This is a genomic window from Klebsiella sp. BIGb0149 (assembly GCF_004362605.1).
In the GTDB taxonomy this organism is placed as follows: Bacteria; Pseudomonadota; Gammaproteobacteria; order Enterobacterales; family Enterobacteriaceae; genus Klebsiella; species Klebsiella terrigena.
The window spans coordinates 254220-484905 of the sequence record NZ_SNYG01000004.1 but is presented as its reverse complement, the minus strand read 5'-3'; the positions used below and the strand labels follow the sequence as shown (position 1 = coordinate 484905).

Below are 230686 nucleotides of genomic sequence, written 5' to 3'. Positions count from 1 at the left end.
ATGAGCGGACGATCATGGCAGACATTACTCTTATCAGCGGCAGCACCTTAGGCAGTGCGGAATATGTAGCAGAGCATCTGGCGGAAAAGCTGGAAGAAGCGGGCTACAGCAGCGAAATCCAGCACGGCCCACTGATTGAAGATCTGCCGACGGACGGGATCTGGCTGGTTATCTCCTCAACGCACGGTGCCGGCGATATTCCTGACAACCTGCTGCCTTTCTATGAGGCGCTGCAGGAGCAGAAGGCGGACCTTTCAGCCGTACGCTTTGGCTCAGTCGGGATCGGCAGCCGTGAATATGACACCTTCTGCGGCGCAATCGACAAGATTGACGATGCGTTGAAGGCATGCGGAGCGAAACAGATCGGCGAAACGCTGAAGATTAACGTCCTCGATCATGAGATTCCGGAAGATCCGGCCGAGATTTGGCTGGGATCCTGGAAAAATTTGATCTAATTTTTGTAAAGATCGCCCGATCATCTGTGGATAACTATGCTTAAAACCACTGATCAACCGGTAGTTATCCAAAGCATAAGCGTTGACTGCTTTTTGAGCTGTGCATAACCCTTCATTTTGATCCCAGCTTATACGGAACAGGATCACCGATCATTCACAGAAAGTGATCCTCCTTAACCGATTGATCTTAAAACGCGGATCCGGCTTATCCACAGAAAGGTCCGATCCTAATAAGAGATCACAATAAAACAGATCTCTAAATAAAAGATCTTCTTTTAAATACTCAAGATCCCGGAGCTTTCTCGGAAGTCGAAAGTTGAGTAGAATCCACGGCCCGGGCTTCAATCCATTTTCAAACCGCTTTATGCGAGGCATACCACCATGTTTTATCAGGATCCTTTTGACGTCATCATCATTGGCGGGGGTCATGCAGGCACTGAGGCCGCAATGGCCGCAGCGCGTATGGGTCAGCAGACCCTGCTTTTGACACACAATATCGACACTCTGGGGCAGATGAGCTGCAACCCGGCGATTGGCGGCATTGGGAAAGGACACCTGGTAAAAGAAGTGGATGCTCTTGGCGGCCTGATGGCGAAAGCGATCGACCATGCGGGCATTCAGTTTAGGATACTAAACGCCAGCAAAGGCCCGGCGGTACGCGCTACTCGGGCTCAGGCAGACCGCGTGCTCTACCGCCAGGCGGTACGGACGGCGCTGGAAAACCAGCCCAATCTGATGATCTTCCAGCAGGCGGTTGAGGATCTGATTGTCGAAAACGATCGCGTTGTCGGCGCTGTGACCCAGATGGGGCTGAAGTTTCGCGCCAAAGCGGTTGTCCTGACCGTCGGAACCTTCCTCGACGGCAAGATCCACATCGGACTGGATAACTACAGCGGCGGTCGTGCAGGCGATCCGCCGGCGATCTCGCTCTCCCGCCGCTTACGCGAACTGCCGCTGCGCGTCAGCCGTTTGAAAACCGGTACTCCGCCGCGTATTGACGCGCGCACCATCGATTTCAGCGTCCTGGCACAGCAGCATGGCGATGACCCAATGCCGGTATTCTCGTTCATGGGATCTGCGGATCAGCATCCGCGTCAGGTGCCGTGCTACATCACCCACACCAACGAGAAAACGCACGACGTCATCCGCAATAACCTCGATCGCAGCCCGATGTACGCCGGGGTGATTGAAGGTATCGGCCCGCGCTACTGCCCGTCGATCGAAGATAAGGTGATGCGCTTTGCCGATCGCAACCAGCATCAGATCTTCCTCGAGCCGGAAGGCCTGACCTCTAACGAAATTTATCCGAACGGCATCTCCACCAGCCTGCCGTTCGATGTCCAGATGCAGATTGTTCGCTCAATGCAGGGTATGGAGAACGCCAAAATCGTTCGCCCTGGCTACGCCATTGAGTATGATTTCTTCGATCCGCGCGACCTGAAGCCGACGCTGGAAAGCAAATATATCCAGGGTCTGTTCTTCGCCGGCCAGATTAACGGCACCACCGGCTACGAAGAAGCCGCGGCCCAGGGCCTGCTTGCCGGCCTGAACGCCGGTCGCTTCTCTGCCGAAAAAGAGGGCTGGGCGCCGGGTCGCTCTCAGGCCTACCTTGGCGTGCTGGTGGACGATCTGTGCACCCTCGGTACCAAAGAACCGTACCGCATGTTTACCTCCCGCGCGGAGTATCGCCTGATGCTGCGCGAAGATAACGCCGATCTGCGCCTGACCGAACAGGGTCGCGAGCTGGGTCTGGTGGATGACGAGCGCTGGGCGCGCTTCAATCAGAAGCTGGAAAGCATCGAACTTGAGCGTCAGCGGCTGAAAACGAGCTGGGTCAACCCGCAGGCCGCAGGCGTCGAAGAAGTGAATGCTCACCTCACCGCGCCGCTCTCACGCGAAGCCAGCGGCGAGGATCTGCTCCGTCGTCCGGAGATGACCTATCAACAGCTGGTGCAGCTGTCGCCTTTCGCTCCGGGTCTGCAGGACCCGCAGGCGGCTGAGCAGGTTGAGATCCAGGTTAAGTATGAAGGCTATATCGCTCGTCAGCAGGATGAGATCGAAAGACACCAGCGCAATGAAAACACCTTGCTGCCTGCTACGCTTGATTATCGTCAGGTCATTGGGCTCTCCAATGAGGTGATTGCCAAGCTGAACGATCATAAACCGTCTTCAATCGGCCAGGCATCGCGCATTTCTGGCGTGACGCCTGCGGCGATCTCCATTCTGCTGGTCTGGCTGAAAAAGCAGGGGATGCTGCGCCGCAGCGCCTGATCCTCAGACAGGTTTTTTGGCGGATTGCGTCCCGTTTTCCGCCTCGTTGTTCATCAGCCCGGTAAGCGTTTTCGCCTCCGGGCTCATTATTTTTAGACAGGTACCGACCGTGCTCAACAAACTTTCTCGTCTACTGGATGAAGCGGCTATTACGCTCACCGATCATCAGAAAAATCAGCTGGTAGCGTATGTTGGACTGCTGGATAAGTGGAACAAAGCCTACAACCTGACCTCCGTTCGCGACCCGAATGAGATGCTGGTGCGGCATATTCTCGACAGCATCGTCGTTGCACCCTATCTTCAAGGAAGCCGTTTTATCGATGTCGGCACCGGTCCAGGACTGCCCGGTATTCCGCTGGCCATCGTACGCCCTGAATCCCATTTCACCCTGCTGGACAGCCTTGGCAAGCGCGTGCGCTTTCTCCGTCAGGTTCAGCATGAGCTGAAGCTTGAGAACGTGACGTCGGTGCAGAGTAGGGTAGAGGCGTTCCCGGCCGAGCCGCCGTTTGATGGCGTGATCAGCCGCGCGTTCGCCTCGCTGAATGATATGGTGAGCTGGTGCCACCATTTGCCTGCAGAAGAGGGGCATTTTTACGCGCTTAAGGGCGTGGCTCAGGAAGAGGAGCTCACCGATTTGCCTGCCGGATACGCGGTGAGCGAGGTGATTAAACTGCGAGTCCCTCAGCTGGAAGGGGAGCGCCACCTGGTGGTTATTAAATCAAAAAAGATTTAATTTTTACCAAAAAATGTGGAAAAAATGTCACCTGCGGATGTTACAAAAATGAACGTAACGCCGGGGTATTATCGGGAGGCATTTAACCATATTTTCACTATGGCTTTTCTGGCGATTAACTTTTGCTGATTCATTTACCAGAACAATAGTCAACTTTGAAAATATCAGCCCGCTACAAATCAAGGCGCTGAACAGGCATATGGTTGTTAAATATTTATTATAAATGTCAATAAAACGTTTTTAATGTATGTAGGGTTGTTTTGGAAAAAGTCCCTGATTTTTATGTTGAATATCAAAAGGATGAAAATTCATGATTTATGAACAAAATTAATTCAGCAAAACCCTAAATGTTTATAATGTGATCTAATGCACGCTTTATAGGCCGTGTTTTCTCGGTATTTGCAGTTTTGCATGATCGCTCACAGATTGGCAAAATGCAGGAAAAGTTGCCTGTCAGAAAATAATTAAACATTTATTCACTATTTTGCTACTTATTGTTTGAATTCACGGGTTGTCACCGTATAATTTGTCCGCTTTTTGATGCTTGACTCTTCGCCTCAAAGGACGTTTTATACGACACGCGACATACCTCGAAGGGAGCAGGAGTAAAAACGTGATGTCTGTGTCGCTCTTGAGTCGAAACGTTGCTCGTAAGCTTCTGTTTATTCAGTTACTGGCAGTAATAGCAAGTGGACTGCTGTTCAGCCTCAAAGACCCCTTCTGGGGCATCTCTGCACTATGCGGAGGTTTGGCGGTGGTTGTGCCAAACATAATGTTTATGATTTTTGCCTGGCGTCATCAGGCGCATACACCAGCTAAAGGCCGAATGGCCTGGACCTTCGCTATCGGTGAAGCTTCCAAGGTGTTGCTGACCTTCGCCCTCCTCGTGATGGCGCTGGCCGTTTTCAAAGTGGTATTTTTACCGCTGATCGTGACGTGGGTTTTGGTGCTGGTGGTACAAATTCTGGCACCAGCTGTAATTAACAACAAAGGGTAAAAGGCATCATGGCTGCAGAAAATATGACGCCGCAGGAATACATAGGACACCATCTGAATAACCTTCAGCTGGACCTGCGTACTTTCTCGCTGGTGGATCCGCACAACCCCCCGGCCACCTTCTGGACGCTCAACATTGACTCCATGTTCTTCTCAGTGGTGCTCGGTCTGTTGTTCCTTACCATTTTCCGTAGCGTTGCGAAGAAAGCGACCAGCGGAGTACCGGGTAAACTCCAGACGGCTATCGAGATGACCATTGGCTTCGTCCATGGCAGCGTTAAAGATATGTATCATGGCAAGAGCAAGCTGATTGCTCCGCTGGCCCTCACCGTGTTCGTCTGGGTATTCCTGATGAACCTGATGGACCTGCTGCCAATCGACCTGATTCCTTACATCGGTGAACACATTTTCGGCCTGCCTGCACTGCGCGTGGTTCCGTCTGCGGACGTTAACATCACCCTGTCGATGGCGCTTGGCGTGTTTATCCTGATTCTTTTCTACAGCATCAAAATGAAAGGCGTGGGTGGGTTCGTTAAAGAACTGACGCTGCAGCCGTTCAATCACTGGGCGTTCATTCCTGTCAACTTAATCCTTGAAGGGGTAAGCCTGCTGTCCAAACCTGTATCTCTGGGTCTGCGACTGTTCGGCAACATGTATGCCGGTGAGCTGATTTTCATTCTGATTGCTGGCCTGCTGCCGTGGTGGTCACAGTGGATTCTGAATGTGCCATGGGCCATTTTCCACATCCTGATTATTACGCTGCAAGCCTTCATCTTCATGGTTCTGACGATCGTCTATCTGTCGATGGCATCCGAAGAGCATTGATTTTTACCAACATACTACGTTTTTATTGAAACAAACTGGAGACTGTCATGGAAAACCTGAATATGGATCTGCTGTACATGGCTGCCGCTGTGATGATGGGTCTGGCGGCGATCGGTGCTGCGATCGGTATCGGCATCCTCGGGGGCAAATTCCTGGAAGGCGCAGCGCGTCAACCGGATCTGATTCCTCTGCTGCGTACTCAGTTCTTTATCGTTATGGGTCTGGTGGATGCAATCCCGATGATCGCTGTAGGTCTGGGTCTGTACGTGATGTTTGCTGTCGCGTAGTAAGTTGTACGTAAGAAACCTAAGCCACAGAGTTAATTTAAGAGGTATTGTGCTGTGAACATGAACGCAACAATCCTCGGCCAGGCCATCGCGTTTGTTCTTTTCGTATGGTTCTGCATGAAGTACGTATGGCCGCCTTTAATGGCTGCCATCGAAAAGCGGCAGAAAGAGATTTCTGACGGCTTAGCTTCTGCAGAACGCGCTAAGAAGGATTTGGACCTTGCACAGGCCAACGCGACCGACCAGCTGAAAAAAGCGAAAGCGGAAGCCCAGGTAATCATCGAGCAGGCGAACAAGCGTCGCGCTCAGATTCTGGATGAAACTAAAGCTGAAGCAGAACAGGAACGCACCAAAATCGTCGCACAGGCGCAGGCTGAAATTGATGCCGAACGTAAACGTGCTCGTGAGGAGCTGCGTAAGCAGGTCGCAATCCTGGCTGTTGCTGGCGCCGAGAAGATCATCGAACGTTCCGTGGATGAAGCTGCTAACAGCGACATCGTGGATAAACTTGTCGCTGAACTGTAAGGAGGGAGGGGCTGATGTCTGAATTTGTAACGGTAGCTCGCCCCTACGCCAAAGCAGCTTTTGACTTTGCCGTCGAACACAAAGGTGTTGAGCGCTGGCAGGATATGCTGGCGTTTGCCGCTGAAGTGACTAAAAACGAACAAATGGCAGAGCTTCTGTCCGGTGCCCTGGCGCCGGAAACGCTCTCTGAAGCGTTCATCGCGGTCTGCGGCGAGCAGCTGGACGACAGCGGCCAGAACCTGATTCGGGTTATGGCTGAAAACGGTCGTCTGAAGGTGCTCCCGGATGTTCTTGAGCAGTTCATTCACCTGCGCGCTGCCAGTGAGGCAACCGCAGAGGTAGATGTTATTTCTGCCACCCAACTGAGTGAAGAACAGCTCGCGAAGATTGCCGACGCGATGGAAAAACGTTTGTCACGCAAAGTTAAGCTGAATTGCAAAATCGATAAGTCTGTACTGGCAGGTGTTATCATCCGTGCGGGTGATATGGTCATTGATGGCAGCGTACGCGGCCGTCTTGATCGCCTTGCAGACGTCTTGCAGTCTTAAGGGGACTGGAGCATGCAACTGAATTCCACCGAAATCAGCGAACTGATCAAGCAGCGCATTGCTCAGTTCAATGTTGTGAGCGAGGCTCACAACGAAGGTACTATCGTTTCCGTCAGTGACGGCGTTATCCGCATCCACGGCCTGGCCGATTGTATGCAGGGTGAGATGATCTCTCTGCCGGGTAACCGTTTCGCTATCGCCCTGAACCTGGAGCGCGACTCCGTAGGTGCGGTCGTGATGGGTCCGTACGCTGACCTTGCCGAAGGCATGAAGGTTAAGTGTACCGGTCGTATCCTGGAAGTTCCTGTCGGTCGTGGCCTGCTGGGCCGCGTGGTGAACACCCTGGGTGCACCCATTGACGGTAAAGGTCCGGTTGAACACGATGGCTTCTCTCCAATCGAAGTTATCGCACCGGGCGTAATCGAACGTCAGTCCGTCGACCAGCCGGTACAGACCGGTTATAAATCCGTCGATGCAATGATCCCAATCGGCCGTGGCCAGCGTGAGCTGATCATCGGTGACCGTCAGACCGGTAAAACCGCGATGGCAATCGATGCGATCATCAACCAGCGTGATTCCGGCATTAAGTGCGTCTACGTGGCTATCGGCCAGAAAGCGTCCACCATCTCTAACGTGGTACGTAAACTGGAAGAACACGGCGCGCTGTCCAACACCATCGTTGTTGTGGCGACCGCTTCTGAATCCGCTGCGCTGCAGTACCTGGCTCCGTATGCCGGTTGCGCAATGGGCGAATACTTCCGCGACCGCGGCGAAGATGCGCTGATCGTATACGATGACCTGTCTAAACAGGCCGTTGCTTACCGTCAGGTGTCCCTGCTGCTCCGCCGTCCGCCAGGACGTGAAGCATTCCCAGGCGACGTGTTCTACCTCCACTCCCGTCTGCTGGAGCGCGCATCCCGCGTTAACGCTGAATACGTTGAGAACTTCACCAAAGGTGAAGTGAAAGGTAAAACAGGTTCCCTGACCGCGCTGCCGATTATCGAAACTCAGGCTGGTGACGTTTCCGCATTCGTTCCGACTAACGTAATTTCCATTACCGATGGTCAGATCTTCCTGGAAACCAACCTGTTTAACTCCGGTATTCGTCCGGCGGTCAACCCGGGTATCTCCGTATCCCGTGTTGGTGGTGCTGCTCAGACCAAGATCATCAAGAAACTGTCCGGTGGTATTCGTACCGCTCTGGCACAGTATCGTGAACTGGCTGCGTTCTCTCAGTTCGCATCCGATCTGGACGAAGCAACCCGTAAACAGCTGAGCCATGGTCAGAAAGTAACCGAGCTGCTGAAACAGAAACAGTATGCGCCGATGTCTGTAGCACAGCAGGGCCTGGTCCTGTTTGCTGCTGAACGCGGTTACCTCGAAGATGTGGAACTGGCGAAAATCGGTAGCTTCGAAGCCGCTCTGCTGGCTTACGTTGACCGTGACCACGCTCCGCTGATGCAAGAGATTAACCAGACCGGTGGCTATAACGACGAGATCGAAGGCAAGCTGAAAGGCATCCTCGACTCCTTCAAAGCAACCCAGTCCTGGTAAAGTCTGGCGGCTTGTCTTAGGGCAAGCCGCACGGCATTGAGGAGAAGTTCATGGCCGGCGCAAAAGAGATACGTAGTAAGATCGCAAGCGTCCAGAACACGCAGAAGATCACTAAAGCGATGGAAATGGTCGCCGCTTCCAAAATGCGTAAATCGCAGGATCGCATGGCGGCCAGCCGTCCTTATGCAGAGACCATGCGCAAAGTGATTGGTCACCTTGCGAACGGTAATCTGGAATATAAGCACCCTTACCTGGAAGAACGCGACGTTAAGCGCGTAGGCTACCTGGTGGTGTCGACCGACCGTGGTTTGTGCGGTGGCTTGAACATTAACCTGTTCAAAAAGCTGCTGGCGGATATGAAAGTCTGGTCCGATAAAGGCGTTCAGTGCGATATCGCAATGATCGGCTCTAAAGGCGTTTCTTTCTTTAATTCCGTAGGCGGCAATATTGTCGCTCAGGTGACCGGCATGGGTGATAACCCGTCCCTGTCCGAACTGATCGGTCCGGTAAAAGTGATGTTGCAGGCCTATGATGAAGGCCGTCTGGACAAGCTGTACGTTGTCAGCAACAAATTTATTAATACCATGTCTCAGGCTCCGACCATTACTCAGCTGCTGCCGCTACCGGCGTCAGACGATGCTGATCTGAAGCGTAAATCCTGGGATTACCTGTATGAGCCAGACCCAAAAGCGCTGCTGGATACCCTCCTGCGTCGCTACGTTGAGTCTCAGGTTTATCAGGGCGTGGTAGAAAACCTGGCCAGCGAGCAGGCCGCACGTATGGTGGCGATGAAAGCCGCTACCGATAATGGCGGCAGCCTGATTAAAGAGCTGCAGTTGGTATACAACAAAGCTCGTCAGGCCAGCATTACTCAGGAACTCACCGAAATCGTCGGTGGTGCATCCGCGGTATAACCAGGTTAATTCGTAGAGGATTCAAGATGGCTACTGGAAAAATTGTCCAGGTAATCGGCGCCGTGGTTGACGTCGAATTCCCTCAGGATGCCGTACCGCGCGTGTACGATGCTCTTGAGGTACAAAATGGTAACGAGAGTCTGGTGCTGGAAGTTCAGCAGCAGCTCGGCGGTGGTATCGTACGTGCTATCGCCATGGGTTCTTCCGACGGTCTGCGTCGTGGTCTGGAAGTTAAAGACCTCGAGCACCCGATCGAAGTCCCGGTTGGTAAAGCAACGCTGGGTCGTATCATGAACGTGCTGGGTCAGCCGATCGATATGAAAGGCGACATCGGTGAAGAAGACCGTTGGGCTATCCACCGCGCGGCACCTTCCTACGAAGAGCTGTCAAGCTCTCAGGAACTGCTGGAAACCGGCATCAAAGTAATCGACCTGATGTGTCCGTTCGCTAAGGGCGGTAAAGTCGGTCTGTTCGGCGGTGCGGGCGTGGGTAAAACCGTAAACATGATGGAGCTGATCCGTAACATCGCGATCGAGCACTCCGGTTACTCCGTGTTTGCGGGCGTAGGTGAACGTACTCGTGAGGGTAACGACTTCTACCACGAGATGACTGACTCCAACGTTCTGGATAAAGTATCCCTGGTTTACGGCCAGATGAACGAGCCGCCGGGAAACCGTCTGCGCGTTGCGCTGACCGGTCTGACCATGGCTGAGAAATTCCGTGACGAAGGTCGTGACGTACTGCTGTTCGTCGATAACATCTATCGTTATACCCTGGCCGGTACGGAAGTATCCGCACTGCTGGGCCGTATGCCTTCAGCGGTAGGTTATCAGCCGACTCTGGCGGAAGAGATGGGCGTTCTGCAGGAACGTATCACCTCCACCAAAACCGGTTCTATCACTTCCGTGCAGGCGGTATACGTCCCTGCGGATGACTTGACTGACCCATCCCCAGCAACCACCTTTGCTCACTTAGATGCAACCGTGGTACTGAGCCGTCAGATCGCGTCTCTGGGTATCTACCCGGCCGTTGACCCGCTGGACTCCACCAGCCGTCAGCTGGATCCGCTGGTTGTTGGTCAGGAACACTACGACACCGCGCGTGGCGTACAGTCTCTGCTGCAACGTTATCAGGAACTGAAAGACATCATCGCCATCCTCGGTATGGATGAGCTGTCTGAAGAAGATAAACTGGTGGTAGCTCGCGCGCGTAAGATCCAGCGCTTCCTGTCCCAGCCGTTCTTCGTGGCAGAAGTATTTACCGGTTCACCGGGCAAATACGTCTCCCTGAAAGACACCATCCGTGGCTTTAAAGGCATCATGGAAGGCGAATACGATCACCTGCCGGAGCAGGCGTTCTACATGGTTGGTTCCATCGACGAAGCCGTGGAAAAAGCCAAAAAACTTTAACGCCTTAATCGGAGGGTGATATGGCAATGACTTACCACCTGGACGTCGTCAGCGCAGAGAAGCAAATGTTCTCTGGTCTGGTCGAGAAAATCCAGGTAACGGGTAGTGAAGGTGAGCTGGGTATTTTCCCGGGTCACGCCCCGCTGCTCACCGCCATTAAGCCTGGTATGATTCGCATCGTTAAACAGCACGGTCATGAAGAGTTTATCTATCTGTCCGGCGGCATTCTTGAAGTGCAGCCTGGCAGCGTGACCGTACTGGCTGATACGGCAATTCGTGGCCAGGATCTCGACGAAGCACGAGCCCTGGAATCGAAGCGTAAAGCGGAAGAGCACATTAACAGCTCTCACGGCGACGTAGATTACGCTCAGGCGTCTGCGGAACTGGCCAAAGCGATCGCCAAACTGCGCGTTATCGAATTGACCAAAAAAGCGATGTAACACCGGCTTGAAAGTTAAAAAGCCAGTCTGGTTTCCAGGCTGGCTTTTTTTATGGTTTCGTTTCAGTAATTTCAAAACTAAAAAGACATTTTAAAAATTTTGTGATGATGATCTCATTTTTGTTGATCGCTCAAAAAATGAGGCGTAGACTTCTTTTTGTGATGTACATCACAAAAAATAATTTATCAAAACGTCTCTCTATTCAGGAAGTCATCATGAAACTGCTCAATAAAATCATCGCCTTCTTCAGCACTATGAACGTGACCTTCGGTACCTTCAATAACTAAGAAGCCCGCTCTCCGGCCTGCATTTGCGCTGTACCGCTAACTAAAACGACAACACATGCGGTGTGAAGCAGGAAAGAAAGTAAAAGGTCGCCCGCGGGCGACCTTTGTATTTTAGGGCCAGTATCAGGAACGAGGCTGGCTACGGCTGAGGAAATCGCCGGTATTGAAACGGCCATCCGCATGGCGCAGCAGCGGGTCCGGCAGCGCCAGCGTTTGATAGTCGTCGCTCTTAATGCTCTTTCCCTGGGCGTTGATGCTCTTACCGTCGTGGATAAAATAGTTGCTGTCGTCGATATTGCCGACCACGGCATCATCATATTTTCCAGGCTGGCTGCGCAGGGAGATATTGTCGCTAAACGAGCCCTGAGTCTCGGGTTTACCGTACGGGCTGGCGCGGAAGATGTAGTTAAAGCGCTGATTATCCACCGCCACGTTGTTGACCACCACCAGCCTGCCGGGGTTGAAGTTATCCGTAAAACCGTCCAGATGATTGCCAATCGCAATGCTGTTGCGCACTTCATGCGCCACCGGCTGCCCTTCCCCACCCAGCTTAAAACCATTGCTGGTGTTATTACGGGCAATTGAATTCTCGATCACCACAACGCCGTTGGCGCCATCTTCAATCTTGTTGAACAGGTCAAATCCGTCGTCGATATTATCGTAGGAGTAGCACCCTTCGAGCCGGTTTCCCTCACCCACCCGCATTTTTACCGCAAAACCATCGGCGTTGATCTTGCCCGGATCTTCATTACTGAACGATTCGGAGTTGACCACCCGGTTGTAGCTGGCCCACAGCGGGCGCCCCACGTCCGGCGGAGAGGAAATTTGAATCCCGGTATCATCGTTGCGATAAGCGGTGACGTTCTCAATCAGATTATGACTGCCCTGCACGCGCAGGCTTTTATCGGTGACGGTAATTCCCTTGATATGCCAGTAGCTGGCGTCAAGCTGCAGGCCGTGGATAACCGCCTTTCCGTCGGCCCGCAGCGTCTTGGGTTGCCCTTTGAGCCCGCTGGCGCTGAGCGGGATCTGCGTTTGCGGATAGTCTCCGGCGGCTAAGATAAGCGTGCCGCCAGCCGGCAGTAGCTCCACGCCGCGGGAGAGAGTGAGCGGAGCGTCAGCCGTTCCGCTGGCGTTCGCCTGCCCTTGCGCAGAAACATAGAGGGTACGGCCTTCGACGCCGACGCTGCGTTCAACCGTCAGCGTTTGCGCCACCGGCTTGCCGCTGGTGGCCGGCGTAAACAGCACCTCGAAGGTGTTCCTGTCTTTGAGCGTGGCGGGTTGCGTAAACATCTCCCCGGCTTTGACGGCGATGTCCTTGCCGATGATGACTTCGTCCTGGCGGACGGTGAAGCGCCCGTCATAGTTAGCCCGCGCCTGCAGAATATACTCCGCGCTCTGGCTTTGGGCGCCAGAGGCAATCTGCATCACAACCGGCCAGGCTTTCGCAATATAGGGCGGAGAAGCCTGCGTCCTGGCTGCTGAAGTCGTCAGCGAGGCGTTGCTGATGGTGATTTTGGCATTACGCGAGGCGAAAAAGCCGACGTAGTAATGGTCTTTATCCTGCTGGGCAATCGTGTCGCTGCGGGGAACCTTCTTGCTTACCCATTCGCTGCTGCCCGTCGGCGCCCATGAGGTGATGAAACCGTCGTTAGTGCGTTCCAGCTTGAGCTGAAAGGCTGGGGTTTGCCGGAGATCGATATTCTCTTTGTAGCTCTGCCTGGTAATAGAAGAACCGGCATTGCCCCAGGGCTGGGAAATTCCTTCCCGGCCGATCGCCTGCAGTTTTATATGCGCATGATCTTTCTTATCCTGGGTCACGATCGCGTTCATGAGCATATTCGATGCTGCTGGAAACTCTTCATAGCCCACCTTTAAAGGCTGCTGGCGCGGCAGACCGATAACATCACGCACCAGCAGCCCGGCGCCTTCCTGCGCTGCTGGAAGGGCGCCGTTCTCCGGGCCGAACTGATCCACCGTGACCGCCGCCTGCAGGACAAAGTTTTGGCTAACCGGCAGCATGGTATAAAAGAAGGTCAGGCCATCATGCGAATTCGCGATCTTGCCTCCCCGACTCTCAATGGTGACGGGAGCGCTGAGATCGGCAGTATCCTGGGGCGTCAGCTTTTTACCTGCTATCGTAACGTCATTCACCCCGATTTTTTCCGGCAGGACGTTGGAGGAGAAATTAACGTCGGTTGATTGACCAAAAGCGATACCTCGCCAGACATGAGCCTCGCCAGCGTGCAGCGGCAATGCGATAATTGAGCTACAAAGGGCTAATGCCAAAGGGATTTTTTTATTCATTTTTTTTCTCCAGAGTAAATAATGAGCAGCATTATCATCGTAATGAAACGGTGTTTCTATTTACCGCGTCACAATAAATGAATAATAAAACCATGTTTTAATTTTGTGTTTTCGCTTTATTCAGGCGTCGAAAAAACAGAAAAAGCAGAGGGATAGCAAATATTCATCTCTCTTATCGGGTTTTTTCGGAGATAAACTGATTTGCAGTGACTAAAAATAGCGCCATAAAATGGTGTATAGCGTTGAGCCTGAGCGTTTTATCCTCGTCTCGTTTCATGATGAAAAATATGTAGTAATTTCAACGTGAAAGGCTTTTACTTTTCGTTCTAACAGCTGTCAGGATGCGTATGTCAAACAGTGCGATGAGCGTGGTTGTCCTTGCCGCAGGCAAAGGGACCCGCATGTATTCCGATCTTCCCAAGGTGCTGCACGCTCTGGCTGGGAAGCCAATGGTTCAGCATGTCATTGATGCTACTAAAGATTTAGGCGCCTCTTCCGTACACCTTGTGTATGGCCACGGCGGCGATCTGCTGCGTCAAACGCTGCATGAAGACAACCTTAACTGGGTTCTGCAGGCGGAACAGCTGGGAACCGGCCATGCGATGCAGCAGGCGGCACCTTTCTTTGCCGATGATGAAGACATCATGATGCTGTACGGCGACGTCCCGCTGATCTCCGTCGATACCCTGCAGCGCCTGCGCGCCGCCAAACCGCAGGGCGGGATTGGTCTGCTGACGGTGAAGCTGGACGATCCGAGCGGCTATGGACGCATCACCCGTGAAAACGGCCGGGTAAGCGGCATCGTTGAGCATAAAGATGCCAGCGAAGCGCAGCGTCAAATTCAGGAAATTAACACCGGGATCCTCATCGCCGGCGGCGCGGATTTAAAACGCTGGCTGGCGAAGCTGACGAATAACAACGTCCAGGGCGAATACTACATTACCGATATCATCGCCATGGCGTATCAGGAAGGCCGGGAAATCGTTGCCGTCCACCCGCAGCGTTTAAGCGAAGTTGAAGGCGTCAACAACCGCCTGCAGCTCTCCCGCCTCGAGCGCGTCTATCAGTCTGAACAGGCGGAAAAACTGCTGCTGGCGGGCGTGATGCTGCGCGATCCGGCTCGTTTTGATCTCCGCGGCACCCTGACGCACGGGCGCGACGTTGAGATTGATACTAACGTTATCCTTGAGGGCAACGTGGTGCTGGGCGAACGGGTGAAAATTGGTACCGGCTGCGTGATTAAAAACAGCACCATCGGCGATGACTGCGAAATCAGCCCGTACTCGGTGGTGGAAGATGCCCACCTGCAGGCTGCCTGCACTATCGGACCTTTTGCTCGTCTGCGTCCGGGGGCGGAGCTGCTGGAAGGCGCCCACGTCGGCAACTTTGTTGAAATGAAGAAAGCGCGGCTGGGTAAAGGCTCGAAGGCGGGGCACCTCTCCTACCTTGGCGATGCGGAAATCGGCGATAACGTCAATATCGGTGCAGGTACCATCACCTGTAACTATGACGGTGCCAATAAATTTAAAACCATTATCGGCAACGACGTGTTTGTCGGCTCGGACAGCCAGCTGGTGGCGCCCGTCACCGTAGGCAACGGCGTGACGATTGCCGCCGGTACGACGGTAACCCGCGATATCGCTGATAATGAATTGGTATTAAGCCGCGTGCCGCAGGTCCATAAGCAGGGCTGGCAGCGTCCGGTGAAGAAAAAGTAGGTCATTTATCCCTCGTCCTTTTGGGATGAGGGCCGGGGTGAGAGGATAAAATAATCCTCCCCCCACGGCAGTAACCATAAAAATAGCCCCACTCTCTACAAGGCTCGGGGCGCCCGAAAAGGGCATTACCCAACGGCAAATGCGTTGGGTAAAACACAGGTCAGCGACAACGCATGGCATAACGCCATTATCAGGAAATTTAACTATGTGTGGAATTGTTGGCGCAGTCGCGCAGCGTGATATTGCTGAAATCCTTATCGAAGGTTTACGTCGTCTGGAATACCGTGGCTATGACTCTGCCGGTCTGGCAGTGGTTGATAACGAAGGACATATGTCCCGCGTTCGTCGGCTCGGTAAGGTACAGATGCTGGCTCAGGCGGTAGAAGAGCAGCCGTTGCACGGCGGTACGGGGATTGCCCATACCCGCTGGGCGACCCACGGCGAGCCGTCCGAGAGCAATGCGCATCCGCATGTTTCTGAACATATTGTGGTGGTCCACAACGGAATCATCGAAAACCATGAACCGCTGCGCGAGCTGCTGCAGTCGCGCGGCTATATTTTCGTATCAGAGACTGATACGGAAGTGATTGCTCACCTGGTACACTGGGAGCTGGAGCAAGGCGGCACTCTGCGGGAAGCCGTTCTGCGCACTATCCCACAGCTGCGCGGCGCTTACGGTACCGTGATCGTGGATACCCGCGATCCGGGCACCCTGCTGGCCGCTCGCTCAGGCAGCCCGCTGGTTATCGGTCTGGGCATGGGGGAGAACTTCATCGCCTCCGATCAGCTGGCGCTGCTGCCGGTGACCCGCCGCTTTATCTTCCTCGAAGAGGGCGATATCGCGGAAGTTTCCCGCCGCTCGGTGGTGGTGTTTGATAAGTCAGGCGCGGAGGTTAAACGCCCGGATATCGAATCCAACCTGCAGTACGACGCGGGCGATAAGGGCATCTACCGCCACTACATGCAAAAAGAGATCTACGAACAGCCGAACGCAATCAAGAACACCCTCTCCGGGCGCATTAGCCACGGAGAAGTCGATCTGAGCGAGCTGGGCGTTAACGCCAACGAGATGCTGTCTCAGGTTGAGCATATCCAGATTGTCGCCTGCGGCACTTCGTATAACTCCGGGATGGTTTCTCGCTACTGGTTTGAAGCGCTGGCCGGCGTGCCGTGCGATGTCGAAATTGCCTCTGAATTCCGCTATCGCAAATCGGCTGTACGCCGCAACAGCCTGATGATCACGCTCTCCCAGTCCGGCGAGACGGCGGATACTCTGGCCGCTCTGCGCCTGTCGAAAGAGCTGGGATATCTTGGCTCTCTGGCTATTTGCAACGTCCCTGGCTCGTCGCTGGTTCGCGAGTCCGATCTGTCGCTGATGACCAAAGCGGGCACCGAAATCGGCGTGGCTTCCACCAAAGCCTTCACCACTCAGCTGACCGTGCTGCTGATGCTGGTGGCGAAGCTGGCGCGTCTGAAGGGCCAGGATGCGGCGATTGAGCACGATATCGTGCACGGTCTGCAGGCGTTACCGAGCCGAATCGAACAGATGCTGTCGCAGGACAAGCGTATTGAAGCGCTGGCGGAAAGCTTCTCTGATAAGCACCACGCGCTGTTTCTCGGCCGTGGCGATCAGTACCCTATTGCCCTTGAAGGGGCGCTGAAGTTGAAAGAGATCTCGTATATCCACGCGGAAGCCTACGCTGCCGGCGAGCTGAAGCACGGTCCTCTGGCCCTGATTGACGCCGAGATGCCGGTTATTGTGGTCGCACCGAACAACGAACTGCTGGAGAAGCTCAAATCCAACATTGAAGAAGTTCGCGCCCGCGGCGGCCAGCTGTACGTCTTTGCCGACGGTGATGCTGGCTTTAGCAGCAGCGACAATATGCACATCATCCAGATGCCGCATGTTGAAGAGGCGATCGCGCCAATCTTCTACACCGTGCCGCTGCAGCTGCTGGCCTATCACGTGGCGCTGATTAAAGGCACCGACGTTGACCAGCCGCGTAACCTGGCCAAATCGGTAACCGTAGAATAGAGTACAGCTCACCTTACAAGGGCTGCCATTCGGTGGCCCTTTTTGTTACCCGCCGATCGTTTTTTATCGCAGCGTAAAAAATTTGGCGACGCTGGTTTATGACAAACTGTCATCTTTGACGACGATTTTGGCTGTCAAAAAAATAAAATATTCCCGCAAAATTCCCGTCGCTTAAATAATTAACATCATGATTTATAGTGTTTTTATTTTATTCTGTTTCGCACCTTTTTGCCTGTCATAAAACTGTAATAATTAGTACATTTTACTGTCACCTCTTTGTCCTATTTTGCTCACCATAGCCTCGAAACAACGATTTACGAATCCAGCAGGAGACATTATGAACGTTATGCGTACCACCGTCGCAACAGTTGTCGCCGCGACCTTATCTATGAGCGCTTTTTCTGCATTTGCAGCAGCAAGTCTGACGGGCGCAGGCGCAACTTTCCCTGCGCCGGTGTATGCCAAATGGGCTGATACCTATCAGAAAGAAACCGGCAATAAGGTGAACTACCAGGGCATCGGCTCTTCCGGTGGTGTAAAACAGATTATTGCCAACACCGTTGATTTCGGTGCTTCTGATGCTCCTCTGGCTGACGACAAGCTGGCTCAGGAAGGTTTGTTCCAGTTCCCAACCGTTATCGGCGGCGTGGTGCTGGCCGTTAACCTGCCAGGCGTGAAGTCCGGTGAGCTGGTGCTGGACGGTAAAACGCTGGGCGACATCTACCTGGGCAAAATTAAGAAGTGGGATGACGAAGCGATTGCCAAACTCAACCCAGGCAAGAAGCTGCCGGCACAGAATATTGCCGTGGTTCGTCGTGCTGATGGCTCCGGTACCTCCTTCGTCTTCACCAGCTACCTGGCGAAAGTGAACGAAGAGTGGAAATCCAAAATCGGCGCAGGTTCTACCGTTAACTGGCCGACCGGTCTGGGCGGTAAAGGTAACGACGGTATCGCCGCTTTCGTTCAGCGTCTGCCGGGTTCCATTGGCTACGTTGAGTACGCCTATGCGAAACAAAACAACCTCGCCTACACCAAGCTGCTGTCTGCTGACGGCAAGCCGGTTAGCCCAACCGAAGATAACTTCGCGAACGCCGCGAAAGGTATCGACTGGAGCAAGTCCTTTGCTCAGGACCTGACTAACCAGAAAGGTGAAAATGCATGGCCGATCACCTCAACCACCTTTATCCTGGTGCACAAGGCTTCCAGCAAGCCTGAGCAGACGGCTGAAGTGCTGAAGTTCTTCGACTGGGCGTATAAAAACGGCGGTAAAGAAGCTAACGCGCTGGATTACGCAACGCTGCCGGAAAGCGTGGTTGAGCAGGTTCGCGCTGCATGGAAAACCAACGTGAAAGACAGCAGCGGTAAAGCGCTGTACTAATACTCGCTATACTTCGCGCTGCAGGCCAGGTTGCTGCGGCGCGAATTATTTTGGGTATAGCATTACCTTTGTCTAACAGGTCAGTAATATAGCGGCCTTTCGGACCCGAACTTAAAGAGTAACCTATGGCTGCAACCAAGCCGGCATTCAACCCTCCGGGGAAAAAGGGTGACATAATTTTCGGCGTGCTGGTCAAACTGGCGGCGCTGATTGTGCTATTGATGCTGGGCGGCATCATCGTTTCCCTGATTATCTCTTCGTGGCCAAGCATTCAAAAGTTTGGTTTTTCCTTTTTGTGGACTAAAGAGTGGGATGCGCCGAACGAAGTCTTCGGGGCGCTGGTTCCGATCTACGGTACGCTGGTTACCTCATTTATCGCGCTGCTGATTGCCGTTCCGGTGAGCTTCGGCATTGCGCTGTTCCTGACCGAACTCTCTCCCGCCTGGCTTAAGCGCCCTCTCGGTATTGCGATCGAACTGCTGGCGGCTATTCCGAGTATCGTGTACGGCATGTGGGGCCTGTTTATCTTTGCGCCGCTGTTCGCCACCTACTTCCAGGAGCCGGTTGGCAACATCATGTCGACTATTCCTTTCGTCGGCGCCCTGTTTGCGGGACCGGCGTTTGGTATCGGTATTCTGGCGGCCGGCGTCATTCTGGCCATCATGATCATCCCTTACATCGCCGCGGTTATGCGCGATGTGTTCGAGCAGACGCCGGTGATGATGAAAGAGTCGGCCTACGGCATCGGCTGCACTACCTGGGAGGTTATCTGGCGCATTGTGCTGCCCTTTACCCGCAACGGGGTGATAGGCGGGGTGATGCTCGGTCTGGGGCGCGCGCTGGGGGAAACTATGGCGGTGACCTTTATTATCGGTAACACCTACCAGCTGGATAGCGCTTCGCTGTATATGCCGGGCAACAGTATCACCTCCGCGCTGGCGAACGAGTTTGCCGAAGCCGAGTCCGGCCTGCACGTTGCCGCGCTGATGGAGCTGGGTCTGATTCTGTTCGTTATTACCTTTATTGTTCTGGCCGCATCTAAGTTCATGGTGATGCGTCTGGCGAAGAATGAGGGAGCGCGCTAATGGCGACGATTGAGCTACAAACCACCGCCGAGCTGGCGGAGTCCCGCCGTAAAATGCAGGCTAAGCGGCGCCTGAAAAACCGGATCGCGCTGGGTCTCTCAATGGGGACGATGGTATTTGGTCTGTTCTGGCTTATCTGGATCCTGATGGCCACGGTGACCCGCGGCATTGACGGCATGAGCCTGGCGCTGTTCACCGAAATGACTCCGCCGCCGAACACCGCTGGCGGCGGCCTGGCTAACGCCCTCGCGGGCAGCGGCCTGCTGATCCTGTGGTCAACGATCTTCGGCACGCCGCTGGGCATCATGGCGGGGATTTATCTGGCGGAATATGGCCGTAAATCCGCGCTGGCGGAAGTGATTCGTTTTATTAACGATATCCTGCTCTCCGCCCCGTCTATCGTGGTGGGCCTGTTCGTTTACACCATCGTGGTCGCACAGATGCAGCACTTCTCCGGCTGGGCGGGCGTTATTGCGCTGGCGCTGCTGCAGGTGCCTATCGTGATTCGTACCACCGAGAATATGCTGAAGCTGGTGCCGGACAGCCTGCGTGAAGCGGCCTACGCCCTGGGGACGCCGAAATGGCGCATGATTTCCGCGATCACCCTGAAAGCCTCGGTTTCCGGCATCATGACGGGCATCCTGCTGGCTATCGCGCGTATCGCCGGGGAAACGGCGCCGCTGCTGTTTACCGCGCTCTCCAACCAGTTCTGGAGTACCGACATGATGCAGCCGATCGCCAACCTGCCGGTAACGATTTTCAAATTTGCCATGAGTCCGTTTGCGGAGTGGCAGCAACTGGCATGGGCCGGGGTATTGATTATCACCCTGTGCGTACTGCTGCTGAACGTTCTGGCGCGCGTGGTTTTCGCGAAGAATAAACACGGTTAATTTTTTGCAGCGCGGCGAAACGCGGCGCTGAATGAGGAAGAGATTGATGAGTATGGTGAATACTATCCCGGGTAAGCTTTCAGTTCGTAACCTGAACTTCTACTACGGAAAATTCCATGCCCTGAAAAACATCAACCTGGATATTTCCAAAAACCAGGTTACGGCGTTTATCGGCCCGTCAGGCTGCGGTAAGTCGACCCTGCTGCGGACGTTCAACAAAATGTTTGAGCTGTATCCGGAGCAGCGCGCGGAAGGCGAAATTTTGCTGGATGGCGATAATATTCTGACCAACACTCAGGACATCGCCCTGCTGCGCGCCAAGGTCGGGATGGTCTTCCAGAAGCCGACGCCGTTCCCGATGTCGATTTATGACAATATCGCCTTTGGCGTTCGCCTGTTTGAAAAGCTGTCGCGCACCGATATGGACGAGCGCGTGCAGTGGGCGCTGACCAAGGCCGCATTGTGGAACGAAACCAAAGATAAGCTCCATCAGAGCGGCTACTCTCTCTCCGGCGGCCAGCAGCAGCGTTTGTGCATTGCGCGCGGTATCGCGATTCGCCCGGAAGTGCTGTTGCTCGATGAACCGTGCTCCGCGCTGGATCCGATTTCCACCGGGCGCATTGAAGAGCTGATCACCGAGCTGAAGCAGGATTACACCGTCGTTATCGTTACTCACAACATGCAGCAGGCTGCGCGTTGTTCTGACCATACGGCATTTATGTATCTTGGCGAGCTGATTGAATTCAGCAACACGGACGATCTGTTTACGAAGCCCGCTAAGAAGCAAACTGAAGATTACATTACCGGCCGCTACGGTTGATATGCTCCTCAGCTTTCAGGCTGTACCCGCGCTGGCTGCCTTTGCTCACCCCGGTTACGTAGCGCTCTACGCGACCGGGGATTTGCGCTCTTGCCGCCTCGCTATGGCCAGAAATCTTTTGGGCATCTGGAGGAACGATGGATAACCTAAATCTCAATAAACATATTTCCGGCCAGTTCAACGCTGAACTGGAGTATATCCGCACCCAGGTGATGACGATGGGTGGGCTGGTGGAGCAGCAGCTTTCTGATGCGATCACCGCGATGCACAACCAGGACAGCGAGCTGGCAAAGCGCGTTATCGATGGTGATAAGCAGGTCAATATGATGGAAGTGGCCATCGATGAAGCCTGCGTGCGCATCATTGCCAAACGTCAGCCGACCGCCAGCGACCTGCGCTTAGTGATGGCGATTATCAAAACCATCGCCGAGCTGGAACGTATCGGTGACGTGGCGGATAAAATTTGCCGCACGGCGCTGGAGAAGTTCTCCCAGCAGCATCAGCCGCTGCTGGTGAGCCTGGAGTCGCTCGGCCGCCACACCGTGCAGATGCTGCACGATGTGCTCGACGCCTTTGCGCGAATGGATCTGGACGAAGCCGTGCGTATCTATCGTGAAGATAAGAAAGTGGATCAGGAGTATGAGGGCATCGTGCGTCAGCTGATGACCTATATGATGGAAGATTCACGTACGATTCCGAGCGTGCTGACCGCCCTGTTCTGCGCCCGCTCGATTGAGCGCATCGGCGACCGCTGCCAGAACATCTGCGAATATATCTTCTACTTCGTCAAAGGCCAGGACTTCCGCCACGTTGGCGGCGACGAGCTGGATAAGCTGCTGGCGGGTAAAGATCCGAAAGAGTAACCACCGCTCCCCGGCCGCGCAACGCTGGCCGGGGCAACGGGATCTCGCGAAACCCTGGCCCGGCCGAGCGCAGCGACGCCGGGAGCTTAACGGGTCACTTCCCAGCCCCGCGCTTTCCACAGCGCCGGAAGCTGCGCTAAATCGGTAAACATCGTCACTTTCGGATGCACGATCGGCGGGTTATGCGGATCGGCGCAGAAGTAGAACACCTCCATTCCGGCATCAATTCCCGACCGGGCACCGGCGCTGGAGTCATCCACCAGAATGCAGTTTTCGACGTTAACGTTCATCGCCTTCGCCGCGTGGAACATCAGCGCCGGATCGGGCTTCCAGCGCTGAATATCGTAGCCGCTGTACAGCCTGTCGGGGAAATGGTGCAGCATGCCGGTTCTGCCGAGCGAGTGCTGCATTTTGCTGACCGGGCCGTTCGAGACCACGCACTGGGGAACGGTCACCGCGTCCAGCAGCGCTTGCGCGCCGGCGATAGCCTCCAGCTCTGAATCAAACAGGCGCGCCACCTCGTCACGATAGACCGGCTCAAGCGTCGCCTTTTGCAGGCTAACGCCGTACTCCTCGTTTATGGTATCGATGATTTCGTAGAGCTTTACGCCTTTGAAGCGCTTAAAGATCTCTTCTAAATCCAGCGTAATGCCGAACTCTTTGAACATGTGAACATAGGCGCGGGAACAGATTACTTCGCTGTCGACCAGCGTGCCGTCACAGTCGAAAAACAGGGCTTCTATTGGGGACATGCTGTTTCCATTTTAACAAGTTTAACGTTTTCGTAATGCTGATTTGCGGGACGCAATCGTTGCCGTATAAGCAAAAGCAATGAAAAAAAATTAACACACAACTGCACCAGGTGTCGCATTTTGGTATAGGATAGCCTCGAATTTTCCCTCCTTTGTTCGGAAACCGATAATGAGTCAACAACAAACCAGCCAGTCTTCTGGCCAGGGTCTGCTGGAGCGCGTGTTCAAGCTGCGTGAACACGGCACGACGGCACGCACCGAAGCGATCGCAGGTTTCACCACCTTCCTGACGATGGTCTACATTGTTTTCGTTAACCCACAGATCCTCGGCGTGGCGGGTATGGATACCAGCGCTGTGTTTGTGACGACCTGCCTGATCGCGGCATTCGGCAGTATTATGATGGGGCTGTTTGCTAACCTGCCCGTCGCTCTGGCGCCGGCAATGGGCCTTAACGCCTTCTTCGCCTTTGTGGTGGTTCAGGCAATGGGCCTGCCCTGGCAGGTGGGGATGGGGGCTATTTTCTGGGGCGCCGTCGGCCTGCTGCTGCTGACGATTTTCCGCGTACGCTACTGGATGATCGCCAATATTCCGGTAAGCCTGCGGGTGGGCATCACCAGCGGTATCGGTCTGTTCATCGGTATGATGGGGCTGAAAAATGCGGGAGTGATTGTTGCCAACCAGGACACGCTGGTCAGCATCGGTAACCTGACCTCCCACAGCGTGCTGCTGGGGATCCTCGGCTTCTTTATCATCGCCATTCTGGCGTCGCGTAACATCCACGCGGCGGTCCTGGTTTCTATCGTGGTGACAACGCTGCTGGGCTGGATGCTGGGTGATGTTCACTACACCGGCATCGTTTCTGCGCCGCCGAGCGTGATGACGGTTGTCGGTCATGTCGATTTAGCCGGTTCGTTTAACCTTGGCCTGGCCGGCGTTATCTTCTCCTTTATGCTGGTCAACCTGTTTGACTCCTCCGGTACCCTGATTGGGGTGACGGATAAAGCCGGTCTTGCTGATGAGAAAGGTAAATTCCCGCGCATGAAGCAGGCGCTGTTCGTGGACAGCGTCTCTTCCGTCGCGGGCTCCTTTATCGGCACCTCGTCGGTCACGGCCTATATCGAATCCTCCTCCGGCGTCTCCGTCGGCGGACGTACCGGCCTGACGGCGGTCGTTGTCGGCATTCTGTTCCTGCTGGTTATTTTCCTGTCGCCGCTGGCGGGAATGGTGCCAGCCTACGCTGCCGCCGGTGCGTTAATCTACGTCGGCGTGCTGATGACCTCCAGCCTGGCGCGCGTGAAGTGGGACGATCTGACGGAAGCGGTACCGGCGTTCATTACCGCGGTGATGATGCCGTTTAGCTTCTCGATCACCGAAGGTATCGCCCTCGGCTTTATCTCCTACTGCGTGATGAAGATTGGCACCGGCCGCCTGCGCGACCTCAGCCCGTGCGTGATTATCGTATCCCTGCTGTTCGTGCTGAAAATTGTGTTTATCGACGCCCACTGATTTACCCGCACTTAACCCTCTCCCAACAGGGAGAGGGCTGTCATTTAGGCTTTAACGCGCTGAATATAGTCGCCAAAGGCGCTCAGCTGGCCGCTGAGATGATCGAGCGTGCTCTGATCGACCACTTCTCCCGACTGCGGATCGACCTTGTTCTGAATAACCCCACCCATAAACTCAGGCTTGTTCATCACCATCGCGTCGAGGAACACCAGAATCTGCCGCAGGTGATACTGGCAGCGCGCGCCGCCGATAGCGCCCATCGAGCTGGTTTGGATCAGTACCGGCTTCCCTGAGAGGGGCTGTTCAGGCAGGCGAGATAGCCAGTCAATCGCATTTTTCAGGCCGCCGGGAACCGAGTAGTTATACTCCGGCGTCACGATGACCACCCCATCCGCTTCGCGAATCTGGCGGGCAATCTCCAGCACGCTTTGCGGGAATCCCTCTTCCTGCTGAACATCCGCATCGTATAGCGGAATGTCGCCAATCGACGGCAGCGCGGAGATCGCCATCCCCGCAGGCGCGATGCCCGGCAGGGTGCGTGCAACCATGCCATTAAACGACTCTTTGCGCAGACTTCCGAGTAACGTAACAACTTTCAACGTATCAGACATGATTGCTCCTTTGCATCATGATGGCCGGACGAACCGGTCAGTTGAGGGAGAGTGCTTTTTCCACCGGCAGGCTGGTGAAGCGCATCAGGCGGGCTGCGGGCTCTTTCGCACGCGCCTGGGCGTCCGGCAGGGTACGCCAGCCGTCGCTCCCCGCGTATTCCCAGACCTTAAGCTGGCCGATACCCGGCGTAGCGGCAATGGACCAGACCAGCACCGACTCGGCGTCGCAGAGCGCCTCTATAGGCTGCATGTTGGCGGTACGCAGCCGACCTGCGCCTGGCAGCAGCTGCAGGCGAACGGGCGCTTCGCCGGTGAGCTTGAGGACGCTGCGGCGCAGCGCGACCAGCTGGGCGCGAGCTTCATCAGGATCGTACTGGTTGTTAATCCAGAGATTTTCGTTGCTGTTGAAAACATACCGATTGGCGTCGTGCAGCGGATGCACGCCGCGCGAAGCGTGCTGCAGCTCCATGTCCAGGCCGCAGTCGCCTTCCGTTGTCAGCGTGACGCCAACGATATTTCCGGCATATGAAATGGAAAAGCGGGGAAGGTGGCTGTCGCGAAAGACCGGCCTGCCGTCGGCTTCTCTGATGATTTCGGGGAGCTCGCTAATGCCGTACAGCATAAACAGCAGCTCTGCGAGCAGCGACCGCGATGCGCGGTAGCGGGTCTGCCGGTACTCCGGCAAACTTTGGGCGGTTTGATGACAGGCCGCCGACAGGCGTGTCGATAGCGGCTCCCTTGCGCTTAGTATCCCTCTTGCAAAATGCGTTGCCATTCGTCGCTCCGTGATTAATGGGCAGAGATAAAAATTGAGAATTACATTATCGCCTGGAATTGATAGGTTTTAATGCGGAAATCATCCCTTGAAAAGGGGGATTATGTGAATTTTACAAATTCTTGCGTAACAAAGAGAGGGTGATACGTATAACGTCGCTATAGCGGATCCGTATAGAGTCGTTTCAGGGTTTCCCTGAGCCAGACGATTTTGGGGTTGTAGCTGTTACGCTTATGCCACAGCAGGACGAACGGCACCCGGACTTTTTCCAGCAGCTGGGGCTCCAGCGGGAGAGGCCGGGACACCAGCGGCAGCTGGTGCTGGCGGTTATAGTGGTGGCAGTAGCGCGGCGCCGTCGCCAGCATGTGGTGATCCGGCTGGGCGGCCATAAACAGCGATTGCTCAAAGCCCGGCAGGGTCAGGGCAACGGTGCGCTTGTGCCCCAAATCGTGCAGAACCTCATCCAGCGCCCAGGTATCGATTTGCTCCCAGCTGATATTGATATGCGGGTAGCGTAAAAAGGTCTCCAGATTCCACTCCTCGCTGAGGGCCGGATGATCCGCGCGCAGCCACACCTGCGGCAGGTCGGTAAACAGCACCTCGAAATCGATATACCACGGCAGCTGGCTCAGCTGTTCCCGTGAGCGCGGGTGCGTTTCCCGCCCGCAAAATCCAATATCAACCTCGCCGCGAATAATGGCGTCCAGCGAATCATAGTCCCAGCCGCGCAGGCGGATCAGCGCCTGGGGATAGCGCTGGTAGATCTGCCGGGCAAGGGTATCAAAGAGGATCATCATCAGCGGCATTTCCGCCGCCAGCTCGAACTTCAGGCCGCTGGGCGTGGCGTGATGCGGCTTATCGAGGATCTGGTTGCCCATTTGCATCCAGTCCGCCAGATCCTGCTCCATGCTGGTCATCAGCGGAGTTGGCGTCAGGCCGAGAGGCGTTTTAACGAATAGCGGATCGTCGAACCAGGCGCGGAGCTTGGCCAGCGACTTGCTTACCGCCGACGGCGAAACGTTCATTCGTTTCGCCGTGCGGGTGACGCTGAGCTCCTGGGTTAAGAGCTGCAGGCAGAGTAATAAATTAAGATCGAGACTCGACAGGGGTTTCTTCATAAGTTTGCGCGGCCCGTGCGGGGGCAGCGGCCACAATCAGCACAATGCTGACTATGCTACAGCCAATGAGGATCCCGATCAGCATATTCATTGCGCTTAAGCCAACGATAGCGGCCAGCCAAATCCATAGCGAAGAGCCGCAGACCTGAGCGATACCCAGCGCGGAGCTGGCGACGCCGGCGCGCAGGGTAAACGGTCCCAGCGCCTGGCTCATTGCCACGCCGAAGCCGACGGAGAAGCCCGCGCAAATCAGCGCCAGCCCCAGCATGGTCACCGTTTGGCTGGTGGCGAGGCTGAGCAGCACCCCGGCAATAAAGAACATCACCTGCGAGGTCAGCATCAGGGTGCGCGGCTTAAACAGGGTGAGCGCAAACGGCGTGGAGAACGAGACGGCCATGCTGATCAGCGCCATCAGGGCCATCGCCATCGAATATTTGCCGCGGTCGAAGCCCATCTCCTCCATCATCAGCACCGGCGAGACGTTCACGTAGGTCAGGATGGCGGTGACGCTAAGGGTGGTGACGATCACCCGGCTGAGGAAAAAGCGGTTCAGCAGCGACTCGGAGCCGGCGGGTTGCTGAGCGGCCTCGTTTGGCAGCGCGGTTGGGCGCGTTTCCCGCAGCACGAAGATTGACAGTAGGCCGACCATCACGCCCATGCCGGTCATGGTGTAAAACAGGCTTTGCCACGGATACTTAAGCATAATCAGATGGCCCAGCACCGGCGCCAGCACCGGAATAATGCAGGTAATACCGTTGAGGAGCGACAGCACCCTGGCGCGCCGCCGATCATCAAGGGTATCGCGCAGCACCGCAAAAGCCACCACGTAGCAGCTGCCGGCGCCGATGCCCTGAATAAAGCGTCCGATCAGGAAAAGGGTGCTGGTATGCGCCAGCGAGCAGAGCAGGGAGGCCAGAATAAAGATAAAGGCGCCAAATATAGCGACCGGCTTGCGTCCGGACCTGTCGGCAATGCGCCCGGCAAACAGCATCGCGGTGGCCATACCCGCCAGGTAGACCGAGAAGGCTATGTGCAGCTGCGCCTCGCTGGCCCCCAAATCCTGCGCAATTTTCGGCAGACCAACCAAATACATATCAATGCCGGATGGATAGAGCAAAACCAGCGCAAAACCACAGATCAGAAAGCGTGCCATAGAACCCCTCGCGATAATAGTGCCGTACAGAGTAATGGTGAATGCCTGCCAGTACGAGTTGCCATTTGGACAACAATGATTTCCTGGGAGGAAAAATGGGGGGCTTAAAAAGTAAAAACCCGCATCAACAGCCGGTTAATGCGGGTTAGTGAACGTTTACGGACTACGCGAGGCGCGGTTACTTACCAATACAGAAGCTGGAGAAAATGCGCCCCAGCAGGTCGTCAGAGGTAAATTCGCCGGTAATTTCGCTTAAGGCCTGCTGTGAGAGCCGCAGCTCTTCAGCCAGCAGCTCGCCGGCCCATGCGCCAAGCAGCTGGGCCTTACCCTGCTGCAGATGGTTGGCCGCTGCTTCCAGGGCCTGCAGGTGGCGACGGCGGGCGAGGAAGCCGCCCTCCATATTGGTCTCGAAGCCCATGCTCTGCTTAAGATGATTGCGCAGCGCCTCAACGCCCTCGCCGGTACGCGCCGACAGGCGAATAAGCGAGTGACCATTTACTTCACTTAGGCCCAGCGTTTCGCCGGTGACGTCGGCTTTATTGCGCACCACGGTAATCGGCAGCTTTGCCGGCAGGCGTTCGATAAAGTCCGGCCAGATTTCCGCGGGGTCGACGGCGTCGGTAGTGGTGCCATCCACCATAAACAGCACCCGGTCGGCCTGGGCGATTTCCTGCCACGCGCGCTCGATACCGATGCGTTCAACCTCATCGTTGGCGTCGCGCAGACCGGCGGTATCGATGATGTGCAGCGGCATGCCGTCGATGTGGATATGCTCGCGGAGCACGTCGCGGGTGGTACCGGCGATATCCGTCACAATCGCGGCTTCACGCCCGGCCAGCGCGTTCAGCAGGCTCGATTTCCCGGCGTTAGGGCGCCCGGCGATCACCACCTTCATTCCTTCACGCAGCAGGCTGCCCTGACGGGCCTCGGCGCGAACCGCGTCGAGATCGGCCATCACGTCGTTAAGCTGGGCCTCTATTTTGCCGTCGGAGAGAAAATCAATTTCCTCATCCGGGAAGTCGATAGCCGCTTCGACGTAGATACGCAGGTGCGTCAGCGCTTCCACAAGGTGGTTTACGCGCGCGGAGAAGGCGCCCTGCAGCGAGTTCAGCGCCGAACGCGCCGCCTGCTCGGAGCTGGCGTCAATCAGATCGGCAATCGCCTCCGCCTGAGCCAGGTCGAGCTTATCGTTGAGAAACGCGCGTTCGGAGAACTCTCCCGGGTTAGCAATGCGCAGGCCCGGAAGGGTCAGGATGCGTTTGAGCAGCAGATCGAGAATGACCGGGCCGCCGTGCCCCTGCAGCTCGAGGACGTCCTCGCCGGTAAAGGAGTTTGGCCCCGGGAACCACAGGGCGATGCCCTGATCCAGCGCCGTTCCGTTAACGTCCTTGAACGGCAGGTAGTCGGCGTAGCGCGGTTTTGGCAGCTTGCCGAGTACCGCCTCTGCGACCTCGCGCGCCTTCAGGCCAGAGATGCGCAGAATGCCCACACCACCGCGTCCCGGTGGGGTGGCCTGGGCGACGATAGTGTCGTTATGGCTCATGATGACTCTCTATGTAAATGTAAAAAAGGCGGTCTATTGACCGCCTTCTCTGGCATTAACTTTACCGTATATTCTCGAAATAGTTCAAGTTGCAGGAAGGCGTCAAGTTAGAGAGGCCCCAGGAGCTTACTGAAGTAAGTGACTGGGGCGAACTAACGAAGCCAACGCATCTGCGGCTTGAAGAATGAAGAGAATCAGGATTTTTTCTTCTCGCGGCTATGCAGGCCACGTTTCTCCAGACCACGGTAAATCAGCTGCTGCTGGATAATGGTTACCAGGTTGCTGACGATGTAGTAAACCACCAGGCCAGACGGGAACCACAGGAAGAACACCGTGAAGATGACCGGCATAAAGGTCATGATCTTCTGCTGCATCGGGTCGGTCACGGTCGTCGGCGACATCTTCTGAATGAAGAACATCGTGGCGCCCATGATAATCGGCAGGATGTAGTACGGGTCTTGTGCAGACAGGTCGTGGATCCACAGGATAAACGGCGCATGACGCAGTTCAACCGAGGCGCTCAGCATGTAGTACAGCGCAAGGAAGATTGGCATCTGGATAATCAGCGGGAAGCAGCCGCCCAGCGGGTTAACCTTCTCCGCTTTATACAGGGCCATCATTTCCTGGCTTTGACGCTGTTTGTCATCGCCCAGACGCTCACGCATGGCCTGAATCTTCGGCTGCAGCATACGCATCTTCGCCATGGAGGTGTACTGCGCTTTAGTCAGCGGGTACATGATGCCACGAACGATAAAGGTAATAACGATGATCGAGAAGCCCCAGTTGCCGAGGAAGCTATGGATCCATTTCAGCAGCTTGAACAGCGGCTGAGAAATAAACCACAGCCAGCCGTAGTCAACGGTCAGATCCAGGTGCGGCGCAACGGCAGCCATTTTGTCCTGAATTGCCGGGCCGACCCACAGCACGCTTTCCAGCTTATCAACCTGACCTGGCTGTACCAGAACCGGCTGAGATTTGTAGCCAATAGCGACGATACCGTTACCGAGGTTGGCGGTGTAGAAGCTATTGGTGCCGCTATTCTGCGGAACCCATGCGGTAGTAAAGTACTGCTGCAGCATGGCGACCCAACCGTCTTTGGTGCTGACGTTCAGGTTTTCGTTATCGACGATGGTATCGAATTTATATTTTTCGTACTTCGTATCTGCGGTTGAATACGCGGCACCGCGGAAGGTGTGCATCGTAGACAGGCCACCGGTTTGCGTATCGCGTGCGGTTGGCAGATTAGCAGACTGTTTCAGCTGACCGAAGGTGGAGATCTCCAACGGTTTTTCGCCGACGTTCTGTACGTTGTAGCCTACGTTCACCGCATACTCACCACGTTTCAGGGTGAACGTTTTGGTGAATACGTTGCCGGCTTTGTCGGTGTACGTCAGCGGAATGACGATTTCGTTCTGGCCATCGGCCAGCACAAACGCATCTTTATCGACGTTATACAGCGGACGAGAGCCATTCGCCGGGTTATCCGGGCCATCACGACCGGTTAAACCGCTCTGAGCCTGATAGATAAACTGCGGAGTGGTCTCCAGTAACTGGAACGGTTCGGTAGACTTAAGCGCTTTCGGGTAAGCCGGAAGCAGCGCCTGCTCAACATCACCACCGCGGGTGTTGATGGTCAGATCAAGCACGTCTGTTTTAACCGTAATCAGTTTCCCCTGGCCACTGGCCGGTACGCCCTGGTCGGCGGCGCTACCCGCTGCGGTGGTCGTTGTCTGCGTGGTCTGCTGCTGCTGGGCTTGCGGATTGTTATCCTGCTCCCAGGCTTGCCAGATCATGAAAGACACGAACAACAAAGCGATGATAAGAAGATTGCGTTGCGAATCCATCGTTAGTGTTCTCTGGTATCAAATGGTCCAGGCGGGACGGGATCGTCACCACCAGGGTGTAAAGGGTGGCATTTTAATACGCGTTTCACTGTCAACCAACTGCCTTTTACCACCCCAAACCTGCGCAATGCCTCAATTCCATAGCTTGAGCAGGTTGGAGTGAAACGACAATGCGGCCCGAGTAGCGGACTAATCAGGCGCTGATAGACCCGTATAAGGCCTATCAGGACCCGGGAGCCAGGCGACAATGGCGGCGCCATAATTTTTCCAACGCTTCCGAGAGAGCACGGTTATCGAGTTCGGCAACCCCTTTCTTTGCCACCACCACGAAATCCATTGGCGGGAGTTCATGCTGACGTAAACGGAAGCTTTCACGCGTCAGACGTTTAATCCGATTGCGTTCATGCGCGCGTTTGACGTTTTTCTTGGCGACAGTAAGACCGATGCGGGGATGCCCCAGCGAATTCAGGCGGCCGAGGATGGTGATTTGCGGCGTGCCAGCCCGTTGTGGCTGCTGGAAGACGAAAGTGAAATGACTGGGAGTTAACAAACGTAACTCCCTGGGAAATGCTAGCTTAACCACGCAGGGTTAGCTTTATTACTTGGAAACGGTCAGACGGGAACGGCTTTTAGCACGACGACGTGCCAGAACCTGACGACCATTTTTAGTAGCCATACGTGCACGGAAGCCGTGAGAACGGTTGCGCTTCAGTACAGACGGTTGAAAAGTGCGTTTCATGGCGGTTTCTACCTAAACTTGAATTATTTCACTGACTTTTGCGTATACCCGAACGAACTTCGAACGACTAACGCCTCAGCGATGGTGATTAAAGAGGCCGGATTGTAATAATTGTACACTCCGGAGTCAATTCTCTTTCCTTATTTCTCACACCTTGCCGCACAAAAAATGAGCTGAGACAGGCTGCGGAAAACGGGCATTACGCACCGGGTGGAGGATTATACGGCCTGACGGGTAAAGCGCAAGGATCGCAGGGGATCTTTGTTAGATCGTTTAGGCCCAAAATCGGCATAGCTCATTAATTTTTCCAATATGCGGGCGAAATCGTGTCCCACCCTTCCCAGGATCGATTACACTTACCCGGCTTCGATCCTTCCTGTGGATAAAACGGGAAGAATCTGTTGAGAAACACAAGATATCTTTTTCAGTTTAGGCTATGATCCCCGGTCCCGATCGCGATCCCCGGATCCGCATCGGACAAAAACCGCAGATAGCGGTTCGCACGTCACCCCTTTTGTGCAGGGGCTTTTCGGCTTATGCAGGGTCTGGTCGACGTGTGCCAACAATCACGATTGTTTCTTTTTTTCTTTATATCGATTTTATGTTCGAGTGGAGTCCGCCGTGTCACTTTCGCTTTGGCAGCAGTGTCTTGCCCGATTGCAGGATGAGTTACCAGCCACAGAATTTAGTATGTGGATACGCCCGTTGCAGGCGGAACTGAGCGATAACACGCTGGCACTGTATGCGCCAAACCGTTTTGTGCTCGATTGGGTAAGGGATAAATACCTCAATAATATCAATGGACTCCTCAATGATTTTTGCGGTGCTGATGCCCCACAGCTGCGGTTTGAAGTCGGCACTAAACCGGCGGTACAGCCGCAGCGCGGCGCGGTAAACAACGTCGCGGCAGCCGTACCGGCCGCGCAGGTTCAGATGGCGCGCGTTGCGCCGACGATCGTCCGTCCAGGCTGGGATAACGTCCCGGCGCCGGCGGAACCGACCTACCGCTCTAACGTCAACGTCAAGCATACCTTTGATAACTTTGTCGAAGGTAAGTCTAACCAGCTGGCCCGCGCGGCGGCGCGTCAGGTTGCGGATAACCCAGGCGGCGCCTATAACCCGTTATTCCTTTATGGCGGTACCGGTTTGGGTAAAACCCACCTTTTGCACGCGGTCGGTAACGGCATCGTTGCGCGCAAACCGAACGCCAAAGTGGTCTATATGCACTCCGAGCGCTTTGTTCAGGACATGGTTAAAGCCTTGCAGAACAACGCGATCGAAGAATTTAAGCGCTACTACCGCTCCGTAGACGCCCTGCTGATCGATGATATTCAGTTCTTTGCTAATAAAGAGCGCTCGCAGGAAGAGTTTTTCCACACCTTCAACGCCCTGCTGGAAGGTAATCAGCAGATCATTCTCACCTCGGATCGCTATCCGAAAGAGATCAACGGCGTTGAGGATCGTCTGAAATCACGCTTCGGCTGGGGGCTGACGGTGGCGATCGAGCCGCCTGAGCTGGAAACCCGCGTGGCGATCCTGATGAAAAAAGCGGACGAAAACGACATTCGTCTGCCGGGTGAAGTGGCCTTCTTTATTGCCAAGCGTTTGCGTTCCAACGTACGTGAGCTGGAAGGGGCGCTGAACCGCGTTATCGCTAACGCCAACTTTACCGGCCGGGCGATCACCATCGATTTCGTGCGCGAAGCGCTGCGCGATCTGCTGGCGCTGCAGGAAAAGCTGGTCACCATCGACAATATTCAGAAGACGGTGGCGGAGTACTATAAAATTAAGGTGGCGGATCTGCTCTCCAAGCGCCGCTCCCGCTCGGTGGCGCGTCCTCGTCAGATGGCGATGGCGCTGGCTAAAGAGCTGACGAACCACAGTTTGCCGGAAATTGGCGACGCGTTCGGCGGCCGTGACCATACCACCGTGCTGCACGCCTGCCGTAAGATTGAGCAGCTGCGTGAAGAAAGCCACGATATCAAAGAAGATTTTTCCAATTTAATCAGAACATTATCCTCGTGACGCTATGAAATTTACCGTAGAACGTGAACATTTATTAAAACCTCTGCAACAGGTAAGCGGTCCGTTAGGCGGTCGTCCGACGCTGCCCATTCTCGGTAACCTGCTGCTTCAGGTCTCGGAAGGCGCGCTGTCGCTCACCGGTACGGACCTGGAAATGGAAATGGTGGCGCGCGTTGCGCTGATGCAACCGCATGAAACGGGCGCTACGACGGTTCCGGCACGTAAATTCTTTGATATCTGCCGTGGCCTCCCTGAAGGGGCGGAGATCGCCGTTCAGCTGGAAGGCGATCGGATGCTGGTGCGCTCCGGGCGCAGCCGCTTCTCGCTGTCGACGCTTCCTGCCGCTGATTTCCCTAATCTCGACGACTGGCAGAGCGAAGTTGAATTCACGCTGCCGCAGGCGACGATGAAGCGCCTGATAGAAGCCACCCAGTTTTCAATGGCGCATCAGGACGTCCGCTATTACTTAAACGGTATGCTGTTTGAGACCGAAGGCGACGAGCTGCGCACCGTCGCAACCGACGGGCACCGCCTGGCGGTCTGCTCTATGCCGCTGGGTGAATCGCTGCCTAACCATTCGGTGATCGTGCCGCGTAAAGGGGTGATTGAGCTGATGCGCATGCTCGACGGTGGCGATACGCCGCTGCGCGTGCAGATTGGCAGCAACAACATCCGCGCCCACGTCGGTGACTTCATCTTTACCTCGAAGCTGGTTGACGGTCGTTTCCCTGACTACCGCCGCGTGCTGCCGAAGAATCCGGATAAGCATCTGGATGCCGGCTGCGATATCCTCAAGCAGGCGTTTGCGCGGGCGGCAATTCTCTCGAACGAGAAGTTCCGCGGCGTGCGCCTCTACGTAAGCGAAAATCAGCTGAAAATCACCGCCAACAACCCGGAGCAGGAAGAAGCGGAAGAGATCCTCGACGTTTCTTACTCCGGCAGCGAGATGGAAATTGGCTTTAACGTCAGCTACGTGCTGGACGTGCTGAATGCGCTGAAGTGCGAAAACGTGCGTATTTTACTGACCGATTCGGTGTCGAGCGTGCAGATTGAGGATGCGGCGTCGCAATCCGCAGCCTACGTTGTCATGCCTATGCGCTTGTAAAGAATATCGGGCTATCTTACTTGCCATTTTCAACCTGGGCTGTGCTCGCCCCTGTCACGTACTTCGTGTACGCTCCAGGGTCTGTGCGCAGTCCGTGTTGAAACTGGCTGCGACGATAACGCCCTGGCTATGAGTTGATATGTCGCTATCCCGACTCCTGATTAAAGACTTCCGCAATATCGAAAATGCGGATCTCGCTCTATCCCCCGGCTTTAACTTTCTGGTTGGCGCCAACGGCAGCGGCAAAACCAGCGTGCTGGAAGCCATTTATACGCTTGGTCACGGCCGGGCGTTTCGCAGCCTGCAAATAGGTCGCGTCATCCGCCATGAGCAGGAGTCATTTATCCTGCACGGGCGCTTACAGGATGGCGAGCGCGAAGTCGCCATTGGCCTGACTAAAGACAAGCTCGGCGACAGCAAGGTGCGGATTGACGGCACCGATGGTCACAAAGTGGCCGAGCTGGCGCATTTAATGCCGATGCAGCTGATTACGCCGGAAGGGTTTACTTTGCTCAACGGCGGCCCGAAGTACAGAAGAGCCTTCCTTGACTGGGGATGCTTTCACAATGAGACCGGGTTTTTTACCGCCTGGAGCAACCTGAAGCGCCTGCTGAAGCAGCGCAACGCCGCGCTGCGTCAGGTTAGCCGCTACGCGCAAATCCGGCCCTGGGATCTGGAGCTTATCCCGCTGGCGGAGCAAATTAGCCGCTGGCGCGCCGATTACAGCGCCGCTATCGTCGAAGACATGGCGGATACCTGTAAGCAGTTTTTACCTGAATTCTCTCTGACCTTTTCCTTCCAGCGCGGCTGGGAAAAAGAAACGGATTACGCTGAGGTACTGGAGAGAAACTTCGAGCGTGACCGCATGCTGACCTATACCGCCCACGGCCCGCACAAAGCGGATTTCCGCATACGTGCCGATGGTGCGCCGGTCGAAGATACTTTGTCACGTGGGCAGCTCAAACTCCTGATGTGCGCGCTACGGCTGGCACAGGGCGAGTTTTTAACCCGCGAAAGCGGGAGACGCTGTCTGTATCTGATAGATGATTTTGCCTCGGAACTTGATGACGCGCGGCGCGGGCTGCTTGCCAGCCGCTTAAAAGCCACGCAGTCGCAGGTTTTCGTCAGCGCAATAAGCGCTGAGCACGTAATGGACATGTCGGACAAAAATTCGAAGATGTTCACCGTGGAAAAGGGTAAAATAACGGATTAACCCAAGATTAAATGAGCGAGAAACGTTGATGTCGAATTCTTATGACTCCTCCAGTATCAAAGTCCTGAAAGGGCTGGATGCGGTGCGTAAGCGCCCGGGTATGTATATCGGCGACACGGATGACGGCACCGGTCTGCACCACATGGTATTCGAGGTTGTGGATAACGCTATCGACGAAGCGCTCGCAGGGTACTGTAAAGACATCGTTGTCACCATCCATAGCGATAACTCCGTCTCCGTACAGGATGATGGCCGCGGCATCCCGACCGGTATTCACCCGGAAGAGGGCGTATCGGCGGCAGAAGTCATCATGACCGTACTGCACGCAGGCGGCAAGTTTGATGATAACTCCTATAAAGTTTCCGGCGGCCTGCACGGCGTAGGCGTTTCCGTGGTTAACGCCCTGTCGCAGAAGCTGGAGCTGGTGATTCAGCGCGATAATAAAGTTCACCGTCAGCTGTACGCCCACGGCGTGCCACAGGCGCCGCTGGCCGTAACCGGCGATACCGAAAAAACCGGCACCATGGTACGTTTCTGGCCGAGCTATGAAACCTTCACCAACGTGATCGAATTCGAGTATGAGATTCTGGCTAAACGCCTGCGCGAGCTGTCGTTCCTGAACTCCGGCGTCTCCATCCGCCTGCGCGATAAGCGTGACGGCAAAGAAGACCACTTCCACTACGAAGGCGGCATCAAGGCGTTCGTTGAGTATCTCAACAAGAACAAAACGCCAATTCACCCGAATATCTTCTATTTCTCCACCGAAAAAGACGGTATCGGCGTCGAAGTTGCGCTGCAGTGGAACGACGGCTTCCAGGAAAATATCTACTGCTTTACCAACAACATTCCGCAGCGCGACGGCGGGACGCACCTTGCGGGCTTCCGCGCGGCGATGACCCGTACCCTGAACGCCTACATGGATAAAGAAGGCTACAGCAAAAAGGCGAAAGTCAGCGCCACCGGCGACGATGCTCGTGAAGGCCTGATTGCCGTCGTTTCCGTGAAAGTACCGGATCCTAAGTTCTCCTCGCAGACCAAAGACAAGCTGGTCTCCTCCGAGGTGAAAACCGCGGTAGAGCAGCAGATGAACGAGCTGCTGAACGAATATCTGCTGGAAAACCCGTCAGACGCCAAGATCGTGGTAGGCAAAATTATCGACGCTGCGCGCGCGCGCGAAGCGGCGCGCCGTGCCCGTGAGATGACCCGTCGTAAAGGCGCGCTGGACCTGGCTGGCCTGCCGGGCAAGCTGGCTGACTGTCAGGAACGCGATCCGGCGCTGTCCGAACTGTACCTCGTGGAAGGGGACTCCGCGGGCGGTTCTGCCAAGCAGGGCCGTAACCGTAAAAACCAGGCTATCCTGCCGCTGAAGGGTAAAATCCTCAACGTCGAGAAGGCCCGTTTTGACAAGATGCTCTCCTCCCAGGAAGTCGCTACGCTTATCACCGCCCTGGGCTGCGGCATTGGCCGCGACGAGTACAACCCGGACAAGCTGCGCTACCACAGCATTATCATCATGACCGATGCGGACGTCGATGGTTCGCACATTCGTACTCTGCTGCTGACCTTCTTCTACCGTCAGATGCCGGAAATCGTCGAGCGTGGTCACGTCTACATTGCGCAGCCGCCGCTGTACAAAGTGAAGAAAGGCAAGCAGGAACAGTACATCAAAGACGATGAAGCGATGGATCAGTACCAGATCTCCATCGCCCTCGATGGCGCCACCCTGCACACCAACGCCAGCGCCCCGGCCCTGGCTGGCGAAGCGTTAGAGAAGCTGGTTGCCGAGTTCAACGCCACGCAGAAAATGATTGGCCGCATGGAGCGTCGCTTCCCGAAAACGATGCTGAAAGAGCTTATCTACCAGCCAACGCTGAGCGAAGCTGAGCTGTCGGACGAACAGGCCGTAACCCGCTGGGTGAATAAGCTGGTGACCGATCTGAACGAAAACGAGCAGCACGGCAGCCAGTGGAAGTTTGATATTCATGAAAACACGGAGCAGCAGCTGTTCGAGCCGATTGTTCGCGTCCGTACCCACGGCGTCGATACCGACTATCCGCTGGATCATGAGTTTGTGACCGGCGGCGAATATCGTCGTATCTGCACCCTCGGCGAGAAGCTGCGTGGCCTGATTGAAGACGACGCGTTTATCGAACGCGGCGAACGCCGTCAGCCGGTTGCCAGCTTTGAGCAGGCGCTGGAGTGGCTGGTGAAAGAGTCCCGCCGCGGGCTCTCTATCCAGCGCTATAAAGGCCTGGGTGAAATGAACCCGGACCAGCTGTGGGAAACCACAATGGACCCGGATAGCCGCCGCATGCTGCGCGTAACCGTTAAGGATGCGATTGCCGCTGACCAGCTGTTCACCACCCTGATGGGCGACGCCGTTGAACCGCGCCGCGCATTTATCGAAGAAAACGCCCTGAAAGCGGCGAATATCGATATCTAAGCCGCAAACTCCCCGGTATAGCGCTTCGCTGACCGGGGTAAGCGTTTGATAAACCCGGAATGCACGCTCAACGGCGTCATCCGGTTTTTTTTCGACCGGAAAAGGGGAATCCCCCTGCTGAACCCATCCTCGTTTTCCCTGGCTTCTGTTGCTGTTTTTTGAGCGGAATCGCGTTAGCATGAGTCAGGACTCATCTTACCTGGGGATCTCATGGCTATTAAACTGATTGCAATTGATATGGACGGCACGCTTCTGCTGCCGGACCATACCATCTCTCCTGCCGTTAAAACCGCGATTGCTGCGGCCCGCGCGCGCGGCGTCAACGTGGTGCTGACCACCGGTCGGCCGTATGCCGGCGTGCACAGCTACCTGAAAGAACTGCACATGGAGCAGCCGGGAGACTACTGCATCACCTACAACGGTGCGTTAGTGCAGAAGGCAAGCGACGGCAGCACCGTCGCGCAAACTGCGCTGAGCTATGATGACTACCGCTATCTGGAACAGCTTTCCCGCGACGTCGGCTCCCACTTCCACGCGCTTGACCGCAATACGCTCTATACCGCTAACCGCAATGTGAGCTACTACACGGTGCATGAATCCTACGTCGCAACCATCCCGCTGGTCTTCTGTGAAGCAGAAAATATGGATCCCAACATCCAGCTGCTGAAGGTGATGATGATTGATGAGCCGGTGATTCTGGACCAGGCGATCGCCCGCATCCCGGCAGAAGTAAAAGAGAAGTATACCGTACTGAAAAGCGCGCCATACTTCCTCGAGATCCTCGATAAGCGGGTCAATAAAGGTACCGGCGTGAAGTCGCTGGCCGATGCGCTGAATATCAAGCAGGAAGAGATCATGGCGATTGGCGATCAGGAAAACGACATCGCGATGATTGAGTTCGCCGGCGTCGGCGTGGCGATGGATAACGCGATACCGACCGTGAAAGAAGCGGCAAACTTTATTACCAAATCGAACCTTGAAGACGGCGTGGCCTGGGCCATTGAGAAGTACGTTTTATCCTGAGTTATCTTCAGGCCCGGCAAACCCGGGCCTGAGCCGTCTGTATTTTGATTTTTTAGCGTAAATCCGCACGTAACCCTCTCATTTCGAATCGAAAACTCTATATTCTCCTGCCTTGTTTACGCAAATCTGTATCGGCTTCAAAGAGTAAAGCTGGATGGCAACTATACTCAGACACGATGCGGTTTCACTTTGTCGGTCCTGAGTTTTTTCACTGGAGAGCATTGCTGTTGGGTACGCTACGCGGCGGCATTCTGTTTTGTATCACATGCTCTTTTATCGGGCAGGCGCAGGCACAGGCGCTCAGCCGTGACAATATAGACGATTGGCTGAAGACGCTGGGAGCCAGCGATAAATTTGATGCCGCTAAAGGTATCGACTGGGGCGTGATGCCCGGGCCGTTTTACACTCCGGAGCTGGGTCTGGGAATAGGCACCGCGGTGGTGGGCATGTACCGCCCCGATCCCAGCGATACGGTCAGCCAGAACTCAACCTTAACCCTCAGCGGCTACGCCAGCTCAACCGGCGCCTTCGGCGTCAGCGTGAAAAACTACGCTTTTTTTGCCGAAGATCGGTGGCGCGTCTTTCTCGAAGGATCGCTGGCCAACACGCCAACCTACTACTGGGGCCAGGGCTTTGCCGCCGCCGATGATGACGGCAACAAGGAAAAGTATACCGCTCAGGTCCTGACGCTGCGGCCAACCCTGTACCGACAGCTGGTGGACAACGTTTATCTTGGCGTCGGCTGGTCGCTGGCGGCGCAGAATGCCGATCGGCTGGACCAAAACGATTTGCCCAAAATCGAAAGTACCCCGCAGGGGCCGTCGGTATTCAGCTCCGGCGTCAGTATCGATCTGAGCTGGGACGATCGTGATTTTGTCCCGAATCCGCGCAAAGGCCAGTATGCCAACCTGCGCTATACCCACTACGCCCCGGGGCTTGGGAGCGATACGCGGTTCGATGAGTTTCACCTGCACTACAGCCGCTACCAGGCGCTCAGCGAAAAAAGCGTGCTGGCCTGGGAGGCCGATGGCGTATTGACTCAGGGAGACGTGCCGTGGAGCATGCTGCCGCTGCTTGGCAGCGACGAACGGATGCGCGGCTATTACCAGGGGCGCTATCGCGATAAAAATGTGGTAAGCACCCAGCTTGAATATCGCCGTCAGCTGACCTGGCGTCACGGTATTGTGGCCTGGGTTGGCGCGGGCACCATGGGCCCCTCCGTGGATGAGCTAAACAACGGCCGCTGGCTACCGACGGCCGGCGTTGGCTATCGCTTTGAATTCAAACCTCGGGTGAATATTCGCCTCGACTACGGCATCGGTAAAGGCAGCAGCGGTTTCTACTTCCAGGTTGGCGAAGCCTTCTAAGCCTCTTTTCCCAGCGAACTCTCCGTTCCACCACTCCCCTTAAGCAGCGACCCGCGGGTTTGCGCTTTTTTTATCTTATCAATTGTTCTTTTTGTGATCTAAATTGTAGTACAACATTGTATCTTAGTACTACTATGCATCACGTGAGACAACGAAGAGCATCACGTTTGTACTGCAAAGATGAGGCGAAAACCGGCAGGCAGGGTAAAGTAAGGCAGAGTGTTTTCTTAGAGGACGTGCCATGAACCTGACCAAAACCGATCGCATCATCATGACGCTGGGCCGCCAGATTGTCGGCGGTAAATACGTTCCCGGCTCGGCGCTGCCGGCAGAAGCGGACCTGTGCGAAGAGTTTGAAACGTCGCGCAATATTATCCGGGAAGTGTTTCGCTCGCTGATGGCGAAGCGGCTGATTGAGATGAAGCGCTATCGCGGAGCCTTCGTTTCGCCGCGTAACCACTGGAACTACCTTGATACCGAGGTGCTGCAGTGGGTGCTGGAGAACGATTATGACCCGCGCCTGATTGGCGCGATGAGCGAAGTGCGAAATCTGGTGGAACCGGCCATCGCCCGCTGGGCGGCTGAACGCGCGACCTCCAGCGATCTGGCGCAAATTGAAGACGCGCTGAACGAGATGATTGCCAATAACCAGGACCGGGATGCGTTTAACGAAGCCGACATTCGCTATCACGAAGCGGTGCTGCAGTCGGTGCATAACCCGGTGTTACAGCAGCTGAGCGTGGCAATCAGCTCGCTGCAGCGAGCGGTATTTGAACGAACCTGGATGGGGGATGAAGGCAATATGCCGAAGACCCTGCAGGAACATAAGGCGCTGTTTGATGCCATCCGGCATCAGGATAGCGAAGCGGCGGAGCAGGCGGCGCTCACCATGATCGCCAGCTCAACACGAAGGCTGAAGGAAATCACATGACATCTCGCTACATCGCAATTGACTGGGGATCGACCAACCTGCGCGCCTGGCTTTTTCAGGGCGACAGATGCCTGGAGAGCAGGCAGTCGGAAGCTGGCGTAACCCGCCTCAACGGCAGATCCCCGGCGGCGGTGTTTAGTGAGATAACCGAGAGCTGGCGCGATGACGCCACGCCAGCGGTTATGGCGGGAATGGTCGGCAGCAACGTGGGCTGGAAAATCGCTCCTTACTTACCGGTTCCTGCCTATTTTTCGGCGATTTGCCAACAGTTAACCGCCGTTGGCGACAATATCTGGATCGTTCCCGGCCTTAGCGTCTCCCGGGACGATAACCGCAACGTGATGCGCGGCGAAGAGACGCAGCTGCTCGGCGCGCGTGCGATCGCCCCCTCATCGGTCTATGTGATGCCCGGCACCCACTGCAAATGGGTGCAGGCCGATCGCGAGCAAATTCTTGATTTTCGTACCGTGATGACCGGCGAACTGCACCATTTACTGCTGCAACATTCGCTGGTGGGCGCCGGTCTTCCACGGCAGGAAACCTCCGCGGCGGCATTTTCTGCCGGCCTCGAGCGCGGGTTGAACTCGCCCGCCGTTTTAGCGCAGCTCTTTCAGGTTCGCGCTTCGCACGTTCTCGGCACGCTGCCGCGCGAGCACGTCAGCGAGTTTTTATCCGGTCTGCTGATTGGCGCTGAGGTTGCCACCATGAGCGAAAGCGTGATTGGCCAGCAGATTACCATCGTTGCCGGAGAGGCGTTGGCGAACCGCTACCAGCAGGCGCTGGCCACGTTTGGTCGTCAGGCGACGGTCGTTTCCGGCGATACCGCATTTCAGGCAGGTATAAGGAGCATCATATATGCAGTGGCAAACTAAGCTTCCGCTGATCGCAATTCTGCGCGGCATCACGCCGGAAGAGGCGCTGGCGCACGTGGGTGCCGTTATCGACGCGGGATTCGATGCCGTCGAAATTCCGCTGAACTCGCCCCGCTGGCAGCAAAGCATTCCGGCCATCGTCGAGGCGTTTGGCGATCGGGCGCTGATTGGCGCAGGCACCGTGCTGCAGCCGGATCAGGTTGACGAGCTGGCGAAGATGGGCTGCCGGCTGATCGTTACGCCAAACGTTCAAAGCGAAGTGATTCGCCGCGCGGTGGGCTACGGCATGACCGTCTGCCCCGGATGCGCGACCGCCACCGAGGCCTTCACCGCGCTCGATGCGGGTGCCAGAGCCCTGAAGGTGTTCCCGTCCTCCGCTTTTGGCCCGGATTACATCAAGGCGCTGAAGGCCGTTTTACCGCCAGAGGTTCCCGTCTTCGCCGTCGGTGGCGTCACGCCGGAGAACCTGGCGCAATGGATTGATGCCGGCTGTGCCGGCGCCGGACTGGGGAGCGATCTTTATCGCGCCGGACAGTCCGTCGAGCGCACCGCGCAGCAGGCGGCCGCATTTGTTAAAGCGTATCGAGAGGCAGTGCAATGAAAATAACCAAACTGACTACTTACCGTTTACCCCCGCGGTGGATGTTCCTGAAAATTGAAACCGATGAAGGCGTCGTTGGCTGGGGCGAGCCGGTAATTGAAGGGCGCGCGCGCACCGTCGAAGCGGCGGTACATGAGCTGGGGGAATACCTGATTGGCCAGGACCCGGCGCGTATTAACGACCTGTGGCAGGTAATGTACCGCGCCGGTTTCTATCGCGGCGGCCCTATTTTGATGAGCGCCATTGCCGGTATCGATCAGGCGCTGTGGGATATCAAAGGCAAAGTGCTGAATGCGCCGGTGTGGCAGCTGATGGGCGGCCTGGTGCGGGACAAAATTAAAGCCTACAGCTGGGTTGGCGGCGATCGGCCGGCGGAAGTTATCGAGGGTATTAAAAAGCTGCGCGGGATTGGTTTTGATACCTTCAAATTAAACGGCTGTGAAGAGATGGGGGTTATTGATAATTCCCGGGCGGTAGATGCAGCGGTGAATACCGTGGCGCAAATCCGCGAAGCCTTCGGCAATGAAATTGAGTTTGGTCTTGATTTCCACGGCCGCGTCAGCGCGCCGATGGCCAAAGTGCTGATTAAAGAGCTGGAACCGTATCGCCCGCTATTTATTGAGGAGCCGGTGCTGGCGGAGCAGGCGGAATATTATCCAAAACTGGCGGCGCAAACGCATATTCCGCTCGCGGCGGGCGAACGTATGTTCTCACGCTTCGAATTCAAACGGGTGCTGGAAGCCGGCGGCCTGGCAATTTTGCAGCCGGACCTGTCGCACGCCGGGGGGATCACCGAATGCTATAAAATTGCCGGCATGGCTGAGGCCTATGACGTGGCGCTGGCGCCGCACTGCCCGCTGGGCCCGATCGCCCTGGCCGCCTGCCTGCACGTTGATTTCGTCGCCCGTAATGCGGTCCTCCAGGAACAAAGCATGGGCATTCACTACAACAAAGGCGCGGAGCTGCTCGACTTTGTGAAGAATAAAGAAGACTTCAATATGGAAGGCGGCTTCTTTAAACCGTTAACGAAGCCGGGGCTGGGTGTGGAAATTGATGAAGCCAGAGTGATTGAGCTCAGTAAAAATGCGCCGGACTGGCGTAATCCATTATGGCGTCATGAGGATGGTTCCGTCGCCGAATGGTAATGTACGTCATACTTTGCACTGGTGATGCGTTGGCTGCATTTTCTTGCCCCAGTCACATACTAACGTATGCTCCTGGGAGTGTGAAAAGCTGCCGCCTTTCCCCGGCATAAATTATTTAGCGTATTACGCTTAAGTTATTAATAAAAAATTCAAATAAACCCTCTGTAAATTACAGGGCATGGTGAGCGGTTTCGCTATGCCCAAAATCTGGAGACAGATTGCTATGGATATTTCAGTGACTGCTGCAAAACCCGGTCGTCGTCGTTATCTGACGCTGGTTATGATCTTTATTACCGTTGTTATTTGCTACGTTGATCGGGCTAATCTTGCCGTCGCATCAGCGCATATTCAGGAAGAGTTTGGGATTAGCAAAACGGAAATGGGCTATATTTTTTCTGCTTTTGCCTGGCTATATACGCTGTGTCAAATTCCCGGCGGCTGGTTCCTTGACCGCGTAGGTTCGAGGATGACCTACTTTATTGCCATTTTTGGCTGGTCGGTGGCGACGCTATTTCAGGGTTTTGCCACGGGGCTGATGTCGCTGATTGGTCTGCGAGCGATTACGGGTATTTTTGAAGCCCCGGCTTTCCCGACCAACAACCGAATGGTGACCAGCTGGTTCCCGGAGCACGAGCGCGCCTCGGCGGTTGGGTTCTACACCTCCGGCCAGTTTGTAGGGCTGGCGTTCCTGACGCCGCTGCTGATCTGGATCCAGGAGCTGCTGAGCTGGCACTGGGTGTTCATCGTCACCGGCGCTATCGGTATTGTCTGGTCGTTAGTTTGGTTCAAGGTCTACCAGCCTCCGCGCCTGACTAAAAGCATCAGCAAAGCCGAGCTGGACTATATTCGCGATGGCGGCGGTCTGGTGGACGGCGATGCGCCGGTCAAAAAAGAGGCGCGGCAGCCGATGACCAAAGCCGACTGGAAGCTGGTATTCCATCGCAAGCTGGTCGGCGTCTACCTCGGGCAGTTTGCCGTCACCTCCACGCTGTGGTTTTTCCTGACCTGGTTCCCCAACTACCTGACTCAGGAAAAGGGGATCACCGCGCTAAAAGCGGGCTTTATGACCACGGTTCCGTTCCTTGCCGCGTTTGTTGGCGTGCTGCTCTCGGGCTGGCTGGCGGATAGGCTGGTGCGAAAAGGCGTCTCGCTGGGCGCCGCGCGTAAAACGCCTATTATCTGCGGGCTGCTGATATCGACCTGTATTATCGGCGCGAATTACACCAACGATCCGGTGTGGATCATGACCCTGATGGCTATCGCCTTCTTCGGCAACGGCTTTGCGTCTATCACCTGGTCACTGGTGTCATCGCTGGCGCCGATGCGCCTGATTGGGCTGACCGGCGGCGTGTTTAACTTTGTCGGCGGTCTGGGCGGGATCACCGTTCCGCTGGTCATTGGCTACCTGGCGCAGGGATATGGCTTTGCGCCTGCTCTGGTTTATATTGCCGTCGTGGCCCTGATTGGCGCGCTTTCCTACATCGTGCTGGTGGGCGATATTAAACGTGTAGGCTAATTCTTGCCGATAATATACCCTGATGCGAACGCCGTGCATCAGGGTAGCCCTATGAAACAAATCACTTTTGCCTCTCGCCATCATCAGTTGACCAATACGCGCGTCTGGACTGCGGACAGCCAGTGGCTGGTTTTTGACGTCCGTCCGTCCGGAGCCTCCTTCACCGGGGAGACGATTGAGCGGGTCAACGTCCACACCGGCGCGGTAGAGACAATCTATCGCGCGCAGCAGGGCGCCCACGTTGGCGTGGTGACCGTTCATCCAACGGAAGATGCCTACGTTTTTATTCACGGACCCGAACATCCGGATGAGAGCTGGCATTATGATTTCCACCATCGCCGCGGCGTGGTGTCGTTTCAGGGCGAGTGCCGTAACCTCGATGCGATGGATATCACCGCGCCCTATACCGCAGGCGCGCTGCGCGGCGGCAGCCACGTCCATGTTTATAGTCCTGATGGTCAGCGGGTCAGCTTTACCTATAACGATCACGTGATGCACGAGCGCTCGCCCGCGCTTGATCTGCGCAACGTAGGGGTAGCGGTGCCCTATGGCCCGGTGGTTCCGCGCGGGCAGCATCCGCGTGAATACGGCGGCAGCCACTGGTGCGTGCTGGTCAGCCGGACGACACCTGAGCCGACGCCGGGCAGCGATGAAATCAACCGCGCTTATGAAGAGGGCTGGGTCGGTAACCACGCTCTGGCCTTTATCGGCGACACGCGATCGGCAGAAGGTGAAAAGGTTCCCGAGCTGTTTATCGTCGCCCTGCCGGATAGCGAACAAGGCTGGAAGCAGCAGGGGGACGCGCCGCTGGCGGGTACCGAGACGACGCTGCCCGCACCACCCGCCGGGGTGATGCAGCGGCGCCTGACCTTTACTCACGACCGCCGCTATCCCGGATTAGCCAACGCGCCGCGCCACTGGGTGCGGGCTAACCCGCAGGCGACGGAGATTGCGTTTCTGATGCGCGATGATGCCGGCGTGGTTCAGCTGTGGCTGATTTCGCCGCAGGGTAGCGGCCTGCGGCAGCTCACCGCTAATCATTCGGATATTCAGTCGGCGTTTAACTGGCACCCGTCGGGCGAATGGCTGGGATTTGTGCTGGAGAATCGGATTGCGCTTTGCCACGCGCGGTCGGGGGCGGTGACCTTTTTGACGGCCGAGGGAGAAAGTGCGCCTTCAGCGGATGCGATCGTCTTTTCGCCGGATGGCAAACATCTGGCATGGATGGCGGAGGTGGACGGCTATCGTCAGCTGTGGACCACCGAAGTTACGCCTTAGATCAAGGGGTTGTCATTGATGCTGGCGGGATAACCGAATTGGTCGCCAGCGTCTCTCTTTCGCTTTTTTCTACTCGCGATTTTATCGAGCTATCGGTACGGAACATATCCCACGGCAGCAGCAGCGTATCCATCACCGCGGTGAGGGGCATATCTATTGCCACCAGGGATTTTGTGCCCCAGTTGGCATCGCTGTTGCCCAGCATCTGCGCGCTGGCTCGCGTTCCCGGGTAGGTTCCTTCCTTGCCGCCGGTATGAGACATCACGCTGGAGCAACCGCTCAAGCCTACCATTCCGCCGAACAGGACCAGCTTTAACAGACCGCTTTTCATCATTCTTCCATTATTGTTTCGGGCATTGAGATAACCATTTATCGGTTATATCGAGCCATCCTCTGAATGCATAGCGTTATTGCGCCGCACTGTGGCAGGCATCGCATTTTGCCTTTTGTGCTCCCCCCAGTCTAAGCAATCGTCGGCAAACTGCAAAAAAAATTGCGGCATTCGTCTTGAAAAACGCGGCGGGAAACCCATTTTAGAAACGTGGCCCAATGAGAATACGCCTGCGGGGTATTCCGGGTAATAACGACCTGTCCATGATGGAAGGTCATAAAATTCTCGCTGATTTCAGGAGCTATTTATTATGCGTAATTTCGATCTCTCTCCGCTGTATCGTTCTGCTATTGGTTTTGACCGCCTTTTTAATCTGTTAGAAAACAATCAGAGCCAGAGCAATGGCGGCTACCCTCCGTACAACGTCGAGCTGGTAGACGAAAACCATTACCGCATTGCGATCGCCGTTGCCGGCTTTGCCGAAAGCGAGCTGGAGATCACCGCCCAGGACAATCTGCTGATCGTCAAAGGTGCCCATGCCGGTGAGCCGAAAGAGCGTACCTACCTCTATCAGGGCATTGCCGAGCGCAACTTTGAGCGTAAATTCCAGATCGCGGAAAACATCCACGTTCGCGGTGCAAACCTGGTGAACGGTCTGCTGTATATCGAACTGGAACGCGTGATCCCGGAAGCGGATAAACCGCGCCGTATCGAAATCAACTAATCCCGTTGGGTCGCCCGCGCGGCCCGATATTGAAACTTGCTCGCCGTCAGGGGGCAGATGCGGGTTAACCAACCCGCGGTACTCACTCGCTTCTTAGAAGGAGAAACACATTATGCGTAACTACGATTTATCCCCGCTGCTGCGTCAATGGATCGGTTTTGACAAACTGGCCAACGCTCTGCAAACCGCCGGTGAAAGCCAGAGCTTCCCACCTTATAACATCGAAAAAAGCGACGATAACCACTATCGCATTACCCTTGCGCTGGCCGGTTTCCGTCAGGAAGATCTGGATATTCAGCTGGAAGGCACGCGCCTGAGCGTGAAGGGCGCGCCGCAGCAGGCAGAAAAAGAGACCAAGTGGCTGCATCAGGGGCTGGTAAGCCAGGCCTTTAGCCTCAGCTTTACGCTGGCCGAAAATATGGAAGTCTCCGGAGCCACCTTCAATAACGGTCTATTGCATATCGATCTTACCCGCAATGAACCGGAAGCGGTCATCCCGCAGCGGATCGCCATTAGCGAGCGTCCGGCGCTCGACAGCTAATCTGACACCCTCATCAAAGCCCCGATCCGTCGGGGCTTTTTTTTGCCCTGCAGCGGTGAAATGACCCGCCAGAAATAGCCTCTACGCGCTTTCGATGACCCGCTGATTATTGTGCGCCAGGCTGCATACAGGCCCGGAGGCTTGGGCCATAATCCCTGTCATTACTAATGTTATTCACAGGGAAAAGACGATGAGTGATATAGCATTGACCGTCAGCGTTTTGGCGCTGGTTGCGGTCGTCGGATTGTGGATCGGCAATGTCAAAATTCGCGGCGTGGGTTTTGGCATTGGCGGCGTGCTGTTTGGCGGTATTATCGTCGGCCACTTTGTCGACCAGGCCGGCGTGACCCTCAGCGGCCCCATGCTGCACTTTATTCAGGAATTTGGCCTGATCCTCTTCGTTTACACCATCGGTATCCAGGTCGGGCCGGGGTTCTTTGCCTCTCTGCGCGTCTCAGGGCTGCGGCTCAACCTCTTTGCTATCCTTATCGTTATTCTCGGCGGCCTGGTGACCGCGGTGCTGCATAAGCTTTTTAATATTCCGCTGCCGATAGTCCTCGGTATTTTCTCCGGGGCGGTCACCAATACTCCGGCGCTGGGGGCCGGGCAGCAGATCCTGCGCGACCTTGGCGTGCCGCTCGACGTGGTAGACCAGATGGGGATGAGCTATGCCATGGCCTATCCGTTTGGCATTTGCGGCATTTTGCTCACCATGTGGCTGGTGCGTCTGTTCTTTCGCGTCAACGTCGACAAAGAGGCCCAGCAGTTTGATGAGAGCAGCGGTAACGGCCATGCGCTGCTGCAGACCATTAACGTCCGCGTTGAAAACCCGAACCTGAATAATATGGCGATTCAGGATGTGCCGATGCTCAACAGCGACAGGCTGATCTGTTCGCGCCTGAAGCGCGATGAGCTGCTGATGGTTCCGGCTCCGGGCACGCTGATCCAGACCGGCGACCTTCTGCATCTGGTGGGGCGCCCGGAGGATTTACACAATGCGCAGCTGGTGATCGGCAAGGAGGTTTCCACCTCGCTTTCCACCCGCGGTACCGATCTGAAAGTCGAGCGGGTGGTGGTGACCAGCGAGAAGATCCTCGGCAAGAAAATCCGCGATCTCAACTACAAGCAGCGCTATGACGTGGTGATCTCGCGGCTTAATCGCGCCGGCGTGGAGCTGGTGGCCAGCAGCCATGCCAGCCTGCAGTTTGGCGATATCCTTAACCTGGTCGGGCGTCCGGAGGCGATTGACGCGGTTGCCGCTGAGCTGGGTAACGCGCAGCAAAAACTGCAGCAGGTACAGATGCTGCCGGTCTTTATCGGCATTGGTTTAGGGGTGCTGCTGGGCTCTATCCCGCTGTTTATTCCAGGCTTTCCCGTCGCGCTTAAGCTGGGGCTGGCCGGCGGGCCGCTGATTATGGCGCTGATCCTCGGGCGAATCGGCAGCATCGGCAAGCTGTACTGGTTTATGCCGCCCAGCGCCAACCTTGCGCTGCGCGAGCTCGGGATCGTGCTGTTTTTGGCGGTTGTTGGCCTGAAGTCGGGCGGTGATTTTATCCTGACGCTGACCCACGGCGACGGCCTGAGCTGGATAGCCTACGGTATTTTCATTACCGGCATTCCGCTGCTGACGGTCGGAATTCTGGCGCGAATGCTGCTGAAGATGAACTATCTGACCCTCTGCGGCATGCTGGCCGGTTCAATGACCGATCCCCCGGCGCTGGCCTTCGCCAACAACCTGCACGCCACCAGCGGCGCGGCGGCGCTGTCGTATGCTACGGTCTACCCGCTGGTGATGTTTTTACGCATCATCACCCCGCAGCTCCTCGCCGTGCTGTTCTGGGGGATGAGCTAACGGGCTATCGAGGTGGACGCGGCGTAAGTGGTAGTCCACCTGATACTCGCTGGCGTTGCGAAACATAACGGAATAATTGAGAAATTCGCCGCTGTCGCTGTAGGAGAGCGAGGTGATGCGCAGCAGCGGCGTCTGCTCAGGGACATTCATCGATTTTGCCAGCTGCTTGTCCGCCAGCACCGGGGAGAGGCTCTCATAGTTACCGCTAATCGTTAGCCCGCACTCCTTCTCGATGTAGTCAAATTTTGACCCCTCCAGATGCACCAGCGACAGGTTACGAAACAGTTTGACCGGCATATAGCTGTCTTCCAGCATCAGGGACTTTCCGTCCACGTAGCGCACGCGTCGTGAGAAATAGATCCGCTCGTTAATCTGAATCCGCAGCTGGCTGGCAATCGCGGGCGGCGCGGGCATCACCTCGAAAATCAGCACCTGGCTGACCACCTCTTTCCCCTGCTGGCGCAGCACCTCGGCCAGGCCGGTAAGATTGGTGGTTTCGTGGTGCACGTCTTTGCGCGCGACGTAGGTGCCGCTACCGTGGCGACGAACCACCAGCCCCCAGTTCACCAGCAGGTCGATGGCTTTGCGAATGGTCATCCGCGCGACGCCAAACTCCTGCGCCAGCTTTTTCTCTCCCGGCAGCGGGCTGCCGATGTTGAAATCCGATGAATTGAGCCGCAGACGCAATCTTTCAGCAATAGATTTGTAGATCACCAGTAGACCTCTATTCCAGTATCAGAGGTAATTATCAAACCTCTGTTTCGTATTTAAAATCATTAAATTACATATGAATACGCTGACATTTTTACAGGGTGGAGATGGGGGGCATTGTTGTTGTCTATGTTTTATTAAAAAAGTAGACAACATCGCTGTAATTAAAACCATGAAAGCGATCACGAATCGCACCGACATTGCATGTTGGATGACGGGTAAATTCCTATTCTCGCTTTAGGCCGATACTCAAGACAAATAAGGCCTCTAACCCTACTGGTTGTTAAATGAGGATTTTAAAATGCTCAGTCAAATACAACGTTTTGGCGGCGCCATGTTTACCCCGGTTTTGCTGTTTCCGTTTGCCGGGATCGTGGTCGGGATTGCCATTATGTTGCGCAACCCGATGTTTGTCGGCGAAGCGCTTACGGCCCCCGATAATTTATTTGCGCAAATCGTTCACATTATTGAAGAGGGCGGCTGGACGGTATTTCGTAATATGCCGCTGATTTTCGCCGTCGGCCTGCCGATTGGCCTCGCTAAACAGGCGCAGGGCCGGGCCTGCCTCGCGGTGCTGGTAAGCTTTCTGACCTGGAACTACTTTATCAACGCGATGGGGATGACCTGGGGTCACTTCTTCGGCGTCGACTTTTCCGCTGAACCTACGGCCGGCAGCGGCCTGGCGATGATCGCCGGGATTAAAACGCTGGATACCAGCATCATTGGCGCAATTGTTATTTCCGGCTTCGTGACCGCGATTCATAACCGCTATTTTGATAAACCGCTCCCGGTTTTCCTCGGTATTTTCCAGGGCTCTTCGTTTGTCGTCATCGTGGCATTCCTGGCGATGATCCCCTGCGCCTGGCTGACGCTGCTCGGCTGGCCGAAGGTGCAGATGGGTATTGAATCTCTGCAGGCGTTTTTACGCTCGGCCGGGGCGCTCGGGGTCTGGGTTTATATTTTTCTTGAGCGGATCCTGATCCCAACCGGCCTGCACCATTTTGTCTACGGTCCGTTTATCTTCGGCCCGGCGGTAGTGGAAGGCGGCATCCAGATGTACTGGGCGCAGCATCTGCAGGAGTTCAGTCAGAGCACCGAGCCGCTGAAGGCCCTGTTCCCGGAAGGCGGCTTCGCCCTGCACGGCAACTCGAAGGTCTTTGGCTCGGTGGGTATTGCGCTGGCGCTCTACTTCACCGCCGCCCCGGAAAACCGCGTCAAGGTCGCCGGCCTGCTGATACCGGCCACCCTGACCGCCATGCTGGTCGGCATCACCGAACCGCTGGAGTTCACCTTCCTGTTTATCTCTCCGCTGCTGTTCGCCGTGCACGCCGTGCTGGCGGCGACGATGGCGACGGTGATGTATATGTGCGGCGTGGTAGGCAATTTTGGCGGCGGTTTGCTGGATCAGTTCCTGCCGCAAAACTGGATCCCGATGTTCCACAACCACGCCTCGATGATGTTTATCCAGATCGGCGTCGGGGCATGCTTCACCGGTATCTACTTCGTTATCTTCCGCACCCTGATCCTGCGACTCAACCTGAAAACGCCGGGACGGGAAGAGAGTGAAATCAAGCTCTACAGTAAGGCCGACTACCAGGCGGCGCGCGGCAAAACCAGCGCCGCAGGGGCGACGGAGACCAAACTCGGCCAGGCCGCAGGCTTCCTGCAGGCGCTGGGCGGGGCGGGCAATATCGAGAGCATCAATAACTGCGCCACCCGACTGCGTATCACGCTGGTCGATATGGCGAAAACGCAAAGTGACGACGTCTTTAAAGCGCTGGGCGCCCACGGAGTGGTGCGGCGCGGCAACGGGATCCAGGTCATCGTTGGCCTACACGTTCCTCAGGTTCGCGACCAGCTTGAAACCCTCATCAAAGATTCTCTACAGACCGAACAAAACACCATGACGGAGGCAGTATCATGAAGAAATTCTCAGTTGTTATCGCAGGCGGCGGCAGTACTTTTACCCCGGGCATCGTATTAATGCTGTTAGCTAACCAGGACCGTTTCCCGCTGCGGGCACTGAAATTTTATGACAACGACGGCGCGCGGCAGGAGACTATCGCTGAAGCCTGTAAAGTCATTCTCAAAGAGCAGGCACCGGATATTGAGTTCAGCTACACCACCGACCCGCAGGCGGCGTTTACCGACGTGGATTTCGTGATGGCACATATTCGCGTCGGTAAATATCCGATGCGTGAAAAAGATGAAAAAATCCCCCTGCGCCACGGCGTGCTGGGCCAGGAAACCTGCGGACCTGGCGGCATCGCCTACGGTATGCGCTCTATCGGCGGCGTGCTGGAGCTGGTGGACTATATGCAAAAATATTCGCCGAACGCGTGGATGCTTAACTACTCCAACCCGGCGGCAATTGTGGCAGAAGCGACCCGCCGCCTGCGTCCGAACGCGAAAATCCTCAACATTTGCGATATGCCGATCGGTATCGAAGGGCGGATGGCGCAAATCGTCGGCCTGAAAGACCGCAAGCAGATGCGCGTGCGCTACTACGGCCTTAACCACTTCGGCTGGTGGACGTCGATTGAGGATCTGCAGGGTAACGACCTGATGCCAAAATTGCGTGAGTATGTCGCTAAATATGGCTACGTTCCGCCATCTAACGACCCGCATACCGAAGCGAGCTGGAACGATACCTTTGCCAAGGCAAAAGATGTGCAGGCGCTGGATCCGGATACCATGCCGAACACCTACCTGAAGTACTATCTGTTCCCGGATTATGTGGTTGCGCACTCCAACCCTGAGCGCACCCGCGCAAACGAGGTCATGGATCATCGCGAGAAAAACGTCTTCAGCGCCTGCCGGGCCATTATTGCCGCCGGCAAATCATCTGCAGGTGATTTGGAAATCGACGAGCACGCTTCGTACATCGTTGACCTCGCGGCGGCGATTGCCTTCAACACCCAGGAGCGCATGCTGCTGATTGTGCCGAATAATGGCGCTATCCATAACTTTGACGCCGACGCGATGGTTGAAATTCCGTGCCTGGTTGGCCATAACGGGCCGGAGCCGCTAACGGTTGGCGATATCCCGAACTTCCAGAAAGGGATGATGGGCCAGCAGGTGGCGGTCGAAAAACTGGTGGTCGATGCCTGGGAACATCGCTCCTACCACAAGCTGTGGCAGGCGATTACGCTGTCGAAAACCGTGCCGAGCGCCTCCGTTGCGAAGGCTATCCTTGATGACCTGATCGCGGCCAATAAAGAGTACTGGCCAGAACTGCACTAATCTCTCCCTCTCACCGGCACCCAACGGGTGCCGGTTCTTCCCTCTTCCCCCGTTCGTGATGAATTACGCTATGCTGGAGCCTGGCCGTGGCACGAACAAGGAACCCTGATGAAAATCTCCCGCGTCGGCGAAGCGCCGGATTACCGCTTTTCACTCGCCAATGAACGTACTTTTCTCGCCTGGATCCGCACGGCGCTGGGCTTTCTCGCCGCCGGCGTCGGCCTCGATCAGCTGGCACCCGACTTTGCCACGCCGCTGATTCGCGAAGCGCTGGCGCTGCTGCTGTGCCTGTTTGCCGGCGGCCTGGCCATTTACGGCTATCTGCGCTGGCTGAGTAATGAAAAGGCGATGCGTCTGAAACAGGACTTGCCCTATACCCGGACGCTGCTGGCGATCAGCATTCTGCTGATGATTGTGGTCGTGGTGGTGACGGGACTGGTGCTCTACGGTGGATAGGCGGCGGATGCGGCGGGAGCGTGACCCTGGCCTGCAGCCGGAGCGCACGTCGCTGGCCTGGTTCCGCACGCTGCTGGGCTACGGGGCGCTGATGGCGCTGGCAGTCAAACACAACTGGCACAGCGCGGGGGCGCTGTTCTGGCTGTCGATTGGCGTGCTGGTCGCCGTAGCCATTATTCTCTGGCGCTATACCCGCAGCCGCAACCTGATGGATATCAGCGAGAGCGATTTTGTACAATCCCGGGCGGTACGTGACAAATTTTTGATCTCCCTCGCAGTGCTTTCGCTGGCGTTAATGTTTGCTGTAACTCATCTACGGCAGATTGTTTTATTCATTAAGGATGTGACATGACAGGACGTTGCCACAGGAGGAGTGCCGCAGAGAGAGAGCTGAAGGTACTGGACGTCAATATTTATCGCCATCACTGCCAGAGCCCGCAGGAATATTATCACCAGCTACGCCAGCAGGGCGTTTCAGCGATCCGCTTTGTTCCGCAGCTTCAGCCGGAAGATGCCGAGGCCTGGGGGGAGTTCCTGTGCGCGGTTTTTGCTATCTGGGTACGCGAGGATATCGGCCGGATCCTGGTGTTGCCCTTTGAGAGCACTCTACGCGGCTGGTGCGGGGAAGCGGTGCGTCCCGCCAACGCGCCGGTCACGCCAGCGTGTTGCGACTGTCCGTGGCTGAGGCTTTGCGGCGGTGATTGCCCGCCGCTGAATGCGGAAAAGGGGCAAAACCCGCTGTGCGCGGGTTATCGCCAGTTTTACAGCATGAGCGCGCCCTATATGCGCGTCATGCGTGATCTACAAAACCAGCAGCGCTCGCCCGCCGAGCTGATGCCGCTGCTGCGCTGACGACAGGCTAGCGGCCCTTCGCCAGATATTGCGCCATTTCTTCTTCCGGCACCATGCCGCCGCCGGTGGCCCACACCAGGTGCGTGGCGTTGCGCATCTGCTCCGGGCTAAAGCCGTGCATCTGCTGGTAGGTCTCGCTTGCGCAAATATGCTGCGGCCCGGCCATGCCCGCCAGCGCCGAAGGCTCAAGGCGGATATTCTCCGCCTGCGCCAGCCAGCCCAGCATGTCGTACATCGTCTGGTCGTCGAGGGTATACAGGCCATCCAGCAGACGCTCCATCGCCCGGCCGACAAATCCCGACGCCCGGCCAACGGCGAGCCCGTCGGCGGCCGTCAGGTTATCAATACCTAAATCCTGGACCGCAATCGCGTCGTGCAGTCCGGTATAAATCCCCAGCAGCATGCAGGGCGAGTGGGTCGGTTCCGCGAAGAAGCAGCGCACGTGGTCGCCGAAGGCCAGCTTGAGGCCAAATGCCACTCCGCCAGGGCCCCCGCCCACGCCGCACGGCAGATAGACGAACAGCGGATAGTCTGCATCCACCGCGCGGCCCTGCTGAGCAAACTGGGCCTTCAGGCGCTCGCCGGCGACGGCGTAGCCGAGGAACAGCGTGCGCGAGTTTTCGTCGTCGATAAAGAAGCAGTTAGGGTCTGATTCGGCGGCTTTACGCCCCTGCTCAACCGCCACGCCGTAATCCTGGTCGTACTCCACCACCGTCACGCCGTGGCTGCGCAGCTTCGCTTTTTTCCACGCCCGGGCGTCGGCGGACATATGCACGGTAACCTTAAAGCCGATGCGCGCGCTCATGATGCCAATCGACATTCCGAGGTTCCCGGTGGAGCCGACGGCGATGCTGTACTGGCTGAAGAACTGTTTAAATTCAGGCGTCAGCAGCCTGCTGTAGTCGTCCGCAGTGGTGAGCAGTCCGGCTTCCAGCGCCAGCTTTTCCGCATGGGTCAGCACCTCGTAAATGCCGCCTCGCGCTTTAATTGAGCCGGAGATCGGCAGATGGCTGTCCTTTTTCAACAGCAGCTCGCCCGCCACCGGCTGCGCAAATTCCTGTTCCAGCCGCGCTTTCATGGCCGGAATCGCCACCAGCTCGGATTCGATAATCCCGCCGGTGGCCGCGGTTTCCGGGAAGGCCTGCGCCAGATACGGCGCAAAGCGATCGAGGCGGGCGCGGGCGTCCTGGACGTCTTCGCCGGTCAGGCCGACGTAGGGCAAACCCTCGGCCAGAGCGGTGGTTGCCGGGTTAAACCAGGCGGTTTCTTTCAGGGCAATCAGCTCCTTCAGCAGCGGGAACTGTGCGATTAAAGTAGTCATGTCAGCGTTTTTCATATTACGTCTCTTGGCGCTCAGATGATGAAAGAAAGCAGGAACGTGCAGGCCAGCGCAAGTAAGGATGCGATAAATGTGGCCGTTGTATAGTATTTGAACGTCTCACTCAGGCTCGCTCCGCAGTATTGTTTGACCAGCCAGAACAGGGAATCGGTGACGATCGTGCAGCCAATTGCGCCTGAACCGATGGCAATGGCGATGATCTCCGGACTCACGCCGGGATAAAGCGGCAGCATCGGGGCAACGATGGCGGTTGCGCCCATCATCGCGACGGTGGCCGAGCCGACCGCCGCGTGCAGGATCAGCGCCACCAGCCAGGCCAGCAGGATGGGGTGCATATGCAGGTTCGACAGGATCACCGCCAGCGAGTCCGCCAGGCCGCTGGTTTTCAGTATCGCGTTGAATGCCCCGCCGGCGCCGATAATCAGCAGGATATTGGCAATCGAGCCAAAGCCATTTTCAGTATGAGTCAGCAGGACGCTCATCCCAAGGTTCTGGCGGATGCCGAGAATGTAGTAAGCCACGAAGACGGCAATAAACATGGCGGTGATCGGGTTACCGATGAACTCCAGCAGCATGTACAGCGTGCCGCCCCTGGTCATATTCAGCTCGGCAACGGTTTTTACCAGCATCAGCGCGATAGGCAGCAGGATAGTAAAGAGCGTAGCGCCGAGCGACGGCAGCGTCTCTTCCTGACGGACTTCCAGGTTAGAAAACTCGGCGGGAGCCGGCTTAAACGGCAGGCGGTTGCCGAGGAGCTTAAGGAACAGAGGGCCGCCAACCAGCGAGGCCACCAGCCCGACCAGCAGGCCGTAGACGATGACCGTACCGATATCGGCGCCGAGCTTATTGGCAACGAACAGCGCGGCCGGATGCGGCGGAACCACGCAGTGGACGGCCATCAGCGCGGTACACAGCGGAATCGCCAGCTTCAGCAGCGAGGTGTGGGTCTTTTTGGCAATGGAGAATGCCAGCGGGATCAGCAGCACGACGCCAACTTCCACAAACAGCGTAATCCCGCAAATCAGGCCCACCAGCACCATAATGACGTCAACCGATAGCCAGCGGCAGCGCTGGAGCGTCAGGCCGATACGCTCTGCGGCGCCGGAGACCTCCATCATTTTACCCAGGATGGTGCCGAGGCCGATGACCGCCGCAAGGAAGCCCAGGGTTCCGCCAATCCCGCTTTCAATGGCGTTCACCATATCCAGCGGGCTCATTCCCATCATTGCGCCGACAAAAAAGCTGGCTAACAGCAGCGCCAGGAAGGGGTGAAACTTCAGTTTGACGATAGTTAACACGATCAGCACGATGCTTATCAGCAGCGTGCTCACAACCCAAATCTGCGACTCCATACCCCACCTCGCCTGTGAATAATCTGCGCTTATTGAACGGAAAAACGCCACCGGCTGACAAACGATATAATTGGCTCTTCAGGTGAATCAGATTGAATCAAATGAGTGATTAACGTCTAAAAATGGCGTTATTTTGCGTTATGGGTCACTTTTATTCATCTTTAAGACGACGGTTGGCGGCCGTTTTCTTTACAATCAGCGCTGATAAAATCGGGGGGAGACGCAGGATGGATGCGCAACAAGAGAGGGGTAACCGGCTGCTCAACGGCTGGCAGCTGTCAAAGCTCTATACCTTTGAGGTGGCCGCGCGGCACGAATCTTTTGCCCTGGCGGCGGAAGAGCTGTCGTTGACGCCCAGCGCGGTGAGCCACCGCATGAACCAGCTTGAAGAGGAGCTGGGTATTCAGCTGTTCGTCCGCTCGCACCGCAAGGTGGAGCTGACCCACGAAGGCAGGCGGGTGTTCTGGGCGCTGAAGTCATCCCTCGATAGCCTCAATCAGGAGATCCTGGATATCAAAAACCAGGAGCTGTCCGGGACCCTGACGGTCTACTCGCGGCCGTCGATCGCCCAGTGCTGGCTGGTCCCGGCGCTGGGCGACTTTACCCGCCGCTACCCGTCGATCTCGCTGACCGTGCTGACCGGCAACGATAACGTCAATATGCAGCGCGCCGGCATCGACCTGGCTATCTACTTTGACGATTTGCCCTCCTCGCAGCTCAGCCACCACTTCCTGATGGACGAGGCGATTGTGCCGGTATGCAGCCCGGACTATGCCCGCCAGCACCAGCTGCAGCAGAATCCCGATAACCTCCAGCACTGCACGCTGCTGCACGATCGCCAGGCCTGGAGCAATGACTCCGGCACCGACGAGTGGTTTAGCTGGGCGCAGCAGTTTGGGATTAATATGCCGCAATCGTCGGGGATTGGCTTCGATCGTTCCGATTTAGCGGTGATAGCGGCGATGAACCACGTCGGCGTGGCGATGGGGCGAAAAAGGCTGGTGCAAAAGCGGCTGGAGAGCGGGGAGCTGATCGCGCCGTTTGGCGAGATGACGCTGAAATGCCATCAGCACTACTATGTGACCACGCTGCCGGGGCGCCAGTGGCCAAAAATCGACGCCTTTATCAACTGGCTGCAGAGCCGGGTGCAATCATAATGGCCTCGAGCTGAATCGTGCGCCCGGGCAGGACGCTTTGCGTCGCGGCCCGGGGAGAACTGCGGAAGCCCTAAACCGGCTGCTGATGGCGGCTAAAGCGCGACGCCAGCGGCAGCCAGCACAGCATAATCAGCAGCCCCATCAGCATCATCAGCAGCCCGAGGCTGCCCTGGCCGGTCTGTGGCATCATCGCCGATAGCCAGGCCAGGACGCCGGAGCCGATATTCTGCAGGCCGCCAACCAGCGCGCCGGCGGTACCGGCGAGGAACGGGAACGGCTCCATTGCGCCGCTGGTTGCCAGCGGAAACAGCATTCCGGCACCGAAGAAGAACAGCGCGGCCGGCACCAGCAGCGTCCAGACGGTCATGACGCCCATCAGCCCTGGAAGCCACATCATAATTCCCGCCAGCAGGCAGCAAATCACCGATTGCCACATCAGCGTCGGGAAACGCTTGTTCGGACGCCCGGCGAACCAGGCGCCGAAGAAGGCCGCCGGGATCGGCAAAATAAACAGGATGCTGACCGCCATGCTGCTCAAGCCCAGCACGGCGCCCATCAGCACGCCGGAGCAGGCCTCAAAAACGGCAATTCCCGCGAGGCCGCCAACCAGCATCAGCAGATAGCAGTTGAATGCGCCGTTGCCGAAAAGCGTTCTGTAGCTGGTGGTGAGGCGGGTCCGCGGCGCGCCGGCCGGGCGGGTTTCCGGCATCCAGCGCGCCATGCTAAAGGTGACCACGGCGCATAGCACCAGCAGGAAAGCGTAGCAGGCGCGCCAGCTCCACAGCGTATTGAGGACCCCGCCAAGCAGCGGCGCCAGCAGCGGGCTGACCAGAATCCCCATATTCAACAGGCTGTTGGCGTGCCTGAGCTGCGCACCTTCGTACAGATCGCGCGGCAGGGTACGCGCCATGACGCCGCCGACGCCGGTGCCCATGCCCTGGATCGCGCTGGCGACAATCAGCACCGTCAGGCTATGGGTGGTGATGGCAACCAGCGTCGCCAGCATAAAGATAGACATCCCGACCAGAATCACCGGGCGTCTCCCCACGCGGTCGGACAGCGGCCCGTAAAAGAGCTGCGATACGCCGTAGGTCAGCAAGTAGGCCGCCATCACGCTCTGCACGGCGCCCTCGCGGGCGTTGAGCGAGACGGCCATGTCGGCAATCGCCGGAATATATATGGTCTGCGCCATCTGGCCAACGGCCACCAGCACGACCAGCATCAACAACAAATTGAAGTTCTTATGCCGTTTCATGTCGATGAATACTTTGTTAGTAGAGATAAATGAAGAATATGTGACTGGCACATCCGGTAAACGATGGAGGAATCTACCACATAAAAATGACAGAACAACCACCCGGCGGCGATTGTCGGGGAATTAAAGGCAGGTTTTGTAAACAATAATCGGCAACTAATGTTGCCATGATCCGCTAAGAGAGGCGCAGCAGGATCGCGCCGGCCGCGATGCCGCAGGCGGCGGCAATGCGCAGCGGTATGACCCGCTCTTTAAGCAGCACAAAGGCGATGAGCGCGCCGAACAGAATGGAGGTTTCACGCAGCGCGGCAACTACCGCCAGCGGCGCCTGGGTCATGGCCCACAGCGCCAGGCCGTAGGAGCCCATGGTGCTGACGCCTCCGAGCAGCCCCTTGTGCCAGTGCTGGCGCAGATAGCGGCTGACTTCACGCCGACGAGCGATCGTCGCCCAGACCAGCAGGCAGCTTCCGTTCATCAAAAAGGACCACAGCGTGTAGCCCAGCGCAGAGCCGGAGAGCCTGACGCCGGTACCATCAACCAGGGTATAGCCGGCAATAAAGCAGGCGTTAATCAGCGCCAGCACCACGCCGCGGCGCGAGCTGGCGCGCCCGTTGTAGGCCATCGCCAGGATCGCCAGACAGATGACTCCGATGCCCGCCCATGCCAGAGGGGAGAGGCGATCGCCGAGAAACACGACGCTCACTATCGCCACCAACAGCGGCGCCGTGCCGCGCATCAGCGGATAGGTCTGGCTCATGTCCGACACCTGGTAGGTTTTTGCTACCAGTACCGTGTAAACCACCTGCAGGGCGCTGGAAAGCAGCAGATACGGCGCGCTGGCGAGGGACGGCTGCGGCGCGAAAGGCAGCAGCAGCAGGGCGATGACCGCCGCCGAACCGCTCACGCTAATTGCCGCGTACATCTTATCGCCGCTGGCTTTGACGATCGCATTCCAGCTAGCGTGCAGCAGGGCGGCGAACAGCAGAATGCAGAAAACGTTTATCGTCATCAGGGTGGGGCACGGTGGGGACAAGGTAGTGAAACTGTAACATGCGCTTTTTCACCCAGCCAGAGGCGGCTACAGCGAGCAGAACAGGCGATGCGTCACCCGCGGCTCATCGTAAACCGGACGAAATCCCAGGCTTTCATAAAACGGCCAGGCCGACGACGGCGCATGGGTATTGAGGAAATCGAACCAGGTGCCGGAATGGGCGATCGCCGCCACCAGCAGCTGCTGCCCGATGCCCTGGCGCCGGTAGCGCTCGCCGATGTACAGATGACGAATGCGCCCGGCCCGCGGCTGCTGGCTGTAGGCGTCAACGTTCAGCCCGCAAACGCCCACCAGCTCTCCACCACGGAAGGCCCCAAGCAGCTTTTCTCCCGGCGCGTTAAAGCGGTTTTCTCCGCTCTGCCAGTTCTCCGCCAGGCGGCGCAGCATATTAAAGTGCTGGGCGAGGCTTTCGCTACGCAGGGCGAGAAAGCCGGCGTCGTCCGGCGTGGTGGCAGCAATCAGCAGCGGTGGCATAAGTTTCTCCATCAGTTGGCGCAGGTGAAGGGAGACCGCCTGTAGAGGGGCGGTTTCCCGCCCCTCCCAGGTGCGACCTGAACCTGAATCAGCGGAACTGTTTCAGGACAGCATCAAGCAGTTGCAACAGGGCAACCATGAGTTTCAGGATAAGAACGATAATATCCATCGTGCCCATACGCGTCTCCTCGGTAAAGGAGCACAGCCGGCTGGCGTACCTTTCCGCCGCCTGTTGCCAGCCAGGATCTACGCCGCCTGCCTGAACACGTTGCCGTGCCCGGAAGGCATTAGCGTATTTGTTGACGTAACACAGTGTGCTCTTTCAGGGTTAAGGCGCTGACGGCACCACCCGTTTCAGCCAGGACTTGATTGCGCCGGTAAACATGCGGCCCCCGAATGGCACAGAGTGAACGCTTTCAGTATAAGCATTCACTGTATAAATAAACAGTATTTTTCTCGACAAAAATCCACCGCCGATCCATACTCTATTTTATGAAAAACCCTGGCTAAAATTGCGTGAACTTCCGCGAACGCGTATACTTTTGGCGTTGACGTAATACAGTGTGCTTGCGGTTACCAGCCGCAAAAATGCTGAAAAAAACCTCGCTGCGGCGGGGTTTTTTGCTTTCTGACACCGGGTTAAAAAATTGTGATCCTCTGCGCAAATTTCCGTGGTTGAAAATAAATCCATTGTTTAATGGCCGCGGCTGTGTTTGTATAAATTCAGTTAATTTTTCGACACAAAGGCCCCTAATGAACGCTTCCATGCTGACTGCGACCCTACTAAAAACCGCGCCTGCCGCGGTGGTCGTCGTGCGTGTGGTGGTGGTCGTCGGCAATGCGCCGTAGGGTCCGGAACAACACGATTCCAAACCCCGCCGGCGCAAACCGAGCGGGGTTTTTTTTCGACCCTCGCCCGGTAGGTCGGCTCAGAATAAAAGGACTGGAGCATGGCAAGTTCGGGCACAGCATCACACAAAATGCGCTTTACCGGCGCGCAGTTAGTTGTTCATTTACTGGAACGTCAGGGGATCACCACGGTAACGGGTATTCCGGGCGGCTCCATTCTGCCGGTCTACGACGCGTTAAGCCAAAGCAAGCAGATTCGCCATATTCTGGCGCGTCACGAGCAGGGGGCCGGATTTATCGCCCAGGGCATGGCGCGCACCGAGGGCAAGCCGGCGGTTTGTATGGCCTGCAGCGGCCCGGGGGCGACGAACCTGATCACCGCCATCGCCGACGCGCGTCTGGATTCAATCCCGCTGGTCTGCATTACCGGCCAGGTGCCGGCCTCAATGATCGGCACCGATGCGTTCCAGGAAGTCGATACCTACGGCATCTCTATCCCCATCACTAAACACAACTACCTGGTTCGCGACATTGCCGAGCTGCCGCAGGTGATAAGCGACGCTTTTCGCATTGCGCAGTCCGGGCGCCCGGGGCCGGTGTGGATAGATATTCCTAAGGACGTGCAGACCGCAACCATTGAGCTGGATGCATTACCCGATCCCGGCGTTCGCGCGGCGGCGCCTGAGTTTGACGGCGCCAGCGTACGCGAAGCGGCGGCGATGATTAATGCCGCTAAGCGCCCGGTGCTCTATCTGGGCGGCGGGGTGATTAATGCTCCGGAGCAGGTTCGCCAGCTGGCGGAAAAAGCCAACCTGCCGACTACCATGACCCTGATGGCGCTGGGCATGCTGCCGAAGGCGCACCCGCTGTCGCTGGGCATGCTCGGCATGCACGGCGCGCGTAGCACCAACTTTACGCTGCAGGAAGCTGATTTACTGATTGTTTTAGGCGCGCGTTTTGATGACCGGGCGATTGGTAAAACCGAGCAGTTCTGCCCGAATGCGCAGATTATTCACGTCGATATCGACCGCTCCGAGCTGGGTAAAATCAAACAGCCGCACGTGGCTATCCAGGGCGATGTTGCCGAGGTTCTGGCGCAGCTGATCCCGCAGGTTGCAGCGCAGCCGCGGGATGAGTGGCGCCAGCTGGTTGCCGACCTGCAGCGCGAGTTCCCGTGCACCATCCCGCAGCAGCAGGACCCGCTCTCTCATTACGGTTTGATCAATGCCGTCGCCGCCTGCGTGGATGATGAAGCGATTATCACCACCGACGTGGGCCAGCACCAGATGTGGACCGCGCAGGCCTATCCGCTGAATCGCCCCCGCCAGTGGCTGACCTCAGGCGGCCTGGGCACTATGGGCTTTGGCCTGCCGGCGGCGGTTGGCGCAGCCCTGGCGAACCCGCAGCGGAAGGTTATCTGCTTCTCCGGCGACGGCAGCCTGATGATGAACATTCAGGAGATGGCCACCGCCGCTGAAAATCAGCTCGACGTAAAAATTATTCTGATGAACAACGAAGCGCTGGGCCTGGTGCATCAGCAGCAGAGCCTGTTCTACCCGCAGGGCGTGTTTGCCGCCACCTATCCGGGGATGATTAACTTTATGCAGATTGCCGCCGGCTTCGGCCTGCAAACCTGCGACTTAAATCATGAAGCCGATCCGCAGGCGGCGCTGCAGGCGATAATTGACCGTCCTGGCCCGGCGCTGATTCATGTGCGAATCGATGCCGAAGAAAAAGTCTATCCGATGGTACCGCCGGGTGCGGCAAATACAGAAATGGTGGGGGAATAAACCATGCAACAGCAGACTCATGACAACGTTATTCTGGAACTCACCGTACGCAACCACCCTGGGGTCATGACCCACGTTTGTGGCCTGTTCGCCCGTCGTGCCTTCAACGTGGAAGGCATCCTATGCCTGCCGATTCAAAACAGCAATCAGAGCCACATCTGGCTGCTGGTCAATAACGACCAGCGTCTCGAGCAGATGATCAGCCAAATCGATAAGCTGGAAGATGTCGAGAAGGTGACGCGCAATCAGTCCGATCCTTCCATGTTCAATAAAATCGCCGTCTTTTTCGAGTGAGCTAGTCGCTCGTCGAATCCGGCGTGATGACTTTTACCGACCCGTTCCGGCAGTGCAGCGCGTAGTCTGCCGGCAGGGGACGATCGCTGATCAGGACATCAAAGGCCGAGAGCGGGGCGATGCTGGCGGGCGCGACGTCATCGAACAGCCCGGAGCGTGCGAGCAGGATTTTGCGTAACCCGCGATCCAGCGCCTTGCGTTTAGTGGTGAGATCGTCGGGGTTAAACCAGCTAACGCCAAAATGTTCGTGTACGCCGCTGGCGGAGATAAACACCTTCCGCGGATTCAGCGAATCGAGAGCCGAGGGGTTGCTGGCATCATAAAACGCATCGCTCTTGGCCCGGTAGGTGCCGCCGCAGAGGATCGCGGTGGCGTTAGGCTTTTCATTCAGCGCCATAAACACCCGGTGCGAGTAGCAAATTCCGGTAAAGGTAATGTCATCCGGGATCATGCCGATCACCAGCGGCATCTCGCTGCCGTTATCGAAAAAGACGAGGTCGTTTTCGCTTACCAGCCCGGCGGCGAGGATGGCGACGGACAAATCATCCCGGTGGTGGGGGTTTTTGCCCGCCGGCGGAGCGCTGACCGAGGGCGATGAGGGTTTGTTCACCATCACCACGTACCCGCCCAGAAGAGTCAGCGGCAGCGGTTGGTCATTCTCGAGGCTGAGATCCCGACGAATGGTCATCACCGAAACTTCCAGCATCCGTGCGGCTTCTTTGAGATGGATGCGGTCGGTTTTCTTGAGCAGCTCCATCAGACGCCGGATACGTTCTTTTTGCTTTGTTTCCATTCACCTTCTCCGCAAGTTTGGGCGAAAATGTTCCTTTAGTAACATTTTTCGTTCGTCGAAACATTCTGCATTCACACTACTATACTGTGGGCTATCAAGAATTAAAAGCGGGTAAGATCGCGCCTGTTAAATTGTAAGTATTTTATTTTCAGTGTCTTATGTTTATTGCTCGGACTTGTTGTTTTACGGGCATGCCGAGCGGCTGAACAGAGGTGGCTGTTAAATAAACAGCCTGTGATTCTGCAATCGCGATCATGGTCACAAATGATACGTAAGTAACATGATAATGTTACTATAATATCATTGTTATGTGATTGTTTCTAAGAGGTAGTAAAATGGATATCGCGGTTATCGGCTCAAATATGGTGGATCTGATCACCTATACCAATCAGATGCCAAAAGAGGGGGAAACTCTCGAGGCGCCCTCTTTTAAAATTGGCTGCGGCGGTAAAGGCGCCAACCAGGCCGTCGCGGCAGCCAAGCTTAACTCCAAAGTTCTGATGCTGACTAAGGTTGGGGACGACATTTTTGCCGATAACACGATTCGCAATCTGGAATCCTGGGGCATTAATACGACCTATGTTGAAAAAGTCCCCTGCACCAGCAGCGGCGTGGCGCCGATTTTTGTTAACGCCAACTCCAGCAACAGTATTCTGATTATTAAAGGCGCCAATAAGTTTCTCTCCCCGGAGGATATCGATCGCGCTGCCGAAGATTTAAAAAAGTGTCAGCTGATTGTCTTACAGCTTGAAGTTCAGCTGGAAACGGTTTATCACGCCATTGAATTTGGTAAAAAACACGGAATTGAAGTGTTATTAAATCCGGCGCCGGCGCTGCGTGAATTAGATATGTCCTACGCCTGCAAATGTGACTTTTTCGTCCCTAATGAAACCGAGCTGGAAATATTAACCGGACTGCCCGTGGATACTTACGATAATATTCGCGCCGCCGCCCGCAGCCTCGTCGAAAAAGGGCTTAACAATATTATTGTCACCATGGGTGAGAAAGGTGCGCTATGGATGACGCGCGATCGGGACGTTCACGTTCCGGCGTTTAAGGTCAGCGCGGTTGATACCAGCGGCGCCGGCGACGCCTTTATCGGCTGTTTTGCGCATTACTACGTCCAGAGCGGCGATGTTGAAGCCGCGATGAAAAAAGCCTCACTCTTTGCCGCCTTCAGCGTCACCGGCAAAGGTACCCAATCGTCTTATCCCAGCATTGAGCAATTCAATGAATATCTGGCGTTAAACGAATAACCCTCTGCACTGTAAAAGGTAGCACTATGAACGATAAAAATATCGTTCAGATGGCCGACGGCTATCTGAATAAAACCCCTCTGTTCCAGTTTATTTTGTTATCCTGTTTATTCCCGCTATGGGGATGCGCTGCGGCATTAAATGATATTTTAATCACTCAGTTTAAAAGCGTATTTGCGCTGAGTAACTTTGCCTCGGCGCTGGTACAAAGCGCGTTTTATGGCGGTTATTTTTTAATTGCCATTCCAGCCTCGTTAGTGATTAAAAAAACCAGCTATAAGGTGGCGATTTTAACCGGCCTGACGCTTTATATCGTCGGCTGTACGCTCTTTTTCCCGGCCTCGCACATGGCAACCTACACCATGTTCCTGGCCGCGATTTTCGCCATCGCTATCGGCCTGAGCTTCCTTGAGACGGCGGCGAACACCTACAGCTCAATGATCGGGCCAAAAGCGCAGGCGACCTTACGCCTGAATATCAGCCAGACCTTCTATCCGATTGGCGCCGCGGCCGGCATCCTGCTGGGCAAATATCTGGTCTTTTCCGATGGTGAAAGCCTCGAAAAACAGATGGCGGGCATGAACGCCGAGCAGATCCATAACTTTAAAATCCTGATGCTGGAAAACACCCTTGAGCCCTACAAGTACATGATCATGGTACTGGTGGTGGTGATGGTGCTGTTCCTGCTGACCCGCTTCCCGACCTGCAAAGTGGCGCAGACGGCGAACCATAAGCGTCCGTCGGCGCTGGACACTCTGCGCTACCTGGCGAGCAACGCCCGCTTCCGTCGCGGGATTATCGCCCAGTTCCTCTACGTCGGGATGCAGGTCACCGTCTGGTCGTTCACGATCCGCCTGGCGCTGGAGCTGGGGGATATCAACGAGCGCGATGCCTCAACCTTTATGGTCTACAGCTTCGCCTGCTTCTTCATCGGCAAGTTTATCGCCAACATTCTGATGACGCGCTTCACGCCGGAAAAAGTGCTGATTATCTACTCGGCGATCGGCGCGTTGTTCCTTGCCTACGTGGCGCTGGCGCCGAGCTTCAGCGCGGTATACGTGGCGGTGCTGGTGAGCGTCCTGTTTGGACCCTGCTGGGCGACCATCTATGCCGGGACCCTCGATACGGTTGATAACGAGCATACCGAAATGGCCGGAGCGGTGATTGTGATGGCGATTATCGGCGCGGCGGTGGTGCCGGCGATTCAGGGCTACGTTGCGGACATGTTCCACTCCCTGCAGGTGTCGTTCCTGGTGCCGATGCTGTGCTTCATCTACGTGGGCGTCTATTTCTGGCGTGAGTGCAAAGCGCGCCGTGCGCTGACCGAAGCGACGGCCTCCTGAGGAGAATCATCATGTCGACACGTTTAACCCTATGGCGTCAGCTGTTTACCGAGCACCCTCGCGTCCTGCTGGCAAACGATGCCTTTACGGTGACCGCGTTCCGCTACGCCAGCGGCGTAGAGGGCCTACGGGTAGAGAACTCGCGCGGCTACCTGGTCATTCTGCCCTGGCTGGGGCAAATGATCTGGGACGCGGAGTTCGATGGTCACGATCTGACGATGCGCAATATGTTCCGCGAGCCGAAGCCGGCGACGGAAGTGGTAGCCACCTACGGCTGCTTCGCCTTCCACTCCGGGCTGCTGGCGAACGGCTGCCCTTCGCCGGAGGACGTGCATCCGCTGCACGGCGAAATGGCCTGCGCCGCGATGGATGAAGCCTGGCTGGAGCTGGAGGGGGAGAGCCTGCGGGTCACGGGACGCTATGAATACGTGATGGGCTTCGGTCATCATTATCGGGCGCAGCCCGCGGTGGTACTGCATAAAGAGAGCGCGCTCTTTGATATTCACATGGCGGTCACCAACCTCGCCTCCGTCGCGATGCCGCTCCAGTACATGTGCCATATGAACTATGCCTATGTGGCCGGGGCCAGCTTCAGCCAGAATATCCCCGACGACGCGCTCGCGCTGCGCGAATCGGTACCGGGCCACGTGCATCCGACCGAGCAGTGGCTGGCGTTCAACCGGCGTATTCTGCAAGGGGAGGCGTCGCTGGCCGCGCTGAACGAGCCGGACTATTACGATCCGGAAATCGTCTTTTTCGCCGACAGGCTGGATCGCTACACCGACAGGCCTGAATTTCGCATGACGGCTCCGGATGGCACCACGTTCATCACCCGTTTCTCCAGCGCGGAGCTGAACTATGTGACCCGCTGGATCCTCTATAACGGCGATCAGCAGGTGGCGGCTTTTGCGCTACCGGCCACCTGTCGTCCCGAAGGATTCCTGGCGGCGCAGCGTAACGGCAGCCTGATCTCGCTGGCTCCGCAGGAGACCCGCGCCTTCAGCGTGACCACCGGCATCGGCGGCTGATGGGTATAATAATGCTCAAGGCTTGAACAGCAGCGCGCTTATCGTTAAGGTAAGCGCGTTTTTTTATCCGCCAGGAAACGCCATGACCTCCATTGCCCTTATTGACGATCATCTCATCGTCCGCTCCGGTTTTGCGCAGCTGCTGGGGCTGGAAACCGATTTCCAGGTGGTGGCGGAGTTCGGCTCCGGCCGCGAGGCGCTGGCAGGTCTGCCGGGCCGCGGCGTGCAGGTCTGTATTTGCGATATTTCGATGCCGGATATCTCGGGCCTCGAGCTGCTGAGCCAGCTGCCCAAAGGCATCGCGACCATTATGCTCTCGGTCCACGACAGCCCGGCGCTGGTGGAGCAGGCGCTGAACGCCGGCGCCCGGGGCTTTCTTTCCAAACGCTGCAGTCCGGATGAGCTGATTGCCGCCGTCCGTACGGTGGCGACCGGCGGCTGTTACCTGACGCCGGATATCGCCATGAAGCTGGCGGCCGGTCGCCAGGACCCGCTCACCAGGCGCGAACGGCAGGTGGCGGAAAAGCTGGCCCAGGGGATGGCGGTGAAAGAGATTGCCGCCGAGCTTGGGCTATCGCCCAAGACCGTCCACGTTCATCGCGCTAACCTGCTGGAAAAGCTGGGCGTCAGCAACGACGTTGAGCTGGCGCGGCGCATGTTCGATAGCTGGCAGTGAAAGCGCTGTTCTCGCGGCTGCTCTCGGTCGTCGGCTGCTTCTTTATCTTCTCCGCCGCGTGGTTCTGCCTGTGGAGCATCAGCCTGCACGTGGTGGCGCGCCCGGATCTCGCGGTACTGCTGTTTCCCTTCGGTCTACGCCTTGGCCTGATGCTGCAGTGCCCGCGCGGCTACTGGCCGGTGCTGCTGGGAGCGGAATGGCTGCTGATCTTCTGGCTGGCGCAGGAAGTGGCGCTGGCCCATCCGATAATATTGACGATCGGCAGCCTGCTGACCCTGCTGCCGGTGGCGCTGATTTCGCGCTATCGCCAGCAGCGCGACTGGCTGACCCTGCTGCGCCAGGGCGGCGCGCTGATCGCCGCCGCGCTGCTGCAATCGCTGCCGTGGCTCGGTGAAGGCAGCGACGGCCTCAACGCCCTGCTGCTGACGTTGACCGGCGGCCTGACGCTGGCGCCGACCTGCCTGGTCATCTGGCACTACCTCACCAGCACCGTCTGGCGTCCGCTGGGGCCGGCGCTGGTTTCGCAGCCGGTGAACTGGCGCGGGCGGCATCTGATCTGGTATCTGCTGCTGTTTATGGTCAGCCTGTGGCTGCAGCTGGGGCTGCCCGCCGAGCTCTCCCGCTTTACGCCGTTTTGCCTGGCGCTGCCGATTATCGCCCTGGCCTGGCACTACGGCTGGCAGGGGGCGCTGATTGCCGCCCTGATGAACGCGATTGCCCTCATCGCCAGCCAGACCTGGCACGACCATCCGGTTGATTTGCTGCTCTCCCTGCTGGCGCAAAGCCTGACCGGCCTGCTGCTGGGGGCCGGCATTCAGCGCCTGCGTGAGCTGAACCAGTCGCTGCAAAGCGAGCTGGCGCGCAACCGCCGGCTGGCGGAACGCCTGCTGGAAACCGAAGAGAGCGTGCGCCGCGACGTGGCGCGCGAACTGCATGACGATATCGGTCAGACCATCACCGCCATCCGCACCCAGGCCGGGATCGTCCAGCGCCTGGCGCCGGAGAACGGCGGCGTCAGGCAGAGCAGCCAGCTGATTGAGCAGCTCTCCCTGGGCGTGTATGACTCGGTGCGCCGCCTGCTGGGGCGCCTGCGCCCGCGGCAGCTCGACGATCTGACCCTTGAACAGGCGGTACGTTCGCTGATGCGCGAAATGGAGCTCGAAGATCGCGGGATAGTCAGCCACCTCGACTGGCGCATCGATGAACCCGCGTTGAGTGAGAGCCAGCGCGTTACCCTGTTCCGCGTCTGCCAGGAGGGGCTGAACAATATCGTTAAGCACGCCAGCGCCAGCGCGGTTACGCTGCAGGGCTGGCAGCAGGACGAGCGGCTGATGCTGGTGCTTGAGGATGACGGCAGCGGGCTGCCGCCGGGCACCGGACAGCACGGCTTTGGCCTGATCGGCATGCGCGAGCGCGTGACGGCGCTGGGCGGGACCTTAACCATTTCCTGCACCCACGGCACGCGCGTCTGCGTCAGCCTGCCGCTGCGCTACGCCTGAGGAACGAAGATGTTTACCTTTATGAAATCTCCCCCTGACGCCGCGCCGATAGCCGATAAGCAGGCCCTCGACGAACGCTATCGCTACTGGCGGCGCCATATTCTGCTGACCATCTGGCTGGGCTACGCGCTGTTCTACTTCACGCGCAAAAGCTTCAACGCCGCGGTGCCGGAGATTCTCGCCAGCAACGTGCTGACCCGCAGCGATATCGGCCTGCTGGCGACGCTGTTTTACATCACCTACGGGCTGTCTAAATTTTTATCCGGCATCGTCAGCGATCGCTCCAACGCCCGCTACTTTATGGGCCTCGGCCTGATTGCGACCGGGGTGGTCAATATCCTGTTCGGCTTTTCCACCTCGCTGTGGGCCTTTGCGCTGCTGTGGGCGCTGAACGCCTTTTTCCAGGGCTGGGGCTCGCCGGTGTGCGCCCGTCTGCTGACGTCCTGGTACTCCCGTACCGAGCGCGGCGGCTGGTGGGCGCTGTGGAACACCGCCCACAACGTCGGCGGCGCGCTGATCCCGATGGTCATCGGCGCCGCGGCGCTGCACTACGGCTGGCGTGCCGGGATGATGATTGCCGGGATGCTGGCAATCCTCGCCGGGCTGTTTCTCTGCTGGCGGCTGCGCGACCGGCCGCAGGTGGTGGGGCTGCCCGCGGTAGGCGACTGGCGTCACGATGAGCTGGAGATCGCCCAGCAGCAGGAGGGGCAGGGCCTGACGCGCAGGGAGATCCTCTACAAGTACGTATTAACGAACCCCTATATCTGGCTGCTGTCGCTGTGCTACGTGCTGGTTTACGTGGTGCGGGCGGCGATTAACGACTGGGGCAATCTCTACATGTCGGAGACCCTGGGGGTCAATCTGGTGACCGCCAACTCGGCGGTGACCATGTTTGAGCTGGGCGGGTTTATCGGCGCGCTGGTGGCCGGGTGGGGCTCGGACAAGCTGTTCAACGGCAACCGCGGGCCGATGAACCTGATTTTTGCCGCCGGGATAATGCTGTCGGTGGGCGGCCTGTGGCTGATGCCGTTTGCCAGCTACGTGATGCAGGCCGCCTGCTTCTTTACCACCGGCTTCTTTGTCTTCGGCCCGCAGATGCTGATCGGCATGGCGGCGGCGGAGTGCTCACATCGGGACGCGGCGGGTGCGGCAACCGGGTTTGTCGGGCTATTTGCCTATCTGGGAGCCTCGCTCTCCGGCTGGCCGCTGGCGCAGGTGATGGACGTCTGGCACTGGAGCGGCTTTTTTGTGGTGATTACCATCGCCGCCGGCATTTCGGCGCTGCTGCTGCTGCCGTTTTTAAACGCCCAGGCGCCGAGAACCGCCAGCGAAGCGTGACCTGGCTCTCCTTTTTGCCCCGAGTGCGGCAAAACTAAGACATTTTCCCGGTTTCACCTGGACGCTGTCTCAGGCAAGCCGTACGGCCAGTTTTTACAATAGCGGTCATTCAATATCATTTTCCCAAAATAATTCATGTTGCAGGAAGGCGGCAGGCGAGCGTCGCCAACGTACCTGAGGCCTGAGGCATCAAGGGAAAACCTGGAGTGTCCTATGCTGGCCTTTCTAAACCAGGTACGTAAACCGACCCTGGATCTGCCGCTCGACGTGCGGCGCAAGATGTGGTTTAAACCGTTCATGCAGTCCTATCTGGTGGTCTTCATCGGCTACCTGACCATGTATCTGATCCGCAAGAACTTTAACATTGCTCAAAACGACATGATTTCGACCTACGGGTTGAGCATGACGCAGCTGGGGATGATTGGCCTGGGCTTCTCCATCACCTACGGCGTGGGTAAAACGCTGGTCTCCTACTACGCCGACGGCAAAAATACCAAGCAGTTCCTGCCGTTTATGCTGATCCTCTCCGCCATCTGTATGCTTGGCTTCAGCGCCAGCATGGGCGCCGGGTCGACCAGCCTGTTCCTGATGATCGCCTTCTACGCGCTGAGCGGCTTCTTCCAGAGCACCGGCGGCTCGTGCAGCTACTCGACGATTACCAAGTGGACGCCGCGACGCAAGCGCGGATCGTACCTCGGGATGTGGAATATCTCCCACAACCTCGGCGGCGCGGGCGCGGCAGGGGTAGCGCTGTTTGGCGCCAACTACCTGTTCGACGGCCACGTCATCGGGATGTTTATCTTCCCGTCGATTATCGCGCTGGTCGTGGGCTTTATCGGCCTGCGTTTTGGCAGCGACTCCCCTGAATCCTACGGTCTCGGCAATGCCGAAGAGCTGTTCGGGGAGGAGATCAGCGAAGAGGATAAAGAAACCGAAGATAGCGCGATGACCAAGTGGCAGATCTTCGTCGAGTACGTGCTGAAAAACAAAGTTATCTGGCTGCTGTGCTTCTCCAATATTTTCCTCTACGTGGTGCGTATCGGCATCGACCAGTGGTCAACCGTTTACGCATTCCAGGAGCTGAAGCTGTCAAAAGAGGTGGCGATTCAGGGCTTTACCCTGTTTGAAGTCGGTGCGCTGGTCGGCACCCTGCTGTGGGGCTGGCTGTCGGATCTGGCCAACGGCCGCCGGGCGCTGGTGGCCTGCGTCGCGCTGGCGCTGATCATTGCGACGCTCGGCGTTTACCAGCATGCCAGCAATCAGTATGTCTATCTGATGTCGCTGTTTGCCCTCGGCTTTTTAGTCTTTGGCCCGCAGCTGTTGATTGGCGTCGCGGCCGTTGGTTTTGTGCCGAAAAAAGCGATTGGCGCAGCGGACGGCATCAAAGGTACCTTCGCCTATCTGATTGGCGACAGCTTCGCCAAGCTGGGCCTCGGGATGATTGCCGACGGCACGCCGGTCTTCGGCCTCACCGGCTGGGCGGGCACCTTCGCGGCGCTGGACGCGGCGGCAATCGGCTGTATCTGCCTGATGGCCATCGTCGCGGTATTTGAAGAACGTAAAATTCGCCGCGAGAAGAAGAAACAGAGTTTGCAGACCGCCTGAGGCATCAGGTATGGGTAACGTTGCCCGGCCTTCCCGCCGGGCTTTTTTATGCCTGCTGTGCAAGAGGGGAATTTAGGCCTCTTCTGACCTACCGATGGTTTTTTGATGGCTTCATCCATCTTTGGAGAAGAGCTGCCAGGATAGTAGACATGCGTAAAATGAACGGAAGAAATAAATACGCTGGCAATGACATGTTCATAATCTTCCATCGTTATCAATAAAGAGTGAGTCTGTGTACTGCTTGCCGTTTAGACCATAATAGATGTTGTATTGATAACCGTTTCTCCCGTTTTTGCCGACTGCCGTTGGCAGGTTTCTTACTGCCGCCCCTTAGTCATCCCCGAATTTAGCCGGTTAAGGGCTTGCGTCCGCAGGCCTGCCTGCATGTCGTTTTTTCCCTTTTTTCAGTTCACTAATCTGGCGCTGCCTGCTGTCGAGACCGGATGTTTCCCGCTATGATGAGCGGCTGATTTAAGGAGAACGTATGGTCTGGATAATACTGGCAACGCTTGGCGTGGTGTTTGTGGTCGGATTTCGGGTGTTGACCTCTGATTCCCGCCGGGCGATCAAACGCTTAAACGAACGACTGGGTATCACGCCGGTTGCGATTGAGTCGATGATCGACCAGTTTGGTAAAACGGCTGGAACCGAGTTTATTCGCTACCTTGAGCGCCCCGATGAGGCCCATTTGCAGAATGCCGCGCAGGTGCTGCTAATCTGGCAGGTCTGTATTGTTGATGGCAGCGAAGAGAATCTGAACAGCTGGTACCGTCTGCTGCGTAAAGCCCGGCTTGCCGCGCCAATCACCGATGCGCAAATCCGCCTGACGCTTGGCTTTATGCGCGAAATAGAGCCCGATCCGCAGGAGCTAAACGCTTTCCAGCTGCGCTATAACCAGCTCTTCCTGCCGGAAGAGGGGGTGTTTTATCTGCATTAATATCACGAGTCATTGCGCTTCCCATCTGCCTCGTCGTTGAATTTATCCATGAATTACGCTGTGGCTATCTGACTGAGCGTGGTAATGAAAGAAAAGTTGTCAAAACGTTAAATTCGTCACAGTTTTGATGATAGACTGCGCTGCTTTTCCGTACGTTTTTAGCTTCAGGTTACGCCATGACAGAACATATCCGCACCACGAGCAAATCGCAGACCAATGAAGTTTCACGGCCAAACTGGTCGGCGGTTTTTGCGGTGGCCTTTTGCGTCGCCTGCCTGATAACCGTTGAGTTCCTGCCGGTGAGCCTGCTGACGCCGATGGCGCAGGATTTAGGCATTTCCGAGGGGATGGCCGGACAGTCGGTCACCACGACCGCGTTTGTGGCGATGTTTGCCAGCCTGTTTATTACGTCCCTGATCCGCACCACCGATCGCCGCTACGTGGTGATCCTGTTTTCCGTGCTGCTGACGCTCTCCTGCCTGCTGGTCTCCTTTGCCAACAGCTTTTGGCTGCTGCTGGTAGGTCGCGCCTGCCTGGGGCTGGCGCTAGGGGGATTTTGGGCGATGTCGGCGTCGCTGACCATGCGCCTGGTTCCGATGCGGGTGGTGCCAAAAGCGCTGTCGGTTATCTTCGGGGCGGTGTCGATTGCGCTGGTGATTGCCGCGCCGTTGGGCAGTTTCCTCGGCGGCATTATCGGCTGGCGCAACGTCTTTAACGCGGCGGCGGTAATGGGCGTGCTGTGCACGATTTGGGTACTGAAGGTGCTGCCTTCGCTGCCTGGTGAAGCGCCGCATCAGCAGCAAAACATGCTGAGTCTGCTGAAGCGTCCCGGCGTAATGGCCGGGATGTGCGCTATTTTCATGGCCTTCGCCGGCCAGTTTTCCTTCTTTACCTACATTCGTCCGGTCTATATGACCCTCGCGGGCTTTGACGTTGATGGCCTGACGCTGGTGCTGCTGAGCTTTGGGATTGCCAGCTTTGTCGGGACCTCGCTGTCGTCGATGCTCCTGAAGCGATCGGTGAAAACCGCCTTAGCGACGGCGCCTCTGGTTCTGGCGGCCAGCGCGGCGGTGCTGGTGCTGTGGGGAGAAAGTCAGATTGTGGCCTCCGCGGTGGCGATTATCTGGGGCTTTGCTTTTGCCCTGATCCCGGTGGGCTGGTCAACGTGGATCACCCGTTCGCTGTCAGATCAGGCGGAAAAGGCCGGTTCGATCCAGGTCGCGGTGATTCAGCTGGCGAATACCTGCGGGGCCGCTGTTGGCGGCGTGGCGCTCGACCACCTGGGCCTGCTGTCGCCGCTGATTATCTCGGGCGCCCTGATGCTGCTGACCGGGCTGCTGGTGGCAACGAAGGTGCGGATTTCGGCATAAAAAAAGCCCCGGGGCGCAGCGCCGGCCGGGCAACCAAACCCGGGCCGGGCATTCACGCCGCGACCCGGGACTGCTTTCTGACTTAGAACCAGGCCTCAAACATGCCGCCGACGTTCAGCGAGTCCAGCTGGTCGCTGCTGGTGCCGTTGACCTTAGCGGTATGTTTATTATCCACCTGGCCGCCGGTGACGTAGAAGCGCAGCATCGGCCGGAACTCAGGCCCCATACCAATCGCGATGTTCTGCGACAGCGTCAGCTTCCAGCCGTGGTTATCCCCGCCCCGATCGTAGTCAACGCGCTGATAGCCGGCTTCCAGCCAGGTTGAATGCACGTCGTTCCAGAAATACATCGGACGGATAATCGCGCCGTAGTTTTTACGGTTATCGGTATTGTCCTTGCCGTTGTCGTAGTCATGGAAGGCCAGCAGATACTCCACCTGCGCCTGTCGGGTAAACTTGTGGCTGCCCTCAAAGCTGGCGTAGATGGCGGTCAGATCGTCGGTTTTGTTATAAACGCTGTTATCCGCGTTATCGGAATAGCGCAGGATAACCTTGTTCACGCCGCCGTCGTTGGTATGGCTCAGCACCAGGCCGCCCTGCCAGGCATCGAGCTGCGCGTCGTTATCCACCGCTTTTGAATCAAAGCCGTAGTTGGCGTACACCTCAACGTCGATTGGCCCAGCCTTGATATTGTGGATTTTTGACGTCAGCGCGTAGTGGCCGTCATCGCCGGTGCCCGAGCCGCCGGTACAGGTGATGCGCGACGGGTTGGACTCATCGGCCATCACCTCCGGGCTGCAGGACTCAACCTGTGAGACCCCCGCCACGTCAAACTGCACGCCGCCGATATCAAAGTTTTTCACCCCGGCGCCCTGGCCGTCGTGGTTCATCCAGAAGTAGTCGTTGATCCCCTGCTGCGGACGCTGGTGGAAGTCGCGACCGGCCCAGATATAGGCGTTGGGGTTTGATTCGAGGACGTTAGTGACGCCGACGTAGGCCTTTTTCAGGTTAACTTCGTCGCTCCAGTGGTCAAACATAACGTTAATATCCCAGATAGCGCCCTGGCTGCTCTTAAAGGCTTTGGTGATCTGGAATTCGCCGCCGTTGCCTTCGTTGCCGAGACGGCCGATTGCCGACGCGCCGTTGTAGGAGCCGTCGACGCCGACGAACTTCTGGTCGCCGGTCTGGAACTGGGCGCCATAGCGGGCGTAGCCGCTAAACTTCAGGCCGAATGGAATAGCCATATCCGGTGAGGCTGCGGTGGTCTGCGGGTTGGTGATGACGTCCACCTTTTTATCGGCGGCGGCATCGATTTTGGCCTGACGGTCGGCCAGCGCTTTATCCACGGCTTTCGCCACAATGGCGTCGATTTGTTGCTGAGTAAAATCTTGTGCTAATACAGAAATTGGGCACAGTGCGGCAACGACCGCCATGGCTAATGGCAGCATTTTTACATTATTCATAATTATCTCGCTGGTAATAATTTATATATTAAGATAATAACCATCCCGCCCCGGTTAATATAAAGGGTGAGCTAGGGGATGACGTTTATATATTAACGTTGGTATAAGTGAATAATTTCCTGTGAAAACTCGCGAGCCAGCAGCGAATTCATCAGATGGTCCTGAGCGTGGACCATAATCAGCGTCATCGGCTGGCGCGCCTCGCCCGCATCCTGCTCGATAAGCTGGGTCTGCATCTGGTGCGCCCGACGGGCGTAGCCGTCGGCTTCATTAAGGAGCAGTTTAGCTTCATCAATATTACCGTGGCGGGCAGCGTGAATCGCTTCGAAACATAATGAGCGTGACTGTCCCGCATTCACGATAATTTCCATTACCGCATCTTCTAATTCAATCATAATAGTTCCTGAGATCATTAATTTTATTATTTAAAGCGTACGGCGAAAATCCCTTTTCCGCATAATTCCTGATGACGGTGTTATTTTTATCGGACGCTCCGGGAAATACAGCTAAGAGCGTATTTCCCGACTATTACTGACTGACTGTTTCAGCAACCGGAACGGCGGCTTTGGCTTTTTCGACTTCAGTTTTCATTAATGAGCGTTCATAGGCGCGGAGGAATGGCAGGTAAATGACGGCTGACATCACCATGCAAATGACGCACATCACTACCGGGCTCAGGGTCCAGTTGGCGGCCCAGGAGGCGCCGATAGGGGCCGGCGTGGTCCACGGCGTCAGCGAGACCACCTGCGTCAGCCAGCCGAGACGCGTTGCGCCGTAGGCCAGCACCGCGTTGATCATCGGCACGAACACAAACGGGATAAACATCATCGGGTTCATGATAATCGGCGCCCCGAACAGAATCGGTTCGTTAATATTGAAGAAGCTTGGCACGATGCCCATTTTGCCGATGGTCCGCAGGTGTGCTACGCGGCTGCGCAGCAGCAGGAATGCCAGCGGAAGCGTCGAACCCACGCCGCCAATCAGCAGATAGTGGTCCCAGAAGCCCTGCAGGTAAACGTGCGGCAGCGCGGCGCCAGCGGCCAGCGCCGCCTGGTTTGCCGACAGGTTCGCCATCCAGAACGGATTCATAATCCCGGTCACAATCAGCGAGCCGTGGATCCCGGCGAACCAGAAAATCTGGCACATCAGCACGGAGAGCAGGATTGCCGGCAGGGAGTCGGAGGCCGACACCAGCGGCTCCAGCAGGTGCATAATCGCCTGCGGCAGGATCATGCCGGTTTGCGCTTCGATAAACAGGTTCAGCGGATGCAGCGTACCGATCACCACCAGCACCGGGATCAGGATTTCGAACGAGCGCGCGACGCCGGTAGGCACCTCTTTCGGCAGGCGGATAGTAATATTATTCTGCTTCAGCCATGCGTAAATGCGGGTGGAGTAGATAGCGGTAATTAAGGCGGTGAAGATCCCCTGACCTGACAGATACTGGGTGGAAATTTTGCCGTCGGCGTAGGGCGCCGCGACCAGCAGGAAAGCCATAAAGGCCAGCAGGCCGGACATCACCGGGTCGAGCTGAAACTGGCGGCCGAGGCTGGCGCCAATGCCGACGGAAATAAAGAAGGTCATGACCCCCATGCTCAGGTTAAACGGCAGCATCAGCTGCTCACGATACTGCTGTGAGAAATCCAGCCAGCCGCGGGCAAAACCGTTGGTGGTGTCGGGTGAAAAAGGAGGAAAGATAAATACCAGCATGAAAGAGCCGATGATCATAAACGGCAATGCGGCAGTGAAGCCATCGCGGATGGCGATAACGTATTTCTGCTGCCCAAGGCGTCCTGCCAGCGGAGTAATAGATTGCTCGATCACGGCAATCATGGACTGATACAGAGAACTCATTTGCACACCTCTTAATGCGCCGCTGCTATCAGCGACAGAGCATAATCCAGGACGTTATCTCCCCGCTGCATTCCGTAGTCCATGGCGTTTATCGGCTGGACCGGAATATTCAGGGAAGTGGCTTTCTCAGATAATGTTTTCAGCATGTATTTTACCTGGGGCCCGAGCAGCACCACCTGGTATTGCGGAAACTGCATGTCAAATTCGGAAACGCCATAGGCGTCTATCTGCACCGGCAGGTTACGTTCCTTCGCCTCATCGACCATCTTCCTGACCAGCAGACTGGTGGACATCCCCGCAGAGCAGCACAGCATAATCTTGTACATCGACACTCATCCTCAATATGTAAAAAGTTATTGCGTGGATGATTTGATATCAGACGGAAACCGGTTTCCATTTATAAAAAACAGAACTGTGATAACCGTCAAGAACTAACGGTGTAAGGGCTGATTAATTAGATTCTGCTCACATAATTCCGTGGTTTTTGCGATGATTTTCCATGAAATGGAAAATCGGTTTCCAAATAAAAAAGGAAACGGATATACTGCCGTTGGTTACTATTGAAGCGATTCAGGTTTAAAGATTTACAGGGATCGGCCCGACCCTGTCAGGGGAGAAAGATGTCTACAATCAACGATGTATCACGGTTAGCTGGCGTCTCAAAGGCCACGGTTTCACGCGTGCTGAGCGGCTCTCGCGGCGTCAAAGAGGCCAGCCGTCAGGCGGTACTGCAGGCGGCGGAAGAGCTCAATTACCGGCCAAATATGATTGCCCAATCCTTGTTCAGCCAGAGCACGGGCTGCATCGGGGTGATTTGCGCCCAGGATAATATCAACCAAACCACCAGCTATCTGTATGCCCTGGAAAAACAGCTCAGCCAGCATCAAAAGCATCTCCTGCTGCGCTTTGCGAACACCCGCGATGGGGTGATGAACTCGCTCGAAGAGCTCAGCTGCGGCCTGTGTGACGATATCCTGATTATCGGCGCCCGCTTCCCGCTGAATATTGACCGGCCGGACGTGGCGCTGATTGACTGCCTCGAGAGCGAAGGGGCGAACAGCATTCAGTTTGACCACGCTTTTGCCGCGGAAACTGCCTGTAACTATTTGATTAGCCAGGGTCGACGCCAGATTGCGCTTATCCATCCCGAGGGGAGCGGCTTTGCCGATCAGGTGCTGCTGGGCTACAAGCATGCGCTGGAGAAAAATTTCCTGCCGTTTAATCGCAACCTGGTATTCCTCGACAGCACTTCGCCGTCGGTGGCGGTGCAGGAGCTGGTGAGCAACGCGACGACGTTGAATTTCAATGCGCTGCTGGTTGCGGACGAGCAGCAGGCGCAGCGGGTTGTCCCGCAGCTGCAGGCGTTCGGCCGCGCGGTGCCGGAAAAGGTGATGGTCTTTAGCCTGGCGGGATCGCTACAGCTGCCCGGTATTCCGACCATTCCGGCGATTGAGTACTCGATGGATGCGATGGCGATGCGGATCGTCAGCTGGCTGACGGAAAAGACGCAAATGCTGGGCGGCAGCATGCTGCGCGGGGATCTTATTATTCCGAAAATCTAAGCTGACCCGCGCGTGGGCGCACACGGCCGCGGGCCCATGATGAAGTCAAAAAAATACCTGCCAGTGGCGTAACTGACAGGTATTTTTATTTGCGCGGCGGGCGGCCTGCTGGCCGTGTGGCAAGCGCGATCACTGTGCCGGACAGGTAATCTTGTCGATAGCCGCCCGGTAGTTTTTCTGGTTATTACGCTCTTTTGCCAGGGTCGCCTCGCGCACGTAGGTTTGATTCTCTTTTGAGGCAAGAACCTGATTGGCAAAGTCGTTATCGCTAAGGGTTGCCGCCGGGCTGCATTTTTCCTTCACCGCTTTTAATACCTGCTGCTTTTGCTGCTCGAACTGCAGGCTTTGTAGCGGCGATTCGGCCCACGCGGCCGAGGCGCTGAGGGCGCTGACCAGGCACAACATCCAACACGCTTTCATGGCGCTTCTCCTTCAAGGGTGATACCAAACTATATGCGTAGTGCGTAAAACACGCAAATTGTCTGGATTATAAATTGTTTAAAATCAGTGAATTGCTTTTCTATGCCGCCCGAACGCGCCGCCGTGAATCCACGGCTATCAGCACCACCGATGACAGGATCAGCAGCGTGCCGAGCCAGTCCGGCAGCGTAAAGGTGATGCCCAGCAGCAGCAGCGAGAGCAGGGCGCTGCTCAGCGGTTCGGCGCAGCTGAGAATGCCCGCTTTCGCGCCGCCAATCATCTGCGCGCCGTTCAGATAAAGGCTGAAGGTCAGCGAAGTGCCGATCACTACCAGATAAAAGAAGGCCAGCAGCAGAGGGCCGTTGACCACAAAGTTGCTGCCCTGGCCGCCGTAGAACGGCAGCAGCATCGCCCCGCCGAGCAGCATGCTCCAGCCGACGATCGGCAGGGTGCCGTAGCGGGCGATAAGCGTTGACGGATAGGTGGTGTAGAAGGCGGCGGCAAAGGCCGAAGCCACCCCCCAGAAGAGCGCCGCGGGTGAAATAGAGAGCGTTGTCGGATTGCCGTGGGTCACCAGCAGAAACGTTCCAGCCAGCGAAGTGCCGATCGCCGCCAGCACCAGCGGGCGAGGGCGCGTTTTGCGGGCCAGCGCGAACCAGGCGACGATAATCGTCGGCGACAGGAACTGCAGCACCGTCGCGGTCGCGGCGTTTGATTTTTCGATGGTCATCAGGAAGGTGTACTGTACGGTCAGCGCGCCAAACAGCGAGAAAATCAGCAGGCTGATAGCATCCTTGCGGTTCTGCAGGACGCGGAAAATTTTATCGCCGTGGACGAAAGAGAGCATCAGCAGGATCAGGCCGGCGAACAGCAGGCGCGTCATGGTCAGAAACGGCGATGACATCTGGCTTTGCTGCATAATGTACTGCGCGCAGACGCCGGAACTCCCCCATAGCACGGCGGCTATGAGTACATTTAGCATCCCTTTTTTACTGGAGCCCATCTTTCCCTCAGGTGGTATATCGCAAAAAGGGAATCATAGCATGGGCGCGTTCGGACGGCGGGGAAGGAAATGGTAGTCGCCGTCCGCATAAGCGCGGCGCAGATCGGGGAACGGCCGGCCAGGCGCCCCCTGACCAGCGCTGCGCCTTAACTCAAATCAACGTTCTTACTGCCGAACAGCCAGGTCAGCGCAAAGCCGCACAGGTAAGAGACGGCCAGCCCCGCCGCGTAGACCGCCATCCCGGCGTAGATGCCGCTGCCGGAGGTCATCAGCGGCAGCGCCACCAGGCCGGAGGGCCCAAAGACCGTATTCAGCCCCACCGGCAGGCCCAGCCATGCGATCAGGCCGAGGAAGAAGCCGCCGCAGGCGCCGCCGATGCAGGCGGTGACAAACGGCTTCATCCGCGGCAGGGTGACACCATAGATCAGCGGTTCGCCGATGCCGAGAAAGCCGGGGATAATCGCCCCTTTGATCTGGGTGCGCAGCAGCGAGCCGTGCTTCGCCCGCCAGTAGAGGGCCAGCGCGGCGCCGACCTGCCCGGCGCCGGCCATCGCCAGAATCGGGAACAGCGAGTTAAAGCCCTGCGCATCCACCAGTGCGAAATAGACCGGGACAAAGCCCTGATGGACGCCAAACATCACCGCCAGCAGGAATAGCCCCGCCAGCACCGCCGAACCGAATGGGTTACCGTTGAGGTGCAGGAACAGCCACGACATTCCGGTAAACAGCCAGCCGCCAATCGGCATGATCACCGTAAAGGTGACCGCGCCCATAATCAGCAGCGTGACCGCCGAGGTAAGGATCATATCAAGGTTGGCCGGCATGATACGCCGCACCTGTTTTTCCACCCATGCGCCGATAATCGAGGCGATCAGGACGCCGATAATATTGCCGCGCGGGTCGATGCCGTGGCCGAAGAAGGTGGTGATCCCGGCGTAAAATCCGCTGGTCGCTTCCGGGTTGTAGCCGAGGACGAACAGCGAGGCGATAATCGCCCCGTTGACCCCGGAGCCGCCAAACGCCTTCTGGGCGTTATAACCGATTAAGATGCTCAGGAAGGTAAACATCCCTTTGCTGAATATCTTCATATAGCCGATCAGCGCCACCAGGCTGGCGTTAGGGTGAGCATTCTCCAGGACGAAGATTTGTTCTGCCAGGGTGGCGAAGCCGAGCAGCAGGCCGACGGCGATAAAGCCGGGGATCAGCGGCGTAAAAATAGTGGCGAATTTGGCGAGAAACTTCTGTACCCCGCTGGTCTGCTTGCTCTTCAGCGCCTGTCTCTTCTCGGCGGCGACGTCCGCCAGCGACGGAGCGTCCTGCGGCGCATCCTCCAGCATGGCGTTCATCATTTCCGCCGCGGTTTGCGCTTTGCCCGGGCCAAGCACGACCTGAAACTGCTCATCGCTGACGATAACCCCCATCACGCCTTCAACCTGACGGATTGCGGCGCTATCGGCCAGCGCTTCGTCGCGCAGCGTCAGGCGCAGGCGGGTCATGCAGTTACCGGCCTGCGCCACGTTTCCGGCTCCGCCGACGTGGGCAAGGATCCGCGCTATCATCTCTTTATTTATTTTTGCCATTGCAGTTTACCTGTCTGTTGGCGCTCAGGCGTTGCCCAGCGCTTTGCGGATATAGCCGCTATTTTTGGCCAGCAGCGACTGCGCTTCTTCGGCGTCAAGATCGGCAAGCACCATCACAATGGCCGTTTTGCAGTGACGACCGCAGGCGTCCAGCGCGCGCTGGGCGGCGTCGCGATTGCACTCGGTCGCCTCCATGACGATGGAGACCTGACGCTCGATAAGCTTCGCGTTGGTGGCCTCAACGTCAACCATCAGGTTGCTGTACACCTTGCCGACGCGGATCATCGCCCCGGTAGAAATCATATTCAGCACCAGCTTTTGCGCGGTGCCGGCTTTCAGGCGGGTTGAGCCGGTCACCACCTCCGGACCGACGACCGGAGTGATGGCGACGTCCGCCAGCCGGGCCATCTCGCCGTGCGGATTGCAGCTGACGATGGCGACAAACGCGTTCTGGCTATGGGCATACTCCATCGCGCCGATGACGTACGGCGTCCGCCCGCTGGCGGCGAGGCCAACCAGCACGTCGCGGTTGCTGAAATTGAGGTTCTGCAGGTCCATTGCGCCCTGCGCTTTATTGTCTTCGACGTTTTCCACCGCGCTAAGAATGGCCTTATGCCCGCCGGCTATAATCCCTACGACCTGCTCCGGACGCGTGCCGAAGGTTGGCGGACATTCGCTGGCGTCGAGGATCCCCAGACGACCGGAGGTGCCTGCGCCGATGTAAATCAGACGCCCGCCCGCCTGCAGCGCCGCGGCGACCTTGTCGACAACCTGAGCGATCTGCGGCAAATAGGGGGTAATTGCCTCGGCCACCAGCCTGTCTTCCCGGTTAATCACCGTCAGCATTTCAACGGTAGACAGGATGTCAATATTGGCGCTATTGGCGTTGCGCCGTTCGGTCAGCAGTTTGCTCAGGTCGATACTCATAACAAAACCTCATTATTCACAATGGCGGGTATTCTAAGGAATTAATTATTCCATTCATGTGAAGGTTATCACGATTAGCGCACGGCGGATAATAAGATATTTGCAGGTATGGCGGGGGATTGTGCGGTAATAAAACTGGAATATTTTATTACCGCAGGCTGGGCTAGCGTGGCGCAGCGGGGTTTTTCAGGCTCAGCAGCAGGGCCAGAGAATAGCTTATCGCCATGGCCAGGCTCATTTTCAGCATGGTTTCACCGCCGAGTCCGGCGAGCGGCGCGGCAATGCCGCCAAAAACGAACATCAGCGTACCTAACAGCGCGGACGCGGTGCCCGACTGCCCGGTATCAACGGCATTCATCGCTTCGGCCCCGGCCACGGTGCTGATGCCGCTCATAAACGACACGGTGAAAAACAGGCCGATCAGCGCCGGCAGCGGCAGCTGCAGCCAGGCGAACAGCAGCATGCCGGCGGCGCACAGCACTGCCAGCATCAGCCCCGTGCGCAGCAGAGATTCTGCCGAAAAGCGGCGCGTCAGGCGGGAGAAGATAAGCGCGGCAATAATCAGCCCGATCCCGTTCAGGCCGAACAGCAGGCTGAACTGCATGGCGCTCATGGCAAATTCGCTCTGCATCACGAAGGACGACGAGCCGATATAGGAGAACAGGCCGGCCATCATAAAGGCCTGAATCAGGCAGTAGCGCATAAAGCGGCGATTTTTCAGCACCGGCGAGCCGCCCGCTTTACGCGAGGTAGCGGCGCTTTTCGGCGGTAGGGTTTCGTGGAGGATCGCCAGGCTTAACAGCAGCAGTACGCCGCCGATCGCCGCCATTATCCAGAACAGAGTGCGCCAGTCGAAGGCGGTGATGACGTAGCCGCCAAGCACCGGCGACAGAACAGGCGCAATGCCGTTGACGGTCATCAGCAGGGCAAAGAACTGGGTCAGCAGCGCGCCCTGATAGCGATCGCGGGCAATCGAGCGCGATAGCACCGAGCCGCCCGCGCCGGCAAAGCCCTGCAAAAAGCGCCAGAGAATCAGCAGATGAATATCCTGGGTCAGGGCGCACATCGCCGAGGAGACGATAAACAGCAGCAGCGAGAGGATTAGCGGCCTGCGGCGGCCGATGCGGTCGCTGAGCGGGCCAAAAAACAGCTGGCCGAGGCCCAGCCCGAGCAGCGCGGCGGTCAGCGAGAGCTGGGTTTGCGTGCTGGTCGCATTCAGCTGGCGGGTGATATCCGGCAGCGCCGGCAGATAGAAGTCGGTACAGAGCGGGCCGATGCCCGAGAGCAGTCCGAGAATAACAACCCAGGAGAGAGAAATACGCGGCATAGCAGGTCCTTATGAGGATGCCGGGCGCGGCGGCCCGGCGGGAGCAGATCAGCTGGCGCCGCCTCCCAGCGACTGCCAGAGCGTAATGCGGTTTTGCAGATCGGTTTGCTGGAGGGTAATCAGCGTGGCCTGCGCCGACCACAGCGTACGCTGAGCGGTAAGCACCGACAGATAGTTGCCGATCCCTGCCTGATAGCTGCGGGTGGCTATATCCAGCGATTTCTGCTCGGCGGCGACGTACTGCTGCTGGGCATCCAGCTGCTCGCCCAGGGTTTCCCGGCGCGCCAGCGCGTCGGCGACGTCTTTGAACGCGCTCTGAATACTTTTCTCGTAGGTGGCGATCAGTCCCTTTTTCTCCGCTTCGGCATAGCGAAGCTGCGCCAGGTTGCTGCCGCCGGTAAACAGCGGCAGGCTGATTGATGGCGCGAACGACCACACCTGCATCCCGTGGCTGAACAGCGAAGAGAGCGAATCGCTGCCGACCCCGGCGCTGGCGGTTAGCGAAATGCTCGGGAAGAAGTTGGCGCGCGCGGCGCCAATATCGGCGTTGGCGCTCTTGAGGTTGTGCTCGGCCTCCTGAATATCCGGGCGGCGCAGCAGGACCGACGAAGAGACGCCGGCGGGGATCAGGGCGATGCTGCTGTCGCCGAGGCTTTGCAGCGTGCCGGGCAGCAGGCTCTCAGGGACGGTTTCACCGGCCAGCAGGTTGAGCGCGTTTTTATCCTGCGCGACCTGGGTACGATAGCTGGCGACGCTGGCGCGCGCCTGCTGGTAAACCGCTTCGGCATCGCTCAGATCGCTGGCCGCAGCGGTACCGACCGCCATCTGGCGGGCAACGATTTTGCGCGAGCTGTCGGCGCTGGCCATCGTTTCTTCGGCCAGCGCCAGGCTGCTGTTGTCCGCCGCGAGGGTGATCCACGCGGTGGTCAGGTCGGCGATCATCGTCAGCCGCGTATTCTGGGCGGTGAATTCGCTGGCAAGCCAGGTTTCCCGCGCCGCGCGGCTCAGGCTCTGGTTCTTGCCGAACAGGTCCAGCTCGAAGCTGGAGACCGCCCCGTCGGCCTCCGCCGATGAGGTGAGGCCGCTGGCCACCGTTTTGCTGCGGGTATGGCTCAGCTCGGCGTCCACGGTGGGGAACAGCGAAGCGCGGGTTTCGCCAAACTGGGCGCGGGCGGCCTCGATATCGGCCAGCGCTTTTTGCACGTCGCGGTTGCTGTTCAGCGCGATGGTCACCACTTTTTTGAGCCGCGCGTCGTTCACCACCTGCTGCCACTGGCTGACGACCGTCGTCGCTTCGCCGTGGGCGCCGGGCAGCGTGGAGGGGACCGGCGCCGCCGGGCGCTCATAGTGCGGGTCAAGGGAGACGCAGCCTGCGCTCAGGAGCGCGATAAAAACTAACGTAAAACGAAACATAACCTACTCCTGAGAAGGACGCTGGCGGGTGAAGAACCGTTTCACCAGCACAAAGAACAGGGGAACGAAGAAGACAGCCAGCAGCGTGGCGGTCAGCGTGCCGCCGATGATCCCGCTGCCGATCGCCACGCGACTGTTGGCCCCCGCGCCGGTGGCCACCGCCAGCGGCAGCACCCCGGCGATAAACGCCAGTGAAGTCATGACGATAGGGCGCAAACGGGTTTGCGCGGCGCGTATGGCCGCCCGCGAAAGCGAATAGCCTTCATCCACCGCCGATTCGGCAAACTCAACGATCAGAATGGCGTTCTTCGACGACAGGCCGATGGTGGTCAACAGCGCAACCTGGAAGTAGACGTCGTTATTCAGATCGCGCAGCCAGGCCGCCAGCGCCGCGCCGAGCAGGCCGAGCGGGATAACCATGATCACCGAGAACGGCACCGACCAGCTCTCATACAGCGCCGCGAGGCACAGGAACACCACCAGAATTGAGATGGCGTACAGGCTCATGGCCTGGCCGCTGGCCAGCTTTTCCTGCAGCGACATGCCGCTCCATGCCCAGGTGGTGCCCGCCGGCAGGCTGTTGGCCAGGGCTTCCATCTTGTCCATCGCCGCGCCGGAGCTGGAGCCGGCGGCGTTTTCGCCCTGGATTTCAAATGCGGCGGAGCCGTTGTAGCGCACCAGGCTTTCCGGACCGTACTGCCAGCGGGTGGTGGCGAAGGCGGAGAATGGCGTCATGGCGTCATCGCTGCCGCGCACGAACCATTTCCCGAGATCGGCGGGGACGGCGCGAGAATCGCTATCGCCCTGGATATAGACCTTTTTCACCCGCCCGCGATCGATAAAGTCGTTGACGTAGGTGCCGCCCCAGGCGCTGGAGAGGGTGTCGGTGACGTCGCTCAGCGATAGCCCCAGCGCCACCGCTTTGTTGTTGTCGATATCCACCTGCAGCTGCGGCATCTGCGGCAGGTCGTTGGCGCGCACCGACTGCAGCTGCGGGCTCTGATTGGCCGCCGCCAGCAGCTGGCTGCGCATTTTCATCAGGCTGTCGCGATCGGTGCCGCCGCTGGCCAGCAGCTCAAAGGTAAAGCCGTTGCTCTGCCCGAGGCCGTCCACCGAAGGGGGTGTCATCGCAAACAGCGAGGCGTCGCGGATGCTGCCGAGCTCTTTGGTGGCACGCAGGGCAATGGCCTGCGCGGTATTGGCTTCGCCCTTGCGCTGGGACCAGTTTTTCAACGACACAAAAGCCATCCCGGCGTTCTGCCCGCTGCCGCTGAAGCTGAAGCCGTCGACGGTAAAGATAGCGCTGGTATTGGCCTTCTCTTTGGTCAGGAACCAGTCGGTTACCTGGCGGCGAACCTCGGCGGTGCGCACGGCGGTCGCGCCTGCCGGCAGGGTGTACTGAACCATGATTTCGCCCTGGTCCTCCGCCGGCAGGAAGCTGCCCGGCAGCTTCCACATCGCCAGCGCCATGACGGCACAAATCAGGGCGAAGGCGCCCATCATTGTCGCCGAGCGGCGCAGGCCGCCCAGCACGCGGTGTTGATAGCCCTGTTCCGTGCGCCCCCACAGGCGGTTGAACGCCCCGAAGAAGCCGGTGGTATGGGGCTTCGAGTGGCTAAGCAGCGCGCCGCACAGCGCCGGGGTTAAGGTCAGCGCCACCACCACGGAGAGCATCATCGCCGAGATGATGGTGACCGAGAACTGGCGATAGATAACGCCGGTTGAACCGCCGAAGAAGGCCATCGGCAGGAACACCGCCGACAGCACCAGGGCAATGGCGATCAGCGCTCCGGAAATTTCGCCCATCGACTTCTCGGTGGCTTCCCGGGCGGACAGCCCCTCATCGCGCATAATTCGCTCGACGTTTTCCACCACCACGATGGCGTCATCCACCAGCAGGCCGATCGCCAGCACCATCGCAAACAGCGTCAGGGTATTGATGGAGTAGCCAAACAGCGCCAGCACGCCGAAGGTGCCAAGCAGCACCACCGGCACCGCCACCGCCGGGATCAGCGTGGCGCGGAAGTTCTGCAGGAACAGATACATCACGCAGACCACCAGCGCGATGGCTTCAAACAGCGTTTGAATCACATCCTCAACCGAAATTTTAATAAACTCGGTGCTGTCCTTCGGATAGGCAATGTCGTAGCCCTGCGGCATCTGGCGCTGATACTCGGCAATCTTATCCTTCACGCGCGTCGCGGTATCCAGCGCGTTGGCGCCCGGCGCCATCATGACGGCGATGCCGGCGCCAGGGTGGCCGTTGAGGTTCGCCGAAGCGGTGTAATCTTCGCTGCCCATTTCAACCCGGGCGACGTCGCTCAGGCGGACGACCGAGCCGTCGGTCTTGCTCTTCACAATGATGTTTTTGAACTGATCGACGGTTTGCAGGCGCGACTGAGCGCGCACGGTGGCGGTAAGCTGCTGGGCGTTAGAGGACGGCAGCGCGCCGATTTTACCCGCCGAGATCTGCACGTTCTGCGCTTCGATTGCCGTTTCGACATCGGAAGGCATCAGCGCATAGGAGGCCAGTTTTGTCGGGTCCATCCAGATGCGCATCGCGTATTCAGCGCCAAATACCTGCAGGCTGCCGACGCCTTCCACGCGCGCCAGCGGGTCCTGCATGTTGCTCACCAGCCAGTCGGCGATATCGGAGCTGGTGGCCTTGTCGGTTTTATCGTACACCGCGAGGATCAGCAGGAAGCTGCTCTGCGATTTCACCACCGTCACGCCGGACTGCTGCACTTCGCTGGGCAGCCGCGATTCGGCCTGCTGGACCTTGTTTTGCACCTGCACCTGCGCGGTGTCCGGATCGGTCCCCTGCTCGAAGGTCACGTTAATGCTGACCGAGCCGTCGGAGCTGCTGGTGGAGCTGAAGTAGAGCAGGTTATCCAGCCCGGTAAGCTGCTGTTCGATAACCTGGGTCACGCTGTTTTCCAGGGTTTCGGCAGAGGCGCCGGTGTAGGTGGCAGAAATTTTCACCGACGGCGGCGCGACGTCCGGGTACTGGGCGACCGGCAGCGTGCGGATGGCGAGGATCCCGGCGAGCATAATCAGGATGGCGATGACCCAGGCGAACACCGGGCGCCGGACGAAGAAGCGGGAGAACATCAGGCGTTGCCTCCGCTGTTTTTCATCTCTACGGCTTTAACCTGCTGCCCGGCGGCCACCTTGCTGGTTCCTTCAACGATCAGCCTGTCTCCGCTCTTCAGTCCGCTCTCTACCAGCCATTTATCGCCGTAGGCTTCGCCGGTTGCGATCTCGCGCTGGGCGACTTTGCCGTCGGCATCGACCACCAGCGCGGTGGCGTTACCTTTGGCATCGCGGGTGATCCCCTGCTGCGGGGCGAGGATCGCATCGTCCATCACGCCCTCATCGATGCGGGCGCGGACGAACATTCCCGGCAGCAGGAGGTGCTGTGGGTTGGGGAACACCGCCCGCAGCGTGACCGAGCCGGTTGATTCGTCCACCGCCACTTCGGTCAGCGCCAGGCGGCCCTTCTCGGCATAGGTGCTGCCGTCTTCGAGGATCAGGGTGACGCTGAGGGTATCGGCGTTGGTTGCCAGCGTTTGCTGGCGCAGGCGCAGCAGATCAATGCTCGATCGCGTGAGATCGACGTAAATCGTCTCCAGCCCGCGGATCGTCGCCAGAGCCGTATCCTGATCGGCAGAAACCAGCGCGCCTGGGGTGACGGAGGAGATGCCGATCCGCCCGGCAATCGGCGCGCTGACGGTGGTCCAGTTCAGGTTGATGCGGGCGCTCTCCAGCGCGGCTTTTTTCGACTCGACGCTGGCCTTGTCCTGGTTACAGGTGGACTGCGCGTCATCGGCATCCTGCAGCGACACGCCGTTGTCTTTGACCAGCTGCGTATAGCGGCGGGCCTTCTGGCAGTCGGCAACCGTCAGCGATTGCGCCTGCTTCAGGGCGGCCGCCGCTTCGTTATAGGCGGCGCGATAGCTGGCCGGATCAATTTGATACAGCGCCTGGCCGGCTTTCACCCTGTCGCCTTCGGTAAACAGGCGTTTTTGAATGATGCCGCCCACCTGCGGGCGTACTTCGGCGCTGAGCGACGCGGTGGTGCGGCCGGTCAGCTCGCTGATAACGGAAACGGGCTGGCCTTTCAGGGTGACAACGCCGACTTCCGGCGTCATTTGCTGTGGGGCAGATGTTTGCGAATTATCGCATCCGACCAGCAGAAATAATGCTATTGCGATGGGTATGGTGGTGTATTTCATTATATTTTCTCAGGATAAACGACGTCCGCCCCGCTAATTAAATAGTGAGGTGATGGGTTGGGCGCTGAGGCATCTTCGGGTAAATGAAAATGGCTAAAAAGGAACTCAGACGTTCCTGTATGCTGTTATTCGACGACGGCCGCCGGAGCGGTCATTTTTTGGCTTCTCTGCAGATGAGATGGCTCCACTCCTGGGTTTTATGGTGAGAATGGTCATTCTCATTTTTGCTCATTATACGTCTCAATCGACCAATGAAAAGGTTTTTTTGTCTAAATTTGAATCGTGAAAATTAAGGCAAAAAATAATGGAGGAAATAAGAATTTTTTGTGAAAGTAAGAACCAATAATACTCTTACATAATTTAACCTGGAGGCATTAATGGCTTTAATAATGACAACCAGCATTAATCCCGCGGATCGTGATGAGCTGCTGGCGGGTCTACGGGAATACAACCTGCGCTACCTGGACCCGACGCAGTTTGGTGAACTGGGGATCTATCTCCGCGATCGGGCGGGGGAGATGCAGGGCGGTCTGATCGCCAAAAGAAAGGCGAACTGGCTGTGTATTGAGTACCTGTGGGTCAGCGAAGCCTCGCGCGGTAGCGGGCTGGGCGGCGAGCTGATGCGTGCGGCGGAAAAGCAGGCGCGCGAAGAGGGGTGTAACCACGTGCTGGTGGACACCTTCAGCTTCCAGGCCCTGCCGTTTTATCAAAAACAGGGCTACCGGCTGCAGATGTCGCTGCCTGATTTCCCGCACCCTGGCATGGAACGTCATTATCTCTCGAAGGCGCTGTAAGGCCGCCACCGACGCGGATATTAGCCGCCAATCCCCTGCTGGATCATCGCCAGCGCGTGGCTGACGATGGTTTGCCGGGACATCGTTTTTAAGCGCGGATCGGTGCGAATGCGCGAATAGGGCACCAGCACCAGGCTAATCAGGCTGGTGAACAGCAGCTCCGGCGACAGGGCCGGGTTGAGTTTCCCCTCCTGCTGCCAGCGGCCTATGGTCTCCAGCATCCGGTGATACTTATCGTCGCCAAAGCGGGCGTGCATATGCTGACGCAGCACCGGCATTTCGCCGATCATCTCCTGCATCCATAGCGGCGCAAACCAGTCGTTTTGCTCCGCCAGCGCGGCGAGCGCCTCAATCAGCAGGGTAAACGCGGTCAGCGGATCTTGCGGATGGGCGATAAAAATTTTGCTGATTTCGCTGCGCAGCGGCATAAAGCGCTCTTCCAGCAGCTGGTCGACTAATATCTCCCGCGAGTCGAAATAGTAATGCAGCATCGCCGGCGTGACCCCGGCCTCTTTGGCGATGGCGTTCAGCGACGTCCGGGCGATGCCCTGGCGGGCAAACAGCGCCAGCGCGATATCCATCAGCTGTTCACGGTTAGCGGTGCCCGGCTTTTTGCCGCGCGGACGGCCTGGGCGGCGCGGCGCATCATGGTCTTTTTGTGCTGTCATTTCTTCACTGTCTCTTGACCTGATTCATCATTTCCCTAAATATTAATTATGCATTTAATTAATTACAAGCGAGTGTTGCTATGACATCTGAAATCGCCGCCCGGCCGGCGCCGTCGATCCGCCTGCTGTTCAGCGCGCTCCTGCTGGTGATGCTGCTGTCGGCGCTGGACCAGACCATCGTGTCGACCGCGCTGCCGACCATTGTCGGCGAACTCGGCGGGCTGGATAAGCTCTCGTGGGTGGTCACGGCCTATATCCTGAGCTCAACCATCGTGGTGCCGCTGTACGGCAAATTCGGCGATCTGTTCGGGCGAAAAATCGTGCTCCAGGTGGCGATCGTGCTGTTCCTCGTCGGCTCGGCGCTGTGCGGCCTGGCGCAGAATATGACGCAGCTGGTGCTGATGCGCGCGCTGCAGGGGCTGGGCGGCGGCGGCCTGATGGTGATCAGCATGGCGGCGGTCGCCGACGTGATCCCTCCGGCAAACCGCGGCCGCTATCAGGGCCTCTTCGGCGGCGTGTTCGGCCTGGCGACGGTCATCGGGCCGCTGATCGGCGGTTTTCTGGTGCAGCACGCCTCCTGGCGCTGGATTTTTTATATCAACCTGCCGCTGGGGCTGTTTGCTCTGCTGGTGATCGGGGCGGTATTCCACAGCAGTAATAAGCGCAGCGCGCACCAGATCGACTGGCTGGGGGCGTTTTACCTGAGCATGGCGCTGCTGTGCATTATCCTCTTCACCTCCGAAGGCGGCAGCGTGCGGCCGTGGAATGACCCGCAGCTGTGGTGCATTCTGGCCTTTGGCGTCGTGGGCATTATTGGCTTTCTTTATGAGGAACGGGTGGCCGTGGAGCCGATTATTCCGCTCTCGCTGTTCCGCAACCGCACCTTTCTGCTGTGCAGCATGATTGGTTTTGTGATCGGCATGGCGCTATTTGGCTCGGTGACCTTCCTGCCGCTCTATCTGCAGGTGGTGAAGGCGGCGACCCCGACCGAAGCCGGGCTGCAGCTGATCCCGCTGATGGGCGGCCTGCTGCTGACGTCGATCGTCAGCGGGCGGATTATCAGCCGTACCGGTAAATACCGCCTGTTCCCGATCCTCGGCACCCTGCTGGGCGTGGTGGGGATGGTGCTGCTGACCCGCATTACGATCCATTCGCCGATGTGGCAGCTGTATCTGTTTACCGGCGTGCTGGGGGCGGGCCTGGGGCTGGTGATGCAGGTGCTGGTGCTGGCGGTGCAGAACGCGATGCCGGCGCAGATGTACGGCGTGGCCACCTCGGGGGTGACGCTGTTTCGCTCGATTGGCGGATCGATAGGCGTGGCGCTGTTCGGCGCGGTATTTACCCACGTGCTGCAGAATAACCTCCAGCGCCTGCTGCCGGAGGGCGCCGAGCTGCCCAGGGCGCTAAACCCGGAGGCGGTACAAAACCTGCCGACGGCGATCCGCCTTGATTATCTCGACGCCTTCGGCGCGGCCATTCACGCCGCCTTCCTGATGGCCGCCTGCATTATGGCCGTTGCCTTTGTGCTCTCGTGGCTGCTGAAAGAGGTGCCGCTGAAAAAGGCGGCACGCTAGGCGGTTCCGGCGATGCGCAGCAGCGCCCGGCGTAGCGCCGGCGCGGCGAAGCTGAGGAACTTGCGCAGCTTGAGCGGGGCCAGATCCCGGCTGGTATACAGCAGGTGCACCGGCGTCGGCTCGGGTTCGACTGATTCCAGAATGAGCTGCAGCTCGCCGCGGGTCAGGCCGTCGATGGCCTGATAGTGCAGCAGCCGCGCCACGCCAACCCCGAGCCGGGCGGCGTCAGCGGCGCTTTCGGGGGTGGTGACCGACAGCACGGCGCGCAGGGTTACCAGCTGGTCTGCCGCTTCGGCGGCGCGAAACCGCCAGCCGCTGTAGGGCATCGGCGATTCAATAGCAATAATCGGCAGCCCGGCCAGCTCGCGAGGGCGCTGCGGCACGCCGTGCTTTGCCAGCAGCAGCGGCTGGGCGCAGGTAACAATGCGCATCTCCCCGAGGCGGGTGGCCACCATGCCGCTATCCGGCAGGGTGCCAATGCGCACCGCCAGATCGACGTGGTCGTCTATCAGGTCAACGTTACGGTCGCTGAGCAGCAAACGAACGTTAATTTGCGGGTAACGGGCGAGAAAATCGCTCACCACCGGCAAAACGTGCACGCGACCGAACATCGTCGGCGCGGCGATCACCAGCTCGCCTTTGGGCTGCAGATACTCGCCCGCCGCCTGCCGCTCGGCGTTCTCCACCTCTTCCAGGATCCGCCGCGCGGCGGCGACGTACTCCACGCCGGCATCGGTTAGCGTAAGCCGGCGGGTGGTGCGGGTCAGCAGGCGCGCGCCGAGCGCGCTCTCCAGCTCAGCAATGTTGCGGCTGACGGTGGTCAGCGGCGTGTTCAGCGCGCGTGCCGCCGCCGACATACTGCCCAGTTCGGTAACCTTCACCAGCAGCGCCATCGCGCTTAATCGGTCCATTATTATCCCGCCTTACGGAAAGATGATTGCCATATCACCAGTATTATCATTTGTCGCAGTAGAGTCCATGCTGTTGGCAGTGATACAAGGCGCGGAGGATCTATGACCGGTGACTTTCTTGGTATTGCCATCACCCCGGATGTGATGGATGTCCAGCATGAAATGGGCAGCGACGGGCTGTGGCAATCGCCCCACGGCCACCGTCAGGCGGACCGCTTTACCGCCAGCGAGGAAGCGATGATTACCTCCCGGGACAGCTTTTATCTGGCGACCGTTTCGCAAACCGGCTGGCCCTATATCCAGCACCGCGGCGGGCCGCCCGGCTTTCTGCATCTGCTGGATGAGACCACCCTGGCAATGGCTGATTTTAGCGGCAACCGGCAGTACATCAGCACAGGCAACCTGCGGGGAAGCGCCAGGGCGTGCCTGTTTTTGATGGATTACCCGCGCCGTGCCAGGCTGAAAATCTACGCCACCGTTGAGGTGCTGGCGGCGGATGACGATCCCGCGCTGCTGGCCCGGGTGAAGCCGGAAAACTACCGTAGCCGCGTTGAGCGCATTTTTCGCTTTCATCTGCAGGCGTTCGACTGGAACTGTCCGCAGCACATTACGCCGCGCTATAGCGCGCAGCAGGTGGCGGAATATAGCCAGACGCTGCAGCAGCGTATTCACGACCTTGAGCAGGAGAATCAGCGCCTGCAGCAGTTAACCCGCACAGGAGAAGATCATGACTGAACAACGCCCGCCGCTGCCGCCGTTTACCCGCGAAAGCGCGGCGCAAAAGGTACGTGCCGCCGAAGACGGCTGGAACAGCCGCGATGCGCAGAAGGTGGCGCTGGCCTATACCCCCGATAGCGAATGGCGCAACCGCAGCGAGTTTGTGCACGGGCGCGCGGAAATCGTCGGCTTCCTGCAGCGCAAATGGCGTAAAGAGCAGGAGTACCGGCTGATTAAGGAGCTGTGGGCGTGGAGCGATAACCGCATTGCGGTGCGCTTTGCCTACGAGTGGCATGACGACAGCGGCAACTGGTTCCGCTCGTACGGCAATGAAAACTGGGAGTTTGATGAGCACGGCCTGATGTGCACGCGCTACGCCTGCATCAACGATCTGCCGATCGCTGAAAACGAACGCCTGTTCCACTGGCCCCAGGGCCGCCGCCCTGATGACCATCCGGGGCTTAGCGCTCTGGGGCTGTAAAGCAGGCGTTAACTTACGGGTTAATCGGCTTGCGGGAAATCGACGACCGTATCGTTAACCCGATTCACCATGTTGGTGAACAGAATGGTGTCCGGCGAGTGGTGACGCCGGTTCAGGAGAAAATAGTCGTCCGGTTTTCGGTTGTCGTCTTTAGGGCAGAAGCCCCAGAATCCTGCGCATAACAACAAAACCGGAGGACATATGGATTTCGCACAACAACATCACCAGGCCACGCCGGTGCTGCTGGCTAACGTCTGGGATGTCCCCAGCGCCAGAGCCGCGGCTGCAGCGGGCTATTCGGCTCTGGGCACTTCCAGCGCCGCGATTGCCAACACCTTTGGCTATAACGATGGTGAAGAGCTCTCGTTTGCTGAGCTGCTCTTGCTCGTCACGCGTATCCGCGAGCAGGTTGCTCTGCCGCTGAGCGTGGATATGGAGTTCGGGTATGGCGCCAGCGTCGCAGAGGTGGTAGATAATCTGCGCGCGCTGGCGCAAACCGGCGTGGCAGGCGTTAATCTCGAGGACAGCCTGGTGGCCGACGGTGAGCGGCGCCTGGTGGATGCTGAAACCTATGCCCACCGCCTGCGGGCGGTCAAAACCGGACTGGAGCAGGCGGGCGTCGCGTTGTTTCTTAATATTCGTACCGATCCGTTTTTGCTTAACCGACCGCAGGCGCTGGCTGAGACGGTTGCCCGAGGTCAGCTGTATGCGCGAAATGGGGCTGACGGCCTGTTTGTCCCTTGTGTTACCGAGGCGGCGGATATTGCGGCGATAGCGGCGGCGGTTGCTCTGCCGCTGAACGTCATGGCGCTGCCCGCGCTGCCCGATATTGACCAGCTGACTCGTCTCGGAGTGAAGCGGATTTCTATGGGCAACGCGCTGCATAGCGCCCTGCAGGGGTATCTGCGCTCTCTGCTACATAACGTGCGGCAGCAGCAATCGTTTAAAGGGGTATTCCGCAATGCAGGTGACTGATAAAGGGTTATGCGATACCTGGTATGAGGCGCTGGTGGCCCGCTCATCCCAATACGCCGGGCTTTTTTACGTCGGCGTGAAAACCACCGGCGTGTTCTGCATCGCCACCTGCCGCGCCCGCAAGCCAAAGCGGGAAAACGTGGAGTTTTATAGCGATTTTAAAGCCGCGCTCAGCGCCGGCTTTCGCCCGTGTAAGATTTGTCGGCCGACGGAAAACGCCAGCTCCGCGCCGCCGATGGTGGAGCAGGTGATGCAGCAGCTGCGCGCCGCGCCGAAGGTGCGGATCACCGATGACCAGCTGCGCCAGCAGCACATCAGCCCGGAGCGCATGCGGCGCTGGTTTAGCCAGAACTACGGCATGACCTTTCAGGCCTTCCAGCGGATGCTGCGGGTCAATACCGCCCTGCAGGAGCTACAGGGCGGGCGCAGCGCGACCGACGTGGCGTTTGACAGCGGCTACGATTCGCTCAGCGGCTTCGGCTATACCTGCAAAAAGCTCACCGGCCGGGCGCCGAGCAAAGCGGGGCGGGTGATCCTGATCCACCGCTTTACCACCCCCATCGGGCCGATGTTTGTTTGCGCCACCGAGCGCGGAGTTTGCCTGCTGGAGTTTGTCGACCGGCGGATGCTGGAAAGCGAATTTCGCGACCTTCAGCGCCTGCTGGCGGCCAATATTATTGCCGGGGAAAACGCCCATACGCGCCAGGCTGTGGCGGAGATAGGGGAGTACTTTGCCGGCCAGCGGCAGCGCTTCTCCCTGACTCTTGACGCGCCGGGCAGCGATTTTCAGCAGGCGGTCTGGCAACAGCTGCGGGCGGTACCTTACGGCACGACCGAACATTATCAAGGGCTTGCCGCGCTGATGGGCAACGCGGGGGCGGTGCGGGCGGTGGCCAACGCCAACGGCGCCAACCGGCTGGCGATTATTATTCCCTGCCACCGAATTATCGGCAAAGATGGCTCACTCACCGGCTACGGCGGCGGCCTGGCGCGCAAAGAGTGGCTGCTGGCCCATGAGGCTAAATTCAGCAGATGATTTTATTTCCTGTTGCTGCTTTTGATGTTTAAAAGCCGACCATAAAGCCGTTATAGTTTCGTACGAAAATAATAATGACTTTCTAATGGACTAACAGGGTGAAGATAATGAAATTGCGTTTACGGACAGCCGCCGCGGTGGTGCTGGCGGGCCTGCTGCTGGCGGGTTGCGATCGGCAAGACGGCGATGCAAAACACATTAAAGTTGGCGTTATTAACGGCGCTGAACAGGATGTGGCGGAAGTGGCGAAGAAGGTGGCGAAAGAGAAGTATGGCCTCGACGTTGAGCTGGTTGGTTTTAGCGGCTCCCTGCTGCCGAACGAGTCGACTAACGCCGGGGATCTGGATGCCAACGTCTTCCAGCACCGGCCGTTCCTCGAACAGGATAATAAAGCCCACGGCTATCATCTGGTGGCGGTCGGTAACACCTTCGTGTTCCCGATGGCGGGCTACTCGCGCAAGATTAAATCGGTCGCTGACCTCAAGGACGGGGCGACCATCGCCATTCCTAACGATCCTACCAACCTCGGCCGCGCGCTGCTTCTGCTGCAGCAGCAGAAGCTGATTACCCTCAAAGAGGGCACCGGGCTGCTGCCGACAGCAATCGATATCACCGCCAACCCGCATAGCCTGAAAATTATGGAGCTCGAAGGCGCGCAGCTGCCGCGGGTGATCGACGATCCCAAGGTCGATGTGGCGATCATCAGCACCACCTATCTCCAGCAAACCGGGCTCTCTCCGGTGCGCGACGGCATTTTTATCGAGGATAAAAACTCGCCCTACGTGAACATCATCGTCACCCGCGAAGACAATAAAGATGCGCAGAACGTGAAGGAGTTCATGCAGTCCTACCAGTCGCCGGAAGTGGCGAAGGCGGCGGAGACGATCTTCAACGGCGGCGCGGTGCCGGGCTGGTAATGACTGACACTGGGAGAGGTGTATATGATTCGGCAACGTCAGGCGGATGTGCTGCTGGTCGCCGCCACGGTCATCGCCGCGTGCGGGTGGATATTTTCGCGTGAAGCCATCGCCGGGATGCCGGTTTTTGCCTTCCTCGGCCTGCGCTTCTTTTTCGCCGCGCTGCTGCTGCTGCCTTTCTGCCGCGGTTTTCGCGTCGAGAAACGGCAGTGGCCGCCGATACTCATCAGCGGCCTGTGGTTTGCGCTAAACCTGTGCCTGTGGATTTACGCGGTATCGACCACGCCGTCGCTGGGCGAGGGGGCGTTTATCATGAGCCTGTCGATGCTGTTTGTACCGCTGACCGCGTGGGCGATGATGAAAACGCGTCCGGCGCGCGCATACTGGGAGTGCCTGCCGCTGGCGATCGTTGGTCTTGGCCTGCTGAGCCTGCATATGCCGATTGCCTTCCACCCCAGCCAGGGCTGGTTTCTGCTTACCGCGCTGGTGCAGTCAATCTGGTTCTGCTACACCAGCCGCTGCGCCCGCGAGGTGCCGCTGATCCCGCTGACTGCCGTGCAGCTGGGGATCACCGGGCTGGTGGGGCTGGCGATCTCGGCAGCGGTTGAAAGCTGGGATCGGCCGTTTACCCTGCCCACTTTCGGCTGGCTGCTCGCCAGTATCGTTATCGCCACCAGCCTGCGCTTCGGCCTGCAGATGAAGGGGCAGAAGTACGCGGCGGTTGCCAGCGCGGCGATTATTATGGTGCTGGAACCGCTGCTGACGGTGATTGCCGCCGCCCTGTGGTATCACGAACAGCTGCCGCTGCAGAAGATTGTCGGCGGCGTGCTGATCCTCGTTGCCCAGCTGTGGTTCCGCTGGCGCATGCTTAAGCCGCTACGCTAAACCACCGCGCTGCTGCGCCATCAGGTGCAGCAGCGGCACCAGCGATAGCCCGTCCGGCATCTCGCCGCGGGCGATCAGCTCCCAGATCTCTTCGAAGGTAAACCAGCCGGTTTCCATCACCTCATCCTGATCGGCGTCCATTCCGACGTACTCCAGATCGCGGGCAAGCCAGGTGATGAACAGCTGGTCGCTGCTGCCGTAGGAGGGGTTATAGCGGATTATCTCTTCGGCGTTTTTGGCCTGCCAGCCGGTCTCCTCGCGCAGCTCACGCAGGGCGGCCGTCCGCGGCTCTTCGCCTTCATCGATGCCGCCTGACGGGATGGCCCACACCACCTGGTCAATCAGATAGCGGTAGTGGCGGATCAGCAGCACTTTACCCTGCTGCATTGCTACAATGCCAACCGCCGGGCGCGGGTAGTGGATGGCGTAAAAGTCGCGGCGTTCGTCGGCGGTGACGTCGATAGCCACCTTGCGCATACTGAACCACGGGGTATGGGCAATCACTTCGGCGTCGTGCATATCGGCGGCGGTCAGTCTCTTTTTCATCGGGGCCACTTCTCCAGAAAATTGAGCGTTCAGCACAGCATAGCCGGCGGCGGCTGGCAAGCGGGGAAAGTTGGCCCAATCTCATCGATCATTGCCCGAATGCCCATATTGCGCCAGGCTTGTGGGACGTACGATGTTCGCCAGATTACCCCGAAGAGGAACGAGCATCATGAACATCACCCACATCCGTAACGCGACCCAACTTATTGAATACGCAGGTAAGAAATTCCTCATCGACCCGATGCTGGCGGATAAGGCCGCCTGGCCGGGATTTGCCGGCACCGCCCGCAGCGAGCTGCGTAACCCGCTGGTGGCGCTGCCTTTACCGCTCTCTGTCATTATTGATGTCGACGCCGTGATTGTGACCCATACCCATGAGGATCACTGGGACGAGGCGGCGATCGCCGCGATCCCCAAGGCGCTGCCGGTTTTTGTCCAGCATGAGGCCGATGCCCGGCTGCTGCGCGGCCAGGGATTTAGCGATATTCGCCTGCTGTCTGAGAGCAGCGAATTTGCTGGTGTGACCCTGCTGAAAACCACCTCCGGGCAGCACGGGAGCGATCGCACCTACGCCGTGCCGGCGATGGCGGAGCGCCTGGGCGAAGCCTGCGGCGTGGTGCTGCGTCATCCGCATGAGAAGACTCTGTGGCTGGTGGGGGACACCATCTGGCGCGATGAAATCGAAGCCGACATGATCCGCCTGCGCCCCGATGTGGTAGTGCTGAATGCCGGGTATGCCCACGTCATCGGCTTTGGGCCGATCATCATGGGCAAAGAAGACGTGCTGAAAACGCACTTTACCCTGCCGGAGGCGCAGATCGTCGTCGGCCATATGGAAGCGGTGAACCACTGCCTGCTGAGCCGCCGGGAGCTGAGTGAGTACGTGGCTGATAACCAGATTGCCGGGGTGGTCAGCATCCCGCAGGATGGGGAAAGCGTGGTATTTTAAGCTCCTGGCCGGGAGGGGAGGCAGCGATGAAATTAACCGAAGTGGCGATTGTCGCGGTGGAAGGGTTTAGCCCGTTTCACTACTCCGTTCCCTGCATGCTGTTTGGCGACAGCGTGTCAGAAACCAAGCGTTTTAACCTGCGTCTGTGCGCCGAGCGGCCGGGGCTGCTGGCCGCCCGCGACGGCTTTGCGCTTCACGCCCGGGATGATTTTACCGCCCTTGAGCGGGCGGATATTGTGGTGGTGCCCTACTGGGGCGCGGTGAATCAGCGCCCGCCGCAGGCCCTGCTCGATAGCCTGGTGCGGGCGCGGGATAACGGCGCCGAAATTGTTGGTCTCTGTCTGGGGGCATTTGTGCTGGGCTATGCCGGGCTGCTGGACGGCAGGCGGGCGGCGACCCACTGGGAGTTTGAGCAGGATTTTCAGCGTCTTTTTCCGCAGGTGCAGCTGGATATCAACGCGCTGTACGTCGATGACCGGCGGATAATCACCTCCGCGGGCACCGCGGCGGCGCTCGACTGCTGCCTGTATATTATTCGCCAGCGCTTCGGCAGCCTGGCGGCCAACCAGATTGCCCGGCGGATGATCGTTCCGCCCCATCGCGAAGGCGGCCAGGCGCAGTTTATCGCCCAGCCGGTGCCGAAAAGCACCCGCGATGCGCGCATTAACTGCCTGCTTGAGTATCTCCAGCAGCATATTCACGAAGCGCATAATCTCGATTCGCTGGCGCAGGTGGTGGCGATGAGCCGCCGCACCCTGACCCGTCATTTTGCAAAGGCCACCGGGATGAGCATTGCCGACTGGCTCACCGCCGAGCGGCTGCGGCGCAGCCAGATCCTGCTGGAAGCGGGCGAGATGCCCGTTGAGCAGGTGGCGGAAATGGTCGGATTTCGCTCCGCCGTCACCTGGCGCCAGCAGTTTAAGTCCCGCTTCGGCGTCAGCCCGGCGGAGTGGCGGCGGACCTTTCGCCGCGGGGCTTAGCCGGCGAGGGTGGCGATGTCGATCACGAAGCGATATTTGACGTCGCCGTTGACCATCCTTTCCCACGCTTCGTTGATCCGATCTCCGCGGATCAGCTCAATATCGGCGACGATGCCGTGTTCGGCGCAGAAATCGAGCATCTCCTGGGTTTCCGGGATCCCGCCAATCATCGACCCGGCAATCGACCGACGACGAAATATCAGGTTAAACACTTCCGGCGACGGGTGCGGAGTTGCCGGCGCGCCCACCAGAGTCAGGGTACCGTCGCGTTTAAGCAGCGTGGTGAAGGCATCGAGATTGTGTGGGGCCGCCACGGTGTTGAGAATAAAGTCGAAGCTTTTGACGTGCGCCGCCATCTCCGCCTCGTTGCGCGATACGACCACTTCGTCCGCCCCCAGCTCTCTGGCCGCGTCGCGCTTGGATTCAGAGGTGGTAAAGGCCACCACGTGGGCACCCATGGCGTGGGCCAACTTGATCCCCATGTGTCCCAGCCCGCCGATGCCTACGATGCCTACTTTTTTGCCCGGCCCGACGTTCCAGTGGCGCAGCGGCGAGTATGTGGTGATACCGGCGCACAGCAGCGGCGCTACGGCGGCCAGCTGCTCCTGCGGGTGGCGCACGCGCAGCACGTAGCGCTCGTGAACGACGATTTGCTGGGAGTAGCCGCCCAGCGTATGGCCGGGCGCATCCTGAGTGGGGCCGTTATAGGTGAGCACCGTGTGGTCACAGTAGTTTTCCAGCCCTTCCTCGCACTCTTCGCACTGCTGACAGCTGTCGACCATACAGCCGACGCCCACCAGGTCGCCCACCGCGTGGCCGGAGACGTGTTCGCCGACGGCGGTGACCCGGCCGACGATTTCATGCCCCGGCACGCAGGGATAGATCGTCCCGGCCCATTCGGAGCGGGCCTGGTGCAGGTCGGAGTGACAGACGCCGCAGTAGTCGATGGCGATCTGCACATCGTGTGGCCCCGGCTCGCGGCGGGAGATGGCCATCGCGGCCAGCGGCTGGCTGGCGGAGTTAGTACCAATAGCGTTGATCTGCATAGCGAAACCTCTTCTGAATAAACTTGCTGAATAGGGCGGAGGGAGGTGCGTGTTTTTTGCGCGGCAACGCTAAGCGTAGCCTGGCCAGCGCCGGGCGGGAGGCGTCAAAATAAAAAAACGCCGGCTTAGCGGCGTTTTACAGGACAGGAGCGTATGGGCTAGGTTCCAAGATCGTGATTCGTGGGTATATGTAGTACCGGCGGCCTGGCTCGCTTAATAAAGGACGCTAGCGCTGAACCGTAGCGGATAAAATGTTTTTCGCACAAATGCCATGACAGATAGCCCAGAATGAGTGCCACAACAAGTGAAGCGAGCTGATTGAAGAGAATGCCGTGGTCCTTAAAGTAGCTCGCTATTATCTGTTGCACCGGGAAGCCCCATAAATAGACCCCGTAGGAGATATCTGCTTTGGGCTTCAGGCGTAAAATTGTTTTATGTGATGAGATATAGAGCAACGCTAAGAAAATAGATGCATATGCGAAATAGGGGGCGTACATCGTGCCGTTAAAAATATAATATAACGTTGCGAATCCTACGCAGTGACTAATTTTTATCTCTATAGCTTCGCGGTTCAGGGCCATCATTGCGCCAAATGCAAAGCAGGGAGAAAGAAAATCGACCTCAGGGTTAGGTATCACCCAAGGGAACAGTATTCTGGCTGTCAAAAAGGGCTCGACCAGAATGAGGCCAAAGAGCAGGAAGGTCAGCGTCTTTGCCTTCAGTAGCCCTGTTGCGTATAGAGAAAACAGCAGCACATAGGCAAACACCTCGTACGGGATGGTCCACAGTGAGCCGTTGACGACATTTGGATACGGGTTTGTGGAAAATAATCCGGGAAGGGTAAACTGCGGAACCATCGTCGCGATATTCCACGTGTAACTATAGACCTCTGGCTGGGATAAATACTCCGTCGCCGAAAGCGAAGTTAACATCGGGCCAATAACAAACGCGGTCACCAGGCTTGACAGAATGAGCGCAGGCCAAATTCGGAAGAGGCGAGAAATCGCAAATCTGACCAGGTCTCCATTATTCATCAATGAGTTAGTAACAACCAGGCCGCTCAGAAAGAAGAATACTTTTACCGCAATTGAACCTGAGTAGTCTGAAGGGATAAGGTGGCTGATGAAATCACTCTTACCGGGTTGGGGTGAGATCGCGTAAGCATGACCATAAATCACCATACAAGCCGCAATAACTCTAAATAAATCTATGTTATTGCTGTCTTTTTTTAATACATCAGAGAGTTTCAATGCCACCCCTTATGCATAATATTTTATACATGATCATTCCTGAATTATTATTTTTTAATAATCAACTTGAGTTTTAAATGTGCTTAACACATGAATTAGTTATATTAATTTAATGAAAGGACCGTCAGTCCACCTGCATGGCAGGATTTTATGATTCTCGTTATCATGAGCACGATAGCAGCTTTGTGAAGGAGGCTTAGGGCTGCCAGGCATCTGTAAATAGTACGAAATCATATTTATTATTCGCACAATCATATCAGAATGCTCCGAAGAATAAACATGAAAAAATTTGTAATAAATTGACGAGTATCACAGTTTAGATTCCTGGGCTGGAAATTGAATGGAAAATATGCTGTGACCTGAACAATATATTCCTTATCGATTAATTTAGCAGCGGTAAATAGACGGGGGGAGTGAGGGCGTTGATTATGGGGGGATATGACAGACGTTTTCGGATCCCCCGGTTACGGGAAATCCGAGAATTATTATTCAACAGCCGTCAGATAATCCAGGCGCAGCGGCTCGGCCAGCAGGTCGTCCATCTGCGCGATAAACGCCTGGAAATGCGGCAGGGCGATGTGCTCCTCCAGCGCCGCCTGGCCGCGCCAGGACTCGCGCATGTAGAAGGTATCCGGCGTATCGCGCAGCTGGAACAGGGCATAATTGACGTTGCCCGGCTCCTGGCGGGTCGGCAGCAGCAGCGCCCGAAGGGCCTGGCGCAGCGTCTCGGCTTTTCCCGGCTGCGCTTTCAGTACCGCAATGATAGAGATTGCTTCCGCCGTCATCTTAGAACCCTTCCAGCACGATTTTGCCCACCGCGCGGCCGGTTTCGAGCTGAACGTGGGCTTTCTGCAGATTCTCCGCGGTGATCGCGCCGTAGTGTGCGCCGAGCGTGGTTTTAATCGTTTTATCATCAATCAGCGCGGCGACGCGGGTCAGCAGCCGATGCTGGGCAATGATATCCGACGTTTCAAACATTGAGCGGGTAAACATAAACTCCCAGTGCAGCGAGATGCTTTTGGCCTTCAGCGGCCGGGCGTCGAGGGTTTGCGGATCGTCGATCAGCGCCAGTTTACCCTGCGGCGCGAGGGCATCAATCAGCTGCGAATAGTGCTGTTCGGTGTTGTTCAGGCTGGCGACGTGGGTCACTGCCTTCACCCCGATACGGGCCAGCTCTTCGCTCAGCGGCTTACTGTGGTCAATTACGTGATGCGCGCCGGCGTCCAGCACCCATTTCTGGCTCTCCGGGCGCGACGCCGTCCCGATCACCGTCATCCCGGTCAGTCTGCGAGCCAGCTGGGTAAGGATGGAGCCGACGCCGCCCGCCGCGCCGACGATCAGCAGCGTGTCGCCCGTATTGCCGCCCTCCTGGACGCCCAGGCGATCGAATAACAATTCCCAGGCGGTAATAGCGGTGAGCGGCAGGGCGGCCGCGGAAGCGTTATCCAGCGAGCGAGGCTTCAGGGCGACGATCCGTTCGTCCACCAGCTGAAATTCCTGATTGCTTCCCGGGCGGCCCAGCGCGCCGGCGTACCAGACCTCATCGCCCGGCGCGAACAGGGTGACCGCATCGCCAACGGCTTTGACCGTGCCAACCGCATCCCAGCCCAGCACCCGCGGCGTATCGGCATCGAATCCGGCGCGTACCTTGGTGTCCACCGGGTTAACGGAAATGGCCTTTACCTCAACCAGCAGGTCATGGCCCTCGGCGGTAGGAACCGGCAGCTCGATGGCGCTTAAAAAGGGGATATTGCGGCCTTCTGCCGCTGCGCGGGTAATCGCGATTGCTTTCATATACTCTCCGGTTTGCGAATGGGTTCATCGGTTGAATGCGTCGAGGATAGACCGGCACCGGCCGGGGAAAAACGGTCCGGCGGCGATAAGAGTTATATTCAAAAAGAGAAAATCGCTTGCCCAACAAGGATCGGACAGTCCGGCCTCCGCTGTTTCATATTTGAGAATAATTTTGCGTGAACTTCAAAAATATTAATTCCTGAAGTAATGAATAATAATATTGCGTTATAGCGCAAAGTTTACGCCTTGACTCACGCCACGCTGCGTGCGACTTTCTTTATATCAAATAATAAACAGAGTTTCATATTTGAGACAAAAATATCATCATCGCGATATTTAGCTGATTGTTTCACCGCTGAGACAAATTAATTAAAAACGCCGCTATTTAGCGGCGGCGGACTGCTGTTGCTTATTAAAATATAAAGTGAGGCATGTGCTATGCGTAAAATTATCATCACGCTGCTGCTGGGCGCGTGTACCGGGGGCTTCGCGCAGGCGGAGCAAGGAAAGCCGTTTCCGCATCTCGGCTGGCGCAGCGCCGATAATCTTGCCGGCGTGGATTTCGGCGGCGCCCTGCGGGCCAACTACCGCTATGAAGACTGGCACGGCAGTAATTATCGCCACCCGCCGCATCTACGTTTTGATACCTTTCGTATCGACAGCAGCGGGTTTTATAATAACTATTTCTTTGACGCCGGCTTCTGGTTTCAGGATCACCATAAATATGCCGTCGACCGGGCCTATGTGGGCTATCGTTTAAACGATAATAACAATATTACGCTCGGTATTCCGGGTAAACCTTTTGGCCTTGAACCCTATCCGCAATTCGGCTGGTCTTACGGCATTCCCTTTTATTTAGGCTTTGGCGTCAATGCCGGCAGCGGGGTGAACTATCAATATCATGATAATAACTGGTCGCTGGATATGGCCTATTTTCCGTGGATGGAGCCGGAAAATCTGCGCTATGCGCCGGAGGTGGGCGACTACAGCCGCCTGAAGAACACCATTTACCCGAGCCAGCATCAGCAGCGTAACGAGAAGCGCGATCAGGTTAACGTCCGCATCGCCAGGGATTTTCGCGGCGGAGGCTGGAGTAACGAGCTGGGCGGCTCCCTGGCGCTGGCGCGTCTGCACAATCGCGAAACGGACGATGACGGCACCTTCTGGGCGGCAGGCCTGCACGGAATGGTGCACAACGGGCCGTGGCAGCTCACGTCGCAGGTGATTCGCTATCAGTACGATCCTAAGAATCCCGCGGGCGTTAGCGACGATACGATCCTGATGGGCGGCAACGGCCTGACGCCGGCCTATCTTATCCCGGCTAAGGCTACCACCGCGTCGCTAAACCTTGCTCGCGACGTCGATGTGAAGTGGGGCTCGGTGTCAAAGCTGCGTTTCTATAACGACTACAGCGTGCTGTGGAAAGACAAAAGCGGCTGGCAGGATTCGCAGATGAATACCCTTGGGGTGCAGGTATTCGCCCTGCCGGTGATGCTGTGGGTCGACCTCAGCTGGGCGAAGAATGCCAACCCCTGGGGCGGCGCGCTGAACGCCACGGGCTGGACCAGCACCGAATCCGAGGGCAGCGGCAAATGGTATTTCCGCACTAACGTCAATATTGGGTATTACTTCTGATGAGGTGGGGCAGGGAGGCCCCTGCTGTTTTTACCGGCCAGGGCAGGCTCTGGTTTTCCTCGCGCAACATCCGAAGTCATTTGCCAAACGGTCATGCATGGCGCTGAAAGCTAAAGGTTAAATTCTACGCCTGGATGGGAGAAAGCGAAAAGGTCGAAAATAGGCTGAATGCAGAATCGATTTTAATGACGGATTGAAAGAGTGATACCCGCGCCTGGCACAGAATTCACCATCAAATGGTGTAGAGGAGAGCAACTGGCGGAAGATCACAGGAGTTGAACCTGCCCGGGACCGCTGGCGGCCCCAACTGGATTTGAAGTCCAGCCACCTCACCGGAGATGACGATCTTCCGCGCCTCGATTGCTACATGGAGGCGGGGCGCATTATAGCTACTTTCAGTCATTTACCACATACCTAAACGCACTTTTTTACTGTTAAAACTGGACTTTACAGAACACTCCTGGTCAAACCCTTTCAAAATCCGTGGCTTACACTTTTTTACATTCTCGCCCGTTAGCGCAATATCGTCTTCGCAGGGGTTGCTGCGTCGATTTGCCCGTCAAAAAAGCCTGAAAAGATGCTGTGCATGATGCCGCTGGCGTTCAGAAAAGCCTGAAGCGCCGCTCCGTTGGGTGGCCGACTTCGCCGTTTTTCCTTCTGACCGCCCCCCCGATACGGCAGCGATGAAAGGGTTTTTTTATTCCATTTATTTGAAAAAGGTAATTTCCGTTTCATTGCGGTGACTCACCCCACAGACACTATCGCCGTTCGGTGATAGCGTAATCTGCCGCTGAGAGGAGCCCGGAATGGATTTAGAAAACATCTTTCGTGACGTTAAGCTGAGTAAAACGGAAATGACCGTCCTGCGCTCTATTCAGCACGATCCCGAACGCTGCGTGCGGGAGGGGATCCGCGCCGTCGCCGAGCGCTGCTACAGCAATCCTTCCTCACTGGTGCGTCTGGCAAAGAAGCTCAAGTTCAGCGGCTGGCTGGAGCTGGTCTATTTTATTAAATTCAATATCACCATGCCTAAGCTCGATGTTACCAACGACATCGACTATATGAGCATTCTGCCGGCGGAGCAGGTCACCCCGCTGCTGGAAAGCCTGCAGCAGCACCGCATCCTGATCCACGGCAGCGGCTTCTCGCAGCTGATTGCGCAATATATTTATAATAAGTTTCTGGTGACCGGCGTAAACGCCAGCCTCGCGCTGTGGCCTGATTATGAAATTCTCGAACAGAAAAACGCCGCCAAATTTGACTCGATCTGGATAATTTCTAAATCCGGGCGCAGCAGCTCGGCGCTAAATTGGGTGAAGGCGCTGGAGGGCAAAGAGATTAACCTGGTCTGCTTTACCGGCGACTATCAAAGCCCGCTGGCCCAGGCGGCGGATACCGCATTTATTATCCACGACCCGCAGAAGTTTGATGACGATATTTACTGGAGCAACCCGTTTTTCGGCTACTGCATATTGGGCTTTGAGCGCTTTCTGAAGATGTGGTTTATTCAGACCGCAAAAGGCAGGGCGGGCGACGCCCTCTAGACGCGGCGCCGCAGCGTTTCCGGGCTGCGGCGTTGAGGCTGCAGCCCGGAGGCTGGGGGTGATTACCGCCAGTCGGCAACCAGCTTATCGTCGAGGTAGGCGTTAACCAGCTTCTGCGCCAGCGACCAGGAGCCGACCAGCGGGTGGGCCATCAGCGCCCGTATCGCCAGCGACTTATCCCGCTGCAGGATCGCCGCCACCGCCAGGCGTTCATACTCTTTGACGCTGGCGATCATGTTCTTCTGCGCCGTCGGCACGTGCGCCGGGGTGACCGGCTTCAGGCCGTCTTTGCTCAGATCGCAGCTAATCTCAATCACATCATCCGGGCGCAGGAAGTCGAGGGTGTCATTATTGGATATCGACACCACGATACGCTTGGTGGTGGTGCTGTTGACCGCCTCCAGGATATCCAGCGCCACGCCCGCGTAGCCGCCGGTGTCCGGCTCTTCGATAAACTGCTGCAGGGTAAGCGGCTCGCGGGTATGGAACTTCTCCTGCTGCGACTCATTCTGCATATAGCTGTTTTCCCGGCGCAGGTAGTGCTTCATCCAGATATTGAACGCCGCTTCCGGGTTGGCCCGTACGTCAACGGTTTGCAGCTCATCGCGCATATCGCGGTTGATGCGGGCGATCTGCTCCCCGCGGGTTTCCGGCGCTTCCTGAATCGCTTTTAACGCCACCTCGCGGTAGTAGTAATAGTAGAGATATTCGTTCAGCAGCTGCTTGTCGCACAGTTCAACCAGCTCGGGCGAGAAATACTGCATCGCCGTTTTACGATACAGATCCGGGCTGGCGATCAGGCGTTCGGTCACGTCCTCGCCGCGCACCGTGAAGTGGGTAAACCACGAGAAGTGGTTCAGGCCGTAGCACTCGACGCCAAGGTCGCGCTCGTCGCAGCCGAGGATCTCCGGCAGCTCGCGAATCAGCTCCGACGGCGCATCGCAGATACCGTACACCCGGCGCTTAAAGCCCGACTTGATAATCGCCTCGGTCACCAGCCCCGACGGATTGGTGAAGTTAAACAGGATCGCGTCCTCGGCGGCGTGCTCTTCGATGAGGCGGCAGTAGTCTAGAATCGCCGGTATTGAACGCATCGCCATGGCAAAACCGCCGGCGCCGGTGGTTTCCTGGCCTAACGTATTATGCTCAAGCGCAATGCGCTCGTCGCGAATACGGCTCTCGTCGCCACCAACCCGCAGGGTGGTAATAACGTAGTTGGTATTCGTCAGCGCGGCGACCGGATCGCGGGTAACGCTAAAGTGAATATCCGGGCGGATAGCCTGGAAGACGTAGCGGGCGATCTCGCCAAAGACGGCCAGGTTATCTGCGGAGCTGTCGAGAAATACCACTTCCGTTAAACCAATGCGGTGCGCGTTATAAGCCAGTGATTTTGCCAGAAACGCGGAGCGAACGCCGCCCCCGCCTAATACGGTTAATTTCATAAATAACTCCTGATTAATTTTCTGCGAGCCAGCTATCAACCCGGGAACGAACCTGTCCCACCTTGACGCCATAAATAACCTGTACTTCATTTCTGTTGCGCACTACGCCGTTGGCGCCGGTGCTTTTCAATATATCATCGTCAACCAGTTGCATATTTTTAATAGCGACCCGCAGGCGGGTGAAGCAGTTATCAACGGAAATAATATTATCCTTACCGCCTAAGCCATTAATAATTTCATCGGTGACCGCCGACTTATCGTTCATCTTTTTACGATAATCCGCTTTGCTATATAGCTTCACATTTTCATCGTCTTCGCGGCCCGGCGTTTTCAAATTCAGTTTTACCACCAGGGTGCGGAAAATAACGTAGTAGACGGAAAACTGTCCGATACCGATAAGCACATAGCCTGGCCAGCGCGTGAGCGAAACCGGCAGCGGCAGGTTATAAATCAGGAATTCGATCAGCCCGGATGCGCCCCACGGACGAACGGTGAAGATGTCGCAAATTGCCTGCGAGGCGGCGGTTAACGTCGCGTGGATCACCCACAGCAGCGGCGAAACAAACAGGAAAGTGAACTCAATGGGCTCGGTAATCCCGGTCAGCATCGAGGTGATAATGGCGGGCAGCAGAATCGCTTTGGCCAGCATTTTCTTCTCAGGCTTCGCGGTGTGGTAAAACGCCAGCGAGGCGCCGGCCAGGCCGAAAATCGTGGTCATTCCCTGCTGGGAGAAGCGCAGGGCTTCGTTCATCACCGGGGTGAGGTCCGGATGGCGCATATAGGCGAGGAAAATGGCCTGGGTGCCGGAAACGACCTGACCGTCAACGTTCAGCGTGCCGCCGATCTGCGTCAGCTGGAACGGCGACCACACGAAATGATGCAGGCCGGTGGGGATAAGGAATTTTTCAAAGAAGCCGTAGACGAAGACGCCCGCGACGCCGGCGTTTTTCATAAACCCGGTTAACGCCGCGATGCCGTGGGTCATAAACGGCCAGATCCAGGTGAAGGCGATCGCATAGAAGATGATAACGGGCGTCATTGCCACCAGGGTCAGCTTCGCGCCGCCGTACATCGACAGCGCGCCGGGCAGCTCAATGGTCGAGACTTTATTATGTACCCAGGCGATGGTGCAGCCGAGAATAATGCCGAGGAATACCCCCATATCGACCACCACGAACCCTAAGATCTGCGTCTGGCCGGTACCGTAATATTCGCCGTTAATTTTTTCGGCAATCCCGTGAGTATGCTCCAGCCACGAGTGGTTGGCCCCCAGAAACATGATAAAACACATTACCGAAACCAGCGCCACTTCCGTTTTTTTATCTTTTGCCAGGCCGTAGCTAATACCAACGCAAAACAGTAATCCGAGATTGCCGAATAATGGCCAGAAGGTATCGCCGAGCAGTTGACCAAGCTGATGTAAAAAACTGGTTTCAGAAATTAATGTTGGGTTAGTTAAGACAGAACTGAGCGCCAGAATTAAACCGATGACCGGCAAGAACAATACTGCACCGATCATCGCTCTGGAGAATTTTTGCATATTCTCCAGCGCATGTTGACGTATTGCGGACATAGTTGTTCCTTTTATTTTTGTAGCTACAGGGACTTTAATTATTTTTTTGACTTCCAGTATTTTGGTTATAGCAATTCTGCTATTTGAAAGGAACAGGTTGCGGGAAATAGGCACAAACAGCCGCAAAATGGCAACAGGTTTCGGGGGCGGGAAATATCAGGAGGCCTTCTCCCGGCAGGGAGAAGGCTGGAGGACGAGGAAATTAAGGCGTGACGGGCGCGGGCTGGGCGCCGCTTACCTCGCCGCTGCGCATCACCTGCGCAACCTGCTGTTTTTCCATATTGGTCGCGCTGAGCTGGCCGTTCACCGTCGGCCTGAGCGGCGCATCGGCCAGCACGCTGCCGCTGGCGGTTAGCTGGAAATTGCCGTCACCGGAAACCGGCAGCGCGGGCCAGCCCCACGCCTGCAGAACGTTCAGCGGTACGCCGCGCCCGTTCAGGCTGAGGTTAACCTGGCGCTGGGGAAGCTGCGACACCGCGGCGGTGGCCTGTAAAATACCGCGCTCGGTAAAGGCGCTAAGCTCGTTGATATTGACCGTTGAGGCGTTGGCGCTCAGCTTAAGCGACGGGCGCCGGACGTCAACGCGGTTAAAGGTCGCGGCGGCGGCGTTGAGCGTCGCGCTGCCGTTCCATACGCCCCAGCGCCGATCCTTCACCAGCTGCAGCTCGCCGCCGTAGCCGTCAAGGGCGGTGACCTGCCAGGGGAACTGCGGGTCGATATCGATAACCAGGTTGCGGCTGGCGCCGAATTTCTTCAGCGTCAGGCTCTGTAACCAGGCCGGCAGCGGCTCCATCCACAGCTGTTTCCAGTTTTCCGGCAGAGTATATTCCAGCCCGGCAAAGGCGGTGTCATCCAGCACCAGCGCCTTGCCGTCGCGCAGCCAGCGGCCGGAGGTGCGCACCATCCCGCCTTCCCAGCGCGAGGTAAACTGACGCAGGGCGATACCCTGCGGCGAGAATTCGGCATTAAGGATTGGATCGAGGAAGTGCAGCGAGCCGTTAATGAATTCGCTGGCGTTCATCGATAGGGTACCGTCCTCGCTCTGCCAGTCGCCGTGGCTTAAGGTCAGATTGCGCAGGCTGAGGTCCAGGCCGGTGACCGCCCAGTCGGTTCCCTGCAGGCTGGCATCGGTCACATCGAGGCGACCAATTTGCAGCGAAGGGACGGTGGTCAGCGGAGCGAAGAAGTCCGCCAGCGCTTTATCGCTCTGCAGGCGGGTTTCATTCAGCTGCAGATTATCAACCAGCCAGCTGCCGTCGGCGCCGCGTTTAGCGTTGCCGGTTAGCGTTCCGCGGGCAATATCGGCGCCGAGAGTGGACAGCGTGACTTCGCCATTATCAATGCTTCCCTGAATCAGGACGTTGCTGGCCTCAACCCCGTTAAGAGTCAGCGAGCCCGCGCTCATCTGAATCTGCGTTTTTTTGCCCAGCACGTTGCCCGCTTCCGGCGCCCACGGGCTGACGCCGCCGGTCACCCGCTGCGCGCTGAGGTCCCAGCCGGTTTCCGGGCTGTTAAACGCCATATTGCGCAGCTGCAGGCGGTCGGCGGCAAAAGGCAGAGAGGCGGAGGAGGGGGAGAGGTTTAACGTCCCGTCGCTGAGCACAATCTCATCGGCATGCAGCGGATCGCTGAACTGGCGGGTGCTAAAACCGATATCCACCGTTTTGGCAACCAGCGTCGGGGGCTTGCCGTCGCGACCGAACGTCACGTTTTGCAGCTGCAGGTGGAGCGGCGCCGAGAAGTCGTGATCCATCGCATCGAAGGAGACCTGCCAGCCGGTGCCGTCGCTCAGCCAGGCGCTGGCCTGACGCGAGCCCCAGTGGGTCTGTAGCAGGAACCAGGCGGCAACGATCGCGACCAGCAGAACGGCCAGCAGCCAGAGAATCAACTTTCCAGGAAATTTCATGGTCTTACATCCTGAGCGAGGCACATAAGGCTGTTATGCCCGAATTATGCGCAATCCTCAAGACAGGAATTGTGTAATCAGATGATGTGAGGGGGCTAAAAGAGGCAGACTTCAGGCTGCCCCGACCGCCGTGCGCGGCCGGGGAGCAAGGCGGGATCAGTTTTTCTCTGGCGGGAAGACCAAATTCAGCACAATCGCCGTAATACCGCCGGCGGCGATACCGGAGGAGAGCAGGTTCTTCAGCCAGTCAGGGGCGAACTGCAGGATCATCGGCTGCTGGGAAACGCCGAGACCGACCGCCAGCGACAGGGCGATAATCAGGATCGCCCGGCGGTTCAGAGGCTCGCGGGAGACGATGCGCACGCCGGATGCGGCGATGGTGCCGAACATCACCAGCGTCGCGCCGCCGAGCACCGGCTCAGGGATATGCTGCACAAAGCCGCTTACCGCCGGGAACAGCCCGAGCACGATAAGCATCAGCGCCACCACAAAACCAACGTAGCGGCTGGCCACGCCGGTGAGCTGAATCACGCCGTTATTCTGACCGAAGCAGGAGTTCGGGAAGGTATTAAATACCGCGGAGACAAACGAGTTCAGGCCGTTGGCCAACACACCGCCCTTCAGTCGCTTCATATACAGCGGGCCGGAAACCGGCTGCTCGGAAACGTCGGAAGTGGCGGTGATATCGCCGATCGTTTCCAGGGAGGTGATCATAAACACCAGCATCAGCGGCAGCAGCAGGTTCCAGTCAATCCCCAGACCGTAATAGAGCGGGGTGGGCACCATAATCAGGCTGCTGTCGGTTGCCGCGGTATTGGCGGGGAGCATATCGAGCAGCCAGGCCGCCAGGTAGCCGGCCGCCATCGCGATAACCAGCGAAGCGATGCGCAGGTACGGGTTGCGCTGGCGGTTAAGAATAATGATCAGCCCCAGCACGATACCCGCCAGCAGCAGGTTTTTCGGCGCGCCGAAGGTGTGGTCGGCCATCGCCGCGTAGCCGCCGCCGATGGAGGTCAGGCCAACCTGAATCAGCGACAGGCCGATAATCATCACCACCACGCCGGAGACCAGCGGGGTAATGACGCGTCGCGCAAGGTGCAGAACGCGGGAGAGGACCATTTCCGTGCAGCTGGCCAGCATCAGGGTGCCGAACAGCGCGGCCATCATCGTCGGCACGTCGGCGCCGCCGGTTTTTAGCGCGGTACCGCCCATAATCAGCGGGGCGACGAAGTTAAAGCTGGTGCCCTGAATGGAGAGCAGCCCGGAGCCGACCGGTCCCCAGGCCTTAATCTGAATAATGGATGCCACGCCGGAAGCAAACAGCGACATGCTGATGATGTGCTGGGTATCCTGGGCGGGAAGACCCAGAGCCTGACAAATTAATAGCGCCGGCGTGATCACCGCAACAAACATCGCCAGCAGGTGCTGGAAGGCGGCGAACAGCGTTTGTGGCAGCGGGGGGCGGTCTTCGAGGCGGTAGATTAATTCGCTGGTTTGTTTATGCGCAACCGGTTGCGCATTTTCTGGCTCGGCGGTATTCACGGACATCACAAGCAATCCCAAGGTGGCAAAGCGGGGATTTTAGCGGACTGTAATGCAAAAGCAAACGTTTGCCAGCGTTTGAGGAAAAATAATTCCGCCGAAAAAGTGTGGGGAAAAGGCATTCGCATGGCGGGGCGAAAAAGAAGCCCGGAGCCGGTGCCGGGCACCTTATCCGGGCGAAGAAAAAACGTTGCGCATGAAGCCGTCGTCCCGGTAAGCGCTGCGCTACCGGGACGGTTTCGGCGGGATTACTCTTCGTGCTCTTCCCACGCCAGGGCGCGTTTCACCGCTTTTTTCCAGCCGCTGTAGCGGTAGTTACGTTCGGTGGTTTCGATCCCCGGACGGAATTCGCGCTCGATCACCGCTTTCTCCTGCAGCTCGTCCAGGTTCTGCCAGAAGCCAACCGCCAGACCGGCCAGGTAAGCCGCACCCAGCGCCGTGACTTCACGGACTTCCGGGCGCTCGACGCGGGTGCCGAGAATATCGGACTGGAACTGCATCAGGAAGTTGTTGGCGACCGCGCCGCCGTCGACGCGCAGCGCGTGCAGACGGATGCCGGAGTCGGCCTGCATCGCCTCCAGCACGTCCCGGGTCTGATAGGCGATAGACTCCAGGGTGGCGCGGATGATGTGGTTGGCATTGACCCCGCGGGTCAGGCCAAAGATCGCGCCGCGAGCGTACGGGTCCCAGTACGGTGCGCCGAGGCCGGTAAACGCCGGAACCACGTACACGCCGTTGGTATCCTTCACCTTGGTGGCAAAATATTCGGAATCGAACGCGTCGTTGATAAGCTTCATCTCGTCGCGCAGCCACTGAATAGAAGCGCCGGCCATAAAGACCGCACCCTCCAGGGCATAGTTCACTTCACCGCGCGGGCCGCAGGCGATGGTGGTCAGCAGGCCGTGGGTGGAGGCCACCGCCTTCTCACCGGTATTCATCAGCATAAAGCAGCCGGTGCCGTAGGTATTTTTCGCCATCCCTTCTTTTACGCACAGCTGGCCGAACAGTGCCGCCTGCTGGTCGCCGGCGATACCGGCGATAGGAATACGCGTGCCGCCTTTACCGCCGATGTTGGTCTGGCCGTATATCTCGGAAGATTTGCGTACTTCCGGCAGCATGGCGCGCGGAATATCCAGCGCGTCGAGCATTTTGTCGTCCCAGTCCAGCTCATGGATGTTGAACAGCATGGTGCGCGAGGCGTTGGTGTAGTCGGTGACGTGCACGCGGCCCTGGGTCATTTTCCACACCAGCCAGGTGTCCACGGTGCCGAACAGCAGCTCGCCGCGCTTAGCGCGTTCGCGCGCGCCCTCAACGTGATCGAGGATCCACTTAACCTTGGTGCCGGAGAAGTACGGGTCGACGACCAGGCCGGTGGCCTGACGAATGTACTCTTCCATACCGTCACGCTTGAGCTGCTCGCAGATCTCGGCGGTACGGCGGCACTGCCAGACGATGGCGTTATAAATCGGCTTGCCGGTTTCGCGTTCCCAGACGATGGCGGTTTCACGCTGGTTGGTGATGCCGATACCGGCGATCTCGTCGGAGCTGATATCCGCTTTTGCCAGCACTTCAACCAGCGTCGAGCTTTGCGAGGCCCAAATCTCCATCGGGTCGTGTTCAACCCAGCCTGGCTTAGGATAAATTTGTTCAAATTCACGCTGAGAAACGCTGACGATATTGGCATTGTGATCCATCACTACGGCCCGGGAGCTGGTGGTGCCCTGGTCGAGCGCAACGATATATTTTTTGTCGGTCATAGTATGAGTCTCGTAGTCAGATTACAGCGAAGCTTTGTGTTGCGTCGTAGAGGCGGAGGTTGTCTCCTTCTCCTCGACTTCGCAGATGTCGCAAGGCAGGTGGCGGCCAATCAGCTTGCGGTAGCCGAACGCGCCCAGAGCGGCACCAACCACCGGCGCGCACAGCGGCACCAGGAAATAGGGAATATCTTTGCCGCCGGTGAAGGCGACCTCACCCCAGCCGGCAAGCCAGGCGAACGTTTTCGGCCCAAGATCGCGCGCCGGGTTCATCGCAAAGCCGGTCAGCGGTCCCATCGATGCGCCGATCACGGCGATAAGCAGGCCAATCAGCAGCGGCGCCATCGGGCCGCGTGGGATGCCGTTGCCGTCGTCGGTCAGCGCCAGAATCACGCCCATCAGGATAGCGGTTATCACCATCTCTACCGCGAAAGCCTGCATGAAATTGATATGCGGGTTCGGATAAGTGGAGAAAATTCCTGCCAGGTCAAGACTTTCGACGCTACCGCGCACCATATTATGCGAGTGTTCGAAATCGAGGAAAAGATTGTAATAAAGCCCGTAAACTAATGCCGCAGCGCAAAAGGCGCCAGCGAATTGCGCAACGATAAAAGGAACAACTTTACGTCCGTCAAAGCAGGCGAACAGCCACAGCGCGATGGTAACCGCCGGGTTAAGGTGAGCACCGGAGACGCCTGCGGTCAGGTAAATCGCCATCGCGACGCCCAGACCCCAGATGATGCTGATTTCCCATTGACCGAAGCTGGCTCCCGCGACCTTGAGCGCAGCGACGCACCCAACGCCGAAAAAGATCAACAACCCGGTACCGAGGAACTCTGCGATGCACTGGCCTTTTAGTGTTGATGTTTGGCTCATAATCGAATCCTGAAACAAAGTGGTGATTATTGTAAGTATGAAGGTCGTCGTCGACCACGCTGCCATGTAGGCATAGTGTTAATTTATCGTTAACGAACACAAACGAGAAATATCGAACTCTAAATGTGTGTGCCAGGTCAAGAAAATGAGCGTTTTCGCGCCATAAACGCGTGTTGTAGCACATTAAAGAGCGTTTACGGACGCGCAGCGCTAACCCAATGATTAACAATTGCCGCAGAAGTGCCGGGGATTAGCGCCGAATACGCCAGGTAAAGGCTGAAAAGTGTTGCAAACCGCAATCTGCGCGGGTTGTCGCTGGACAGGGAAGGCGGGGATTCATACAATCGACTGCATGACCACTGTAGTGCGCTTATTTTCGTTAAGGCGTCAACGCGTATACGAAACGGACGGTTTCTATCAACGCCTTGCAAGTTCAGGAGAGGTATGACGATGTCATTAGAAGTGTTTGAGAAATTAGAGTCAAAAGTACAGCAGGCGATTGATACCATCACGCTGTTGCAGATGGAAATCGAAGAGCTGAAAGAAAAGAACAACACGCTGGCGCAGGAAGTTCAGGGCGCACAGCACAGCCGCGAAGAGCTGGAGCGTGAAAACGGCCAGCTGAGAGAGCAGCAGCAGGGCTGGCAGGATCGTCTGCAGGCGCTGCTGGGCCGTATGGAAGAAGTGTAGCCCTCGCGTCCTCACCCTCTCCTGCTCGGGAGGGGGTCAGCTTTACCCCTTCGTATATTCTCTCAGGTTATAGCCAATCTTTTTTTATTCTTTAATCATTGGTTCGCTTTCTGGCACGCTTAGTTCATCACAACACGACATATAGAGAGCGGTGCGATGAATAAGTGGGGCGTGGGGTTAACTCTGTTGCTGGCATCCGCCAGCGTTCTGGCAAAAGACATTCAGCTATTAAACGTATCTTACGATCCGACGCGCGAGCTGTACGAACAGTACAACAAAGCGTTCAGCGCGCACTGGAAGCAGGAAACCGGCGACAACGTGGTGATTCGTCAATCCCACGGCGGTTCCGGCAAGCAGGCAACCTCGGTCATTAACGGCATCGAAGCCGACGTCGTTACCCTGGCGCTGGCCTATGACGTCGACGCGATTGCCGAGCGCGGCCGCATTGATAAAAACTGGCTGAAACGCCTGCCGGATAACTCCGCACCCTATACCTCCACCATCGTGTTCCTTGTTCGCAAAGGTAACCCGAAGCAAATTCATGACTGGAACGACCTGATTAAACCGGGCGTGTCGGTCATTACGCCGAACCCGAAAAGCTCCGGCGGCGCGCGCTGGAACTACCTGGCGGCCTGGGGCTACGCCCTGCACCAGAACCACGGTGACCAGGCGAAAGCCCAGGAGTTCGTGAAGGCGCTGTTTAAAAACGTCGAAGTGCTGGATTCCGGCGCCCGTGGCTCAACGAATACCTTCGTTGAACGTGGGATCGGCGATGTGCTGATTGCCTGGGAAAACGAAGCTCTGCTGGCGGCAAACGAGCTGGGTAAAGACAAGTTTGAAATCGTCACCCCGAGCGAATCGATTCTGGCCGAGCCGACCGTTTCGGTCGTGGATAAGGTGGTCGATAAAAAAGGCACCCGCCAGGTGGCAGAAGCCTACCTGAAGTATCTTTACTCTCCGGAAGGCCAGGAGATCGCGGCGAAGAACTACTATCGCCCACGCGACCCGGCCGTTGCCAGCAAATATGCCAGCGAGTTCCCGAAGCTGAAGCTGTTTACTATCGACCAGGAGTTCGGTGGCTGGACCAAAGCTCAGAAGGAGCACTTCTCTAACGGCGGCACCTTCGACCAGATTAGTCAGCGTTAATCTCTCCCCCTCAACGCCCGGTTAAATAACCGGGCGTTTTCATTTGGTCATCAAATTACGCTACTCTTCCGTTTCTGGCTGAGACAGGAAAACATAATGCGAAGAGTACGATACCTTTTATTGGGGTTGCTGGTGGTGCTGGCGGCGATTGCGGCAGGCGGCTGGTACTGGCTGCACTCCGGCAACCCGGACGCGCTGCGGCACATCGTTTTGCAGCAATGCGTGGTCAATCAGCAGCAGCAGCAAAACCCGGCCCCCTGCGCCGAGGTCAATCTCAAAGGCGGCTACGTCCTGTTTAAAGACCGCAACGGACCGCTGCAGTATCTGCTGATGCCGACGTACCGGATTAACGGCACCGAGAGCCCGCTCCTGCTCAACCCGCAGACGCCAAACTTCTTCTGGCAGGCCTGGCAAGGCCGGGAAATTATGAGCGAACGTCGCGGCTCGCCGATACCCGATAACGCGGTTGCGCTGACGATTAACTCCCGCAGCGGGCGCACGCAGAACCACCTCCATATTCATATCTCCTGCCTGCGCCAGGACGTTCGTGCCCAGCTGGACCGCGAGGCCTCGACGATTAGCAGCCGCTGGCTGCCGCTGCCGGGCGGTTTGCTCGGCCATGAATACCTGGCGCGCCGGGTGACCGAAGCGGAGCTTGCCCAGCGCAGCCCCTTCCTGATGCTGGCGGAAGAGGTGCCCGAGGCGCGTGAACATATGGGACGCTTCGCGCTGGCGATGGCCGAACAGAGCGACGGTTCGCTGGTGCTGCTGGCAACGGAACGCAATTTGCTGACTCTGAACCGCGCGTCTGCGGAAGAGATTCAGGACCATAGCTGCGCGATCCTCACCTCCCGGTAGTTTTCTCCCCGTCGGCGCCCTGCCGGTATCTTATTGATTCTCATCCCGGTTGCTGCCGGGATGTAGATCCATACGTAAAATTAATGTGAATTCGATCAAAAGATATAAAGGTATACCTTTATATCTTTTCGCGGATCGTTACACTCTCCTCATAGTCATCTTATTGGATGGCTTATCCATAAAAACGTTTTTATTTCACGTAGTGACATCATCAATTGTTCGACTGATTTGCGCTTTTGAGCGTAAAGGAATTTCAACATGAAACTTTCTATCGTGGAAAAAATCGGCTTTGGTGCAGGGGATATGGCGATAAACGTTGTCATTATTGCTATGCAGCTGCTCCTTGCTTATTTCTATACCGACATCTACGGCCTGAGCGCCGCGGATGTCGGCGTGCTGTTTGTGGTCGTACGGTTGATCGATGCCATTATCGATCCGGCAATGGGGATCCTGACCGATAAGTTCAATACCCGCTGGGGACGCTATCGTCCGTGGCTGCTGTGGTTTGCCGTGCCTTTTGGCTTTGCCGTCTATTTGATGTTTATCACCCCCGATATGGCGTATATGGCCAAGCTGGCGTGGGCCTACGGCACCTATATTCTGATGACGCTGGTCTATACCGCCATCACCATTCCCTACATTTCGATGATTGGCGTGATTACCGACGACCCCGTTGAACGCCTGAGCGCCAACGGCTATCGCTTTGTGATGACCAAGATTGCCGCGTTCCTGGTGACCATCGTGGTGCCGATGCTCGCCGTCTGGCTGGGGCAGGGCAACAAGGCGCTGGGCTACCAGTTTTCGATGGGGCTGATGGGCGCCATGGGCGCGCTGCTGTTTATCTTCTGCTTCCTCACCACCCGCGAACGCAGCGTCCCGGAAATTACCTCTCTTCCGGTCGGCAAGCAGTTTAAGTATCTGCTGCGTAACGATCAGTGGCTTATTCTCGGCGCGGTGATTTTACTCCTGATGTGCGGCTACGTGATCCGCGGCTCGGTCGCCGCCTACTACGCGAAATACTTCCTGAACGGCGGCGATAGCCTGATTTCGCCCTTCCTGACCACCGGCGTGGTCGCCTCGATTCTGGCGATGATCGCCACCACCTGGGTCACCCGCTTCTGGGACAAAATCAAGATGTTCCGCTATACCCAGCTTGTCACCTTCGTCCTCAGCGCGCTGATGTATTTCTGCGTCGGCCGCGAAAATCTCGTGCTGGCGTTTGCCTTCTATTTCCTCATCAACTTCTTCTGCGACATGCAAATGCCGGTGTTCTGGTCATCTATCGCCGAGGCAGTGGATTACGGGGAAAAGAAAACCGGACTGCGCGTCTCCGGCCTCGCGTTTGGCGGCATTCTCTTCTTCCAGAAGTTCGGCATGGGGGTGGCGGGCGGCGTGCTGGGCTTCCTGCTGAGCCATTTTGGCTATCAGGCCGACGTTGAGCAGAGCGCCCGTTCGCTGACCGGCATTGCGCTGATGATGACGTTAATCCCGGCGCTGTTCCATCTGGCGGTGGGCCTGCTGATGAAAAAATACCTGATCAATAACCACTACTACCGCGACATTCAGCATCAGCTGGCGCAGCGGCAGGCATAAGGAGGCGCAGATGAACGCCATGAATAAGGTCTGGGTTATCGGCGATGCTTCCGTCGATCTGGTTGCCGAAAAGCAGGACAGCTACCTGAAGTGCCCCGGCGGCGCCTCGGCGAACGTTAGCGTCTGCGTCGCCAGGCTGGGAGGGCGGTGCGGCTTTATCGGCTGCCTCGGGGACGATGATGCGGGGCGTTTCCTGCGCCAGGTTTTTCAGGATAACGCCGTGGATGTTTCATACCTGACGCACGATGCGGCGCTCACCAGCGCGGTGCTGATCGTCAACCTGGCATCCGACGGGGAGCGCAGCTTCACCTATCTGGTGCACCCGGGGGCCGATACCTTCGTGTCGCCGGCGGATCTACCGACGTTCCGCCCGCACGAGTGGTTTTACTTCAGCTCGATAGGGCTAACGGACCAGCCGGCGCGGGAGGCGTGCCTGGAAGGGGCGAAAAGAGCGCGTGAGGCCGGCGGCTACGTGCTGTTCGACGTCAATTTACGCAGCAAGATGTGGCGCGATGCCGGCGAAATTCCCGCCCTGATCGCCCGTTCCGCCGCGCTCGCCTCAATCTGCAAGGTCTCCGCCGACGAGCTCTGCCAGCTGAGCGGCGCCGCCCGCTGGCAGGATGCCCGCTACTACCTGCGCGATCTGGGCTGCGACACCACCGTGATCTCATTAGGCGCCGAGGGCGCGCTGCTGGTGAGCCCCGAGAGCGAGCAGTGGTTCCCCGCTCCCCGCGTCGAGGTCGTCGATACCACCGGCGCCGGCGACGCTTTTGTCGGCGGTCTGCTCTACACCCTCTCGCAGGCCGAGCGCTGGGACCCCGCGCTGCTGACCACCGCTATTCGGCAGGCTAACGCCTGCGGCGCGATGGCGGTAACGGCCAAAGGGGCGATGACCGCGCTGCCGTTCCCCGAGCAGCTAAACACTTTTCTCTCCAGCCACGCGCTGGAACAAGCCATGACCGTGAAATAAGGAGTCATCATGCACGTTGAGCAAAACAAAATACTGGGATGCCTGGTGGGCGCCGCCGCGGCGGACGCGATGGGCGCGGCGACGGAAGTGCGCACTCAGCAGCAAATAAAGGACTATTTTGGCGGCTGGGTCACCACCTTTCAGAAGCCGCCCGCCGACACCTTTGGCCGCTGCAACGAGGCCGGGATGTGCACCGATGATTTTATCCAGGCGAAGTACATTATGGACGCCCTGCTGCGCCATCGGCGGGAGGTCAGCGACGAGGCGATGCGCGAGGCGTTCCAGCAGTGGCTGGCTTACCCCTACTACGCCAACTTTACCGGCCCCACCACCCGGGCGGCGATGAAGGCGATATTTAACGATAACCGCGCCTCGTTGCAGGGCGAGCTGGAGGGCGAAAAGCAGTCCGTACAGATTATTAATAAGGGCAACGCCGAGGCGACGAACGGCGCGGCAATGAAGATTTGGCCCGCGGCGGTGCTGCATCCCGGCAATCTTGACGCGGCGATTGACTGCGCGCTGCAGATTTGTCGCTTCACGCATAACAACGTGCTGGCAATGTCCGGTGCGGCGGCAATGGCCGCGGCCACCAGCGAGGCGCTAAGGGCGCAGACCGATGCCGACAGCATTATCGCGGCGGGGGTTTACGGCGCGCAGCGGGGCTATCTGCTGGCCGAGGAGCGGGGCGCGATGGTGGTCGCCGGGCCGTCCGTCGCCCGGCGCATCGAGCTGGCCGTGGCGATCGGCAAGCGGCATCGTCATTGGGAAACGGCGGTGGTGGAGCTGGCCGACATCATCGGCAGCGGGCTGCACGTCAGCGAAGCCGTACCGGCGGCTTTCGGCCTGTTCGCGTGTTGTCCGAATTCTGCCGTAGATGCTATTATCTCCGGCGTTAATATCGGCAATGATACTGATACCGTCGCCACCATGGTTGGGGCGATCTCCGGCGCATTCCATGGCGTGGACGCTCTTCCCGCCGATTATTTAACGACCGTGGATCGTATGAATCATTTCGATTTGGCAGAACTGGCCAGACAGATCGCAGGGTAGCGAATTCACCCTGCCGGGGACGGTAGCGCGTCCCCTGCTGGCGAAGACGTGAGGTGCGTAGTTTGCAGGTTGATAAAACGAGCTTTACCCCGCTTTATAAGCAACTATTTTTTATCATCTGTCAGCGGATCCAGAACGGCTCTTTGCCTTTAGGCAGCCAGCTGCCGACGCAAAAGGAGCTGGCCCGGGAGTATCACGTCTCGCTGATCGTGGTGAAGCAGGCCTGGAGCGAGCTTATCAACGCGGGGATTATCTCCTCGCAGCGCGGGAGCGGTTCGGTGGTTTGCGCCGTGCCGGAAGGGGTCAACTACGGCCATACCTTTCGCGGAATTACCCGCGATTTACAGGACGCCAGCGTCGCCGTTGAAAACCGCATCCTCGACATTGCGCCGCGTCGGGCGCGCGACGCTCAGGCCGATGGTCTGAGCCTGCCCGCGCATCAGCACTATCTTTTTATCTCGCGCATTCGCTACCTCAATAATCGCCCGTTTAACCATGAGAAGATTTATCTCGATCTGAGCTTCTTTCCCGGTCTTGAACTGACGGCTGAGGCGCTGGAGCACACCTCGTTATATTCGCTGCTCAACGTCACCAGCGACTCGGCGATTGAAAAAGTGGACGCCATTTTGCCTTCTGCGGAGCTGTGCGAGAAGCTGCAGGTTGCCGCCAACAAGCCGCTGCTTTCCGTGGCGCGACAGACGTTTCAGGCCGGGCGGGATATCCCCTTCGAATACTGCCGCTACTACGTGCTGTCGGAATATTTCGGCGAAATTCACTACCACTAGCCGCGCGCTGCGCCGTGCGATAGCTCACAGCGCAGCCAGGCGGCCGATAACCCCACCATATCTGGCATTTACCTGCCCGACCCGGCGTCGTATTCTTGCTGAAAAAAACGACAGGAGACAGGTATGTCGCTCTGGCTTTCTCACCCTCTGTTCCTTCCCTCCCTGATTGTCGGCATTACCATCCTGCTGTGGGCGACCTCCCTGCTGCCGGAATTTATTACCGCGCTGCTGTTTTTCGCCGCGGCGATGATGGCAAAAATAGCGCCGCCGGAGGTTATCTTTGGCGGCTTCGCGTCATCGGCGTTCTGGCTGGTGTTCAGCGGCTTTGTCCTCGGGATCGCGATTCGTAAAACCGGCCTGGCGGACAGGGCGGCGCAGGCGCTGTCGGCCAGGCTGACGGACTCCTGGCCGCTGATGGTGGGCAGCGTGGTGCTGCTCAGCTATGCCCTGGCCTTCGTGATGCCCTCTAATATGGGGCGCATCGCGCTGCTGATGCCGATCGTCGCGGCGATGGCGAAGCGTGCCGGGATTGAGGACGGCACCCGCGCCTGGTACGGACTGGCGCTGGCGGTCGGCTTTGGCACCTTCCAGCTTTCGGCGACGATCCTGCCCGCCAACGTGCCAAATTTAGTGATGAGCGGCGCGGCGGAGGGGTCGTACGGTATTCACCTCAACTATCTGCCGTATTTGCTGCTGCACACGCCGGTGCTGGGCTGGCTGAAGGGCGCGGCGCTGGTGGTGCTGATTTGCTGGCTGTTCCCCGGCAGGCCGCATCCGCCGCGGGAGCGGACGCTGCTGCCGCCGATGAGCCGGGATGAGAAGCGCCTCTCCTGGCTGCTGGCGGTGGTATTGAGCCTCTGGGTGAGCGAGAGCTGGCACGGGATTGGTCCCGCCTGGACGGGGCTGGCGGCGGCGGTGATTACGCTGCTGCCGCGGGTGGGGTTTATCAGCGGGGAAGAGTTCTCCACGGGGGTGAACATTCGCACCTGTATTTACGTCGCCGGGATCCTCGGGCTGGCGATTACCGTCACGCAGACCGGGATTGGCGGCGTGGTCGGCAACGCTTTGCTGCACGTGATGCCGCTCGATAAAGAGAGTCCTTTTACCAGCTTCCTTGCCCTCACCGGGATCACCAGCGCCCTCAACTTTATTATGACCGCCAACGGCGTACCCGCGCTGTACACCACCTTCGCGCAGAGCTTTGCCGACGCCACCGGCTTCCCGCTGCTGAGCGTGATTATGATTCAGGTCCTGGGCTATTCGACGCCGCTGCTGCCGTATCAGGCATCGCCTATCGTGGTGGCGATGGCGCTGGGCAAAGTTCCGGCGCGTTCAGGGATGCTGCTATGCATTGCGCTGGCGGCGGTCAGCTATCTGCTGCTGCTGCCGCTGAACTACGGGTGGTATCAGCTGCTGGGGAAACTATAAAAAAACCCGGCTAGCGCTACGCTAAGCCGGGCTGCGGATCCATCTCGCCGGGTGACCGGCGTATTGAATTACGCTTTTTTCGCTGCTTCTGCTGCTTTAACGATGACCGCGAAAGCGTCTGCTTTCAGCGATGCGCCGCCAACCAGCGCGCCGTCGATGTCCGGCTGGGTGAACAGCTCTGCGGCGTTAGATGCGTTAACGGAACCGCCGTACTGAATGATGACCTGCTCGGCCACTTTGGCGTCCGCTTTAGCAATGTGGTCACGGATGAATTTGTGCACGGCCTGAGCCTGAGCCGGAGTAGCGGATTTGCCGGTACCGATCGCCCATACTGGCTCATAAGCGATAACTACGCCTTCGAATGCCGCTGCGCCCTGAGTTTTCAGCACTGCGTCAATCTGACGTGCGCAAACTTCTTCCGTTTTGCCCGCTTCGTTTTCCGCTTCGGTTTCACCGATGCACAGAACCGGGATCAGACCCTGCTCTTTCAGCACGGCGAATTTCTTCGCGATAAATTCGTCAGACTCTTTGTGGTAAGTACGACGCTCAGAGTGGCCGATGATGATGTATTCAGCGCCGACATCTTTCAGCATCTGGGCAGAGGTTTCACCGGTGAATGCGCCGGACTGGTTCAGGTCAACGTTCTGCGCGCCCAGGTGAATATGGCTGCCTTCTGCCGCATGCTTAGCCAGATCGATATACATTTCCGGCGGAGCGATAGCAACAGCACAGCCGGTCACGCCGGCCAGTTCGGTACGCAGGTTAGCCACCAGCTCGTTTACCATGTGGCGGCTGCCGTTCAGTTTCCAGTTACCCATCACTAAAGGATGTCGCATTTTAATTCTCCACGCTATAAGCGAATTAAGGAATATAGCCGCCCCTGGGGGCAGCATGGTCTGTCAAACAGTATAGAGTTTCGTCGTTGGAAAGGCTTTGCTTTTTGTCATTTATTATTGCTCTCCAGCGTTTCAGATAGCGCTAGCTTAATCGGTTCAACAGCGAAGGTAAGCCCCTTTTCGCCGTTGTCTGCTACCACATAGCGGATGGCGCCTTCGGTTTCGGCGAAGTAGCGTTTCCCTTTGCCCGCGGCGAGCAGTTTTTGCAGCTTTTGCCCGCTTTGCGCCGGGCTTAATGTCGGGACGAAGGTGCGCAGAACGGCGCTCATATACTCCTGCGCTTTCGCCTTTGCCGCCTTCTGCTCCGGCCCCTGAACGGGGAGCCAGGTCACCTGCATCGATTTGATTTTGAGCGTGCCGCGCTCCAGGGCGGTGGAGGCGTACAGGTTTTCGTTAATCTTGCTTGCCGCCCGGGTCAGGTTAGTCCGGTCGCGGCTGGAGCTAATTGCGTGAAATTCGTTGAGCTGCAGTTTGGGGTTATCGGCGTTGAATTTCTCGCGAAACTCGCTGATAGAGATATCAAATACCGGCGCGCCGGAGAGCAAATAGGGTGCTGCGGAGGAGGCTTCTGGCTCGGCGGACAGCGCCTTATGGCCGACGGATAACGCCGTCAGCCCAATCAAACATAAGGTTGCCCACTTCTTCATACCCGTCCTTCCTTTTTTTGCCTGCTGACGATTAAAACGGGAACCGTCGCGCTTGTCAAAAAGTCACCGCTCCAGGGTAAACTACGCCAATGATGATGATAAGGAATAAAACATGACCCTACAGCAGTGGATGTTCTCAATTAAAGGGCGTATTGGACGCCGGGATTTCTGGATTTGGATCGTTATCTGGGTATTGACCATGAGCGCGCTGTTCACCCTCGCCGGGTCAAATTTGCTGAATCTACAGACCGCGGCCTTTATGCTGGTGTGCCTGCTCTGGCCAACGGCGGCGGTCACCATCAAACGGCTGCACGATCGCGGCAGGTCGGGTCTCTGGGCGCTGCTGATGGTTCTGGCGTGGATGCTGCTGGCCGGGAACTGGGCGGTGCTGCCGGGGGCCTGGCAGTGGGTTGTCGGCCGGTTTGTGCCGACGCTGATTATGGTGATGATGCTGATCGACCTGGGAGCGTTCGTCGGCACCCAGGGCGAAAATAAATTTGGTAAAGAGACGCAGGACGTTCGCTGGAAGGCGGAGTCCTGATCACCAGTAGTGTTCGGCTGTCATATGGCCCGGCCGGCGGCGCAGATGTTTGCTCATCTGCCGGGTTTCCTTCAGCAGCTGCTGGGTATCCCGCACCATCTGCGGGTTGCCGCAGAGCATCACGTGGCTATTGTCAGCGTTCATCGCCAGGCCAACCGCCTCTTCCAGAGCGCCGGTTTCGATCAGGAACGGAATACGCCCCGTTAGCATGCCCGGTACGGTTTCCCGACTGACCACCGACTGGATACGCAGCTTGCCCTTATATTTTTCCTCCAGCGCCTGCATTTGCGGCAGATAGCTAAGATCGGCGGCATAGCGCGCGGCGTGGACCAGCACCAGGTTTTTAAAGCGCTCCAGGTCCTTGCCTTCTTCGAGAATCGACAGGTAGGGGCCTATGGCGGTGCCGGTGGCCAGCATCCACAGGGTGTCGCAATCCGGGACCTCTTCCAGCACGAAGAAGCCGGCGGCCTCGCTGACGATCTGCACGTCATCGCCCGGCTGCAGCGCCGCCAGCCGCGGGCTGAGTTTGCCCTCCGGAACCGTCACCAGGTAGAATTCAAGATCGGGATTGCTCGGGGCGTTAACGTAGGAGTAGGCGCGTTGCACGCGCTCGCCGTCAACGTCGAGGCCCAGTTTGGCAAACTGGCCGGCGGTAAACGGATGAACAGGGGCCCGCACGTGTAAACTAAACAGCGCGTCGGTCCAGAATTCCACTTTTGTTACTTTGCCGCTAACCCAGTCCGCCATGATCTTCTCCCGTTGCGAAGCGTTGCCTTATCTTCGTTGCAGACGACAAAGATTTCCAGCCCAACGGGGCCGGAAAGCTCTATTGATCAAATAATAGCGCCAGCTTCAGCCTGCCGCGCGCGACCGTAGGCCGAACGGCTTACAGGATGTGCAGCTGGATATCCGGATCTTTGCGATCGAGATAGTGAATGGACTGGATGCGGCGAATGGTGCGTGATTTACCGCGGATCAGCAGCGTCTCGGTGGTGGCCATATTGCCCTTGCGGGTGATGCCGTCCAGCAGGTCGCCTTTGGTGATCCCGGTGGCGGAAAAGACCACGTTATCGCTGCGCGCCATCTCGTCGAGGCGCAGCACGATGCCGGCCTCAATGCCCATCTCTTTACAGCGCGCCAGCTCGTTCTCGCCGATCCGGCGGTTCTCTTCGCTGTCGCCCTTGACGTGGTGGCGGGCCAGCAGGCGGCCCTGCATATCGCCGTCCAGCGCCCGGATCACCGCGGCGGAAACCACGCCTTCCGGGGCACCGCCGATACCGTACAGGACGTCAACTTCGCTATCCGGCATGCAGGTCAGAATAGAGGCCGCCACGTCGCCGTCTGGGATGGCGAAGACGCGCACGCCCAGCTGCTGCAGCTCGGCAATCACCGCATCATGGCGCGGCTTGGCGAGCACGGTTACCGTTAGCTCGCCGAGCGGCTTATTCAGCGCGCTCGTCACGTTACGCAGGTTCTCCGCCAGCGGCAGATTGAGGTCAATCGCCCCTTTCGCCCCCGGACCGACAATCAGCTTTTCCATGTACATATCCGGCGCATTCAGGAAGCAGCCCTTATCGCCCACCGCCATGACGGCCAGCGCGTTCGCCTGGCCCATCGCCGTCATCCGCGTGCCCTCGATCGGGTCGACGGCGATATCCACCGCGTCGCCGCTGCCGGTGCCAACCTTCTCGCCGATGTAGAGCATCGGCGCTTCATCGATTTCACCTTCGCCGATGACGATAGTGCCGTCGATATTAATCAGGTTGAGCATAATGCGCATGGCGTTAACCGCGGCGCCGTCGGCGATGTTTTTATCGCCGCGGCCCAGCCACTTGTAGCCCGCCAGCGCGGCGGCTTCGGTAACACGCGAAAATTCGATGGCCAGTTCTCGTTTCATAATTCACTCGTTCTGAAGGAAAATTGCGCGCGGCGCCGCCTGCTCCTGCGGGAGCAGAGGCGTCAGGCGTTGGAATAGCGTTCGGTTTCCGGCATCCAGCGCTCGATAAGCGCCTGGGCCTGCTGCGGGTAGCGTTGGTGAATATGGCGGGCAATGCGCTGAACGTCGGGGATCATTGCCTTATCGCGGAGTAAATCCGCGACCTTAAATTCGGCGGTACCGGTCTGTCGGGTGCCGAGCAGCTCGCCCGGGCCGCGGATCTCGAGGTCCTTTTGCGCGATGACGAAACCGTCGTTGCTATCGCGCAGGACCTGCAGGCGCAGCTGGGCGGTTTTCGACAGCGGCGACTTATAGAGCAGCACGCAGTGGGAGGCCACCGCGCCGCGCCCGACGCGCCCCCTGAGCTGATGCAGCTGCGCCAGCCCGAGACGTTCCGGGTTTTCGATAATCATCAGGCTGGCGTTAGGCACGTCCACCCCGACCTCGATAACCGTGGTGGCGATAAGCAGATGCAGCTCGCCCTGCTTAAAGGCCTGCATGACCGCCTGCTTGTCCGCCGGCTTCATCCGGCCGTGCACCAGGCCGATATTCAGCTCCGGCAGCGCCAGCTTCAGCTCTTCCCAGGTGGCTTCCGCCGCCTGGGCTTCCAGCAGGTCCGACTCTTCAATCAGCGTACAGACCCAGTAGGCCTGACGGCCTTCCTGAGTACAGGCGTTGCGCACGCGGTCGATAATATCGCTGCGGCGGGTGTCAGGGATGGCCACCGTGGTGACCGGCGTACGGCCCGGCGGCAGCTCGTCGATCGTCGAGGTGTCGAGGTCGGCGTAGGCGGTCATCGCCAGGGTGCGCGGAATGGGGGTGGCGGTCATGATCAGCTGATGCGGATGGAAGCCCTGCTGCTGGCCCTTTTCCCACAGCGCGAGGCGCTGATGCACCCCGAAGCGGTGCTGTTCATCGATGATCACCAGCGCCAGGCCGCTAAACTGGACCTGCTCCTGAAAAATGGCGTGGGTGCCGACAATCATCTGCACCTGACCGCTGGCGATGGCATCCTGCTGCGCCTGACGCGCCTTGCCTTTTTGTTTGCCGGCCAGCCAGCCGACCTCAACGCCCAGCGGCGCAAACCAGCTGCGGAAGTTGGCGGCGTGCTGCTCTGCCAGCAGCTCCGTCGGCGCCATTAGCGCCACCTGCCTGCCGTGGGCGATGGCCCGCAGCGCCGCGAAGGCGGCAACCAGCGTTTTGCCGGAGCCGACGTCGCCCTGTACCAGGCGCATCATCGGCACATCGAGCGCCATATCCCGCTCGATCTCGGCGGTCACCCGCTCCTGGGCGCCGGTCGGTTTAAAGGGCAGGGAAGCCAGCAGCTTGTTTTTTAGGCCATCGTTGGCGCTGAGCGGCAGGGCGTGAAAGCGCTGGGCGCCGGCGCGAACCGCCAGCATGCTCAGGTTATGCGCCAGCAGCTCTTCCAGAATTAAGCGCTGCTGGGCCGGGTGCTTACCGGTTTCCAGCTCGCTGAGCTGGAGCGACGGCGGCGGGCGATGCAGGGTGCGCAGCGCCTCCGGGAGACTCATCATTCCCTGCGCCAGCTCGGGCGGCAGCAGCTCGGCGATAGCGCAGGTCTCAAGGAGCTCCAGCGCCTGGTCGGTCAGCTTACGCAGCGTGGCCTGTTTGATACCTTCGGTGGTGGGGTAGACCGGAGTCAGGGTCTCCTGCAGGTCGGGGGTGCTCATATCGCCCTGCACGCGGTATTCCGGATGGATCATCTCCGCGCCGTATTTGCCGCGCTTCGCTTCGCCATAGGCCAGCACCCGGCGGCCGGCGGCAAGGCTGTTTTTCATCGCGGCGTTGAAGTTGAAGAAGCGCATGGTGAGAATACCCGAGCCATCGCTTATCTGGCAGGTCATCATCCGACGGCCGCCGAAGGTGATGTTGCTGTTGAGCACTTCGCCTTCAACGGTGGCGTAGACCCCCGGCAGCAGGTCACCGATTTGATAGAGCTGGGTGCGGTCTTCGTAGCGTAGCGGAAGATGCAGCAGAAGATCCTGCACGGTGTGCAGGCCGATTTTCGCCAGCTTGCTGCTCTGCGCTGCGCCAACGCCGGTTAACGTGTTGAGCGGGACAGCATCCAGCAGACGGCTTTGCATCGGTTTACCTCGCTGCCTGCATTGTGGCCCACCACGCGGCGTCGGCTTCGACTTCGCCCTGGCCGTTGACGTGGGGATAGGGCAGGCCTTTTTGTTTTGCCACTCTTGCCAGCACCGGATAACCACCTTCAAACAGCAGGCGCTGCTGCTCTTCTTCCGGCAGCATGCTGTTTTCGCGTTTATACATGCCCGCGTTTTGCCGCTGGCGCTGCGCTTCATAGAGAATCAGGGCGGAGGCGACGGAGACGTTGAGCGACTGCACCATGCCCGTCATCGGAATCACGATCTCCTGGTCCGCCAGCGCTAAGGCTTCCGCGGTGATGCCGGTTTTTTCCTGGCCCATCAGGATACAGGTGGGCCGGGTGTAGTCGATTTCACGAAAGTCGACGGCTTTATCAGAAAGATGGGTGGCGAGGATTTGCATGCCCTGGTCCTTTAGGTGACCGACGGCGTCGCCAATGGTAGGGTGCGTTTTGACCTGTACCCAGCTGTTGCTGCCCGCGGCGGCGGCGACCATGGTGTGCATGCGGCTGCTGGGCCAGATAGCGTGCACTTCGTGCACGCCAACGGCGTCTGCGGTACGAACAACCGCAGAGACGTTATGAGGTTTGTGGACCTGCTCCATGCAGACCGTCAGGTCAGGCTGACGCCTGGCGAGCATCTCACAAATACGCGCATAACGCTGTGAATTCATTACACTTCATCCTTCAAATTGCCTCGGCGTGCGCCGCTGGCTACCCGGCTTACAGCCTCGCCCTTCGGGACCAGCGCAAGCGCTGTGCGAAACGCTGACGCGTTTCGCGACCTGGCCCGAATGATTTTGTGTATAAGGCTAGTTTCGGTTACGGGTGACTTTTATCACGTCCGGCATCACGCGAATCTTGCGCATGATATTCGCCAGATGCACGCGATCCCGCGCGGTAAGGCGAATAAAGGCGCTGTATACGCGGCCATCCTTCTCTTCCGTATTCAGGCTTTGAATATTGGAAGCGGCGGTATTGATCGCGGCCGTGAGGTTCGCCAGCGCGCCCTGGTGGTTAAACATATCCACCTTAATTTCGGTGATAAATTCCTGGGCAGTCTCTTTATCCCACTCGACGGCCATAAACTTCTCGGGCTCTTTCTGGTAGCCACGAATGTTACGACAGGACTCGTGGTGAATGACCAGCCCTTTGCCGGGGCTGACGTGCGCGATAATCGGGTCACCGGGAATCGGACGACAGCACTTGGCGAAGGTAATCAGCACGCCGTCGGCGCCTTTAATCGGCAGATGTCCGTGGCCTGATGGCGTTGAGCTTTGCGCCGGCGCGGAGACGGTCTCTCCCTGCTGCAGGTTTCTGGCAACCACCACGCTCATCGCGTTGCCGAGGCCGATTTCTGCCAGCAGATCGTCCAGCGTCGCCAGCTTCATGCGCTCAAGCTCGCGCTGAACGTTCTCTGGCGGGATTTCTGCCAGCTTGCGGCTGCCGCCGAGGGCGTGGTTGAGCAGCCGGCGGCCGAGGCTGACGGAGTCATCGCGCTTGAGGTTTTTCAACAGCTGGCGGATCTTCGCGCGCGCTTTCGAGCTGACGACAAAGTTCAGCCAGGCGGCGTTCGGACGCGCGCCCGGTGCGGTAATGATCTCTACCGTCTGGCCGCTGGAGAGCGGCTGCGACAGCGGATACGGCTGGCGGTCAACGCGCGCGCCAACGCAGGCATGGCCGATATCCGTATGCACCGCGTAGGCAAAGTCCACCGGCGTTGCGCCAGCGGGAAGTTCGACAATGCGCCCTTCCGGGGTGAAAACGTAAATCTCATCGGGGAACAGATCGGATTTGACGCTCTCGATAAATTCAAACGAGCTGCCTGCGCTCTGCTGCAGCTCCAGCAGGCTCTGCATCCAGCGCTGGGCGCGGATCTGCGCGGTGGTGCTGCTCTCGCCGCCGTGCTCTTTATAGGCCCAGTGCGCCGCAACCCCCATTTCCGCCATCTGGTCCATGTCTTCGGTACGGATCTGTACCTCAACCGGGACGCCGTGCGGGCCGATCATCGAGGTGTGCAAAGATTGATAGCCGTTCGCTTTCGGAATGGCGATGTAATCTTTCATCCGCCCTGGACGCGGCTTGTAGAGGCTGTGCATCTGGCCAAGCACGCGGTAGCAGGTGTCGGCATCGTGGACAATCACGCGGAAGGCGTAGATATCCATGATCGAGTGAAAACGCTGCTCTTTGAGCACCATTTTGCAGTAGATGGAGTACAAATGCTTCTCGCGACCGCTGACGCGACAGGGGATCCCCGCTTCCTGTAAGCGTCCTTCGATTTCGGAGAGGATCTTTTGAATCATCTCTTTACGATTGCCGCGCGCCGCTTTAACGACTTCTTTAATGACGCGATACCGATTGGGATACAGCGCTTCAAAGCCCAGCTCTTCGAGCTCGGTTTTAATGTGGTGAATACCTAAACGGTGGGCCAGCGGGCTGTAGATTTCCAGCGTTTCGCGGGCAATGCGGCGGCGTTTATCCGGGCGTAGCGAGCCCAGGGTGCGCATGTTGTGGGTGCGGTCGGCAAGCTTGATGAGGATGACGCGGATATCCTGCACCATCGCCATAATCATCTTGCGAAAGTTTTCGGCCTGCGCCTCTTTCTTATCGCGGAACTTGAGCTTATCAAGTTTTGATACCCCCTCTACCAGCTCGGCAACGCTTTTACCAAAGAGCTGCTCCATGTCCTGGTAGGTGGCAGGGGTATCTTCAATCACGTCATGCAGCAGGGCGGCCATCAGCGTTTCGTGGTCGAGTTTCATCTCGGCCAGAATACAGGCTACCGCTACCGGGTGCGTGATATAGGGTTCACCGCTTGAACGTGTCTGACCCTCGTGAGCGTCACGTGCAACGAGATACGCCTGCCGAAGACGCTTGATTTGCTCTTCCGGCAGGTAGTTTTGAATCAGCTGATTCAGGCTTTCAAACAGATACAAGGGCGACCCGCTGCGTTATTAACGACGACCTTCAGCAATAGCGGTCACTGCTTGTAATTCAGCGGCTTCCTGCTCTTGCTGTTCTTGACGATCGCGCACGTCGAGGATCTGGTTGTTGATCAGACCTTCTTCGATTTCGCGCAGTGCGATAACGGTAGTTTTATCGTTTTCTTCCGCTACCAGCGGATCTTTCCCGCCAACCTGCATCTGACGAGCGCGACGCGCGGCGACCAGTACCAGGTCAAAACGGTTACCAATTTTCTCTACAGCGTCCTGAACAGTTACGCGTGCCATACTTAAAATGCTCCACAGATGAAGAAATGACTGGGCATGATACTGAATGTGGGTTCAGTCTGCCAACAGTTTGGTGATTAAAGCGCCATGTCGCTGCTTTTGGCGGCTCATGCGCAGACGTTCGGCGCGGATGATGTTTTTCAGATCGCCCAGGGCGGTATCAAAATCATCATTCACAATAAGGTAATCATATTCCGCGTAATGGCTCATTTCTGCAACAGCCTGCGCCATACGTTTTGCGATCACCTCTTCGCTGTCCTGGCCGCGGCCACGCAGGCGACGGTCAAGCTCATCTTTGGACGGCGGCAGAACAAAAATGCTGCGCGCGCCCGGCATTTTATGACGGATTTGCTGAGCGCCCTGCCAGTCGATATCGAGGAAGACATCAACGCCGGTTGCCAGTACCTGCTCGATCGCTTCGCGCGAGGTGCCGTAATAGTTGCCAAAAACTTCCGCATGCTCAAGAAATGCGTCTTTACCAATCATCGTTCTGAAATCGTCGTGATTAACAAAGAAATAGTGTTCACCGTGCACCTCACCAGGACGCGGCGCGCGCGTGGTATGCGAAACAGAGACCTGAGAGTCGTACAGCGGTTGGGTTTTTAATAAAGCCTGAATCAGGCTGGATTTACCCGCGCCACTTGGGGCGGAAACAATATAAAGCGTGCCTTGAGCCATGAGAGTCTTTTGTATGTGATGGTCGAAAGAGAAACTACATACGAGCCTATTATACACGCCGCCGCGCTGTGACGTAGTCCCTGTCACACTTTTTCCCTCTGTTTCTTTCATTTTGCCTGCTGTTTCCCTGATTTCTCTGTGAGTTGCCGCAATCAACGACAAACCCTGGAAGCCGGCTCGCGGCACGGAAAAGCCCTTATCGCCGGTGATGCCCCGGCGGCGGCAGAATGCCGGTGGGCAAAAAGGAGGGCAGCACAGTGCGAAAATGGCTTTGGGCGATAGGCATATGGATAACGGCGGGATACGGCCAGTCGACCTGCCCCGCGTGGACGCAGGCGCAGGCTGAACAGGAGGTCAGCCGCCTGAATCAGCAGGTTGCCGGGTGGAAAAACGACTACTGGCAGCGCGGCAGCAGCGAAGTCGCTGATGACGTCTACGATCGGCTTTTCGCCCGGCTAGTCGAGTGGCGGCGCTGCTTTGCCATCAAAACGCCGGTCATCGATGATTTACCGCCGCCCCGGGGCGAGGTGCGGCACCCGGTTGCCCACACCGGCGTGCGTAAGCTGGCGGAAAAAGCCGACGTAGCGCGCTGGATGCGGGGCAAAACCGATCTGTGGGTACAGCCAAAGGTGGATGGCGTTGCGGTGACGCTGGTTTACCGCCGCGGGCGGCTGGTGCAGGCCATCAGCCGGGGAGATGGGCGAGCCGGTGAAGACTGGACGGCAAAAGTGCGGCAGATTTCCGGCGTGCCGAGAGTGACGAAGGGCGCGCTGGCAAACAGCGTGCTGCAGGGGGAGCTTTTTCTCCGCCGCGCCGGACATATCCAGAAGCGGATGGGGGGAGTGAACGCCCGGGCGACGGTCGCTGGCGCCATGATGCGGCGGGATATATCGACATCGTTAGCGGATCTGGGCGTCTTTATCTGGGCATGGCCGGATGGGCCCGAGGAGATGCGTCAACGGCAGGCTCTGCTACAGCAGGCCGGCTTTAGCGAGAGCAGCGGCTTTTCTCAACCGGTGGCGGACGTGGAGCAGGTTGCGCGCTGGCGTGAACGTTGGTTAACGTCAGCGCTACCTTTTGCTACCGATGGCGTTGTCGTACGCCTTGGCAAGGAGCCTGCCGGGCGCTTCTGGTCGCCGGGGCAGGGGGATTGGGTCGCGGCGTGGAAGTATCCTCCGGCCATCCGCATCATGGAGGTACGCGACCTTCGCTTTTACGTCGGGCGTAGCGGGAAAATTGCGGTGGTGGCAGGGCTCGAACCGCAGCAGCTGGACGATAAGCAGGTTAAACGCGTGAGCGTAGGGTCGGTGGCCCGCTGGCAAAGCCTGGATATTGCGATTGGCGATCAGCTGCAAATCAGCCTGGCGGGACAGGGGATCCCGCGGATAGATAGCGTAGTGTGGCGAACGGTCCAGCGCCGCAAGCCTCAACCGCCTCCGGCGCGTTTTAACGCGCTGACCTGCTATTTTTTCTCCCCCGAGTGCGGCGGGCAGTTTCTTGCAAGGCTGGTCTGGCTGTCGTCAAAGCCCGTACTGGACCTCGGCAGCGTCGGTGAGTCCGCGTGGCGCGCCGTCCATCACTCTCTCCGTATGGAGCATCTTTTTTCGTGGCTGGCGTTTACCCCTCAGCAGCTGCAGTCAGTCCCGGGGATCTCTGCGCTACGCGGTCAGCGGCTCTGGCACCAGTTTAACCTTGCCCGCCAGCAGCCCTTTCTGCGCTGGGTGCAGGCTCTGGGAGTGCCGGTGCCGCAGGCGGCGATGGCGGGCCTGGCCGGAGAGGGCTGGTCGCAGCTGCTGGCGCGCAGCGAAGAGCAGTGGCGGCGCCTGCCGGGAGTGGGGGATGAAAAAGCGCGTCAGCTGGTGGCCTTTCTGCGGCATCCGGACGTTGCCGCGCTGGCGCAGTGGCTCAGCGGGCAGGGCATCTCCGGGTTTTAGCCCGATCAGTGCGCGCTATGGTTGTAGTGGAAGACCGGCAGACCCAGCTTCCAGCGCAGGGCCAGCATGCGGGCGGTAAAGCCAAACAGCAGGGTGGCGATGACCACCACGTCGTGGCTGCTGACATAGTGCTGCAGGGCGATATACAGAATGGCGGCGGCAAAAGAGATCCCGGCGTACAGCTCTTTCTGGAACACCAGCGGGATGCGCTTACAGAACATATCCCGCAGCACGCCGCCGAAGACGCCGGTGATGACCGCCGCGATAGAGGCGATAACCGGGCCTTCTCCCATATCGAGGGCAATCTGCGCGCCGATAATCGAAAACACCACCAGGCCGAGGGCGTCGAGGACCAAAAACAGCCGACGCAGGTGGGGCATAACCGGGGCGGCAATCGTGGTGAGCACCGCGGCGACGGCAACAATGATGACGTATTCCGGGTTCTTGACCCAGCCCAGAGGGTAGTGGCCGAGCAGAATATCCCGCACCGACCCGCCGCCCAGGGCGGTGGCGGTCGCAATAATGATAACGCCGAAGGTATCCATACGACGGCGTCCGGCTGCCAGAGCGCCGGTCATCGCTTCCGCGGTAATACCAATTAAATACAGAATATGAAGCAGCATAGATCCCCCACGATGAGAGCGGGCAGGTTAGCGATTTGTGCGCAGGATCACGACTGAGATTTTCTAAGGTGAACGATTTATGCCTTGAAAAAATAATGCCTGATTTTCTCAATTACCTTTATTTGTGGGGTTTAAAGGGTTTTTATTTTAGTTTTAAGATTAGAAAAAGTAATGATTAAGGCTCAGCCGGCGCTGGTCAGGAAAATACGCGCTAAATACGTAATATTTAACTCGCGACCGTTATCATTTTATTTTCCTCTTTCAGGGCCTAAGAATATGACCGGAGTAACCGGCGAGAAAAACTACCTGCTCCGCCTGGCGGCCGTCGTTCTGACCGGAGTCCTTGCCGGCCTGTCGGGAATGGTTCTGGCGATGATTTTGCATGCTATTCAGCACCTTGCTTTTGGATACAGCCTCGATCGTCTTATCGGCACGGAGTCATTTTTGCAGGGCGTAACGGATGCCTCCTGGCCCCGACGCTTCACGGCCATCGTCGTCGGCGGTGCGATCGCCGGGTTTGGCTGGTGGCTGCTGGGCCGCTACGGTCAGAAGCGGGTATCGATTTCCGCTGCCGTCGCCACGCCCGCGGTGCCGATGCCGGCGGGCACGACAACCCTGCACGCTCTGCTGCAGATAGTCACCGTGGCGCTGGGCTCCCCGCTCGGTCGGGAGGTTGCGCCGCGAGAGATGGGGGCGCTGGGGGCCGGTATCGTGGCGCGCAGAATGGGCCTGCACGAAGATGAAACCCGCACGATGATTGCCTGCGGCGCCGGTGCCGGGCTGGCGGCGGTATATAACGTGCCGCTGGCCGGCGCCCTGTTCAGCCTTGAAGTGATGCTGCTGTCATTTAGCTGGGAGAAAACGCTGGCGGCCGTGGTGACGTCGGCCGTTGCTGCCTGGACGGCAGCGCTCGGGCTGGGGGATGAGTCCCAGTACCACTTTATCTCCGGGGCGCTCCCGCACGCGTTTATGTGGTGGGCGATAATTGTCAGCCCGCTGCTTGGCGCGGCGGCGTGGCTGTTTCGTCAGGCAACCAGCGCCGCGCGTGCGCGGGTCAGGACAAACTGGCAGATGCCGCTATTTTGCCTGCTGGCGTTTACCCTTCTTGCCGGGCTGAGCCTCTATTTTCCGCAGCTACCCGGCAATGGCAAAGGCCCGATGCAGCTTGCGATTGGCGACGGACTGGGATTGCATAGCGCGCTGGTGCTTCTGGCCCTGAAAGCGATCGTTATTCTGGCGGTGCTGCGCGGCGGTGCGGAAGGAGGGCTGTTGACTCCTGGCCTGGCGGTGGGAGGCCTGGTGAGCCTGCTGCTGAGTATGCTTTGGCAGCAGCTGGTGCCCGGTGGCGACGCCGGCAGCTTTGCGCTGGTTGGGGCCGCGGCTTTTCTGGCGGCGTCAATGCAGATGCCGCTGACGGCGGTTGCGCTGGTGATGGAGTTTACCCATATGGACCATAGCTATCTGGCCCCCACGCTGCTGTGCGCTGCGGGCGCTTTTATCACCTGTCGGATACTGGACGGAAAGTACAGGTTCTGAAATGAAGGGATAAAAAAGGCTGGTAAAACCAGCCTTTAATCGAGGAGCCTGCGGTTACTCGATGTTCTGGATCTGCTCGCGCATCTGCTCAATCAGCACTTTCAGCTCGATGGCAGAATTGGTGACTTCCGCATTGATCGATTTTGACGCCAGGGTGTTCGACTCGCGGTTGAACTCCTGCATCATAAAGTCCAGGCGGCGGCCAACGGCCTCTTTTTTCTTCAGAATGTTGTAGGTCTCTTTGACATGCGCTTCCAGACGGTCCAGCTCTTCGGCAACGTCGATACGCTGCGCCATCAGCACCAGCTCTTGCTCGAGACGGTTGTTTTCCAGCTGCACTTCCGCGTCTTCCAGCTTGGATACCAGGCGCTCGCGCTGCCACTGCAGGATTTCCGGCATATGGCTGCGAACTTTGCTGACTTCGGTACTGACGCCTTGCAGGCGCTGTTCGATAAGCGTCTTCAGCGCCTGGCCTTCGGTTTCGCGAGCGACGATAAAGTCGTCCAGCGCGCCGTTTAGCGCGGTGAGAATATCGGAGGCAATGGCGTCGAGATCCTGCTCCTGAGCGGCCATGACCCCGGGCCAGCGCAGGATATCAACCGGGTTGATTTCCCCTTCGTCGCTCTGCATTTTTACCCAGTTGGCAGCGTTAACCAGCTGCTTTGCCAGGTTTTCGTTCAGAATCAGCTCACCCTGAGCGCTGGGGTCCTGTTCAAAACGCAGGGTACATTCGATTTTGCCGCGGGTCAGACGCGCACGAATACGCTCGCGCACCACGGGCTCCAGGCTACGGAACTGCTCCGGCAGACGGAAATAGGTTTCCAGGTAGCGCTGGTTTACCGAGCGCAGTTCCCACGCGGCGCTGCCCCATTCGCCCTTAATTTCACGACGGGCATAGGCGGTCATACTGCGGATCATAGACGTTCCTGTTTTTAAAGGAGAGTGGGGGGGATTATAGCTTTCAGGGCCTTATCAGGATAGGAATAAGCAACCATTATCCGTATAATGCGCAGCCATATTCGTTTCAAGCCGGAGAGAACATCATGCGTCCAGCAGGCCGTAGCGCTAATCAGGTGCGTCCCGTAACCCTGACCCGTAACTATACCATACACGCTGAAGGCTCTGTTCTGGTCGAATTTGGTGACACCAAAGTGCTGTGCACCGCGTCGATCGATGAAGGCGTACCGCGCTTTCTGAAAGGCCAGGGCCAGGGGTGGATCACCGCAGAATACGGCATGCTGCCGCGCGCTACGCACACCCGTAACGCGCGTGAAGCCGCCAAAGGTAAGCAGGGCGGTCGTACCATGGAAATCCAGCGTCTTATCGCCCGCGCGCTGCGCGCTGCGGTAGACCTGAAGGCGCTTGGCGAGTTCACCATTACCCTCGATTGCGATGTGCTGCAGGCCGACGGCGGTACCCGTACCGCATCAATCACCGGCGCCTGCGTGGCGCTGGCCGACGCTCTGAACAAGCTGGTCGCCGCCGGCAAGCTGAAAACTAACCCGATGAAAGGCATGGTTGCTGCCGTTTCCGTCGGCATCGTCAACGGTGAAGCGCTTTGCGATCTGGAGTACGTGGAAGATTCCGCAGCGGAAACCGATATGAACGTGGTGATGACCGAAGACGGTCGCATCATCGAGGTGCAGGGCACGGCGGAAGGCGAGCCGTTTACCCATGAAGAGCTCCTGACCCTCCTGGCGTTGGCCAGAGGGGGGATCGAATCCATTGTCGCGACGCAGAAGGCGGCGTTGCAAAACTAGTTTTTAAGGCGACTGAGAAGTCGCCTTTTTTTTGTCCGTAGATCCATAGAAAGTATGATGAGGAGCGAATCCATGAAACCATATCAGCGCCAGTTTATTGAGTTTGCGCTTAACAAGCAGGTTCTTAAGTTTGGCGAATTTACGCTGAAATCCGGGCGCAAGAGCCCCTATTTCTTCAACGCCGGCCTGTTTAACACCGGGCGCGATCTGGCACTGTTGGGCCGTTTCTATGCAGAAGCGCTGGTCGACTCCGGAATTGATTTTGACCTGCTGTTTGGTCCGGCCTACAAAGGCATTCCTATTGCGACCACCACGGCGGTTGCGCTGGCTGAACATCACGACCTGGATTTACCCTACTGCTTTAACCGCAAAGAGGCCAAAACGCACGGCGAAGGCGGCAATCTGGTTGGCAGCGCCCTGCAGGGTCGCGTCATGCTGGTCGACGATGTGATAACCGCCGGTACCGCGATTCGCGAATCGATGGAGATTATCCAGGCCAACGGGGCAGAGCTCGCCGGCGTGCTGATTTCTCTGGATCGTCAGGAACGCGGTCGCGGCGAAATTTCCGCGATTCAGGAAGTTGAGCGCGATTACGGCTGCAAGGTGATCTCTATCGTCACCCTCAAGGACCTGATTAGCTATCTGGAAGAGAAGCCGGAGATGGCTGAGCATCTGGCGTCGGTACGCGCCTATCGCGAAGCGTTTGGCGTATAGATAACAAAGCCCGGGGCGTGACGCCTCCGGGCTTCGGATTACCGTAGCTGCGCGGCGACCAGCGGCCAGCGGGCGTCAAAATCGTCCGTCGGACGATATTTAAACTCGCTGCGCACAAAGCGCGACAGCATGCCTTCGCAGAACGCCAGCAGCTGGCTGGCCAGCAAAGATTCGTCGGTGACGAAGCCTTCACCTTCGCGCATTTTCTTCTCGCGCATGACCTGACGTAGCTGAACCTCAATGCGTTCAAATAGCTGGTTGATCCGGTCCTGCAGGCGGTCCTGTTCAAACATCAGCGCGTGGCCGGTCAGAATTCGCGTCAGCCCAGGATTACGCTCACCAAACCCAAGAATCAACAGCACGATCAGGCGCAGGCGCGCGGATGTGTCTTTCTCATCTTTTAAAATCAAATTGATGCGCGTAATCAGACTGTCTTCGATAAACTCGATCAGGCTATCGAACATGCGGGTTTTGCTGGGAAAATGACGGTACAGCGCCGCTTCGGACACGCCGACGGACGCCGCCAGTTTCGCCGTGGTAATACGTTGACTACCATCGCTGGATTCAAGCATTAGCGCCAGAGATTGAAGTATTTCCTCGCGACGATTCCTTTTCGCAGTTTGTTTTTCTGCCATGTTTTAAAATACCCCTGAAAATAAGCACTTGTCAGGCAGACATCCACAAAGCGGCCGCAAACGGTCATTTGCGGCGATGTTATTGCATTATTGCGCTTTGGGATGCGGGTTTTGTGTGGACGGGCCTATGCGCGCCCTGAGTGACCAAAGCCACCTTCGCCACGTTCGGTGGTGTCAAAATCTTCCACCAGGTTAAATTCCGCCTGTACGACGGGTACGAATACCATTTGAGCGATGCGCTCGCCGGGTTCAATAGTAAAGCTCTGCTGGCCGCGGTTCCAGACGGAAACCATCAGCTGCCCCTGATAGTCGGAATCGATAAGGCCGACCAGGTTGCCCAGCACGATGCCGTGCTTATGGCCCAGCCCGGAGCGCGGCAGGATGACCGCCGCCAGCGACGGATCGGCGATATGAATAGCCAGGCCGGTTGGCAGCAGGGTGGTTGCGCCCGGCGCAAGCTCTACGGCGGCGTCGAGACAGGCCCGCAGGTCAAGTCCGGCAGAACCGGAGGTGGCGTAGGTTGGCAGCGGAAACTCCTTGCCAACGCGCGGGTCCAGAAGCTTAACGTCGATTTTTTTCATCATAACGGGTCACGATCTCGTCGAGTAATAATTGGCCCAGGAGTTCCTTGCGCTCGTGTGGCAAGCGCTTATCTCCATCCTGCCAGAAAAGGTGTAATGCGTTGCTGTCGCTGTTAAATCCCTGATTTGGCTTAGATACATCATTGGCGCAGATCAGATCGAGATTTTTGCGGTCGCGTTTTTGCCTCGCGTATTCTTCCACATTATTCGTTTCGGCGGCAAACCCAACGACGTAAGGTCGGCTATCCGTTAGCGCAGCGACCCCGGCAACGATATCCGGGTTTTTGACCATTTTTATTGTTAATTCATCATCTTGCTTTTTGATTTTTTTCTCAGCAACGGTGATAGCTCGGTAGTCGGCGACGGCCGCACAGCCAATAAAAATATGCTGCTGCCGAACGCCGCCGTCGACCGCGGCCTGCATTTCCAACGCGGTCGTGACGTCAATCCGCTGCACGAAAGGCGGCGTCGGTAGCGAAACCGGGCCGCTGACTAACGTGACGCTGGCGCCGCGGTTTGCCGCAGCGGCCGCGATAGCGAAGCCCATCTTACCGGAGCTTTGATTGCTGATATAGCGTACCGGATCCAGCGGCTCGCGGGTGGGGCCCGCGGTAATCATGATGTTGAGATGTTGCAAATCTTTGACAGGCGAAAAATGCGCGGCCGCCATATCGACGAGGGTCAACGGGTCAAGCATCCGGCCCGGGCCGATGTCGCCGCAGGCCTGGCTTCCGCTGTCCGGGCCCCAGACCAGCAGACCGCGGGAGGAGATGACCTCAAGATTATGCTGCGTCGCGGCGGCGCGGTACATCTGCTGGTTCATGGCGGGCACTACGGCGACCGGAGACGGCGTCGCGAGGCAGATAGTGGAGACCAGGTCGTTCGCCATGCCGGCAGCAACGCGGGCGATCAGATCGGCGGTTGCGGGGGCGAGGATAACCAGGTCGGCCCATTTTCCCAGCTCAATGTGGCCCATCGCGGCTTCTGCTGCCGGGTCGAGCAGGCTATCGGAAACCGGATAACCTGACACCGCCTGCAGGCTGAGTGGCGTAATGAAGGCCTTCGCGGCTTCCGTCATGGCGACCCGTACGTCAGCGCCGCGCTCGCGCAGGCGGCGTACCAGTTCAGGCGTTTTGTAGGCAGCGATGCCGCCGCTGACGCCGAGAACGATCTTTTTACCAGCCAGACTCATCATGATTTTTTCCTGTTGGAGTACACCAGAATTCGCGCATCTTACCACAATCCCGTCGGCGTCGTGCGCCTGCCTGGAATTGACTTTGCGAGCCGCTACGCACGGGTAAAAGCCGGCCGTCGGCAGCGGCGAAGGGCTATGTCAGGATGTGGGGCGTACTGGAAAAGAGAGGCTGCGATGGATTTACTGGAACCCCTGCTGCCAAGGGAAAAAATGCTGCTCTACGGTATCGAAGCGCTGTCGGACGTTGAGCTGCTGGCGCTGTTTTTACGTACCGGCACCCGCGAGCAGGACGTGATGACGTTTTCGCACGACCTGCTCGCGCGCTTTGGCTCGCTGTACGGCCTGCTATCGGCGGACAAGGCGCAGTTTGACAAGATCGACGGTATCGGCCTCGCGAAGTTCGCCCAGCTAAAAGGCGTCGCCGAGCTGGCGCGGCGCTATTTTAGCCGACGGATAGTTGAAGAGCCCTCTCTGGTAACGCCGCTGATGACGCGGGAATTTTTGCAAAGCCAGCTGATGGACGAGGAGCGGGAGATCTTTATGGTGATCTTTTTAGATAATCAGAATCGGGTATTGAAACATAGCCGGCTTTTTTCTGGTACTCTTAGCCACGTTGAGGTGCATCCGCGAGAAATTGTACGCGAAGCCATCAAAGTGAACGCCGCTGCGGTGATCCTGGCACATAATCATCCATCCGGTAGCCCCGAGCCGAGTAAGGCCGACAGGTTGATTACCGAAAGAGTGATAAAGTGTTGTGGTTTCATGGATATACGCGTGCTCGATCACCTTGTTATCGGCCGCGGTGCGTACGTATCTTTTGCCGAGCGTGGCTGGATTTAGCCCCGATCACGCGATCCTGCGGGATCTTTGTCTGTTCGGGACTTGAGCACATCGCCGAGTCAGCGTATACTACGCCACCTTTGAGAATCTCGGGTTTGGCATTTGGGCCTGGCAATCGATGGTTCACTTAGACACCCACTCTTCAGGTTGCATCAAGGCGGCATGAAGAATGACGTGTAGAACTGCGATGACCGGGCTGTAAAGCCTGACGAGGCGCCAATACCCCATACGAAGCTCGAGCTAATTTGATTTTTGGAGAATAGACATGTCCCGAGTCTGCCAAGTTACTGGCAAGCGTCCGGTGACCGGTAACAACCGTTCCCACGCACTGAACGCGACCAAACGCCGTTTCCTGCCGAACCTGCACTCTCACCGTTTCTGGGTTGAGAGCGAAAAGCGTTTTGTCACCCTGCGCGTATCTGCTAAAGGTATGCGTGTTATTGATAAGAAAGGCATCGATACAGTTCTGTCTGAACTGCGTGCCCGTGGCGAAAAGTACTAAGTACTAAGAGGAAATAAATCATGGCTAAAGGTATTCGTGAGAAAATCAAGCTGGTTTCTTCTGCTGGTACTGGTCACTTCTATACCACCACGAAGAACAAGCGTACTAAGCCGGAAAAACTGGAACTGAAAAAGTTCGATCCAGTTGTCCGTCAGCACGTTTTATACAAAGAAGCTAAAATTAAATAATTTTAGCTTTGATGTAAAAAAAACCCCGCCCTGGCGGGGTTTTTTGTTTTCTGGCCATCCCCATAATAAAGACATCTGCAATACAGCCGGAGACGCTATGCCTGAATTACCTGAGGTGGAAACCAGCCGACGCGGGATTGAACCGCATCTGGTTGGCGCAACTATTCTACACGCCGCTATTCGCAATGGACGCCTGCGCTGGCCGGTTTCTGAAGAGATCTACCGTCTGAGCGACGTGCCGGTGCTCAGCGTACGTCGACGCGCCAAATACCTGCTGCTGGAGCTGCCTGGCGGCTGGATTATCATTCACCTCGGCATGTCAGGAAGCCTGCGCATTCTGAGCGAAGAGCTGCCCGCAGAGAAGCATGACCATGTCGACCTGGTGATGAGCAACGGCAAGGTGCTGCGCTATACCGACCCTCGACGCTTTGGCGCCTGGCTGTGGACCAAAGAGCTGGAAGGGCATCCTGCGCTGGCGCACCTCGGCCCGGAGCCGCTGAGCGACGATTTCAACGCCGCCTACCTGCAGCTGAGGTGCGCGAAAAAGAAAACCGCCATTAAGCCCTGGCTGATGGATAACAAGCTGGTGGTGGGGGTCGGGAATATCTACGCCAGCGAATCGCTGTTTTCCGCCGGGATCCATCCCGACCGGCTGGCATCGTCGCTATCGCATGAAGAGTGCGAGCGGCTGGTGAAGGTGATTAAAGCCGTGCTGCTGCGCTCGATTGAACAGGGCGGGACCACGCTGAAGGATTTCCTGCAAAGCGACGGTAAGCCGGGATATTTTGCCCAGGAGCTGCAGGTCTACGGACGCAAAGGCGAGCCCTGTCGTACCTGCGGTACGCCGATTATCGCCGGCAAGCACGCCCAGCGGGCGACGTTTTATTGTCGCCAGTGTCAGAAGTAGGACATCGCCCCGAAAGCGCAAAGATTAGAGCTTTTTCAGCAGCGCCTGGTGCACGTTAGCCGGCAGGAAGTGGGATACGTCGCCCTGATGGCGCGCGACCTCCTTGACCAGCGATGAGGAGATAAACGACCACTCTTTGCACGGCATCAGGAAGACGCTTTCGAGGGTCGGCATCAGATGGCGGTTCATATGCGCCAGCTGCATCTCATATTCGAAATCCGCCACCGCCCGCAGGCCGCGAATCAAAATGTTGGCCTGCTGCGCGCGGGCGAAATTGGCCATCAAATCACTAAAGCCAATGACCTCAACGTTGACCAGGTGCGCGGTTGACTGCTGCGCCAGCGCAATGCGTTCGTCGAGGCTGAACATCGGCTTCTTGCTCGGGCTGGCGGCAATCGCCAGCAGCACTTTGTCAAACATGCTGGCCGCGCGGGTGACGATATCGATATGACCGTTGGTGATAGGGTCGAAGGTACCCGGATAAATCGCTTTTGTGCTCATAATTACACTCTCTCCGAGTAGCCGCGGCTCAGCGCCCACAGCTCGGTGTATTTATTAAACGTATACTGCGCGTTGACCACGGCGAGCAGCCAGCCCTGTTTACCATCCAGCACGCCGCCGCGCAGCAGCAGCGTTTTCACAAATGCCCCCAGCGTATGGCCGAAGATACTCATCAGCGAGGTTTTTTTCCCCTTCTGATGACGTTCCTGCGCCCAGGCGGTGGCGTAGGCCAGCTGCTTTTGCTGAAAGCCGGAGAAGTCGCGGCAGGTCAGATGCAGCAGGTCGCCGGTCAGTTCGATAATCTGCGCGCCTTTGGCGTCGAGGGATTCGTGTACCAGATTATTGTTATAGCGATAACCAAGGCGCGGGTACAGGCGCATCACGCGATCGGGATACCAGCCGCTGTGGCGCATAAAGCGGCCAAGGAAATAGTTCCGCCGGGCAATGCTGTAGATCGCGCCCTCTTTTGGCGCCGTCAGCGCCTGACGAAGGGACTGTGCCAGTTCCGGGGTGACGCGCTCGTCGGTATCAATCATCAGCACATAGTCGCCGGTGGCGTAATCCTGGGCGCGCTGGCGCTGAACGCCGTAGCCCTGCCAGTCGGTGTTGATGTAGACCTGAGCGCCGAGGCTGCGCGCCAGCTCGACGGTGCCGTCGCTGCTGCCGGAATCCAGCAGCACTATCTCATCGGCCCAGCCTACCGACGCCAGACAGTCCGGCAGCAGATCCGCCGCGTTTTTGGCGATCATCACGACGGACAGTCGGGTCGACATTAGTGGCTCCGCTGCGGCAGATAGGGTTGCAGTAACTGTAGCAGACGGGAGAGCGCGCCCTGGTTTTGATGCAGGACTTCTACCGCGTGACGGCCGTACCACAGGCGATAATCTTCGTCGGTCAGCAGGTTAGAAACCTGGGTGACCAGCGAATTGAGGTCGGTCACGGTGATCAGACCGTCATCCTGCTGCAGCTTGGCGCAAATATCTTTGAAGTTGAAGGTGTGCGGGCCCATCAGGACCGGGATGGCGTGCGCCGCCGGCTCCAGCGGGTTATGACCGCCGCGTTCGACCAGGCTGCCGCCGACAAAGGCAAGATCGGCAATGCCGTACAGCAGCATCAGCTCGCCCATGGTATCGCCAATCACCACCTGGGTGCTATTGGACGGGATTTCGCCGGTGCTGCGCAGGGTAAAGCTCATACCCGCTTTCTGCACCATCTCCCGCGCGTCGCCGAAGCGTTCAGGGTGGCGAGGGACGAGGATCAGCAGCAGATCAGGGAAGGTTTCCAGCAGCTTTTTATGCGCCTGCAGAACGATTTGCTCTTCGCCGTCGTGGGTGCTGGTGGCGATCCACACCTGGCGGTGCGGCGCCCACTGGCGGCGCAGGGTGATGGCGCGTGCGGCCAGCTCCGGCGTAACGGAAATATCAAACTTCAGGCTGCCGGTGACCGCCAGCTGATTGCGCTTCAGCCCAAGGGAGATAAAGCGGCTGGCGTCTTCTTCATTCTGCGCGGCGATAAGCGTAATGCGGCTCAGCAGGCGGCGCATAAACTTACCCAGTTTGGCATAGCCCTTCGCCGAGCGCTCGGAGAGGCGGGCGTTAGCGATAACCAGCGGAATTTTACGCTTGTGCAACGCGGCGACCATATTCGGCCACAGCTCGGTTTCCATCACGATAACCAGCTTCGGCTGAACGGTGTTGAGGAAGCGGTTCATCGCGCAGGGGAGGTCGTAAGGCAGGTAGACATGGTGAACGTCTTTGCCGAATGCGGACATCGCGCGCTCGGAGCCGGTCGGCGTCATGGTGGTGACGGTGATCGGCAGATAAGGATAACGGTGGCGCAGGGCGCGTACCAGCGGGATGGCAGCAAGCGTCTCACCCACGGAAACGGAATGCAGCAGAATCCCATCCGGCGCTACCTTGTTCTGACAAAAGCCATAACGTTCAGCCCAGCGTTTGCGGTAGGCGGGTGCCTTACGGCTGCGCAGCAGCAGTCGCAGCCAGACCAGCGGCTGAATAAGATAGAGTAGGGTGGTATAAAGCAATTCCAAGCGATTTATCCGTTTTATGTTTTAGCGGGCAAATTCTAAGCATTTAGCCCATGTAAAGCTATCCCTTTGGCGGAAACAAAGGGATTCAGCGTCAGGCCGCGTTGCGATAGCGCTTAATACGCAGGTAGCGCCGCCCAAGGCGCCAGCGTAAGCGGAACGTTCTGGCATTTTTCCAGATCAGGTGCCAGATGCCGCGGTCGAAAAACTCTTTAATGATAATATGCTTTTTTGATTCATCTTTCATGCTATCGAAGGTATGAATAATTCCCAGCCCCTCTTTCGCAATCTGCCAGCGGCAGGCGGAAATATGGCGCACCTTATCCGGATAGCGTTGGTTAATGGCGTCGAGCATCTCCAGAATCTTCATGTAGTGGCGGGCAGAGCGCATCAGCGTGTCGTCGTTATCCGGCTTGTGCGATACCGATTCTGAATGGATATAGTAATCGTAAAACTGCTCGCTGGTGTACTGCACGCGCTCGGCCGCCAGCAGCGCCTCGGTGGTCCAGGGAATATCCTGATGGCGCAGGCCCGGCTCAAAGTGAAAGCGATGCTGCATGATAAATTCGCGGCGATAGATGTTCAGCCAGGTCACGTGCAGGAACTTACGCGAATCCAGCGCCTGTTTTAGCCACACGTGGCCCGGCAGCACGCCGGTAGACGGCAGCCGGTCCGGAGGCAGGATCGGATGGATATCATTTTTGCTCTCGTACACGTAGCGGCCGTTGCAGGTGGCGATATCGAGATTGCCCTGCTCCGCCATCGCCAGCAGCGTGCGGTACATGCCGGGGTAAAGCTTGTCGTCGATATCCGGGAACGCCAGGTATTTACCGGTGGCTACCGCCAGCCCGGTGTTGCGCGCGACCGAAACGCCCTGGTTTTCCTGCTCCAGCACCCTCACGTTTTGTAGCCGCGCTTTCCACGCATCGATAACCGCGAGGCTACCGTCCGTTGAGCCGTCGTTCACCAGGATCAGTTCATAGCTTTCCAGCTGCTGTTGCTCAAGGCATTCAAAGAATTGCGCAAGGAATTTTTCGCCGTTGTAGACGGCGGCCACGATGCTCAGTAAAGGCGTTTGACTCATAAATCGTTCGATCCTGGTTAAATAACGGCGTCAGGCGCGGCGCAGCTGACGGTACTGCTGACAAATCGTATCGACGCTGAACTTTTCCAGCGCGGATTGTTCGATGACAGGCGGGTTATGGTAAATGCTTTGCATCGTCTGAGCCAGCGCCGGGCCGTTGAGATCGGCGAGGCCGCGGGCTAATTCTCCGGTAAGGATCTCCGTCACGCCGCCCGGGCAGCGGGTGCTGGCAACCGGCGTGTTCAGCAGCAGCGCCTCGACGATAACGTTGCCAAAGCCTTCGCTATCCGAGCTGAGCACCAGCATCCTGGCGTGTTTAATCCACGGCAGCGGGTTTTTATGGAAGCCTTTAAACAGCACGCGATCGCCGACCTGCAGCCGCTCCGCCAGCTGGCGCAGGCGCTGTTCCTGCTCCGGCTTGCCCTGTCCCAGCAGCACCAGCGGCGCCTGGATACCGCTTTGGGCATAGGCCTCAATCAGCCGATCGTGGCGCTTGCCGGGGTGAAAACGCCCGACGTGGATAATATAGTCCCCGGCAGGCTGCTCGCCCGCCATCTCCGCGCCGGCCCGCAGGGCGGCGATATCGAACGGATTATAAATCGTTTTCAGCTGCGCCGGGCGAATGGCGAACTGGTTGACCAGATCCTCACCGACCGCATCGGAGACGGTCACCAGGTTGCGTCCCTGATAGACGCGCCTGATTTTCTGCTGCTTCATCCAGCGATCGAAGCCGGTACGGTGACCAAGATACGAGGTAGAGAAGACGCCGTGCAGGCAGAACCAGACGTTACGCTGCGCGAGCGCGCGGCTGCGGGCGACGATGCGGTCGGTTTTATGCAGATTGGAGAGCACCAGATCGAAGCTGCCCTGCTGTTCAGATTCGGCGATGGCCGCGTCAAGCTGGCCCGCGCGGCGCGACAGCTCGGTCAGCTTGCGCCACGGCTTTCGACAGCGGTCGCTAATCACCCGGTAATCCAGCCCTTCAGGCAGCGGGTAGTCGCAAACGTCGCGCAGTGAAAACAGCGAGACGCGCTCTCCCTGGCGCAAAAAATGTTCCGCCAGCGTGAGCACCACTTTTTCCGCTCCGCCGCCGGGCAGGCCGTCGATGACAAACAGTATGCGCATAGCTATTTTACCAGGTCCTGATAGAAAGAGAGCAGCTGCGCTGAGAGCCGCTCGCTGGTGCAGGTCATAATGCGTTCGCGCGCCCGGATGCCTTCCGCTGAACCTAGGGCGCGGGCGGGGAGCGCGGCCACCGCCTGCTGCAGCGCCGAAATATCCAGCGCGTCGCAAACGAAACCGTTGCTGCCCTGAATAATAAACTCCGATCCGCCGCAGCCGGTGGTGGTAATCACCGGCAGGCCGCAGGCCATCGCTTCAAGGATAACGTTCGGGAACGGATCGTACAGCGTGGGCAGCAGCAGCCCGTCGGCCATCTGGTAGAAGGGCAGGGTTTCTGACTGCATGCCGAAGAAGCGTACCCGCTCCCCGCAGTTCAGCGTTTTGGCCAGCGCCTGATAGCGGCTCTGGTCTTTATCCTTGCCCACCACCAGCAGATAGCGGTCGGTGGGGGCGATGGCGCGGATCGCCGCCTCCAGCCCCTTGCGTTCAAAGCCGGAGCCCACGTAGATCAGGCAGGTTGCCCGGCGCGGCAGGTTCCATTGGTCACGCAGCGCGACAAAAACCTCTTCCGTTGGCGGCAGGAAGCGCTGGTTATCAATCGCGTTGTAGATAACGCGGATCTTCTCCGCCGGCAGGCCGAAGTCTGCAATAATTTCCTGTTTAATCATCTCCGCGTTGCAGATGACCCCGCGCAGGTGCGGGTCGTGATACATCTCGCGTTCGGCCCGCATGACGTAGCGGTGGTAGCGATCGGCAAACAGCAGGCGGCTTTTCCAGCCGGGCAGTATGCGCGAGCGCTGCTCCAGCCAGCGGCGATGGACGCCGTCGCCGGCGCGATACAGATCGCAGCCCGGGATGCGCTCATGGCTCTGAACCAGGTCGAAGTTTTCGGCCTGCCACAGCCGGCGCGCGGCGTCGGCAAAGCCGCGTTCACGGCTGATGCGTCCCCATTTGCGCGGGTTGCAGATGCGAATATTCCACTCGGGCTTCACCGGCCCCTGCCATTCGCGGGTGATGACGTTCAGCTCAAGATTACTGCTATCGAGGGCCTCCAGCGCGCGGGAAACGAAACGCTCCGCGCCGCCGTCGGGGCGATATTTCTGCCGCACCAGGGCGAGCCTGAATTTGCTCATGCCAGCACCTTTTTAGCCGCCGCAATAACCGCGTCGGCGGGAATTAAATCGAGATAGCGCTCTTCCGTACCGGTATCAATGTCGTCAGGGTCGGGCAGAGGGCCAAAGTCTCCGGCCCAGATGACTTCGCCCTTTGCCTGCCACGGGCTCCAGAAGGTCAGCTTTGACGGGCCGAACAGCGCCACCAGCGGCGTGCCGAGGGCGGCAGCCATATGCATGGGTACGGAATCAACGCCGACAAATAAGCGGGCGTGGCCGATGACGGCCGCCAGCTGGCGCAGGGTCAGCTGGCCGGCAAGAGAGTGCAGGCGGGCGTCCGGGCAGCCGGCGATAATGGTCTCTACCATGCGCTTCTCTTTCGCGTCGGGCCCCGAGGTTATCACCACGGCATGCCCCGCCGCCGACAGCGCGTTAATCAGCGCGCTCATCCGCTCTTCTCGCCAGCATTTAAAGAACCAGCGGGAGGTGGGTTGAATGACGATATAGTTACCTTCGAAGCCCGCCGGCAGCAGCGCGCGGCTGCTCTCCCAGTCCTGTTCGCTGTAGCCCATGCGCGCCGGAGCGTCGTTAACGGCCAGCCCGAGGGGAGCCAGAATGGAGAGGTTCTGCTCCACCGTATGCAGGCTTTGATGCTCCCGGGTGGAGGCCAGGGCGGTATGGCAGAAGCGCCAGGCCGGATGGCGGCGTTTCGGGAAATCAAAGCCGATGCGCGTGGCGGCGCCGGTTAAGCGGGTAATAATGGCGCTCGGCCACTGATCGGCTAGGTTGAGCACCATGTCGTAGCGCTGCTGGCGAAGCGTGCGGATCAGCCGCAGCTCCATTTTGAGCTGATGGCCGGTTCCCTGCTTTTTCCAGCGGCGGTCAATCGCGTAAATCTGGTTAACATCCGCGTTCGCCGCGAGCATATCCCGGGTCTCTTCATAAAGCAGCACATCAACGCTGGCCGCGGGATACTGCCGTTTGAGGGCGTGAACGAGCGGCGTGATCAGCAGCATATCGCCGTGATGGCGCAGCTTGATAACCAGGATGCGCGCCGGGTTCACGGCACCGGGAGAGCGGGTTTCAGGCGTCATTCTCTGTTCTTCATTCAGTATCAGGGTTCCGATTCTAGGGGATCAGATAGATTGAGAGAAGCGTTGTCTTGCTCTACCATGACCCGATACGTATGGTCTGAGGACGTTTTCGTGCACAATCCCGCATTTCTCATCACGATTGATACCGAGGGTGATAACCTCTGGCAAAAACATGACAGCATCACCACTGAGAATGCGCGTTATTTACCGCGTTTTCAGCAGCTTTGCGAAAAGTATGGCTTTAAGCCGGTCTATTTAACCAACTACGAGATGGCGATAGATCCATTCTATATCGAATTCGCCAAAGATGTGATTGCCCGCGGCACCGCCGAAATCGGCATGCACCTGCATGCCTGGAACAGCCCGCCGACCGACCCGCTGACCGCCGATGACTGGCGACATAAGCCCTATCTTATCGAATACAGCGATGCGGCAATGCGTGAAAAAGTCGCCTATATGACCCGCCTGCTGGAAGAGACCTTCCAGACCAAAATGGTTAGCCATCGCGCCGGACGCTGGGCGTTTGATGAGCGCTACGCGCGCCTGCTGGTGGAGCATGGCTATCAGGTCGACTGTTCGGTGACGCCCCGGGTTAACTGGAAAACGGCGAAAGGCGCCCCGCAGGGCGATGGCGGCACCGATTATCGCCGCTTCCCGCAGCACGCCTACTTCCTCGACGAGAACGACATCAGCCGGGAAGGACGCTCTCCGCTGCTGGAGGTGCCGATGAGCATCCAGTACAAACACAGCGCCCTGATGAACGGCATTAAGCAGGGCTATGACCGCCTGCGCGGCAAGGTGCGCTCGCCGTCGGTTCACTGGCTGCGGCCGATGGGCGGTAACGTTGAGACGATGAAAAAGGTCGTCGAACAGACGTTGACTCAGGGTAATGACTACGTCGAATATATGCTCCACTCTTCTGAGTACATGCCCGGCGGCAGCCCGACGTTTAAAAACGAGCAGGATATCGAACGTTTGTATGCGGACCTCGAAAGCTTCTTCAGCTGGCTGGCGCCGCAGGTCAAAGGGATGACCCTGGCGGAGTACTATCAACGCAAACAGGCATCGCGCTAAAAAGCCATAAGCAGGGATCGTATGGGTATTTTTAAACAGCTGACGCGGAAGAAAAACGCTTTCTTTCGCGAAATTAAATTTAATTTAATTAACTACCGTTACAGAAATAAGCGCGAGCGTCAGCCGTTTAATCCTGCGCAGATTCAGCGCGTTTTATTTTTGCGCCTCGACGACAAGGTCGGCGATATGGTGGTGACCACCGGCTGCGCAAAGCTGCTGTCCGGGCATGGCTATCAGGTTTCCGTGCTCACCGGGCCGATATGCCGGCAAATGCTGGCCGGTGCAGACTTCCTGGAGCGGGTCTATTTATATCGACCCCGGATGGCGTTGGATGAATTACGCGCGGCAGGGTTTGACGTCGTGGTTGATTTTGATGACGTGAAAACCTACGAGCGTTTTAAATTACTCGCGGATTTAGGCGCCCCCTGCAATATCGGTTTTAATAAAGACGAATATAAGCTTTACGATCAGTCAATTGCCTTTTTCGACAGCCAGCGCCATATTTCTGCCCGCTATAAAGAGGTGGCCAGGCTATTTGGCATCGTCAATGAGCATTACCACTATCATCTCCCCGGCGATGCCGCCGAGCGGCAGAGAGTGAAGCATTTACTGGCGCAGGAAAAGGGTCGCGAAATTTGTATCGCCATAAACCCCTTCACCGCCTCAGTCGATAAGGACTTTTGCCGTCACCAGGTCGCGGATTTGATTGAGCGGCTGCACGCCCTGCCTTACAAAGTGAGCGTGGTGATGGTTGGGCATAGCGAAAAAATTCGCCAGCTGGAGCTGGATACGGCGCTGTATCTCCCTGATAGCAACATTAATTCAGCGGTAGAGGTGATTCGCTGCTGCGATCTTGTTATCACCGCGGATACCGCGATCGTCCATATCGCCAGGGCGTTCGATAAGCCGATGGTGGCGGTCTACAACAAGCGCAAACTCAAAGACACCGGCCTGCCGGGATACACCATCTGGGCGCCGGGCTACGACAAGGCCAGGCAGGTCGTCTGCGAAGAGGTCAACGTTGCCGATATGACGATTGATGCCATCTGGCCGGTTATCAAAGTGCAGGCGGATAGCCTGGCGGCTTCCGTCGGGCAGGCGTAAAAAAGGGCCCCGTCAGGGCCCTTTTTTTAGCGCTTTACCTTCAGGCTGCTGCTCAGCGCAATGCCCAGCGGCAGCCAGAACAGGGGCCAGGTTTCCCGGGGATTGCTGATGATAAACATCCCCTGTGAGGCCATAAAAATCAGCGCGTAGCCGAAAATCGCCAGCCCGTAGCGGCTATCCTCCCGCCGTTTACTCCACGCCCGCCACAACCCGCCGGCAATGACCGCAAGCAGCAGCATCAGGCCAATAATGCCGCCTTTCAGCAGCGAGCCGAGATAGACGCTATGGGTGGTGGTGATATGCTCGCCGCTGTAGTTCGTAAAGTCGAGGTCGTAGTCAAAACCGCGTCCCAACCACGGCTGGCTGGAGACCTCTTCGAGGGTGTGGCGCCAGATGCTGATGCGCAGCCCGCTCTGCGTCCCGAGCTCTTCAAAGCGCGCCAGCAGCAGGTCACCCACCGGCGTGAAGAAGAAAAGCAGGCCTAAAATTACCGCTAGTGCCGCGACGATCAGCACGTTGCGGCGCGTAAAGACATGCAGGTGCAGGGTGCAGAAAAAGGCCACCAGCAGGGCGATAATCGGGCCCCGGCTTTGGGTCAGAACCATCATGACCAGCATGATGGCCATCGGCAGGTACAGGAGGTGGCTGCCTTTTTCTTTGAGCAGCATGGCGCAGATGAGAATGCCGACGCCGCAATAGCCCGCGAGGTCGATAACGTTGGTCGGCCCGGGGTTGCCCGGCGACACCGCGCGTTCGGTCAGGACAAGGGTATGGTCGATGATCATGGTCCAGATGGAAATGACCGTGATGCCGGCAACCACGCTCATCAGCGCCAGGCGTCGGGTCTGCGGGGAGCCGAGCAGGGTCGTCGTCAGCAGCAGATAGAACAGCAAATAGGTGCCATGGGTCAGAGGAGAGTCGATATGCTGCGGCGTCTGGCCCCAAATGTTGCTCAGCGCATAGTAGACGAAGAATATCAGCAGCAGCGCATAAACCGACCACTGCTGGCGCGTTTGGTCCGCCAGCTGCTGGCGATGGTCTTTATTAAGCAGCGACAGCAGAAACAGCAAAATAGAGAGATGAAGAAGGTTGTTTGTTCGGGTCGATATACAAAAAATTGCGCTGAAAAACAGAAACAAAGGAAAGACAACGGTGTAACCCTGCCTGGCGTAGTTACTGATTTTTAAAGTACTCATCAAAAGAAACCTTTTCGAAAATCGTTTCCGGAACCGCGCTTTCTAAGGAGAAGTTGACGACCCGGATATGGTTTTGTTGCAGCACGTTAGCAGCGTGCGAAAAGGACGGCATGACCAGGTCATCCACCTTATTTTCCAGCCAGGAAGGGAGTTTATCCCGATTCGTTTCGTAGAATCGCGGCTGGTTGAAATGAGTCATATCCAGTCCGCTTATTAGAATCGTTTTGAACCCCAACCACATCAGAATTTGTAGCGCCCAGTAGACAACGGTTCCGGCATCAAAAATGCCGTGCCGGATATCGGTACTAAAGCAAATATCCTCGCGCTGAGGGTGAAAGCGTATCGCCTCGACCGCTTGCCAGGCCTGACGAACCTGGTTTTTCGCGACTTTAGGGTGATAAATTTTATAACAGGCATCTTCAATTAACGCCAAACGGCAGCGCAGCGCTTCGCCGTGGCGGTCGAGGATTTTGGCGATACCGTGCAGGGTGGTAAAGAGCACCAGATCGGGCTGGCTGATGACGGCGCGAATAATCTCCGGTTTTCTATCGTAAAACTCCATATCGACGATGGTATAGATAGAAAATTTAATCCTGTCAGAGAGGTGCCACGCGCCGTTAACCCCCATAACCGGAATGCTTTTCGGCAGCAGCGAAAAATCGATGCTGCGGGTTGAAGGGCCGGTTGCGGTCAGCAGCACTTCGCCGCGCATGCTGTCCTTCATCTCGCTGAGATCGACCAGCGGGACCGTTTTTCCTTTGTACTGCAGGCTGCGAATTTCACCGCCGGGCGCGCGGGTTATCTTTGCCCACGGCCACAGATTCTCATTATGGCGAAAGGCACGAGGATGCGTGTAGCGATAGATTTGCTTAAACAAGGAGCCCATCAGGCCACTCCCTGGGAGGTCAACAGCTGCAGAACCCGTGAGGCGCTAATATCCCCCGTGCTGCTGCCGTTTTCCGGACGCACGACGTACTGGTTTTGCCCATAGCCGCCGATAAGACCCGGATCGGTCGGGCCGTAGAGGGTAAAATTAGGCTTATCGAGCGCGGCGGTTAAATGACTCAGGCCGGTGTCGACGGAAACCACGCCGCGGGCGCCGGCCAGGATCTGAGCGACCTGCTCCAGGCTCATGCGCGGCAGCACCTCGACAAAATCATGTCCCTGCGCCAGCCGTTTGGCCCGCGCCTCTTCGTGCAGGGCCCCCCACGGCAGCTTAATCCGCAGGCCGCTATCGGCGAGCAGCGCGATAAGCGCCCGCCAGTTCTCTTCCGGCCAGTGTTTATCATCGCGGGTGGTGGCGTGCAGGAAGACCAGATAGGGCGCGGCACCGGCCTCTTCCTGGCGCAGAAAGTGGCGGGCAATCGCGTAGTCGCCCTGGGATTCTGGCCTGGCGTAGCCGAGGCTTTTGGCAAACAGCTCGCGGGTGCGCTCAACGGCGTGCTGCTGCTTAGCAATGTGGTGGCGGCGGTTATAGAACAGGCTTGCCAGCGGCTCGCGGGCCGTCTGCCAGTCCATGCCGTGCTTCACGCCGTGCGCCAGCCGGGTAACCAGCGCCGCGCTTTTCACCAGTCCCTGGGCGTCAATGATAGCGTCGTACTTCTCCGCCCGCAGCGCCTGGCGAAAGGCTTGACGCTCGGCCTTAACCGGTGCGGAAAACCAGGCCTTGCGCCAGCGGCGAATGGCCACCGGAATCACGCGGTCAACGCTTTGGTGCCAGGAGGGGATCTGGGCGAAGCCCTCTTCGACCACCCAGTCGAAGCGAATCCCGGGGAAGGCCTGCGCGGCGTCGGTCAGCGCGGGCAGCGAGTGCAGGACGTCGCCCATGGACGAGGTTTTAACGATCAGTACCCGCATCCGCTACGCTTCCTCTTTTTCGGTTTCGTTCTGCAGCAGCTGATTCAGCTCCTCCAGGACGCGCTGCGGCGTAATATCGATCAGGCTCTGATGATACCCTTCTGCCGCATCTCCTTTACGCACCTTATGGTAGCCGCTTATCAGGCGGATCGTCCGCGCCTTATGCGACAGCGGCGGCGTAAAGTCGGGGCTGCTTGGGCCATACAGCGCGACCAGCGGGCGGTTGAGCGCGGCGGCAACGTGCATCAGGCCGGAGTCGTTGCTGACAACCGCCGTGCAGGCGGCAATCAGCACCACCGCCTGTTCAAGCTGGGTTTCACCGGCCAGGTTACGGCACCATGCCTGCTGCTGGGTGCTGAGAGCGGCCAGAATATCGTTGCCCGCTTCATGGTCCTTGGCCGAACCGAAAAGCAGCACCTGATAGCCTTCATCGATCAGCCGTTTGGCCAGTTCGGCGTAGTGGTAGTGCGGCCAGCGCTTGGCTGGACCGAACTCGGCCCCGGGGCAGAAGCCGATAATGGGCCGATGGGCAGAAATACTAAAGGCGTTGCAGACCTGCGATTTCTCCCCTTCATGCACCAGCAGCTGCGGCCAGAGCAGCGGCTGCGGCAGATCTTTCGCGCCGCGCATCACGCCTTTGTCGTAGGCTAAGGCTACGTAGCGCTCAACCATCAGCGGCCACGCGTCTTTATCCAGCGTTCTGGCGTCGTTCAGCAGGCCGTAGCGCATCTCACCGCGCCAGCCGGTGCGGTGCGGGATGTTGGCGAAGAAGGGAACCAGCGCCGATTTAAACGAGTTTGGCAGCACGTAGGCGCGATCGTAGCGGCGCTCGCGCAGGCTGTGCCCAAGCTTGCGCCGTTCGCCGATCTCCAGCGCGCCGTGGCCGAGCGGCATGGGAATCGCCTCGTTGACTTCCGGCATCCGTGACAGCAGCGGACGGCACCACGCGGGCGCCATCACGTCGATGATTGCCTGGGGATAGCGCGCCTTGAGCGTGCGATAGAGGCTTTGCGACATCATCATGTCGCCCACCCATGACGGGCCAATCACCAGTATTTTCATTCACTTTATCCTTCAAACGGTCTCTGCGTTGGCTACCTGCGTTCACTCCGGTCACTTGCTGTTGTCAGCTCCCGGAGATTCACTTAGCTGCCCGAATGATTTTGTGAATTTGTATCGCTGTCGCGGTTGAGCCAAGCCATATATTCCGTTACGCCTTCGGCGACGGTCCTGAACGGTTTGTCATAACCCGCCGCGCGCAGGTTAGTGAGGTCTGCCTGGGTAAATGCCTGGTAGCGGCCCTTCAGCTTGTCCGGGAACGGGATGTATTCGATGCTGCCCTTCTGGTGGTACGCCAGGGTGGCGTCGGCTACCGCCTGGAAGGATTCTGCCCGGCCGGTGCCGAGGTTGAAAATACCGGACGCGCCGTTTTCCCAGAACCACAGGTTGACCGCCGCCACGTCGCCGACGTAGACGAAGTCGCGCTTGAAGCTATCGCTGCCTTCGAACAGTTTCGGACTTTCGCCATTATTCAGCTGGGTATTGAGGTGGAACGCCACGCTTGCCATGCTGCCTTTATGGCCTTCGCGCGGCCCGTAGACGTTGAAATAGCGGAAGCCGACGATCTGCGAGTCAACTTCCGGCAGGATCTGGCGTACGTATTCGTCAAACAGGAACTTGGAGTAGCCGTAGACGTTGAGCGGCTGCTCGTATTCGCGGGATTCGATAAAGTTGCTGGTACGGCCGCCGTAGGTGGCGGCGGAAGAGGCGTACAGGAACGGGATCTCGCGCTCCAGGCAGTAGTGAAGCAGCTCTTTGGAGTACTGATAGTTGTTGTCCATCATGTACTTGCCGTCCCACTCCGTGGTGGAGGAGCAGGCGCCTTCATGGAACACCGCTTCAATTTCGTCGCCGAACTCTTCGCCCGCCATAACCTGGATCAGGAAGTCTTCTTTATCCATGTAATCCGCGATGTTCAGGTCAACCAGGTTCACAAACTTGGTGCCATCTTTCAGATTATCTACGACCAAAATGTCGGTAATGCCTTTGTCATTCAGGGCCTTGACGATATTGCTGCCGATAAACCCTGCGCCGCCGGTAACGATGATCATAACAGTAACCTTTGAAGTATGGAGTCCAGAGATAATCCGGACATGAATGCTTCTATCATATCACCACATGAGAAAGGCTTCAGCCCTTCGCAAAAAAGGTGCCGGGCGAGCGTGATTTATGCTGCAAATAATTCATTCAGGCATGCATCATCTCGTATCAGCGTATAGCTTTGGGTAATATGTGCCAAATTTTGCCGAATCTGGAGAGTTGCAATGCGTGGTGATTTTTATCAACAGTTAACCAATAGCCTGGATACCGCTCGCGCGGAGGGGTTGTTTAAAGAAGAACGCATTATCACATCGGCGCAGCAGGCGGATATCACCGTCGGCGGCAACAGCGTGATTAACTTCTGCGCCAATAACTATCTCGGCCTCGCCAACCATCCGGAGCTGATTGCCGCGGCGAAAGCCGGTATGGACAGTCACGGCTTCGGCATGGCCTCCGTGCGCTTTATTTGCGGGACCCAGGACAGCCATAAAGCGCTTGAGAAGAAGCTGGCCGGGTTCCTCGGTATGGAAGATGCGATTCTCTACTCCTCCTGCTTTGACGCCAACGGCGGCCTGTTCGAAACCCTGCTGGGCGCGGAGGACGCCATTATCTCCGATGCCCTGAACCACGCGTCGATCATCGACGGCGTGCGCCTGTGTAAAGCGAAGCGCTTCCGCTACGCCAACAACGACATGCAGGAGCTGGAAGCGCGGCTGAAAGAGGCGCGTGAGGCCGGCGCGCGGCATGTGCTGATCGCCACCGACGGCGTCTTCTCCATGGATGGCGTGATTGCCAACCTGAAAGGCGTCTGCGACCTCGCGGATAAATACGACGCGCTGGTCATGGTCGACGACTCCCACGCCGTCGGCTTTGTCGGTGAAAACGGCCGCGGCTCCCACGAGTACTGCGAGGTGATGGGCCGGGTGGATATCATTACCGGTACCCTCGGTAAGGCGCTGGGCGGCGCGTCCGGCGGCTATACCGCGGCGCGCAAAGAGGTGGTCGAGTGGCTGCGCCAGCGCTCGCGCCCGTATCTGTTCTCCAACTCGCTGGCCCCGGCGATCGTTGCCGCCTCCATCAAAGTGCTGGAGATGGTGGAGTCCGGCGGCGAGCTGCGCGACCGCCTGTGGTCCAACGCGCGCCTGTTCCGCGAAAAAATGACCGCCGCGGGCTTTACCCTGGCGGGCGCCGATCACGCCATTATCCCGGTGATGCTCGGCGAAGCGACCGTGGCGCAGAATTTTGCCCGCGAGCTGCAGAAAGAAGGTATTTACGTCACCGGATTCTTCTATCCGGTGGTACCAAAAGGCCAGGCGCGTATTCGCACCCAGATGTCTGCGGCGCATACCCCTGAACAAATTGAACGTGCGGTGGAAGCCTTTACCCGCATCGGCAAACAACTGGGCGTCATTGCCTGAGGGTGTGAGATGAAAGCGTTATCCAAACTGAAAGCGGAAGAAGGCATCTGGATGACCGACGTACCGGAACCGGAAGTCGGCCACAACGATCTGCTGATTAAAATCCGTAAGACCGCAATTTGCGGTACCGACGTACACATCTATAACTGGGACGAATGGTCGCAGAAGACCATCCCGGTGCCGATGGTGGTAGGGCACGAATACGTCGGTGAAGTGGTGGGTATCGGTCAGGAAGTTCGCGGCTTTAAGCTGGGCGATCGCGTTTCCGGCGAAGGTCATATTACCTGCGGCCACTGTCGCAACTGTCGCGCCGGGCGTACTCACCTGTGCCGCAACACCATTGGGGTTGGCGTTAACCGCCCCGGCTGTTTTGCCGAATATCTGGTGATCCCGGCCTTCAATGCCTTCAAAATTCCGGACAACATTTCTGACGATCTGGCGTCGATTTTTGACCCCTTTGGCAACGCCGTCCACACCGCGCTCTCCTTCGACCTCGTCGGCGAAGATGTGCTGGTTTCCGGCGCCGGCCCGATTGGCATCATGGCGGCGGCGGTCGCTAAGCACGTCGGCGCACGCAACGTGGTGATCACCGACGTCAACGAGTACCGTCTGGGCCTGGCGCGCAAGATGGGCGTGACCCGCGCGGTTAACGTTGCGCAGGAGAGCCTTGCCGACGTGATGGCCGAGCTGGGCATGACCGAAGGGTTTGACGTGGGTCTGGAGATGTCCGGCGCGCCGCCGGCGTTTCGCACCATGCTGGACACCATGAACCACGGTGGCCGTATTGCGATGCTCGGTATTCCGCCATCCGATATGTCCATCGACTGGACCAAAGTCATCTTTAAGGGACTGTTCATCAAAGGGATTTACGGTCGCGAGATGTTTGAAACCTGGTACAAGATGGCGGCGCTGATCCAGTCCGGTTTAGACCTGTCGCCGATCATCACCCACCGCTTCGGCATTGATGATTTCCAGCAGGGCTTTGACGCGATGCGCTCCGGCCAGTCGGGTAAAGTGATTCTGAGCTGGGATTAAAGGTCCGTTGTCCGCCGCGTTAGCAGACCGATACTCGTTTTGCTAACGCATATTCTGAGCGCCTGCGGGCGCTTTTTTTATTTAGATTTGGATAACATTTCAAGCGTACTTCATCGTAAAAGCACTATTTCTAAATCGATTTTCGGCCCGTTCGTTTATACATTTTGTTTAATTACCGCTTAACCTTATAAACACTATGCCTAAACTCACCGTATGCCTGCTGACCTGTGATTCCGCCCGCCTGCTGCGGGAGGTTTTGCCCCCGCTATTAAACGTGGCGGACGAGTGTATTGTCGTTGATTCAGGCAGCACGGATGCGACGCTGGATATCTGCCGGCAGTTCGGATTGCAGGTTCATCATCACGCCTATACCGCCCACGGCGCGCAGATGAACTACGCCACGGCGCTGGCCAGCCACGACTGGGTGCTGTGTATGGACAGTGACGAAATCCTCGATAGCGAAGTTGTTGCCGCCATTCTGAGGCTCAAAGCCGGGCCGGAGATCGATCCGACCTGCGCGTGGCGCCTGCCGCGCTACTGGTATGTGCTGGGGGAGGCGGTCAGAACCATTTACCCCGTTTCATCGCCTGATTACCCGGTCCGCTTGTTCAACCGCACCGTGGCGGCCTTTAACGATCGCCCGGTGGACGATCGCGTCGTCGGCCACAGCCGCTCAATCAGGCTGTCCGGCCGCGTGCGTCACGATACCTTCTACTCGCTGCATGAAGTCTTTCATAAGCTCAATAGCTATACCACCCGGCTGGTGAAGTACCAGAAGATCAGGCCGTCGCTGAGCCGCGCCGCTATCAGCGCGATTGGTGCGTTTTTTAAGTGGTATCTGTTCAGCGGGGCGTGGCGTAGCGGAAAGGTGGGGCTGGTGACCGGACTGTACGCCACCTTCTACAGCTTCCTGAAATATTTTAAAGCCTGGTATGCCGGGGGGGATAAACGGGAGCCCGCGGCGGAAAAGCGCCCGGGTTCCCGATCCCTCTAGTTCGTCGGCGTATCCCAGCCCTGCCACTTCAGCTGGTAATACTGCACCAGCGCGCTCTGGCTAATGCTTTCGCTGAGGATGCTAAAGAACCGGCTGGCGTACACCGGTTCAGGCGGATGCTTCGGCTTGCAGTACTTCACGCCGCGGAAAGGATTACGCGGCTTCGTTGGCGGCACGGTCTGCGACGGCGGCGCGGTATTTGGCGTGGAGGTATCTACCTGCGGCTCGTTGAGCAGGCTGCTCGGGCGCACGAGGGTAATGTCCGACGGCAGGCTATAGACCATCTGCTGCAGCACGCGCACCGTGGTGGGATGCGGGTGGCCGATAGCAATCGCCGAACCGTTACGCCGCGCCAGGGCGATGGCCCGGTTGAACTGAACGCGGATATCCGCTTCATTCTGCGTATCGTCGAGGAACACCTTGCGCTTAATCACCTTCACCCCGGTACCCTGCGCGGCGCGCATCGCCTGGCTATTGCCGATGGTCACGCTGTCGAGGAAGTAGAGATTGTAGCGTTCCAGCGCCTGCATCACCTTCTGCATACCGAACAGGCTGGAGGTCATCGCGCTGCCCATGTGGTTGTTCAGCCCCACGGCGTACGGCACTTTGCCGTAGGCTTCACGGATGATGCGCTCGATCTCCGCGCTGCTCATATCCGGGCGCAGGGTGTCTTTTTCCAGCGGCTGTTTGCTGAGCGGCGCCATCGGCAGGTGAATGAGCACCTCGTGGCCGAGGCCGTGCGCTTTGGTCGCCATTTCACGGGCGTGCGGGGCATTGGGTAACACGGCGACGGAGACGGTGGCCGGCAGCGCCAGCACCTGATTTTCCGTCTGTGGACGATAGCCAAAGTCGTCAATAACAATGGAGAGTTTGCCAGCAAAAGCTGGCGCGGCGAAAGCCAGCGTACCGGCTACCGCGAGTGCAATTCTGCGAAATTGAAGCAAAACTTATCTTCCCAACCACGGCTGTGGATTGACCGCCTGACCCTGGCGACGAATTTCGAAATAGAGCGACGGACGGCCTTGACCGCCGCTGCTGCCGACGAGGGCAATCGCCTGGCCCGCCCGGACCTGAGTCCCGACGCTGACCAGCGCGCTTTGATTATAGCCGTAGAGGCTCATATCGCCTTTACCGTGCTCAACGACCACCACCAGGCCGTAGCCCTGCAGCCAGTCGGCGAGGATCACCCGGCCATCGGCTATCGCTTTGACCTCGGTGCCTTCAGACGCGGCGATAACCATCCCCTTCCAACGTAGTTCACCTTGCAGCTGTTCGCCATAGCGGTGAAGCAGCGTGCCGCGAACCGGCCAGTAGGCCTGGCCGCGCGGCGAACCCAGTCCGCCGGTACGGGACATCAGCGAACGTTCGCTTTCCGATGGTTTGTAGGTGGTGCCTTTGCGGGATGCATCCTGCTGGCGATCGCGAACCGCCTGCGCCTCGCGGGCTTCGCGCTCCGCGCGAGCCTTAGCCGCCGCTTCTGCCTGGGCAACGCGACCGCGCAGACGCGATTCGTTGGCCCGCATTTCGCCCAGCTGCTGTTGCCCCTGCTGAATGGAGGATTCGAGGCCTGAAAGCGTCTTTTTACGCTCGTTACGCGCCTGCTCAAGCTTAGCCTGCTGCGCGCGCTGCTCGTAGACCAGCGTTTGCTGCTGGCTCTGTTTCTCTTCCAGCTCGGCCTTTTGCGCGGTGACCTCTTCACGCGTCTGCTTCAGCTGCGCGATGGTCTCCTGGCGGGCCTGGTTGAGATAGCCGTAGTAGGCCTGAATACGCTGGTTGCGCTGGCCTTCCTCGCCGCTGAGGATCATCTGCATGCCGGTGTGCGGCCCCTGACGAAACGCGGCGTCCAGCTGGGCGGAGAGGTTGCGCTCCTGTGAGGCGCGCTGGCGCTCCAGTTTGGCGATAGAGGTGTTCATCTCGTCAATCTGCTTGTTCAGCTGGGTCAGGGTGGCCTGGGTTTCACGCAGCTTGCGGGCGGCGGCGGAGATCGCTTCTTCCTGGGTCTTTAGCTGAGCGAGCAGGGAAGAGCGCTGCTGCTGCTGCTGCTGTATCGCACGCTGTTTAGCGGCAATATCGGCCTGAATGGATTTTAGCTGATCGCGATCGTCCGCGTGGGCAGGTACGGCGCACAGCAATACGCCAGCGCTGAACGCGCTGGCGTAAAGAACGGATCGCACCGTGGTTGCGATCCATGTATTTGAATAAGTCGCCTTTCCCCTCATGGGGAAGGATTATTCCACGATGAACAGCGGCTTGCCAGTCATCTCTTGCGGGATTTCCATTCCCATCAGCGACAGCATGGTCGGCGCGATATCGGAAAGTTTGCCATCTGCGGCCGCTTTCACGGTTTTATCACCGACGTAGATCAGCGGTACCGGCAGGTTGGTGTGGGCCGTGTGGGCCTGTCCGGTGGAGGGATCGCGCATCTGCTCAGCGTTGCCGTGATCGGCGGTGATCAGCAGCTGGCCGCCGACGGCTTCGACTGCGTTAACCACCCGATCGACACAGTTATCCAGCGTTTCAACGGCTTTAATCGCCGCTTCCATGACCCCGGTGTGGCCGACCATATCGCCGTTTGGATAGTTGCAGATAATGGTGTCGTACTCGCCGCCTTTGATGGCCGCAACCAGTTTTTCAGTCAGCTCGGCAGAGCTCATTTCCGGCTGCAGATCGTAGGTCGCGACTTTCGGAGAGTTGATCAAAATACGCTCTTCGCCTTTAAACGGCTCTTCGACGCCGCCGTTAAAGAAGAAGGTGACGTGCGCGTATTTTTCCGTTTCGGAGATACGCAGCTGCGTTTTATCGTTTTTCGCCATCCACTCGCCGAAGGTGTTCGCGAGCGAAGCCGGCGGGTAGGCGCAGGCGACTTTGATATCCGCGGCGTATTCGGTCAGCATGACGAAATCAAGGTTAACCGCTTTTTTACGCGCAAAGCCGTCGAAATCGGCGTTCACGAAGGCGCGGGTGATTTCACGGGCGCGGTCGGCACGGAAGTTCATGAAAATCAGCGCGTCGCCGTCTTCCATTGCCGCATCGGCCTGGCCCGCGGCGCGAATCACGGTGGCTTTGACGAATTCGTCGTTTTCATCACGGGCGTAGGCGGCCTGCAGACCCGCAACGGCAGTATCGGCCTGGAACTCGCCCTGCGCCAGGGTCATCAGGTTATACGCCTGCTCGACGCGATCCCAGCGGTTGTCGCGGTCCATGGCGTAGTAGCGACCGATAATCGAGGCCACGCGGCCTTTACCGAGGGCGGCAAATTTGTCTTCGAACTTCGCCAGCGTTTTTTCCGCGCTGCGCGGCGGAGTATCGCGGCCGTCGAGGAACGCGTGCAGGTAGATTTTTTCCGCGCCGCGCTCCGCTGCCAGCTCAACCATCGCCATGATGTGGTCTTCGTGGCTGTGAACGCCGCCGGGAGACATCAGGCCCATGATGTGTACCGCTTTACCTGCGGCAACCGCTTTGTCTACCGCCGCGGTCAGTACCGGGTTAGCAAAGAACGTCCGCTCTTTGATTTCAACATCAAGACGGGTCAGGTCCTGGTAAACGATACGACCGGCGCCAAGGTTAACGTGGCCCACTTCGGAGTTGCCCATCTGGCGATCCGGCAGGCCTACTTCGAGGCCTGAAGCATCAATCAGCAGATGAGGACGTTTCGCCCACAGCGCGTCCATAACGGGGGTTTTTGCGCTATAAATAGCGTTATCCTGCTGCTCTTCACGGTAGCCATAGCCATCCAGAATGACCAGTACCATAGGTTTTTTAGAAACCGACATTGCGACAACCTCATGCTCAAAGACAGAAAATTTGCGTAATTTTACTACAGCTGAATCGATCAAATCACCGTTAAAGATCAAAGAAAGGGAGCGGTCAGGCCGCAGGGGAGCGGCAAGGGGGAATTTTTTTCGCGGCGTGCCGCAGAAAATGCATTACATCACGCTCACTGGCTGTATTTGCCGCAATGCACAGGTATACTCCTTGCCTGGTTTTTTTATCACTTAGTCGGGAGTTGTAACCCCCCATGCAAGAAATTATGCAATTCGTCGGCCGTCACCCCGTCCTGAGCATCGCGTGGATCGCGCTGCTGGGTGCGGTGCTGTTCACCACCTTTAAAGGGCTGACGTCGAAAATTAAAGTCATTACCCGTGGTGAAGCGACGCGTCTGATCAACAAAGAAGATGCGGTGGTTGTCGACCTGCGTCAGCGTGACGATTTCCGTAAAGGCCACATTGCTGGTTCTCTCAACCTGCTGCCGAGCGATATCAAGGCAAATAACGTGGGTGAGTTGGAAAAGCACAAAGCACAACCCATTATAGTGGTAGACGGTTCCGGTATGCAGGCGCAAGAGCCTGCGAGCGCGCTGAATAAAGCCGGATTCGAGAAGGTTTTTGTACTGAAAGAAGGCATTGCCGGCTGGAGTGGTGAAAACCTTCCGCTGGTACGCGGCAAATAATTTACCCCACGCCTTTATGACGTAGCAGGGTTCCCTCCTTGCGGCTATCCGCTAGGGGAGCGCCTTGCCTGCGGCCTAAAATCCTCAGGGTAAAAACAGGAGTGAAGTCATGGCCAATATTGATATCTATACCAAAGCGACCTGCCCGTTCTGCGTGCGTGCTAAAGCGCTGCTGAACAGCAAAGGCGTGACGTTCAACGAGCTGCCGATCGATGGCAACGCGACGAAGCGCGAAGAGATGATCCAACGCAGCGGTCGGACCACGGTTCCGCAGATTTTTATTGATGAACAGCACATTGGCGGCTGTGACGACTTGTATGCGCTTGATTCACGTGGTGGACTTGATCCCCTGCTGCGCTAATTTTGCGTCCACCCAGGCCGGGTAGGCGTATTTAAGGACAACACGAAAGGGTTTTACTATGTCAGAACAAAACAGCACCGAAATGACTTTCCAGATCCAGCGTATTTATACCAAGGATATCTCCTTCGAAGCGCCGAATGCTCCGCAAGTTTTCCAGAAAGACTGGCAGCCAGAGGTTAAACTTGATCTGGATACCGCTTCCAGCCAGCTGGCTGAAGGCGTCTATGAAGTGGTGCTGCGTGTGACCGTAACCGCCGCGCTGGGCGAAGAAACCGCATTCCTGTGCGAAGTACAGCAGGGCGGCATCTTCTCCATCGAAGGCATTGACGGTAACCAGATGGCGCATTGCCTCGGTGCATACTGCCCGAACATCCTGTTCCCGTATGCGCGTGAGTGCATCACCAGCCTGGTTTCTCGCGGTACCTTCCCGCAACTGAACCTTGCGCCAGTGAACTTCGATGCGCTGTTTATGAACTATCTGCAGCAGCAGGCTGGCGAAGGTGCCGAACAGCATCAGGATGCCTGATGAACGAACTTAATGCTGCAATGACTGTGATCGGTGCCGGCTCTTACGGCACCGCTCTTGCTATCACCCTGGCAAGAAATGGCCATCGCGTTGTGCTCTGGGGCCATGACCCTAAGCACATCGCGACGCTGCAAAACGATCGCTGCAACGCCGCTTTTCTTCCCGACGTTCCCTTCCCCAATACGCTGCATCTGGAGAGCGACCTGTCGACCGCCCTGGCCGCCAGCCGCGATATTCTGGTTGTCGTTCCGAGCCACGTCTTTGGTCAGGTTCTGCGCCAGATTAAGCCGCTGATGCGTTCCGACGCGCGCCTGGTGTGGGCGACCAAAGGTCTCGAAGCTGAAACCGGCCGCCTGCTGCAGGACGTCGCGCGGGAAGCGCTGGGGGAAGATATTCCGCTGGCGGTGATCTCCGGCCCGACCTTTGCAAAAGAGCTGGCCGCAGGGCTGCCGACGGCCATCTCCCTGGCCGCGACGGATCCGCAGTTTGCCGACGATCTCCAGCATCTGCTGCACTGCGGTAAAAGCTTCCGCGTCTATATCAATCCGGACTTTATTGGCGTCCAGCTTGGCGGCGCGGTGAAAAACGTTATCGCCATTGGCGCCGGGATGTCCGACGGTATCGGCTTTGGCGCCAATGCGCGTACCGCGCTGATTACCCGTGGCCTGGTCGAGATGTCTCGCCTGGGCGCGGCGCTGGGCGCCGATCCGGAAACCTTTATGGGGATGGCGGGTCTGGGCGATTTGGTCCTGACCTGTACCGACAACCAGTCGCGTAACCGCCGCTTCGGCATGATGCTCGGTGAGGGCATGGATGTACAAAGCGCGCAGGATAAGATTGGTCAGGTGGTTGAAGGCTACCGCAATACCAAGGAAGTTCGCGTTCTGGCACAGCGTTTAGGTGTCGAAATGCCAATAACCGAGGAAATTTATCAGGTATTGTATTGCGGAAAAATTGCGCGCGAGGCAGCATTGACCCTATTAGGTCGCGCACGCAAGGACGAGCGCAGCAATTAGCCTTAAAGGAACCTTTGTCACCTCGATGACCCGGTCAGCATAGAACTGGCCGGTCATTTTGCTATCGCCTGGAGTCAGCAATGCCGTGTGAAGAACTGGATATCGTCTGGAATAATATTAAAGCCGAAGCCCGGGCTTTAGCTGACTGTGAGCCGATGCTTGCCAGTTTCTACCACGCCACGCTGCTTAAGCACGAAAACCTCGGCAGCGCCCTGAGCTATATGCTGGCTAACAAGCTGGCCTCGCCGATTATGCCCGCCATCGCGATTCGTGAAGTGGTGGAAGAGGCCTATGCCGCCGACCCGGAAATGATCGCCGCCGCCGCCTGTGATATTCAGGCCGTGCGTACCCGCGACCCGGCGGTCGATAAATACTCCACGCCGCTGCTGTACCTCAAAGGATTTCACGCGCTGCAGGCCTACCGCATCGGGCACTGGCTGTGGAATCAGGGCCGGCGTGCGCTGGCCATTTTCCTGCAAAACCAGGTTTCCGTCTCCTTCCAGGTCGATATCCACCCGGCGGCGAATATTGGCCGTGGGATCATGCTCGACCACGCCACCGGCATTGTGGTTGGCGAAACGGCGGTGATCGAGAACGACGTCTCCATTCTGCAATCCGTCACCCTCGGCGGTACCGGTAAAACCAGCGGCGATCGCCATCCGAAAATCCGCGAAGGCGTGATGATTGGCGCCGGAGCCAAGATCCTCGGCAATATCGAAGTGGGACGCGGGGCCAAAATCGGCGCCGGTTCCGTGGTGCTGCAGCCCGTTCCGCCGCATACCACCGCCGCCGGCGTTCCGGCACGCATCGTCGGCAAGCCGGAGAGCGATAAGCCGGCGATGGATATGGATCAGCACTTTAACGGCATCCACCATACGTTTGAGTACGGCGACGGGATCTAGCGTCGAGCATTGCGGACTGGCTACTTAACCCGGATAAAGCGCAGCGCGCCGCAGTCCGGGAATGGCCAGGCTTAGCTACGCAGCACCGCGCCCGGATACCCCAGCTGGCGCCAGGCCTCATACACCACCACCGACACCGCGTTTGACAGGTTCATGCTGCGGCTGTCCGGCATCATCGGAATACGGATTTTCTGCTGCGGCGGCAGGGCGTCAAGAATGCTGGCCGGCAGACCGCGGGTTTCCGGGCCAAACAGCAAAAAATCACCGTCCTGATAGCTCACCGCGCTGTGGGCGGGCGTGCCTTTGGTGGTCAGCGCAAACAGGCGCTGTGGGCTGGCGCTTGCGACAAAAGCCGCATAGTCGCGATGTCGCTGAACGGCGGTAAACTCGTGGTAATCCAGCCCGGCCCGGCGCAGGCGCTTATCGTCCCAGGCGAAGCCCATTGGCTCGATGATATGCAGGCTAAAGCCGGTGTTGGCGCACAGGCGGATAATATTGCCGGTGTTCGGCGGGATCTCTGGTTCGAATAGTACAATGTTCAGCATGCTGCCCTGTCTCATTAGGCTCTTGATGGCGGGGGCAGAATAGCAGATATTTCCCCGGCCCTCATCCCTGCGGGAGAGCGCCGGGCGGGCGGATTACGCGGCGTTACCCGGCTTCAGCGCGCTGAAGGTCTGCAGCGCTTCGGCGTTTTGCACCAGCGAGTCGCGGCTGATTTCGCCGATGGTTTTGGTTCCGGTCAGGGTCATCGCCACCTTCATCTCTTTCTCAATCAGGTTCAGCAAGTTCGCGACCCCCTGCCTGCCGTGCGTCGCCAGGGCGTACAGATAGGCGCGGCCGAGCAGCACGCTGTCGGCGCCCAGCGCAATCATCCGCACCACGTCGAGGCCGTTGCGAACTCCGCTATCGGCAAGAATAGCGATATCGCCCTTCACCGCGTCGGCGATGGCGGGCAGCGCGCGGGCGGAGGAGAGAACGCCGTCGAGCTGGCGGCCACCGTGGTTAGAAACCACGATCCCGTCGGCGCCGAAGCGCACCGCATCGCGCGCATCCTGCGGATCGAGGATCCCCTTGATCACCATCGGGCCGTCCCAGAATTCGCGGATCCACTCCAGGTCTTTCCAGGAAATAGACGGATCGAAGTTGTTGGCCAGCCAGCCGATATAATCCTCAAGGCCGGTCGGCTTGCCGAGATAGGCGGAAATATTGCCGAGGTCATGCGGGCGGCCGTTAAGGCCAACGTCCCACGCCCACTGCGGGTGGGTCATCGCCTGCCAGTAGCGGCGCAGCGCCGCATTCGGGCCGCTCATGCCGGAGTGGGCGTCGCGATAGCGGGCGCCCGGCGTCGGCATATCAACGGTAAAGACCAGAGTTGAACAGCCCGCAGCCTTGGCGCGCTCCAGCGCATTGCGCATAAAGCCGCGGTCGCGCAGGACGTACAGCTGGAACCACATCGGGCGCTTGATGGTCGGGGCGACCTCTTCAATCGGGCATACGGAAACCGTGGAGAGGGTAAACGGAATGCCTTTATCATCCGCCGCGCCCGCCGCCTGCACTTCGCCGCGACGGGCATACATTCCGCACAGCCCGACCGGCGCCAGCGCCACCGGCATGGAGAGCTTCTCTTTGAACAGCGTGGTTTCCAGGCTCAGGTCCGACATATTTTTCAGCACCCGCTGGCGCAGGGCCACGTCGGAGAGGTCCTCAACGTTGCGGCGCAGCGTGTGCTCGGCGTAGGCACCGCCATCGATATAGTGGAACAGGAACGGCGGCAGGATACGCTGGGCGGCGGCGCGGTAGTCGCTGGCGGCTGAAATAATCATCACGAGTTCTCCCTGGAATTTTCATTGTGGTCACCGGGCAGGCGGGTAATGCGCGCCTGGCGGGCCTGGTCTTCATCAAAATGTTTAATCGTGGCGTGAACGAAGCCCAAATGGGCCATCATCGCCTGCCGCGCGCCCTCGGCGTCGGAGGCAAAAATCGCGTCCATCACGGCCTGATGCTGCTCGGTCAGGCGGGCGAAAACCGGCGGCACAAGGTACATCCGCTGGCGGCTCTCCTTGACCGAGGACTGCAGAAGGTCGAAAAAGCCGCGCATGGTTTGCAGCAGCACCACGTTGTGCGACGCCTCGGCAATCGCCAGGTGGAAGCGGACGTCGGCCTGGGAGGCCAGATCCGGATCTTCGCTCTGGGTGGCTTCAAAGCACAGGCGGATTTTCTCTTTTTCAGCATCGGTTGCCCGCATCGCGGCATGCCAGGCGGTGCTGGCCTCAATGGCGTGGCGGGCTTCGAGAATATCAAAGCTGTAGTCGGGGTCGTCGGCGAGCAGCGTTTTCAGCGGCTGAACGATATTCTGTTCCGACCACGCCTCGTGCTGCCAGCGGACAAAGGTTCCGCCGCCGCGTCGGCTCAGCAGGAGACCTTCGTTCACCAGCATCGCCAGCGCCTCGCGCAGCGAGTTACGCGACACGCCGAGCTGGGCGGCCAGCTGCCTTTCGGCGGGCAGTCGCATGCCCGCCTCGAGGTTTTGTTCTTCAATCAGCTCCCGCACGCGCTGGGCGACGTCGTCGGCGAGGCGCTTTGGCATCACTATCACGGGATCATCCAGGTTAAGACGTAGGCCTGCAGCGTAGTGATGACGCCGACCATACAGGTAAAGATCAGGCTATGTTTGACGGTAAAGCGGAACAGGTCGGACTCTCTGCCCACCAGGCCTACCGCCGCACAGGCGATGGCGATGGACTGCGGGGAGATCATCTTCCCGGTGACTCCGCCGGTGGTGTTGGCGGCAACCAACAGGATATCGGAGACGCCAATTTGCTGTGCCGCGGTGGCCTGCAGCGCGGCGAACAGCGCGTTCGACGAGGTATCTGAACCGGTCAGGAACACCCCCAGCCAGCCGAGGAACGGCGAGAAGAAGGTAAACGCGTGGCCGGTATGCGCCAGAGCGAGGGCCAGGGTTGACGACAGCCCAGAGTAGTTGGAGATAAACGCGAACGCCAGAACCATGCCGATGGAGTAAATCGGCAGCGCCAGCTCCTTGAGCGTGCTGCCAAAGGTGATCAGCGCGTCTTTCGGCTTCATGCGCAGCCAGACCACGGAAAGTATCGCCGCGAACAGAATGGCGGTACCGGTCGCCGACAGCCAGTCGAATTTATACACCGCGGCGTAAGGCGTCGCGGCGCTGACCACCGGCGGCATGCGGGCGACCATCTTATCGAGGAACGGCACGGAGATATTGATCACGAAGTCGTACATCGCGCCGCCCGGCGCAAACAGGGCCTTAAACGGCGGGATACTCCACAGCGTGACGGTAGCGGTCAGGAACAGGAACGGCGACCAGGCGCGAACGATCTGTCCGGCGGTGTAGTGCGTCCGGGCGAGGGTTTGATCGACCTGCGCGGCGCCCATATCGCCAAAGCGGAAGATGCGCACCGGCTGCCAGCGCTTGAGGAACAGGGTCAGACAGACCAGCGACACCAGCGAGGAGATGATATCCGGCAGCTCCGGGCCAAGGAAGTTTGAGCTAAGGTATTGCGCAATCGCAAAGGAGCCGCCGGCGACCATGACCGCAGGCCAGGTCTCTTTGACGCCGCGCCAGCCGTCCATAATCGCCATAATCCAGAACAGCACGATGATCGTCAGGAACGGCAGCTGGCGTCCGACCATCTGGCCGATGGCGAAGCTGTCGATACCGGTGACCTGGCCGGCGACCAGAATGGGGATCCCCATCGCCCCGAAAGCGACCGGCGCGGTGTTAACGATCAGGCACAGGCCGGCGGCGTACAGAGGGTTAAAGCCGAGGCCCACCAGCAGCGCGGCGGTAATCGCCACCGGAGCACCAAAGCCCGCCGCCCCTTCAAGGAAGGCGCCGAAGGAGAAGCCGACGATCAGCATCTGCAGGCGCTGGTCGGGGGTAATGGAGAGAATTGACGAGCGGATAATCTCGAACTGCCCGGTCTTCACCGAAATTTTGTAGACGAATACGGCGGCAATAATAATCCAGGCGATGGGCCACAGGCCGTAGAAGAAGCCGTAGACCACCGAGGTCAGCGCGCGATCGACCGGCATTTTATAGAACAGCAGCGCCACCGACAGCGCAATCGCGACGGTCCAGGTGGCGGCAACGTACCCTTTGAGCTTGAGCTTTATCAGGGCAAAAAAGAAAAACAGAATCGGTAGCGATGCGATAAAGCTTGAGAGCCAGATATTACCGGCCGGATCGTAATTTTGTTGCCAGATGCTCATGCAGGTCTCCATCGGGCCACCACGATGCTGTGCTGAGTCTGCGCTCCTTGCAGGTCACATCGTTTGTAAAATTGGCCCAGCCAATAGGGGGTTGTAGGGTTAGCGACAACGAATGGTTAACCAAATGTTATTAATGAGCAATATGGTTGTGACGAAAAATGATGGATATGTGAACTATTTGACGGTTTAAGAAATAATTGGTTGGGCCAATCGGAGCGGAGTCAGGAGGGCGCGTCTTGAGAATGGAAAATCCCCTCTCCGGGCGGAGAGGGAAGGGGGATCAGAAGGCGATTTTAGAGAAGCCGGTCATTTCCGTGAGCTTCATTTCGCGACCCAGCGCGGTCATCGGGTGAACGATAACCAGGCCGCGCACGCTTTTTTTCAGCTTGCCCATATCGGCCTGCTCTTTTTTGGTGATCGCGCGGCGGTGCGGCAGGCTCATGAGCTTCTGCGCTTCTTTGCTCAGCTTCTGGCCCTGAACGTCGCGCAGGCGCATGATTTCCGCTTCAATGGTCTCTTTTTCTTTGTCCAGCTCGGCGTATTTGTCCGCAGCTTCAACCAGCGACATATCGGCCTGCTGATGACGGATGGCGTCGAGACGGTCGCTCAAACGCTTGATTTCATTCTTTTCGACTTCATTCATGGTGATTTAATCTATTAATAAAGGGGGTTCGACGCCATATAGTATGGGCTGTGAGGGCTGTTGTGGGTAGTTATTTATCGAAATCCCGCGGATTTTCCCCGCGAAGTATCCTGCAAAGTAAATTCTAATCATTTGAATACTAAGAGTATTACTAATAAAATAGCGCTGAGTTTCGATTCTGTGAAGCTCGACGAAACATAAGCACGTTTTCCTTAACCTCGACCCTTTTTTTAGCTAATTCTTAATATGAGTATCCTTAAGAAGAGGAGGGCATAATGGCGAAAATTGGCGACGGCGTACCGCATATTATCGATAAGACGGTTGATTTTATGGCTTCAAGCCAGGCTTTTATGGAGTATCTGAAGAAATGCCCGCGCTTGCAGCACGTGCCGCGCGATATTCCGCAAAATAAAGAGGCGCTGTTTCTCAGTCGTCTGGAGTATTACAGGCAGCTGTATCGGCCAACCTGCGATGAGCATGAGCGGGAGTCAGAGCGTTAGTTTCTGAAAAGCTTTTTTTAAGCTGATTCTCGAAATCAGCTCGGTCAGAGACAGCATCATCGTTGAGCGTACAACCTGCTGGTAGCGCAGCTTCTGCATTGCCAGCAGTTCCTCATCGCTCTCATCAAACAGCGGCAGAGGCGGCAGCGCGCTGACGCAGTGCAGTTCACCAAAAGGCCCGAGGATCTCGTCGTCGGTAAAACCGTACTCGTTGCCGTCGTGGTTGAGCTCTTCGCGCAGGGCCATAAGCAGCTCGGCGTCTTCATATTCGGCGCGACTAATCACCCCAAGGCCGTAAATCAGCTTCAGGCGTACGGAAAGGTCGCCCAGCGGCCCGTCGCCGTCCAGCAACGGTTCCACTGCGTATTTCACCGCGTAATCATCTTTGCGGAATACCTGAAGCACCAGGATATTAACCGCCTCAGTGAGTAGCTCGACGGCGGCGATCAGGAAGCTTCGTACGGTTTTGCCAGCATTCAGACGCTCAAGCACGCGGTTTTCAAATGCCTGTGTTTCTTCCATTATTGCCTGCATATCTGACAGGAGTTGTAGTGGGCGCGGTTCGTGCCGCGCCTGTTCGTGCCTCATTTGATGGCGTTATAGTCGTTAACGGCCTCCAGCACCACGTCGCTTGCGGCATCCAGACCGGAAATCTGTGCCAGCGCAGCCTGCGGGCCTTTCTCAGCAATCAGCGCTGCCAGCTCCTGCGCCTGCGGGTCTTCAGCACAGCGGAAGTGCATCGCAGCGGCGATCCCCTGCACCAGGTTTCGGTGCGGCAGAGCGTATTCCAGCGTGCCGAGCAGCGGCTTAATCAGGCGGTCGCCCGCGCTGAGTTTACGCAGCGGCTGGCGGCCAACGCGCTCAACGTCATCTTTCAAATACGGGTTCTCGAAACGACCAAGAATCTTCTGGATATAGGCGGCGTGCTTCTGGGCATCAAAGCCGTAGCGTTTGATCAGTACCGCGCCGCTCTCTTCCATGGCCCCTTTGACGACGGCGCGAATTTTCTCATCGAGGATCGCGTCGCGAATCGTCTGGTGACCCGCCAGTTTTCCGAGGTAGGCGGTTATAGCATGTCCGGTGTTTAAGGTGAATAGCTTACGCTCGACAAATGCCATCAGGTTGTCGGTTAACTCCATGCCCGGAATGGCGGGCAGAGCGCCCTTAAACTGGGTTTTATCGACAATCCATTCGCTGAAGGTCTCCACGGTGACTTCCAGCGGATCGTGGGTCGCGGACGCGGACGGCGGCACAATACGGTCAACGGCGGAATCGACGAAGCCGACGTGGGCTTCAACCCAGGCTTTGTCTTCTTCAGCCAGCGCGTTAAAGACGTGGCCCTTCAGCTGGGTGGTTCCGCGCACCATATTTTCACAGGCAATGATGTTCAGCGGGGCTTCAATCCCCTGCGCCTTACGCTTTACCAGCCCTTTAGCAATGGCCGGGGCGATGCGCTCCAGCACGACCGGGCCGACGGCGGTGGTGACCAGGTCAACGCTGGCAATCAGCTCAACGACCTCATCGCCGATGCTGCTCACGGCGTCGACGCCGGATACGGTATCCACCTGCTCATTTTCGCCGACCACGTGAACCTGATAGCTATGACGGGCGTTAAGAGCATCCAGAACGACCTGATTCACATCGGCAAATGTTAAGGTGATCCCCGCGTCGGCCAGCAGTTTACCGATAAAGCCACGGCCGATATTACCTGCGCCAAAATGTAATGCTTTCATAGTATTAACCTTCAATTAATGTTTTTACCTGAGAGGGCTGGGGTGAGGCTTTTTCCCTCACCCTAACCCTCTCTCCGGCATGCGGAGAGAGGCCAGTCTCTTTCTTGCTATCCCGGACGCCGGCGTCAGCGCCGCGTCCGGGCAACGGGCTACGCTTTGTTCAGCAGCGCCAGCACTTCTTCTACGCTGGTGGTGTGCGTCAGGCGCTCAATCACCGTCTCATCGTCCAGGGCGTTGGTCAGGCTGGTGATGACCTGGATGTGTTCGTTGTTGCGGGCGGCGATGCCGATGACCAGACGGGCAATGTCATCTTCCTCTTCGCCAAAACGCACGCCCTGCGGGTACTGACAGAACACCACGCCGGTTTTCAGAACGCGATCTTTCGCTTCGATAGTGCCGTGCGGTACCGCGATGGACTCACCCAGATAGGTGGAGGTCAGCTTTTCACGATCCAGCATCGCCTGCACGTATTCCGGTTCAACGTAGCCGCCTTTGACCAGCTGCTCACCGGCAAAGAGAATGGCTTCCTCTTTGGTTGCCGCGTGACGACCGAGGAAGATATTTTCCGCCCCGAGCCGGAACAGGTGGGTATCGGCAGCGTCAAAGCTGTCCTGCAGGCTGCCGCGAACCTTCTCTTCGTTATCGGTATGACGCTGCGCCGCGACCAGGCGTTCGGTCAGGCTGGTGTACAGGCCGCTGTCGAGGAAGTTGGTCAGCGAAATATGCTGAGCCTGCGGTACCTGGCGCATGGCGCGCTCGGTCAGGTCGCGGTGGGTAATCACCAGGTCAACGTCAGGCGGCAGGTTGTTAATCGCACAGTTGGTGACGGAGATATTGCTCAGTCCCGCATCCTGTACTTTCTTACGCAGCACGCCTGCACCCATGGCGCTGGAACCCATACCGGCGTCGCAGGCAACGATGATTTTGCGCACGTGGCTCAGGTCGTTAGCAACATCGCCGGCGGCCAGCGGAGTCGCCGCGCCTTTGGATGCTGACTTCATATCCTGCATACGGCGGGTTGCCGCATCAATATCATCTTCTTCTTTCACTTTGCTGGTTTTCAGCAGAATGGCGGAGACCACGAAGGAGACGGCCATAGCGGCGATAATCGCAGCGATGTTAGCAAAATAGGCGCCTTTCGGCGTCATTGCCAGTACCGCCAGGATGGAGCCCGGAGAAGCCGGAGACACCAGGCCACCGTTGAGGATAGTCAGGGTGAACACGCCGGTCATACCGCCGAGGATAACGGCGAGGATCAGACGCGGGTTCATCAGCACGTACGGGAAGTAGATTTCGTGAATACCGCCGAGGAAGTGGATGATTGCCGCGCCGCCTGCAGACTGCTTAGCATTGCCGCGACCAAAGAACATGTACGCCAGCAGCACGCCCATCCCCGGACCCGGGTTCGCTTCAATCAGGAAGAAGATTGATTTGCCCAGCTCGTGGGACTGCTGAATACCCAGCGGCGAGAAGATGCCGTGGTTGATGGCGTTATTGAGGAACAGGATTTTCGCCGGTTCTACGAAGATAGACGCCAGCGGCAGCATGTCATGCACAACCATGAAGTTAACGCCCGCCGCCAGAATTTTGGACAGGACTTCAACCGCAGGGCCAATGCCGAGAAACGCCAGAATCGCCAGGATCATCCCGATGATGCCGGCGGAGAAGTTGTTCACCAGCATCTCGAAGCCGGACTTAATCTTACCGTCTACCCAGCTGTCAAAATGCTTAATCGCCCAGCCGCCCAGCGGACCGGCAATCATTGCGCCGAGGAACATCGGCATATCCGCGCCGACGATCACGCCCATCGTGGTAATCGCGCCGACCACGCCGCCGCGTTCGCCGCCAATCAGCTTACCGCCGGTGTAACCGATCAGCAGCGGCAGCAGGTAGGTAATCATCGGGCCGACCAGCTTCGCCAGCGTTTCGCTTGGCAGCCATCCTGTCGGAATGAATAGGGCGGTGATGATACCCCACGCGATAAACGCGCCGATATTTGGCATCACCATATTGCTAAGGAAACGACCAAAGCTTTGCACCTTGATCTTGATATCGGATGACATAAAACACCCCTTTTCTGTTTTGCTTATCGCGTAGGCTAAAAGCCTGAGGCTTGTTGTTAATGTGGCGGCAGAGGAAGCCGGACCCTGATTGATAAAGCGAAATCTGGCACTGAATCGGAGAACTGTCCAGTGACCGGGTCTTTATGTGATCTGCATCACGTGAATATAGGCGATCGCGCGGTGTATATAGTGATATGCGTCACATAATGGCTGTGCAAAAAAACGACTGAGGGATAATTTGGTGCCGAAAATGCGCTTTAATGTGACAAAGATCGCAATTTTGTATCTGTGAATAATTGTTTATATGTGATGTTAATCACAAAATATCGTGACTTGTTTTTAGCGCCTGTGATCTCCGACAGATTCCCCATCGTTTCATCCATCGAAATGTAACGGCGACCCGTATCGCGCTGGCGGTCGATTTTTCGCGCCATATGGTAAAAATGAGATGCGTGAATTATGATCAAATCATCAGTCAGGGTTCTATTTGACTGTCTACACATTGATATAATTTATTAGCGTAAATTCGAGGAAAATATGTTTCTCAATTATTTTGCGCTGGGAGTTCTGATCTTCGTATTTCTGGTCATCTTTTATGGAATCATCATCCTGCATGATATTCCTTACCTGATCGCGAAGAAGCGTAACCACCCACATGCAGATGCTATTCACGTCGCCGGATGGGTAAGCCTTTTTACCCTCCACGTTATTTGGCCATTCCTGTGGATTTGGGCCACGCTCTATCGGCCCGAGCGCGGTTGGGGCATGCAGCATCGCCCGGACGGAAGCCTTGCCGAAACGACAGAAGAACAGGACCTGGCGCAGCTCCAGCAGCGCATTGCCGACCTTGAGAAAAGAGTCGCTGAACGCCACTCTTCCGCCCGATCCCCGGAGAAATAACCATGGATCTGCTGATTATTTTGACGTACGTGGCGCTCGCCTGGTCAATATTTAAAATATTTAAAATTCCGGTAAATAAATGGACGGTACCCACCGCAGCGCTCGGCGGTATATTTATTGTTAGTGCGCTAATCTTATTAATGAACTACAACCATCCCTATACTTTCACCGCGCAGAAGGCGGTTATCTCTATCCCTATTACGCCCCAGGTTACCGGCGTGGTCAGCAGCGTGACGGATAAAGCGAACCAGCGGGTAAGTAAAGGCGAGGTGCTCTTTACTATCGACCCCGTTCGCTACCAGGCAAGGGTGGACAGGCTGCAGGCCGATCTGGTGACCGCGCTGCACGGTATTAACAACCTGAAGGCGCAGCTCGCGGAGGCGCAGGCCAATACCGTCCGCGTTTCCGCAGAACGTGACCGGCTCTACAAGGACTATCAGCGCTACCTGAAAGGCAGCCAGGCGCGGGTGAATCCGTTTTCTGAAAGCGACATTGATAACGCCCGCCAAAACTACCTTGCTCAGGATGCGATGGTAAAAGGCTCGGTGGCGGAACAGGCGCAGATACAAAGCCAGCTGGACAGCATGGTCGGCGGAGAGCAGTCGCAGGTCGTCAGCCTGCGGGCGCAGCTGGCCGAGGCAAAATATAACCTCGATCAGACCGTTGTTCGCGCGCCGAGCGACGGCTATATCACCCAGGTGCTGATTCGTCCCGGAACCTACGCGGCATCGCTACCGCTGCGCCCGGTGATGGTGTTTATCCCCGAACAGAAGCGGCTGATCGTGGCGCAGTTCCGGCAAAACTCGCTGCTGCGACTGAAAAGCGGCGATGACGCAGAGGTGGTCTTTAGCGCTCTGCCAGGACAGGTATTTCACGGCAAGCTGACCAGTATTTTACCGGTGGTGCCCGGCGGCAGCTATCAGGCGCAGGGCGCGCTGCAGTCGCTGACGGTGACGCCGGGCTCCGATGGCGTTCTGGCAACGATTGAGCTCGATCCGAATGCCGACGTCGAGGCGCTTCCGGACGGTATTTTTGCCCAGGTAGCGGTCTACTCTGACCATTTCACCCACGTTTCGGTGATGCGAAAAGTCCTGCTGCGTATGACCAGCTGGATGCACTATCTCTATCTGGACCATTAAGGCGAGTCCCGGCTGACGGGCGTGAAGTCTCCCTGCCTTTTGCCTGCTCCTGAACCATACTTAGATTTTTGTTGGCGAAAGGAGCAGGCAATGAAACTGATCGGCAGCTATACCAGTCCCTTTGTGCGCAAAATTTCCGTCATACTGCTGGAAAAAGATATTCCCTTCGAGTTCGTCAATGAATTCCCCTACGGCGAGGCCAGCGGCGTCGCCAAATATAATCCGTTAGGCAAGGTCCCGGCGCTGGTCACCGATGACGGTGAGTGCTGGTTCGACTCGCCGATTATCGCGCAATATCTGGAACTGCTCGGCGTAATGCCGGATATGCTGCCGAGCGATCCGAAGGCGGCGCTGAAAATACGCCAGCTGGAGGCGCTGGCTGACGGCGTGATGGAGGCGGCGCAGGCGCTGGTGCGAGAAAAGGCGCGTCCGCCGGCGCAGCAGTCGGAAACGGAGCTGCTGCGCCAACGTGAGAAGGTGGCTCGCGGCCTTGACGCGCTGGAGGGGTACGCGGCCGACGGCACCCTGCGCGGCGATGAGATTAACCTGGCGTCGATCTCCGTCGCCTGCGCCATCGCCTATCTTAACTTCCGCCGCGTGGCGCCGGGCTGGTGCGCGACCCGGCCTCGGCTGATTGCGCTGGTTGAGGCGCTCTTTCAGCGCGCCAGCTTTGCCCGCACGGAACCGCCAAGGACTTGACCCAGGCAGGTAACAGTTTGCGCGTGCAGGCGTTACAATTGTCGCTCAATTGTTGACTCCCTCTCCCGTCGGGAGGGGGGAAAATAACCTATCGCCAGGCTCATTCATGACAACCGATACTCGTGCGCTTTACACCCAACTTCCGGCCACCGACCGTCTGCTCCGCGATCCCGCCTTTTCATCCGCGCTGGCTCAATATGGCCATGCCCAGGTTGTCGCCCTGTTGCGCCAGATGCTGGAGCAGGCGCGGCAGCACATTCGCCTGAGCCAGGCGCTGCCCGACTGGTGCGACGACTGGGCGCGGGAGGCCGAACGGCGGCTGGCGCAAACGACGGAAAGCGCGCTGCGTCCGGTTTTCAACCTGACGGGAACGGTACTGCACACCAATTTAGGCCGCGCGATTCAGGCCGAGGCCGCGGTGGAGGCGGTTACGCAGGCGATGCGGGCGCCGGTTACTCTTGAATATAGCCTCGACGACGGCGGACGCGGCCACCGCGACCGCGCGCTGGCGGATCTGCTGTGCCGCCTGACCGGCGCGGAGGATGCCTGCATCGTCAATAACAACGCCGCGGCGGTGCTGCTGATGCTGGCGGCAACGGCCGGCGGCAAAGAGGTCGTTCTCTCGCGCGGCGAGCTGGTGGAGATTGGCGGCGCGTTTCGCATCCCCGACGTGATGCGTCAGGCGGGCTGCGTTTTACACGAGGTGGGCACCACCAACCGCACCCACGCGAAAGATTATCGCCAGGCCGTGGGGGAGAATACCGGCCTGCTGATGAAGGTGCATACCAGCAACTACAGCATTGAAGGCTTTACTAAAACCGTGGATGAGGCGGAGCTGGCGGCGATAGGACGCGAGCTGGATATTCCGCTGGTGGTCGATCTGGGCAGCGGTTCGCTGGTGGACCTGAGCGAGTACGGCCTGCCGAAGGAGCCGATGCCGCAGGAGATGATTGCCGCCGGCGTCAGCCTGGTGAGCTTCTCCGGCGACAAGCTGCTGGGCGGCCCGCAGGCGGGGATTATCGTCGGTGAAAAGGCGATGATTGCCCGCCTGCAGCAGCACCCGCTCAAGCGCGCGCTGCGTGCCGATAAAATGACCCTTGCGGCGCTGGAGGCTACCCTGCGCCTCTACCTGCATCCGGAAACCCTCGCCGAGCGCCTGCCCACGCTGCGCCTGCTGACCCGCAGCGCCGAAGACATCCACGCTCAGGCGGCGCGCCTGCAGCCGCGGCTTGCCGCGCACTACGCTGACTTTGAGGTGCGGATTGAGCCCTGCCTGTCGCAAATCGGCAGCGGCTCGCTGCCGGTGGACCGCTTGCCCGGCGCCGCGCTAACCCTCACCCCGCGCGACGGCCGGGGCAGCCGGCTGGAGGCGCTGGCCGCCCGCTGGCGGACGCTGGCGGTGCCGGTGATTGGGCGAGTTAGCGATGGCCGCCTGTGGCTGGATTTGCGCTGCCTTGAAGATGAATCGAGGTTTATGGAGATGTTATTACCATGATTATTGCCACCGCCGGACACGTTGACCACGGCAAAACCACGCTGCTGCAGGCGATTACCGGCGTGAATGCCGATCGCCTTCCGGAAGAGAAATCCCGCGGGATGACCATCGATCTGGGCTACGCCTACTGGCCGCAGCCTGACGGCCGGGTGCCGGGCTTTATCGACGTGCCGGGCCACGAAAAGTTTTTGTCCAATATGCTGGCGGGGGTGGGCGGTATTGACCACGCGCTGCTGGTGGTGGCCTGTGACGATGGCGTGATGGCGCAGACCCGCGAGCATCTGGCGATCCTGCAGCTGACGGGAAAGCCGTCGTTGACCGTTGCGCTAACCAAGGCCGATCGCGTGGAGGCGCAGCGCGTGGACGAGGTGCGCGCCGACGCAGAAGCGGTGCTGGCGGAGTTTGGTTTTACGCACGCCGCGCTGTTTGTCACCGCCGTACCGTCCGGGCGCGGAATTAGCGCGCTGCGTGAGCATCTGCTGCAGCTCTCAGAGCGCGGGCATCCGCAGCATCAGCGCTTTCGCCTGGCGATCGACCGCGCCTTTACCGTTAAGGGCGCGGGGCTGGTGGTCACCGGTACGGCGCTCAGCGGTGAAGTGAAGGTCGGCGACACGCTGTGGCTTACCGGCGTCGATAAGCCCGTGCGCGTGCGCGGTCTGCATGCCCAGAACCAGCCGGTCGAGCAGGCGCGGGCCGGCCAGCGCATTGCGCTCAATATCGTCGGCGATGCGCAAAAAGAGGCGCTAAGCCGCGGCGACTGGCTGCTGTCGGTTCAGCCTCCCGAAGCGTCTGAGCGGGTGATTGTCGAACTGCAGCGCCACGCGCCGCTCACCCAGTGGCAGTCGTTGCATATCCATCATGCCGCCCGCCATATTACCGGCCGCGTGTCGCTGCTGGAGGGGGAGCTTGCCGAGCTGGTGCTCGATAGCCCGCTGTGGCTGGCGGATAACGATCGCCTGGTGCTGCGCGATATCTCCGCCCGCAGCACCCTGGCAGGCGCCAGAGTGGTGACGCTCAATCCGCCGCGCCGCGGTAAGCGTAAGCCGGAATACCTGCAGTGGCTGCATACGCTGGCGAGCGCCGACGACGACGCCCGGGCGCTGGAGGTGCATCTGCAGCGTGATGCGGTGCGCCTCGATGATTTTGCCTGGGCCCGGCAGCTGAGCGAAACCGGCCTGGCCGCGCTGACGGGCCAGCCCGGCTATCTGCAGGCGGGCAGCAGCCTGCTCAGCGCCCCGCTGGCGGCGCGCTGGCAGAGCAAATTAATCGACGCGCTGACGCGCTATCACGATCAGCATCGCGATGAGCCGGGTACGGGACGCGAGCGCCTGCGGCGCATTGCCCTGCCGATGGAGGACGAAGGGCTGGTGCTGCTGCTGATTGAGCAGATGCGCGAAAGCGGGGTTATCCACAGCCACCACGGCTGGCTGCATCTGCCGGAGCACAAGGCGGGCTTTACCGATGAGCAGCAGGCCATCTGGCTACGGGTGGTCGATCTGTTTGCCGACGAGCCCTGGTGGGTGCGCGATCTGGCAAAAGAGAGCGGCGTTGAAGAGTCCTTAATGCGCGCGGTGCTGCGCCAGGCGGCACAGCAGGGCGTGATTACCGCGATCGTTAAGGATCGTTATTACCGTAACGATCGGATTGTCGAATTCGCCGGGCTGATCCGCGAGCTGGATCTCGAAAGGGGATCGACCTGCGCCGCTGATTTCCGCGATAAGCTGAACGTCGGCAGAAAGCTGGCGATCCAAATTCTCGAGTATTTTGACCGCATTGGCTTCACCCGCCGGCGCGGAAACGATCATATTCTGCGCGATAAGGCGCTGTTTCTTTAGCGGTACGGAACCTGACCTGGCTCCTGACAGCGACAATACGGCAGGGCGCCACTCTGTGGGGCTTTGTGACAAATCTTGTACGGCATTTGACAAAAACGGCCGCTGATTCCATTCAGGATCAAGGCGCGGTGGCCGGGTTTTCTGGCACGCTGCCTTTTTATCCCCAATGGAGCAGATGATGAACCGTTTTATCACTGCGGATTCGGCCAAATGCATTGGCTGTCGTACCTGCGAAGTGGCCTGCGCGGTGTCACACCAGGCAAATCAGGACTGCGCCGCACTTTCGCCAAAAGCCTTCAGCGCGCGCATTTGGGTGGTGAAGAGCGGCTCTTTTACCACCGCCGTGACCTGCCATCATTGCGAAGATGCGCCCTGCGCCAACGTCTGTCCGGTGGGGGCGATGAGTCGGGTCAGCGGCGCGGTGTATGTTGAACAATCCCTTTGTATTGGCTGCAAAAGCTGCATGGTGGCCTGTCCGTACGGCGCGATGTCCGTGATGATGACCGACGATGGCGTACAGGCGCTGAAATGTGATTTGTGCGGCCATCGCGAGGACGGCCCGGCCTGCGTGGCGGCCTGTCCGACCCAGGCGCTGTACTGCATGACGGCGGAGGAGCTGGAGAGATTAAGCGGCGAGCGCCGTCGGCGGACGGCGCTGGCGATTTAGGCGGGCGACAAAACGCGCGATTACGCGCCCTGTTCGCCCCACGCGCGTTCAACCTCTTCGGCGAGAATCTTCACGCCCGCCTCAATTTTCTCCGGGTCCGGTACGTAGTTCATCCGCATGCACTGGTGGGTGTGCGGCCAGGGCTTATCAAGGCCCGGGAAGAAGTAGTCGCCCGGCACCATCAGCACGCCGCGCTTTTTCAGGCGCTGATAGAGCAGCTCGGTGGAAATCGGCAGATCCTTAAACCACAGCCAGAGGAAGATGGCGCCTTCCGGCTTATGGATCAGGCAGCGCTCCGCCGGCAGATAGCGGCGAATAATGGCGATGGTTTCCTGAACCCGCTGGTAATAGAACGGCTTAATCACCGTTTCCGACAGGCGCAGCAGATCCTTGCGCTTAATCATTTCGCACATCATCGCCGGGCCCATGCCGCCCGGGGCAAGGCTGATAATGCCGTTCATATTACTGATAGCGGTCACGATCTTCTCGTTGGCGATGATAATCCCGCAGCGGCTGCCCGGCAGACCGAGCTTGGAGAGGCTCATGCACAGCACGATATTGGGGTTCCATAGCGGCCTGGCGTCGCTGAAAATAATCCCCGGGAAGGGAACGCCGTAGGCGTTATCAATGACCAGCGGCACGCCGTGCTGATTGGCCAGCGCATCCAGCTTGATCAGCTCTTCGTCGGTAATCACGTTGCCGGTAGGGTTAGTCGGGCGGGAGACGCAAATCATGCCCGTCTCTTCCGTCACCTGCAGATGCTCAAAATCCACATGATATTTAAACTGGCCTTCCGGCAGCAGTTCGATATTCGGGCGGGTGGCGACGAACAGATCCTCTTCGAGACCGGAATCGGCGTAGCCGATATATTCCGGGGTCAGCGGGAACAGCACCTTACGGGTGGTGCCATCAGCACGGCGTCCGGCAAAGAGATTAAATAAGTAGAAAAATGCACTCTGACTGCCGTTTGTTAGTGCAATATTCTGTGGTTCAATCTCCCAGCCGAGTTCATCACGCAGCATCTGCGCCAGCAGGCTTAGCAGTTCGCTTTTGCCCTGCGGACCGTCGTAATTACAAAGCGCATCAAGGGCTTTACCGTTAGCCAGCATGTCGGCAAGCAGGTCCTTGAAGTAGTCATTCATTTCCGGGATTTGCGCGGGATTACCGCCACCCAGCATGATTGCACCTGGCGTACGCAGGCCGTCATTAAGGTCTTCCATCAAACGGGTAATGCCCGAATGGCGGGTGAATTTGTCGCCGAAAAGTGAAAATGTCATCGCGAATAATCTGTCGGTATGTCTGGAAAGTGGGTAACCATAACGCCAGCGTTAGCGAGGTGCAAATCTGCGGAAACGGAGAGGGTTTTGTTATTGTGCTGAGTTATCTATTTTTTATAGCGTTTTATTCTATTTTGGCGCCCTCGGTAGCCGAGGGCGCCGCTTATCCGTGGGCTAGCGCTGGCCTGCCCAAACGACCATCACTTTATCATCGCCGTTTTCGCGTACAAAACCGTAGCCCTGCGGCAGGGAGAGGGTGGTTTGCTTGCCCATACCGATGGCCGGGTGGCGGGCGCGGAACTGGCCGAGCTTCTGCCAGTGCGTCACGCTAAGCGCGGCTTTGCCCGCGACGTCCTGCCAGTTCATATCCGAGCGCGTGCCCTGCAGCGGGTCTGAGCCGGTCGGGCCAAAGGGCCGCGAGGACTCATCGCCGTAGAAGATTTGCACCGCGCCGGGGGCGAGCAGCAGCAGTTCGGCCGCCGAGCTGCCGCCTTCGCGGAACAGGCGCGTATCGTGCGATGAGAGGTAGCTCAGGACGTTAAACTGCTGCAGCTTGTCCGCCATTTGCTGCCAGGTCAGGTCCATATTGGCCAGGCAATCCGCGGCCTTCGCCGCCTGATCCTGATAATCGAAGTTAATCATCGCGTCAAAACCGTGGCGATAGTAGTCGCTCTGCATGACGCCGTGGCCCCAGGCCTCGCCGGTCATCCAGAACGGCGCGTTATCCAGCGCCTTATCGGGGTTGGCCTTTTTCCACTCTGCCAGCGCCGCGGTCGCCTGGGTTTTCAGCTGCTGCCAGGCGGCCTGCTCGACGTGCTTGGCGGTATCGACGCGGAAACCGTCAATACCGTAATCACGCACCCACTGGCTGAGCCAGTGGGTCAGGTAGTCGCGCGGCGTGAAGCCGGGGATCTCTTTGGCGGCGGTATCCGCTTTCTGATGATAGAAGTTCGGCAGGCCGGAAGGGGTTGTTGATTCCGTTTTCAGGTCCGGCAGGAAGGCCAGGGACATGGTCAGATCGTCAAAGCCGGGGTTATCGTAGTCGCCGATATCGGTACGGATCCACTTTTTCCCCCACCATTTTTCCCAGCCGGCCTTATCGCTGAAGTTGATGTAATCGTTAAAGCTGTGCCAGCTCTGACCCGGGCCGGGCTTCCAGTCGGTCCAGCGTTCGCCGAACGTCTTTTTCAGCTCATCGCCTTGCAGATAGAGAGAGCCAAATTTGAACTCCTGCATATCGGCGAGCGTCGCGTAGCCGGTGTGGTTCATCACGACATCAAACAGGATGCGCATGCCGCGCTTATGGGCCTCATCGACGAGGCGACGGAGGTCGGCTTCGGTACCCATGTTGGCATCCAGCTTGGTCCAGTCCTGGGCGTAGTAGCCGTGATAGGCGTAATGGGGGAAGTCCCCCTTGGTTCCGCCGCCAACCCAGCCGTGAATTTGCTCCAGCGGGGAGCTGATCCACAGCGCGTTGACGCCCAGCTGCTGGAGATAGTCGAGCCGGCTGGTCAGGCCCTGCAGGTCGCCGCCGTGAAACGTGCCGATCTCCTGCATGCCGTCTTTGTGCCGCCCGTAGCTGTTGTCGTTGGCGGGGTTGCCGTTAACGAAGCGGTCGGTGAGCACGAAATAGACCGTGGCGTTATGCCAGCTAAACGGCGCGGTGGCGTCGGTTTCCGCCCGTTCGAGCAGCAGCAGGCCGTTGCTGTTGGGGGCCGGCTGGAGGGTAACCTTCCCGCCGCTCACCGTCGCGACGTTGCCGCTGTAAAAATCACGCACCTTGCTGCCTTCGGCAAAGGTCTGGCCGACGGCAATCGTCAGCGGCTGGCCCTGCCATTTCGGGCACTGGCGCAGCTGGGGCGTCACCGCTGACGCCGTTTCGGTCTCTTTGAGGGCGATCATCAGCGTCGGCGTGCCGGAGCGGGTATCGACATCGAGGGTGTACAGGCCTTCGCGGAAAACTCGCCACTGCGCCGGCGCGCCGCGGCAGGGCTCCATGGAGAGCATTTGGTTGAGTTTTATGGTTCCGACCGGCTGCCAGCACTGTTGGTCAAAATTTATTTGCAGCGGACGTGTACCCTTCGCCACCTCGTTTTGGCTAATAAATCTGCCGGTGCCTTCTTCGGTAAAGGTGGGAAAGTCAGGGGTGGTCCAGGCGGCGAAGGCCATCCCAGGCAACAGTAGCGACGCGAGAGCAGCGAGTTTCATGCCGAAGTCCTGTAAGCGGTTTTTGTTCAGTTTGCCCGTCTGACCGCGGGATGAACTCATCCCACCTGCGCTTTTACGGGGAGGATGAAAAGGGGTGAGTGATTCAGTTCAAAAAATAGCCAAAAAATGAGACGGCGCTAGCATTTTCGCGACCTTTTCAGCGGACAGAAACCGATTTCAGGTGACAGCTTTTAGGAATTGGACTATTTCTGTTAGTGCTCTCACTGGGTATTTTTGATACTATTCGCGATTCAATTAACGTTTTTTCGCATAAAACAAGGTGTTGGAATGCATATATCCGACCAGGAGATCTAATGATATCGATTCCCATTCGACGATATGGGGCCGCGATACTCATGTTACTTACCTGCATATTTTCAGGTAGTGTGTTGGCAACAACCCACACGGCAACAACGAGTCATAAAGCCCCGATAGTAAAGAAAAGCAGTAGTGTTAAGGTCAGCAGTAAACAAGAGTATTCTCGCAATAGTGTAAAGAGCAGTTCACTTCCTGATTTGCGAAAATACCCTTCCGGAACACCAAGGAAAAAAGCGTTTCTCCGGACAGTGATGCCTTATATTACCAAGCAGAATCAGGTGATTACCGCCGATCGTAACTGGCTTGTTACCAAGCAGTATGATTCCCGCTGGTCGCCGAGCGAGCGTACGCGTCTGAAAGATATAACGTCTCGCTATAAGGTGAAATGGTCCGGCAACACGCGCCGTATTCCCTGGAATACGCTGATGGATCGCGTCGACATTATTCCTAACAGCATGGTTGCCACCATGGCGGCGGCCGAAAGCGGCTGGGGTACGTCGAAGCTGGCGCGCATGAACAACAATCTGTTTGGTATGAAGTGCGGCGGCGGCAACTGCAGCGGTGCGATGAAAGGCTATTCTCAGTTTGAATCTGTAGAACAGTCGGTGCAGGCCTACGTGACCAACCTGAACACGCATCCGGCGTACAAATCCTTCCGCACCTCCCGCGCGCAGCTGCGTAAAACGGACCAGGAAGTGACCGCCAGCACGATGATTCATAAGCTGAAGGGCTATTCGACCAAAGGGTCGAGCTATAACAACTATCTCTTCGCGATGTATCAGGATAACCAGCGTCTGATTGCCGCACATATGTAATGCAAACCCTATAATGAAAAATGCCCGGCGCGCTTGCCCGGGCATTTTTTCGCTTTTTTCTCGCTACATCATCACTTCGCTGTGCCGATCGCGGTACTCCTTCGGCGTGACGTCGTACTCTTTCTTAAACACGGAATAGAAATACTGCAGCGACGGGTAGCCGCACATCTGCGAGATTTCATTAATCGATAGCGTCGTCGAAACCAGCAGGCTGCGCGCCTTCTCCAGCTTCTCGCTGTGAATGACCGTATGAATGGTTTCGCCCACCTCCTCTTTAAAGCGCTTCTCGAGGTTCGATCGCGAGATCCCGACCGCGTCCAGCACCTGCTCAACCTTTATGCCTTTGCAGGCGTGATTGCGGATGTAGTGCATGGCCTGAATAACCGAGGGGTCGGAGAGGGAGCGGTAGTCCGTCGAGCGTCGCTCAATGACGCGCATGGGGGGAACCAGCCTGCGCTGCAGCGGCAGCGCCTCTTTATCCAGCAGGCGGTGCAGCAGCTTTGCCGCCTGATAGCCCATCTGGCGGGTGCCCTGGGCCACCGACGAGAGCGCAACGCGCGACAGGTAGCGGGTCAGCTCTTCGTTATCGATGCCGATGACGCACAGCTTTTCTGGTACCGGAATATGCAGCAGCTCGCAGGCCTGCAAAACGTGGCGCGCGCGGGCGTCGGTAACGGCAATAATCCCCGTTTGCGGCGGCAGCGTTTGCAGCCAGTCTGCCAGGCGGTTCTGCGCGTGCTGCCAGTTTTCCGGCGCCGTCTCCAGCCCCTGATAAACCACGCCGCGATACTTCTCTTTTGCCACCAGCTGGCAAAATGCGTGCTCGCGCTCGACGGCCCAGCGCTTGCCGCTGGAGGTCGGCAGCCCGTAAAAGGCGAAACGATGAACCCCTTTCTCTTTCAGATGCAGGAAGGCGCTCTCAACCAGGGCGGCGTTATCGGTGGCGATATAGTGAACCGGCGGGTAATCCTCGGGGCGATAGTAGGAGCCGCCCACGCCGACGATCGGTATCTCGACGCCGGCCAGCAGCTTTTCAATTTCGGGATCGTCATAATCGGCGATCGCCCCGTCTCCCAGCCACTCTCTGATGTTCTCTATCCTGGCGCGGAAGTCCTCTTCGATAAAAATGTCCCACTCCAGCTGCGACGCCTGTAAATATTCGCCAACGCCTTCCACAACCTGCCGATCGTAGGCCTTGTTGGCGTTGAATAACAGCGTAATACGGTGACGCTTTTCAAACATAATCTCGTTCCCTGGTCTCTCTTGCTGGCCATACAATACCGGCCAATGCCCGAACTATTACAAGCTACTTATGCGTAAATCTGGCGGTAGCGCAAATAATTCGGGCATTCTGTTGTCCAGCGTCTCAGGCGCGCCGCTTGGTGGCGGAATCCATCCACACCGCCAGCAGCAAAATGGCGCCTTTAACGATGTATTGCCAGAAGGTGGCGACGTCCATCATGCTCATGCCGTTATCCAGCGCGGACATGATAAAGGCCCCCATGACCGCGCCGGCCACGCTGCCTACGCCGCCGGCAAGGCTGGTGCCGCCGATAACGCAGGCGGCGATGGCGTCGAGTTCGGCGATGTTGCCCGCGGACGGCGAGCCGGCCCCCAGCCGCGAGCTGAGGATCAGCCCGGCAATCGCCACCATCAGGCCGTTGATGGCGAACACCGCCAGCTTGGTTCGCTCTACGCTGATGCCCGACAGGCGGGCGGCCTCAATGTTGCCGCCGATGGCGTAAATCCGCCGGCCAAAGGCGGTGCGGGTGGCCATAAACATGCCGGCCAGCAGCAGCGCGGCGAGGATCAGCACCGGCGTAGGGACGCCGCGATAGTCGTTCAGCAGCCAGATTGCGCCGAGGACGAAAACGGCGGTAAGGGTCTGGCGGCCGACGGCAGCGGTTGAGGCGGAGGTGGTTAACCCCAGCGCCTGGCGGCGCAGGCGGCCGCGCCACTGCCAGATAATAAAGGCGGCCATGCCGACAACGCCGATACCGAAGCCAATGCCGTCCGGCAGGTAGCTCTGGCCGATTTGCGACATTGCCGGGCTGGTCGGGGAGACCGTGGTGCCGTTGGTGATGCCGATCAGAATGCCGCGGAACGCCAGCATGCCGGCAAGGGTGACGATAAACGAGGGCACCTTGCGATAGGCGACCCACCACCCGTTCCAGGCGCCCAGCAGCAGCCCCATCGCCAGCGTCACCACGATGGTGAGCGGCAGCGGCCAGCCGAGCCAAACGTCGAAGATGGCCGCCGCGCCGCCGAGAAGCCCCATCATTGAGCCGACGGAGAGGTCAATCTCGGCGGAAATAATCACAAAGACCATTCCCACCGCGAGGATCCCGGTAATGGCCGTCTGCCGCAGCAGGTTAGAAATATTGCGCGCGCTCAGGTAGGCGCCGTCGGTAACCCAGGTAAAGAACAGCATGATGACCACGATGGCGGCGATCATGACGAAAACCTGAAGATTCAGGCTCTTTAATCCGGGCAGGGCGGCGGAGGCTGATGGGGCCAGTTTTATCTCAGACGGCGTGTTTTTCGACATGGTGTTCGCTCCTCAGTGCGGCTTCCATTACCTTTTCCTGGGTCAGACCCTGGTTGATTAAGTTGGCTTTCAGTTTGCCTTCGTGCATGACCAGCACCCGATCGCTGAGCCCGAGCACCTCCGGAAGCTCCGACGAGATAACGATCACTGCGATCCCCTGCTGCACCAGCTGGTTAATCAGCTTGTAGATTTCGTATTTCGCGCCGATATCAATGCCGCGGGTGGGCTCATCAAGGATTAAAATGCGCGGGTTCAGCAGCAGGCAGCGGGCGAGGATCGCCTTCTGCTGATTGCCGCCGCTGAGCCGGCCGATGGCCAGGTCCGGCGATGAGGTTTTGATTTTGAGGCGCTGGATAGACTGCTGAATGCACAGCTGCTCCCCGGCGTCATCGAGGCTGCTTAGCGGGCCGCTAAACTGGTCCAGCGCGGCCAGGGTGATGTTCTTGCCGACCGCCATCACCGGCACGATGCCGTCTTTTTTGCGATCCTCCGGCACCATGGCGATACCCTGAGCAATCGCCTGCTGGCAGTGATGAATCGCCACCTGCTGACCGTCAATATAGATTTTCCCCTCCCAGCGGCCCGGCCAGACGCCAAACAGGCACTGGACGGCCTCGGTACGCCCGGCACCGACCAGTCCGGCAATGCCGAGGATTTCACCGCGATGCAGCGAAAAGGAGATATCGTTTACGCGTTTAATGTGGCGATTGACCGGGTGCCAGGCGGTTAAATTCTCGACGCGCAAAATCTCGTCGCCGCGGGTATGCGGCTCGCTGGGGTAAAGGGCGGTCAGCTCGCGGCCGACCATCATGGTAATAACATCATCTTCGTTCATACCGCTGGCGTCGCGGGTACCAATATGCTGGCCGTCGCGAATCACGCAGATGGTGTCGGAGATCGCTTTGACTTCGTTGAGCTTGTGGGAGATATAAATACAGGCGATGCCGTGATTTTGCAGATCGCGAATAATGTTTAGCAGGATTGCCGTTTCCTGTTCGGTTAATGAAGCGGTGGGCTCATCGAGAATCAATAAGCGCACCTGCTTGTTGAGCGCTTTGGCAATTTCAACCAGCTGCTGCTGGCCAAGACCTAAATCCCCGACGCGCGTATCGGGTGATATCGCCAAATTGACCTGAGCCAGCAGCTTCTGGCTGCGTAGGGTCATGGCTTCATAATCCAGCAGGCCGTGGCGGGAAATTTCTGCGCCGAGGAAAATGTTCTCCAGCACCGTTAAGTGTTTTACCAGCGCGAGCTCCTGGTGAATGATGGCAATGCCCTTACGCTCGGTATCGCGAATATTGGCGGCCTGCAGGGTTTCGCCAGAGAAAATAATCTCGCCCTCATAGCTGCCGTGCGGATAAATGCCGCACAGCACCTTCATCAGGGTGGATTTGCCGGAACCATTTTCGCCACACAATGAGACAACTTCCCCGGCGTTAAGCCGCAGGCTGACATTATCAACGGCCTTCACCGCGCCGAAAGATTTGGTAATGTTCTTCATTTCAAGTAACCAGGACATAGATGCTCCGCATAAGCGATATCCGGCTGGACGAGAATAACGCCCCGGTTAAGGGGCGTCGGAGGTTACAGTTCGCTCTTTTTGTGGAAACCGTCTTTAACAACCGTTTGTTCAATATTGTCTTTATTGACTTCAATTGGCGTCAGCAGCCGCGACGGGACGTCCTTCAGCCCGTTGTTTAAGGTGGTATCAGCGTGCGGCGCCTTATCGTTACCGAGCTCAACGGCAATTTCTGCCGCGGTGGTGGCAAGCGTCACGATGGGTTTATAAACCGTCATCGTCTGGGTACCAGAGATAATGCGCTTCACTCCGGCGAGGTCGGCGTCCTGACCCGAGATCGCCACTTTCCCCGCCAGCCCCTGGGTGCTTAGCGCCTGGATTGCCCCGCCGGCGGTGGCGTCGTTTGAGGCCACGACCGCATCAATTTTGTTATTGTTGGCGGTCAGTGCGTTCTCCATTATTTTTAAGGCGTTTTCCGGCAGCCAGCCGTCGACCCACTGATCGCCGACAATTTTGATTTTGCCCTGATCGATATAGGGCTTAAGCACCTTCATTTGTCCGGCGCGGAAGAGCTTGGCGTTATTATCAACAGGCGAGCCGCCCATCAGGAAATAGTTTCCCTGGGGCACTTTCTCGACCAGACTTTTGGCCTGCATTTCGCCGACTTTTTCGTTATCGAACGAAATATAGAAATCAATATCTGCGTTATTAATCATACGGTCATAGGCGAGAACTTTGATTCCCTCCTGCTTTGCTTCTTTAATCACGTTACTTAAAACCTGACCGTTGTAAGGAATAATGACCAGGACATCAACGCCGCGATTTATCATATTTTCAATTTGCGACATTTGTGTTTCTTCATTGCCGTTGGCAGACTGTACAAATACTTTCGCGCCTAATGATTCAGCCTTGTTGACAAAAATATCGCGATCTTTCTGCCAGCGCTCCAGTCGAAGATCGTCAATGGCCATACCAATTTTAACTTCTTTAGCAATACCCGCCATGCTGGTCAGAATGAGTGAAGCGCAGAGCGTGAGGCAAAGGTTCTTTATCTTCATAATAATAATACCTTTTTGTAAAGTGCAGGATAAAACGAGCGGTAAAAGCAGACGGTCTGATACGCTGAAGATTCTTAACGGGGAAAAGGGTGCTGGCAATTACCTGTGCTTATTTTGGCGTTATGAAATTTAGTTTATTTGCTGATTTATGACCGCGATCTTATTTTAATCTTTAGGGCCTCAGGGATTGTGCCGATCTTTCATTGGGATAGGACATAAATAGCGAATAAGTCGGTTATTTTTGCGATCTGGCGCACGTTTGCGGATTCTCTCAACGGCGGTGTGAAATAACGTAATTGAGGAAAGTAAAACAGCAATTCTATATTGGCTTATGAATTATTACCCGCCGCATCCCTGAATATGGAGTTCATTATGCAGACCTATTTCGATCAACTCGATCGCGTTCGTTATGAAGGCCCTAAATCCACTAACCCGCTGGCTTTCCGTCACTATAATCCGGATGAGCTGGTGCTGGGTAAACGCATGGAAGAACACCTGCGGTTTGCGGCCTGCTACTGGCACACGTTCTGCTGGAACGGGGCCGATATGTTTGGCGTCGGTTCCTTCAACCGTCCGTGGCAGCAGCCGGGCGACGCCCTCGAAATGGCAAAACGTAAAGCCGACGTCGCCTTTGAGTTTTTCCACAAGCTGAACGTCCCGTACTACTGCTTCCACGACGTTGACGTCTCCCCGGAAGGCGCGTCGTTGAAGGAGTATCTCAACAATTTCGCGCAAATGGTCGATGTGCTGGCGGCAAAACAGGAGCACAGCGGCGTGAAGCTGCTATGGGGTACCGCAAACTGCTTTACTAATCCGCGCTACGGCGCAGGTGCGGCAACCAACCCGGATCCGGAAGTGTTCAGCTGGGCGGCGACGCAGGTCGTGACCGCCATGGACGCCACCCACAAGCTGGGCGGGGAAAACTACGTCCTGTGGGGCGGCCGCGAAGGGTATGAAACGCTGCTCAATACCGACCTGCGTCAGGAGCGCGAGCAGATTGGCCGGTTTATGCAGCTGGTGGTTGAGCACAAACATAAAATTGGCTTCCAGGGGACGCTGCTGATTGAGCCGAAGCCGCAGGAGCCGACCAAGCACCAGTACGACTACGATGCCTCCACCGTTTATGGCTTCCTCAAGCAGTTCGGTCTGGAAAAAGAGATCAAGCTGAATATCGAAGCGAACCACGCGACCCTGGCAGGCCACAGCTTCCACCACGAGATTGCCACCGCCATCGCGCTGGGCCTGTTTGGCTCCGTCGATGCCAACCGCGGCGACCCGCAGCTGGGCTGGGATACCGATCAGTTCCCGAATAGCGTGGAAGAAAACGCCCTGGTGATGTATGAAATTCTCAAGGCCGGCGGTTTCACTACCGGCGGGCTGAATTTTGATGCCAAAGTTCGTCGTCAAAGCACCGATAAGTACGATCTGTTCTATGGTCATATTGGGGCGATGGATACGATGGCTCTGTCGCTGAAGGTGGCGGCGCGCATGATTGAAGATGGCGAGCTGGATAAGCGCGTAGCAAAACGCTATGCCGGGTGGAACGGCGATCTGGGCCAGCAAATCCTCAAGGGGCAGATGACGCTGACGGAAATTGCTCAGCATGCCGCGCAGCATAATCTGGCGCCGCAGCATCAGAGCGGCCACCAGGAGCAGCTGGAAAATCTGGTGAATCATTATCTTTTTGATAAGTGATGATAGTGCCCGGCGCGTCCGGGCATAGGCTATTTAGCACGCTTTTCGCGCCACGCTCAGCCGTGGCGCGCTGTTCAGGAGAGTCTGTATGTACATCGGGATTGATTTAGGTACCTCGGGCGTGAAGGCCATTTTGCTCAATGAGCAGGGTGAGGTACTGGCTTCGCACACGGAAAAGCTCAGCGTCTCGCGCCCGCACCCCTTATGGTCTGAACAAGATCCCGAGCACTGGTGGCAGGCAACGGATAGCGCGATCAAAGCGCTGGGAGAGCAGCACTCCCTGCGCGACGTGAAGGCTATCGGTATCGCCGGGCAGATGCATGGCGCCACGCTGCTGGACAAGCAGCAGCGGGTGCTGCGCCCGGCCATTTTATGGAACGACGGGCGCTGCGGCGAAGAGTGCGTCCTGCTGGAAGAGCGGGTGGAGCGGTCGCGGCAGATCACCGGCAACCTGATGATGCCCGGCTTTACGGCGCCGAAGCTGCTGTGGGTTAAGCGACACGAGCCGGACGTCTTCAGCCAGGTTGATAAGGTCCTGCTGCCGAAAGACTATTTACGCCTGCGCATGACCGGCGAGTTCGCCAGCGATATGTCTGACGCTGCCGGGACGATGTGGATGGACGTGGCAAAGCGCGACTGGAGCGACGAGATGCTCGCCGCCTGCGGCCTAAGCCGCGATAACATGCCCGCGCTATTTGAAGGCAGCGAGGTGACGGGAGCGCTGCGCCCGGCTCTCGCCGCGGCGTGGAATATGCCGCAGGCGCTAGTAGTGGCAGGCGGCGGGGATAACGCCGCCGGTGCCGTTGGCGTCGGCATGGCGGACGCGGGGCAGGCGATGCTATCGCTAGGGACCTCCGGCGTTTACTTTGCCGTCAGCGAGGGGTTTCTCAGCAAACCCGAAAGCGCGGTGCACAGCTTCTGCCACGCGCTTCCCGGGCGCTGGCATTTGATGTCGGTCATGCTCAGCGCGGCATCCTGCCTCGACTGGGCGGCGAAGCTGACCGGCCTGGGTACGGTTCCGGCGCTGATCGGCGCGGCCGAGTCCGCCGATGAGCGCGCGGGCCCGGTGTGGTTTCTACCCTATCTTTCCGGCGAACGTACGCCGCATAACAACCCGCAGGCGAAGGGCGTCTTTTTCGGCCTGACGCATCAGCATGGCCCGGCGGAGCTGGCGCGTGCGGTGCTGGAAGGGGTGGGATATGCGCTGGCGGACGGTATGGATGCGGTCCACGCCTGCGGCATCAGGCCCGAGAGCATTACCCTGATTGGCGGAGGCGCGCGCAGCCCCTGGTGGCGGCAGATGCTGGCTGACATCAGCGGACAGCAGCTGGATTACCGCACCGGCGGCGACGTTGGACCGGCGCTGGGCGCCGCGAGACTCGCGCAGCTGGCGCTGCATCAAGGGGAATCCTGGGCGGACCTGCTGCCCCAGCTGCCGCTTGAGCAGGCTCATCGTCCGAATAGCGAACGCGTCGCGCTCTATGCTCCGCGTCGCGAAACCTTCCGCCAGATTTATCAGCAGCTTCTCCCGCTGATGTCGTAGCGGCGATCCGCTCCCGCGCGGGAGCGGGTTTGACCGTGGCGCTAGCTCACCAGCCGGCGCGTGTCGATGCGCTGCACCAGCGCCGACAGCAGCAGGCTGCCCAGCAGGGCGGCGCTAAAGATCCACAGAATATCCAGCAGCGGCCAGCGGGTGAGCTCCAGGCCGCTGGCCCGCAGCGCGTGGATAATCAGCGCATGAAAGCCGTAGATCCCCAGAGAGTGGCGGGCGATGAGCGCCAGAACGGGGATCTGACGCGCGTTGAGGGTGTTTTTCGCCAGCGTCAGCAGGGCTACCGCGCACACAAACACCGCCGGACCGCAGTATAAATACCAGGTATCGCCGAAGTCGCCGCGCCACTTAAGCTCATGCAGCGTTCCGCGCGATATCACCCACACGGTGCTGGCAAACAGCGCGGCACACAGCAGAGTCAGCCATTTTTTATCCGTCTCCATCATGCCAATTGCCCGGCCAAGCACGCCGTACAGCACGTAGTAAAAGGCATCGCCGCTGATATAGAGATTGAGCGGCAGCCATTCGATACCGCCCGCTTTTACGCTGACCATGTTGGGGTTGGCGAGAATGCCGATGACCAGCATCAGCGCCAGCAGCATCTTGCCGCTGACCTGTTTAACCTGAATAAGCGGCGAGAGCAGGTAGATGACGATAATCGCGAAGAAAAACCACAGGTGATAGAACACCGGCTTTTGCAGCAGGTTTCTTAGCGAGAGCTCGACGTTGATATGGGTAAACAGGGAAATGTAGAGCAGCGACACGGCGCTGTAAAACAGCACGCACAGCACAATGCGCAGAAAGTGCCGCGGCTGGGCGCTGCGTTCGCCGAAAAACAGATATCCAGACATCATGAAGAAGAGCGGGACGCTGACGCGAGAGGCGGAGTTGAGCAGGTTGGCCATATCCCATTCCACCAGGCTGATGGAATGGGGATGGGTGATGTACCAGGTAGTGCTGTGGATCATCACCACCATCATGCATGCGATACCGCGCAAACTCGTAATCCAGTTTATTTTTTCCTGCATCAGTACCTCAGTGGTTCCTTCTTAAACAGGGTCTGACTTCCCTGATACCGCGGTGTCGCAATGGAATATTCTGAGTTTGCCGCCGCGTGCTTGTAGAGATGTGGAGAGATTCGCACAATGTCCGGGTGATTTCACGTAATCTGAACGATAACAATTTGCTAACAAGGCGGTCGAGGAAAATGGTGATGAAATGTTTTTTTTCTGGACTGCTGCTGCTTGTGCTCGCCGGCTGCAGCCAGACGCCCTCCCAGCCGCCACAAAAAGCGCAAAGAGCGCGGATTACGCCGCAAATTACCCTGAATATGGAACAGCTGTGTAAGGATCAGGCGGCAAGACGCTACAGCACCGGGGCCTGGCTGGTTGACGTCAGCCACTTTGAACAGTTCCAGGGAAGCTATGAGCTGTCGGGCCATACCGAGCAGAATGAGCGCTTTATCTGTTCTTTCGATCCAGACGGGCAGTTTTTACATCTTTCTATGCGCTAAATGCCCCGCGGCTGCCGCATGATGGCGTTAATTTCCCCAATTTTGCTTAAACAACGCCGTTTCGTACTGTATATCTCGCAGCCAGCGGGTATACTGATCCCTTCCTTTAAATCCACACGTATCCAGCACGAAATAATATGCAAAAGTTTGATACCAGGACCTTCCAGGGCCTGATCCTGACCTTACAGGATTACTGGGCTCGTCAGGGCTGCACCATTGTTCAACCACTGGACATGGAAGTTGGCGCCGGCACCTCCCACCCAATGACCTGCCTGCGCGCGCTGGGGCCAGAGCCGATGGCGACTGCCTACGTGCAGCCTTCGCGTCGTCCAACCGACGGCCGCTATGGCGAAAACCCGAACCGCCTGCAGCACTACTATCAGTTCCAGGTGGTCATTAAGCCATCGCCGGACAACATTCAGGAGCTGTACCTCGGGTCTCTGAAAGAGCTGGGTATGGATCCGACTATTCATGATATCCGCTTCGTGGAAGACAACTGGGAAAACCCAACGCTGGGTGCCTGGGGTCTGGGCTGGGAAGTGTGGCTGAACGGTATGGAAGTGACGCAGTTCACCTACTTCCAGCAGGTGGGTGGTATGGAATGTAAGCCGGTCACCGGCGAGATCACCTACGGTCTGGAGCGCCTGGCAATGTACATTCAGGGCGTAGACAGCGTTTACGACCTGGTCTGGAGCGACGGCCCGCTGGGTAAAACCACCTACGGCGACGTGTTCCATCAGAACGAAGTCGAGCAATCAACCTATAACTTTGAATACGCCGACGTGGACTTCCTGTTCTCCTGCTTTGAGCAGTATGAGAAAGAAGCGCAGCAGCTGCTGGCGCTGGAAAATCCGCTGCCGCTGCCCGCCTACGAGCGCATTCTGAAGGCCGCCCATAGCTTCAACCTGCTGGATGCGCGTAAAGCCATCTCCGTCACCGAGCGTCAGCGCTATATTCTGCGCATCCGCACCCTGACGAAAGCGGTGGCAGAAGCTTACTACGCTTCCCGTGAGGCCCTTGGCTTCCCGATGTGCAACAAAAACAAATAAGAGGCGGCCATGTCTGAGAAAACTTTCCTGGTGGAGATCGGCACCGAAGAGCTGCCACCAAAAGCCCTGCGCAGCCTGGCTGAGTCTTTTGCTGCGAACTTTACCGCGGAGCTGGACAGCGCTGGCCTTGCCCACGGCACCGTTGAGTGGTTTGCCGCCCCGCGTCGTCTGGCGCTGAAGGTGGCTAATCTGGCCGCTTCCCAGCCGGATCGCGAAATTGAAAAACGCGGCCCGGCGATTTCTGCGGCGTTTGACGCAGAAGGTAAACCGAGCAAAGCGGCCGAAGGCTGGGCGCGCGGCTGCGGTATCACCGTCGAGCAGGCCGAGCGTCTGGCGACCGATAAAGGCGAATGGCTGCTGTATCGCGCCCATGTGAAAGGCGAAAGCGCGGAAGCGCTGCTGCCGAACATGGTCTCAATCTCCCTCGGCAAGCTGCCTATCCCTAAACTGATGCGCTGGGGCGCGTCGGACGTGCAGTTCGTGCGTCCGGTTCACACCGTGACCCTGCTGCTCGGCGACAAAGTCGTGCCGGCGACCATTCTCGGCATCGACTCCGATCGCGTGATCCGCGGGCATCGCTTTATGGGCGAGCCGGAGTTCACCATCGATAGCGCCGAACAGTATCCGCAGATCCTGCTGGAGCGCGGTAAAGTCATTGCTGACTACGAAACGCGTAAAGCCACCATTAAAGCCGACGCCGAAGCCGCAGCGCGCAAAATCGGCGGCAACGCTGACCTGAGCGAAAGCCTGCTGGAAGAGGTGACCTCGCTGGTGGAGTGGCCGGTGGTGCTGACGGCGAAATTCGAAGAAAAATTCCTCGCGGTACCTTCTGAAGCGCTGGTGTACACCATGAAAGGCGATCAGAAGTACTTCCCGGTCTACGCGGAAGACGGCAAACTGCTGCCGAACTTCATCTTCGTCGCCAACATCGAATCCAAAGATCCCATCCAGATTATCTCCGGTAACGAGAAAGTGGTTCGCCCACGCCTGGCGGATGCGGAGTTCTTCTTCAACACCGACCGTAAAAAGCGCCTGGAAGACCACCTGCCGCGTCTGCAGACCGTCCTGTTCCAGCAGCAGCTGGGCACCCTGCGCGATAAAACCGACCGTATTCAGGCCCTTGCCGGCTGGATTGCCGGTCAGATTGGCGCGGACGTCAACCACGCGACCCGCGCGGGCCTGCTGTCGAAGTGCGACCTGATGACCAATATGGTCTTCGAGTTCACCGATACTCAGGGCGTCATGGGCATGCACTACGCGCGCCATGATGGCGAAGCGGAAGACGTTGCCGTGGCGCTGAACGAGCAGTATCAGCCGCGTTTTGCCGGTGACGATCTGCCGTCTAACCCGGTTGCCTGTGCGGTGGCGATTGCCGATAAGATGGATACGCTTGCCGGTATCTTCGGCATTGGTCAGCACCCGAAAGGGGACAAAGATCCGTTCGCACTGCGCCGCGCCGCGCTGGGCGTACTGCGCATCATCGTTGAGAAGAACCTGAATCTGGATCTGCAGACTCTCACCGAAGAAGCGGTGCATCTGTATGGCGACAAGCTGACCAACGCCAGGGTTGTTGATGACGTCATCGACTTTATGCTCGGTCGCTTCCGTGCCTGGTACCAGGACGAAGGCTACGGCGTTGATACCATCCAGGCGGTACTGGCTCGTCGCCCGACCCGTCCGGCTGATTTCGATGCGCGCATGAAGGCGGTTTCGCACTTCCGTACGCTGGAAGAGTCCTCGGCGCTGGCGGCCGCCAACAAGCGCGTCTCCAACATCCTCGCAAAATCTGAAGAGACGCTGAACGATGCCGTTCACGCCTCCGTGCTGAAAGAAGCCGCAGAGATCAAGCTGGCGACCCATCTGGTCGTGCTGCGCGATAAGCTGCAGCCGTTCTTCGCCGAAGGCCGCTACCAGGAAGCGCTGATCGAGCTGGCCTCCCTGCGTGAACCGGTGGATGAGTTCTTTGAGAACGTGATGGTCAACGCCGAAGATCGGGACGTGCGTATCAACCGACTGACGCTGCTGTCCAAACTGCGCGAGCTTTTCCTGCAGGTCGCGGACATTTCTCTGCTGCAGTAAGCGCCTTTTGGCAACAAAAAAACCTGCCTTCTGGCAGGTTTTTTTATGGCGCGGAGATGCTCATGGCGCCATCTGCTCGCCTACAGGCTGGCCCTTAACTACTCCAGGTTGCCTGCCGTCAGGCTCTCTTTATCGAAAGCGTGGCTGACGTTAATGCGGTTTTGATGCATCGACGTATCGATGCTGGAGCCCGCTTCTGGCGCTACGGCATGACGTTCTGCTGCCATGACGCCGGTTGATAGTGAGGCTGCCAGAAACAGGGCGGTCATCACGCTGATATTTTTCATTTTAGATTCCTTTTCATCGTGCTGTCGTTGTCGCCTGTATGCTTGATTCCGGCGGCCGGCACTCTCTAAAAGCGCCATCAATGCGATTTATTTGGTCAGTTCTGCGGTCATATGAACGCGGTTGTTGAACTGGGCGCTGGTAATTTTGTAGGACGCACCCTGCTCAGCAGCCTGGGCGGCAATTTTAGCTTCTGCACGGTCCAGGGTGGAGGCGGTGGTGCTGATGCTCTGAGCAAATGCGCCGAAGGACATCAGAGAAAGTGCGGTAACTGCAACGAAAGTTTTGATAGATTTCATGGTCGTATTCCTGAGGTTGTTTGTCTGTAATAGGGCGTTGTGCCCTGATGTGATAAATAATAGACCGATCGTCTGGTGATTAAAATCGGAACAATTTGCGCATCTTGTTCAAAAAAATAGAACAAAATTTTATCGATAAATTCCGGGGGCTCATCGTTATGACCGGCGATAAATACGTCCGTCAGTTGGCCCATCGGCGCGGCTACTTTTGCCCCGTAGCGGCGCGGGCGCTGAAATAATAATCTTGAAATGTGGGGGGCGGTGTGGCTATTCTGTGTCCCGACGAATCCCTCGTCTTACTGAGAGCACACTGAAAATGGATAACCACGCCTGCTGAATTCACTCCTTGCCAACACTATGTGCGGCAGGGGAAGTATCGATTTCATTCAGGAGTGCTTATGGCCCATTGTGCCCAATCCCCCGCTTTTATTTTGCATCAGATCACCTGTCAGTTTGCGACGGGAGACATGCTGTTTGGCCCGCTAAATTTATCGTTAGAGACGTCGTTCTGCGGCCTGGTCGGCCGTAATGGCGTCGGCAAAACTCGCCTGCTTCGGCTGCTGGCGGGCGTTGACTCTCCTTCCGGCGGACATATCGAACGCTGTACCTCGCTGGCCTATGTTGCCCAACATCCGGCACTTGCTTCCAGCACGACCCTGGCCGACCTGCTGGGCTATGAGCCCATTTTCTCTGCTCTGCTGCGGCTTGAGCGCGGGGAAGGATTCGCTGACGACGTCGAGAGCCTGGAGGGTTTCTGGGATCTGCGCGAGCGTCTGAGCGCGGCGTTCGCCGATGCCGGCCTGCCGGCGTTTTCTCCCGAACGACTCGCGTCGTCGCTGAGCGGCGGCGAGCGGGTGAAAGCGCTGCTGTGCGGGGCCTTTCTCTCAGGCGCGGACTATTTGCTGCTGGACGAGCCGACAAATCACCTCGACGGGCAGGGCCGCGAATGGTTGTATCGGCAGCTGGAGCGCTGGCGTGGCGGGGGAATCATCGCCAGCCACGATCGTGAACTGCTGGCGCGAATGCCGCGTATCCTTGAGCTCACGCCGACGGTGCTGCGAAGCTATGGCGGGAACTACGCCGACTATCGGCAGCAGCGTGATGCCGAACAGCAGGCCGCACGTACCGCGCTGGAGCATGCCGCGACCGAACGCCGCCGCACCCGGGCGCGAATGCAAAAAGAGCATGATGCCAGCCAGCGGCGATCTGCGCAGACGCTGCGGGTTGTCGATACGCTGAATATTGCCTCGTTTGAACGCGTGAAGTATAAAGGCGCGGCGAAGGAGCGCCCCGGAACGCTCCAGCGGCAGCATCGGGAGCAAAATAGCGCGCTCAATACCGCCGTCGCCCAGGCGCACGAGCGGGTAGAAGATGAGGCATCGGTGATGTTCACTCTACCGGGAAGTCAGATCGCCGCCGGTAAACAGGTCCTGGTGCTGGAGGATCTACGGCTGGCCCACTCGGCGGCAGCGCCGCTGAGCTGGCGTCTTGATGGGCCGATGCGCGTAGCTCTGCGCGGGCCTAACGGCTGTGGAAAAACCACGTTACTGAAAACGTTGGTCGGTCTCGAGCAGCCGGTTTCTGGAGAGTGCCGACTGTCGGTTCATGCGGCGTGGCTGGATCAGCACCTGACGCAGCTGGACCTGTCGCTATCGGTTTTAACGCACCTTAATCTTGACGATACGCCGCTGGAGGAGGGCGTGCTGCGCAGCCGGCTTGCCCAGCTGCAGCTGGGGGCGGATAAAATCAATCTGCCGCTGGCGGCCCTGAGCGGCGGGGAACGGCTGAAGGCGGCGCTGGCCTGCGTACTGTGGCGGCGGGACGCCACTCAGCTGCTGCTGCTCGATGAGCCGACTAACCACCTGGATTTAGCCTCTGCCCAGGCCATTGAAGCGGCGCTGGCGGGATTCCCCGGCGCGATGCTGGTGGTGTCGCATGACGAGGCGTTCCTGCAGGGGCTGAAGCTTACCCACGCTTTAGCGTGGCGAGACGGCGGCTGGCAGCTTGAGCCGTATTAAAACGAAAAAAACCGCCATGCGAGGTGGCGGTTTTCTGATATTCAGATAAAAAAAATCCCCGCCGCGAGGCAGGGATCTTGAATTCTGAGCTTATTTAAGCTTACAGGCTGGTAACGTTGCCAGCTGCCGGGCCTTTAGCGCCGCTTTCGATGGTGAAGGAAACTTTCTGACCTTCATCCAGAGATTTGTAGCCATCGTTCATGATAGCGGAGAAGTGTACGAATACATCTTTAGAACCGTCATCAGGAGTAATGAAGCCGAAACCTTTATCAGCGTTGAACCATTTTACGATACCAGTCATTTTACCGGACATAGCGAAATACCTTTAAATAATAAATGAACCTTTCGGCGATACGGTCTGGACTACAGATTTGAAGCTATAAAGGGAAAGTTCACTACCGGGGTATCTAGGATAACCGCTCAAGGACTACTCTATACTAATGCTCTGTGGTCTGTACATCAAACCTGCGAGCATTAACTCATTTTTGAGGTGCGATAGCAAACGTTTTTTTCATAGAAATTAAAACGGTCCCTAATCAGGACCGTAATCAGTGTCCAATAACATTATAGAACTTCACTCGTGAATTTGCCTTGAAAGCTTTGAGTTAGCCTGGATCAGGCGCATCAACTTGAGCTCAGTCGAAGAGGGCTTGACGCGTCTCGACTCCCACTCCTGCACCATCGCCACGCTGACGCCCATCGCATCGGCGAAATCGTCAATTTTCAGCCCGGTCCCTTTACGGAGCCGGTCGAATTCGCTGAAGGCGGTTGGCTTGCGGGTTGGGGCGGTCGCTCGGGGAATGTCTTTAAAAACAATTTGTTCCAGGCTGCTAAGCAATTCGAATATTGGATCTTTATATTCCATAGAGAGCTCCTTCCTGCTGCACAGTAAAGGGTAGGTTTGGTGGATGCTTATTAAGAATAGTCAGGAAAAAGCGTCAAGAACGGTAACGGGGGTGATTATATGCCAGCAGGCTTTCGTTTACCGCCGGATAGCCCAGCTGGAGCGGGGAGTAAGCCGATGATTAATCATCATACGCACGGCTTTGGAAAATATTTGTAAACGCCAGAGAAAAAACGAGGCCAGCGGCTTCCCGCTGGCCTTACGGTCAGGCTTTCTGCAGATTTTCAGCATCGGCCTGAGGCGGGGCAGGCTGACGCAGGCTCATTTTGTATTTAACCAGCAGGGCGAGGGCGGATAAAAACGCCGGGATCGCCAGCAGGCTGAAAATAGTCGTGAAAGAGAGCTGCGCCTGCATCAGGAATACGCCGCTGAAGGCGCCGAGAATGCCTCCAAAGCGCCCGATCCCCAGCATCCATGCGACGCCGGTGGCGCGGCCCTGAGTGGGATAAAACCCGGCCGCCAGCGCCGGCATAGAAGACTGCGCGCCGTTCATAATGCTACCGGCGATAAATACCATCACCCCCATCAGCACCAGGCTGCCGGTGGAGAAGCCCACGAGACAGACGAAAATACCGGTCAGCAGCCAGCCGACGGCGACGACCTTATTGGGGTTGATCTTATCCATCAGCGCGCCGAGGATCAGCACGCCAATACCGCCGCCCAGCGGGAACAGCGCGGTGATAATCGACGCCTGGCTCATGGTTGCGCCGGTTTCACGAATCAGCAGCGGCAGCCAGCTGGTCAGCAGATAGAAGATCAGCAGGCCCATAAAGTAGGTCAGGCACAGCATTACGGTTCCGACGATATAGCGTGGAGAGAAAATAACCGCCAGAGCCGATTTCTCTTTGACCTGGCCGGCCTCACGCAGCTCAAACTCCACCCCTTCCGGCAGCGGCGCAATGCGCCGGAGGATTGCCGCAATGTGCTGTGCGGGCTGACGCTTAACAACCATGTAGCGCGCCGATTCCGGCAGCAGGAAGATCAGCGCCACGGTGAGCAGCAGAGGCATCACGCCGCCCAGTATCAGCACGCTTTGCCAGCCGTAATGCGGGATCATCCAGGCCGAAAGAAAACCGCCCAGCGACGATCCCATCGGGAACCCAACGAACATCAGATTGACCATTAAGGCCCGGCGGCGCTCCGGCGCGTATTCGCTCATCAGCGTCGCGGCGTTCGGCATCGCGGCCCCCAGCCCCAGCCCGGTGAGAAAACGCAGCAGCGTCAGCTGGTTCAGGCTGGTAGCAAAAGCGGTAAGCAGGCTAAAGCTGCCAAACACCGCGATCGACATCAGCAGGACCTTCTTGCGGCCAATGCGGTCGGCCAGCGGCCCCGCGGTCAAGGCGCCCACCGCCAGGCCGACCAGCGCTGCGCTCATTACCGGGCCCAATGCCGATTTTTCTACGCCCCACTCCTGCACAAGGTCTGAGGCGATGAAACCGATTATCGCGGTATCGAAACCGTCCATAGCAACGGTGATAAAACATAAGGCCAGAATCATCCACTGGTACTTCGTGAACGGATGTTCATTGATAAAAGCCTGAATATCGATGGTTGTCTTATTCATACGGCATTCCTGGCAGGCAGAGCGGGGGACGAAAACGGCTGTTCACGTCTCCCTCGCTGTCGTTAATCGTATTTGTGCGATAATCGAACGTAATGCCGTTAATCGCTCATTAATCAAAACACTGAACCCGACTGCAGGCAACGCGGGTCGGCCAGGAAGCGTGCGATTATCGTTCTTTTTAGGGATTTAATCGCGATTGATGAAATTAAAATGCAATAAAATCAACTTTTTGAATATTGATTTTGACGTTTTGCTTATGGCGGTAATTGTGATGTGCTTAACAGACGATACCGGTTGTCGATAAAACGCCGGCAGAGGGCTATTTCCTGCGGAAGATTGTCAGGAAAGAGTATCCTGTGAGGCCGACCTGGACTATCCTTGTCAGCGTCTGGCACGTGTGTGTCTGTTTGCGCTTTTTTTGGCTGAAAGGAGTAAAAAAATGGCGACAGGAAAGTCCTGCTCTCGCTGGTTTGCGGCTGTTGCGGCCTTATTAATGGTGGTTAGCCTGAGTGGGTGTTTTGATAAAGAAGGCGATCAGCGCAAAGCGTTCATCGACTTCCTGCAAAATACGGCTATGCGGAGCGGCGAACGTCTGCCGACGCTGACCGCCGATCAGAAAAAACAGTTCGGACCTTTTGTGTCCGATTACGCGGTGATTTACGGCTATTCGCAGCAGGTAAGTCAGGCGATGGATGCGGGTCTGCGCCCGGTGGTAGACAGCGTGAACGCGATTCGCGTCCCGCAGGACTATATCACCCAGCGTGAACCGCTGCGTCAGGCAAACGGCGCGCTCGGCGTACTGAGCCAGCAGCTGGAAAATGCCAAAATGCAGGCCGACGGTGCGCATAGCGCGCTGAAGCAGGGTGACGATCTCAAGCCGGTCTTTGACCAGGTTTACAACAAAGTGGTTACCGGCCCGGCAAATGCCCTGCAGCCGCTGATCCCTGCGGCGCAGGTCTTTACTCAGCAGCTGGTGCAGGTGGGTGATTTTGTTGCCCAGCAAAATACCCAGGTGAGCTTCGTGGCAAACGGGATCCAGTTCCCGACCTCGCAGCAGGCCAGCCAGTACAACGCATTGATTGGCCCGCTGGCGGCTCAGCACCAGGCGTTCAATCAGGCGTGGACGGCAGCCGTTAACGCAACGCGCTAGCCGCTGACCGAGCCCGGGGAAGGCGCTGATAGCGCCATCATCCGGGTTTCTTCCCGGCTGACGCGACGCTCAGCCGGGCGAGAATGTCCCTTTCCTGCCTATTTTACCTGCGGGTTCACGCAGTTCTTATCGACGTTGCCCTGCAGCGCATCAATCAGATTATCCACCGCACAGGCCGCCATGTTGTAGCGCGTTTCATGGGTGGCGGACCCAATATGCGGCAGCGCGACGACGTTCGGCATGCTGAGCAGCGGGGAGTCCTGCGCCAGCGGCTCCTGCTCAAACACGTCGAGACCGGCGGCATGGATTTCGCCATTCTGCAACGCGGCAACCAGCGCTTTCTCATCGACGACCGGACCGCGTCCGGCGTTAATAAAGATGGCGGATGGCTTCATTTTGGCGAACTTCTCCGCATTGAACAGATGATGAGTCTCAGCGGTCAGCGGCAGGATCAGGCAGACAAAATCGGCTTCTTCAAGCAGCGTATCCAGATCGCAGTAGCGGGCGTTGAAGCGCTCTTCCGCCTGCGGATGCTGGCTGCGTGCGTTATAGAGGATCGGCATGCCGAAGCCGGCATGCGCGCGCTGGGCCAGCGCCATGCCGATGCGCCCCATCCCAACGATACCCAGCGTTTTGTGGTGCACATCGCTGCCGAACCAGTCCGGCCCGATGCTTTTGGTCCATTCACCCGCCTTCACGCGATTGGCCACTTCCACCACCCGGCGCGAGGTGCTGAGTACCAGCGCCATCACCGTATCGGCAACGGTTTCGGTCAGCACGGTGGGCGTATGCATCAGCAGGACCCTGCGCGCGTTTAGCGCCGCAACGTCGAAGTTGTCGTAGCCCACGGAGACCGTTGAGGCCGCACGAAGATTGGGCATTTTCTCCAGTAACGCGGCATCAACTTTTTCGCTGGAGCCCAGCAGGCCTTCGGCCTGGGCAAACGCCTCGGCGTGCTGCGCGATGGTTTCGGCGCTCAGGTTTTTCACCCGGGTGACGGCAAAGTGTTTTTCCAGACGTTGCTGCAGGTCGTCGGGAAGCGTTTTATAGAGAATAACGGACGGCTTCATGCGGATCTCCGTAGTATTAGGATGTCAGGCGTGACGAGCGCCAAGCGGAAGTTTTTGATTATTAGCAGGCTTAACAATTAAAGTAAGCCATACCGCGACGAAAAGCGCCACTCCCATGAAAATGTACGAGGCGGACGGGCTGCCGGTCGAACCGTTCAGGTAGCCGACAAACCACGAGCCAAAGAAGGAGCCCAGCGCGCCCATGCTGTTAATCAGCGCCATCGCGCCGCCCGCTACGTTACGCGGCAGCATCTCCGGGATGATGGCGAAGAAGGGGCCATAGGGGGCGTACATCGCCGCGCCGGCAATCACCAGCAGGATATATGACGCCCAGAAGTGGTTTGCGCCGACCGCCCAGGAGCCGATAAAGGCCAGCCCGCCAATCAGCAGCAGCGGCCAGACGAACAGCTTACGGTTCTGCATTTTGTCCGAGGCCCAGGAGACGACGATCATCGCAATCGTTGCCGCCAGGTAAGGTACCGAGGAGAGCCAGCCAACCTCAACCATGCCCATGTTTTCACCGCCGCTGCGGATAATTGACGGCAGCCACAGCACGAAGCCGTACACCCCGATACTCCAGGCAAAATACTGCATGCACAGCAGCACGACGTTACGTGAGCGGAAGGCCTCGCCGTAGTTACGCACGGCTTTGATGCCCTGCTGCTCGCGTTCCAGCTGCTCCTGCAGCGCGGCTTTTTCGCTCTCGGAGAGCCAGTTCACCTGCGACGGCTTATCTTTTACCAGCACCCACCAGCAGAAGGCCCAGAGCACCGCCGGCACGCCTTCAATAATGAACATCTCGCGCCAGCCAAAGGACTGAATCAGGTAGCCGGACACCACCGACATCCACAGCACCGTGACCGGATTACCGAGGATTAAAAAGGTATTGGCGCGCGAGCGTTCGGATTTAGTAAACCAGTTGCTGATGTAAATCAGCATCGCGGGCATCACCGCGGCTTCGACGACGCCGAGAATAAAGCGGATAGCGGCCAGCGCCGGAATATTGTGCACCATGCCGGTCAGCGAAGCGCAGGCGCCCCACAGGATCAGACAGATAAAGATAAGTTTTCGCACGCTGCGGCGTTCAGCATAGATTGCCCCAGGGATCTGGAAGAAGAAGTAGCCGAGGAAGAAGAGGGCGCCCAGCAGCGATGAGACCCCTTTAGTGATCCCCAAATCTTCGGTAATGCCCGCCGCGGAGGCGAAGCTGAAGTTGGCACGGTCGAGATACGCCAGGCTATACGTGATAAACACGATAGGCATGATGTACCACCAGCGTTTTGTTGCATTGGTTAAGCTGTTCATAGGCTTGCCTCTGTATGTGAGGTAACACTCACCGATAGAAGGTGTCTTATGCCGCGCTGTATGTAGGGTACAGAGTGGCGACCATCGTTGCATTAAACGTTATTCGCCCAGCGCGTCGCGCGTCGGTAATCCTTCGCTGTCGCCCTGAACCTGAATCGCCAGCGAGCCGATTTTATTCCCGCGTCGTACCGCCCGATCCAGGGTTTTGCCTTCCAGCAGGGCGCTAATGACCCCGACGGCAAAGCCATCGCCCGCGCCGACGGTATCGACGACGTTATCGACCTTAACTGCCGCGACGGCACCCTGCTCGCCCGCGGCGGTTTTATACCAGGCGCCGTCGGAGCCGGTTTTGATGATCACGGCGCGTACGCCGCGGTTGAGATAGAAGTCCGCGATAGCCTCCGGCGTTTGCTGACCCGTCAGGATTGTCCCCTCCTTCAGGCCGGGTAAAACCCAGTCGGCCTGGAACGCGAGATGGTTGAGCTTCTCCACCATTTCGCCTTCGCTTTTCCACAGCACCGGGCGCAGGTTGGGGTCGAAAGAGATCGTTTTTCCCTGAGCCTTCATCGCGCCAGCGGCACGATCCAGCAGCGCATATGAACTCTCCGACAGCGCGGCGGCGACGCCGCTCAGATGCAGATGGCGGGCGCTGGCGAAGTAATCGGGGTGGAAATCATCCGGCGACAGGTGGCTGGCCGCCGAGCCTTTGCGGAAATATTCCACAATGGGATCGGTTCCATTTTCGACTTTAGATTTCATCTGGAAGCCGGTTGCGTAGCGCGGGTCCTGGGTTACACCGCGGGCGTCAATCCCCTCTTTTGCCAGCGAATTAAGAACAAAGCGACCGAAGCTATCCTCGCCGACGCGGCTGACCCAGCCGACCTTCAGCCCCAGGCGAGCCAGTCCGGTGGCGACGTTCAGCTCCGCGCCGGCGACGCGCTTGATAAAGCGTTCAACCTCCGCGAGATCCCCGGTTTGGGTCGCCACAAACATAGCCATCGCTTCGCCGATGGTAATGACATCCAGGTTGTTTTCCATGGCTTAATCCTCGCGTAAAAGATTGACATAGCGGCGGGTAACGGCCGTCAGGTCATGGCCGAGCAGCGGAAATTCGATACCGCGTGGGGCATCGGCCGGCAGGTTATCCAGCAGCGCCATCCAGCGTGGAGCGGCCTCATCGGGAGGAACGGCGCGGTACTGCTCGCGATGCGGCTGGGCCGCCTTAACGTGAATATAGCTGACGGCGGGCGCAAGATGGCGGGCGGCCTCTTCCGGCGAATCGCCGACCCACAGCCAGTTGCCCATATCAAACGTCAGCGTCACCGGCAGGTTATTGACCCGGCAGGTGGCTTTAAACCGCTGCATCGGCGCCAGCTGCCCGCAATCGGTCTGGTCATTTTCCACCACCAGCGCCATGCCGCTCTCCTGCAGCGTGCGGCGCAGGGTCTCCAGCTGGTTGTTATGGATGAAGTGGCCGAGGGAGAGTTTTAACCATAAGGCGTTGAGGGTTTGCGCTTCCTGCAGCAGCGCCGCGAGGTTCGGGTTAAGCGAGCCGTCGGCGGCGAACAGGGCTTCCGGCGCGGAGTAGCAGACCAGCAGGCCGTGGCTTTCAATCTCCGCGGCGAGGGCCGGCAGCCGGCTCAGCTCGCCGGGGCTGAATAGCTCGCGGCGGATCTCCACGCCGTCGGCGCCGGAACCGGCAATGAACGGCAGTACGGCGGACTGCCCGCCAAGCTCTCTAACGCGATCGTTGCCATAAGCGGCGGTCACGACAATGATTTTTCTGGCCATCTGACAAACTCCCGGTGGTTCTGTAGCGAATCTCTCTATTACGCTAGATGGTACCGGTTCCAAAGGAAAGGGGAGGATGTCTAATTTATGATCACCATCACGAAGGCGAGCTAACGGGAGGTCGATCCGCGGACGATCAGCTCCCCGGAAAATACCCGCTCACAGATCGGCTCATGGCTGCCTTCGATGCGGCGTACCACCTGCTCAACGGCGGCGTAGCCTATTTGCCACGTCGGCTGTTTGAGGGTGGTGATGCCGACGCCCGCGAGCTCCGCCCACTCCAGCTCGTCAAACCCGAGCAGGCCGATATCGCTTCCCCAAATCAGGTCAACTCGCTTCAGCGCGCGCGCGACCTGCAGCGTCAGGGCGCCGTTGGCGGAGATAACCGCTTTGCGCATCCCGCGATGGCCGGAGTGAAACTGGCGCAGCACGCTGTCCAGCATCACGCCGTCGTTGAGCGGGACTTCGGCATTTTCCGCGACGACCCCGGCATGGCGCTGAAGGGTGGTGCGAAAGGCGCTCAGCCGCTCGCGTCGCGTGTTGACGGAGCCCAGCGGTTCGCTCAGAAACAGCAGCGCCTCGAAGCCTTTTTCCACCAGGTGTTCGGTGGCGGTGGTGGCGGCCTGGGCGTTATCCAGCCCGACCACGTCGCAGGCAAAATCGGGAATTTTTCGGTCGATTAGCACCATCGGCAGCGCCGACTGCTGCAGGCGATTGAGCCCCTCTTCCCGCATGCCGACGGCGTTGACCACGATCCCCTCAACCTGATAGCTGCGCAGCAGGTCGAGATAGTGCAGCTCCTGATCCAGCTCGTTGTTGGTATTACAGACCAGCAGGGTGAAGCCTTTCTCGCGGCAGGCGGCCTCGATGCCGCTCAGCACGTTAACCGAGTAGGGGTTGGTAATATCGGCGATGATCAGGCCAATCAGGCGAGTGCGGCCGTGCTTAAGGCCGCGGGCCATCAGGCTGGGGCGATAGTTAAGTTCGGCAATCGCCTTTTCAATGCGCGCCAGCAGGTCATCGGAAAGCAGATGCTTTTCGCCGTTGAGATAGCGTGAAATGCTGGTTTTACCGGTCTTTGCGGCTTTTGCCACATCGCTAATGGTTGCTCGCGCCGCTTTCGCCATGATGGCTTCCTTTGCTGAAATCTGGAGAACACCTTAGCGCGAAAATTCGCTATATCAAGCATTTTGCCCGGTAAGCGCGTCTTACCGGGCGCAGGAGGGAGCGATGAAGCGGGATTACTGCAGCGGGCTGAGGGTAATTTCCACGCGACGATTCTGCGCTTTGCCTTCCGCGGTGCCGTTGCTGGCAATCGGATTGGCCGGGCCCATGCCGCTGGTGCGGATACGGTTTGCCGCCACGCCCTGGGTGATAAGGGCGCTGGCAACGCCATCCGCGCGCTGCTGCGAGAGGCGCATGTTCAGATCCTGGCCGCCGGTGCTGTCGGTATAGCCGATCACGTTAACCGCCGTCTTTTCGTACTCTTTCAGCACCATCGCGACGCCGGTGAGCGTATTGGCTCCCGCCGGTTTGAGGTTGGCGCTGCTGCTATCAAAGGTGACGTTATTGGGCATATTTAGCACGATATTATCGCCATTTCGCGTCACGCTAACCCCGGTTCCCTGCATTTTCTCGCGCAGTTTGGCTTCCTGTACGTCCATGTAGTAGCCGACGCCGCCGCCAAGCGCCGCGCCCGCCGCCGCGCCTATCAGCGCCCCTTTGCCGCGGTCGTGTTTGGAAGAGGAGAGCGCGCCAATACCCGCGCCGACCAGGGAGCCGATGCCTGCGCCGACGCCGGATTTTCCTGCTTCACGTTCGCCGGTATAGGGGTTGGTTGTACAGCCAGAAATGGCCAGCGTGCCGCTAACCATGGCCGCAATCATCAGTACGCGTTTTTTCATATTATTTCCTTAATCCATTTTATTCTTTGTCACAGCGCCCGTGACGGTTGATTATGACGCCCGGATGCGGAGAAAATTCCCCGGATAACGTCTCTATTTGTAAGTAACCTTGAACGGCCGAATAACAGGCCGCCACAACACCTGCATTCGCTGACCAGGAGCTCGCTTTGCCAACCTCATCTGCAACTGAAACCATCCTCACCGCGGCCCATTGGGGACCGATGCTGGTTGAAACCGATGGTGAAAATGTCCTCTCCTCCCGCGGCGCGCTGGAAACCCCCTTCGCCAACTCTCTGCAAACCGCCGTGCGGGACCAGGTTCATAGCAAAACCCGCGTGCGCTACCCGATGGTGCGAAAAGGCTTTCTGGCCTCGCCGGATAGCCCGCAGGGCGTACGCGGACAGGATGAGTTTGTCCGGGTGAGCTGGGAGCAGGCGCTGGATCTTATTCATGCCCAGCATCAGCGGATCCGCGAGAGCTACGGCCCGACGTCGATCTTTGCCGGCTCCTACGGCTGGCGCTCAAACGGCGTACTGCATAAAGCGGCGACGCTGCTGCAGCGCTATATGAGCCTGGCCGGCGGCTATACCGGCCACCTCGGGGATTACTCCACCGGCGCGGCGCAGGCGATCATGCCGTACGTGGTGGGCGGAAATGAGGTGTATCAGCAGCAAACCAGCTGGCCAATGGTGCTGGAACATAGCGACGTGGTGGTGCTGTGGAGTGCTAATCCGCTGAATACGCTGAAGATTGCCTGGAATGCCTCCGATGAGCAGGGAGTGACGTGGTTCGATCGGCTGCGCAAGAGCGGCAAACGGGTGATCTGCATCGATCCTATGCGATCGGAAACCGTTGATTTCTTTGGCGAGGATATCGACTGGGTGGCCCCGCATATGGGAACGGACGTGGCGATGATGCTGGGCATCGCCTGTACCCTGGTTGAAAACGGCTGGCAGGACGATGCGTTTCTGGCGCGCTATACCAGCGGCTATGAGATTTTCGCCCGCTACCTGACCGGCGAGAGCGACGGCGTGGCGAAGACCGCCGAGTGGGCTGCGGAGATTTGCGGCGTAAGTGCAGATAAAATCCGCGAACTGGCGCAACTGTTCCACGAAAACACGACCATGCTGATGTCCGGCTGGGGCATGCAGCGTCAGCAGTTCGGCGAGCAGAAGCACTGGATGCTGGTCACCCTGGCCGCGATGCTGGGACAAATTGGCACCCAGGGCGGCGGCTTTGGCCTCTCCTACCATTTTGCTAACGGCGGCAATCCGACCCGCCGGGCGGCGGTGCTGGCCTCCATGCAGGGCTGCGTGGCGGACGGAATTGAGGCGGTGGAAAAAATTCCGGTGGCGCGCATTGTCGAAGCGCTGGAAAACCCCGGCGCGCCCTATCAGCACAACGGCATGGACCGATGCTTCCCGGATATTCGCTTTATCTGGTGGGCGGGCGGCGCCAATTTTACCCATCATCAGGATACCAATCGCCTGATCCGCGCCTGGCAGAAGCCGGAGCTCATCGTTATTTCGGAGTGCTTCTGGACCGCCGCGGCCCGCCACGCGGATATCGTCCTGCCGGCGACGACCTCGTTTGAGCGCAACGATATGACCATGACCGGCGATTACAGCAACCAGCATCTGGTGCCGATGAAGCGCGTGGTTGCGCCGCGCGACGAGGCCCGGGATGACTTTGAGGTGTTTGCCGATCTCAGCGAGCGCTGGGAAGAGGGCGGCCGCGCGCGCTTTACCGAGGGGAAAAGCGATATCCAGTGGCTGGAAAGCTTCTACCGCACCGCGGCCCAGCGCGGCGCGAGCCAGCAGATTACGCTGCCGCCGTTCGAGCAGTTCTGGCAGGATAATCAGCTGATTGAGATGCCGGAAAACCCCGACAACGCCCGCTTCGCTCGCTTTGGCGCCTTCCGCGCCGATCCGCAGGCTAATCCGCTGAAAACGGCGAGCGGAAAAATTGAGATCCACTCGCCGACGATTGCCGGTTTTGCCTATCCCGACTGCCCGCCGCACCCGATGTGGCTGGCGCCGGACGAATGGCACGGCAACGCGCAGTCGGGCCAGCTGCAGGTGCTCTCCGCCCATCCGGCCCATCGCCTGCACAGCCAGCTAAATCACACGGCCCTGCGCGAGCAGTACGCGGTTGCCGGCCGCGAGCCGCTAACTATTCACCCGCTGGATGCCGAGGCGCGGCAGATTGCCGACGGCGATCTGGTGCGGGTATGGAATTCGCGCGGCCAGGTTCTCGCCGGCGCGGTGGTGACGGAGGGGATCCGCCCCGGGGTTATCTGCCTGCACGAGGGCGCCTGGCCTGATATCGACCCGCAGGCGGGGATCTGTAAAAATGGCGCGGTGAACGTATTGACCAAAGATATTCCGACTTCGCGCCTCGGTAACGGCTGCGCCGGAAACACGGCGCTGGCGTGGCTGGAGAAATACGCCGGCCCGGCGCTTACGTTAACGGCGTTTGATCCACCGGCCAACGCATAATCCACGTCGGCTGCAGAGTATCGTCCTGCCATGCGCAGTCTTCTATCCGGAAGCCCTGCGCATGGTAGAAATTCACCGCCTGGACGTTTTTTTGGTACACCTCGAGGCTCAGCCAGGCATAGTGCCGCTTGACCTCGTCCACCAGCGCGCGGCCGATCCCCCGGCGCAGCGCCGTCGGGGCGACGAAAAGCGCGCCGACAAAGCGTGACTCCAGCACGCTGATAAAGCCTTTTATCTCACCGTCTTCTTCCCACACCCAGGTACTGGCGGCGGGAAGGTAAACGTCGCGCACGACCGCGACGCTTTCATGCCAGTAGGCCTCTTTGATAAACGGATGCGCGTGAATCGTGCTTTCCAGCCATAGCGCGAGCAGCGGGCCAATCTCTTTAGTTTCCCACTTGCGGATCATCCGCACCTCCGGGGTAACAGAAGCAGCCCGTGACGTGATCGTTCACCAGACCGCAGGCCTGCATAAAGGAGTAGCAGATAGTCGAACCGACAAACTTGAAGCCGAGTTTTTTCAGCGCCTTCGACAGCGCGTCGGAGGCGGGGGTTGTCGTGGGGATTTCCGCCAGCGTAGCGGCGTGCGATATCTGCGGGTGGTTATCGACAAAGGACCAGACAAAATCGCTGAAGGAGTCGCCCTTTTCTTCCAGCGCCAGAAAGGCCCGCGCGTTGCCGATAATGGCCTGAATTTTTCCGCGATGGCGAATAATACCGGCGTCCAGCAACAGACGCTCGACGTCGGCCTCATCCATCGCGGCGACGCGAACCGGGTCGAACTGGTGAAACGCCCGGCGATAGTTCTCACGTTTTTTTAGCACCGTAATCCATGAAAGCCCGGCCTGCTGGCCCTCGAGGCAGATCATTTCGAACAGCTTCCCGGCGTCTCTTTGCTCTACGCCCCATTCGCTATCGTGATACTGAATATAGAGAGGGTCCTGGCTAACCCATCCGCAACGCTGCATGTCTTTCTCCCTTAGCAATAAAACTTACGCGTTCACCTTGACGGCTGAAAGATAAAGATAATAGTTAATACAGGGATACCACTCCCAAATACAGGGGTATCAGATCCCATAAAAAACACAGCAATACTTCCGGTTTGGCTCTTTATGGAGTCGCTTTAATGATAATAAAGAAATGCAATGGCTTGTGGGGATACTTCCTCCCGGCGTGCGTATCCGTGTGGGTATCGTGCGTCAGTGGGGTGAACGCCTGGCAACAGGAATATATCGCTATCGATACAAAAAGTAATACACCCGAACGCTATACGTGGGATAGCGATCACCAACCGCGCTATGAGGACATTCTGGCTGAGCGCATCAATTCAACCGGCGAGGCCGCCGGATTCGCCCTTAACCAGGCGGTGGCACCGCCGGATACCGGGCACGGCATGAGCGTGGGCTGGAACTTTACCTTAGCCAACGGCGTGACTTCAGGGCCGGTGGCAAGCCTGCGCAGCGATCTACAGCCGCCTCCCGTTCGCCGCACGGCGGAAAGCAGCTACGTGAACACGCTCGGCTGGCGCGTGGATTATCAGCAGCTGTGGGGCATTCACCCCTGGGCGCAGGTGAGCTACAACCAGGCGCTTTCTTCAGAGCTGCCCTGGCCAACCCGCACCCAGGACGGCGGCTGGCGGGATGTCACCTTCGGGGCGGATATGTCGCTCAATTCGCACCTTGCGGCATGGGCGGCGCTCTCGCAGGCGGACAACCTGCCAACCGGGGCAAACTATCAGTACCTGATGGGGGTCAGCGCCAATTTTTAAGCCCTCTTTCCGGACGGCTTCCGGCGACCTGCGCGCCCGCCGCTGGCATAAATTCGCCGGGCGTGCCGCTCGGCTACGCTGTGGCTATTTTGCTTCTGTAATGTGAATTATGTCGTCCATATGTAGCATGTTTGGCACCACTTTTTAACGTTGCGATCACAGAACTGGCGCGGCATGGTGAGATAGCAGGCACTAACTTATTCCCTGCCGTCGAGCGCGCGCCCGTTTCGCCATGTCATTCATTCCGGCATTTATGCATTTCATTCCCTGCTGACGGCATTTCATGCCTTTTCTCCCCTGGGCTTCTGGGGACTTCGCTATTGTGGCGGCAGTTAATCTTTCAGGACATCTGCCATGAACGCTACCACTACTCAATATACCCGCTGGCTCACGCTGTTCGGCACGATCGTGACGCAGTTCGCGCTGGGATCGGTTTATACCTGGAGTTTGTTCAATAGTTCTCTTTCCGCCAAGCTGGGCGAGCCGGTAAGCCAGGTGGCGTTCTCCTTTGGCCTGCTGAGCCTTGGCCTGGCGCTATCTTCCTCCGTCGCCGGTAAGCTGCAGGAACGCTTTGGCGTAAAACGCGTGACGATGGCGTCCGGCGTGCTGCTCGGGCTCGGCTTTTTCCTCACCGCCCACGCTAACAGCCTGATGATGCTGTGGCTGAGCGCCGGTCTGCTGGTGGGCCTGGCCGACGGCGCCGGCTACCTGCTGACGCTCTCCAACTGCGTGAAGTGGTTCCCCGAGCGTAAAGGGCTGATTTCCGCCTTCTCCATCGGCGCCTACGGCCTCGGCAGCCTCGGGTTTAAATTTATTGATAGCCATCTGCTGGCCACCGTCGGGCTGGAGAAGACCTTTATCATCTGGGGCGCGATTGTGCTGGTGATGATTGTTTTTGGCGCCACGCTGATGAAAGATGCGCCGAACCACGCCGCCAGCACCCGCAATGGGGTGGTGGAGAATGACTTCACGCTGGCGCAGTCGATGCGTAAACCGCAGTACTGGATGCTCGCGGTGATGTTCCTGACCGCCTGCATGAGCGGCCTGTACGTTATCGGCGTGGCGAAGGATATTGCGCAGGGGATGGTGCACCTGGACGTGGCGACGGCGGCGAATGCGGTGACCATTATCTCTATCGCTAACCTGAGCGGACGCCTGGTGCTGGGGATCCTGTCGGATAAAATTTCCCGCATCCGCGTTATCACTATCGGTCAGGTCGTTTCGCTGGTCGGTATGGCGGCGCTGCTGTTCGCCCCGCTGAATGCCGTGACCTTCTTTGCCGCGATTGCCTGCGTGGCCTTTAACTTCGGCGGTACGATCACCGTGTTCCCGTCCCTGATCAGCGAATTCTTCGGTCTGAACAACCTGGCGAAAAACTACGGGGTGATTTATCTGGGCTTCGGTATTGGCAGCATCTGCGGGTCGCTGATTGCGTCCCTGTTCGGCGGATTCTACGTCACCTTCTGCGTGATCTTCGCGCTGCTGATTCTTTCCCTGGCACTTTCCACGACGATCCGCCAGCCAAAAAACGAAGTTTATCGCGCTGCACACGCCTGACGGCGCGTCACTCGGCGACGGGGCATCAATTCACTAAGCTTATAATGCCAATCCGACCAGATATTTTGTAAATATTTGGTCGGATCACATTCCCTCCTGATACTTTTCCCTTCCTCTGTGGTCTACTTACCGCGCTTTGTAGAGGTTTCTCATAACCAACCTTAACGCACTCTATTAACCTGCTTGCTTATATCGCGTAAGTGAGGGGGTTTTATCTCATCTTTTTCCAGGTTTTCTTGCATGAAATATATTAGAACGATGACGCAGCAGACGCTCAGTATATGGCTGGCGCTGTACATCGGCTGGTTTATGAACGTTGCCGTTTTTATCCGTCGCTTCGACGGTTATGCTCAGGAATTTACCTTCTGGAAAGGACTTTCCGGGCTTGTGGAACTGGTTGCGACCGTGCTGGTGACCTTCTTCCTGCTGCGTATTCTGTCGCTGACGGGACGGCGGTTATGGCGAATATTAGCCACGCTGGTGGTGCTGTTCTCCGCCGCCGCCAGCTACTATATGACCTTCCTCAACGTGGTTATTGGCTACGGTATTATTGCCTCGGTGATGACCACGGATATCGATCTTTCCCAGGAAGTGATCGGCTGGCATTTGATTCTTTGGCTGGTGCTGGTTAGCGCGCCGCCGCTGCTGTTTATCTGGAATAATCGCTGCCGGGACACTCTGCTGCGGCAGATCCGCACGCCGGGCCAGCGGGTGAAGAATATTGCCATTGTGCTGCTGGCCGGGCTGATGGTCTGGGGGCCGATTCGCCTGCTTGAGGTCCGCCAGAAGAACGTTGAGCGAAATTCAGAAGTGGATATGCCGAGCTACGGCGGGGTGATTGCTAACTCCTATCTGCCCTCGAACTGGCTCTCCTCGCTGGGGCTGTACGCCTGGGCGCAGGTCGATGAATCCTCCGATAACGGCTCCCTGATTAACCCGGCGAAGAAATTCACCTACGTTGCGCCGCAGGGGCTGGATGATACTTACGTGGTGTTTATCATCGGCGAGACGACCCGTTGGGATCACATGGGGATTCTGGGCTATAGCCGCAACACCACGCCAAAGCTGGCCCAGGAGAAAAATCTCGTGGCCTTCCGCGGCTACTCCTGTGATACCGCGACTAAGCTCTCGTTGCGCTGCATGTTCGTTCGCGAAGGCGGGGCGGAAGATAACCCCCAGCGCACGCTGAAAGAGCAAAACGTGTTTTCCGTTCTGCACCAGCTGGGCTTCACCGGCGATCTCTACGCCATGCAGAGCGAGATGTGGTTCTACAGCAATACGATGGCGAACACCATTGCCTATCGCGAGCAGATTGGCGCCGAGCCGCGTAACCGCGGTAAGAGCGTTGATGACATGCTGCTTATCGATGAGGTGAAGCGCTCGATGGTGAAGAACACCCGCGGCAAGCACCTGATTATTCTGCATACCAAGGGTTCGCACTTTAACTATACCCAGCGCTACCCGCGCAGCTTCGCCCAGTGGAAGCCGGAGTGCGTTGGCGTGGACAGCAAATGTTCGAAAGCAGAGCTGATTAACTCCTACGATAACAGCGTGAGCTATGTCGACCACTTTATTGTTAGCGTGCTGGATCAGCTGCGCGATAAGAAAGCGATTGTCTTCTATGCCGCCGATCACGGTGAGTCGATCAACGAGCACGAGCACCTGCACGGGACGCCGCGCAAGATGGCGCCGCCGGAGCAGTTCCGCGTGCCGATGATGGTGTGGATGTCGGATAAGTATCTGGAAGCGCCCGACCATGCGGCTTCTTTTGCCCGGCTCAAGCAGCAGGCGGCGATGAAGGTCCCGCGTCGTCACGTTGAGCTGTACGATACCATTATGGGCTGTCTCGGCTACACCTCGCCGGACGGCGGGATTAATGAGAATAACAACTGGTGTCGCGTGCCCGGTGCGAGCAAAGCCGTGCAGGAGCCGCAAGAGTGATGAGTTTCTCGCCGCTTGAGTGATTTTTTCATAATAAGGCATTGACGGGTGTGGGTCTCAGCAGTAAGATGCGCCCGCATTCGGTGATTGGCGCAGCCTGGTAGCGCACTTCGTTCGGGACGAAGGGGTCGGAGGTTCGAATCCTCTATCACCGACCAAATTGAAAAGCCCGCTCTTAGAGCGGGCTTTTTTACGTCCGTGGCCCGACGAGGATGAGAACCTCCGGGGGCAGAGGTTCGACTCGAGCGCAGCGAGAGAACGTTGCTTTAGCAACGGCCCGCAGGGCGAGCCACGTAGTGGCGAAGTCATCCTCTATCACCGACCAAATTGAAAAGCCCGCTCTTAGAGCGGGCTTTTTTACGTCTGTGGCCGATGAGGATGAGAACCTCCGGGGGCAGAGGTTCGACCCGAGCGCAGCGAGAGAACGTTGCTTTAGCAACGGCCCGCAGGGCGAGCCACGTAGTGGCGAAGTCATCCTCTATCACCGACCAAATTGAAAAGCCCCT

General features: G+C 57.9%; 217 protein-coding genes, 2 tRNA genes, 2 other RNA genes, 1 pseudogene and 1 other annotated feature. Of the genes and pseudogenes, 116 read left to right on the top strand and 106 right to left on the bottom strand.

Going from position 1 to position 230686, the window contains the following annotated elements; translation table 11 throughout:
* Positions 1–14: 14 nt before the first annotated feature.
* The 13 genes from mioC to EDF75_RS27475 all read left to right on the top strand — a co-directional run bounded on the left by mioC (position 15) and on the right by EDF75_RS27475 (position 11244).
* Positions 15–455, top strand: a complete 441-nt coding sequence (gene mioC / locus EDF75_RS17215; protein WP_133600271.1) for an FMN-binding protein MioC — start codon at positions 15–17, stop codon at positions 453–455.
* Positions 456–836: 381 nt separating this feature from the next.
* On the top strand, positions 837–2726 hold the full coding sequence (gene mnmG, locus EDF75_RS17210) for a tRNA uridine-5-carboxymethylaminomethyl(34) synthesis enzyme MnmG (protein WP_045853729.1): 1890 nt from the start codon (positions 837–839) through the stop codon (positions 2724–2726).
* A gap of 109 nt (positions 2727–2835) precedes the next feature.
* Entirely contained in the window at positions 2836–3459 is a 624-nt protein-coding gene (rsmG, locus tag EDF75_RS17205; protein WP_133600270.1) for a 16S rRNA (guanine(527)-N(7))-methyltransferase RsmG, read from the top strand.
* Positions 3460–4075: 616 nt separating this feature from the next.
* Positions 4076–4456, top strand: a complete 381-nt coding sequence (gene atpI, locus EDF75_RS17200) for a F0F1 ATP synthase subunit I (RefSeq protein ID WP_133600269.1) — start codon at positions 4076–4078, stop codon at positions 4454–4456.
* 8 nt (positions 4457–4464) lie between these two features.
* Positions 4465–5280 (top strand): F0F1 ATP synthase subunit A, encoded by an 816-nt coding sequence (gene atpB, locus EDF75_RS17195; protein ID WP_041143359.1) that lies wholly within the window; start codon positions 4465–4467, stop codon positions 5278–5280.
* 47 nt (positions 5281–5327) lie between these two features.
* Positions 5328–5567, top strand: coding sequence for a F0F1 ATP synthase subunit C (atpE, locus tag EDF75_RS17190; protein ID WP_000429386.1), 240 nt, complete (start codon positions 5328–5330; stop codon positions 5565–5567).
* A gap of 54 nt (positions 5568–5621) precedes the next feature.
* On the top strand, positions 5622–6092 hold the full coding sequence (atpF, locus tag EDF75_RS17185; protein WP_041143358.1) for a F0F1 ATP synthase subunit B: 471 nt from the start codon (positions 5622–5624) through the stop codon (positions 6090–6092).
* 14 nt (positions 6093–6106) lie between these two features.
* A complete protein-coding gene (atpH, locus tag EDF75_RS17180) occupies positions 6107–6640 on the top strand; it encodes a F0F1 ATP synthase subunit delta (protein WP_045853731.1) in 534 nt (177 codons plus the stop codon).
* Positions 6641–6652: 12 nt separating this feature from the next.
* The gene (gene atpA / locus EDF75_RS17175; protein ID WP_041143356.1) at positions 6653–8194 is read left to right on the top strand and encodes a F0F1 ATP synthase subunit alpha; all 1542 of its coding nucleotides are present in this window, start codon (positions 6653–6655) and stop codon (positions 8192–8194) included.
* Positions 8195–8244: 50 nt separating this feature from the next.
* Entirely contained in the window at positions 8245–9108 is an 864-nt protein-coding gene (atpG, locus tag EDF75_RS17170) for a F0F1 ATP synthase subunit gamma (RefSeq protein WP_041143355.1), read from the top strand.
* Between the two features lie 26 nt (positions 9109–9134).
* A complete protein-coding gene (gene atpD / locus EDF75_RS17165; protein ID WP_041143354.1) occupies positions 9135–10517 on the top strand; it encodes a F0F1 ATP synthase subunit beta in 1383 nt (460 codons plus the stop codon).
* Positions 10518–10537: 20 nt separating this feature from the next.
* Positions 10538–10957 (top strand): F0F1 ATP synthase subunit epsilon, encoded by a 420-nt coding sequence (locus tag EDF75_RS17160; RefSeq protein ID WP_041143353.1) that lies wholly within the window; start codon positions 10538–10540, stop codon positions 10955–10957.
* Positions 10958–11115: 158 nt separating this feature from the next.
* The gene (locus tag EDF75_RS27475) at positions 11116–11244 is read left to right on the top strand and encodes a hypothetical protein (RefSeq protein WP_256464594.1); all 129 of its coding nucleotides are present in this window, start codon (positions 11116–11118) and stop codon (positions 11242–11244) included.
* A 123-nt stretch (positions 11245–11367) separates the two neighbouring features.
* Here EDF75_RS27475 and EDF75_RS17155 read toward each other — a convergent pair whose 3' ends face one another.
* Positions 11368–13551, bottom strand: a complete 2184-nt coding sequence (locus EDF75_RS17155; RefSeq protein WP_133600268.1) for a right-handed parallel beta-helix repeat-containing protein — start codon at positions 13549–13551, stop codon at positions 11368–11370.
* 347 nt (positions 13552–13898) lie between these two features.
* On the opposite strand from EDF75_RS17155, the gene glmU reads away from it, so the two are divergent.
* The 7 genes from glmU (at position 13899) to phoU (ending at position 22340) form a co-directional block, all read left to right on the top strand.
* Positions 13899–15269, top strand: a complete 1371-nt coding sequence (glmU, locus tag EDF75_RS17150) for a bifunctional UDP-N-acetylglucosamine diphosphorylase/glucosamine-1-phosphate N-acetyltransferase GlmU (RefSeq protein ID WP_133600267.1) — start codon at positions 13899–13901, stop codon at positions 15267–15269.
* Positions 15270–15474: 205 nt separating this feature from the next.
* Complete coding sequence (glmS, locus tag EDF75_RS17145) at positions 15475–17304, top strand: glutamine--fructose-6-phosphate transaminase (isomerizing) (protein ID WP_123709469.1); 1830 nt, start codon at positions 15475–15477, stop codon at positions 17302–17304.
* Between the two features lie 337 nt (positions 17305–17641).
* The gene (gene pstS / locus EDF75_RS17140; protein ID WP_123709472.1) at positions 17642–18682 is read left to right on the top strand and encodes a phosphate ABC transporter substrate-binding protein PstS; all 1041 of its coding nucleotides are present in this window, start codon (positions 17642–17644) and stop codon (positions 18680–18682) included.
* 125 nt (positions 18683–18807) lie between these two features.
* Positions 18808–19767, top strand: coding sequence for a phosphate ABC transporter permease PstC (pstC, locus tag EDF75_RS17135; RefSeq protein WP_132512443.1), 960 nt, complete (start codon positions 18808–18810; stop codon positions 19765–19767).
* On the top strand, positions 19767–20657 hold the full coding sequence (gene pstA / locus EDF75_RS17130) for a phosphate ABC transporter permease PstA (protein WP_045853737.1): 891 nt from the start codon (positions 19767–19769) through the stop codon (positions 20655–20657). Before pstC ends, pstA begins: the two co-directional genes overlap by 1 nt.
* 46 nt (positions 20658–20703) lie before the next feature.
* Entirely contained in the window at positions 20704–21477 is a 774-nt protein-coding gene (pstB, locus tag EDF75_RS17125) for a phosphate ABC transporter ATP-binding protein PstB (protein ID WP_041143344.1), read from the top strand.
* A 137-nt stretch (positions 21478–21614) separates the two neighbouring features.
* Complete coding sequence (gene phoU / locus EDF75_RS17120) at positions 21615–22340, top strand: phosphate signaling complex protein PhoU (protein WP_004107251.1); 726 nt, start codon at positions 21615–21617, stop codon at positions 22338–22340.
* A gap of 86 nt (positions 22341–22426) precedes the next feature.
* Here the strand turns inward: phoU and yieH are convergent, their stop codons facing one another.
* Entirely contained in the window at positions 22427–23092 is a 666-nt protein-coding gene (gene yieH / locus EDF75_RS17115) for a 6-phosphogluconate phosphatase (RefSeq protein WP_133600266.1), read from the bottom strand.
* 169 nt (positions 23093–23261) lie between these two features.
* On the opposite strand from yieH, the gene adeP reads away from it, so the two are divergent.
* On the top strand, positions 23262–24599 hold the full coding sequence (adeP, locus tag EDF75_RS17105; protein ID WP_133600265.1) for an adenine permease AdeP: 1338 nt from the start codon (positions 23262–23264) through the stop codon (positions 24597–24599).
* Positions 24600–24643: 44 nt separating this feature from the next.
* Here the strand turns inward: adeP and EDF75_RS17100 are convergent, their stop codons facing one another.
* The 10 genes from EDF75_RS17100 to EDF75_RS27650 all read right to left on the bottom strand — a co-directional run bounded on the left by EDF75_RS17100 (position 24644) and on the right by EDF75_RS27650 (position 32681).
* Positions 24644–25210: an NADPH-dependent FMN reductase gene (locus EDF75_RS17100; RefSeq protein WP_133600264.1), complete on the bottom strand. Its 567-nt coding sequence runs from the start codon at positions 25208–25210 to the stop codon at positions 24644–24646.
* A 37-nt stretch (positions 25211–25247) separates the two neighbouring features.
* Positions 25248–25832 carry a 4'-phosphopantetheinyl transferase family protein gene (locus tag EDF75_RS17095; RefSeq protein ID WP_463671434.1) on the bottom strand — a complete coding sequence of 195 codons (585 nt, stop codon included), beginning with the start codon at positions 25830–25832 and terminating at the stop codon, positions 25248–25250.
* 311 nt (positions 25833–26143) lie between these two features.
* Positions 26144–27103 (bottom strand): HTH-type transcriptional regulator YidZ, encoded by a 960-nt coding sequence (gene yidZ, locus EDF75_RS17090; RefSeq protein ID WP_133600262.1) that lies wholly within the window; start codon positions 27101–27103, stop codon positions 26144–26146.
* Positions 27072–28256 carry an MFS transporter gene (locus tag EDF75_RS17085; protein ID WP_133600261.1) on the bottom strand — a complete coding sequence of 395 codons (1185 nt, stop codon included), beginning with the start codon at positions 28254–28256 and terminating at the stop codon, positions 27072–27074. The genes yidZ and EDF75_RS17085 overlap by 32 nt, the downstream gene beginning before the upstream one ends.
* A 178-nt stretch (positions 28257–28434) precedes the next feature.
* The gene (gene mnmE / locus EDF75_RS17080; protein ID WP_041143338.1) at positions 28435–29799 is read right to left on the bottom strand and encodes a tRNA uridine-5-carboxymethylaminomethyl(34) synthesis GTPase MnmE; all 1365 of its coding nucleotides are present in this window, start codon (positions 29797–29799) and stop codon (positions 28435–28437) included.
* A gap of 194 nt (positions 29800–29993) precedes the next feature.
* Positions 29994–31643 (bottom strand): membrane protein insertase YidC, encoded by a 1650-nt coding sequence (yidC, locus tag EDF75_RS17075; RefSeq protein ID WP_041143337.1) that lies wholly within the window; start codon positions 31641–31643, stop codon positions 29994–29996.
* Between the two features lie 2 nt (positions 31644–31645).
* Positions 31646–31903, bottom strand: a complete 258-nt coding sequence (gene yidD, locus EDF75_RS17070; protein WP_071844869.1) for a membrane protein insertion efficiency factor YidD — start codon at positions 31901–31903, stop codon at positions 31646–31648.
* Positions 31867–32226, bottom strand: coding sequence for a ribonuclease P protein component (gene rnpA, locus EDF75_RS17065; protein WP_071844868.1), 360 nt, complete (start codon positions 32224–32226; stop codon positions 31867–31869). Before rnpA ends, yidD begins: the two co-directional genes overlap by 37 nt.
* A gap of 15 nt (positions 32227–32241) precedes the next feature.
* Positions 32242–32382, bottom strand: a complete 141-nt coding sequence (gene rpmH / locus EDF75_RS17060; protein ID WP_002220736.1) for a 50S ribosomal protein L34 — start codon at positions 32380–32382, stop codon at positions 32242–32244.
* A 218-nt stretch (positions 32383–32600) separates the two neighbouring features.
* Positions 32601–32681 carry a hypothetical protein gene (locus EDF75_RS27650; RefSeq protein WP_463671433.1) on the bottom strand — a complete coding sequence of 27 codons (81 nt, stop codon included), beginning with the start codon at positions 32679–32681 and terminating at the stop codon, positions 32601–32603.
* 322 nt (positions 32682–33003) lie between these two features.
* Here EDF75_RS27650 and dnaA point away from each other — a divergent pair, with 322 nt between their 5' ends.
* The 12 genes from dnaA to EDF75_RS17000 all read left to right on the top strand — a co-directional run bounded on the left by dnaA (position 33004) and on the right by EDF75_RS17000 (position 47901).
* On the top strand, positions 33004–34407 hold the full coding sequence (gene dnaA / locus EDF75_RS17055; protein WP_045853744.1) for a chromosomal replication initiator protein DnaA: 1404 nt from the start codon (positions 33004–33006) through the stop codon (positions 34405–34407).
* Between the two features lie 4 nt (positions 34408–34411).
* Complete coding sequence (dnaN, locus tag EDF75_RS17050; RefSeq protein ID WP_076947911.1) at positions 34412–35512, top strand: DNA polymerase III subunit beta; 1101 nt, start codon at positions 34412–34414, stop codon at positions 35510–35512.
* 139 nt (positions 35513–35651) lie between these two features.
* Entirely contained in the window at positions 35652–36725 is a 1074-nt protein-coding gene (gene recF, locus EDF75_RS17045; protein WP_041143333.1) for a DNA replication/repair protein RecF, read from the top strand.
* Positions 36726–36753: 28 nt separating this feature from the next.
* Positions 36754–39168, top strand: a complete 2415-nt coding sequence (gyrB, locus tag EDF75_RS17040; RefSeq protein ID WP_133600260.1) for a DNA topoisomerase (ATP-hydrolyzing) subunit B — start codon at positions 36754–36756, stop codon at positions 39166–39168.
* Between the two features lie 210 nt (positions 39169–39378).
* A complete protein-coding gene (yidA, locus tag EDF75_RS17035) occupies positions 39379–40191 on the top strand; it encodes a sugar-phosphatase (protein WP_133600259.1) in 813 nt (270 codons plus the stop codon).
* 248 nt (positions 40192–40439) lie between these two features.
* A complete protein-coding gene (locus EDF75_RS17030) occupies positions 40440–41558 on the top strand; it encodes a BamA/TamA family outer membrane protein (protein WP_166646205.1) in 1119 nt (372 codons plus the stop codon).
* 241 nt (positions 41559–41799) lie between these two features.
* Complete coding sequence (gene dgoR, locus EDF75_RS17025) at positions 41800–42489, top strand: D-galactonate utilization transcriptional regulator DgoR (RefSeq protein ID WP_041143329.1); 690 nt, start codon at positions 41800–41802, stop codon at positions 42487–42489.
* The gene (locus EDF75_RS17020; protein ID WP_133600257.1) at positions 42486–43361 is read left to right on the top strand and encodes a 2-dehydro-3-deoxygalactonokinase; all 876 of its coding nucleotides are present in this window, start codon (positions 42486–42488) and stop codon (positions 43359–43361) included. Before dgoR ends, EDF75_RS17020 begins: the two co-directional genes overlap by 4 nt.
* Complete coding sequence (locus EDF75_RS17015) at positions 43345–43962, top strand: 2-dehydro-3-deoxy-6-phosphogalactonate aldolase (protein WP_133600256.1); 618 nt, start codon at positions 43345–43347, stop codon at positions 43960–43962. The genes EDF75_RS17020 and EDF75_RS17015 overlap by 17 nt, the downstream gene beginning before the upstream one ends.
* On the top strand, positions 43959–45107 hold the full coding sequence (gene dgoD / locus EDF75_RS17010; protein ID WP_041143326.1) for a galactonate dehydratase: 1149 nt from the start codon (positions 43959–43961) through the stop codon (positions 45105–45107). Before EDF75_RS17015 ends, dgoD begins: the two co-directional genes overlap by 4 nt.
* A 178-nt stretch (positions 45108–45285) precedes the next feature.
* Entirely contained in the window at positions 45286–46623 is a 1338-nt protein-coding gene (locus tag EDF75_RS17005; RefSeq protein ID WP_166646197.1) for an MFS transporter, read from the top strand.
* A 51-nt stretch (positions 46624–46674) separates the two neighbouring features.
* Positions 46675–47901 (top strand): DUF3748 domain-containing protein, encoded by a 1227-nt coding sequence (locus EDF75_RS17000; RefSeq protein ID WP_133600255.1) that lies wholly within the window; start codon positions 46675–46677, stop codon positions 47899–47901.
* A gap of 1 nt (position 47902) precedes the next feature.
* Here EDF75_RS17000 and EDF75_RS16995 read toward each other — a convergent pair whose 3' ends face one another.
* Entirely contained in the window at positions 47903–48235 is a 333-nt protein-coding gene (locus EDF75_RS16995; protein WP_045853754.1) for a YceK/YidQ family lipoprotein, read from the bottom strand.
* 239 nt (positions 48236–48474) lie between these two features.
* Positions 48475–48549, top strand: a sequence feature (ROSE (Repression Of Heat Shock gene Expression) occurs in the 5'-region of heat shock genes and acts as an RNA thermometer to modulate expression.).
* On the opposite strand from EDF75_RS16995, the gene ibpA reads away from it, so the two are divergent.
* The 3 genes from ibpA to EDF75_RS16980 all read left to right on the top strand — a co-directional run bounded on the left by ibpA (position 48543) and on the right by EDF75_RS16980 (position 51349).
* Positions 48543–48956, top strand: a complete 414-nt coding sequence (gene ibpA / locus EDF75_RS16990; RefSeq protein WP_041143322.1) for a small heat shock chaperone IbpA — start codon at positions 48543–48545, stop codon at positions 48954–48956. (Overlaps the previous feature by 7 nt.)
* A gap of 112 nt (positions 48957–49068) precedes the next feature.
* Positions 49069–49497 (top strand): small heat shock chaperone IbpB, encoded by a 429-nt coding sequence (gene ibpB, locus EDF75_RS16985; RefSeq protein WP_133600254.1) that lies wholly within the window; start codon positions 49069–49071, stop codon positions 49495–49497.
* 190 nt (positions 49498–49687) lie between these two features.
* Positions 49688–51349, top strand: coding sequence for a putative transporter (locus EDF75_RS16980; RefSeq protein ID WP_133600253.1), 1662 nt, complete (start codon positions 49688–49690; stop codon positions 51347–51349).
* Here the strand turns inward: EDF75_RS16980 and EDF75_RS16975 are convergent.
* Positions 51296–52063 carry a GntR family transcriptional regulator gene (locus EDF75_RS16975; RefSeq protein WP_041143319.1) on the bottom strand — a complete coding sequence of 256 codons (768 nt, stop codon included), beginning with the start codon at positions 52061–52063 and terminating at the stop codon, positions 51296–51298. The genes EDF75_RS16980 and EDF75_RS16975 overlap by 54 nt on opposite strands.
* A gap of 298 nt (positions 52064–52361) precedes the next feature.
* Between EDF75_RS16975 and EDF75_RS16970 the strand changes: the two genes are divergently transcribed.
* The 5 genes from EDF75_RS16970 (at position 52362) to EDF75_RS16950 (ending at position 56611) form a co-directional block, all read left to right on the top strand.
* Positions 52362–53984, top strand: a complete 1623-nt coding sequence (locus tag EDF75_RS16970; RefSeq protein WP_133600252.1) for an alpha-glucoside-specific PTS transporter subunit IIBC — start codon at positions 52362–52364, stop codon at positions 53982–53984.
* The gene (locus EDF75_RS16965; protein WP_133600251.1) at positions 53981–55303 is read left to right on the top strand and encodes a 6-phospho-alpha-glucosidase; all 1323 of its coding nucleotides are present in this window, start codon (positions 53981–53983) and stop codon (positions 55301–55303) included. The genes EDF75_RS16970 and EDF75_RS16965 overlap by 4 nt, the downstream gene beginning before the upstream one ends.
* A gap of 108 nt (positions 55304–55411) precedes the next feature.
* The gene (locus tag EDF75_RS16960; RefSeq protein ID WP_095102437.1) at positions 55412–55759 is read left to right on the top strand and encodes a YidH family protein; all 348 of its coding nucleotides are present in this window, start codon (positions 55412–55414) and stop codon (positions 55757–55759) included.
* 7 nt (positions 55760–55766) lie between these two features.
* Complete coding sequence (locus EDF75_RS16955; RefSeq protein ID WP_133600250.1) at positions 55767–56111, top strand: DUF202 domain-containing protein; 345 nt, start codon at positions 55767–55769, stop codon at positions 56109–56111.
* 59 nt (positions 56112–56170) lie between these two features.
* A complete protein-coding gene (locus tag EDF75_RS16950) occupies positions 56171–56611 on the top strand; it encodes a radical SAM protein (protein WP_166646204.1) in 441 nt (146 codons plus the stop codon).
* A 7-nt stretch (positions 56612–56618) separates the two neighbouring features.
* On the opposite strand, the gene dsdA is transcribed toward EDF75_RS16950, so the two are convergent.
* Entirely contained in the window at positions 56619–57947 is a 1329-nt protein-coding gene (gene dsdA, locus EDF75_RS16945) for a D-serine ammonia-lyase (RefSeq protein ID WP_133600248.1), read from the bottom strand.
* 17 nt (positions 57948–57964) lie between these two features.
* Positions 57965–59302: a D-serine transporter DsdX gene (gene dsdX / locus EDF75_RS16940; RefSeq protein WP_133600247.1), complete on the bottom strand. Its 1338-nt coding sequence runs from the start codon at positions 59300–59302 to the stop codon at positions 57965–57967.
* A 227-nt stretch (positions 59303–59529) separates the two neighbouring features.
* Here dsdX and dsdC point away from each other — a divergent pair, with 227 nt between their 5' ends.
* A complete protein-coding gene (dsdC, locus tag EDF75_RS16935) occupies positions 59530–60459 on the top strand; it encodes a DNA-binding transcriptional regulator DsdC (RefSeq protein ID WP_133600246.1) in 930 nt (309 codons plus the stop codon).
* A 70-nt stretch (positions 60460–60529) separates the two neighbouring features.
* On the opposite strand, the gene emrD is transcribed toward dsdC, so the two are convergent.
* From emrD to tisB, 4 genes are all read right to left on the bottom strand, one after another.
* The gene (emrD, locus tag EDF75_RS16930) at positions 60530–61714 is read right to left on the bottom strand and encodes a multidrug efflux MFS transporter EmrD (RefSeq protein ID WP_133600245.1); all 1185 of its coding nucleotides are present in this window, start codon (positions 61712–61714) and stop codon (positions 60530–60532) included.
* 175 nt (positions 61715–61889) lie between these two features.
* A complete protein-coding gene (locus tag EDF75_RS16925; protein ID WP_133600244.1) occupies positions 61890–62723 on the bottom strand; it encodes a DMT family transporter in 834 nt (277 codons plus the stop codon).
* A 69-nt stretch (positions 62724–62792) separates the two neighbouring features.
* Positions 62793–63239, bottom strand: coding sequence for a GNAT family N-acetyltransferase (locus tag EDF75_RS16920; RefSeq protein ID WP_133600243.1), 447 nt, complete (start codon positions 63237–63239; stop codon positions 62793–62795).
* A gap of 88 nt (positions 63240–63327) precedes the next feature.
* On the bottom strand, positions 63328–63417 hold the full coding sequence (gene tisB / locus EDF75_RS16915; RefSeq protein ID WP_072051767.1) for a type I toxin-antitoxin system toxin TisB: 90 nt from the start codon (positions 63415–63417) through the stop codon (positions 63328–63330).
* A gap of 575 nt (positions 63418–63992) precedes the next feature.
* On the opposite strand from tisB, the gene ivbL reads away from it, so the two are divergent.
* From ivbL to ilvN, 3 genes are all read left to right on the top strand, one after another.
* Positions 63993–64088 (top strand): ilvB operon leader peptide IvbL, encoded by a 96-nt coding sequence (gene ivbL / locus EDF75_RS16910; protein WP_133600242.1) that lies wholly within the window; start codon positions 63993–63995, stop codon positions 64086–64088.
* 101 nt (positions 64089–64189) lie between these two features.
* Positions 64190–65878: an acetolactate synthase large subunit gene (ilvB, locus tag EDF75_RS16905; RefSeq protein WP_133600241.1), complete on the top strand. Its 1689-nt coding sequence runs from the start codon at positions 64190–64192 to the stop codon at positions 65876–65878.
* 3 nt (positions 65879–65881) lie between these two features.
* On the top strand, positions 65882–66172 hold the full coding sequence (gene ilvN, locus EDF75_RS16900) for an acetolactate synthase small subunit (RefSeq protein ID WP_041143308.1): 291 nt from the start codon (positions 65882–65884) through the stop codon (positions 66170–66172).
* A 1-nt stretch (position 66173) separates the two neighbouring features.
* On the opposite strand, the gene EDF75_RS16895 is transcribed toward ilvN, so the two are convergent.
* Complete coding sequence (locus EDF75_RS16895) at positions 66174–66965, bottom strand: DeoR family transcriptional regulator (RefSeq protein ID WP_133600240.1); 792 nt, start codon at positions 66963–66965, stop codon at positions 66174–66176.
* A gap of 335 nt (positions 66966–67300) precedes the next feature.
* Between EDF75_RS16895 and rbsK the strand changes: the two genes are divergently transcribed.
* From rbsK to nepI, 9 genes are all read left to right on the top strand, one after another.
* Positions 67301–68221 (top strand): ribokinase, encoded by a 921-nt coding sequence (gene rbsK, locus EDF75_RS16890; protein ID WP_041143306.1) that lies wholly within the window; start codon positions 67301–67303, stop codon positions 68219–68221.
* Positions 68222–68247: 26 nt separating this feature from the next.
* Positions 68248–69564, top strand: coding sequence for an L-fucose:H+ symporter permease (gene fucP, locus EDF75_RS16885; RefSeq protein WP_045853770.1), 1317 nt, complete (start codon positions 68248–68250; stop codon positions 69562–69564).
* 11 nt (positions 69565–69575) lie between these two features.
* Positions 69576–70592, top strand: coding sequence for an aldose 1-epimerase family protein (locus EDF75_RS16880; RefSeq protein WP_133600239.1), 1017 nt, complete (start codon positions 69576–69578; stop codon positions 70590–70592).
* An 82-nt stretch (positions 70593–70674) separates the two neighbouring features.
* Positions 70675–71268: a transcriptional regulator UhpA gene (uhpA, locus tag EDF75_RS16875; protein ID WP_133600238.1), complete on the top strand. Its 594-nt coding sequence runs from the start codon at positions 70675–70677 to the stop codon at positions 71266–71268.
* Between the two features lie 17 nt (positions 71269–71285).
* On the top strand, positions 71286–72767 hold the full coding sequence (gene uhpB / locus EDF75_RS16870) for a signal transduction histidine-protein kinase/phosphatase UhpB (protein ID WP_166646203.1): 1482 nt from the start codon (positions 71286–71288) through the stop codon (positions 72765–72767).
* 9 nt (positions 72768–72776) lie between these two features.
* Positions 72777–74105 carry an MFS transporter gene (uhpC, locus tag EDF75_RS16865; RefSeq protein ID WP_133600236.1) on the top strand — a complete coding sequence of 443 codons (1329 nt, stop codon included), beginning with the start codon at positions 72777–72779 and terminating at the stop codon, positions 74103–74105.
* Positions 74106–74318: 213 nt separating this feature from the next.
* Positions 74319–75710 carry a hexose-6-phosphate:phosphate antiporter gene (uhpT, locus tag EDF75_RS16860; RefSeq protein ID WP_133600235.1) on the top strand — a complete coding sequence of 464 codons (1392 nt, stop codon included), beginning with the start codon at positions 74319–74321 and terminating at the stop codon, positions 75708–75710.
* Positions 75711–76194: 484 nt separating this feature from the next.
* Positions 76195–76647: a DUF1198 family protein gene (locus tag EDF75_RS16855; protein ID WP_041143299.1), complete on the top strand. Its 453-nt coding sequence runs from the start codon at positions 76195–76197 to the stop codon at positions 76645–76647.
* Between the two features lie 176 nt (positions 76648–76823).
* Positions 76824–78017: a purine ribonucleoside efflux pump NepI gene (nepI, locus tag EDF75_RS16850; protein WP_133600234.1), complete on the top strand. Its 1194-nt coding sequence runs from the start codon at positions 76824–76826 to the stop codon at positions 78015–78017.
* A gap of 82 nt (positions 78018–78099) precedes the next feature.
* Here the strand turns inward: nepI and EDF75_RS16845 are convergent, their stop codons facing one another.
* The 4 genes from EDF75_RS16845 to EDF75_RS16830 form a co-directional block, all read right to left on the bottom strand.
* Positions 78100–79479, bottom strand: coding sequence for a carbohydrate porin (locus tag EDF75_RS16845; RefSeq protein WP_133600233.1), 1380 nt, complete (start codon positions 79477–79479; stop codon positions 78100–78102).
* Between the two features lie 92 nt (positions 79480–79571).
* Positions 79572–79874: a PTS lactose/cellobiose transporter subunit IIA gene (locus EDF75_RS16840; RefSeq protein WP_041143296.1), complete on the bottom strand. Its 303-nt coding sequence runs from the start codon at positions 79872–79874 to the stop codon at positions 79572–79574.
* A 133-nt stretch (positions 79875–80007) separates the two neighbouring features.
* Positions 80008–81333, bottom strand: a complete 1326-nt coding sequence (locus EDF75_RS16835; protein WP_123709514.1) for a PTS sugar transporter subunit IIC — start codon at positions 81331–81333, stop codon at positions 80008–80010.
* A gap of 11 nt (positions 81334–81344) precedes the next feature.
* Positions 81345–81659 carry a PTS sugar transporter subunit IIB gene (locus EDF75_RS16830; RefSeq protein ID WP_133600232.1) on the bottom strand — a complete coding sequence of 105 codons (315 nt, stop codon included), beginning with the start codon at positions 81657–81659 and terminating at the stop codon, positions 81345–81347.
* 294 nt (positions 81660–81953) lie between these two features.
* On the opposite strand from EDF75_RS16830, the gene EDF75_RS16825 reads away from it, so the two are divergent.
* Positions 81954–82895 (top strand): LacI family DNA-binding transcriptional regulator, encoded by a 942-nt coding sequence (locus EDF75_RS16825; protein WP_133600231.1) that lies wholly within the window; start codon positions 81954–81956, stop codon positions 82893–82895.
* Between the two features lie 129 nt (positions 82896–83024).
* Here EDF75_RS16825 and EDF75_RS16820 read toward each other — a convergent pair whose 3' ends face one another.
* The 8 genes from EDF75_RS16820 to EDF75_RS16785 form a co-directional block, all read right to left on the bottom strand.
* Positions 83025–83315 (bottom strand): YicS family protein, encoded by a 291-nt coding sequence (locus EDF75_RS16820; protein ID WP_133600230.1) that lies wholly within the window; start codon positions 83313–83315, stop codon positions 83025–83027.
* A 100-nt stretch (positions 83316–83415) separates the two neighbouring features.
* Positions 83416–84318 carry a DMT family transporter gene (locus EDF75_RS16815; RefSeq protein ID WP_166646196.1) on the bottom strand — a complete coding sequence of 301 codons (903 nt, stop codon included), beginning with the start codon at positions 84316–84318 and terminating at the stop codon, positions 83416–83418.
* Between the two features lie 146 nt (positions 84319–84464).
* Entirely contained in the window at positions 84465–85898 is a 1434-nt protein-coding gene (murP, locus tag EDF75_RS16810; protein WP_133600228.1) for a PTS N-acetylmuramic acid transporter subunit IIBC, read from the bottom strand.
* A 24-nt stretch (positions 85899–85922) separates the two neighbouring features.
* Positions 85923–86825 carry an N-acetylmuramic acid 6-phosphate etherase gene (murQ, locus tag EDF75_RS16805; RefSeq protein ID WP_133600227.1) on the bottom strand — a complete coding sequence of 301 codons (903 nt, stop codon included), beginning with the start codon at positions 86823–86825 and terminating at the stop codon, positions 85923–85925.
* Positions 86826–86988: 163 nt separating this feature from the next.
* Positions 86989–88152, bottom strand: a complete 1164-nt coding sequence (locus tag EDF75_RS16800; RefSeq protein ID WP_133600226.1) for a multidrug effflux MFS transporter — start codon at positions 88150–88152, stop codon at positions 86989–86991.
* A 48-nt stretch (positions 88153–88200) separates the two neighbouring features.
* Positions 88201–89565, bottom strand: coding sequence for an efflux transporter outer membrane subunit (locus EDF75_RS16795; RefSeq protein ID WP_133600225.1), 1365 nt, complete (start codon positions 89563–89565; stop codon positions 88201–88203).
* Positions 89566–89568: 3 nt separating this feature from the next.
* The gene (locus EDF75_RS16790; RefSeq protein ID WP_133600224.1) at positions 89569–92676 is read right to left on the bottom strand and encodes an efflux RND transporter permease subunit; all 3108 of its coding nucleotides are present in this window, start codon (positions 92674–92676) and stop codon (positions 89569–89571) included.
* Positions 92676–93800, bottom strand: coding sequence for an efflux RND transporter periplasmic adaptor subunit (locus tag EDF75_RS16785; RefSeq protein ID WP_133600223.1), 1125 nt, complete (start codon positions 93798–93800; stop codon positions 92676–92678). The genes EDF75_RS16790 and EDF75_RS16785 overlap by 1 nt, the downstream gene beginning before the upstream one ends.
* 377 nt (positions 93801–94177) lie before the next feature.
* Here EDF75_RS16785 and EDF75_RS16775 point away from each other — a divergent pair, with 377 nt between their 5' ends.
* Positions 94178–94594 carry a GNAT family N-acetyltransferase gene (locus EDF75_RS16775; protein ID WP_045853790.1) on the top strand — a complete coding sequence of 139 codons (417 nt, stop codon included), beginning with the start codon at positions 94178–94180 and terminating at the stop codon, positions 94592–94594.
* Positions 94595–94614: 20 nt separating this feature from the next.
* On the opposite strand, the gene EDF75_RS16770 is transcribed toward EDF75_RS16775, so the two are convergent.
* On the bottom strand, positions 94615–95262 hold the full coding sequence (locus EDF75_RS16770; RefSeq protein ID WP_133600222.1) for a TetR/AcrR family transcriptional regulator: 648 nt from the start codon (positions 95260–95262) through the stop codon (positions 94615–94617).
* Between the two features lie 80 nt (positions 95263–95342).
* Between EDF75_RS16770 and EDF75_RS16765 the strand changes: the two genes are divergently transcribed.
* Positions 95343–96836 carry an MDR family MFS transporter gene (locus tag EDF75_RS16765; RefSeq protein ID WP_133600221.1) on the top strand — a complete coding sequence of 498 codons (1494 nt, stop codon included), beginning with the start codon at positions 95343–95345 and terminating at the stop codon, positions 96834–96836.
* On the opposite strand, the gene EDF75_RS16760 is transcribed toward EDF75_RS16765, so the two are convergent.
* Positions 96833–97747, bottom strand: coding sequence for a LysR substrate-binding domain-containing protein (locus tag EDF75_RS16760; RefSeq protein ID WP_133600220.1), 915 nt, complete (start codon positions 97745–97747; stop codon positions 96833–96835). The genes EDF75_RS16765 and EDF75_RS16760 overlap by 4 nt on opposite strands.
* Positions 97748–97849: 102 nt before the next feature.
* Between EDF75_RS16760 and EDF75_RS16755 the strand changes: the two genes are divergently transcribed.
* Entirely contained in the window at positions 97850–98482 is a 633-nt protein-coding gene (locus EDF75_RS16755; RefSeq protein ID WP_133600219.1) for a pyridoxamine 5'-phosphate oxidase family protein, read from the top strand.
* The gene (locus tag EDF75_RS16750; protein WP_133600218.1) at positions 98475–98945 is read left to right on the top strand and encodes a nuclear transport factor 2 family protein; all 471 of its coding nucleotides are present in this window, start codon (positions 98475–98477) and stop codon (positions 98943–98945) included. The genes EDF75_RS16755 and EDF75_RS16750 overlap by 8 nt, the downstream gene beginning before the upstream one ends.
* A 20-nt stretch (positions 98946–98965) precedes the next feature.
* On the opposite strand, the pseudogene EDF75_RS16745 reads toward EDF75_RS16750, so the two are convergent.
* Positions 98966–99031 (bottom strand): annotated as a pseudogene (locus tag EDF75_RS16745) (carboxymuconolactone decarboxylase family protein); the annotation flags it as partial.
* A gap of 115 nt (positions 99032–99146) precedes the next feature.
* Between EDF75_RS16745 and EDF75_RS16740 the strand changes: the two are divergent.
* The 4 genes from EDF75_RS16740 to EDF75_RS16725 all read left to right on the top strand — a co-directional run bounded on the left by EDF75_RS16740 (position 99147) and on the right by EDF75_RS16725 (position 102758).
* Positions 99147–99920 carry an isocitrate lyase/PEP mutase family protein gene (locus EDF75_RS16740; protein ID WP_133600217.1) on the top strand — a complete coding sequence of 258 codons (774 nt, stop codon included), beginning with the start codon at positions 99147–99149 and terminating at the stop codon, positions 99918–99920.
* Positions 99907–100956, top strand: a complete 1050-nt coding sequence (locus tag EDF75_RS16735) for a bifunctional transcriptional activator/DNA repair enzyme AdaA (RefSeq protein ID WP_095102546.1) — start codon at positions 99907–99909, stop codon at positions 100954–100956. Before EDF75_RS16740 ends, EDF75_RS16735 begins: the two co-directional genes overlap by 14 nt.
* Before the next feature lie 107 nt (positions 100957–101063).
* Positions 101064–101873: a lipoprotein NlpA gene (gene nlpA, locus EDF75_RS16730; protein WP_095102549.1), complete on the top strand. Its 810-nt coding sequence runs from the start codon at positions 101064–101066 to the stop codon at positions 101871–101873.
* A gap of 24 nt (positions 101874–101897) precedes the next feature.
* Complete coding sequence (locus EDF75_RS16725) at positions 101898–102758, top strand: DMT family transporter (RefSeq protein WP_133600216.1); 861 nt, start codon at positions 101898–101900, stop codon at positions 102756–102758.
* Here the strand turns inward: EDF75_RS16725 and EDF75_RS16720 are convergent.
* Positions 102750–103304, bottom strand: coding sequence for an NUDIX domain-containing protein (locus EDF75_RS16720; protein WP_133600215.1), 555 nt, complete (start codon positions 103302–103304; stop codon positions 102750–102752). The two genes, EDF75_RS16725 and EDF75_RS16720, sit on opposite strands and share 9 nt — an antisense overlap.
* A 169-nt stretch (positions 103305–103473) precedes the next feature.
* Between EDF75_RS16720 and EDF75_RS16715 the strand changes: the two genes are divergently transcribed.
* Positions 103474–104253 carry an MBL fold metallo-hydrolase gene (locus EDF75_RS16715; protein ID WP_133600214.1) on the top strand — a complete coding sequence of 260 codons (780 nt, stop codon included), beginning with the start codon at positions 103474–103476 and terminating at the stop codon, positions 104251–104253.
* A 26-nt stretch (positions 104254–104279) separates the two neighbouring features.
* The gene (locus tag EDF75_RS16710) at positions 104280–105233 is read left to right on the top strand and encodes a GlxA family transcriptional regulator (RefSeq protein ID WP_133600213.1); all 954 of its coding nucleotides are present in this window, start codon (positions 104280–104282) and stop codon (positions 105231–105233) included.
* On the opposite strand, the gene EDF75_RS16705 is transcribed toward EDF75_RS16710, so the two are convergent.
* From EDF75_RS16705 to EDF75_RS16690, 4 genes are all read right to left on the bottom strand, one after another.
* Complete coding sequence (locus tag EDF75_RS16705) at positions 105230–106279, bottom strand: NAD(P)-dependent alcohol dehydrogenase (RefSeq protein WP_133600212.1); 1050 nt, start codon at positions 106277–106279, stop codon at positions 105230–105232. The two genes, EDF75_RS16710 and EDF75_RS16705, sit on opposite strands and share 4 nt — an antisense overlap.
* Before the next feature lie 158 nt (positions 106280–106437).
* Positions 106438–107529, bottom strand: a complete 1092-nt coding sequence (locus EDF75_RS16700; protein ID WP_133600211.1) for an acyltransferase family protein — start codon at positions 107527–107529, stop codon at positions 106438–106440.
* Positions 107530–108014: 485 nt separating this feature from the next.
* Entirely contained in the window at positions 108015–108314 is a 300-nt protein-coding gene (locus EDF75_RS16695; protein ID WP_133600210.1) for a putative quinol monooxygenase, read from the bottom strand.
* A 1-nt stretch (position 108315) separates the two neighbouring features.
* Positions 108316–109323 (bottom strand): zinc-binding alcohol dehydrogenase family protein, encoded by a 1008-nt coding sequence (locus EDF75_RS16690; RefSeq protein ID WP_133600209.1) that lies wholly within the window; start codon positions 109321–109323, stop codon positions 108316–108318.
* A 438-nt stretch (positions 109324–109761) separates the two neighbouring features.
* On the opposite strand from EDF75_RS16690, the gene EDF75_RS16685 reads away from it, so the two are divergent.
* Positions 109762–110958 carry a porin family protein gene (locus EDF75_RS16685; RefSeq protein WP_133600208.1) on the top strand — a complete coding sequence of 399 codons (1197 nt, stop codon included), beginning with the start codon at positions 109762–109764 and terminating at the stop codon, positions 110956–110958.
* Between the two features lie 256 nt (positions 110959–111214).
* Here the strand turns inward: EDF75_RS16685 and EDF75_RS16680 are convergent.
* Both EDF75_RS16680 and EDF75_RS16675 read right to left on the bottom strand, forming a co-directional pair.
* Positions 111215–111309, bottom strand: a tRNA-Sec gene (locus tag EDF75_RS16680).
* Between the two features lie 162 nt (positions 111310–111471).
* Positions 111472–111693: a hypothetical protein gene (locus EDF75_RS16675; RefSeq protein WP_133600207.1), complete on the bottom strand. Its 222-nt coding sequence runs from the start codon at positions 111691–111693 to the stop codon at positions 111472–111474.
* Between the two features lie 71 nt (positions 111694–111764).
* Here EDF75_RS16675 and EDF75_RS16670 point away from each other — a divergent pair, with 71 nt between their 5' ends.
* Entirely contained in the window at positions 111765–112502 is a 738-nt protein-coding gene (locus EDF75_RS16670) for a MurR/RpiR family transcriptional regulator (RefSeq protein ID WP_133600206.1), read from the top strand.
* A 62-nt stretch (positions 112503–112564) separates the two neighbouring features.
* Here the strand turns inward: EDF75_RS16670 and EDF75_RS16665 are convergent, their stop codons facing one another.
* From EDF75_RS16665 to EDF75_RS16640, 6 genes are all read right to left on the bottom strand, one after another.
* The gene (locus tag EDF75_RS16665) at positions 112565–113944 is read right to left on the bottom strand and encodes a family 4 glycosyl hydrolase (protein WP_133600205.1); all 1380 of its coding nucleotides are present in this window, start codon (positions 113942–113944) and stop codon (positions 112565–112567) included.
* 13 nt (positions 113945–113957) lie between these two features.
* Positions 113958–115517 carry a PTS transporter subunit EIIC gene (locus EDF75_RS16660; RefSeq protein WP_133600204.1) on the bottom strand — a complete coding sequence of 520 codons (1560 nt, stop codon included), beginning with the start codon at positions 115515–115517 and terminating at the stop codon, positions 113958–113960.
* A gap of 202 nt (positions 115518–115719) precedes the next feature.
* A complete protein-coding gene (locus tag EDF75_RS16655; RefSeq protein WP_133600203.1) occupies positions 115720–117423 on the bottom strand; it encodes an AsmA family protein in 1704 nt (567 codons plus the stop codon).
* A gap of 156 nt (positions 117424–117579) precedes the next feature.
* Positions 117580–118971, bottom strand: a complete 1392-nt coding sequence (locus EDF75_RS16650; protein WP_133600202.1) for a nucleobase:cation symporter-2 family protein — start codon at positions 118969–118971, stop codon at positions 117580–117582.
* 242 nt (positions 118972–119213) lie between these two features.
* Positions 119214–120722, bottom strand: coding sequence for a glycerol kinase GlpK (gene glpK, locus EDF75_RS16645; RefSeq protein WP_045853815.1), 1509 nt, complete (start codon positions 120720–120722; stop codon positions 119214–119216).
* A gap of 21 nt (positions 120723–120743) precedes the next feature.
* On the bottom strand, positions 120744–121595 hold the full coding sequence (locus EDF75_RS16640) for an MIP/aquaporin family protein (protein ID WP_045853816.1): 852 nt from the start codon (positions 121593–121595) through the stop codon (positions 120744–120746).
* 444 nt (positions 121596–122039) lie between these two features.
* Here EDF75_RS16640 and zapB point away from each other — a divergent pair, with 444 nt between their 5' ends.
* From zapB to EDF75_RS16600, 8 genes are all read left to right on the top strand, one after another.
* On the top strand, positions 122040–122285 hold the full coding sequence (zapB, locus tag EDF75_RS16635) for a septal ring assembly protein ZapB (RefSeq protein ID WP_095102595.1): 246 nt from the start codon (positions 122040–122042) through the stop codon (positions 122283–122285).
* Between the two features lie 156 nt (positions 122286–122441).
* Positions 122442–123431 (top strand): sulfate ABC transporter substrate-binding protein, encoded by a 990-nt coding sequence (locus EDF75_RS16630; protein ID WP_045853817.1) that lies wholly within the window; start codon positions 122442–122444, stop codon positions 123429–123431.
* A 96-nt stretch (positions 123432–123527) separates the two neighbouring features.
* Positions 123528–124289: a CDP-diacylglycerol diphosphatase gene (locus EDF75_RS16625; protein WP_133600201.1), complete on the top strand. Its 762-nt coding sequence runs from the start codon at positions 123528–123530 to the stop codon at positions 124287–124289.
* A 258-nt stretch (positions 124290–124547) separates the two neighbouring features.
* Positions 124548–125882 carry an MFS transporter gene (locus EDF75_RS16620; protein ID WP_133600200.1) on the top strand — a complete coding sequence of 445 codons (1335 nt, stop codon included), beginning with the start codon at positions 124548–124550 and terminating at the stop codon, positions 125880–125882.
* A gap of 10 nt (positions 125883–125892) precedes the next feature.
* Positions 125893–126852, top strand: coding sequence for an aminoimidazole riboside kinase (locus tag EDF75_RS16615; protein ID WP_133600199.1), 960 nt, complete (start codon positions 125893–125895; stop codon positions 126850–126852).
* A 9-nt stretch (positions 126853–126861) separates the two neighbouring features.
* Positions 126862–127902 carry an ADP-ribosylglycohydrolase family protein gene (locus tag EDF75_RS16610; RefSeq protein ID WP_133600198.1) on the top strand — a complete coding sequence of 347 codons (1041 nt, stop codon included), beginning with the start codon at positions 126862–126864 and terminating at the stop codon, positions 127900–127902.
* Positions 127903–127964: 62 nt separating this feature from the next.
* The gene (locus tag EDF75_RS16605) at positions 127965–128687 is read left to right on the top strand and encodes a GntR family transcriptional regulator (RefSeq protein WP_041143244.1); all 723 of its coding nucleotides are present in this window, start codon (positions 127965–127967) and stop codon (positions 128685–128687) included.
* 123 nt (positions 128688–128810) lie between these two features.
* Positions 128811–130115: an SLC13 family permease gene (locus EDF75_RS16600; RefSeq protein WP_133600197.1), complete on the top strand. Its 1305-nt coding sequence runs from the start codon at positions 128811–128813 to the stop codon at positions 130113–130115.
* Positions 130116–130183: 68 nt separating this feature from the next.
* Here EDF75_RS16600 and tpiA read toward each other — a convergent pair whose 3' ends face one another.
* Positions 130184–130951: a triose-phosphate isomerase gene (tpiA, locus tag EDF75_RS16595; protein WP_041143242.1), complete on the bottom strand. Its 768-nt coding sequence runs from the start codon at positions 130949–130951 to the stop codon at positions 130184–130186.
* A gap of 107 nt (positions 130952–131058) precedes the next feature.
* Entirely contained in the window at positions 131059–131658 is a 600-nt protein-coding gene (locus tag EDF75_RS16590; RefSeq protein WP_133600196.1) for a DUF1454 family protein, read from the bottom strand.
* 112 nt (positions 131659–131770) lie between these two features.
* Here EDF75_RS16590 and EDF75_RS16585 point away from each other — a divergent pair, with 112 nt between their 5' ends.
* Entirely contained in the window at positions 131771–132199 is a 429-nt protein-coding gene (locus EDF75_RS16585) for a DUF805 domain-containing protein (protein ID WP_041143240.1), read from the top strand.
* Here EDF75_RS16585 and fpr read toward each other — a convergent pair whose 3' ends face one another.
* The 7 genes from fpr to gmk form a co-directional block, all read right to left on the bottom strand.
* Complete coding sequence (gene fpr / locus EDF75_RS16580) at positions 132200–132946, bottom strand: ferredoxin--NADP(+) reductase (RefSeq protein ID WP_133600195.1); 747 nt, start codon at positions 132944–132946, stop codon at positions 132200–132202.
* 139 nt (positions 132947–133085) lie between these two features.
* Positions 133086–134096 carry a class II fructose-bisphosphatase gene (gene glpX / locus EDF75_RS16575; RefSeq protein ID WP_133600194.1) on the bottom strand — a complete coding sequence of 337 codons (1011 nt, stop codon included), beginning with the start codon at positions 134094–134096 and terminating at the stop codon, positions 133086–133088.
* Between the two features lie 62 nt (positions 134097–134158).
* Entirely contained in the window at positions 134159–136240 is a 2082-nt protein-coding gene (gene recG / locus EDF75_RS16570; RefSeq protein ID WP_133600193.1) for an ATP-dependent DNA helicase RecG, read from the bottom strand.
* 4 nt (positions 136241–136244) lie between these two features.
* Positions 136245–136934, bottom strand: coding sequence for a tRNA (guanosine(18)-2'-O)-methyltransferase TrmH (gene trmH / locus EDF75_RS16565; protein WP_123709557.1), 690 nt, complete (start codon positions 136932–136934; stop codon positions 136245–136247).
* A 138-nt stretch (positions 136935–137072) separates the two neighbouring features.
* The gene (gene spoT, locus EDF75_RS16560) at positions 137073–139196 is read right to left on the bottom strand and encodes a bifunctional GTP diphosphokinase/guanosine-3',5'-bis pyrophosphate 3'-pyrophosphohydrolase (protein ID WP_045853829.1); all 2124 of its coding nucleotides are present in this window, start codon (positions 139194–139196) and stop codon (positions 137073–137075) included.
* 18 nt (positions 139197–139214) lie between these two features.
* On the bottom strand, positions 139215–139490 hold the full coding sequence (rpoZ, locus tag EDF75_RS16555; protein ID WP_006817787.1) for a DNA-directed RNA polymerase subunit omega: 276 nt from the start codon (positions 139488–139490) through the stop codon (positions 139215–139217).
* A 54-nt stretch (positions 139491–139544) separates the two neighbouring features.
* Entirely contained in the window at positions 139545–140168 is a 624-nt protein-coding gene (gene gmk, locus EDF75_RS16550; protein WP_041143234.1) for a guanylate kinase, read from the bottom strand.
* Positions 140169–140425: 257 nt separating this feature from the next.
* Between gmk and ligB the strand changes: the two genes are divergently transcribed.
* Positions 140426–142102: an NAD-dependent DNA ligase LigB gene (gene ligB, locus EDF75_RS16545; protein ID WP_166646195.1), complete on the top strand. Its 1677-nt coding sequence runs from the start codon at positions 140426–140428 to the stop codon at positions 142100–142102.
* A 5-nt stretch (positions 142103–142107) separates the two neighbouring features.
* Here the strand turns inward: ligB and EDF75_RS16540 are convergent, their stop codons facing one another.
* A complete protein-coding gene (locus tag EDF75_RS16540; protein WP_045853830.1) occupies positions 142108–142725 on the bottom strand; it encodes a trimeric intracellular cation channel family protein in 618 nt (205 codons plus the stop codon).
* A 276-nt stretch (positions 142726–143001) separates the two neighbouring features.
* Here EDF75_RS16540 and EDF75_RS16535 point away from each other — a divergent pair, with 276 nt between their 5' ends.
* Positions 143002–144261 carry a chloride channel protein gene (locus EDF75_RS16535; protein WP_133600191.1) on the top strand — a complete coding sequence of 420 codons (1260 nt, stop codon included), beginning with the start codon at positions 143002–143004 and terminating at the stop codon, positions 144259–144261.
* 54 nt (positions 144262–144315) lie between these two features.
* Here the strand turns inward: EDF75_RS16535 and EDF75_RS16530 are convergent, their stop codons facing one another.
* The gene (locus EDF75_RS16530) at positions 144316–145179 is read right to left on the bottom strand and encodes a YicC/YloC family endoribonuclease (RefSeq protein ID WP_133600190.1); all 864 of its coding nucleotides are present in this window, start codon (positions 145177–145179) and stop codon (positions 144316–144318) included.
* A 125-nt stretch (positions 145180–145304) separates the two neighbouring features.
* Between EDF75_RS16530 and rph the strand changes: the two genes are divergently transcribed.
* On the top strand, positions 145305–146021 hold the full coding sequence (gene rph / locus EDF75_RS16525) for a ribonuclease PH (RefSeq protein ID WP_133600189.1): 717 nt from the start codon (positions 145305–145307) through the stop codon (positions 146019–146021).
* A gap of 72 nt (positions 146022–146093) precedes the next feature.
* A complete protein-coding gene (pyrE, locus tag EDF75_RS16520) occupies positions 146094–146735 on the top strand; it encodes an orotate phosphoribosyltransferase (protein WP_045853833.1) in 642 nt (213 codons plus the stop codon).
* Positions 146736–146773: 38 nt separating this feature from the next.
* On the opposite strand, the gene slmA is transcribed toward pyrE, so the two are convergent.
* From slmA to coaBC, 3 genes are all read right to left on the bottom strand, one after another.
* Positions 146774–147370, bottom strand: a complete 597-nt coding sequence (gene slmA, locus EDF75_RS16515) for a nucleoid occlusion factor SlmA (protein ID WP_045853834.1) — start codon at positions 147368–147370, stop codon at positions 146774–146776.
* Between the two features lie 125 nt (positions 147371–147495).
* On the bottom strand, positions 147496–147954 hold the full coding sequence (gene dut / locus EDF75_RS16510; protein WP_041143227.1) for a dUTP diphosphatase: 459 nt from the start codon (positions 147952–147954) through the stop codon (positions 147496–147498).
* The gene (gene coaBC / locus EDF75_RS16505) at positions 147932–149143 is read right to left on the bottom strand and encodes a bifunctional phosphopantothenoylcysteine decarboxylase/phosphopantothenate--cysteine ligase CoaBC (protein ID WP_133600284.1); all 1212 of its coding nucleotides are present in this window, start codon (positions 149141–149143) and stop codon (positions 147932–147934) included. Before coaBC ends, dut begins: the two co-directional genes overlap by 23 nt.
* A gap of 177 nt (positions 149144–149320) precedes the next feature.
* On the opposite strand from coaBC, the gene radC reads away from it, so the two are divergent.
* The 4 genes from radC (at position 149321) to mutM (ending at position 151583) form a co-directional block, all read left to right on the top strand.
* Positions 149321–149986 carry a RadC family protein gene (radC, locus tag EDF75_RS16500; protein ID WP_045853837.1) on the top strand — a complete coding sequence of 222 codons (666 nt, stop codon included), beginning with the start codon at positions 149321–149323 and terminating at the stop codon, positions 149984–149986.
* A gap of 265 nt (positions 149987–150251) precedes the next feature.
* Complete coding sequence (gene rpmB / locus EDF75_RS16495; protein WP_002436699.1) at positions 150252–150488, top strand: 50S ribosomal protein L28; 237 nt, start codon at positions 150252–150254, stop codon at positions 150486–150488.
* A gap of 20 nt (positions 150489–150508) precedes the next feature.
* Entirely contained in the window at positions 150509–150676 is a 168-nt protein-coding gene (gene rpmG / locus EDF75_RS16490) for a 50S ribosomal protein L33 (RefSeq protein ID WP_003024094.1), read from the top strand.
* Between the two features lie 97 nt (positions 150677–150773).
* Positions 150774–151583, top strand: coding sequence for a bifunctional DNA-formamidopyrimidine glycosylase/DNA-(apurinic or apyrimidinic site) lyase (gene mutM / locus EDF75_RS16485; protein ID WP_133600188.1), 810 nt, complete (start codon positions 150774–150776; stop codon positions 151581–151583).
* Between the two features lie 24 nt (positions 151584–151607).
* On the opposite strand, the gene coaD is transcribed toward mutM, so the two are convergent.
* The 7 genes from coaD to rfaQ form a co-directional block, all read right to left on the bottom strand.
* Entirely contained in the window at positions 151608–152084 is a 477-nt protein-coding gene (gene coaD, locus EDF75_RS16480; protein WP_041143223.1) for a pantetheine-phosphate adenylyltransferase, read from the bottom strand.
* Between the two features lie 2 nt (positions 152085–152086).
* Complete coding sequence (locus EDF75_RS16475; protein ID WP_133600187.1) at positions 152087–152857, bottom strand: glycosyltransferase family 2 protein; 771 nt, start codon at positions 152855–152857, stop codon at positions 152087–152089.
* Entirely contained in the window at positions 152857–154131 is a 1275-nt protein-coding gene (gene waaA / locus EDF75_RS16470; protein ID WP_076946284.1) for a lipid IV(A) 3-deoxy-D-manno-octulosonic acid transferase, read from the bottom strand. The genes EDF75_RS16475 and waaA overlap by 1 nt, the downstream gene beginning before the upstream one ends.
* 91 nt (positions 154132–154222) lie before the next feature.
* Positions 154223–155212, bottom strand: a complete 990-nt coding sequence (locus EDF75_RS16465) for a glycosyltransferase (RefSeq protein ID WP_133600186.1) — start codon at positions 155210–155212, stop codon at positions 154223–154225.
* Between the two features lie 30 nt (positions 155213–155242).
* On the bottom strand, positions 155243–156337 hold the full coding sequence (locus EDF75_RS16460; RefSeq protein ID WP_133600185.1) for a glycosyltransferase: 1095 nt from the start codon (positions 156335–156337) through the stop codon (positions 155243–155245).
* Between the two features lie 2 nt (positions 156338–156339).
* Positions 156340–157467 carry a glycosyltransferase family 4 protein gene (locus tag EDF75_RS16455; RefSeq protein ID WP_133600184.1) on the bottom strand — a complete coding sequence of 376 codons (1128 nt, stop codon included), beginning with the start codon at positions 157465–157467 and terminating at the stop codon, positions 156340–156342.
* Positions 157464–158540 (bottom strand): putative lipopolysaccharide heptosyltransferase III, encoded by a 1077-nt coding sequence (gene rfaQ / locus EDF75_RS16450; protein WP_133600183.1) that lies wholly within the window; start codon positions 158538–158540, stop codon positions 157464–157466. Before rfaQ ends, EDF75_RS16455 begins: the two co-directional genes overlap by 4 nt.
* A 111-nt stretch (positions 158541–158651) precedes the next feature.
* On the opposite strand from rfaQ, the gene EDF75_RS16445 reads away from it, so the two are divergent.
* Both EDF75_RS16445 and EDF75_RS16440 read left to right on the top strand, forming a co-directional pair.
* Positions 158652–159614, top strand: coding sequence for a polysaccharide deacetylase family protein (locus tag EDF75_RS16445; RefSeq protein WP_133600182.1), 963 nt, complete (start codon positions 158652–158654; stop codon positions 159612–159614).
* A 21-nt stretch (positions 159615–159635) separates the two neighbouring features.
* Entirely contained in the window at positions 159636–160718 is a 1083-nt protein-coding gene (locus tag EDF75_RS16440) for a glycosyltransferase family 9 protein (protein WP_133600181.1), read from the top strand.
* 26 nt (positions 160719–160744) lie between these two features.
* On the opposite strand, the gene EDF75_RS16435 is transcribed toward EDF75_RS16440, so the two are convergent.
* The 5 genes from EDF75_RS16435 to rfaD all read right to left on the bottom strand — a co-directional run bounded on the left by EDF75_RS16435 (position 160745) and on the right by rfaD (position 165882).
* Positions 160745–161914: an O-antigen ligase family protein gene (locus EDF75_RS16435; protein ID WP_166646194.1), complete on the bottom strand. Its 1170-nt coding sequence runs from the start codon at positions 161912–161914 to the stop codon at positions 160745–160747.
* Positions 161892–162800 (bottom strand): sugar glycosyltransferase, encoded by a 909-nt coding sequence (locus EDF75_RS16430; protein WP_133600180.1) that lies wholly within the window; start codon positions 162798–162800, stop codon positions 161892–161894. Before EDF75_RS16430 ends, EDF75_RS16435 begins: the two co-directional genes overlap by 23 nt.
* Positions 162800–163771, bottom strand: a complete 972-nt coding sequence (gene rfaC / locus EDF75_RS16425; protein WP_133600179.1) for a lipopolysaccharide heptosyltransferase RfaC — start codon at positions 163769–163771, stop codon at positions 162800–162802. Before rfaC ends, EDF75_RS16430 begins: the two co-directional genes overlap by 1 nt.
* A 3-nt stretch (positions 163772–163774) precedes the next feature.
* Positions 163775–164833: an ADP-heptose--LPS heptosyltransferase RfaF gene (gene rfaF, locus EDF75_RS16420; RefSeq protein ID WP_133600178.1), complete on the bottom strand. Its 1059-nt coding sequence runs from the start codon at positions 164831–164833 to the stop codon at positions 163775–163777.
* An 83-nt stretch (positions 164834–164916) separates the two neighbouring features.
* Positions 164917–165882, bottom strand: coding sequence for an ADP-glyceromanno-heptose 6-epimerase (gene rfaD, locus EDF75_RS16415; protein WP_133600177.1), 966 nt, complete (start codon positions 165880–165882; stop codon positions 164917–164919).
* Positions 165883–166095: 213 nt separating this feature from the next.
* Here rfaD and kbl point away from each other — a divergent pair, with 213 nt between their 5' ends.
* From kbl to EDF75_RS16400, 3 genes are all read left to right on the top strand, one after another.
* Complete coding sequence (gene kbl / locus EDF75_RS16410; protein WP_123709574.1) at positions 166096–167289, top strand: glycine C-acetyltransferase; 1194 nt, start codon at positions 166096–166098, stop codon at positions 167287–167289.
* Positions 167290–167298: 9 nt separating this feature from the next.
* Positions 167299–168324 carry an L-threonine 3-dehydrogenase gene (tdh, locus tag EDF75_RS16405; RefSeq protein ID WP_041143208.1) on the top strand — a complete coding sequence of 342 codons (1026 nt, stop codon included), beginning with the start codon at positions 167299–167301 and terminating at the stop codon, positions 168322–168324.
* A 196-nt stretch (positions 168325–168520) separates the two neighbouring features.
* Positions 168521–169318, top strand: coding sequence for a glycosyltransferase family 2 protein (locus tag EDF75_RS16400; protein WP_133600176.1), 798 nt, complete (start codon positions 168521–168523; stop codon positions 169316–169318).
* Here EDF75_RS16400 and EDF75_RS16395 read toward each other — a convergent pair.
* From EDF75_RS16395 to gpmM, 3 genes are read right to left on the bottom strand one after another with little or no spacing between them, the layout of a single operon-like run.
* Entirely contained in the window at positions 169315–170262 is a 948-nt protein-coding gene (locus EDF75_RS16395; RefSeq protein ID WP_123552537.1) for a divergent polysaccharide deacetylase family protein, read from the bottom strand. The two genes, EDF75_RS16400 and EDF75_RS16395, sit on opposite strands and share 4 nt — an antisense overlap.
* A 3-nt stretch (positions 170263–170265) precedes the next feature.
* On the bottom strand, positions 170266–171537 hold the full coding sequence (gene envC / locus EDF75_RS16390; protein WP_133600175.1) for a murein hydrolase activator EnvC: 1272 nt from the start codon (positions 171535–171537) through the stop codon (positions 170266–170268).
* Between the two features lie 9 nt (positions 171538–171546).
* Positions 171547–173091 carry a 2,3-bisphosphoglycerate-independent phosphoglycerate mutase gene (gene gpmM, locus EDF75_RS16385; RefSeq protein ID WP_133600174.1) on the bottom strand — a complete coding sequence of 515 codons (1545 nt, stop codon included), beginning with the start codon at positions 173089–173091 and terminating at the stop codon, positions 171547–171549.
* A gap of 245 nt (positions 173092–173336) precedes the next feature.
* Here gpmM and EDF75_RS16380 point away from each other — a divergent pair, with 245 nt between their 5' ends.
* The 5 genes from EDF75_RS16380 (at position 173337) to cysE (ending at position 176573) form a co-directional block, all read left to right on the top strand.
* Positions 173337–173768, top strand: a complete 432-nt coding sequence (locus EDF75_RS16380; protein WP_095102677.1) for a rhodanese-like domain-containing protein — start codon at positions 173337–173339, stop codon at positions 173766–173768.
* Between the two features lie 109 nt (positions 173769–173877).
* Complete coding sequence (grxC, locus tag EDF75_RS16375; RefSeq protein WP_041143202.1) at positions 173878–174129, top strand: glutaredoxin 3; 252 nt, start codon at positions 173878–173880, stop codon at positions 174127–174129.
* 58 nt (positions 174130–174187) lie between these two features.
* The gene (secB, locus tag EDF75_RS16370) at positions 174188–174655 is read left to right on the top strand and encodes a protein-export chaperone SecB (protein ID WP_041143201.1); all 468 of its coding nucleotides are present in this window, start codon (positions 174188–174190) and stop codon (positions 174653–174655) included.
* Entirely contained in the window at positions 174655–175671 is a 1017-nt protein-coding gene (gpsA, locus tag EDF75_RS16365) for an NAD(P)H-dependent glycerol-3-phosphate dehydrogenase (protein WP_133600173.1), read from the top strand. Before secB ends, gpsA begins: the two co-directional genes overlap by 1 nt.
* A gap of 80 nt (positions 175672–175751) precedes the next feature.
* Complete coding sequence (gene cysE, locus EDF75_RS16360; protein ID WP_041143199.1) at positions 175752–176573, top strand: serine O-acetyltransferase; 822 nt, start codon at positions 175752–175754, stop codon at positions 176571–176573.
* A gap of 71 nt (positions 176574–176644) precedes the next feature.
* Here cysE and trmL read toward each other — a convergent pair whose 3' ends face one another.
* From trmL to EDF75_RS16335, 5 genes are all read right to left on the bottom strand, one after another.
* Positions 176645–177118 (bottom strand): tRNA (uridine(34)/cytosine(34)/5-carboxymethylaminomethyluridine(34)-2'-O)-methyltransferase TrmL, encoded by a 474-nt coding sequence (trmL, locus tag EDF75_RS16355; protein WP_133600172.1) that lies wholly within the window; start codon positions 177116–177118, stop codon positions 176645–176647.
* Positions 177119–177211: 93 nt separating this feature from the next.
* Entirely contained in the window at positions 177212–178396 is a 1185-nt protein-coding gene (lldD, locus tag EDF75_RS16350; RefSeq protein WP_133600282.1) for an FMN-dependent L-lactate dehydrogenase LldD, read from the bottom strand.
* Entirely contained in the window at positions 178396–179169 is a 774-nt protein-coding gene (gene lldR, locus EDF75_RS16345; protein WP_123709581.1) for a transcriptional regulator LldR, read from the bottom strand. Before lldR ends, lldD begins: the two co-directional genes overlap by 1 nt.
* The gene (gene lldP / locus EDF75_RS16340) at positions 179166–180821 is read right to left on the bottom strand and encodes an L-lactate permease (protein ID WP_041147484.1); all 1656 of its coding nucleotides are present in this window, start codon (positions 180819–180821) and stop codon (positions 179166–179168) included. Before lldP ends, lldR begins: the two co-directional genes overlap by 4 nt.
* Before the next feature lie 280 nt (positions 180822–181101).
* Entirely contained in the window at positions 181102–181464 is a 363-nt protein-coding gene (locus EDF75_RS16335; protein ID WP_133600171.1) for a YibL family ribosome-associated protein, read from the bottom strand.
* Positions 181465–181739: 275 nt separating this feature from the next.
* On the opposite strand from EDF75_RS16335, the gene EDF75_RS16330 reads away from it, so the two are divergent.
* Entirely contained in the window at positions 181740–181964 is a 225-nt protein-coding gene (locus EDF75_RS16330) for a hypothetical protein (RefSeq protein ID WP_041143194.1), read from the top strand.
* On the opposite strand, the gene mtlR is transcribed toward EDF75_RS16330, so the two are convergent.
* The 3 genes from mtlR to EDF75_RS16315 form a co-directional block, all read right to left on the bottom strand.
* Positions 181953–182552 carry a mannitol operon repressor MtlR gene (gene mtlR / locus EDF75_RS16325; RefSeq protein ID WP_133600170.1) on the bottom strand — a complete coding sequence of 200 codons (600 nt, stop codon included), beginning with the start codon at positions 182550–182552 and terminating at the stop codon, positions 181953–181955. The genes EDF75_RS16330 and mtlR overlap by 12 nt on opposite strands.
* Complete coding sequence (gene mtlD, locus EDF75_RS16320; RefSeq protein WP_133600169.1) at positions 182549–183697, bottom strand: mannitol-1-phosphate 5-dehydrogenase; 1149 nt, start codon at positions 183695–183697, stop codon at positions 182549–182551. The genes mtlR and mtlD overlap by 4 nt, the downstream gene beginning before the upstream one ends.
* A gap of 149 nt (positions 183698–183846) precedes the next feature.
* Positions 183847–185760 carry a PTS mannitol transporter subunit IICBA gene (locus tag EDF75_RS16315; RefSeq protein ID WP_133600168.1) on the bottom strand — a complete coding sequence of 638 codons (1914 nt, stop codon included), beginning with the start codon at positions 185758–185760 and terminating at the stop codon, positions 183847–183849.
* A gap of 537 nt (positions 185761–186297) precedes the next feature.
* On the opposite strand from EDF75_RS16315, the gene EDF75_RS16310 reads away from it, so the two are divergent.
* The 6 genes from EDF75_RS16310 to EDF75_RS16285 all read left to right on the top strand — a co-directional run bounded on the left by EDF75_RS16310 (position 186298) and on the right by EDF75_RS16285 (position 192495).
* Positions 186298–186660, top strand: a complete 363-nt coding sequence (locus tag EDF75_RS16310) for a DUF3302 domain-containing protein (protein ID WP_041143190.1) — start codon at positions 186298–186300, stop codon at positions 186658–186660.
* A 2-nt stretch (positions 186661–186662) separates the two neighbouring features.
* A complete protein-coding gene (locus EDF75_RS16305) occupies positions 186663–187799 on the top strand; it encodes an HlyD family secretion protein (protein WP_133600167.1) in 1137 nt (378 codons plus the stop codon).
* 90 nt (positions 187800–187889) lie between these two features.
* On the top strand, positions 187890–188498 hold the full coding sequence (locus EDF75_RS16300; protein ID WP_133600166.1) for a glutathione S-transferase: 609 nt from the start codon (positions 187890–187892) through the stop codon (positions 188496–188498).
* 106 nt (positions 188499–188604) lie between these two features.
* Positions 188605–189993: an L-seryl-tRNA(Sec) selenium transferase gene (gene selA / locus EDF75_RS16295; protein ID WP_133600165.1), complete on the top strand. Its 1389-nt coding sequence runs from the start codon at positions 188605–188607 to the stop codon at positions 189991–189993.
* Positions 189990–191828, top strand: coding sequence for a selenocysteine-specific translation elongation factor (gene selB / locus EDF75_RS16290; RefSeq protein WP_133600164.1), 1839 nt, complete (start codon positions 189990–189992; stop codon positions 191826–191828). The genes selA and selB overlap by 4 nt, the downstream gene beginning before the upstream one ends.
* A 178-nt stretch (positions 191829–192006) precedes the next feature.
* Complete coding sequence (locus EDF75_RS16285) at positions 192007–192495, top strand: 4Fe-4S dicluster domain-containing protein (protein ID WP_133600281.1); 489 nt, start codon at positions 192007–192009, stop codon at positions 192493–192495.
* Between the two features lie 20 nt (positions 192496–192515).
* Here EDF75_RS16285 and avtA read toward each other — a convergent pair whose 3' ends face one another.
* On the bottom strand, positions 192516–193772 hold the full coding sequence (avtA, locus tag EDF75_RS16280; protein WP_045853888.1) for a valine--pyruvate transaminase: 1257 nt from the start codon (positions 193770–193772) through the stop codon (positions 192516–192518).
* A gap of 174 nt (positions 193773–193946) precedes the next feature.
* A complete protein-coding gene (locus tag EDF75_RS16275) occupies positions 193947–195980 on the bottom strand; it encodes an alpha-amylase (protein WP_133600163.1) in 2034 nt (677 codons plus the stop codon).
* Between the two features lie 314 nt (positions 195981–196294).
* Here EDF75_RS16275 and EDF75_RS16270 point away from each other — a divergent pair, with 314 nt between their 5' ends.
* A complete protein-coding gene (locus EDF75_RS16270; RefSeq protein WP_076946258.1) occupies positions 196295–197113 on the top strand; it encodes a protein bax in 819 nt (272 codons plus the stop codon).
* Between the two features lie 63 nt (positions 197114–197176).
* Here EDF75_RS16270 and xylR read toward each other — a convergent pair whose 3' ends face one another.
* The 4 genes from xylR to xylF all read right to left on the bottom strand — a co-directional run bounded on the left by xylR (position 197177) and on the right by xylF (position 202238).
* Positions 197177–198355: a D-xylose utilization transcriptional activator XylR gene (gene xylR, locus EDF75_RS16265; protein WP_045853891.1), complete on the bottom strand. Its 1179-nt coding sequence runs from the start codon at positions 198353–198355 to the stop codon at positions 197177–197179.
* A 124-nt stretch (positions 198356–198479) separates the two neighbouring features.
* A complete protein-coding gene (xylH, locus tag EDF75_RS16260; protein WP_045853892.1) occupies positions 198480–199661 on the bottom strand; it encodes a xylose ABC transporter permease XylH in 1182 nt (393 codons plus the stop codon).
* Complete coding sequence (locus EDF75_RS16255; protein ID WP_133600162.1) at positions 199639–201180, bottom strand: xylose ABC transporter ATP-binding protein; 1542 nt, start codon at positions 201178–201180, stop codon at positions 199639–199641. Before EDF75_RS16255 ends, xylH begins: the two co-directional genes overlap by 23 nt.
* Before the next feature lie 65 nt (positions 201181–201245).
* Positions 201246–202238: a D-xylose ABC transporter substrate-binding protein gene (gene xylF / locus EDF75_RS16250; RefSeq protein ID WP_133600161.1), complete on the bottom strand. Its 993-nt coding sequence runs from the start codon at positions 202236–202238 to the stop codon at positions 201246–201248.
* 372 nt (positions 202239–202610) lie between these two features.
* On the opposite strand from xylF, the gene xylA reads away from it, so the two are divergent.
* Together xylA and xylB are read left to right on the top strand one after the other, a co-directional pair.
* Entirely contained in the window at positions 202611–203933 is a 1323-nt protein-coding gene (xylA, locus tag EDF75_RS16240) for a xylose isomerase (protein ID WP_133600160.1), read from the top strand.
* 88 nt (positions 203934–204021) lie between these two features.
* A complete protein-coding gene (gene xylB, locus EDF75_RS16235) occupies positions 204022–205476 on the top strand; it encodes a xylulokinase (RefSeq protein ID WP_133600159.1) in 1455 nt (484 codons plus the stop codon).
* A gap of 41 nt (positions 205477–205517) precedes the next feature.
* Here xylB and EDF75_RS16230 read toward each other — a convergent pair whose 3' ends face one another.
* Complete coding sequence (locus tag EDF75_RS16230; protein WP_133600158.1) at positions 205518–206513, bottom strand: acyltransferase; 996 nt, start codon at positions 206511–206513, stop codon at positions 205518–205520.
* A gap of 179 nt (positions 206514–206692) precedes the next feature.
* Between EDF75_RS16230 and EDF75_RS16225 the strand changes: the two genes are divergently transcribed.
* The 3 genes from EDF75_RS16225 (at position 206693) to glyS (ending at position 210126) form a co-directional block, all read left to right on the top strand.
* Positions 206693–206998, top strand: coding sequence for a YsaB family lipoprotein (locus tag EDF75_RS16225; protein ID WP_133600157.1), 306 nt, complete (start codon positions 206693–206695; stop codon positions 206996–206998).
* A 137-nt stretch (positions 206999–207135) separates the two neighbouring features.
* Positions 207136–208047, top strand: coding sequence for a glycine--tRNA ligase subunit alpha (glyQ, locus tag EDF75_RS16220; RefSeq protein ID WP_041143161.1), 912 nt, complete (start codon positions 207136–207138; stop codon positions 208045–208047).
* Between the two features lie 9 nt (positions 208048–208056).
* Complete coding sequence (gene glyS / locus EDF75_RS16215) at positions 208057–210126, top strand: glycine--tRNA ligase subunit beta (protein WP_133600156.1); 2070 nt, start codon at positions 208057–208059, stop codon at positions 210124–210126.
* Between the two features lie 98 nt (positions 210127–210224).
* Here the strand turns inward: glyS and EDF75_RS16210 are convergent, their stop codons facing one another.
* Both EDF75_RS16210 and EDF75_RS16205 read right to left on the bottom strand, forming a co-directional pair.
* The gene (locus EDF75_RS16210) at positions 210225–210413 is read right to left on the bottom strand and encodes a hypothetical protein (protein WP_045853900.1); all 189 of its coding nucleotides are present in this window, start codon (positions 210411–210413) and stop codon (positions 210225–210227) included.
* Between the two features lie 87 nt (positions 210414–210500).
* On the bottom strand, positions 210501–210710 hold the full coding sequence (locus tag EDF75_RS16205; RefSeq protein WP_041143158.1) for a YdgH/BhsA/McbA-like domain containing protein: 210 nt from the start codon (positions 210708–210710) through the stop codon (positions 210501–210503).
* 398 nt (positions 210711–211108) lie between these two features.
* On the opposite strand from EDF75_RS16205, the gene EDF75_RS16200 reads away from it, so the two are divergent.
* Positions 211109–212728 (top strand): ABC-F family ATP-binding cassette domain-containing protein, encoded by a 1620-nt coding sequence (locus tag EDF75_RS16200; RefSeq protein ID WP_133600155.1) that lies wholly within the window; start codon positions 211109–211111, stop codon positions 212726–212728.
* A 100-nt stretch (positions 212729–212828) separates the two neighbouring features.
* Here EDF75_RS16200 and cspE read toward each other — a convergent pair whose 3' ends face one another.
* The 3 genes from cspE to EDF75_RS16185 form a co-directional block, all read right to left on the bottom strand.
* Positions 212829–213041 (bottom strand): transcription antiterminator/RNA stability regulator CspE, encoded by a 213-nt coding sequence (cspE, locus tag EDF75_RS16195; protein WP_004868803.1) that lies wholly within the window; start codon positions 213039–213041, stop codon positions 212829–212831.
* Positions 213042–213302: 261 nt separating this feature from the next.
* Positions 213303–213593 (bottom strand): HTH-type transcriptional regulator, encoded by a 291-nt coding sequence (locus tag EDF75_RS16190; protein WP_095102762.1) that lies wholly within the window; start codon positions 213591–213593, stop codon positions 213303–213305.
* A gap of 244 nt (positions 213594–213837) precedes the next feature.
* Positions 213838–215196: an MFS transporter gene (locus EDF75_RS16185; protein WP_133600154.1), complete on the bottom strand. Its 1359-nt coding sequence runs from the start codon at positions 215194–215196 to the stop codon at positions 213838–213840.
* 439 nt (positions 215197–215635) lie between these two features.
* Between EDF75_RS16185 and EDF75_RS16180 the strand changes: the two genes are divergently transcribed.
* Positions 215636–216346 (top strand): DUF3053 domain-containing protein, encoded by a 711-nt coding sequence (locus EDF75_RS16180; RefSeq protein WP_041143154.1) that lies wholly within the window; start codon positions 215636–215638, stop codon positions 216344–216346.
* Between the two features lie 98 nt (positions 216347–216444).
* Here the strand turns inward: EDF75_RS16180 and ghrB are convergent, their stop codons facing one another.
* The 6 genes from ghrB to EDF75_RS16150 form a co-directional block, all read right to left on the bottom strand.
* Complete coding sequence (gene ghrB, locus EDF75_RS16175; protein ID WP_133600153.1) at positions 216445–217416, bottom strand: glyoxylate/hydroxypyruvate reductase GhrB; 972 nt, start codon at positions 217414–217416, stop codon at positions 216445–216447.
* Positions 217417–217440: 24 nt separating this feature from the next.
* Positions 217441–218721: an MFS transporter gene (locus tag EDF75_RS16170; RefSeq protein ID WP_133600152.1), complete on the bottom strand. Its 1281-nt coding sequence runs from the start codon at positions 218719–218721 to the stop codon at positions 217441–217443.
* Between the two features lie 99 nt (positions 218722–218820).
* Positions 218821–219759 (bottom strand): sugar kinase, encoded by a 939-nt coding sequence (locus EDF75_RS16165; protein WP_045853907.1) that lies wholly within the window; start codon positions 219757–219759, stop codon positions 218821–218823.
* Between the two features lie 3 nt (positions 219760–219762).
* Entirely contained in the window at positions 219763–220512 is a 750-nt protein-coding gene (locus EDF75_RS16160) for a sugar phosphate isomerase/epimerase family protein (RefSeq protein ID WP_133600151.1), read from the bottom strand.
* A gap of 110 nt (positions 220513–220622) precedes the next feature.
* A complete protein-coding gene (locus EDF75_RS16155) occupies positions 220623–221639 on the bottom strand; it encodes a LacI family DNA-binding transcriptional regulator (protein ID WP_133600150.1) in 1017 nt (338 codons plus the stop codon).
* 114 nt (positions 221640–221753) lie between these two features.
* The gene (locus EDF75_RS16150) at positions 221754–222416 is read right to left on the bottom strand and encodes an OmpA family lipoprotein (protein WP_133600149.1); all 663 of its coding nucleotides are present in this window, start codon (positions 222414–222416) and stop codon (positions 221754–221756) included.
* A 167-nt stretch (positions 222417–222583) separates the two neighbouring features.
* Between EDF75_RS16150 and EDF75_RS16145 the strand changes: the two genes are divergently transcribed.
* Positions 222584–224914 (top strand): molybdopterin guanine dinucleotide-containing S/N-oxide reductase, encoded by a 2331-nt coding sequence (locus EDF75_RS16145; protein ID WP_133600148.1) that lies wholly within the window; start codon positions 222584–222586, stop codon positions 224912–224914.
* On the opposite strand, the gene EDF75_RS16140 is transcribed toward EDF75_RS16145, so the two are convergent.
* Complete coding sequence (locus EDF75_RS16140) at positions 224877–225323, bottom strand: N-acetyltransferase (protein ID WP_133600147.1); 447 nt, start codon at positions 225321–225323, stop codon at positions 224877–224879. The two genes, EDF75_RS16145 and EDF75_RS16140, sit on opposite strands and share 38 nt — an antisense overlap.
* Positions 225301–225882, bottom strand: a complete 582-nt coding sequence (gene tag, locus EDF75_RS16135) for a DNA-3-methyladenine glycosylase I (protein ID WP_045853911.1) — start codon at positions 225880–225882, stop codon at positions 225301–225303. Before tag ends, EDF75_RS16140 begins: the two co-directional genes overlap by 23 nt.
* 158 nt (positions 225883–226040) lie before the next feature.
* Between tag and EDF75_RS16130 the strand changes: the two genes are divergently transcribed.
* From EDF75_RS16130 to EDF75_RS16105, 6 genes are all read left to right on the top strand, one after another.
* Positions 226041–226682, top strand: coding sequence for an autotransporter outer membrane beta-barrel domain-containing protein (locus EDF75_RS16130; RefSeq protein ID WP_133600146.1), 642 nt, complete (start codon positions 226041–226043; stop codon positions 226680–226682).
* A gap of 354 nt (positions 226683–227036) precedes the next feature.
* On the top strand, positions 227037–228239 hold the full coding sequence (locus EDF75_RS16125; protein WP_133600145.1) for an L-lactate MFS transporter: 1203 nt from the start codon (positions 227037–227039) through the stop codon (positions 228237–228239).
* 240 nt (positions 228240–228479) lie between these two features.
* Entirely contained in the window at positions 228480–230180 is a 1701-nt protein-coding gene (gene eptB / locus EDF75_RS16120) for a kdo(2)-lipid A phosphoethanolamine 7''-transferase (protein ID WP_133600144.1), read from the top strand.
* A gap of 81 nt (positions 230181–230261) precedes the next feature.
* Positions 230262–230338, top strand: a tRNA-Pro gene (locus tag EDF75_RS16115).
* A 33-nt stretch (positions 230339–230371) separates the two neighbouring features.
* A non-coding RNA gene (locus EDF75_RS16110) (RtT sRNA) lies at positions 230372–230505 on the top strand.
* 33 nt (positions 230506–230538) lie between these two features.
* A non-coding RNA gene (locus EDF75_RS16105) (RtT sRNA) lies at positions 230539–230671 on the top strand.
* The last annotated feature ends 15 nt before the right edge of the window (positions 230672–230686 follow it).

Coding starts and splice junctions, on each gene's coding strand:
- mioC (WP_133600271.1), top strand. CDS start 15: ATGGCAGACATTACTCTTATCAGCGGCAGCACCTTAGGCAGTGCGGAA.
- mnmG (WP_045853729.1), top strand. CDS start 837: ATGTTTTATCAGGATCCTTTTGACGTCATCATCATTGGCGGGGGTCAT.
- atpI (WP_133600269.1), top strand. CDS start 4,076: ATGTCTGTGTCGCTCTTGAGTCGAAACGTTGCTCGTAAGCTTCTGTTT.
- atpB (WP_041143359.1), top strand. CDS start 4,465: ATGGCTGCAGAAAATATGACGCCGCAGGAATACATAGGACACCATCTG.
- atpE (WP_000429386.1), top strand. CDS start 5,328: ATGGAAAACCTGAATATGGATCTGCTGTACATGGCTGCCGCTGTGATG.
- atpH (WP_045853731.1), top strand. CDS start 6,107: ATGTCTGAATTTGTAACGGTAGCTCGCCCCTACGCCAAAGCAGCTTTT.
- atpA (WP_041143356.1), top strand. CDS start 6,653: ATGCAACTGAATTCCACCGAAATCAGCGAACTGATCAAGCAGCGCATT.
- atpG (WP_041143355.1), top strand. CDS start 8,245: ATGGCCGGCGCAAAAGAGATACGTAGTAAGATCGCAAGCGTCCAGAAC.
- atpD (WP_041143354.1), top strand. CDS start 9,135: ATGGCTACTGGAAAAATTGTCCAGGTAATCGGCGCCGTGGTTGACGTC.
- EDF75_RS17160 (WP_041143353.1), top strand. CDS start 10,538: ATGGCAATGACTTACCACCTGGACGTCGTCAGCGCAGAGAAGCAAATG.
- EDF75_RS17155 (WP_133600268.1), bottom strand. CDS start 13,551: ATGAATAAAAAAATCCCTTTGGCATTAGCCCTTTGTAGCTCAATTATC.
- glmU (WP_133600267.1), top strand. CDS start 13,899: ATGTCAAACAGTGCGATGAGCGTGGTTGTCCTTGCCGCAGGCAAAGGG.
- glmS (WP_123709469.1), top strand. CDS start 15,475: ATGTGTGGAATTGTTGGCGCAGTCGCGCAGCGTGATATTGCTGAAATC.
- pstS (WP_123709472.1), top strand. CDS start 17,642: ATGAACGTTATGCGTACCACCGTCGCAACAGTTGTCGCCGCGACCTTA.
- pstC (WP_132512443.1), top strand. CDS start 18,808: ATGGCTGCAACCAAGCCGGCATTCAACCCTCCGGGGAAAAAGGGTGAC.
- pstA (WP_045853737.1), top strand. CDS start 19,767: ATGGCGACGATTGAGCTACAAACCACCGCCGAGCTGGCGGAGTCCCGC.
- pstB (WP_041143344.1), top strand. CDS start 20,704: ATGAGTATGGTGAATACTATCCCGGGTAAGCTTTCAGTTCGTAACCTG.
- phoU (WP_004107251.1), top strand. CDS start 21,615: ATGGATAACCTAAATCTCAATAAACATATTTCCGGCCAGTTCAACGCT.
- yieH (WP_133600266.1), bottom strand. CDS start 23,092: ATGTCCCCAATAGAAGCCCTGTTTTTCGACTGTGACGGCACGCTGGTC.
- adeP (WP_133600265.1), top strand. CDS start 23,262: ATGAGTCAACAACAAACCAGCCAGTCTTCTGGCCAGGGTCTGCTGGAG.
- EDF75_RS17100 (WP_133600264.1), bottom strand. CDS start 25,210: ATGTCTGATACGTTGAAAGTTGTTACGTTACTCGGAAGTCTGCGCAAA.
- EDF75_RS17095 (WP_463671434.1), bottom strand. CDS start 25,832: ATGCTGTACGGCATTAGCGAGCTCCCCGAAATCATCAGAGAAGCCGAC.
- yidZ (WP_133600262.1), bottom strand. CDS start 27,103: ATGAAGAAACCCCTGTCGAGTCTCGATCTTAATTTATTACTCTGCCTG.
- EDF75_RS17085 (WP_133600261.1), bottom strand. CDS start 28,256: ATGGCACGCTTTCTGATCTGTGGTTTTGCGCTGGTTTTGCTCTATCCA.
- mnmE (WP_041143338.1), bottom strand. CDS start 29,799: ATGAGCCATAACGACACTATCGTCGCCCAGGCCACCCCACCGGGACGC.
- yidC (WP_041143337.1), bottom strand. CDS start 31,643: ATGGATTCGCAACGCAATCTTCTTATCATCGCTTTGTTGTTCGTGTCT.
- yidD (WP_071844869.1), bottom strand. CDS start 31,903: ATGGCGCCGCCATTGTCGCCTGGCTCCCGGGTCCTGATAGGCCTTATA.
- rpmH (WP_002220736.1), bottom strand. CDS start 32,382: ATGAAACGCACTTTTCAACCGTCTGTACTGAAGCGCAACCGTTCTCAC.
- EDF75_RS27650 (WP_463671433.1), bottom strand. CDS start 32,681: ATGAGCTATGCCGATTTTGGGCCTAAACGATCTAACAAAGATCCCCTG.
- dnaN (WP_076947911.1), top strand. CDS start 34,412: ATGAAATTTACCGTAGAACGTGAACATTTATTAAAACCTCTGCAACAG.
- recF (WP_041143333.1), top strand. CDS start 35,652: ATGTCGCTATCCCGACTCCTGATTAAAGACTTCCGCAATATCGAAAAT.
- gyrB (WP_133600260.1), top strand. CDS start 36,754: ATGTCGAATTCTTATGACTCCTCCAGTATCAAAGTCCTGAAAGGGCTG.
- yidA (WP_133600259.1), top strand. CDS start 39,379: ATGGCTATTAAACTGATTGCAATTGATATGGACGGCACGCTTCTGCTG.
- dgoR (WP_041143329.1), top strand. CDS start 41,800: ATGAACCTGACCAAAACCGATCGCATCATCATGACGCTGGGCCGCCAG.
- EDF75_RS17020 (WP_133600257.1), top strand. CDS start 42,486: ATGACATCTCGCTACATCGCAATTGACTGGGGATCGACCAACCTGCGC.
- EDF75_RS17015 (WP_133600256.1), top strand. CDS start 43,345: ATGCAGTGGCAAACTAAGCTTCCGCTGATCGCAATTCTGCGCGGCATC.
- dgoD (WP_041143326.1), top strand. CDS start 43,959: ATGAAAATAACCAAACTGACTACTTACCGTTTACCCCCGCGGTGGATG.
- EDF75_RS17005 (WP_166646197.1), top strand. CDS start 45,286: ATGGTGAGCGGTTTCGCTATGCCCAAAATCTGGAGACAGATTGCTATG.
- EDF75_RS17000 (WP_133600255.1), top strand. CDS start 46,675: ATGAAACAAATCACTTTTGCCTCTCGCCATCATCAGTTGACCAATACG.
- EDF75_RS16995 (WP_045853754.1), bottom strand. CDS start 48,235: ATGATGAAAAGCGGTCTGTTAAAGCTGGTCCTGTTCGGCGGAATGGTA.
- ibpA (WP_041143322.1), top strand. CDS start 48,543: ATGCGTAATTTCGATCTCTCTCCGCTGTATCGTTCTGCTATTGGTTTT.
- ibpB (WP_133600254.1), top strand. CDS start 49,069: ATGCGTAACTACGATTTATCCCCGCTGCTGCGTCAATGGATCGGTTTT.
- EDF75_RS16980 (WP_133600253.1), top strand. CDS start 49,688: ATGAGTGATATAGCATTGACCGTCAGCGTTTTGGCGCTGGTTGCGGTC.
- EDF75_RS16970 (WP_133600252.1), top strand. CDS start 52,362: ATGCTCAGTCAAATACAACGTTTTGGCGGCGCCATGTTTACCCCGGTT.
- EDF75_RS16965 (WP_133600251.1), top strand. CDS start 53,981: ATGAAGAAATTCTCAGTTGTTATCGCAGGCGGCGGCAGTACTTTTACC.
- EDF75_RS16960 (WP_095102437.1), top strand. CDS start 55,412: ATGAAAATCTCCCGCGTCGGCGAAGCGCCGGATTACCGCTTTTCACTC.
- EDF75_RS16955 (WP_133600250.1), top strand. CDS start 55,767: ATGCGGCGGGAGCGTGACCCTGGCCTGCAGCCGGAGCGCACGTCGCTG.
- dsdA (WP_133600248.1), bottom strand. CDS start 57,947: ATGAAAAACGCTGACATGACTACTTTAATCGCACAGTTCCCGCTGCTG.
- dsdX (WP_133600247.1), bottom strand. CDS start 59,302: ATGGAGTCGCAGATTTGGGTTGTGAGCACGCTGCTGATAAGCATCGTG.
- dsdC (WP_133600246.1), top strand. CDS start 59,530: ATGGATGCGCAACAAGAGAGGGGTAACCGGCTGCTCAACGGCTGGCAG.
- emrD (WP_133600245.1), bottom strand. CDS start 61,714: ATGAAACGGCATAAGAACTTCAATTTGTTGTTGATGCTGGTCGTGCTG.
- EDF75_RS16925 (WP_133600244.1), bottom strand. CDS start 62,723: ATGACGATAAACGTTTTCTGCATTCTGCTGTTCGCCGCCCTGCTGCAC.
- EDF75_RS16920 (WP_133600243.1), bottom strand. CDS start 63,239: ATGCCACCGCTGCTGATTGCTGCCACCACGCCGGACGACGCCGGCTTT.
- tisB (WP_072051767.1), bottom strand. CDS start 63,417: ATGGGCACGATGGATATTATCGTTCTTATCCTGAAACTCATGGTTGCC.
- ivbL (WP_133600242.1), top strand. CDS start 63,993: ATGAACGCTTCCATGCTGACTGCGACCCTACTAAAAACCGCGCCTGCC.
- ilvB (WP_133600241.1), top strand. CDS start 64,190: ATGGCAAGTTCGGGCACAGCATCACACAAAATGCGCTTTACCGGCGCG.
- ilvN (WP_041143308.1), top strand. CDS start 65,882: ATGCAACAGCAGACTCATGACAACGTTATTCTGGAACTCACCGTACGC.
- EDF75_RS16895 (WP_133600240.1), bottom strand. CDS start 66,965: ATGGAAACAAAGCAAAAAGAACGTATCCGGCGTCTGATGGAGCTGCTC.
- rbsK (WP_041143306.1), top strand. CDS start 67,301: ATGGATATCGCGGTTATCGGCTCAAATATGGTGGATCTGATCACCTAT.
- fucP (WP_045853770.1), top strand. CDS start 68,248: ATGAACGATAAAAATATCGTTCAGATGGCCGACGGCTATCTGAATAAA.
- EDF75_RS16880 (WP_133600239.1), top strand. CDS start 69,576: ATGTCGACACGTTTAACCCTATGGCGTCAGCTGTTTACCGAGCACCCT.
- uhpA (WP_133600238.1), top strand. CDS start 70,675: ATGACCTCCATTGCCCTTATTGACGATCATCTCATCGTCCGCTCCGGT.
- uhpC (WP_133600236.1), top strand. CDS start 72,777: ATGTTTACCTTTATGAAATCTCCCCCTGACGCCGCGCCGATAGCCGAT.
- uhpT (WP_133600235.1), top strand. CDS start 74,319: ATGCTGGCCTTTCTAAACCAGGTACGTAAACCGACCCTGGATCTGCCG.
- EDF75_RS16855 (WP_041143299.1), top strand. CDS start 76,195: ATGGTCTGGATAATACTGGCAACGCTTGGCGTGGTGTTTGTGGTCGGA.
- nepI (WP_133600234.1), top strand. CDS start 76,824: ATGACAGAACATATCCGCACCACGAGCAAATCGCAGACCAATGAAGTT.
- EDF75_RS16845 (WP_133600233.1), bottom strand. CDS start 79,479: ATGAATAATGTAAAAATGCTGCCATTAGCCATGGCGGTCGTTGCCGCA.
- EDF75_RS16840 (WP_041143296.1), bottom strand. CDS start 79,874: ATGATTGAATTAGAAGATGCGGTAATGGAAATTATCGTGAATGCGGGA.
- EDF75_RS16835 (WP_123709514.1), bottom strand. CDS start 81,333: ATGAGTTCTCTGTATCAGTCCATGATTGCCGTGATCGAGCAATCTATT.
- EDF75_RS16830 (WP_133600232.1), bottom strand. CDS start 81,659: ATGTACAAGATTATGCTGTGCTGCTCTGCGGGGATGTCCACCAGTCTG.
- EDF75_RS16825 (WP_133600231.1), top strand. CDS start 81,954: ATGTCTACAATCAACGATGTATCACGGTTAGCTGGCGTCTCAAAGGCC.
- EDF75_RS16820 (WP_133600230.1), bottom strand. CDS start 83,315: ATGAAAGCGTGTTGGATGTTGTGCCTGGTCAGCGCCCTCAGCGCCTCG.
- EDF75_RS16815 (WP_166646196.1), bottom strand. CDS start 84,318: ATGGGCTCCAGTAAAAAAGGGATGCTAAATGTACTCATAGCCGCCGTG.
- murP (WP_133600228.1), bottom strand. CDS start 85,898: ATGGCAAAAATAAATAAAGAGATGATAGCGCGGATCCTTGCCCACGTC.
- murQ (WP_133600227.1), bottom strand. CDS start 86,825: ATGAGTATCGACCTGAGCAAACTGCTGACCGAACGGCGCAACGCCAAT.
- EDF75_RS16800 (WP_133600226.1), bottom strand. CDS start 88,152: ATGCCGCGTATTTCTCTCTCCTGGGTTGTTATTCTCGGACTGCTCTCG.
- EDF75_RS16795 (WP_133600225.1), bottom strand. CDS start 89,565: ATGTTTCGTTTTACGTTAGTTTTTATCGCGCTCCTGAGCGCAGGCTGC.
- EDF75_RS16790 (WP_133600224.1), bottom strand. CDS start 92,676: ATGTTCTCCCGCTTCTTCGTCCGGCGCCCGGTGTTCGCCTGGGTCATC.
- EDF75_RS16785 (WP_133600223.1), bottom strand. CDS start 93,800: ATGAAATACACCACCATACCCATCGCAATAGCATTATTTCTGCTGGTC.
- EDF75_RS16775 (WP_045853790.1), top strand. CDS start 94,178: ATGGCTTTAATAATGACAACCAGCATTAATCCCGCGGATCGTGATGAG.
- EDF75_RS16770 (WP_133600222.1), bottom strand. CDS start 95,262: ATGACAGCACAAAAAGACCATGATGCGCCGCGCCGCCCAGGCCGTCCG.
- EDF75_RS16765 (WP_133600221.1), top strand. CDS start 95,343: ATGACATCTGAAATCGCCGCCCGGCCGGCGCCGTCGATCCGCCTGCTG.
- EDF75_RS16760 (WP_133600220.1), bottom strand. CDS start 97,747: ATGGACCGATTAAGCGCGATGGCGCTGCTGGTGAAGGTTACCGAACTG.
- EDF75_RS16755 (WP_133600219.1), top strand. CDS start 97,850: ATGACCGGTGACTTTCTTGGTATTGCCATCACCCCGGATGTGATGGAT.
- EDF75_RS16750 (WP_133600218.1), top strand. CDS start 98,475: ATGACTGAACAACGCCCGCCGCTGCCGCCGTTTACCCGCGAAAGCGCG.
- EDF75_RS16740 (WP_133600217.1), top strand. CDS start 99,147: ATGGATTTCGCACAACAACATCACCAGGCCACGCCGGTGCTGCTGGCT.
- EDF75_RS16735 (WP_095102546.1), top strand. CDS start 99,907: ATGCAGGTGACTGATAAAGGGTTATGCGATACCTGGTATGAGGCGCTG.
- nlpA (WP_095102549.1), top strand. CDS start 101,064: ATGAAATTGCGTTTACGGACAGCCGCCGCGGTGGTGCTGGCGGGCCTG.
- EDF75_RS16725 (WP_133600216.1), top strand. CDS start 101,898: ATGATTCGGCAACGTCAGGCGGATGTGCTGCTGGTCGCCGCCACGGTC.
- EDF75_RS16720 (WP_133600215.1), bottom strand. CDS start 103,304: ATGAAAAAGAGACTGACCGCCGCCGATATGCACGACGCCGAAGTGATT.
- EDF75_RS16715 (WP_133600214.1), top strand. CDS start 103,474: ATGAACATCACCCACATCCGTAACGCGACCCAACTTATTGAATACGCA.
- EDF75_RS16710 (WP_133600213.1), top strand. CDS start 104,280: ATGAAATTAACCGAAGTGGCGATTGTCGCGGTGGAAGGGTTTAGCCCG.
- EDF75_RS16705 (WP_133600212.1), bottom strand. CDS start 106,279: ATGCAGATCAACGCTATTGGTACTAACTCCGCCAGCCAGCCGCTGGCC.
- EDF75_RS16695 (WP_133600210.1), bottom strand. CDS start 108,314: ATGACGGCGGAAGCAATCTCTATCATTGCGGTACTGAAAGCGCAGCCG.
- EDF75_RS16690 (WP_133600209.1), bottom strand. CDS start 109,323: ATGAAAGCAATCGCGATTACCCGCGCAGCGGCAGAAGGCCGCAATATC.
- EDF75_RS16685 (WP_133600208.1), top strand. CDS start 109,762: ATGCGTAAAATTATCATCACGCTGCTGCTGGGCGCGTGTACCGGGGGC.
- EDF75_RS16675 (WP_133600207.1), bottom strand. CDS start 111,693: ATGAAACGGAAATTACCTTTTTCAAATAAATGGAATAAAAAAACCCTT.
- EDF75_RS16670 (WP_133600206.1), top strand. CDS start 111,765: ATGGATTTAGAAAACATCTTTCGTGACGTTAAGCTGAGTAAAACGGAA.
- EDF75_RS16665 (WP_133600205.1), bottom strand. CDS start 113,944: ATGAAATTAACCGTATTAGGCGGGGGCGGCGTTCGCTCCGCGTTTCTG.
- EDF75_RS16660 (WP_133600204.1), bottom strand. CDS start 115,517: ATGTCCGCAATACGTCAACATGCGCTGGAGAATATGCAAAAATTCTCC.
- EDF75_RS16655 (WP_133600203.1), bottom strand. CDS start 117,423: ATGAAATTTCCTGGAAAGTTGATTCTCTGGCTGCTGGCCGTTCTGCTG.
- EDF75_RS16650 (WP_133600202.1), bottom strand. CDS start 118,971: ATGTCCGTGAATACCGCCGAGCCAGAAAATGCGCAACCGGTTGCGCAT.
- glpK (WP_045853815.1), bottom strand. CDS start 120,722: ATGACCGACAAAAAATATATCGTTGCGCTCGACCAGGGCACCACCAGC.
- EDF75_RS16640 (WP_045853816.1), bottom strand. CDS start 121,595: ATGAGCCAAACATCAACACTAAAAGGCCAGTGCATCGCAGAGTTCCTC.
- zapB (WP_095102595.1), top strand. CDS start 122,040: ATGACGATGTCATTAGAAGTGTTTGAGAAATTAGAGTCAAAAGTACAG.
- EDF75_RS16630 (WP_045853817.1), top strand. CDS start 122,442: ATGAATAAGTGGGGCGTGGGGTTAACTCTGTTGCTGGCATCCGCCAGC.
- EDF75_RS16625 (WP_133600201.1), top strand. CDS start 123,528: ATGCGAAGAGTACGATACCTTTTATTGGGGTTGCTGGTGGTGCTGGCG.
- EDF75_RS16620 (WP_133600200.1), top strand. CDS start 124,548: ATGAAACTTTCTATCGTGGAAAAAATCGGCTTTGGTGCAGGGGATATG.
- EDF75_RS16615 (WP_133600199.1), top strand. CDS start 125,893: ATGAACGCCATGAATAAGGTCTGGGTTATCGGCGATGCTTCCGTCGAT.
- EDF75_RS16610 (WP_133600198.1), top strand. CDS start 126,862: ATGCACGTTGAGCAAAACAAAATACTGGGATGCCTGGTGGGCGCCGCC.
- EDF75_RS16600 (WP_133600197.1), top strand. CDS start 128,811: ATGTCGCTCTGGCTTTCTCACCCTCTGTTCCTTCCCTCCCTGATTGTC.
- tpiA (WP_041143242.1), bottom strand. CDS start 130,951: ATGCGACATCCTTTAGTGATGGGTAACTGGAAACTGAACGGCAGCCGC.
- EDF75_RS16590 (WP_133600196.1), bottom strand. CDS start 131,658: ATGAAGAAGTGGGCAACCTTATGTTTGATTGGGCTGACGGCGTTATCC.
- EDF75_RS16585 (WP_041143240.1), top strand. CDS start 131,771: ATGACCCTACAGCAGTGGATGTTCTCAATTAAAGGGCGTATTGGACGC.
- fpr (WP_133600195.1), bottom strand. CDS start 132,946: ATGGCGGACTGGGTTAGCGGCAAAGTAACAAAAGTGGAATTCTGGACC.
- glpX (WP_133600194.1), bottom strand. CDS start 134,096: ATGAAACGAGAACTGGCCATCGAATTTTCGCGTGTTACCGAAGCCGCC.
- recG (WP_133600193.1), bottom strand. CDS start 136,240: ATGCAAAGCCGTCTGCTGGATGCTGTCCCGCTCAACACGTTAACCGGC.
- trmH (WP_123709557.1), bottom strand. CDS start 136,934: ATGAATTCACAGCGTTATGCGCGTATTTGTGAGATGCTCGCCAGGCGT.
- rpoZ (WP_006817787.1), bottom strand. CDS start 139,490: ATGGCACGCGTAACTGTTCAGGACGCTGTAGAGAAAATTGGTAACCGT.
- gmk (WP_041143234.1), bottom strand. CDS start 140,168: ATGGCTCAAGGCACGCTTTATATTGTTTCCGCCCCAAGTGGCGCGGGT.
- EDF75_RS16540 (WP_045853830.1), bottom strand. CDS start 142,725: ATGCTGCTTCATATTCTGTATTTAATTGGTATTACCGCGGAAGCGATG.
- EDF75_RS16535 (WP_133600191.1), top strand. CDS start 143,002: ATGACCGGAGTAACCGGCGAGAAAAACTACCTGCTCCGCCTGGCGGCC.
- EDF75_RS16530 (WP_133600190.1), bottom strand. CDS start 145,179: ATGATCCGCAGTATGACCGCCTATGCCCGTCGTGAAATTAAGGGCGAA.
- rph (WP_133600189.1), top strand. CDS start 145,305: ATGCGTCCAGCAGGCCGTAGCGCTAATCAGGTGCGTCCCGTAACCCTG.
- pyrE (WP_045853833.1), top strand. CDS start 146,094: ATGAAACCATATCAGCGCCAGTTTATTGAGTTTGCGCTTAACAAGCAG.
- slmA (WP_045853834.1), bottom strand. CDS start 147,370: ATGGCAGAAAAACAAACTGCGAAAAGGAATCGTCGCGAGGAAATACTT.
- dut (WP_041143227.1), bottom strand. CDS start 147,954: ATGATGAAAAAAATCGACGTTAAGCTTCTGGACCCGCGCGTTGGCAAG.
- coaBC (WP_133600284.1), bottom strand. CDS start 149,143: ATGAGTCTGGCTGGTAAAAAGATCGTTCTCGGCGTCAGCGGCGGCATC.
- radC (WP_045853837.1), top strand. CDS start 149,321: ATGGATTTACTGGAACCCCTGCTGCCAAGGGAAAAAATGCTGCTCTAC.
- rpmB (WP_002436699.1), top strand. CDS start 150,252: ATGTCCCGAGTCTGCCAAGTTACTGGCAAGCGTCCGGTGACCGGTAAC.
- rpmG (WP_003024094.1), top strand. CDS start 150,509: ATGGCTAAAGGTATTCGTGAGAAAATCAAGCTGGTTTCTTCTGCTGGT.
- mutM (WP_133600188.1), top strand. CDS start 150,774: ATGCCTGAATTACCTGAGGTGGAAACCAGCCGACGCGGGATTGAACCG.
- coaD (WP_041143223.1), bottom strand. CDS start 152,084: ATGAGCACAAAAGCGATTTATCCGGGTACCTTCGACCCTATCACCAAC.
- EDF75_RS16475 (WP_133600187.1), bottom strand. CDS start 152,857: ATGTCGACCCGACTGTCCGTCGTGATGATCGCCAAAAACGCGGCGGAT.
- EDF75_RS16465 (WP_133600186.1), bottom strand. CDS start 155,212: ATGAGTCAAACGCCTTTACTGAGCATCGTGGCCGCCGTCTACAACGGC.
- EDF75_RS16460 (WP_133600185.1), bottom strand. CDS start 156,337: ATGCGCATACTGTTTGTCATCGACGGCCTGCCCGGCGGCGGAGCGGAA.
- EDF75_RS16455 (WP_133600184.1), bottom strand. CDS start 157,467: ATGAGCAAATTCAGGCTCGCCCTGGTGCGGCAGAAATATCGCCCCGAC.
- rfaQ (WP_133600183.1), bottom strand. CDS start 158,540: ATGACGCCTGAAACCCGCTCTCCCGGTGCCGTGAACCCGGCGCGCATC.
- EDF75_RS16440 (WP_133600181.1), top strand. CDS start 159,636: ATGGGTATTTTTAAACAGCTGACGCGGAAGAAAAACGCTTTCTTTCGC.
- EDF75_RS16435 (WP_166646194.1), bottom strand. CDS start 161,914: ATGAGTACTTTAAAAATCAGTAACTACGCCAGGCAGGGTTACACCGTT.
- EDF75_RS16430 (WP_133600180.1), bottom strand. CDS start 162,800: ATGGGCTCCTTGTTTAAGCAAATCTATCGCTACACGCATCCTCGTGCC.
- rfaC (WP_133600179.1), bottom strand. CDS start 163,771: ATGCGGGTACTGATCGTTAAAACCTCGTCCATGGGCGACGTCCTGCAC.
- rfaF (WP_133600178.1), bottom strand. CDS start 164,833: ATGAAAATACTGGTGATTGGCCCGTCATGGGTGGGCGACATGATGATG.
- rfaD (WP_133600177.1), bottom strand. CDS start 165,882: ATGATCATCGTTACCGGCGGCGCAGGGTTTATCGGCAGCAATATCGTC.
- kbl (WP_123709574.1), top strand. CDS start 166,096: ATGCGTGGTGATTTTTATCAACAGTTAACCAATAGCCTGGATACCGCT.
- tdh (WP_041143208.1), top strand. CDS start 167,299: ATGAAAGCGTTATCCAAACTGAAAGCGGAAGAAGGCATCTGGATGACC.
- EDF75_RS16400 (WP_133600176.1), top strand. CDS start 168,521: ATGCCTAAACTCACCGTATGCCTGCTGACCTGTGATTCCGCCCGCCTG.
- envC (WP_133600175.1), bottom strand. CDS start 171,537: ATGAGGGGAAAGGCGACTTATTCAAATACATGGATCGCAACCACGGTG.
- gpmM (WP_133600174.1), bottom strand. CDS start 173,091: ATGTCGGTTTCTAAAAAACCTATGGTACTGGTCATTCTGGATGGCTAT.
- EDF75_RS16380 (WP_095102677.1), top strand. CDS start 173,337: ATGCAAGAAATTATGCAATTCGTCGGCCGTCACCCCGTCCTGAGCATC.
- grxC (WP_041143202.1), top strand. CDS start 173,878: ATGGCCAATATTGATATCTATACCAAAGCGACCTGCCCGTTCTGCGTG.
- secB (WP_041143201.1), top strand. CDS start 174,188: ATGTCAGAACAAAACAGCACCGAAATGACTTTCCAGATCCAGCGTATT.
- gpsA (WP_133600173.1), top strand. CDS start 174,655: ATGAACGAACTTAATGCTGCAATGACTGTGATCGGTGCCGGCTCTTAC.
- cysE (WP_041143199.1), top strand. CDS start 175,752: ATGCCGTGTGAAGAACTGGATATCGTCTGGAATAATATTAAAGCCGAA.
- trmL (WP_133600172.1), bottom strand. CDS start 177,118: ATGCTGAACATTGTACTATTCGAACCAGAGATCCCGCCGAACACCGGC.
- lldD (WP_133600282.1), bottom strand. CDS start 178,396: ATGATTATTTCAGCCGCCAGCGACTACCGCGCCGCCGCCCAGCGTATC.
- lldP (WP_041147484.1), bottom strand. CDS start 180,821: ATGAGCATCTGGCAACAAAATTACGATCCGGCCGGTAATATCTGGCTC.
- EDF75_RS16335 (WP_133600171.1), bottom strand. CDS start 181,464: ATGAATGAAGTCGAAAAGAATGAAATCAAGCGTTTGAGCGACCGTCTC.
- EDF75_RS16330 (WP_041143194.1), top strand. CDS start 181,740: ATGGCGAAAATTGGCGACGGCGTACCGCATATTATCGATAAGACGGTT.
- mtlR (WP_133600170.1), bottom strand. CDS start 182,552: ATGAGGCACGAACAGGCGCGGCACGAACCGCGCCCACTACAACTCCTG.
- mtlD (WP_133600169.1), bottom strand. CDS start 183,697: ATGAAAGCATTACATTTTGGCGCAGGTAATATCGGCCGTGGCTTTATC.
- EDF75_RS16315 (WP_133600168.1), bottom strand. CDS start 185,760: ATGTCATCCGATATCAAGATCAAGGTGCAAAGCTTTGGTCGTTTCCTT.
- EDF75_RS16310 (WP_041143190.1), top strand. CDS start 186,298: ATGTTTCTCAATTATTTTGCGCTGGGAGTTCTGATCTTCGTATTTCTG.
- EDF75_RS16305 (WP_133600167.1), top strand. CDS start 186,663: ATGGATCTGCTGATTATTTTGACGTACGTGGCGCTCGCCTGGTCAATA.
- EDF75_RS16300 (WP_133600166.1), top strand. CDS start 187,890: ATGAAACTGATCGGCAGCTATACCAGTCCCTTTGTGCGCAAAATTTCC.
- selA (WP_133600165.1), top strand. CDS start 188,605: ATGACAACCGATACTCGTGCGCTTTACACCCAACTTCCGGCCACCGAC.
- selB (WP_133600164.1), top strand. CDS start 189,990: ATGATTATTGCCACCGCCGGACACGTTGACCACGGCAAAACCACGCTG.
- EDF75_RS16285 (WP_133600281.1), top strand. CDS start 192,007: ATGAACCGTTTTATCACTGCGGATTCGGCCAAATGCATTGGCTGTCGT.
- avtA (WP_045853888.1), bottom strand. CDS start 193,772: ATGACATTTTCACTTTTCGGCGACAAATTCACCCGCCATTCGGGCATT.
- EDF75_RS16275 (WP_133600163.1), bottom strand. CDS start 195,980: ATGAAACTCGCTGCTCTCGCGTCGCTACTGTTGCCTGGGATGGCCTTC.
- EDF75_RS16270 (WP_076946258.1), top strand. CDS start 196,295: ATGATATCGATTCCCATTCGACGATATGGGGCCGCGATACTCATGTTA.
- xylR (WP_045853891.1), bottom strand. CDS start 198,355: ATGTTTGAAAAGCGTCACCGTATTACGCTGTTATTCAACGCCAACAAG.
- xylH (WP_045853892.1), bottom strand. CDS start 199,661: ATGTCGAAAAACACGCCGTCTGAGATAAAACTGGCCCCATCAGCCTCC.
- EDF75_RS16255 (WP_133600162.1), bottom strand. CDS start 201,180: ATGTCCTGGTTACTTGAAATGAAGAACATTACCAAATCTTTCGGCGCG.
- xylF (WP_133600161.1), bottom strand. CDS start 202,238: ATGAAGATAAAGAACCTTTGCCTCACGCTCTGCGCTTCACTCATTCTG.
- xylA (WP_133600160.1), top strand. CDS start 202,611: ATGCAGACCTATTTCGATCAACTCGATCGCGTTCGTTATGAAGGCCCT.
- xylB (WP_133600159.1), top strand. CDS start 204,022: ATGTACATCGGGATTGATTTAGGTACCTCGGGCGTGAAGGCCATTTTG.
- EDF75_RS16230 (WP_133600158.1), bottom strand. CDS start 206,513: ATGCAGGAAAAAATAAACTGGATTACGAGTTTGCGCGGTATCGCATGC.
- EDF75_RS16225 (WP_133600157.1), top strand. CDS start 206,693: ATGGTGATGAAATGTTTTTTTTCTGGACTGCTGCTGCTTGTGCTCGCC.
- glyQ (WP_041143161.1), top strand. CDS start 207,136: ATGCAAAAGTTTGATACCAGGACCTTCCAGGGCCTGATCCTGACCTTA.
- glyS (WP_133600156.1), top strand. CDS start 208,057: ATGTCTGAGAAAACTTTCCTGGTGGAGATCGGCACCGAAGAGCTGCCA.
- EDF75_RS16210 (WP_045853900.1), bottom strand. CDS start 210,413: ATGAAAAATATCAGCGTGATGACCGCCCTGTTTCTGGCAGCCTCACTA.
- EDF75_RS16205 (WP_041143158.1), bottom strand. CDS start 210,710: ATGAAATCTATCAAAACTTTCGTTGCAGTTACCGCACTTTCTCTGATG.
- EDF75_RS16200 (WP_133600155.1), top strand. CDS start 211,109: ATGGCCCATTGTGCCCAATCCCCCGCTTTTATTTTGCATCAGATCACC.
- cspE (WP_004868803.1), bottom strand. CDS start 213,041: ATGTCCGGTAAAATGACTGGTATCGTAAAATGGTTCAACGCTGATAAA.
- EDF75_RS16190 (WP_095102762.1), bottom strand. CDS start 213,593: ATGGAATATAAAGATCCAATATTCGAATTGCTTAGCAGCCTGGAACAA.
- EDF75_RS16185 (WP_133600154.1), bottom strand. CDS start 215,196: ATGAATAAGACAACCATCGATATTCAGGCTTTTATCAATGAACATCCG.
- EDF75_RS16180 (WP_041143154.1), top strand. CDS start 215,636: ATGGCGACAGGAAAGTCCTGCTCTCGCTGGTTTGCGGCTGTTGCGGCC.
- ghrB (WP_133600153.1), bottom strand. CDS start 217,416: ATGAAGCCGTCCGTTATTCTCTATAAAACGCTTCCCGACGACCTGCAG.
- EDF75_RS16170 (WP_133600152.1), bottom strand. CDS start 218,721: ATGAACAGCTTAACCAATGCAACAAAACGCTGGTGGTACATCATGCCT.
- EDF75_RS16165 (WP_045853907.1), bottom strand. CDS start 219,759: ATGGAAAACAACCTGGATGTCATTACCATCGGCGAAGCGATGGCTATG.
- EDF75_RS16160 (WP_133600151.1), bottom strand. CDS start 220,512: ATGGCCAGAAAAATCATTGTCGTGACCGCCGCTTATGGCAACGATCGC.
- EDF75_RS16155 (WP_133600150.1), bottom strand. CDS start 221,639: ATGGCGAAAGCGGCGCGAGCAACCATTAGCGATGTGGCAAAAGCCGCA.
- EDF75_RS16150 (WP_133600149.1), bottom strand. CDS start 222,416: ATGAAAAAACGCGTACTGATGATTGCGGCCATGGTTAGCGGCACGCTG.
- EDF75_RS16140 (WP_133600147.1), bottom strand. CDS start 225,323: ATGATCCGCAAGTGGGAAACTAAAGAGATTGGCCCGCTGCTCGCGCTA.
- tag (WP_045853911.1), bottom strand. CDS start 225,882: ATGCAGCGTTGCGGATGGGTTAGCCAGGACCCTCTCTATATTCAGTAT.
- EDF75_RS16130 (WP_133600146.1), top strand. CDS start 226,041: ATGATAATAAAGAAATGCAATGGCTTGTGGGGATACTTCCTCCCGGCG.
- EDF75_RS16125 (WP_133600145.1), top strand. CDS start 227,037: ATGAACGCTACCACTACTCAATATACCCGCTGGCTCACGCTGTTCGGC.
- eptB (WP_133600144.1), top strand. CDS start 228,480: ATGAAATATATTAGAACGATGACGCAGCAGACGCTCAGTATATGGCTG.